This window comes from Tenacibaculum sediminilitoris (assembly GCF_964513795.1).
In the GTDB taxonomy this organism is placed as follows: domain Bacteria; phylum Bacteroidota; class Bacteroidia; order Flavobacteriales; family Flavobacteriaceae; genus Polaribacter; species Polaribacter sediminilitoris.
The window spans coordinates 1-177,324 of record NZ_CAZEQR010000048.1; the positions used below are offsets into that span (position 1 = coordinate 1).

Below are 177,324 nucleotides of genomic sequence, written 5' to 3' on the forward strand. Positions count from 1 at the left end.
ACAGTACTCCTACCTTGAATACCATAGACTTTTTGTACCTGCTTATAGGTGTAGTTGCCTTTTTCTACCTCGGCTACTAAGGCTAATTTAAAGCCTAAATTGTAATCGCGTTGGGTGCGCTTAACCCGCTTGTTTACTCCTTTACTCATAATAAGTCGATTTTGTGTCAACTTATTTCAGGACGGGACAAGTTTACAAACAAAAAAACCTTCACTTTTTGTGAAGGTTTAAAATACTCATAAGCAAACATTGTTTGCTTACATATTTCGTCTGTATTGACCACCAACTTCAAACAATGAAGCGGTAATTTGACCTAAGGAACAAACTTTAGTAGCATCCATTAATTTTTCAAAAAGGTTTTGATTATTAATAGCAGCATCTTGCATTTCAGTTAAAAGTTGTTCTATTTTATCTTCATGAGCTTTGTTTAAACTCTCCTTAGTTTTAATTTGGAACTGTTTTTCCTCTTCCGTAGCACGAATAACTTCTTGTGGAGTTACCGTTGGAGAACCTTTAGAACTTAAGAAGGTGTTTACCCCAATAATTGGGAATTCACCTGTATGTTTTAAGGTTTCATAGTATAAACTCTCTTCTTGAATTTTAGAACGTTGGTACATGGTTTCCATAGCTCCCAGTACACCACCACGTTCTGTAATTCTATCGAACTCAGTTAAAACTGCTTCCTCTACTAAATCGGTTAATTCTTCAATAATAAATGAACCTTGAATTGGGTTTTCATTTTTAGCCAATCCTAATTCTTTATTAATAATTAACTGAATAGCCATCGCACGACGTACCGATTCTTCTGTTGGAGTAGTAATCGCTTCGTCATAGGCATTCGTATGTAACGAATTACAGTTGTCGTAAATCGCATATAAAGCTTGTAGTGTTGTACGAATATCATTAAAATCAATTTCTTGCGCGTGTAATGAACGTCCAGAAGTTTGAATATGATATTTTAACATTTGAGCTCTTGGATTTGCTCCGTATTTATGTTTTAAAGCTTTCGCCCAAACCTTACGAGCTACACGACCAATTACTGCATATTCTGGGTCGATACCATTTGAGAAGAAGAATGATAAGTTTGGCCCAAACTTATTAATATCCATTCCTCTAGATAAATAGTATTCTACATAAGTAAATCCGTTAGCCAAGGTTAACGCTAATTGTGTAATAGGATTTGCACCCGCTTCTGCAATATGATACCCTGAGATAGATACTGAATAGAAATTACGGACATTTTTCTCAATAAAATACTCTTGAACATCTCCCATTAAGCGTAAAGCAAATTCTGTAGAAAAAATACAGGTGTTTTGTGCTTGATCTTCTTTTAAAATATCTGCTTGCACAGTACCACGTACTTGTGCTAAAGTATTTGTTTTAATCTCAGCATACACGTCTGCAGGTAAAATTTGATCACCAGTAACACCTAACAATAATAACCCTAACCCGTTATTACCTTCTGGTAAATCACCATTGTATTTCGGTCTATCAATTCCTTTATCGTCGTATAGTTCTTTAAGTTTCGCCTCAACTTTTTTCTCTAGTTTGTGTTCTTTGATGTACTTTTCACAATTCTGATCGATAGCAGCATTCATAAAGAATCCTAATAACATTGGAGCAGGACCATTAATGGTCATAGAAACTGAAGTCATCGCGTGACTTAAATCGAAACCAGAATATAATTTTTTTGCATCGTCTAAACAACAAATAGACACTCCTGCATTACCAATTTTACCATAAATATCAGGTCTGTGTCCTGGGTCGTTACCATATAAAGTTACACTGTCAAAAGCAGTTGATAAACGCTTAGCGTCCATTCCTAAACTTACGTAGTGAAAACGGCGGTTGGTACGCTCTGGTCCACCTTCACCAGCAAACATACGTGTTGGATCTTCTCCAGTACGCTTAAATGGATATAATCCTGAAGCATATGGAAATTCACCAGGAACATTCTCTTGTAAATTCCAACGTAATAAATCACCCCAAGCTTGGTATTTTGGTAAAGCTACTTTCGGTATTTGTGTGTGTGAAAGCGACTCTGTATGAGTTTCTATTTTAATTTCCTTGTCACGTACTTTAAATGAGTAAATAGGATCTTTGTATTTTTTTACTTTTTCTTGCCAGTTTAAAATAACTTCCCAGTTATGAGGGTCAAGATTAAGTTTTATTTTGTCAAATTGAGCAAATAATAATTTCACAAATGGTAGTTCTTCCTCTTGAACTAGCTTCTGAATTTCATCTTGATCAATTCCATTTTTTGTAAGGAAAGATTCTGTTACTTCATTTGGAATTACAGATAAAATGGTTTGATATACTCCATAAAGCTTTTGAGCTACTTTTTCTTGCTCATCAACTTTTTTGTCGTAAGCGCGATTGTTTTCAGAAATTTCAGATAAATAGCGAGTTCTACTTGGAGGAATTACAAATATTTTTTCAGACATTTCTTTCGTAATTTCAAAAGTAGATTGTAAATCAGCCTCAGTTTTTTCAACCAATTTATCCATAATTGCTTTATACAGCGAATTCATTCCTGGATCGTTGAACTGAGATGCAATTGTTCCAAAAACAGGCATGTCATCCATATGAACATCCCATAAATTATTGTTACGCATATATTGCTTCTTTACATCACGTAAGGCATCTAAAGCACCACGTTTGTCAAATTTGTTGATAGCTACCAAGTCAGCAAAATCAAGCATATCGATTTTTTCTAACTGTGTTGCAGCACCAAATTCAGGAGTCATTACATATAGCGAAGTATCTGAATGTTCAATAATTTCCGTATCTGATTGTCCAATACCAGAAGTTTCTAAGATAATTAAATCAAACTCTGCAGCTTTTAAAACTTCTACTGCTTCGTTTACATATTTTGATAACGCTAAGTTGGATTGACGTGTAGCTAATGAACGCATGTATACACGTTCGTTATTAATCGCATTCATACGAATACGGTCTCCTAATAAAGCACCTCCAGTTTTTCTTTTTGATGGATCAACAGAGATTAATCCGATAGTTTTTTCAGGAAAATCAATTAAGAAACGACGAACTAATTCATCTACTAAACTCGATTTACCAGCACCACCCGTACCAGTGATTCCTAATACTGGTGTTTTAGAGTTTTTATTTTTTTTATGAATGGTGTCTAGAGCTTCTTTAGCAACTTCGGGGAAGTTCTCAGCAGCTGAAATTACACGAGCAATACTACCAACTTCTTTATCGGCTAATTTATCTACTTCCCCATTTAATGTATCTCCAATGGCAAAGTCTGATTGTTGAACTAAATCATTAATCATTCCTTGCAGCCCTAATTCACGACCATCATCTGGAGAGTAAATACGAGTAATTCCATAGTCCATCAAATCTTTGATTTCCTCAGGAAGAATTACTCCGCCACCGCCACCGAATATTTTAATATGTCCAGCACCTTTTTCTTGTAATAAATCGTACATATACTTAAAGTACTCGTTATGTCCACCTTGATACGAAGTCATAGCTATAGCATTCGCATCTTCTTGAATCGCACAGTTAACTACTTCTTCAACACTTCTATCATGTCCTAAGTGAATTACCTCTACTCCAGTAGATTGAATAATTCGACGCATAATATTAATGGCGGCATCATGCCCATCAAATAGAGAGGCTGCGGTTACAATTCGTACTTTGTGTTTAGGTTTATAAGGTGTTATTTGTTCCATTCGTAAATAGTCTTAATTTTCGGGTACGCAATTTACGGAAATCTTAAAAAAATAGCGGGATGTTTTAGCAATTATAAATAAGATAAAAAAGCCCACCTCTTTCGAGTAGTGATATATTCTAAATTATGCTCATTTTTATAGGCTTCACGTTCAAAACTTAAATTGTTATATGCTTTTGAAGTATTACGGTAAATTAATAATCGAGAAAACCATTCTAGGAAATAAAAAAGATAAAAGAATATAATTAAGAGCTCTAACTGTTGCTTTAGGTGTATTTTTTCATGATTTATTAAAACAGGGTTCTCTTTTAATTCTTTTCTTTTTAAAAAGATAAATGGATATAGTGTTAATCCGGCAAAACCTTTTGGAATTATATGTTTTAAAATAAATATCACTATTAGTTTTTATAGCTAAAATTTGGATGTAAAAATAGTCAATTTAAAATAATAAAACTTTAGTTATTTTTCGTAATCATCTTGAGTAGAGTGTTTAATAAAGGGTTTCTATTGTCTTTATCCCATACGACTGAAAGCGTTGTGTGTTGATTAATCTTATCTAGTTCAATGAATTTAATATTCATATTATATCCTTGTTGTAGTGATTTTGGTACAATTGAAAGGCCAAAGTTATTTTCTACCAATTTATAAATAGAAGCTGCATGAATTGTATTATGTGATATGAGAGGAGTAAAACCACTATCTGTAAAAATTTGCATTACCTTTTCATAATAGGATGGACTGTAAGAGGGATCGAATAAAATAAAAGATTCGTTTTTTAGTTGATGTAAGTTTTTAAAGTTCTGGTTATTTATTAGGTGGTTTTTAGGTAAGACTAAACAGAAATTTTCTTTTAACACAGGTTGAATATTTAAGCCTCTAGGCACCCTATCTAATCTCACAAAGCCAATGTCAATTTTTTTATGTAATAGATTTTCAATTTGTTTTTCATTGTCCATTTCTTTTAGGCCAAACTGTACATTTGTATGTTTCTTCTTAAAACTAACTAATAAATTAGGGATAATCTCTTGCATAGCAGAACCGACATAACCAAACTCTAACTTTCCTTGTTTTCCATCTTGTAACAATTTAGCATGATTAATAATGTTATCTAGGTTTTTAAGGTTTCGAGAGATTTCATCTTTTAGATATAAACCAGCAGGAGTTAATGCAACTTTTCTGTTATGTCTTTTAAATAACTCAATATTTAAATCATCTTCCATTTGTTTTATCTGTCTACTTAAACCTGGTTGTGAAATAAATAATCGTTCTGCGGCTTTGCGAAAATGTAACTCTTCAGCAACGGTTAAAAAGTAGCGAAGGTGTCGTAGTTCTGTTTGATAACTCATAATTATTAATAGATGTATTAAATAGTATTATTTGGTATCAAAAATAGAGGTAATTTTGTAGAAAACGAAGTAAATAAGATGTTTAAATACGGGATAGATCATTTAACGGTAGATAAAGTAATTGCGATAGCAAACGAAACTTTAAAGGCAATAATTACAGAAGAAGCAAAAGAGAAGGTTAATATATGTAGAAAGAGAGTAGAAACAATGGCAAATTCTGATGCTGCTGTATATGGTATTAATACTGGATTTGGTCCTTTATGTGATGTACAAATTACACCTGAAGAAACTAGTAAGTTACAAGAAAACTTACTAATAACACATGCAGTTGGTGTAGGAAACCCTATAGATAAAACAATATCTAAAATAATGATGATATGTAAAGTACATGCATTATGTCAAGGTTTTTCGGGAGTTCGTTTAGAAATGATTGAGCGTATTATTTATTTTATTGAAAATAATATGTTACCTGTAGTACCAGAACAAGGTTCAGTAGGTGCGTCAGGAGACTTAGCTCCGTTATCACACCTGTTCTTACCATTGTTAGGAGAGGGAGATTTTTGGGTTAAAGATGAGATTTTACCTGCAAAAGAAGTGCTAGCAAGTCATGGCTTGAATCCATTAACTTTAATGGCAAAAGAAGGGCTAGGGTTGATTAACGGAACTCAGTTTATTTTATCCCATGCAATTGTAGGGTTAAAAAAGATGGAATATTTATTAAACTTAGCTGATGTTGCTGGAACTATGAGTTTAGAAGGTTTCCAAGGAAGCGCTTCACCTTTTAGAGAGGAGTTACATGCCATTAGACCTTTTAAAGGAAATTTAAAAGTTGCTGAGCGTATTAGAATGTTATTAAAAGATTCTCAAAATGTAGAAAACCATTTAGAATGTGAACGAGTACAGGATCCGTATTCTATTCGTTGTATGCCGCAAGTACATGGAGCGTCTAGAAATGCATTTAACCATTTAAATGAATTGGCAGAAATAGAAATGAATTCGGTAACAGATAACCCAATTGTATTAAGTGAAACAGAAGCTATTTCAGGAGGAAATTTCCATGGACAACCTTTAGCAATGGCATTAGATTACGCTTCTATTGCAGCAGCAGAGCTAGGAAATATTTCTGACAGACGTTGTTATTTATTATTAGAAGGTAAGTACGGACTACCTAGGCTATTAACTGAAGCAGGAGGTTTAAACTCAGGATTTATGATTCCGCAGTATACAACAGCAGCTTTAGTTACAGAAAACAAATCGTTATGTTTCCCGCCTTCGGCTGATAGTATTCCAACCTCATTAGGTCAAGAAGATCATGTTTCTATGGGAAGTATCTCAGGAAGAAAATTCAATCAAATTTTAGGAAATTTAGATAAGATTTTTGCTATTGAGTTAATGTATGCTGCACAAGCAATGGATTTTAGAAGACCTAATACATTCTCAGTAATTATTGAAGAAAACTTTAAATTAGTTAGAAATAAAGTGGCTAAACTAGAAGAAGATCGCGTATTAAAAGACGATATAAATACTTTAGTAATGATGGTTAAAAATCAAGAATTTACGGTAGTATAATTTAAAAAAATTAGTATGACATTTAAAGAACAAATAAAACAAGGAATACCAACGATACTGCCTTCAAAAAAGGAGTATGACACTACGATAAATCATGCACCAAAACGTAAAGAAATTTTAACTGATGAAGAAAAGAAGTTAGCTTTACGTAATGCATTGCGCTATTTTGATAAAAAACATCACGAAGAGTTACTACCTGAATTTGCTGAAGAATTAGAAAAGTACGGGCGAATTTATATGTATCGTTTCCGTCCTGATTATGAAATGTATGCACGATCTATTGAAGAATACCCAGGGAAGTCGGAGCAAGCAAAAGCAATTATGATAATGATTCAAAATAATTTGAATTATGCTGTAGCACAGCACCCGCATGAATTAATTACCTATGGGGGGAACGGAGCAGTGTTTTCTAATTGGGCTCAATACTTACTAACTATGAAATATTTGTCAGAAATGACAAATAAACAAACATTGGTAATGTATTCAGGACACCCAATGGGCTTATTTCCTTCGCATAAAGATGCACCAAGAGTAGTAGTAACTAATGGAATGATGATTCCGAATTATTCTAAACCAGATGATTGGGAAAAATATAATGCTTTAGGAGTTACTCAATACGGACAAATGACAGCTGGAAGTTACATGTATATTGGTCCACAAGGAATTGTACATGGAACAACGATTACTGTGTTAAACGGATTCCGTAAGATTAAAAAAGAACCTAAAGGAAACTTATTTGTTACTTCAGGGTTAGGAGGAATGAGTGGTGCACAACCAAAAGCAGGAAATATAGCTGGTTGTATTACTGTTTGTGCTGAGGTAAATCCAAAAATAACACAGGTTCGTTTAAATCAAGGTTGGATTGATGAAAAGATTACAGATTTAGATGAGTTGGTAACGCGTGTTAGAAAAGCAAAAGAAAATAAAGAAGTAGTTTCGTTAGCATACTTAGGAAATATTGTGAATGTTTGGGAGAAGTTTGCTGAAGAAGATATTTATATCGATTTAGGTTCAGATCAAACATCGTTACACAATCCTTGGGCAGGAGGATATTATCCAGTAGATATGTCGTTTGAAGAATCAAATGAAATGATGGCTAACAATCCTGAATTATTTAAAGAAAAAGTACAAGAAACGTTACGTCGTCATGCAAAAGCAATTAATAAACATACAGAAAAAGGAACTTATTTTTTCGATTACGGAAATGCTTTTTTATTAGAAGCGAGCAGAGCAGGAGCTGATGTAATGAATCCCAACCCAACTTTAGGAAGAGAGTTTAAGTACCCTAGCTATGTACAAGATATTATGGGGCCTATGTGTTTTGATTATGGTTTTGGTCCTTTTCGATGGGTATGTACCTCAGGAAAACCAGAAGATTTAGCTAAGACAGATGCAATTGCTTGTAAGATTTTGGAAAAGATAATGAAAAAATCTCCAGAAGAAATCCAACAGCAAATGTTGGACAATATTCAGTGGATTAAAGGAGCGCAAGAAAATAAGTTAGTCGTAGGTTCACAAGCACGTATTTTATATGCAGATGCTGAAGGACGCATGAAAATTGCTGAAGCTTTCAATAAAGCAATTAAAAAAGGAAAAATAGGGCCGGTAGTATTAGGTCGTGATCATCACGATGTTTCAGGAACCGACTCACCGTATAGAGAAACTTCAAACATTTATGATGGTTCTCGTTTTACAGCCGATATGGCAATTCATAATGTAATTGGAGATAGTTTTAGAGGAGCTACTTGGGTTTCTATTCACAACGGAGGTGGAGTAGGATGGGGAGAAGTAATTAATGGTGGATTTGGCATGCTTCTTGATGGTTCTAAAGATGCATCAAGACGCTTAAAATCAATGCTTTTCTGGGATGTGAATAATGGAATTGCAAGACGTAGTTGGGCACGAAATAATGAAGCTATTTTTGCCATTAAGCGCGCCATGGAAGTCGAAAAGAAACTAAAAGTGACACTTCCAAACTTAGTAGATGATGCATTGTTAGAAGACGTGTAAACCCTAAGAAAATGAAAAAAATAAAATTACTTTTTTTGCCAATTGTAGCTTTACTAATTACTTCATGTAGTTCGGTAAGGGTGATGACTGATTATGATACGCAAACAGACTTTAACCAGTATAAAACATTTGCTTTTTACAAAACAGGAATAGACAAAGCCCAGGTTTCAGATCTAGATAAGAAACGTATTATGAGAGCTATAGAAACTGAACTGTCTGCTAAAGGAATGACAAAATCTGCTACTCCTGATGTATTGGTAAGTTTATTTACGAAATCAAGGGAGCGTATCAATATAAACGATAACAACGTTGGTTGGGGAGTAGGCTACGGTTGGGGATGGAACCCATGGATGTGGGGAGGAGCCAATCAGTTAAATGTAAATAAGTATACGGAAGGTACATTATTCTTAGATATTATTGATGCTAAAGATAAACAATTGGTATGGCAAGGAATTGGTACTGGAGCTTTAAGTACGAGCAGTGTAGAAAAAAAAGATGCACGTATTAAAAAGTTTGTAGCTGAGATAATGGCGAAGTATCCTCCTAATGCTAAAAAGTAAGATTTAATTTTTATTAAAAATTAATATGTAAATACGTTAAGCAGAAAAATAAATCTGCTTAACGTATTTTTTATGATATTTGTACCATGAGAAATAAGATTTTAAAACCTACACCTGAAGAGTATTATACCAATGAGCAAGGGTATAGGGTTTTTAAAGAAGCATACCATTTACGACGAGGGTATTGTTGTAAAAGTGGATGTAAACACTGTCCGTATGGATATGATAAAAACACCGATAGTTTCAAATAACATGTGACAATAATTTATTTATTGTTTCTAAAGTATATATAGAATCAAACAAAAATATAAAGATGAAAAAAATAGTAGTATTTTTTACAGCACTAACTTTTATGGGATGTGCTGAGTTACAAAAAGTGGTAAATCAATTGCCTCAAGGAGGAATATTAACGCAAGAGCAAATAGGGAGAGGTTTACGTCAAGCTTTAGATAATGGTATTCAACACCAAGTAACTAAGTTAACATCAAAAGATGGATTTTATAAAAATGATCTGGTAAAAATTTTATTACCAAAAGAATTACAAGCAGTTGATAAAGGGTTACGCAGTATTGGGTTAGCTAATTTAGCAGATGAGGGGTTAAAAGCCATAAATAGAACTGCTGAAGATGCTGTGAAGACAGCAACTCCCATTTTTGTTAATGCTGTAAAGGAAATTACATTTAGCGATGCTAAAAATATTTTATTAGGAGCCAATAATGCGGCTACTTCTTATTTGGAGGGTAAAACAACAACAGCTTTGTATAGCAAGTTTAATCCAGTAATTAAAAAGTCATTTTCAAAAGTAGGAGCGGATAAAATTTGGTCAAACTTAATTTCAAAATATAACAGCATTCCATTAGTTAAAAAAGTAAATCCAGATTTAACTGATTATGTTACTACAGAAGCTTTAGAAGGAGTATTTACAATGATTGCTGTTGAAGAAAAAGGAATTCGTGAAAAAGTAGGGTTGCGAGATACAGCTCTTTTACGACAAGTTTTTGCATTACAGGATAATAAGTAATTATTAATACAAACAAAAAACTCTTGATTTTCAAGAGTTTTTTGTTTTTTGAAACATGTGATTATAGCTGTTTTTCCATTTTATATTTAAAGTATATTTTATTTTATTGTAAATCAAATAAATATGTATATTTATAAAACGTTTAATCCAGCTTAATTAAAATGTCAAGAATTAATCAATTACGGAGATATAGAAAACATCTTGAAGAAAGATATTGTAGATTGGTTGAGACAGCTAATGATTATAAGTATGAAGATGAGTGTAAAAGCGACCGCTCAGCATTTAAAGCAATGAAGATATTAGAAAAGCTAAATAGAATTAAGTATTTAGATGAAGATATGTCAAACTCAGTTGTGTAATTGTTTAAAATAATCAAAAGCTTTTAGTAACCTGCTACCATACCAAGAAAAGTATTCACCGTCCACCAAGATAGGTGTAGCTTTATTTGTGTATTGCTTTATTTCATTAATGTGTTTTTCTTTAAAAGGGAAAGGCTCTGAAGAGAGAAAAATTAATTCAGGTTCTCTCCTCTCAATATCTTGCATGTCAACTTCAGGGTATCTCTTTTCATTTGCGTAAACATTTTCAAATCTATTGAGTTCCAATAGATGGTTTATAAATGTATTATTTGCAGCAACCATCCACGGATTCCTCCAAATAAAGTAGGCTACTTTTATGTTTTCTTTGTTTGAAATAAATTTTTTAAAATCTATTATTTTAGATTCCAAGTTGCTAATCATTTTTTTAGCCTCAACTTCTTTTTCAAAAAAACTTCCGTATGAAGAAATCAATTCTAAAGAATCAGTAAGCGTAAAAATATCAGAAACATGGGTAAATGCTATTTGTTTACAAGCATCAACTATTTCTTTAGTGTTTTCTTCCTTATTACAAAGAATAATATCTGGTTGAAGCTCTTTGATTTTGTCAATTTTTATGTTTTTGGTGCCGCCAACAATAGTTTTTATTTTTATTATGTGTGTAGGGTGAGTACAGAATTTAGTTATCCCAACAATATTTTCTTCTAACCCTAAATCTACGAGTAATTCGGTTTGACTAGGTACTAAAGAAACTATTCGTTTATACATCTTGTTAAATTGTAAGTTGTTAGATTTGATAGTTGTTTTAGTTTAAGTTTTTAGTACTGTTACTATCATATTCATAAGAATATCCCCTCTCCAGTAACCCCTTTTTTATTGTATTGCCAAAACAGTTCCTTGTTTTGAGTAACTTCCCAATAACCAAAATCACCTTCAGTTATAAGTGTATTGCTGTTTTTTGTTCTCTTAAGAATACTTACAATATAATTTAAAAATTATGATTTGAGAATTTCCTCCATTTTTGCTTGTAGTTTCTTGGCTTTTTTAGCTGCTTCTTCGGCAAAATCATTATTATTAGAAGCATAAATTATTCCACGAGAAGAGTTGATTAATAAACCAATAGTTTCTGTCATTCCATATTTACAAACTTCTTCTAAACTTCCTCCCTGTGCACCAACACCTGGAACTAATAAAAAATTCTTAGGAATAATTTTTCTTATATCAGCTAAATACTCAGCCTTTGTTGCTCCTACAACATACATTAAATTTTGTGAGTTATTCCATGATTTTGAAGTTTCTATGACTTGCTTGTATAATTCGGTACCCTCAACTAATTTTGTTTGAAAGTCAAAAGCCCCTTGGTTAGAAGTCAAAGCAAGCATAATAGTATGTTTATCCTCAAAAGTTAAAAAAGGTTCAACAGAATCTTTTCCCATATAAGGAGCAACAGTTACCGAATCAAAAGCTAAATCTTCAAAAAAAGCTTTAGCATACATAGTTGAAGTATTACCAATATCACCACGTTTAGCATCTGCAATAGTAAAAATTTCAGAATGCTTTTCGTTTAAATAATTGATGGTTTTTTCAAGAGATTTCCAACCTTTTATTCCATAAGCTTCATAAAAAGCAGTATTGGGTTTGTAGGCTACACAAAGATGATGTGTAGCATCAATAATAGCCTTATTAAAAGCAAAAATGGGGTCATCTTCTTTCAGTAAATGAGGTGGGATTTTGTTTAAATCAACATCTAAGCCAATACATAAAAAAGATTTCTTTTTTTGAATTTCAGATACAAGTTGTTGTGTTGTCATTTGTTATTGTAAAAGTTAAGCAAAGGTAATAATTCAATAACAGAAGGTAAACTTGTAGCAAGAAATAAAACAATAATTATTTAACCCCCATAAGTTCTTGAAAATCTTTTTTGTAGCTTTTACTTACTCTGAAGGTTTTATTATCATTAATTTTTACATCTGTTTCTCCGTAGTTAGAAGTGATAATTTCATCAATAAAATTGGAGTTAATTATTGTAGATCTATGTATTCTAATAAAAAGATTTGAGTTTAATCTTTTAATAATACTTGATAAAGATTCCCTTAATAAGTATTTTTTATTATCAGTAGTAAAAATTTCTACATAATAGCCTGAAGCAGAAATATATTTGATAGAGTTTCGCTCCAAGAAAATTATTTTATTCCCAGATTTAATATTAATCTTAGTTCCTTTTACAGGTATTTCTACTGGGGTCTTCTTTTTTACAAAATCTAAGATATTATCTAAATTAGATAGCTTTTCTATTTTTTTGTAATCAATAACCTTTTTAATAGAAGCATAAAAACGATCTTCTTGTAGTGGTTTTAAAAGGTAATCAAAGGCAAAGTAATCAAAAGCCTTAACAGCATGTTTATTAGAAGATGCGGTAAAAATAAAAATAGGTTTTTTAGATAAAGTAATTTTTTCTATGATATCAAACCCCGTCATATTATTAATCTTGGTATCTAGATAAACTACATCAGGATTTAAAGTGTTGATTTTTGTGATAGCGTCTACCCCCGAAGAACACTCACCAACAATTTTTAAAAAATCATATTGATTTACTAACTTTTTAAATCTAATTCTAGCTGGTTTTTCATCATCAACGATTAGGATTGAAACTTTCATGTGCATTTTGTTTTCTAACAATTATAACAGCTTGGGAGAAGAAAAACCCTAACTCTAGACCTATTAAAGTTTAGTTAAAGAAATATTAAAATTTAGTTTTTTAGTTAAAGCACACACTTAATAATAGCAATTCATAAAAAAAGAGTTGACAGCTTATTATATAAGCAACGGATACTGTAAATGAGTCTTTTAAAAACAGTAAAGAATAGTAAGGTTTTAAAAACTTAAAAGTAATTAATATTTTGGTGTTTTTACGTCAAATGTTACTGACTTCTTAAAATTGTTTTTTCACATCAAAATACAGGTTGTTAACTTCAAATGAATGTTAGCAAGAACTTATTGCCTTTAGTTTTACGACTGTTAATTAATAAAAATTTAATAATTTATGAATCTACATTGGAAAAATGTAATTTGTGTATGCTTCTTCTTTAGCTTTTTGCTGAATATGAGTGCGCAAGAGAAAAAAATCACTGGAGTGGTATCTGATAGTGCAGGGCCTTTACCTGGTGTGAATGTAATTTTAAAAGGTACTACCATAGGTACTGAAACAGACTTTGATGGTAGGTATTCATTAAAAGCAAAAACAGGAGATGTTTTAGTTTTTAGTTTTATTGGAATGCAAGCGACTGAAAAAATTGTGGGAGCAAGTTCAGAGCTTAATGTTTTAATGAAAGAAGATACTAATTTATTAGAAGAAATCGTTATAGTTGGTTATGGTACAACCACTAAACAATCTTTTACAGGTACTGCTAAAGTAATTAAGAAAGAAGATTTAGAAGCGAAAAGTGTATCAAATGTTTCTCAGGCACTAGCAGGAGAAATTGCTGGGGTTAACGTAATTAATACCTCTGGACAACCAGGAACAGTAGCTACTATTCGTATTCGTGGTTTTGGTTCTGTGAATGGAAACAGAGACCCATTATATGTTGTAGACGGCGTACCTTTTTCAGGTTCTATTAACTCTATTAATCCGTCAGATATTGAAACTACTACTGTTTTAAAAGATGCATCTGCTACCGCTATTTATGGTTCTAGAGGAGCAAACGGAGTTATTATGATTACTACTAAATCTGGTAAGTCAGGAAAAACTTCTGTTGAAGTGGATCTAAAAACGGGTGTTAATTTTCAGTTACTACCAAGATATGATGTGATAAAATCACCAGATGAATATATTGAGCTGTCTTGGCATGCAATGGCAAATAGAGGTTTGTTTAATGACCCTACTATTGATGAGGTAGCGTATGCAAATCAAAATTTATTCTCTAGAATAGGAATAAACAGTGCTTATAACTATTTTACAACAAGTGATGTTTCTCAAATAATAGACCCTACAACAGGAAAAGTTAGAGGAGGCTTATCTAGAAAATACACTCCAGAAAACTGGTCAGATTATGCTTTTCAACCCTCAATGAGAACAGAAGCTAACGTAAAGATGAGTGGAGGTAGTGAAGATACTAAATACTTTAGTTCTTTTGGTTATTTAGATGATAAAGGGTATTCTATTAATTCAGGATACAAGAGATATGCTTCAAGATTAAATATTACACATAAACCTGCAGAATGGTTAACAGCAAAAGCTAATGTTGGGTATACTTTGGGTAAGACAATCGAAAACGGACAATCTGAAGATTCAGGAAGTATCTTTTGGTTTGTAGATAATATTCCTTCAATCTATCCTTTATTTAGACGTGATGCAAATGGAGATTTTGTAGAAGATACTAAATATGGAGGGAATCAATACGACTATGGTTCAAGAGGTTTTGGAGGAAACACAAATGCATTAGGTAATGCACAACATAATTTTATTGGAGCTGATCGTCATTCTTTAAATGGAAACTTCTCTTTCAAAGTTTCTCTTTTAGAAGGATTGGAATTTGAAACACAATATGGAGCGCAGTATTACAGTAGAATTTATAATAGTGTTCAAAATCCATTTTATGGTTTCGCTGTTCAACAAAACGGAACTTTATTTAAAAGAAACTCAAGTGCTTTAACACAAAACTTTTTAAATATTTTTAGATATAATAAAAGGTTGGGAGATCATAATATTTCAGCTTTAGTAGCACACGAAACTAATCAGAGAGAATTTCAAACTAGTACTATTAGCAAGAATAAAGTGGTTAATTTATATAATGGTTTAACTGATCCTAACAACTATGTAGTAAACTCATCACCAGCTACGGGTTATAGTACAAAAACAGCTTTAGAAAGTTATTTTGGACAAGTTTCATATAACTATAGAAGAAAATATTATTTCTCAGGAGCTTTAAGACGTGATGGATCTTCAAGGTTCTACAAAGATAAATGGGGAACATTTGGATCTGTAGGTGCTTCATGGGTTTTATCTGAAGAGAATTTTATTTCAAACGTAAATTTCATCAACTTTTTAAAGTTAAAAGTAAGTTACGGTATTTTAGGAGATCAAGCAGGTGTTGATATTTATTCTGGTCAAGATAGTTACACAATTGGTAACTTAGGAGGAGAAATTTCACTTAGACCTAATGCTATTCAAAACCCTAACTTAACTTGGGAGACATCAAAAATGTTTCAAACAGGTTTAGAATTTACAGTTTTAAATAACAAGTTAGAGGGTTCTCTAGATTATTATGTTAAAAATACTGAAGATTTAATTTTTGAAAGAAGATTGGCACCATCAACAGGTAATGGACTTATAGATGTTAATGATGGAGCATTAAGAAATTCTGGGATAGAGTTTGACCTAACTGCTCATTTAGTAGAAAAAGAAAACTATAAGTTAGACTTTAGCGTGAACGGAGAAATGTTCAATAATGAGTTAACTCAAATGCCAATAGATCCGTCAACAGGAGAAAGAAAGTTTTTAGATGTAGCAGGAGCATTTGGAAGAGCTAAAGGTAGAGGCTTATATGATTACTATATGAGAGAGTGGGCTGGTGTAGATACCCAAACTGGTAATCCTCTTTGGAATCAGTACTACCATGATGCCAATAATAATGGAACTGTCGATGACGGAGAAGAAATTAGAAGTTTAGCAGAATATAAGAATCAATTCCCTGATAATAAGGTAAGTAAAACTACCACAAGTACTTATAGTAATGCAACACAGAAATTTATAGGAAAATCGATCATACCTAAAGTTAGAGGAGCATTTAGGCTAAATGCTAAAATGCATAATTTTACAGTAAGCACTTTGTTTGGTTATAGTTTAGGAGGGCACTCTTACGATTATTCTTATGCAGGTTTAATGGATAACGATCAGATAGGCTCTAGCAATTGGCATACAGATATTAGAAATAGCTGGAAAAAACCAGGAGATATTACAGATGTACCAAGGTTAATAAGTGATAAAAATTTACAAGTAAACTCTCGTTCTTCTCGCTTTATAACATCAACAGATTACCTAGCATTAAGTAACATAAGAGTAGGGTATACGATACCTAGTAACTTAATTGAAAATTCAGGTGTGAAGTCTTTAAATTTATGGGTTTCTGGAGATAACTTATTCTTGTTAAGTGCAAGAGAAGGATTTAACCCAATGACATCTGAGACAGGAGAGTCTAATGTTTATCGTTACAGACCATTATCTACAATTACTTTTGGAGTAAGAGCAAATTTTTAAAATAAAAGACATATGAAAAAATATATAAAACCATTATTATTAGGAACGATTACAGTTTTGTCGTTAAGTTGTAGTGATGATTTTCTTGAAGAAACTCCAACACAAGATGTTTCTGTACAAGATGTAAGTGATACAGGTAAAATATACCCAGGTGTTTTAGAAGGAACTCTAAGAGGTATATACGAGGTTATGTTTCAAACAGGAACAGGTGGCTTAGTTGGAGATCATGAAGATTATGGGCAGAAAGGATATGATGTTATGAGTGATATGTTGTCAGGAGACCTTGCATTAGCTCAAAATATTTATAACAGGTATAGTAGTTTAGCTCAATTAATTTCAACGAATGACTTTACATTCAATGATCCAAATTACATGGCTTGGAGATATTATTATAGGATAATTAATTCAAGTAATTTAGTAATCAAATCATTAGGTGGAAACGATGCAGTTATTACAGATGCTAATAGAGAAGCTATGGGGCAAGCTAAAGCTTTAAGAGCTTATGGTTACTTCTACTTAACTCAATTGTACATTCCTGAGTATACACCAACATCAAGAGCTTTACCAATATATACAGAAGCAAATTCTGATGCACAAGCACAAAGTACTACAGAAGAAGTATATAATTTAATGGTAAAAGATCTTGAAGAATCGATAGAACTTTTAGAATCTTACAACAGAGAAAAAGAATATCAAATAAATAAATATGTAGCTAAAGGACTTTTAGCATATGTTTATGCTTCGAGAGGCTTAGGAACAGATAATACAAAAGCAAGAGAATTAGCTGAAGAAGTTATAAGTGAAGGAGGTTTTCCTTTAACATCTAAAGAAAGAGCAACTGGAGGGTTTAATAACGTAGCTGAGAACCCAAGTTGGATGTGGGGAGTAGATATCACTATAGATAACGGATTAGATCTAATATCTTGGTGGGGGCAAATGGATTATTATACCTTTAGTTATCAGTCTTTTGGAGATAAAAAACAAATAGATTTAGGTTTGTATAATTCTATTAATGATAATGACATTAGAAAAACTCAGTTTGATAGTGATGCAGCTTCAGGAAGTTATTTAATGCCAATTAATAAGTTTTATCACTCAGCTAAAAAGTTTAGAGGACAACGAAACATCGAGTCAGATTATATTTATATGAGAGTAGATGAAATGTATTTATTGTCGGCTGAAATGGCAGCTAAAGAAGGTTTAGAGGCAGAAGCAAAAAACAGATTGAAAGACTTATTATCACAAAGATTCGATGCAGCAGCAGATTATGCTTATGTTGATGCTTTGACTGGTAAAGACCTTCAAGATGAAATTTACTTGCAAACAAGAATAGAGTTATGGGGTGAAGGAAAAAGTTTTTTAGCGTTAAAACGTAACAAAGCTACATTAACAAGAGGAGGTAACCATATTTATTTAACAGGAGAATCAATACCTTATAATGATGATAGATTGGTTTTTGAAATTCCACAATCTGAAATTCAGAACAATCCTTTCATAAATTAATTTTTATAGGTAAAAATAATTTTACTTGTTCTACTAATAAAAAGGCTGAGAGTTTAACTCTCAGCCTTTTTATATTAAAAGAATGGTTTTCTAAATCAAAAAAGAAGTAGTTCAAATCAAAGTTGTAAACATGAACAGCTAAGCTTAATACATTTGTACCAAACTATACCAGCTTTGTTTTCATTGGTGTAGTTATTTGAATTAATTATAAGCCGAGGAGTCATTAACCTTGGCTTTCTTTTTTAACTATAGAAGATATTAAACTTTTTGAGTTGTCATAAAATATAGAAGTTTCTATTATCTTTGTTACACATGTTTCAATATATCATCAACAAGTTTTTTTACGGACTCTTAACACTGTTTGGAGTAATTACTGTAATTTTTTTACTGTTTAACATTTTGCCAGGAGACCCAGCCCGTATGATGTTAGATCAGAGAGAAGATACTGAACAATTACAAAATATTCGAAAAAAATACGGGTTTGATAAACCTGTTTTTACACAGTATTTGTATTACTTAAATGATGTCTCTCCACTATCTTTTCACAGTAAAAACAAAGAAAATTATACGTTCTTGTCTGAAGGAAAATACCAAGCACAACCTTTATTCTCTGTAGGAAATACAGAAGTGGTTATAAAAACTCCGTATTTACGTCAATCATTTCAAAAAAACGGTAAAAATGTTTCTGAAGTCATTAAAGAAACCTTGCCAAATACTGCAATTTTAGCAGTAGTAGCAATAACGATTGCCCTCTTTTTAGGAATTGTGTTAGGAATATTTTCAGCCTTGTTTAAAGACACTTTTTTCGATAGAACAATTGCAGTTGTTAGTACTCTAGGAATGAGTGTTCCATCATTTTTCTCAGCCATATTATTTGCTTGGTTTTTTGGTTTTGTATTGCATACATACACTCATTTAGAAATGACAGGAAGTTTGTATGAAGTTGACGATTTTGGTGAAGGAATGCATATTCAATGGAAAAATTTACTACTACCTGCAATAGTATTAGGCATTCGTCCGTTAGCGGTAGTAATTCAACTAATGCGCAATTCGTTGCTAGAAGCATTAAGTCAAGACTATATTAGAACAGCAAAAGCAAAAGGTTTAACGATGCATCAAGTAATTAGAAAACACGCTTTAAAAAATTCGTTAAACCCAGTGATTACAGCAATATCAGGATGGTTTGCATCCATGTTAGCAGGGGCAGTTTTTGTAGAGTATATTTTTAATTGGAACGGGTTAGGAAAAGAAATTGTAAACTCGTTAAATACACTTGACTTACCCGTAATTATGGGAGCTGTTTTAGTAGTAGCTACATTATTTATAATCATAAATATTTTCGTAGATATTTTATATAGTTGGTTAGACCCAAGAATTAGATTACAATAAATGAGAACATTTTTTTTATTGATTAACATAGTTTTTTTATCAAGCTGTGCTGTATTTCAACCAAAAGAATTCACGGTAGAATCTCTAAATGAAGAATTACTGACTTTAGATAGAAAACCAATTTTGTTTAGAGAAGTTTTAGAGAAAAATAAAGGGAAGAAAATTTTTGTGCAATTTTTTGCAACTTACTGCCCTTATAGTCAACGCAGTTTTAAAGATGTACTCAATTTTCAGAAGAAAAACCCTAAGCTAGAGTATGTTTTTTTATCTGTAGATCATTCATATAACGACTGGAAACAAGGTTTAGAGAGTATTCATGTAAAAGGAGAACATTATTATGTTAAAAAAAAAGGAGACGAAGCATTAGGGAAGTTTTTAAAATTAAAAACAATTCCAAGATTCTTGATTATTGATGAAGAAGGAAAGATAGCAGTTTATAAAACCTCAAAAGTATCTAATAAGCTCCAAAACAAAGCATACTAAGATGAAGAGAATATTAATATTAGTTTTAATCGGAATAAGTATGTTAGCTTGTTCAAAAGAAAATCCAAGGCGTTTTTCAGTAGAAGCTTTAAAAGATACTTTTATTTCTTTAGAAGGAAAAAAAATACCGTTTAAAGAGATTTTAGAAAAACATAAAGGGAAAAAGATACTGATAGATATTTGGGCTTCGTGGTGCCCAGACTGTTTAAAAAGTATTCCTGAAATACAGAAAATTCAAGAAGAACACGTAGGAGTTACATATGTATTTTTATCCTTAGATAAAAATAAGACTGATTGGAAAAATGGTATTGAACGTCTAAATATAAAAGGAAATCATTATTTTATAGAATCAGGCTGGGATGGAGAATTTGGTAAGTTTCTAGACTTAAATTGGATTCCAAGGTTTTTAGTAATTGACGAAAACGGAAAAATACTTGTTTTTGACGCTACAAAAGCCACCGATAATTTAATTCGTCAAAGCCTAGAAATAATGTAATTTTGCAAACACAAAATCAATAACCAGAAAAAACAATACGCGTGAAACAAAAAATAGTTGCAGGTAACTGGAAGATGAATAAAAACCTTAAGGAAGCAAAAGAGTTAATTAAGGGAATAAAGAAAGAAGTAAAAGCTGGCTTGAAAGATAATACCAGAGTAATAATTGCTCCAAGTTTTGTAAACTTACAATCAGCAGTAAAAAAGACTAAAAAATCAATTGTAGAAGTTGCTGCACAAAACATGCATCAAGCTAAAAGCGGAGCCTATACAGGAGAAGTTTCAGCAGACATGTTAACAAATTTAGGTATTGGTATAGTTATTTTAGGGCATTCTGAACGTAGAGAGTACTTTGCAGAAACAGATGAATTATTAGCTAAAAAGGTAGATGCTGCTTTAGGAAATGGGTTGGAAGTTGTTTTTTGTTTTGGAGAATCGTTAGAAGATAGAAGGTCTGGAAATCACTTTGAAATAGTAGAAAATCAACTTAAAAAAGCGTTGTTTCATCTTCAAAAGGAAAACTTTAAGGATATTATTTTAGCTTACGAACCAGTTTGGGCGATTGGCACGGGAGAAACAGCATCGCCAGAGCAAGCACAAGAAATACACGCTTTTGTAAGAGAACTTTTTACTAAAGAATATGGAGATGAGACTGCCAACGCTATTTCAATTTTATATGGAGGAAGTGTAAAACCAGCCAATGCAAAAGAAATTTTTTCTAAGCCAGATGTTGATGGCGGTTTAATAGGTGGAGCAGCTTTAAATGCTGAAGATTTTGCAGCAATAATTAAATCAATTTAATGGATAATATTTATATAGAATATACTTTTGAAGTAACACCAAAAGAACCAACTACAGAAATTTTAATCGCTGAGCTAGGTGTTTTAGGGTTTGAAAGTTTTATTGAAAACGAAAATGGAGTAGTAGCGTATATTCAAAAAAATGATTGGACTGCTGATATTTTAGAGGATGTGTTTGTGTTGAATTCAAAAGAATTTTCAATTCAATATGAACATAAAGAAATAGAACAAACCAATTGGAATTCAGAATGGGAAAAGAATTTTAACCCTATTCAAGTAGATGATTTGGTAAGCATTAGAGCACCATTTCATGAAAAACCGAATTTACAATACGATATTGTTATTGAACCAAAAATGAGTTTTGGAACTGGACATCATGAAACTACCCATATGATGGTACAGCATTTGATAAATTTAGATGTGACTGATAAAAAAGTACTAGATATGGGGTGTGGAACAGGAATTTTAGCAATTTTCGCTGAAATGAAAGGAGCAAAACCTATTGATGCTATTGATATTGATGCATGGTGTTATGAGAATTCGTTAGAAAATGTAGAAAGAAATAACTGTAAATATATCTCAGTTTATGAAGGAGATGCATCACTATTAGAAGAAAAAAAATATGATATCATTATAGCAAATATCAACCGTAATATATTGTTAAATGATATGCAAACATATATAAATTGTTTAACTGAAAAAGGAGTTTTATTATTAAGTGGGTTTTATAGTGAAGATATTCCAGTGATTGATAATGAGGTGTCTAAGTACAGTTTAATGTTAAAAGATACCATAAAAAAAAATAATTGGGTAGCTTTGCAGTATCAAAAATAAAACAAATGAGTACGATAGAAAAAATTCAAGAAGAGCTTGATGTTTTATTAAATGAAACAAGAAAGCACGAAATTGTTTTACACAACGATGAGGTAAATACCTTTGATTTTGTAATTGATAGTCTTGTAACTGTATGTGATCATACATTAGAGCAAGCTGAACAATGTACTATTTTGGTGCATTATAAAGGTAAGTGTGCTGTTAAAACAGGAGAGTATAAAGATTTAGAACCAAGATGCTCTAAGTTGTTAGAGTTAGGTTTGTCAGCAGAGATAGTATAGGAATGGAGAATATTTTTAAGTATTACGAATTTTCAGTTTTTTTTAAAGATAACTCTGGAGTATTCCAAGAAAATGAAATTAGTTTTTCAGAATTAAACAAAGAACATTTTTTAATTTTTGAAAAAAATAAATCAGAATATAATCTGTATGTATCTAAATACAGTTCTAAAAAAAACATAGGTAAAGAACAGCCAGAAATACTGGAACTATTGGTTGAAAATTATAATAAGTCCATACCAGAACACAGAATAATATTAAAAAAATATTTATACTAAAAACTCAAAAAAAACTTTTTTGAGTTTTTTTTTTGTTTTTAAGTGACTAATTAAAAAATATGGTGTCTTAATAGTGTAGACAAAAAAGAAGAAATATCCCCTTTTAGTACAAAAACTTCTCTTGGAAAGTTTAGAACATAAAAGAGAAGTTTTTTGAAGAGGATTAAAAATAGTAGTAGTTAGTTTTTATACTAAGTTTGGTTAGACGAAAAGGCCTTAAGCGAAAGCTTAAGGTCTTTTTTATATGACTAATTTTTATACAAAAAATAAATTCATAGACTAATAAATATATAAAAATAGCCTATCTTTATGTGTAAGAAACAAATTTAAATAAGAGCTTATGTAATATTATTTTCTTTATATCCACGAGCATGATTAGAAAAATAGTTTATGCTAAAAGGTACTTGGACTTGTTGTGGTGAATATCCAAAATATAAAGTTTATTAACTAAAATTTTAAAGAAAATGAAACAAGTAATTTTAAAAACAATTTTTGCGTTATTTATAGGTATAAATTTATCTCTAACAACAAACAAACAGAAGTTAGCAGATCCCATAAAAATTGTAGCAACTTTTCAAGGGTATGATGAATATGGCTACACTTTTTCATTTGTAAACGAAGAAGGAGATGAAGATGTAATAACCTTTGAAACCATTTCAGAAAAAATATTAAATAAATTTAACTTAAAAGATAACAAGTTTGTAACTCAGGAATTTGAAATTACATATAACTATGAAACTTCAGATGATGAAATTGATATTCCTGTATTGTATTCAATAAAAAAAATAGATTAACTATGAGTATTGTAGATTTATATGAGTCAAGTAAGCACAGAAATAATGTGGCACACTTTAGCGCCATAGTAAATATTGCTATGGTTGATGGTGATTTAAATAAAGATGAAGAAGTTTTAGTAAGCCGTTTTGCTAGAAAATTAGATATTACGGAGGCTGAACATGAAGAGATAATGAAAAACTCAAAGAAATATCCAGTAGTGCCACAGCTTAGATCTGATGATAGGTTAGAACGTTTACTAGATTTGTTTAAAATTATTTATGCAGATCATCGAATTGATGATTCCGAAAGAAAATTAATATTGAAGTACGCTATCCAGTTAGGTTTTTCTCATGATACAGCTGAAGAGATAATAACAAAAACAGTTAAAGTATTTAGTGGTAAAATAGATCTTGATCAGTATAAATCGATGCTCAAAATTTTATAAAAATAAAATCCCATTCTAAACAGAATGGGATTTTTTTTAGAACTAGTAAAACATTAAAGTGAAATATTCAATGTTTATTTTGGGTCAAAAATAATTTTGTTTGAATTTACAACATAAACATATCTTCTTCTTTTATAAAAGTTTTAAACTCTAAAGTATATCCGTTAGGATCTTTTATAAAAAAAGATACATGTTCTCCATGCTTATCTTTTAAAAAAGTTTTTTTCACGCTATGATCTGATAACCAGTAATTAACTCTGTTGTACATTTCCTCCCAAGCATCACTATTTATAATTACACCGAAATGAAATGTAGGTAGAGCATGTTTATCAAGTTCATAATCTGGGAAATCAAATTTAAACTGATCAACTAAAACAAATGTGAGTTGATTATTGAATATATTAATATCTGCCCATTCTTTTGTAACTCTTCCAACATGAAATCCTAATTCGTCTGTATAAAATTTTATAGTATCTTCTATGTTTAAACAAGGGAGAGACATGTGAAATGTTGGGTTCATAATTTATTTATTAATCGTTATCAAAATCATCAGTAATTTCTATTTCATCGAAATCATCATCGTTATCGTCTGGCTCATGATCTTCCATGGTCTGTTGTAACTGAGAACTTATTTTCACTAAAAAGAGCGTGTCTTCAGTGTTTACTTCTACAGCTTTTACCGTTTCTCCTTTACTGTTTTTGAAGGAGATAATGTCAGAATGATCATATCCATCAGGATACCTTTCAACCAATAAGTCTAGTATATTGGTAGTTAGTTTTAAATAATCTACAATAACTCGTTTCATTTTTACATGTTTAAAAGATAAGCAAAAATTAATGGAGCAACAATAGTTGCATCACTTTCTATAATAAATTTAGGGGTATCTATATCTAGTTTTCCCCAAGTAATTTTTTCATTAGGAACTGCTCCTGAATATGATCCGTAACTTGTAGTTGAATCTGATATTTGACAGAAATAGCTCCAGAAAGGAGTGTCTTCTCTCTCTAAATCTTGATATAACATTGGTACTACACAAATAGGAAAATCTCCCGCAATTCCTCCTCCAATTTGGAAGAAACCAATTCCTTTTTCTGAGTTTTTAGTATACCAATCAGCTAAGAAAGTCATATACTCAATTCCCGATTTCATAGTAGTAGCTTTTAACACTCCTTTTACTACGTACGAAGCAAAAATATTTCCCATTGTACTATCTTCCCATCCAGGAACAACAATAGGTAGGTTTTTTTCTGCTGCGGCATACATCCAAGAATCCTTTAAATCGATTTCATAGTACTCTTCTAAGACTCCTGACAATAATAACTTGTACATAAACTCATGTGGAAGATAACGTTCACCAGCTTCTTCTGCATCTTTCCAAATTTTGAAAATATGTTTTTGTAAACGTCTAAAAGCTTCTTCTTCAGGAATACAGGTATCGGTAACTCGGTTTAATCCTTTTAACAATAAATCCCACTCTTCTTGAGGAGTCAAATCACGATAGTTAGGTACTCTTTTATAATGAGAGTGAGCTACTAGGTTCATGATATCTTCTTCAAGGTTTGCACCTGTACAGGAAATAATGTGGACTTTATCTTGGCGAATCATTTCAGCAAAAATTTTTCCTAACTCAGCAGTACTCATAGCACCAGCTAATGACACTAACATTTTAGAGCCTTGTTCGAGTTGTGCCTCATAACCTTTCGCAGCATCTACTAATGCTGCAGCGTTAAAGTGCAAGAAGTATTTTTCTATAAAATCGGTTATTGGTTTGTTCATTTTTGTTTTTTTAAATTGATTTTTCAACAATTACTTGTACCACCTCAAAAAGAATTAGAATAATAATAATCCATTCTAGCATGCTGCTGTATTTATGTTGTAGTATATCGTTGAATAAATCTAAATTTTCTTTAATTACATTTAAACTATTTTCTATTCCTTGATGACGTTTTATGATGTCTAATTCATCTTTTAACTTGTAATCTAAATCAGACAAATCTTTAGTATTCCAAGCCACATCTGGAGAGTCAAAAACAAAGAGATTTTCAGCAATGTTATTCTTCAAATTCATGGTTTTTCCAATAAATTTTCTCATTTGAATTTTAGAAAGTTTAAAACTTCCTGTCTTTTCTAATTGCTTTGAATACACTAATGTTTTATCGTGTAAATCAGATGTTTTATTTACATAATTCATTAATGCCACCGATTGTGCTAGGTTAAGCATGATAATATGTGCTATATCATCATTTAATTCTTTAATTTGAATAGCCCCAAAGTCAACTTCTATTGTATCAGAAAAAGTGATATTGTATTTTTCTGAAGGTAAATAATTAACAGCTGAACTTTCTTTTTTTTTAGTTAAAAAACTAACAATTTGATTAATTAAACCATTCGTACAATTTATAAAAACAACACTTCCGTAATCTTTTATATAGATGTATGAATCGTTTGTAATTTTATATAGTAAAAAAGAATGTTCTCTTTTTATTAACTCATACGATTCAAACTGTGAACGAATTGTACTAAGTGCAATTCGTTTTTCAAGATGATATGCAGTTGTTTTTAAGTGCATTTTAATAATCGTCATCGTCGTTTTTAAACTTCGCTAATTTGTTAAATGGCGAGCTATCATCATCGTCGTAATCTTCTTCATCCTCCATTGTAGAAGAGAATTTATAGCTCAGCATTTTATAATATAATTTTGCTGCTAAAAAGTCTGAGGACTTTTCATTTTCGTTAGGGCATAATTCTACGATATCAAAACCAACTACATTTCTTTCAGTAAATACTTTCTTTAAAAACTCTAAAGTTTCGTAATAAAATAACCCTCCCGGTTCTGGAGTTCCAGTACTAGGTAATAAAGATGGGTCAATTGCGTCTAAATCAAACGTAATGAAAACATTACCTGTTAATTGATCAATTACTTCATCCATCCAATATTCATTCACAGCCATATCGTGTGCAAAAAAGACCTTGTCCATGTTCATAGAAGATTTTTCAGACACGTCCATGCTACGAATTCCCACCTGTACTAAGTTGGTAGTTTGGCTAGCTTCATATACAGCACAAGCATGGTTACAAGAGCTACCTTCGTATTCTTTACGCAAATCGGCATGTGCATCTATATGCAATACGGTTAAATTATTAAAACATTCGTTAAAAGCACGAATTGTTCCGATAGAGATTGAATGTTCTCCGCCAAAAAGGGTTACAAACTTATTTTTGTTAATGTATTTTTTAGTGGTTGTACGTACAGCTTCTACCATAGCCTCTGGAGAAGATTTTTCAGTTACAGCATCCGTTAAATAAATACCTTCTTTATACACCTCACTATTAGTTTCTATATCGTATAGTTCCATGTTTTCAGAAGCATCTAAAAAAGCTTCAGGACCTTTGTCGGCTCCTTTTTGCCAAGTACTAGTTCCGTCATAAGGAACAGGAATAAGTACTACTTTGGCATTTTCTAATTTTGCGTATTGATCAGGTATTCCTGCGTAATTTCTTTTTTTCATGGTTATGTTTTTTACTAGTACCCTAAAATAGATAATAGTTCTTCGCTTTTTTGTTGTCCTTTAAATAATTTAGTGGTTAAATCACCGTTTTCGTTTTTGTCAATTAGTATGTGTTTAGGTGTTGGAATTAAACAGTGTTGTAATCCACCAAAACCACCAATAGTTTCTTGGTAAGCTCCTGTGTTGAAAAAACCGACATATAATGGACGTTCTTTTTCGTACACGGGTAAATAAATTCCGTTCACATGCTGTTCAGAATTGTAATAATCATCACTATCACAGGTTAATCCCCCCAATAAAACACGTTCATATCGATGATTCCATTTATTAATAGGAAGCATTATAAAGCGCTTATTTATCGCCCAAGAATCAGGTAACGTAGTAATGAAAGATGAGTTAATCATATTCCATTTTTCACGATCGTTTTGTTTCTTTTGATATAATACTTCATAAACAGCTCCTCCAGATTCACCTACAGTAAAACTGCCAAATTCAGTAAAAATATTAGGGACAGGTACACCAGCTTCTTTACAAGAAAGGTTTATTTGGTTAATAATTTCATCTACCATGTACTCGTAATCGTAATCAAATGCTAATGAGTTTTTAATAGGGAAACCTCCACCAATATTTAAGCTATTTAAGCTAGGACATACTTTTTTAAGGTTTATATATACTCGTAAACATTTTAGTAACTCGTTCCAGTAATAGGCATTGTCTTTAATTCCTGTATTGATAAAGAAGTGTAACATCTTTAACTCTACTTGCGGATTGTTAGCAATTTCACGTTCGTAAAACGATACGATATTCTTATAACCAATTCCTAAACGGCTAGTGTAAAATTCAAACTTAGGCTCTTCTTCTGAAGCAATACGAATTCCTACACTGAATTTGCTTCTAGTTTCATCTAATAATAAGTTTAATTCTTCGTAATTGTCTATTATTGGTATGCAGTTTTTGTGTCCACCATCAATTAAACTTGCAATATTCGCAATGTATTGATCGCGTTTAAAACCGTTACATAATACGTAAGCATCATCACTTAATTTTCCTTCCTTTTTTAGCGATTTTACGATATCAATATCAAAGGCAGATGATGTTTCAATATGTATACCGTTTTTTAAAGCTTCGTCTAACACATATTTAAAATGTGAACTTTTAGTACAGTAACTATAGTTATAAGCCCCTTGGTAATTGTGCTTTTCAATAGCTTTAAGAAACCAGTTTTTAGCTTTGTTTATATTTTCTGATATTTTAGGTAAATAGGTGAATTTTAACGGTGCTCCATATTGCTTCACTAATTCCATCATATCAATGTTGTGAAAAAATAAATTGTTGTTTTCAGTATGAAATTCTGCTTGAGGAAAATCAAACGTTTGTTCTATTAAGTCTTTATATTTAGTATTCATTATTATTTTAATTATATCTGTATATTAGGTACAGAGAATCATTCCAAAAATAGCTGAGGTTTGCACCAAAACTTTTTTAAATAAAAGTGTATAACAAGTCTTGTTGTTTTATAACAAAGTGTTAAACCAAAATAAAATGAATAATTTAGACTCTTAAAGCTAAGCAATCACCGCACTGTTTATAAAAATTCAGTGGTAGAGAGTATTGAAAGTTGGAAGAAACCTTAATTTTTCGGTTGTGTTTCTCAAACACTAAGTAATCTACTACCTTCCCGTAGAAGTTATTGCCGAAATAAGTAAAACGTAACATTTTGACTTATATAATAAGATGTGGTAAATGTAAACTATTTTTTAATACAACAAACTTTTTTTTGTTTTTTTTAATAACCTGTTTTGTAGTTGTTTAATTGTTTTTTTGCTTCTTTATTAACTCTATTCCTTTGTATAAAATAGTTGTATTAGGTATAGTAATTTCTCTTTTTTCTTCTGGCATGTATAAAAGAACGTAAAAACCAGTAATGTTTTTTACAACCCCCTGTAAATCGAAGTCTTTATCTAAAACCTTTATAGTATCCCCTATACGCATAGGATGATAAAAAAACAAAACAATACTAGCTGTAAGGTTTGATAAAATAGACCATTGTGCAAAAAAACCAACTCCAAGTACTGCAAGTATTGAAGAAGCAAAAACAATAACTTCTTTAAAATTGATACCAAAAATTATTAATGAAATAAAGAAAGCTAAGGTGTAATACAAAAAATAGCTAAGATTCAAGATTAATTTTCTTCTATGAGGCTCAATAGCATTTTTTACTATGTAAGACCTAGTAAGTTTCTTAGTAAGATGAATCAAAAAAAATAATGTTATTATTAAAAGCAAGAATTGTAAAAATGGACTGTAAAGAGACAATTCTAAAAAACGATTTTTCATTGTTGAGTTTTTTTAGCGCAAAGATACTTCTGGTTTTGTAAATACAATCTCGAAATAAAAAATTATATTTGATTGGAAATCATAATTCTATATCGTTATGAAAAACATTTTAATACCTTATAACTTTTCAGAAGCAGCAATTAATGCTTTGAATTATACAAAACAATTGTTTAAAGGGGTTGAGGTAACAATTTATTTGTTAGACGTATATATAAGTCAACCTTCAGAATTGTTAAGTGATGAAGAAAACGAGAAATGGTTTAATGAAATGGATAATGAAATTGAAGATGAATTAAAGTATTTGACCGATGTTTTAAGAAGAGAAGATACTAGTTTTAACTATGATTATACTGTAGCATCTAATTCATTAACCAAAGCAATAACAAAAACAATTAAAGAAAAGAATATTGACGTTGTAATTGCAGGTACAAAAGGAGCAAAAAGTTTAGCAGAAACATTTATTGGTACCAATACCATGAAAATGATTAATGCAGTTAAAGAATGCCCAATATTAGTAGTACCAATGCATTATAAGTATAAACCAGTACATCAAATAGTATTTTCAACAAATTATAAAAGGTCATTTACAGTAAATGAGTTACAGTTTTTAATGAAGTTGAGTACAATAAAAAAATGTATGCTTGAAGTTGTAAACCTCTCAGAGGAAAACTTTTTATCTGAGAATCAACAAAGAAATAAAGTAAAGTTAAGAGAGCTATTACAAGAGTTAAATGTTATTTATAAAAAGTTAGATTGGAAAGAATCTGAAACATTGACTTTAGAAAATCATATAGAAGAAACAAATAGCGAACTACTAGTTTTAATAAATCATAAATACAATTTCTTTAATCGTTTGTTGGATGAAAACGTAATAAAAAAATCGGCATTCCACAGTAAAATACCCATATTGATATTGCCAGAAATAGTTTAATTATGAAGTTCACAGAAGAATTCTATACAAGCATAGCTAATTTGTTTTATGCTGTTTCTATGGCTGATAAAAACATGACCGTAGAAGAAAAAAAAAGTATTGTTAAAAGGGTAGAAAAAAACTGGTCTACTTCAGGAAATAAATCGGACAGTGAATTAATTTATGAAACTTTAAGAGGGTTGATTAGAGAAAAGATTACTTCAGAAGAAGCTTTTGAAAGTTTTAAAAAATATTATTTAGCTCATCAAAACGAATTCTCAACAAAAGTAACTCATGATTTATTAGCCGCTTCTCATGAAATTTCTAATTCTTATGCAAGAAAAAACAAATCAGAACTCATAATTTTGGCCAGACTGTACAAATTATTTAATCTCGTATAAAGAAGCACATGACAAGGTTTATAACCAAACAAAAAAATACTAAAAATGTAGTTCCTGGAAATCCAGTTTTTGTAGGAAATCAAAAAGAAGAAAATACTAGAATACGATTAATAGGTTATGATGAAAATGAACTTGTAGAAGTTGAGCTTAAAGTCATAAGTGAACTTAAGAGTTATTTAAGTAAATACAAAAAACTTTGGATTAATATAGATGGTTTACACGATGTTAAGCTAGTAGGAGAAATAGGTAAGTTATTTGATATTCATACACTCGTTCTTGAAGATATAGTAAACACAGACCAAAGACCTAGGGTAGATATTGAAGAAAATTATATTTTTACCAGTATTAAGATGATGTTTCTAAATAAAGATAAACATCAACTAGAAGCCGAACAAGTTTCTATGTATTTGTTGAAAAACATACTTATAACTTTTCAAGAAAAAAAAGGAGATGTTTTTGAACCAGTAAGAGAAAGATTACGTAACAAAAAAGGAAGAGTTCGTAGTTATGGTGTAACATATTTAAAATATTGTTTGTTAGATGTAATAGTAGACAATTATAATTTTTTAATAGAAACTTTTGGAGAGAAAGTAGAAGAGTTAGAAGATAAAATTTTACTCCAGCCTAATAAAAATACACTACAAGAAATCAATAAATATAAAATCGAACTCAATTATTTTAGAAAAGCAATAAGACCTGCTCGTGAAGCAATAAATAATTTTAAAGGATTAAAAACAGATTTAATCACTAACGTAGAACAGCCTTTTTTTAACGATTTACACGATTTAGTTCAACGAAGTTATGATTCAGTTGAAAACTATAAAAATATGTTAAGTGAGCAGCTTACGGTATATTCTACGAATGTAAATAATCGCTTAAACGATATTATGAAGATACTAACCATATTTTCTGTAGTGTTTATTCCCATTACTTTTATTGTTGGTGTTTACGGTACAAATTTCGAATATATACCAGAGCTAAAGTATCGCAGTGGATATTTTGTAATGTGGGGTGTTATTTTGCTTACAGTGATGATTATGCTGGGGTATTTTAAATACAAAAAATGGTTTTAATGATTGTTTAAGTTTTTGAAAATTAAAATTTTGTATTTTTGTAAGGTAAAATGAAAAAAACGTTTCATAAAATAGCTTCTATTTTAATGACTTTTGTAGTATTGTTATCTACAATGTCATTTACTGTTAACAGTCACTTTTGTGGAGATTTGTTAGTGGATATAAGCTATTTTGTAAAAGCTGAATCTTGCGGAATGGATATGAAGCAAGAAACAAAAGCAGACGGTTGTTCAATAACGAAGAAAAATTGTTGTCAAGATGTAGCATCAGTAATTGAAGGGCAAGATACTCTAAAAATTACGTCTTTTGATAAACTGTCTTTTGAAAAACAAGTTTTTATAACGTCATTTTATTACAATTATAGTATTTTATTTGAAGGAATTCACAATAAAGTAGTACCTTTTAAAAACTACACCCCACCACTCGTCGTCAAGGATATCTATGTACTTGATGAAGTATATTTAATCTGATTTTTAAACAATAACTATTTGTCCTTATTAAGAAGTTCAATTAGATGATTTGTCGTATTCGATGTTTTTTAAACATCAATGTTTAATTGTTTTAAAATCATTTTTATGCTAAATAGAAGCATCAAATTTTTAATAGAAAACAAGCTAGTAGCAGTTATATTACTCGTCTTATTCGTAGGATGGGGAACTGTAAATGCTCCATTTAATTTAAATACAGGTTTTTTACCAAGTAACCCTGTAGCGGTTGATGCAATACCTGATATTGGTGAAAACCAACAGATTGTTTTTACAAAGTGGGACGGACAATCCCCACAAGATATAGAAAATCAAATAACCTACCCATTAACAACTTCTTTACTAGGAATTTCAGGAGTTAAAACAATTCGTAGTTCATCTATGTTTGGGCTATCAAGTATCTATGTCATTTTTGATGAAGGTGTAGATTTTTATTGGAGCCGCTCTAGAATTCTTGAAAAATTAAATTCACTACCAAGTAATTTATTACCAGAAGGAGTAAGTCCATCGTTAGGTCCTGATGCAACCGGTTTAGGTCAAGTTTTTTGGTATACACTAGAAGGTCGTGATGAAAATGGAGATGTAACTGGCGGTTGGGATTTACACGAATTGCGTAGTGTACAAGATTATTATGTAAAATACGCACTTTCATCAGCAAACGGCGTGTCTGAGGTAAGTTCTATTGGTGGTTATGTACAAGAATATCAAATTGATGTAAAGCCAGAGTTAATGCGTCAGTACAATATCAGTTTACAGCAAATTGTAACCGCAGTAAAGCAAAGTAACCAAGATATTGGAGCACAAACGATAGAAGTAAATCAAGCAGAATATTTAGTTCGAGGTTTAGGATATGTAAAATCAATAGCAGATATAGAAAATGCTGTGGTTACTACAGAAAACTATACTTCTATTCGTGTAAAAGATATTGCAAAAGTATCGTTAGGAGCAGAGCCTCGTAGAGGGATTTTAGATAAAGAAGGAGCAGAGGTTGTAGGAGGTGTAGTGGTAGCCCGTTACGGAGCAAATCCTTTAGAAGTAATTACCAATGTAAAAGCGAAGCTTCAAGAATTAAGTGCGGGTTTACCAAGTAAAGAATTAAAAGATGGTAGAATATCTCAATTAACAATAGTGCCGTTTTATGATCGCACAGAGTTAATTTATGAAACGTTAGATACTTTAAACGAGGCACTTACATTGGAAATACTCATAACCATTTTGGTAATTGTAGTGATGGTTTTCAATTTACGAGCGTCAGTGTTAATATCAGGACTCCTACCTGTGGCAGTATTGATGGTTTTTATTGCAATGAAAGCCTTTGGAGTTGATGCAAACATCGTAGCTTTATCAGGAATTGCTATTGCTATTGGAACAATGGTAGATGTTGGAGTCATACTCTCCGAAAACATTATTAGTCATTTAGAGAAAAGAGAAGAAACTAAGGTCATTCCGACAGAACGAGGTACGAGTGACGAGGAATCTCTATCTATTAATCAAATAGTTTATAATGCAACAGCTGAAGTTTCAGGAGCAATCGTGACTGCAGTAATGACAACTATTATTAGTTTCATTCCAGTGTTTACGATGATTGGTGCTGAAGGAAAACTATTCCGTCCATTAGCATTTACCAAAACGTTCGCATTGATCGCGGCAATTGTAGTGGCATTGTTTTTAATACCACCATTTGCAGCTGTTTTATTTAGGAAAAAGGAACTGACAAAAAACTTTAAATACATTGTAAACGGAGTTTTAATAGCATTGGGTGTTATTGCAGTGTTTTACGAGAATTGGTTAGGGTTTGTTTTAATTATATTTGGTGCAGTAGCATTATTTAGTTTATATTTCAATAAGATTAAATACAGCTTTTCACTTTCCACTTTCCATTTTAAATTTTCAAGAAATACAATCAATATTATTATATCAGCACTAGCAATTGTAGGTTTATTAGCCGAATATTGGAGACCCTTAGGAGTTGATAAAAGTATTGTTACCAATCTCTTATTTGTAGCGCTTATCTGTTTCGGGTTGTTAGGCTTTTTTAGCTTACTTCAAAAGCAGTACAATCAGATATTACAATGGGCATTGAACAACAAACTACTGTTTTTAACCATCCCGTTAACAGTATTAACTTGTGGATTTCTAATTTTTAAAAATACAGGAAAAGAGTTCATGCCTTCATTAAACGAAGGATCATTTTTATTAATGCCTACCTCTATGCCGCATTCAGGAGTAGGAGAAAACAAACGTGTATTACAGCAATTAGATATGGCGGTTGCTAACATTCCAGAAATAGCAACAGTAGTAGGTAAAGCAGGAAGAACAGATTCAGCATTAGACCCTGCACCTTTATCAATGTATGAAAACATAATTAATTACAAACCAGAATACGTTTTAAATTCTGATGGAGAACGTCAACGCTATAAGATAAATAAGGATGGGTTGTTTATGTTGAAAAATGGTAAAAGGGTAGCGAATCCAAATTTAACAGATAAGACATCAGAAGTTGCTTTTTATGAGGTTTCTTCAAATGAATTAATAGAAGATGAAGATGGTGAGTTATATCGTAATTGGCGACCAAACATCAAGTCACCTAATGATATTTGGAATGAAATCGTAAAGGTAACCAAGTTACCAGGCGTAACATCAGCACCTAAATTACAACCTATTGAAACTCGATTGGTAATGTTGCAAACAGGAATGCGAGCTCCGATGGGAATTAAAGTAAAAGGACAAGATTTAAAACAAATTGAAGCTTTTGGAGTAGAACTAGAAAGAGTTTTAAAAGAGGTGAAAGGAGTTAAAAAAGAGGCTGTTTTTGCAGATAGAATTGTAGGGAAGCCTTATTTGTTAATTGATATAGATAGAGAAAAATTAGCTCGCTACGGGATTACTATTCAAACTGTACAAGATGTATTGAAAGTAGCAGTAGGAGGTATGCAGTTATCACAAACGGTAGAAGGAAGAGAACGTTACGGAATTCGAGTTCGTTATCCAAGAGAACTACGCTCTAGCCCAACTGATTTGGAAAGTATTTATGTGCCAGTAGCAAAAGGAACACCAATTCCGTTAAGTGAATTAGCAACGATTCGTTATGAGCAAGGACCTCAAATGATTAAGAGTGAAGATACTTTTTTAATTGGGTATGTACTGTTTGATAAGTTAGATGGTTTTGCAGAGGTAAATGTAGTAGAAACTGCTCAAAATGTAATTCAACAAAAAATAGATTCAGGAGAACTAGTTGTTCCTAAAGGAATCTCCTATCAGTTTACAGGAACTTATGAAAATCAATTAAGAGCAGAAAAAACATTATCAGTAGTAGTACCATTAGCTTTGATGATTATCTTTTTAATACTGTATTTTCAGTTCCGTTCTGTAGCCACTTCATTAATGGTGTTTACAGGAATTACAGTAGCTTTTGCAGGAGGATTTATCATGATGTGGTTATACGGACAAGATTGGTTCTTGAATTTTAATGTATTTGGAGAAAATTTGCGAGAACTGTTTCAAATGCATCCAATAAATTTAAGTGTTGCCGTATGGGTAGGTTTTATTGCATTGTTTGGAATTGCAACGGATGATGGCGTGGTAATGGCAACTTATTTAACGCAAACCTTTAAAAGAGATAAACCTCAAACAATTGAAGCTATTCGCGCATCTGCATTACACGGAGGAAACAAACGTATTAGAGCATGCTTAATGACAACAGCCACCACCATTTTAGCCTTGTTGCCGGTATTAACTTCAACAGGAAGAGGAAGTGATATTATGATTCCAATGGCAATTCCTGCTTTTGGAGGAATGATTATAGATGTAACTTCGTATTTTATAGTACCTGTATTGTACAGTTGGAGAGAAGAATTTTTATTAAAACGGAAAGTTAAAAGTGAATAGTGTAAAGTGTAAAATTTTTAAATATGAGTATTTTAAAAGATAAAAGTTATGAGTTTGCACTAGAGATAGTGAAGCTTTCGCAATATTTGGTTGCTGATAAGAAGGAATATGTTTTAAGTAAGCAACTTTTAAGAAGTGGTACAGCTATAGGGGCTTTAATACGAGAAGCTGAATTTGGACAAAGTAAAAAAGACTTTATTCATAAAATGAGTATTGCCTTAAAAGAAGCTAATGAAACCTTGTATTGGTTAGACCTTTTAAAGGATACCAAGTATATAGTTGAAGATACATATTCATCGTTGCATTCAATTTGTAAAGAATTAGTAGCAATGCTAGTAAGTTCAATAAAAACAGCAAAAAAATCATTATTATGAAACGATTTATAACTTTCATATTTCATGTAACAAAGAATTGGATAGTTTTGTGTTTTTCATTTTTCAATTTTCACTTAAAACAGAAATCAACTTTTCATTTTCCATTTTTCGCTTTACATTTAAAAAGGATATGCACTTTTAGTTTTTCACTTTTAGTTTTTCACTTTTCAAATGCGCAAGATCTACAAGAATATATAAAGATAGCCTTAGAAAATAATCCAGAAGTACAACAGTTTGATACCAAGTATAAACGTATTTCTGAGAAAAAAGAAGAGGTAAATACATTTCCTAATACCGAGTTTGGAGCGGGGTATTTTGTAAGTACACCAGAAACACGTACAGGTCCGCAGCAATTTAAATTATCTGTAAAGCAAATGATTCCTTTTTTCGGAACTATAACAGCACGAGAAAACTATATATCTTCATTAGCTGATGCAGCTTATCAGGATATTGTAGTAGTAAAACGTAAACTAGTAACATCAGTAGCGCAGTTGTATTACAAGCTTTATGAAGTGAAAGCAAAACAAAAAGTATTAGACGAAAATATTGCATTACTTGAAACGTATGAAAAGTTAGCGTTAACTTCTGTTGAAGTAGGAAAAGCTTCTGTAGTCAATGTGTTAAGGTTGCAAATAAGACAAAACGAACTAGCACAACAAAAAGAAGTATTACAAGAAACTTTTTTAGGAATGCAGAAAGTATTTAATACATTATTGAATCAAAATAGTAACACACAAATTTCAGTAGTTGATAGTTTGCAAATTCCGAAAGAAGTGGATAAAATACAACCAAGTACCTTAAAGCTACACCCAGAATTAGTAAAGTTTGATAAGTTGTATACTTCTGTAGAAAAGTCTGAATTCTTAAACCAAAAAGATAAACAACCAATGATTGGTTTTGGTCTGGATTATGTAAATGTTGGCAAACGTACCGATATGAATGTGGTAGATAATGGGAAAGACATTGTAATGCCAATGGTATCGTTGTCAATTCCTATTTTTAATAAGAAAAATAAATCTATAAGCAAGCAAAATAAGTTACAGCAAGAGGAAATTTTATCACAAAAGGAACAACGATATAATACGTTAGAGTCTGTATTATACAGAGCAGTTTCAGATAGAAATGCATCCGTAATAAGTAACCGAACACAACTTATAAATTTAGAGCAAGCAAAAAATGCTGAACAAATTTTGGTAAAAAGTTATGAAACAGGAACTATAGATTTTAACGATGTGTTAGACATTCAAGAATTACAATTGAAGTTTCAAACGAATATGATTACTTCAGAAGTAAATTATTATATCCAAAGTACTATTATTAATTACCTAACTCAATAAAAGTGAAACATACATATCACATACACGGAATGACTTGTAATGGATGCCGAAGTCATGTTGAAGAAACACTGTCTAAGGTTTCAGGAGTCTCTAAGGTAACTGTTGATTTAAAAAAGTCAGAAGCAGTTATTGAAATGAATAAGCACATTTCTATTGAAGTTTTTCAAAAAGCTTTAAAAAATGATGGAGGTAGGTACAGTATTCATAAAGTAGAAGAACGTCATCATATAAAAGAGAAAAAAAAGGAAAAAGGAGTAGGCACAGGAACATTTTATTGCCCTATGCAATGTGAAGGCGATAAAACCTATGATAAACCTGGTGACTGTCCTGTTTGTGGAATGGATTTAGTTGAAGAGCAAAAAGCGGAGATAAATACAGTACAAGAATGGACCTGTCCAATGCATCCAGAAGTTGTAAAGGAAGAACCTGGAGATTGCCCTATTTGTGGAATGGATTTAGTGCCTGTAGAGCCTAGTCTTTCTGCAGAAGAGAAAACATATAATAACTTATTGAAAAAGTTTAAACTAGCTGTAGTTTTTACACTGCCAATATTTTTAATAGCAATGAGTGAAATGATTCCAAGCAATCCATTATATAATCTTTTGGAACAGAAATATTGGAATTGGGTGCAGTTTGTATTATCTATTCCTGTAGTGTTTTATGCCACTTGGATGTTTTTCGAAAGAGGCTTTAGGAGTATAAAAATGGGTAATTTAAATATGTTTACCCTAATTGCTATAGGAGCAGGTGTTTCTTGGTTGTTTAGTTTTTTTGGAATGGTCTTTCCCGATTTTTTTCCAATACAGTTTAAAACCGAATCAGGAGCAGTACATGTATATTTTGAAGCTGCTACGGTTATTTTAACCTTGGTATTATTAGGGCAGTTGTTAGAAGCACGAGCACATAGCAAAACCAATTCTGCAGTAAAAGAGTTGTTAAAGCTAGCACCCAATAAAGCTATAAAGATTGAAAACGAGCAAGAGGTTGAGGTAAGTATTGATAAAATAGTTATTGGAGATGTTTTAAAAGTAAAACCAGGAGAAAGAATCCCTGTAGATGGAAAACTAACAGAAGGAACCACAACCGTAGATGAATCGATGATTACAGGTGAGCCAATTCCAGTAAATAAAACAGTAGGAGATGCTGTAAGTAGCGGAACCATTAATGGAAACCAAACCTTTTTAATGGAAGCAGAAAAAGTTGGAAGTGATACATTATTGTCACAAATCATTCATATGGTTAATAAAGCAAGTAGAAGTCGTGCACCTATTCAGAATTTAGCAGATAAAGTATCTGCTTATTTTGTTCCGATAGTAATAATTATTTCAATAATAACCTTTATAGTTTGGGCTATATGGGGACCAAAACCATCATATGTATATGCATTTGTAAATGCGATTGCAGTATTAATTATTGCATGCCCCTGTGCTTTAGGGTTAGCAACACCAATGTCTGTAACTGTTGGAGTTGGAGAAGGAGCACAAAATGGTGTTTTAATTAAAAAAGCGGAAGCTTTACAAAAAATGGATGCTGTAGATACGCTTATTATTGATAAGACAGGAACCATCACTGAAGGAAAACCAACCGTAGAAAAAGTAGGAGTATTTGTTAATAATTTAAGTGAAAAAGAAATACTTAGCTATATCGTTTCTTTAAATAGTAATAGCGAACACCCATTGGCAGAAGCTACCCTTAAGTATGCGAAAGAACAACAAGTAGAAGGGTTAAAAACAAGTGCGTTTAAAGCTATAACAGGAAAAGGGGTTGAAGGCACTGTAAGCGAAAAAAAAATAGCTTTAGGAAACCCTAAAATGATGGAGTATGGCAATGCGCAAATAACTAAGGAAATGCATAATGAAGCTAAAAATTATCAAAAACAAGGAAAAACAGTATCTTTTTTAGCAATAAACAATACTGTTGTAGGATATGTTGTAATTGGTGATAGAATTAAAAGAACAAGTGCTAACGCTATTAAAGAATTACAAAAAAAAGGGATTGATGTAGTGATGCTTACAGGCGATAATTATAATACAGCACAAGCAGTAGCAACTGAATTACAATTAGCAGATTTTAAAGCAGATATGTTGCCAGAAGATAAACTACAAGAAGTAACGCAGTTACAAGAAAAAGGAAGAATAGTAGCTATGGCGGGTGATGGGATTAACGATGCACCAGCCTTAGCTAAAAGTGATATAGGAATTGCTATGGGTACCGGAACCGATGTAGCTATTGAAAGTGCGATGATAACCTTAGTAAAAGGCGATTTACAGGGTATTGTGAAAGCGAGAAATTTAAGTCACGCAGTAATGAAAAATATAAAACAGAACCTATTTTTTGCATTGATTTATAATACACTGGGTATTCCAGTTGCAGCAGGAGTGTTGTATCCGTTCTTTGGAATATTCTTATCACCTATGATAGCCGCATTGGCCATGAGTTTTAGCTCGGTTTCTGTAATAGCAAATGCACTACGATTACGAAATATTAAAATATAAGAAATGAAAAAATATATAATTTACATAGGAATTTTAATTACCGGATTATTCTTAGGGTGGTTATTATTTGGAGAGTCTTCTGAAAATAAAGAAGAGCATAATCATACTACTGCAGAAACAAATAAAATGTGGACCTGTTCTATGCATCCACAAATTATGCAACCAGAGCCAGGTGATTGCCCTATTTGTGGGATGGATTTAATTCCTGCGGAAGTTGGAGCAGAAGGATTAGATGTAAATCAGTTTAAATTAACCAAAAATGCCTTGGCTTTAGCGAATGTACAAACTACGGTAATTGGTAATACAATTAATACGGATAATATAATTATAGTATCAGGAAAAATAGCAGAAAACGAAAAATCAAATGCAGTACAAGTAAGTTATTTTGCAGGAAGAATAGAACGTTTAAATGTAAATTTTACAGGAGAAAAAATAAGCAAAGGGCAGTTGTTGGCAACGGTATATTCTCCAGAGTTGGTAAAAGCGCAACAAGAATTGTTAACAGCAGCATCTTTAAAAGAAAATCAACCCGCATTGTACAAAGCAGTTAGAAATAAGTTGAAATTATGGAAGCTGTCAGAGAAACAAATCAATCAAATAGAAGAAACAGGAAAAGTAAAAGAAAACTTTCCTGTATATGCTACAGTTTCAGGTACGATTTCAGAAAAATTGGTAGCACAAGGAGATTATGTAAGTCAAGGACAAGTTTTATTGAAAATAGCTAATTTGAATTCGGTTTGGGCAAATTTTGATGTGTACGAAAATCAAATCAGTAATTTTAAAGTAGGTCAAAGCATAATAATTACTAGTAATGCGTATCCTAATGAAACTTTTAAAGCTAAAATTTCATTTATTAACCCTGTTTTAAACTCAAAAACTCGTACAGTAACTATGCGTGCTATGTTGGTTAATAGTGACCAAAAGTTTAAACCAGCTATGTTTGTTATAGGGAAAGTAGAAGCTAAGGAAAATAAAACAGAAGAACAAGTAAGTATTCCTGCAACAGCAGTGTTGTGGACGGGTAAACGTTCAGTTGTATATGTAAAACCTGAGGCAAATAAACCAGTTTTTGAAATGCGTGAGGTTGTGTTAGGAGAACGAGTGGGTGAGAATTATCAAATAAAAAAAGGGTTAGATTTAGGGGAAGAAATTGTAACAAATGGAGTGTTTACGATAGATGCTTCTGCACAATTGCAAGGAAAAAAATCAATGATGAATCATATGAAAGAAATAGTAGAATCATTTGAGGTTCCAGAAAAGTTTAAAGAGCAATTACAAAAAGCGTACAATAATTATATTGTTTTAAAAGATGCTTTGATAAAAACAGATGCAGGGGCAGCTAAAATAAACGCTGAAAACCTTAAAAGAGATTTAGAGATGATTGATATGAAGTTACTTGCTAGTGAATCGACACATAAAGAATGGATGATGTTGATTCCAGTGTTAAAAACAAAAAGTGAAAAAATAGCACAGGCTTCAGATGTTAATATACAGCGAAAGCACTTCAAAGTATTGTCAGAACATTTTATTATAGCAGTTCAATCTTTCGGAATTAAAGAAGTTACTTACAAACAATACTGTCCTATGGCGGATAATGATAAGGGAGCTTATTGGCTAAGTAAAGAAAAACAAGTGTTAAATCCGTATTTTGGCGACATGATGCTAAAATGTGGTGAAGTAAAAGAAACAATAAATAATAATTAAATATCAATTCAAAATGAGAAAAGTAATCTTAGGAGTAGCTATGTTGGCTACTATCAGTTTAGCAAGTTGTAAAAACGAAGCAAAAAAAGAAACAGAAACAGAAACAAAAACAAAAGAAGTAGCAATGACTACAGCTGCTTTTGGGGTAAGAGGTAACTGCGGAATGTGTAAAAGTACTATAGAAAATGCAGTAAAAGGTGTTGATGGAGTTGCATCGGCAGATTGGGATAAGTTAAAAAAACAAATCAACGTATCGTTTGATGATTCTAAAACTAATTTAGATGCAATTCACAATGCAATTGTAGCATCTGGTTATGATACTGATAAATTTGAAGGAAATGAAGAAGCCTACGGTAATTTACCAGGTTGTTGTCAATTCGATCACAACATGGAAATGAGCTTAAAAGGTGATGTAAAACCAGACGAAAAGTCTAATCACTAAGTAAAAAAAAGTGTAATGAATTTAAAAACTCATTACACTTTTATTTTTTTGGAAACTTTATAAAAGATAAAAACCAATAATTCTAAGATTGAATTACTGGTTTTTGTGACCTCGGCAGGATTCAAACCTGCAACCTCTTGAGCCGTAATCAAGTGCACTATTCAGTTATGCTACGAGGCCTTTTTGCGGGTGCAAATATAAGAATGTTTTTTAAATTGTAAAGCAAAAAGAAGTTTTTTTTGCTCTTTTTAAAATTATTTCTCGTCCGCTATTTCTTGTTTAAAATTATTAATAGTAGGCTGTGCTTTTTCAAGGTCTGATTCATAGATAAATACGTCAACAGAATTGCCTAAAGTTCCAAAGCCAGCTAATCTTCCAGCTTCTTTATTGTCTTTAACTAAAAACGGAACGTCAATTTGATTAAGTAGCTGACTTAATCGGTTTACAAAGATTTGAGATCCTGAGAAAACTTTAATATGCTTGTTCATAATGGTATATTTTAATCTAACGAATGTATTGTAACATAAGCACGCCATCCAATAATAGCTAATTGAAATTTTGATGCTTTAGAGATATCCAATTCTTTTTTAGTAAAAGAAGGTAAAAGAGCCTTATTTAGCTTGGCTAAAAACTTAAAAAAACTTTTTTTCATTAGTCATTGATTCTATATCAAAAATAACGAAAATAATTCAGTGTAAATCAGAAAGTAAGCTAAACTTACTTTCTGATAAGTATATGTATTTTTATTTATTTTTCTTTTCCATCATTTTCTTGGCAAGTTCGGCGCCAATTAACGACTCTAGCAAATTCCCACTGTTTCTGTTTTTACTTCCTTCAATATAAGTTGAAGGCAATCGTAAGTCTTTAATTTGTTGTGCCACTCCAACAGCTGTTTTGTAATCCCATTCAGCCCTTTCTTGTGGTGTTAAACCAGCACTTACTAATTTTGCATTTTCATAGTATTGAGCATCGGCAGCAACTTTTTTACTTTTTGCTTTATACTCTTCAACTTCAAACTGTTTTTTCTCTTTGATTAAATTAAATTCAGCAACTTTAGCCTCTGTTTCTGCAGCGATGGTTTGTTGAATTTGTTCTTTCTCTAAACGAGCGCGTTCTTTTGCTTTTTCAGCTTCTCCTTTTGCTTTTTCTTTTTGAGCACGATAAAACTCGCGTTCAGCTTGTTGTTTCTCTAACTGTGTTTGTGCTACTTCTTCTTTTTGAAGCTGTAAGCGCTTATCGAAAGTCTCTTCCCAGTCGATTTCATTTACAACGGCTTGTACAACAGTTAGACCGTATGATTTTAACGAGTTTCCTTTAACACGCACAGGCTGACCATCACTCATTTTAATTCTAAACCTTTTTTGACGAGACTCTTTGTTAGGAACAGTTCTTACAACCGTACTGTCACCAATGATGTCAGGTTTTTGATTTTCTATATACTCTTCTAATACATACATTCCGTTTTCTAATTGATCTTGAAAATAACGGTCAAAATCAGCAGCTTGTCCAGAGATGTAATCTTGAGCAGCCATTAACTTACAGGTGTTTTTTATAGACTGGTCTATGTTAGGTACAATACGTGAACGAATTAAATTTTTCTCAGTCTTATTCCTGTCAGCAACCGATAAAAATTGATCTTGATCACTAGTATTTATACTAATTACGATAGAAGTAGCAATTTGACCTTTTACCGCATCATTAAACTCCCATTGACGTGCTTTATCTACATAAGCATATTTACTCTGGTCGCCTAACCTGCCCTCTTCATTAGGTATTACATACTTAATAGGTATCTCAAACTGAATAGGAATCAAACGTCCCCACATTTTAGTTTTAATTCCTTGTTGAAATACAGCTTTTTGTCCACCCCAAGGGTATTGTACTGCGTAAGCTGTACCAGGTTCAGCATAAAAGAACATACCTGTTATAATACTCATAATAATCCCGATGAATAAAAACTGTAAACTTCTTTGAGTAGTAAACCAGTTAAGAACTTTGTTGTTTTTGATAATTGAGTTTAAGATAATAGAAATTACCCCGGTAATGATTAATAAAATTCCGATAAATGTTAACATAATAGCAATGTTTTGAATTGATGATTAATAAATAGTTTGTAAAATGGTGATTGCAATTTTTAGCGCAAAAGTAATTAGTTTTAATATTAGTATGATCATTAATTTTAATGTTTTTAGTTAGTAAAAATGGTGAATTCCGGAATTGTTTTTTCAATATAGGGCAAAGGAAATATAGCAGCCAAATTTTCAAATAAGATTTAATTTATTTGAATATGTAAATGAAGTTTAAAAAACATATTTTGTTATAATATGTAAGGATTTCTTCTTTATTTTGGTTTTAATATGAAATACAAAATAGTTAAAAAACATATTATTTGTAATAATCTAAAGGGGGGTTTTATAGAGTTAATAAAAACCAAAGGAAAAATCATTCTTTTCTAGAGGTAATTTTACTCTTTTGATTTTTTTAATCTCAAAAAGTGAAGTTTTCAATGTGCATTTTTCAGACTCTTTTTCTATATCAAAACTTCAATACAAAAGAGTATCTTCGCTCCAAAATTATTTTATGAGTATTTTATACATTATTATAGGATTAATATTTTTGGTGTTGGGCGGAAATTGGTTGTTAAAAGCAGCAGTAGCTTTATCTTTAAAACTAGACATACCAAAGATTATTATAGGTATGACGGTGGTGTCTTTTGCAACATCAGCACCAGAGTTAATTGTGAGTATAAAATCGGCTTTAAACGGAGCTACAGGTTTAGCGGTAGGAAATGTAATTGGATCAAATATAGCAAACTTAGGTTTGGTTTTAGGAATTACGGTAATACTATCGTCAATTGATGTAGAAAAGAGTTTTTACAAAACAGATTGGCCAGTAATGATGATTGCTTCATTAATGTTGTATTTTTTTGTAGCAAACGATAAAATAATACAGTTTTATGAAGGAGTTATCTTGTTTACAATGCTTATAGCTTTTTTAATTTATTTATTACGTTTTCAAAAGCAAGCTGTTGTTGATGAAATGCCAGAAGATGATGAAGAGTTGCCACTATATAAGATAGTGCTATTTTTGGCTATTGGAGGCTTAGGCTTATGGGGAGGTTCAGAATTATTAATTAACGGTTCAGTAACTTTAGCTAAGAGTTTGGGTGTAAGTGATGCTATAATTGGAGTTACAATAGTGTCTGTAGGAACAAGTGTTCCTGAATTAGCCGCATCGATAATTGCTGTTATAAATAAAGAAAAAGCAATTTCATTAGGAAATTTAGTAGGATCTAACGTGTTTAATATTTTAGCGGTTTTAGGTATTACTGCAATGATAACTCCTGTGGAAGTGAAACCAGATGCGTATAGTTTAATAAATAACGATATTTATTGGATGTTAGGTGTTTCATTTGTAATATTACCATTAGTGTTCTTTCCTAAAGGAATGCGTCTTGGGTGGAGAGATGGAATTATCTTATTAGGAGCATATGCTACTTTTATATATGTAACAATTTCGTAAAAAAAAATAGTCTTAACATAAAAAAAAAAGCCGCTATCAGCGGCTTTTTTAGTTGTGTTGTTGTATTTGTTAATTATATATTGGCAGTTTTTACAGTTTCTATAATTCTACCAGCTACTTTATAAGGATCGGCGTTTGAAGCAGGTCTTCTGTCTTCTAGCCAACCTTTCCATCCTTTTTCTACCGTGATAATAGGAATACGGATTGAAGCACCTCTATCAGAAACACCATAACTAAAGTCAGATACATGAGCAGTTTCATGTAAACCAGTTAAACGTTCATCGTTATTAGCTCCATATACATCCATATGTTCATCGGTAACAGGTCTAAATGCTTCACAAATTTTCTCGTAAGTTTCTTGAGAACCACAAGTTCTTAAAACAGTGTTAGAGAAATTAGCATGCATACCCGAACCATTCCAGTCACCTTTTATTGGTTTTGGGTGGTATTCAATATAATAACCATACTTTTCAGTTAAGCGGTCTAATAAATAACGAGCGATCCAAATTTCATCACCTGCTTTTTTAGCACCTTTTGCAAATAATTGGAATTCCCATTGTCCTGGAGCAACCTCTTGGTTAATTCCTTCAAAATTTAAACCTGCCTCAATACATAAGTCAGCGTGCTCTTCAACAAAATCTCTTCCCCAAGTGTATCGTCCTCCTACAGAACAATAGTACTTTCCTTGAGGTCCAGGGAACCCACCGCGTGGAAACCCTAAAGGTAAGTCAGTTTTAGTATCCATTAAGAAATACTCCTGCTCAAAACCAAACCAAAAATCATTGTCATTATCATCAATTTTAGCACGTGCATTAGATGCGTGTGGAGTACCATCTGCATTTAAAACTTCAGACATCACTAAAAAACCATTTTTTCTAGTAGGATCAGGATAAATAGCAACAGGTTTTAGTAAACAATCAGAAGCACCTCCAGAAGCTTGTTCTGTAGAACTTCCATCGAAAGACCAAATAGAGCAATCTTCTAATTTACCACTAAAGTCATCTTCTACTTTAGTTTTACTACGCATGTTTTGAGTTGGTTCATGACCATCTAACCAAATGTATTCTAATTTTGATTTACCCATGATTTCTGTTTTTGTTTTTATGGAATTAAATATGAGGCAAAAATGAGTATTTTTTATGGTAAAGCAAAATTTTAAGGGGTATTTTTGTTTTAAATAACGTTAATTTAATGTTGACCCCTATTTTTTTAGGGGGTGTTTGTTTTTAAAAGTGTATTTTTGATGTTTTAATCTAATACTTTGTATATGTCAATTTTAAGATTCAATGCGTTAAAGGAAGTTTTAAACAGAAAACCAATAACAATAGAAGAAAATAAACGTCGTTCAGAATTGTTTGGTAAAAATGTATTTAATGAACAAGCAATGCGTCAGTACATGACCAAAGAAGCGTACCAAAGTGTAATGGATGCTGTTGAGTTTGGAGCTAAGATAGATAGAAAAACAGCTGATCAGATTGCAGTGAGTATGAAAGATTGGGCATTGTCTAAAGGCGCAACTCATTATACACATTGGTTTCAGCCGTTAACAGGTGCAACAGCAGAAAAGCATGATGCATTTTTTGAAACTGTTGAAGGAGGAGGTGCAATGGAGAAGTTTGATGGAGGTCAATTAGTACAACAAGAGCCAGATGCCTCTAGTTTTCCTAATGGAGGAATTCGAAATACGTTTGAAGCTCGTGGGTATACCGCTTGGGATCCAACATCACCAGCGTTTATTTATGGCACTACTTTATGTATCCCTACAGTTTTTGTAGCATATACAGGGGAAGCATTAGATAATAAAGCACCATTATTAAGAGCATTACAAGCAGTTGATACAGCAGCCACAGCAGTTTGTAAATATTTTGATAAAAATGTGAGTAAAGTAAACGCAACCTTAGGTTGGGAGCAAGAATACTTTTTGATTGATACGGCATTAGCAGCAGCTCGCCCAGATATAATGATGACAGGAAGAGCGTTGTTAGGGCATTCACCTGCAAAAGGACAACAATTAGACGATCATTATTTTGGTTCTATACCTACACGAGTATTGAGTTTTATGCGCGATTTAGAAAATGAATGTATGTTGTTAGGAGTACCTGTTAAAACACGGCATAATGAGGTAGCACCGAATCAGTTTGAGTTAGCACCAATTTTTGAAGAAGCTAACTTAGCAGTAGATCATAATTCGTTACTAATGGATGTGATGGAAAAAGTATCGCAACGTCATAATTTTAAAGTGTTATTCCATGAAAAACCATTTGCAGGAATCAATGGCTCAGGAAAGCATAATAACTGGAGTTTGTCTACCAATACAGGGGTTAATTTATTAAGTCCAGGTAAAACTCCGATGAAGAATTTACAATTTTTAACCTTTTTTGTAAATACAATTAAAGCAGTTCATGATTACGAAGAGTTAATCAGAGCATCGATAGCAAGTGCGAGTAACGATCATCGTTTAGGAGCTAATGAAGCACCACCAGCAATCATATCAGTTTTCATAGGTTCACAATTATCATCCGTATTAGATGAATTAGAAAATGTAACGAAAGGAAAATTATCACCAGAAGAGAAAACAGATTTAAAATTAAATATTGTAGGTAAAATTCCTGAAATTTTATTAGACAATACCGATAGAAACAGAACCTCGCCTTTTGCTTTCACAGGAAATAAATTTGAGCTACGTGCCGTAGGTTCATGGGCTAACTGTGCAGGACCTATGACGGTGTTAAACACTATTATAGCAAGACAATTAAATGAATTTAAAGAAGAAGTAGATAAATTAATAGACACCAAAAAACTTAAAAAAGACGAGGCTATATTTAATGTATTAAGAGAATACATTAAAGCATCAAAAAGTATTCGATTTGAAGGAGATGGGTATGGAGAAGCTTGGGAAAAAGAAGCAAAGAAAAGAGGTTTGTCGAATAATAAAACAACTCCAGAGGCATTAAAAGCAAAAGTTTCTAAAAAAGCAATTTCACTTTTTGAAGAAATGGGCGTAATGAATAAGGTTGAAGTAGAAGCACGTCATGAAATTGAGTTAGAAGAATACTCAAAGAAAATACAAATTGAAAGTAGAGTATTAGGTGATATTGCAAGAAACCATATTATACCAATTGCTATTCAATACCAAAATACCTTAATAGAAAACGTAAGAGGACTAAAAGAAATTTTTGGAAATAATTTTGAGAGGTATGCCAATGAACAAATTGATTTAATTCAGAAAATATCAAACCATATTGCAGAAATTAACTCTAAAGTAGAAGATATGGTTGAAGAACGTAAAAAAACCAATAAGCTAGAAGGACAAAAAAATGCAGATGCTTACTGCAACAAAGTGAAACCTTATTTTGATGAAATTCGTTATCACTGTGATAAATTAGAATTGATGGTAGATGATAATTTATGGCCTTTAACTAAGTACAGAGAATTATTGTTTACAAGATAGTTAATGAAGAACGAATTAAACTTTGAGAAAACAAATTCTAAAGATGAGAATTTTGTTAGTTTGGTACAAGAACTAGATGCGTACCTTTCTGGAGTTAATGGAAGTCAAGATGAGTTTTTTAGACAGTTTAATACCATAGAAGCATTACCTTATGTAATTGTAGGTTATATAGGAACAATACCTGTAGGCTGTGGAGCATTTAAAATAGTTGAGGATAAAACAGTAGAGGTAAAACGAATGTACGTCAAACCAATATACAGGAAAAAAAATATAGCTACCTTAATTCTAAAGAAACTGGAAGAATGGGCAAGAGAAGAGCAGTTTTGCTCTATTGTTTTAGAAACTAGTAAAACCATGCAACCAGCAGTACACTTGTATGAGAAAAATGAATATGCCATTATACCTAACTATGGCTCTTATAAAAGTGTAGAATCAAGTATATGCTTTAAAAAAGAACTAAACTCCTTTTAAGTTAATTGTCAGTTACTATAAATAGAGATAAATATGGTAGATATAACAAAGCTTACCCAAAATCATTGGAAAAAGGTAGCCGAAATTTACGAAGAAGGAATTGCTACTAAAAATGCTACCTTTAGAACAAAAGTACCTAGTTGGAAAGAATGGAATGTATCACATCATCAACACTCTAGGTTTATAGCTGTAGAAAAAGATAAACTATTAGGTTGGTGTGCTATAGCCCCAGTATCAACAAGGTTTGAATATAGAGGAGTAGCAGAAGTAAGTGTATATGTAAAACAAGGAGTGGTAGGGAAAGGAGTAGGAAGTTTATTGATGGACGCTGTTGTAAAATCTTCAGAAGAAAATGGCATTTGGACGTTGTATTCAAGTCTATTTCCCGAAAACGAAGCAAGTGTTAAGTTACATCTTAAATACGGTTTTCGAAAGATAGGATATCGAGAAAAAATAGCACAGTTAGATGGAGTTTGGAGAGATACCGTTTTGTATGAAAGACGAAGTAAAAAACAACAATTACTTTGATAGTTTACTGTTTTTAAAGTAATTTCGCGGCAACAACAACACAACACATGAGTAACGAAGTATCTAAACGCTACGCACAACGCGGAGTATCGGCATCTAAAGAAGATGTACACAACGCAATCAAGAACATTGATAAAGGATTATTTCCAAAAGCTTTCTGTAAAATTGTTCCAGATTATTTAACGAATGATGATGATTACTGTTTAATTATGCATGCTGATGGGGCAGGAACAAAATCGTCTTTAGCATATATGTACTGGAAAGAAACAGGAGATATTTCTGTATGGAAAGGGATTGCTCAAGATGCTTTAATCATGAATATTGATGATTTATTGTGTGTAGGAGCTACTGATAATATTATGTTGTCTTCTACCATTGGGAGAAACAAAAACAATATTCCAGGGGAAGTTTTATCAGCAATTATTAACGGAACAGAAGCGTTAATTAATGAGCTGAAGGAATTTGGAGTTACGATTCATTCAACTGGAGGGGAAACTGCCGATGTAGGAGATTTAGTTCGTACAATAATTGTTGATTCTACCGTAACTGCTCGTATGAAACGTACAGATGTGATTGATAATGCAAACATCAAAAAAGGAGATGTAATTGTTGGTTTAGAATCTTTCGGACAAGCTACTTACGAGAAAGAATATAATGGAGGTATGGGAAGTAATGGGTTAACATCTGCACGTCACGATGTGTTCCATAAATATTTAGCTGAAAAATACCCAGAAAGTTTTGATGCTTCTGTACCATCAGATTTAGTGTATTCAGGAAACACAAAATTGACAGATGAAGTAGCAGATTCTCCTATTGATGCAGGTAAGTTAGTATTGTCACCAACAAGAACATATGCACCAATTATTAAAGAAATTTTATCAAAATTCTCTTCGAAAGAGGTACATGGAATGATTCACTGTTCTGGTGGAGCACAAACAAAAATCTTACATTTTGTAGATAACTTACATATTGTAAAAGATAATATGTTTCCAATTCCACCATTATTCAAACTAATACAAGAGCAGTCAAAAACCGATTGGAAAGAAATGTATCAAGTATTTAACTGTGGTCATAGAATGGAATTGTACGTATCTCAAGAAGTAGCAGAAGATATTATTGCTATTTCAAAATCATTCAATGTAAATGCGCAAGTTGTTGGAAGGGTAGAAGCTTCGGAGAAAAAACAATTAACTATTAAAAGCGAATACGGAACTTTTGAATATTAATTCATCAAGATATAAATAATATAAAATCCTCAGAGAAACCTGAGGATTTTTTTATTTCATTTTATCAAACACAAAATCAATAGAAAACTTGTCGTTAGCTACGGTAGCTTTTAGTTGGCTGTTCTCTTTCCAGTAATGAATAGAAGTAGGGAATTCATTCTGTTTATTTTCTGCAGTAAAAGAAGTATCTGTTTGTTGTGTAAAAGCAAATAAAGTAGGATTTTCATTTACACCAGTTACTTGCAAAAACAACGAATCATTTTTAGTAATGATGCGTAAGACTTCTTTAAATAAAGTATCGTTTTTTTGTATGGAAAAACCAATTCCAGAAAAATCACTTTTCCAAAACTCGTAAGTCCTTTTATCAGCTTCGTTATGAATACGTTCCCACTTACCAAATAACCAAGTTGGCTTTGTAATTTTCTTTTCTTGTTGACAAGAAAAAAGTAGCGTACAAGTAAAAAATAAGATTAAAAAACGCATAACAAAAGCCTTAATGAACTAAAGATATGAATAAAATTCGATAAAAAATCGTAAATTCGCACCCCAAGAAAAGATACTATGCTAGATAAATTACAGATAGTTAAACAACGTTATGATGAGGTTTCAGATTTAATCATCCAACCAGATGTTATTTCTGACCAAAAACGTTATGTACAATTAAATAAAGAATATAAAGATTTAGGTAAGGTTGTAAAAAAAGCAGACGAGTACCAAACTTTATTAAATAATATAGAAGAGGCTAAAGAAATCATTGCTGACGGTTCGGATGCAGAAATGGTTGAAATGGCTAAAATGGAAATGGACGAAGCGAAAACTCGAATTCCAGAATTGGAAGAAGAGATTAAGTTTTTACTAATTCCGAAAGATCCAGAAGATTCAAAAAATGCAGTAGTAGAATTACGTGCGGGTACTGGTGGAGATGAAGCGAGTATTTTTGCGGGTGATTTGTTTAGAATGTATACCAAGTACTGTGAAAGTAAAGGATGGAAAGTTTCTACGGTAGATTTTTCTGAAGGAACTAATGGAGGATTTAAAGAAATTCAGTTTGAGGTTACTGGAGAAGATGTATACGGAACCTTAAAATTTGAAGCAGGTGTGCACCGTGTACAACGTGTGCCACAAACAGAAACACAAGGGCGTGTACATACATCGGCAGCAACTTGTATGGTGTTTCCAGAAGCAGAAGAGTTTGATGTAGAAATCAACCCAAAAGATGTACGTATTGATTTTTTCTGTTCATCAGGACCAGGAGGACAGTCGGTAAACACTACCTATTCAGCAGTTCGTTTAACACACATCCCTACAGGATTAGTAGCGCAATGTCAAGATCAAAAATCACAGCATAAAAATAAAGAGAAGGCTTTTAAAGTATTGCGTTCTCGTTTGTATGATATGGAGTTGGCTAAAAAGCAAGAAGCTGATGCTGCTAAACGTGGTTCGATGGTAACGTCTGGAGATCGTTCAGCAAAAATTAGAACATACAATTATCCGCAAGGACGTGTAACAGATCACAGAATAGGATTAACTTTATACGATTTGTCAAATATTGTAAACGGAGATATTCAAAAAATTATAGACGAGTTAATGCTCGCAGAAAACACTTCTAAGTTAAAAGAATTAGGAGAAACTATTTAATTAAAAGGCGTTACTACGATAGTAACGCCTTTTTTAATGTCTCAAATTCTTGTAGAGCCGATAAATTAAACATACCTTTGCACAATATTAATGTTCTGTCCTTTTAGGAGAAAATCTACAAGTCTTTATACTATTTTCTGTTATCATCAGATTCCATAGTCTTCAGTTGCTTTACAAAGCGTTTTCAATAGAATTTTTAATTTAAAATAATTATCATGTAAATCATAGTTAATACTATGTATAGTATTGTGCTGTAATTTATATGACTTAAAGTATGTCTAATAATAAAACCTTATAGTATGTTAAGAATAGTTGTAAAAGAAGGTGAAAATATCGATAGAGCCTTAAAGCGTTACAAGCGTAAATTTAGAAACGTAAAAGTTTTGCAAGAATTAAGAGAAAGAAAGCAATATACGAAGCCTTCTGTAACAAGAAGAGCACAAATTCAAAAAGCAGCTTACAAAGAGCAGTTATTTAAAGAAGAATAGTAGTATCGCTATATAAAATACAAAAGCGCAACCAAATGGGTTGCGCTTTTTTGTTTGTGTAAAGTTAATAATTATCACGTTTTCTTTTTAAAAACTTAATTAAACCAATTGCGATTGTAAAAGCTATTAACAATATAAGTATAGATTTGATTTGAAACATTTAATAGATGATGATTTTGGATATGAAATTACAGTAAATAATTCTATTTTCTTCTTATTTTAAAAAGTAACAAAAACAATTTGTTTATTCTATATTAAAAAAAGAAACCAAAAATATGGCAATTTTAAAGTTGAGTTTACTAACTTTAAGTCTAAACTGTCATTATGAAACATAGCAAATTTAGCGAGAGTCAAATTATCAAAGCTCTCAAGGAAAATGAACAAGAAAGATCCGTTGGGAATTTATCACGCGAATTAGGTATTGATAAGAGTACGTTTTGTTATTGACGTAAGAAAACAGTGGTATGGAAAAGCAAGAGTTAAAGCGTCTGAAAGATTTAGAGGATGAAAACCTTAAACTTAAACAGATGTAAGTCTTGATAATAAAAAGTTAAAGGATATATTGTCAAAAAAGTTCTAAGACTCTTCCGACAAGAGTGTTCGTGTAAAAGATCTAATCAAACACTATGTTATTTCAATTTCAAGAGCATGTAAAGTTGTAGGTTTTAAGCATATTCAATGTTATTGATGATTGTAATAGTGAAGCTATAGTAATAAACGCTGGACTTACTTATTCAGCTCGAGCAGTTCTAGAAACACTTAAAAATTTAAAATAAGAGATAGGAGTGCCAAAGTATGTTAGATGTGACAATGGTCCAGAATTTATTTCTAAAACGCTTAAGAACTGGTTCATAATAATCAAATATACTCAGCCAGATAAACCTACAAAAAAGGGCTATATAGAACGTTTCAACCGCTTTTTTTTTAGATAAGATGACAAATTTAATCATCCTCATAAATCGTTAGGTAATATATCTCCTAAAGAATTTAAATTCTTTATCAAACCTGACATTAATAATAATTAATTGTCGAATTTAAAGGCACCTTAAAAAAGGGAAGCCTACATTACTATCTAAACTAGAGAGATTACTAGAGGAAATGGGAAAACAAGTTAAAATAACTTTTTTAAGAAGGAAACTTAGTATTGAAAAAAAAGGTAAGCCTTTTATTTTCAAGTACTTGCGTAAAGGTGTTAACTGTGACTTTCTTTCTAAAGAAGTGTCCTAATTAATAGAACAACATGAAGCACTTAAAATAAAACTCAACTAAAATAAAACTTACCAACATGAAAAAAACTACTTTTTTACAAGGAGGCATGAAGGAGGTGTTGTTAATATTTGTGTTAGCTTTTAGTATAACAGCTAATGCTCAAATAACACCATTTACCATGACTCTTACCCCCACAGACGAAACCTGTACGGGAAATGGAGAAATTACTATTGATATAAATGGAACACAAACTGGGGCTGATTTTGAGCTTCAATTCTACCAATTACCTAATACGGCAACGTCTTATGCGGTAAATACAGCAACCTCGGGGGGGAACACTTTACAGTATATAAAGACGAATTTGCCTAGTGGCAATTGGCAAGTAACAGCTATACAAACCGTTGGAATTGAAACCAACCAACAAACAGCTACCGTTACTATTGGAGATAATAGAGTGCCTTTAGCCTTTACGGCAAAATCCGATTTGTTATGTGCAAACGAACATGAAGTTAATGTAAATGTAACGGCAGGAAACCCGGTTACATACGAATTGCGAGACATTACAAACAATGTAGTTATTACACCGCAAGCCTCTAGTACTTTAAGTCCGGTAGCTGCTGGCGATTATATTGTGGTAGTAACCGATGTTTGTGGTGATTCGGCTTCTTTAGGAATTACCATTGCCGATATCTCGGTAAATTATTCAGTATTTAGAAAGGTAAGGAGTATATATGGTTTTTATGCACTGGAAGATTGTAGTACCTATAATCATATTGATAGAGTATTATTTAACGGTAGTGCCAATGCAATACCGGATGCCTTATTCCCTATACAACTAACCTATACGGTTGAAGACCCTTTAGGAGGAGCACCTACCGTAATTAACAGTACATGGAATAGTGGTACTTACGAAGAACAGGTGTCCATACCTTTTTATGATGGGCAAACCTATAACTATACGGTAGATTTAGTAGATGCTTGTGGTAATACCTATTCGCAAACAGATATAATTAGAGCAGCCCCTAATTTTAGAATTATTTCATTTGCATCACAAGTATGTGGGCAACGATACCTTCGTCTTGATTTAATTCAGCAATTTTTAACTCCTTTTGATGTAACTTTTACTGATTATCCGGCAGGTTTTGATCCTTCAGGTTATAACGCCAATTATACTGCGGGAACTTACACAGCCTCTTTTAATACATTAGGTAATCTCTTTTTCGGAGACGATACAAACCCAGTACCTGATGGCAGCTACACCATAGTTATTACTGATAGTTGTGGACGTACCGTAACAAGATCTATTACGGCAACTTCAAATACCAATTTTTCTTTAGTTAAAAGCAGAGTTCATAATGGTTGTGCTGATGATGAAGGTAATATGCTGTTGTATATACGCTCGGCTGCAGGCTCAACACAAGCAGCAGAAATTACTAATATGATAATTACGGCAGCTCCTGCAGCCTACACAAGTTCATTACCAGATGATGTAAGTACTAATATTACAACTGATGGGAAGTTTTCAATGAACTCACTTCCAGTAGGTACCTATACCTTTGAGGCACAAAGCTCGTGTGGTACTACCGAAACTGCCAGTTTTACTATTGATCCGTTAGTATTAGAACCTACGGTAACACCTACTTTTAATTGTGGTAGTTTTAATTTAGATGCTTCATTAACCACCAATTTAGGTGATCCTGATGTGTACTTGCAAAAATACTATCCTGATAGTGGTCAGTGGGGGCATCCTACGACCGGAAGACTACATGTCGAAGGAAATTTTATAGCAACAAATACGGGAATGCGCCTGTTAGCTTTTAATAATCGTGATGGTGTAAAAACAGTCTCCGCCAGTTATTCAAACATAGCCAGTACCGGGCTGATGCGAGTTATATTGCAAGCACAAGAATATCCTAATGGAGGTAATGGTACTCCTTCATTTTCCTGTCTTAAAACAGTTAAGACTTTTAATGTACCCGAAAATAGTGTTTTATCAAACAACTACTATGTATCGGCATGTCCTAATGGAAATACCGAGCTAATCATTGATGCTATAGGTGTAGCCCCATTAAACTACAAAATTACTGAATTTAATGGCACTCCATTAGTAATAGATAATGGAACGAATCCTGTATTTACAGATTTAGTAGCAGGAGAATATAAGGTAGAAATAGATGATAATTGTGGAAATACCTCGGTATTTACTTTTAAAACTTCAATAATGAAGAGTCCTATTATTTATCCTAATAATTTATGTGATGGACAAAACGGTTCATTATTTCTTTCCGGATTGTCATTTTTAAATATTGAATGGACGAAAGGCGCCGACCCCACCGTTTTAGCTACGGGAAATACGCTAAACTTTGCACCTTATACCGAAGCAACCGATGCGGGTACCTATTACGCTCATTTGTCTTATAGCGGAAACCTTGCTGCTTGTTTAGCCGAAACCTTAAGCTTTACCGTAACTGCACCCCAAGATGTGCCGGAAGCTGGTACCGGACAAACAGTGGATATTTTACAATCTGATGTAGGATTAATTAACCTATTTGATTATGATACCGCTCCATATGATAATTGGGGAAGTTGGACAGATCTTTCTAATACCGGAACCTTAAACAACGAGATTTGGGACGCTACCAACATGCCAGTAGGTACCTATCAGTTTCAGTATGATGTATCCAGTGCTTGCTCAGGCTTAGACACTACTACGGTAACTATTAATATTATAGCCTCGGATTTAACAGCTAACCAAGATGACTTTACGGTTAGCTGCCCCTATACAAGAGTTACCAATATTGGCAATGTTATGGACAACGACACCGAATTTAGCAACCTTGTAGTGAAAGCCAATTATACTGTAAGTGAAGAAATAAGAGACCCGGGACGTGCTATTACGGTTAATGTTGATGGTACGGTAGATGTGTCAATACGCTCACAACCAGGACAAACCTATACTTTACAATATCGTATTGCCGAAACAGCCAACACCGATAACTATACGATAGGAACCTTAAATGTAACTATTGGAGTTGATACGACACCTCCTATTTTTAATGGACCATTACCAGTAGATGTAACAGTAGAATGCGATGCTATACCAATAGCAGAAGACTTAACAGCTACTGATGAGTGTCAACCGGCATATGTTACATATACAGATACAACCACAGCAGGTGTTTGTTCTGGTAATTATACCTTGACAAGGGTATGGATAGCTCAAGATTTATCGGGCAATCAAGTATCGCACACGCAAACTATAACAGTACAAGATACCACCCCACCTACTTTTGTTGAAGCATTGCCTGCCGATACCACCGTAGAATGTGATGCCATTCCAGTAGCAGAAACACTAACCGCTGTAGATGCTGCTTGCTCCTCACCAGTTAGTACATTAGATTGGTCTAATAGTAACAGGTGGTTCCCTGGAGTACTTTCACAGAGCTATACCGTTGGAAATACGAATATTAATTTTAATGTAACCTATCCATCAGAAAGTTCACAACCTTTTAGACGACCAACCACTGCATTCTTTTTATATCAAGGCGATCAACCAGTAACTAAACAAACGTTAAATATTTCAGCTATATTGCCTGCTTTGCAAGATGGAACGGTTACAACAGATTTTACTATTGGAGATTTGGGTGTTGGCGTTGACAATTTGAATTTTAAAATATTTGATGTTGATGGAGAGCTTGCCGAACACTTAAGACAAGAGAGATATGTCATCAATGGCTATTTGAACGGAAATTTAGTTAACCCAAATCTTACAGTGTCAGGTACACAGATCATTTCTGGTAATACAGTTTTGGGTTACGACCCTACTGATCCAATTAAAGGAAATAGTATTGATGGTGTTTTGAATGTAAGATTCCCTTCACCAGTAGATAGAGTGGAAATATTATTTTCGATAGATGATGGATCATCAGCTTTTCCAACTAGTCAAGCTGATTTTGCTATATATAATATCAATTTTGAGGAAATTAATCAGGCAGAACCCGTAACAGTATCTTTTTCAGAAACCACCACAGCAGGAGCTTGTGCAGGAGAATCGATATTAACTAGAGAGTGGACAGCTACCGATGAGTGTGGAAACACTACCGTACATACCCAAAACATTACGGTACAAGATACCACCCCACCTACTTTTGTTGAAGCATTGCCTGCCGATACCACCGTAGAATGTGATGCCATTCCAGTAGCAGAAACACTAACCGCTACCGATACTTGTGGAACAGCAACGGTAACTATTAACGAAACCACCACAGCAGGAGCTTGTGCAGGAGAATCGATATTAACTAGAGAGTGGACAGCTACCGATGAGTGTGGAAACACTACCGTACATACCCAAAACATTACGGTACAAGATACCACCCCACCTACTTTTGTTGAAGCATTGCCTGCCGATACCACCGTAGAATGTGATGCCATTCCAGTAGCAGAAACACTAACCGCTACCGATACTTGTGGAACAGCAACGGTAACTATTAACGAAACCACCACAGCAGGAGCTTGTGCAGGAGAATCGATATTAACTAGAGAGTGGACAGCTACCGATGAGTGTGGAAACACTACCGTACATACCCAAAACATTACGGTACAAGATACCACCCCACCTACTTTTGTTGAAGCATTGCCTGCCGATACCACCGTAGAATGTGATGCCATTCCAGTAGCAGAAACACTAACCGCTACCGATACCTGTGGAACAGCAACGGTAACCATTAACGAAACCACCACAGCAGGAGCTTGTGCAGGAGAATCGATATTAACTAGAGAGTGGACAGCTACCGACGAGTGTGGAAACACTGCCGTACATACCCAAAACATTACGGTACAAGATACCACCCCACCTACTTTTGTTGAAGTATTGCCTGCCGATACCACCGTAGAATGTGATGCCATTCCAGTAGCAGAAACACTAACCGCTACCGATACCTGTGGAACAACAACGGTAACCATTAACGAAACCACCACAGCAGGAGCTTGTGCAGGAGAATCGATATTAACTAGAGAGTGGACAGCTACCGACGAGTGTGGAAATTCTACATCACATACTCAAGTTATAATAATAGAGGATAATGAAGCTCCACAATTGGTGTCAACATTAGAAGATATAACAGTAGAGTGTGATAATGTTCCTGAAGTTCCAACTTTGGAGTTTACCGACAATTGTTCTTCAAATGTAACACAAACAAACTTTGAAGAAACAAGCACATTTGATGGAAGCGATAGTGATTACACAATCATGAGAACATGGACGGTTGCAGATGACTGTGGAAATGAAGCAGACTTTACACAATATATTACAGTAACTGTAAAGACATCAGTAATAGAAATAGCTGATTCAAGATGTACTGAGGATGGAGTAATTGAATTGAATGACTATTTAGCAAATCAAAATGCAGAAGGAACTTGGGAAGTTACGCAAGGTAGTGTAGTATTATCGGATGATGCAAGTTTTGATCCCTCAGGTTTAAGTTTAGGAGACTATGTATTCACCTATACCATATCAAATAATGGTTGTTTAATAGTAACAAAAGTTACGATTAGTATTAATGAGGAATGTATCTCTATTCCATGTAGGAAAGAAGATGTGGTAATATCTAAGGTAGTAACCCCTAATGGAGATTCAAGGAATGAATTTTTTGAAATTAAAGGAGTAGAATCCTGTGGATTCATAGCTAATGTAAAAATATTTAACCGTTGGGGAGCAAAAGTATTTGAATCTAACAATTATGCAAATAATTGGAACAGAATTTCAGATGGAGCTACGTTTGGAGGAGCTGAAAGACTACCAGCAGGTACATATTACTACATTGTAATATTAGAAAATAGTGGTTTAAAACCATTTACAGGAGCAATTTACTTAGGAATCAAATAATATTATAGCTATGAACAATAATTACAAACTATTACAAGCAGTTATTGTATTGTTTTTTACAACAGTTTTAACAGTTCAATCACAACAGCTACCACAATTTACTCAGTATATGTACAATACAATTTCTATTAATCCTGCCTATGCAGGAAGTAGGCAGGTGTTGAGTATTGTTGGACTGCATAGAAGCCAGTGGGCGGGATTAGATAGAGCACCAGAAACTCAAACTTTATCTATTCACACACCTCTTAGAAATGATAAAATAGGATTAGGATTAACATTTATAAATGATCAATTAGGATATGAAAACTTTACCTATTTATATGGAGATTTTTCATATACCATTCAACTTAATAATGAGATAAAACTAGCCTTTGGCCTTAAAGCAGGATTTACTCAATACAATATTGATGATGCTTTGATTACAGCTGAAGGATCAGATCCAGGAATCTCAGGAATTCAAAATAGATGGGAACCAAATATAGGTAGTGGATTACTACTACATACCAATAAATGGTATGTAGGGTTTTCTGCACCAAGGTTATTAAATATTGACCATAATAATTTAGAAATTAATAGAATTAATTACGGAGTTATAGATAGGGTAAGTTATTACTTAACAGGAGGATATGTTTTTGATTTAAGCGATAATGTAAAATTTAAGCCAGCTACATTAATAAAAGCAACAAACGGAGCACCATTATCATATGACATAACAGCAAATTTTTTATTTAATGAAAAGTTTTGGTTAGGAGGTTCTTATAGAATAAATAAAGATACAGGAGCTTTAGGAGCTTTAGTAGATTTTCAAGTATCTCGACAGTTTCGAATGGGTTATACGTATGAATACCCTTTATCAGATATCAATCAATATTCTAGTGGTACACATGAAGTGTTATTGATGTTCGAATTACACAAAGTTAATAGAATTAAATCTCCTAGATATTTTTAAAAAAGCATACTTATGAAGACAAAAATTACACTTTTACTATTCGTTTTTTCATTTTCGTATTCATTTTCTCAGAAAAGAGTGGCAGATAAATTCTTTAAAGATTATGCTTATATAAAAGCTGCTGAATTTTATGAAAGCGCAGTAAAAAAAGGAGATAGTACTACTTATACATTAGCAAGACTTGGAGATTGTTATTATAACAACTTAGATTCAAAAAAAGCAGCTCATTGGTATCAATTAGCAGCAGAAAGCGAAGACGGATTAAGTAATGAGAATATTTACAAATATGTACAGTCATTAAGAAGTATTGGTGAATATGAAAAAGCAGAAGAATGGTTACAAAAGTTACCTGAAGCTAAAGGGAGTTTATCTAAAAAAAATCATGAAAAACTCATGACCTTAAACAACGATACGGTTAATATTTATAATCTAGAATTAAATACTAAAAACTCTGATTTTGGACCTTATGTAACAGGAAACAAATTTGTTTTCTCGTCAGCAAAAAATAATAAAGGCAAAATTTATGAATGGAATAATGAACCTTATTTAGATTTATATGAAGCAAAAATAAATGTAGAGAATGGAAAAAAAACTATAGGAGATGTTGTGCCGATTACATCCTCAAAAATTAACACAAGTTTTCACGAATCAAGTGTGGCTATTACAAAAGATGGAGCCACAATGTACTTTACCAGAAATAACTTAAATAAAAGAGATAAGTTGGATTATGATAAAGAAGGAACCTCTCACTTAAAAATATATAAAGCTACACTAATTAATGGGCAATGGGATAATATTGAAGAACTTTCATTTAATGATGATGTGTACTCAAGTGGGCATCCAGCATTAAGTCCAGATGAAAAGACATTGTATTTTACCTCTGATAGACCTGGAGGTTATGGGTTTACAGACATTTACAAAGTAGCAATTTTACCGAATGGAACTTATGGAGACCCTGTAAATATGGGAGATAAAATTAATTCTATTGGTAGAGAAATGTTTCCTTTTGTAGCAAAAGACTATACACTATATTTTTCTTCAGATGGATATGCAAATTTAGGATTGCTAGATATTTATAAATCTAACTTGTTAAATGATAATTCATCAGAAGTAAAAAACTTGGGAGCCCCTTTTAATAGTGGGTATGATGATTTCGGCTTTTTTTTAAATGACGATAATAAAACAGGTTATTTTTCATCGAATAGACCAGGAGGGAAAGGGTACGACGATATATATGGTTTCGAAAAATGTAAGCAGTTTATTTCAGGGAAAGTGTTTGATAAAAAAACAAATGAGCTGTTAACGGATGCGTTAATAGAATTAGTTGATGCTACAGGAAAAGTAGTAGAAAAAATTACTACAAAAACGGATGGGTCTTACTTTTTTGAAGTTAACTGTGAAAAAAAATATGTTCTTAGAGGGTCAAAAAATGATTATGATGATGAATTAAAAGATGTATTAACAACAAGCTCGGATAATAAAAATATAGAAATTGACTTATACTTAACACCATTAATTATAGGTGATGAGATTGTAATTAATCCAATATTTTTCGATTTTGACAAGTGGAATATTCGACCAGATGCTGCCTATGAGTTAGAGCATATTGTACGAGTATTAAAAAACAATCCGAAAATGATTATTAAAATTGAATCACATACTGATAGTAGGGGAAGTGATTACTATAATGAGATTTTATCAGATAAGAGAGCTAAATCTACTAGAGATTATATTTTCTCAAGAGATATTGATGTTAATAGAATTGTAAGTGCTATTGGTTACGGAGAAAAGCAATTAGTAAATAAATGTTCTAATGGTATTCCTTGTACTGAAAGAGAACATCAAGAAAACCGACGATCAAAATTTATAATCATTAACGATTATAAATAGTAAAATAAATAATTACTCTCCTGTAGAGTAGTTTTCTTTAGTCCCAATTCAATATGTATGTTGGATTGGGACTTTATGTATTTACCTTAGGTTATAGAGAAAAAAGGCAGAGTATGTATACTGTTTTTGGTAAAAAATATTTTCTTACTATATTATTTGAAAAATTATCAATGCCTTGTTTTATATGTTTTGGAAGTTTATAAATAGGCTTTTGTTCAGGTGGTTTTTCAAACTCAGAGACCGGAATCAGCGTGAAATATAAGTTGTCATTAGCTCTTTCCCATTGCACAAAAACATATTCAATACTAGGGTTAATAACAATTTGTTTTTTAAAGGTTATTGTTCCTGGATATAATGGACTGTAAGGGTGAAATTTTTCTTTATTAATAGTAAACCGCTGTAAAAAAAAGATACAAATAATAAAACAAGTCCTGTAAATACTTTTACAGGATTTCTTTTATGTATAAATATATCAAGACCTACGGTTCAAAAATAAAATACAGTATTTTTTTAGTTTCTAAATCAAAAGAGTACAATCAATGAATACACAGTTTTTGCCCATATGGTTGGAAAAACTACAACGTTCCTTTTGAACGTAAGATACCTAAGCCTTTCATCTTCATATTTCCTAGATAAAAAGATTTTGACTTGTAACAATGAAAGCTTACAAATTTTAGATCAGTTAAAAGAATTAAAAAACATGTATTTTGAAGTTTTTAACAAGGTTAATTATTCAGAAAGTGAGAGATTTATTAAATTAGAAAGTAACTACATTAACTTAACACAATCATTAATTAATGTTAGTCAAAGTGCTGTAAAGGACTTATATGAAAAAGAGCTACCACATTGCAATAGTTTTGATATTGTAAATGTATTAGAACTCACAAAAAACTACTACGATTTTCAGAAGCTGAATTTTTAGACCAAATTAATGGTAAGGTTAGTTAGTAACATAACTGAAATAAAAAAGGGAGTTTTGACATCTAATTTGACACCTGAAAAAATAAACCCTGTAAATACAATATTTACAGGGATATTTTGTGGAGACGCCGAGAATCGAACTCGGGTCCAAACAAGTAGCTCAAAAGCTTTCTACATACTTAGTTTTTGTTTCATTTTCGATTAAGACCTGACCAAAAACCGCCCAATCTCAACTTATCTTCTTTAGTTTCGAAAACCTATCGAAGCCCTAAGTTTTCTATGTTTACTTTTACGATGCCCAAAAATGAAACGCCGTAAACCAAGGCTTTTCGTGGACATAAAGCTTGCGCACCTAGTGCGCCGAGGCTAATCTTACTGTTAATTCAGATTATGCAGCTAAAGCGTAGTTATCTTCGCCGTTTAAATGGTTGAAATAAGTTTAACGAGTTATCATTTCACTCCTCGGTATGCTTACATTATCACTAATCTCGCTGTCAAAACCAGTCGTCCCCAATATGTCAAAGATTCTATAAATATCCTCGCAAAAAATATACCAAATAATCTTTGTAATTCTATGCAATTTAGTTTGGCAGTACTATAAATACATACTGCTAAAACAAGAGAATGCAAATATAAAAAAATACTATTTGTACAATCATTTTAAAACAAGTATTTTCGCTGCAATTGTTATAAACTATAACATTATATGTAAATTTGTTTAATTTTAATACAAAATCAATTATGAAATTCGGAATTATCAAAGAACGTAAAAATCCACCTGATAGAAGAGTTGTGTTTTCTCCAGAGAAATTACAAGAATTTAAACAACAGTTTCCTCAAGCAGAAATAGTGGTAGAAAGTTCAGATATTCGAGTTTTTTCTGATAAAGCCTATACAAAAGCAGGGTTTGAAGTTACGAATGATATTTCTAATTGTGATGTATTATTGGGAGTAAAAGAAGTTCCTATTGATAATTTAGTACCAAATAAGAAATATTTTTTCTTTAGCCATACCATTAAAAAACAACCATACAACCGTAAGTTGTTACAGGCAATGTTAGAGAGAAATATTGAAATGTACGATCATGAAACGATTATTAATGAAAATGGAGCTCGTTTAATTGGTTTTGGTCGTTATGCAGGTTTGGTAGGTGCTTATAATGGTTTTAGAGCATTAGGAATAAGAGAAGGGTCGTTTACTTTACCGAAAGTAGAAACCTTAGCAGATTTAGATGCGGTGAAAGCTAAATTGGATAAAATTACCTTACCAAATATTAAAATTTTATTAACAGGAACAGGAAAAGTAGCTAAAGGAGCACAAGAGATATTAGATCATTTAAAAATTAAACAAGTAAGTGATGCTTTATATTTAACATCTGAATTTACTGAACCAGTATATTGTATGGCTGATGTAATGGAATATGCGAAACGAAAAGATGGTAAAGTAGGGAATAAGCACGAGTTTTATAAAGATCCAACAGGTTATGAAAGTAATTTTATGGCTTATGCGAAACAAACCGATTTCTTTATAGCGGGTCATTTTTATGGAGATGGAGCACCGTATTTATTTACACGTGAAGATGCAAAACACCCTGAGTTCAGAATAAAGTATGTGGCAGATATTTCATGTGATATTGATGGGCCAGTAGCTACAACACTTCGTGCATCAACAATTGCAAACCCTATTTACGGTTATAACCCAGAAACAGAATCGGAGGTTGATTTTAAAGATGATAAAGCCATCACAGTAATGGCGGTTGATAACTTGCCTTGTGAGTTACCAAAAGATGCAAGTGAAGGTTTTGGAGAGATGTTTTTAGAGCATGTAATTCCTGCTTTTTACAACGATGATAAAGACGGTATTTTAGCGCGCGCAAAAATGACAACAAATACTGGTAAATTAACCGAACGTTATGCATATTTGCAAGATTACGTAGACGGAAAAGAATAACAAATAATTTTATAAAACTGTTTCAAGAGTGTCATTTCGAGTGTAAAGGAGAAATCTTATATTTTTAAATCCAAAAATAAAATAAAAATAGATTTTTTACATTCGTTCAAAATGACAGTTACCATTTTTGAAATAGTTTTTCATTTAAGATGATACCAGACAAACAGTTTTTAATCGATACAGCAAACATGAAAATGCCTTTTGGTAAATATAAAGGAACGTATTTAATAGAAATTCCTGAATATTATATTGTTTGGTATAAAAATAAAGGCTTTCCTAAAGGTAAGTTGGGTACGATGCTAGAATTAGTTTATGAATTGAAATTAAATGGACTAGAAGATATTTTACGAAAAATCCGCCGAGTTTCTTAAATTTAGGACATGAAACCAGCCGAAGAATATATACTCAAACAACCCGAGCCGTTCAAGTCTATTTTACTGCACTTACAAGTATTAATAGAGAGTAATTTTCAGGATTTAGAGCTAAAGTATAAATGGAAAATACCAGTATTTTATATCAACGGAAAACAATTATGCTACATGAATGCATCTCATAAAAAAGGTTTTGTTGATGTTGGTTTTTGGGCAAAAGGCATTTTGCAAGATTTTGATGCTTTTTTAGTTTCAGAAGGAAGAACGGTGGTAAAATCACTTCGTTATTCATCAATAGAAGAAATTAATGAAGACATACTACTACAAGTCATAGAAGAAGTAGCAAAACATAATCATAAAGGTTTTTGGAGGAAATAATTACTGAATCAAAAACTCAAGTACTACTTCTTTATCTATAATTAAAAATAACTGCTTGCTATTTTTAAGAGGGGAGGTTGTAATTGTAGTAATATTATTTTTAGTGGATATTTTATCTGGTTTTATAGCATATCGGTATCCACCATATCCAAAAAAGACTGATTGATTAGGGCGTAAATTTTTAATTTTTAACTCAATAGTAGCATTGCTGTTTAATATTCCTTTTGAAGGAGAAATTAACTCTAGGTCAGATTGTAAAAAAGCAGCATCATAAATGGGTTGGTTATAAAAATTTTCTTTTTCCATTCTACCAACCCTTAACTGCCAAAGTTTTTTTTCAGGAAAATGTGTTTTAAAATATTTTTCTTTCGGAAAGTTATAATAGTAAGGGTTAAATAAAGATTTCCATTTGTTATTGTTTACAATACCAGCAGCCCAAGTAGCATCAATATAAATCCATTCACCACTTAGTTTAACAGCGTTCCAAGCATGATTAGAATTGATTTTAGGATTAGCTATATCGTTTGATGAATTTCTAATATATCCTTTTATAACTTCATTTTCAATTTGTAGTATGGAGCAAATTTTGGCAAAAGTTTGTACATAGCCTTCACAAACTGCTTTACGAGTTAATAAAGTTTTATTAACAATATCATCCTTTATAGCCTGTAGTTTTTCTAACTTTTCTTGCTCGTTTCGATACCTAAAAGAAATTCTTTTTTGTTTAGGACGATAGTATGCATCTAAATCATACTGTATGTTATGAGCAAGCCAATAAAACGCAGCTTGTACTTGCTGTTCTTCAGTTTTAAAATCGTTTACAATCTGCTGAGCTATACTTTCTACCTCACTAAATTTAGGGTAACTATTTACTTCCTCTTCAATTAAAGAAAAGTCTTGTGCACTTACGAAAGTAGTAACTAGAAAGAATAAAAAAAGAAGCTGTTTCATATATGAATTAAAAACAATTGTATGAAACAAAAACTGTGCCTATAAATTATTAATAGTTTTTCTAATGGCAACTAAGTTAGTTAGTAAACCTTCTAAATAATCAAGATGTAACATATTAGCACCATCACTTTTAGCATTTGCTGGGTCAAAATGAGTTTCGATAAATAACCCATCAACATTATTAACAACACCAGCGCGAGCAATAGTTTCAATCATATCAGGACGCCCACCAGTAACACCACTTGATTGGTTTGGTTGTTGTAATGAGTGTGTAACATCCAATACCGTAGGAGCGTATTCACGCATAGTAGGAATTCCACGGAAATCGACAATCATATCTTGATAGCCAAACATGGTGCCTCTATCTGTTATCCATGCTTTTTGGTTTCCCGCATCATGAACTTTTTTTACAGCATGTTGCATAGCTTCAGGACTCATAAATTGTCCTTTTTTCAAATTCACAACTTTACCAGTTTTTGCTGCTGCAACTACTAAATCGGTTTGACGTACCAAAAAAGCAGGTATCTGCAAAATATCTACATACTTAGCTGCCTTTTCAGCATCAGAAACTTCATGAATGTCGGTTACGGTAGGAACATTAAAAGTTTCAGAAACCTTACGTAAAATTTTTAATGCTTTTTCATCACCAATTCCTGTAAAACTATCTATTCTACTACGATTTGCTTTTTTAAAACTTCCTTTAAATACATAAGGAATTTCTAATTTATCAGTAATGGTAATTACCTTTTCAGCAATTCGCATTGCCATATCTTCTCCTTCGATTGCACAAGGACCAGCTAACAAGAAAAAGTTGTTTGAATCAGTATGTTTTATGTTTGGAATATAAGTTAAAGCCATCCTTAAAAATTTTCAACAAAATTAAGAAATTAAATTGGCTATATTTAGGCTTTTAAATAAATAAAGAATGAAAAAAATTTTATATCCATTAGCACTCGTAAGTGTATCAATTTTAGTGTCGTGTAAGCAGACTAAAAGTACTAATAGCGAAGTTGCTATGAATACTGTTGAGGTAATTCAGAAGAATAACAAAGAAGAGTTAATAGATTCTATTTTAGTAAGAAAACACTTGTATACACTTGCTTCGGATGAAATGGAGGGGAGAAAACCAGGAACCGAAGGAATGGAAAAAGCGACTCAGTATATAGAAAATGAATACAAAAGAATAGGCTTAAAAACTTTTGATACATTAACAAGCTATCGTCAAAATTTTGAATATAAGGGTATTAAAATGAGTAATATTATAGGCTTGTTAGAAGGAAAGTCTAAAAAAGATGAATTTGTTATTGTATCTGCACATCACGATCATTTAGGGATAAAAAAAGATGGTGAAGGTGATAGGGTTTTTAATGGAGCAAACGATGATGCTTCAGGGGTTACAGGAGTATTATCATTAGCTGAATACTTTGCTGAAAAAGGAACCAACGAGCGTAGTATTTTGTTTGTGTGTTTTACAGCCGAAGAAATGGGCTTGATAGGTTCTGAATACTTTGGAAAAGGAATAGATGCAAGTAAGTTTGTAGCAGGAATCAATTTGGAGTTGATAGGAAAACAACCTAAAACAGGTCCTAAAACTGCATGGTTAACAGGTTTTGATAAGTCTAATTTTGGTAAAATAATTCAAAAAAACTTAGAAGGATCAGGATATAAGTTATTTCCAGACCCTTACCCAAAATTTCAACTTTTTTTACGATCAGATAATGCTTCATTAGCCCGTTTAGGAGTACCATCTCATACATTTTCAACAACTCCGATTGATATCGATGTAGATTATCATAAAGTAACAGATGAAGCTGAAACGTTAAATATGACTGTATTAACAGAAACAGTTAAAGCAGTTGCCAGAGGAACTCAAAGTATTATTGAAGGAAAAGATACACCTACAAGAGTTAAGATGTGGTAAACATATTGAAAACTTAGTGTAAAAAGGAGCCTTGAGCTCCTTTTTTTATTAGGAATTAAGGGTTTTATTAAGAAAACGTTAATTTTACATGGGTTTAATTGTTTAAAGCGTTAAAAATGTATTAAAATTTTACTATATTCGAAAAAGTTTAATTTAATTCCTTCGTATAATGAAAAAAATATTTTTAAGTCTAGCAATTGTTTTAACTATGGTTTCATGTTCTAATGATGATGAATCACTAGAAGTAAAGCAAGTACAAGATTTACTTACCCAAAAAGAAATCAACGCAAAAATTAATACTTCTTTACAAGAAACAGGAGATTTTAATTGGATGTCACAAGATGCTCATACAATTTGGAGCGCAGTGAATCATGGAGATAATATTTTAACCATAGGATATGGTACTTCAAAAAATAACTACGCAAGAAGTGAAGAGAGTATTAATATTAAAGATGAATTAATAGACTTAGTAAAAAGCTTTGAGCCAGTTTCAGCAAAAGGGAACGCTGAGTTATATGCAAATGAAGATATTAATGTAATAGATATTCGAGTAACTAATAAAGAAACTATTAATGTTTTATTAAAAGATACTAGAGTACGCTATATTGAGCCATCAGGATATAATTTTTTAGAGTCTGATGCACAAGCCAAATCAAGTGGTTCATCAGGTTGTGGTTATAGTTCAGTTGCACTTAACACCAATGATTATCGTACAGTATCACCAGGAGCGAGGTTACCTTGGTCTTTTGATGCACATAATATTTCTCAAGCATGGAGTTACAGTACAGGGTCAGGAGTAACCGTAGCTGTTATAGATTCTGGTTTGTCACCTGAACAACGATGGATGAATCAATATTTTAATGACGGCTATTCTTCAGGAAGAACTGTTCAGAAGTATGGAACTTTTGTAGACTCTTGGTGGGCATGGTCTAATAATTATGATGGTGTAAATGATAAATGTGGGCATGGTACAAGTATGGCGTCTGTAGCCACAGCTCCAAGAAATAACGATAATTTACCAGTAGGGGTAGCTTATAATTCTAGTTTAGTAACCTATCGAGCTGTTGAAAATGTTGTTATTGACGATTACCATGAAAAAAGAGGAGTATCTGAGGCGTTAATAGCTTTAGCAAAAAGAAGTGATGTAAAAGTGATATCAATGTCTATAGGGTCTCCATTTAGCATTGGTAATGTGTCTGATGCAGTTAAATATGCATACAGTAGAGGAAAGATGATTTTAGCGGCTGGTGGTACATCTACGTCATTTACAACTTGGTATGGAGTAATTTTTCCAGCAAGTATGTCTGAAACTGTAGCAGTAACAGGTGTTAAGGAAGGACAATATAGTAAGTGTGATGTATGTCATACAGGGTCTAAAATTGATTTCACGGTTCAAATGCAAAGAACTAACGGAACAGATAATAAAGTACCAGTATTGAGTTATTATAATGGACAAGCAAATTATGTAGGAGGATCATCTGTTGCAACAGCAACCACTGCTGGTATTGCAGCATTAGTATGGGCAAAGCATCCAAGTTGGTCAAGAAATCAAGTATTACAAAAAATGAAAGAATCTGCTGATTTTTACCCGAACAAACATTCAGAGTTTGGATATGGAAATATTGATGCTTTAAAAGCTGTTCAATAAAAAATCAAACTAACTAACCTTAGAAAAGAGTCTCGTTTATGCGAGGCTTTTTGTATTTTTATAAGGTATAGTTTTTGATTTAGTACACTTTAAAACTTTTATTTATGAGGTATTACAAATATTTTTTGCTGTTAATTCTTATAGGATGTTCATCTTCTAAGGTAGTGTATGACTATGATAGTCAAATAGATTTTAGTCAATACAAAACTTTTAACTTTTTTGAAGATGCAGGAAAAGGTTTAAATGAATTAGATGTAAAAAGAGTTTCTCATGAGGTTACAATAGCTCTAGAAGCTAAAGGAATGCAATTAATTGAAAACCCAGATATGTATATTAATATTTTATCTGAAGAAAGAGAGTCTGTTAATAGAAATACGATAGGTGTTGGTTTAGGAAGTGGAGGAAGAAATGTTGGGTTTGGGATTTCAGGCGGAATACCAATTGAGAGTAGAAAAATAAACCAGCAATTAACCATTGATTTTGTTGAAAGTAAAGACAATCAGTTAATATGGCAAGGAATTGCTACTAGTGAAGTAAGAGAAAAAGCGACTCCAGAACAAAAGAAACTACATTTTCAAAAAGTGATTGGTAAATTGATTAATAATTATCCGCCGAAATAGTTATAATAGCCTTCTTTTCTAATTAAAATACTGATATCCGTACAATTTCCGTACTGAAAAAGTAAGTCACTGACTTACCTAATAGTGGTTTTTTAAAATATTGAGGGTTGCAACCCTCAATATTTTTTATGGTAGGAATTTTTTACGGCTTACGCTTTCTTTTCAAAAGCAACCAAATTTAAAGCATTTTAATGAGTTTACTAGGCCTAAAAAGAGGGCGTACACTTTTTATGCTATTAGAGTTACTTTATCGGCTTTATAAAGTTGTGTAGGTTAATTTGTTAAGAGTTTAATGATGTTATACTTTTTTTGAATTAAAGTAAAAGTTACTTTTTAGGAATATTTAGCTTATGAAGCTTTTTGTAAAATAAAATTTATTATTTTTTAGAATTGGTAACGAATGCCTAAACCAAAGTCAGAATGAAAACCATCATAACTTCTTGTTATTCCTATCTCTGGTCTATAATCTAAAGAAATTAATAAAGGAATATCAAAATTATATTCAATACCTATTACACCAGCACCAAAAATAGCAGTTCCAGAAGAGTTTATCAATCCACCACCAGCACCTGCGTACCAGTTAAAGTGACCTTCTAATTTCCATACCCATTCATATAATGCTGTAGCTTTAAAATCTTCAAAATCATTTCTTAAACCAAGGTTTAATTCTAAACGGTTAATGTTTCCTAACTTTCTTTGGTAAGAAAATTCACCACCTATTCCGTTATTGTCTCCAAAACGAAGGCCAATAGTGTTTTTTGATATACTTTGTGCATTCGCAGAGAATATAGCCAATAGACAAAAAGTAATAACAAACAATTTTTTTTTCATTTAGTAAATTTTTAAATATTTTTCGTGAGTGAAGATATTAATTTTCTCTTAAAAAGAAGAACCTCTAAAATTACTTTTAGAGGTTCTAAATATATAAAATGTGTGTGTCTTAAAATTGGTAACGGATACCTAAGGCAATATCAAAATCTAAATCATCTCTAAAATCACCAAAACCAAATTCAGGTCTCACATCTAGAGAAAGCATTAAAGGGATATCGAAATTGTATTCAATACCAACATCACCAGCAGCAAAAATAAATGTTTCGCTATCACTACCGTCAGGAAGCTTATTATCAAAGCTATAAGCTCCAAGACCACCACCAACACCTGCATACCAGTTGAATCGACCGTCTAATTGCCAAACCCATTGGTATAGACCTGCTAGTTTAAAACCATCATAGCCATTACCACTTCTTAAACCTAAGTCAAGTTCTAAACGATTGTTATCGCTTAATTTACGTTGGTAAGAAATTTCAGCACCAAAACCATCGCTATCTCCTAAACGAAGACCAATAGCATTATCAGCAATTTCTTGGGCATTTGCTGTAAAAAACGAAAGGGTTAAAAAACCAATGAATAAAAATAATTTTTTCATAATTTTTAATTTAATGTTATGTGTCGCTAAGATAGTTATTTTATTTAATTAGTAGTCTTTTTCCTTTTGAATGACTGGTAAATTCAGGGGCATACATACTTTGAATAGTTGTAATTCCATTACTGAAGTTTCCTGTATTATTTGCACGAACGTCATATTCAAATATATATATTCCTTTAGGTAGACGTTCAAAAAAGAAATTTGTTGCAGCATCTTTAGTACTTTTGTAGTAGCCTAAACCATCTTGCCATTTGTATTGTGATAAAACATTAATAGGTTCAATTCCGCTTGCTCTCATATCTTTCATGTGTACAAACTCCATATTTCTATCAGAACGAAGTTCAATTCTAACAGTAATTAAATCTCCTATATTTAACTCAGTGTTTTCTGTAATTTCTTGAAGTTCTTTCCCAGTATCGGTATTTACTTTTTTAAATAGTTTTTTCTTTAATTGTAATGGAGTTTTTGCTGAAGTAATTTTATCTAAATCCTCAAAATACTGCCAATACAACCCACCCCAAGCAATACCTTTACCTTTTTTAGTAATATTAACTGTACTCATTTCTGGAATTATTTCAGAACCGTTCCAAGAGGTTTTAAAATAACCAGTACCAGCCTCAAGCTTTGAGTCTTCTAGTATAGTAGGATTGATGGTTTGATTTCCTATTTTTACATCTACCATGTTTGTTATAGAAATCCAATCACTGCCTTGAAATAGTAAAGCATATACAGCTTCGGTAGTCGCTTTGGTCGTTTTCCAACGATTGGTTTGTTTGTTTTTAAGTAACCAGATTTTTAAGTTGTCAACAGTTTGAGTATCTTTTTCTATTTCTGAAAAAGTTTCAATTAACAACGATTGTGTTTCAATAGGTGCTTGATGCCAATACCAACTAGGTTGATTCTCTTTCCAATACATTCCTAACTCTTCAGAAGTAATACTATTTTCTTTTAAAGATTTTAAAATTTTAGAAGAAACAGAAGTATTACCACTTCTAAACTGTAGTAAGGCAATTTGTCCTTTCCCATATAAATTGAACTCTTTCCAGTAGGCTGCTGTTTGATTTTTATAGTACTGAATAGCAGTTTTAGTAGTAGTATTAATATCAATATTTTTATAGAAAGAACGCATATATAAATACTGAATAATAAAGTAGTTTAGGTGATTTTTTTCTAAGTACTTGATGTATTCTTTTTGTCCTTTTTCAGCTTTTATACGTTTACTATTTTCTAATAATTTCTTGTAGGTATGTTCAATTTCAGCATCTAAAAAGTGGATAGCATCCATAAGCATTTTCTGTAAAGAATCATCTTTATTATTAATCCCTAATTTTTGTAAATGTCCAAAACCAGTGGCAATATGATTAGTGATATAGGCATTGGGATAGTTACTTCCTTTAAACCATGGAAACCCACCATTGTTTAATTGCATTTGCAACAATTTATTGAGAGTGTTTTGTTGCTCGCTTTTCATTTTATTTAAATCAAATAACAAAGCAATACGCTTTTTTTGCTCGGTTTCAGATTGCGCATCACGTAACCAGGGAGTTTCCTGAATAATTAAAGTTTTTAACTCTTGATTTTTCTCTAAGTTACTCAATAAAGCATCTGAAGATTTCCAAGCATTAAATACCTCTTGTATTCTTGGGTTTGAATTTGCGATATGACTCGCCAAGGTATTCGCATAATAACGTGCAAAAGTTTGTTCACTACATTTGTATGGATATTCCATTAAATATGGTAAAGCTTGCACTGCATACCATGCAGGATTTGAGGTAACTTCTAACGTTAATTTATGGTGACTTAGCGTAGTTGAAGTCTGTTTTTTTAACTTATCTAATGTGAATGTTTTAGTTTGATTGGAACGAACCCACATAGGTAACGTTTCAGTAACCAACATTCGGTTAGATAAAACGGGTAATACATTTTGTTCTCCGTCAGAAAACTCTCCTGCTTTAGCAACAATTTTATATTGAATTGCTTGATAGGTGTTGGGAATAGATAGGTTCCATAAAACATTTGTATTTCCATTAGCGTTAACATTGAAAGGTTGATTTTTTGTAGAATTATTTAAAAGGTTGATCTCTTTTCCAGTGACAGCATCAGTTAATACGAGTTGTGCTGTACCTTTTAAATTCTTATCAGAGGTGTTTGCAATTTTAGTGCTTAATGTTATTTGATCTCCTTCTCTTAAAAATCGTGGCGCATTAGGAATGATCATCAACTCTTTTTGAGTTACTGTCGTTAATGTTTTAGTGGCTGACTGTAATTCTTTAGTATGTGCCAGTAATTGCAGTTTCCAACGTGTTAAAGCTTCTGGAGTAGTAAAACTAAAGGTAAGGTTTCCATTTTTATCAGTTTGTAAATGTGGGTAGAAAAATGCAGTTTCCTGAAGGTTTTTACGGATTTGTATTCCTTTTAAAGATTTTTTTTCTCCCTCTGTCTTTTTTATGCCTAAAGCGGTAACAGCTACTTCATCTAAAGAATCAGCTTGAGTTGATTCAAGCATTGTTTCTTCAGCAACAGTTTCTCTTCCTAAAGCTCCTTTTATTTTAGAACTCATAGCCAACCCTCTTAAACGAATATTCCTATTTCCTCCAAAATAAAAACCAAACCAATTCAACTGGTCATATTGTTGAGTTTTGATAGATGATGGATAGTTATTGTTAAAAACTCTGAATCGTTCATTGCCAAAACTCTGATATGCATTTGCGTTACCACTATAAGAGTAATATGAAGAAGTAGCGATAGGGTTAAAGTTCCAGTTATGTGGTTTAAACTCATCTAAAGAGGCATCGTACATACCTGCTAGTACTTCGGCAGCTACTTTGTTGTTTTTATCATTTTTAATGGTAAAACTCCATGTTTCTTGGGTTCCAGGTTGTAGTTTGTCTCTAAAAGTATTGGTTTCTATAGTAATAGCGTTTTGTTCATTTGGAACCGAAACAGGTATTGTTCCACTTACAAAACTGTTGTAATTTACAAAGTAGTATTTGACAACAAATCCATCAATATCTTGTTTAGTGACAGGAACTTCAATTATTTTTAGTTTATTGTTTAAATGAATAAGTTTCGTGTTTACAATAGTGTGATCCTTTTCAATTTGAACAATTACCATAATATCTTCTGAGGCAGAACCAATTTGCAATTCTACAATATCGTTTGGTTTGTAAACTGTTTTATTAGTTTTGTAGAAGAACAATTGATTATCAATTACTTTTTTCTCAGTAGCATCAGTTACTGTAAAAAGAGCTTTATCGGTAACTTTTTGCCCGAATTCATCTTTAGCATCTAGAATAATAATGTAGCTGCCAGAAATCCATTTTTTATAGTTATTAAGTGTAATTTCTTTGGACTCTTTTGTATCAAATTTTTGTTCAAATACCTGTTTTCCTTTTTTCCAATTTTCAGGGCTTTCTTCCTCAGAAGTATAAGCATCATGAGGAAATAAGTTTCTAAACTCACTTTCAGAAATATCTTGATAATCTGGAGTATCCCATGGTCTTTTACGTAACGGATTTTTAGGAGCCTGAAGTTTATAAATTCTGATGTTTCCTTTAGCAGGAACAAATTCATCGTTTAAGTTTTTACTTGAAATTACAATTTTTGTTTCCTTATCTGATTTATGTATTGTTGAAGGAACTTGTACGTTGGCAAGTAATGCATGATACCCAACTTTTACGATAGATGTAGTTGAGCGAGTTTCTCCATTAATATCGGTTACGTCAGCGGTAACTTCATATTCAAAAACAGGTAAGTTTTTTTTATCAACACTCTCATCAGGTAAAGCTTTGAATGTAATTGAATAGTTACCTCGTGCATCGGTTGTTAATTCACCGTGTGTAATTTCTTGTGCTTCTGAAGTAAAATGAGGTCTACGCCAATAGCACCAAACAGGAAGCTTGACTTTACGATGTACACGATACACTACTTTAGCATCTGTAATAGTTGATCCTGCAAAAGCTTTCGCATATCCGTTTACGGTAATATTATCATTTAATTTATAGGTTTTTGTAATAGGTTTAAATTCGGTTTCAAACTTTGGACGTTTGTATTCTTCAACCGAAATACGAGTAATGTAGTCTTTTCGTTCAAAATAAAAATCTGCAGTATCGTAAAAGGTACTTTCTTGTTTTTCACTTTCATCAATAGCAAACCAATATTCGCCTGTTAACCCTGTATTAGGTAGTATAATTTCTCCTGAACCTGAACCATATTCATTTAGTTTTATATCGAGTACTTTTACTGCTTCTCCATTAACATTATTCAATGTTATTTGTACAAATTCATTAGCAAAAGGTATTGATTTGCCTCCTTTTTCTTGAATGAAGATGGCCTTGAAATATACAGTTTGTCCTGGGCGATAAATGCTTCTATCGGTAAAAATAAAAGGTTTTATGCTTGTATCATTATTGTTTGTAGTTGGAATAATTTGTTTTTGATGCTTATTTAGATAGTAATTACCAAAAACAGCAGTATCATTTTTGGAGGTAACGGTAACATATACATTGGCATAATTAGTATCACTTTTAAAAGTAGCAAACCCGTTTTTATCAGTTGTTAATTTTTTATGAATCGTTTTTCCGTATCTATGTTGTTCATTTTGTAATAATAATTCAGCATCTTTAATAGAGTTCCCTGTATTTCTATCCAAAACTTGGTAGGTTTTTATGCCATCATTATTATTTTCTACCAAAACTAAATTGGTTGCTTGTAAATTAGCTATAGCATGTAAACTAGTAGCATTAAAAGTTGCATTTTGGTGTGTTACAATTAAATAGTTTCCTTGAGCTAATTTTGGAACTACAATTTCGGTTGTGTGTGCTAAATAATCTTTTTCGTTTCGTAAATTGCTATTCCACGAAGCCGTTTTTTGAAGTTTTTGAATAAAATTAAAACGCTCTTCTTCTTTGTGAATTTTTTGAAGTTCTTTTAATTGTTTTTGATCAATTTTGTAAGCTGAGAAATATAGTTTATCAATATTGTTGTAAGTAATTAGTAACCTAGAATGAGTTTGAACTGGAACAAATTTTTCAGAAAGAATATCAAGTGTTTGATTTGTGATTTGTTCTTTTAAAACATTACATTTTTCAGCAGCTAAGCTTTTAGGAAACTTCTCAATAACTTCTTTACAAATAATGAGTGCTTCTTTGTTTTTATAACGGAATTTTTCATTTTTATTTACTTGATATAACCCCGATTGTTTATTGTAAACTCTAGCTATTTCATAATTATACAACCCAGAAATTTTATTGTTTTTATAATTATTAGCTGATGCTTTTAGCATTTGTAATAATAATTCTTGTTTGTTGTTAAAAGTTGCGTGTTGGTTAACAAATTGTAATCGTTGAATATCTACATCAGCTAAGGCATCGAGGTTGTTGTTTTTTAAATGAAAGTAAATTAATTTTTTATAGATTTTTAAGGCGTTAAATTGCAATGATAAATCATCTTTTGTGCTAAGATTTAACTCCGAGAATTTTTTAGCGTCACTTAAAAATAAAGCATTATCAATTTTAAATTGATAGGCTGGTTTTGTAATATTAGTTTCCGTAGTTTTATAAAACTCTAAGGCATTATGTGCTAAAAAGTCAAATAGGGTAGGGCGGTATTTTTGAGATTCTTCTTCAGCATGAATAATTTCTTTAAAAGAACGAATATCGATAGTTTGTAATTGAGATTCATTCTCTAAAGAGTTTTGATAATGACAATGTATTTCAGCAAAAAGGGTATCTAAACTCCATGTTCTAAAATCGTTTTCATCAACCTTTTGTTGCGTTTGTGTACGGTTGTAAAACTTCCATCTATTTTGGTTAAAGTATTGCCAATATAAGTTGGCTAATATATTTTCTAATATATTTTTTGAAGGAAAAACACTTTTGTTTATTTGTTGTTTAAATTCATTAATAATTTTTAATTGTGCTTCTTCTTCTAAAGTTAAAGAGTACTTACTTTTATAAAATAGTGATTTTATAATTTGTGGAGCGTTGTTGCTTTTCTTCGCTTCATGATAAATAGTATTAACCACTTTTAAAGCAGATTTAGGTAAGTTGTCAAGCTCAAATTGATGTACTTTTTCCCATGAGTTATTATAGTTCTCTTGAGCTTGTATCAAAGTTGAAAACAAAACGATTAATAGAAGGGGGGGTATTTTTTTCATAATTATATTTATTTATATTCACAAATTACCATAAAATAGTAGTTTTTTACAAGTTGAAGTTTGTAAACGTTCTATTTGAGTGAGTGAACATAGTTATTTAAAGAGTTTCGATTTAAAGATACTTAAAATTCTCGCTTGGTTTTGTATTTTTGAAGCTTATATTACAGATAACAGCACTATGAAAATTCACTTTATAGCTATTGGAGGTAGCGCAATGCATAACCTAGCAATCGCATTACAACAAAAAGGATACCAAATTACGGGAAGTGACGATACAATTCACAATCCCTCAAAAACTCGTTTAGCAAATAAGGGTTTGTTGCCTGATGCATTTGGTTGGTTTCCAGAGAAAATAACTACTAACTTAAATGCTGTTATTTTAGGAATGCATGCCAAAAAAGATAATCCTGAATTGTTAAAAGCCCAAGAGTTAGGAGTGAAAATTTATTCATATCCTGAGTTTTTATATGAGCAATCTAAAGACAAAACACGTGTTGTTATAGGTGGGTCACATGGAAAAACAACAATCACCTCTATGATTTTACATGTGTTGAATTACCATGATAGGGAAGTAGATTATATGGTGGGAGCTCAGCTAGAAGGTTTTGATACTATGGTACATTTAACCCAAGAAAATGAATTCATTGTTTTAGAGGGTGATGAGTATTTAAGTTCTCCAATAGATATGCGACCGAAATTCCATTTATATAAACCAAATATAGCGTTATTAAGCGGAATTGCATGGGATCATATAAATGTGTTTCCAACATTTGAAAATTATGTAGCGCAGTTTTCAATTTTTACCAATTCGTTGACGAATGGAGGAATTATGGTATATAATGAAGAGGATTTGGTGTTAAAAGATGTGGTTGAAAACTCGAATCACCCAATAAAGAAATACCCTTATAATACTCCTGATTATTTTATTGATAATGGAATTACTTATTTAGAAACACCAGAAGGTGATTTACCATTGGAAATTTTTGGGGAACATAACTTACAAAACTTGGCAGGAGCGAAGTGGATTAGCCAACATATGGGTATTGATGAAGATGAGTTTTTTGAAGCAATAGCTAGTTTTAAAGGTGCAAGTAAACGTTTAGAAAAGATTGCCGAAAATTCTTCAACAGTTGTGTTTAAAGATTTTGCACATTCACCATCTAAAGTTTCAGCTACCACTACAGCGGTTAAAAATCAATATTCAAATAGAACTTTGTTAGCATGTTTAGAGTTACATACGTATTCAAGCTTAAACGCTGAGTTTTTATCAGAGTACAAAGGAGCTTTAGACAAGGCAGATAAGGCAGTAGTTTTTTATTCTCCACATGCTGTGAAAATTAAGCAGTTAGAAGAGGTTTCAGCAACACAAATAGCAAAGGCTTTTAAACGTGAAGATTTGATTATTTATACAAACCCTCAAGAATTTAAAGAGTTTTTATTTAGTCAAAACCTTGAGAATACCGCTTTGTTGTTGATGAGTTCTGGTAACTACGGAGGTTTAGATTTTGATGAGGTTAAAGCTTTGGTTAATTAAAAAACCTATTAAATAAATATTTTCTATACTTTTTTAAATAAAAAGATTTTAAAATAACAGAAAAGCGGTGTTTGTATAAAAAGTATAAACTCCATATTTTTTTGTTAAAAGCACTTTTTTTAGGGTTATTAATAAAAAAAAACACTTTTTTGATGTGCTTCTTAGTCTTACGTGTTTTTGTGTATTCTAGTGAGTGAGGAGAATTAAAAGTATAATTAGTAGTAGCAAAAAAGTTTTTTAAAAGGTCAGATTCAGGATGGTTAAAGTTGTTTAAAACTGTTTTTACTGAAGTTTTTTTAGATAACATATAAAGATCATAAGAATTTCTTAAAGCAATTGTTTTGAACCATTGACCTTTATCATTGATTTGTTTGTTAAAGCAAGTTAAAAGAATTTGATTTTCATATGAAAGAACAGTGGTATTATTAACCAGCTTATAAAAACTTTTTTCTATAAAACTGTAGTCAAACCCTTTTTCATTAGTAATCATTTTATAATGTACTTCAACAGCAGCAATTTTACCTTCTTTAATTATTTTAGGGTAGTGTCTGCTTAAGACAGTATTGTCTAAATAATTGGGAGATTTTTCATGATACCCATTTTCTTTAAGAATATTAACAGTAAGGTTGAACTTTTCTTTATCTACTAAAAAATCAATATCACCTACCATACGTTCGGCAATATCTTCATACAAACCTTCAAGTAAATTACCTGTTCCTTTTAAAAAAATAGGGGTGATATTGTTTGAAAGTAAGAGTTGATTTATTTCTGTTGCCTCTTTAATAATTTCTTGGTTACGTTCTCTATTTAAATGAGTAATGTGTTGCATGTACCCTACCAAGTCAGAGGGTAAATAGTGTAAAAAATTAGCACGTTTTAAGTTGCAATATAATGCTGGGAAAACATAATGGGCAGTGCTTAATTTTACAACAGCATCCCAATTTACTAAATTAGCTTTTATTGTTTCTTCAACAAGATTTCGATTAACTTTTTCGTGAGTAATTGTTAAGCACTTGGCAACAAAAAATAAAGTTTCTTTATAATTCATTGGTAAATATTTTTGAAACTGTTGCAATCATTTTTTCATTATCAGAATATGTTAGTTGATAACAAGGTAATTTTTCAAACCAATCTAGAAATACATCGACATTATTTGACAAAGGAGACAACCAAGAGTCAGGTACAAGTTGTTGAAAAGCCTCTAGTTTTGGTATTTTATTGATTTTTAAATCGGCATTAGTTTCATACTTTATAAAAAGTAATGCTTTACAAGGGTTTTGTTGTGAAAAATCAGCAGTATTGGGAGGTAAAAACCGAACAACTTTATTCAAGTTTTTAAAATCGTACTCTTTCGTAGTTTCTAAGCTAGGGTAAAGAGGGAGTAGGGTTTCAATACTGTTTTTTTTAATTGATATAGCAGCAGGAAAACTATGAATTTTTTCTTCGGAATTAACAGGAACAAAATCATCAGCTAAACAAGTAAAACCACTTGCTTGTAATAGTGCTAGAGACGTACTTTTTCCGTTACCAGAATCGCCTAAACATAAAATAGCATTAGTACCATCGCTAACAGCTGATGCATGAAGAACTCCTATCCATTCTTTTTCTTCTTTCTTATGAATTTTTTGCACCAATTCCATCGAGAATTTTCCTTGGAAATAATGAACTTCTTTCAAAGACCATGTGCCAATAATAGAGCCATCAATAGTGAAAGAAATTGAACTATTACTACTATAAACTTCAAATTGATGTTGTGTGTTTGCTGGTTTTTTAACTTCTAAGTGTGCAAATTTTGGATGTACTAGTGTAGCTTCTACCTCAGAGGCGTACTTTACTTCAAAGTATAAATTGTTAATATGGTAATATTTTATAACATTAAAATTCTTTGGCTTAGCTACTGGGGTTAAATTTGAAAAAGTTGTTTTTTCAGAAGAAAGAAGTAGTGCTTCAATATCATTAACAAGCTTAATAGCTTGTTCAGAAGGTATATTATTTATTTGATTAAATAACTGAGTAACTACCTTTTGTTTATCTGTGCCTTTATGTAGTAATAAAAGTACTTCAGCTACTAAAGGTTCCACAACGATATATTGATTGTTGTCTTCAAACCAAACAATACTTTTATTTTCAAGGTTTCGTTTAATTATTTTAGTTTTCATAAGACTCTAAAAGTAAAAAACCTCGATAGAATTATCGAGGTTTTAGGTGGAAAATATTAAAGAACTTTAAAAACCTTCACCAGGCCCTTCAGGACTTTGCGCTTGTGCTTTTTTAGGGTTCAATATCATGTATGTTCCTAAAGCAGTTAACGCAGCATATTTACCGTAGCTTCCTATTTTTTTTATAGCTTCTTTACGAGTAATTTCGTTCGTATTTGTATTTTTTATGTTTTTTTTCATTATTCTGCGGTTTTAATAGCTTATTTATTTTAAGATTACTTTTTTAGAAACTTCTCCTAAATCAGCTTTTAACTTCACAATGTATACCCCAGTAGCTATGCTAGGAACACTTATTTTACTAACCCCGTTAGATGTTATATTTTGGTTGAATACTTCTTTACCTAAAACAGAGTAGATTGCTACATTAGCTTTCGTTTGTAATCCTACAATAGTAATTTCATTATTTAAAGAACTGTATATGCTAATATTATCTAATGAAGCATCAACTTCTGTTGGTTTTTTAGCACTAGTGTGTAAGTAGAATTGTCCGATACCGTTAGACTTACTTGTAAGTGTAACTGTATAGTTTTCTTCTGATAAATTAGTAAAAGTTTTGTTTTTTCTATCTTCTAAATACACATTAATATTGCTAGGTAGGTTTTTAGTATTGATAGAAAAAGTTATTTCTTTACTGCTTTCAGCTTTCATACCAACAGGAATAATCATGTTTTCAAGGTTGGTGTCAGGTAATGTTTGAATAGCTAATTGATCACCTTGGTTGTTGGTAAGTAATTCTGTGTATACAGCTAAATCAGAAGAACTTTCTCCAAATATTTTAGAGTCGTAACCTTTATCATAACCAGTAGTTTTTCCAGAAGCATAAAATACCTTTGTAGATCTTTTGATTTTTTTATTATCCACAGATAATTCAAGAGAAGGAATAGGTTCCTGTCTCATGAAAGTATCAGCATTGTGGCTTTGATTAGCAAAAGAAAAGGTAACATTTCCAGCTGCTGCTGCCTCTACAAAGAAACCTTGACCTGGAGCAATTTCTATAGGGTCAATAGCATTTTTAGTGATGTACTGTGTACCGTCCCATAACCAAATAGTTTCATCAGCAAGTAATGCTGTGTTTGCGGTTGTAAAGCTAGCAGAGTTTACATAAGCAGTAAAAGGGTTACCTATAAGGTTGTAATTTGTTCTACTACCAGTACTAATAGCTTTATTTACGTTAGTAGTGTTCATTGTTCCCGTAGTTGAAACATCACCAGAAGTAGCTAGTTTAACAGAAATCCCAGTTCCACTCGTAACAGTTCCTGTACTACCACTTTGAGCGTATAACCAAGCAGGTCCTGTAATATTACTATAAGGAGCTAACCCCAAGTTACCAGCAGTTCCAGAGGCTAAAGTATGGTTAGCAATAATATCTTCAATTGTTTCACCAACCACAGGAGAAGAAACTAAATACCAATTTGTAGTTGCTAAATTTCTTTTATAAGTAACAGTACCTGTAACGGTACTTTGTGGTATAAAAGAAGCTCCATTATTAATAGTTAACGAATTAAAAGTAACTGCAGAAGAAGCAGTTGGATAGTTTGTTAAACCAGAAGGAATTACAATATCTGAATTGGTGGGAGGAACTACACTAGGGCTCCAGTTTGAGGCTGTATTCCAATCGTTATCAGTAGATCCTGACCAAGTTACGGTTTCTATACCAACAAGAACATTGGTGGTATTACCAACACTGTTTAATGTTAAAACGGCATCGTTAGAAGCGGCATCTTTTAACGTTCCTCCATTTGCAGCTAATGTACCAACAGCTATACCATCAGTATCTGAATCGCCAGCTTGTACGGTATATCTAAAAACTAAGGCACTTGTTCCGCTTCCACTTAGGTACACTGCTTGACGTGTAGTAGCTCCAATAGTGATAACTATTTGAGGAGTTCCACCTGTAGTATTTACAGTTATATTCTCGTCAAAATTTACGGTAAAATCTAAGTTTTGACTTGTAAGGTAATTACCATCAGTAGGAACACTAACACTTGTTACGGTTGGAGCAACACCATCTACTAAAACACCAGTGGTGGCACCTATACTATTTAAAGTTAGATTTGCATCGTTAGAAGCAGCATCTTTTAAAGTACCTCCATTTGTAGCTAATGTACCAACAGTAATACCGTCGGTATCTAAATCGCCAGATTGTACTATGTATCTAAAAACTAAGGCACTTGTTCCACTTCCACTTAGGTACACTGCTTGACGTGTAGTAGCTCCAATAGTGATAACTATTTGAGGAGTTCCACCTGTAGTATTTACAGTTATATTCTCATCAAAATTTACGGTAAAATCTAAGTTTTGACTTGTAAGGTAATTACCATCAGTAGGAACACTAACACTTGTTACGGTTGGAGCAACACCATCTACTAAAACACCAGTGGTGGCACCTACATTGTTTAATGTTAAAACGGCATCGTTAGAAGCGACATCTTTTAACGTTCCTCCATTTGTAGTTAATGTACCAACAGCTATACCATCAGTATCTGAATCGCCAGATTGTACAGTATATCTAAAAACTAAGGCACTTGTTCCGCTTCCACTTAGGTACACTGCTTGACGTGTAGTAGCTCCAATAGTGATAACTATTTGAGGAGTTCCACCTGTAGTATTTACAGTTATATTCTCATCAAAATTTACGGTAAAATCTAAGTTTTGACTTGTAAGGTAATTACCATCAGTAGGAACACTAACACTTGTTACGGTTGGAGCAACACCATCTACTAAAACACCAGTGGTGGCACCTACATTGTTTAATGTTAAGACGGCATCGTTAGAAGCGGTATCTTTTAACGTTCCTCCATTTGTAGTTAATGTACCAACAGCTATACCATCAGTATCTGAATCGCCAGCTTGTACGGTATATCTAAAAACTAAGGCACTTGTTCCGCTTCCACTTAGGTACACAGCTTGACGTGTAGTAGCTCCAATAGTGATAACTATTTGAGGAGTTCCACCTGTAGTATTTACAGTTATATTCTCATCAAAATTTACGGTAAAATCCAAGTTTTGATTTGTAAGGTAATTACCGTTTGTTGGAACACTAACACTTGTTACAGTTGGAGCAACACCATCTACTAAAACACCAGTGGTGGCACCTACATTGTTTAATGTTAAAACGGCATCGTTAGAAGCGGCATCTTTTAACGTTCCTCCATTTGTAGTTAATGTACCAACAGCTATACCATCAGTATCTGAATCGCCAGCTTGTACGGTATATCTAAAAACTAAGGCAGTTGTTCCGCTTCCACTTTGGTACACAGCTTGACGTGTAGTAGCTCCAATAGTGATAACTATTTGAGGAGTTCCACCTGTAGTATTTACAGTTATATTCTCATCAAAATTTACGGTAAAATCCAAGTTTTGATTTGTAAGGTAATTACCGTTTGTTGGAACACTAACACTTGTTACAGTTGGAGTAGCAGCATCAACTAAAACTGCTGATGTAGATCCCACACTGTTTAAAGTTAGGGTAGCATCTTTTCCTCCTGAATCTTTTAAAGTACTACCATTTGCAGCTAAAGCACCAACAGCAATACCGTCAGTGTCTAAATCACCTGAAAGAACTGTATGCCTAAAAACTAAAGCACTTGTTCCACTACCGCTAATGTAGGTTGCTTGACGTGTGGTAGCGCCAATAGTAATAGCTATTTGAGGTATTCCTCCTGTAGTATTTACAGTTACATTTTCATCAAAGTTCACAGTAAAATCTAAATTTTGACCTGTTATATAAGTAGCATTGGCAGGTACATTTACACTAGAAATAGAAGGTGCAACTGCACTTGAAATCACAGTTGTTGTGTTGTCTGTATCATCAATAGTACCATCATTAATAACTACTGTAAAAGTAGTAGTTTCTGTTGTTGCTGTTCTATTATCTGTTGGATTAAAAGATAAAGCTCTTAGTTTTGTTTGTAAATCAGCAGGTGTAGTACTAGCTATTGTATAAGGGCCTGTACCAGTAAGACCAGTACCAGATAACACACCTTTTGCATTATTGTCTAAAGTAATAGTGGCTGATAAATTATCTCCATCTGCATCAGTAGTTGTGATACTTGAAAAAGGAGAAATTGTACTATTATCATTCACACTTTGACCCGCGGTTGTTCCACCAATTACTGGAGCTGTATTTGAAACAGCAGACGTAACTATCATTTCATCTATAGAGAATCCTCCAAAAATTTGAGTATCGGGTGTGATAATTAATTCGTCAATATCAGAAAATGAACCAGTTGTAGGGGATGTAAAATCTATACTTATAGCAGAATTATGAGTAGATGATACTAAGCTAAGCGTACCAACTATAGCACCATCTTTTTTACCAGTGAATGTAAAATCAATAATAGTACCACCTACAGCTTGTTCGTAAGCAAATTGCATTGATGTTATACCTACTTCACCACCACTATCTGTTGATAATGTAGCTGAAGACACTGCTGAACTACCATTACCAGCCCAAGCTAATACAGCATCTGTAGTTCCGCCAATTGCATCAGTACCAACTTGGTTTCCACTTGTAGCTAAAGCAAGAGTAATATTTCCATTTGATGTACCAGACATATCAAAGCTGTTTAATAGAGAACTAGCAGATTGATCTGCACTAGGATTTGTACCAGTAGCTAAAACTACTGTTGATGAACCAAATTCCATAGTACTAGGGGTTTGAGCTCTTAATTGGTCGTTTGCGAACAATAGCACAGAATAAACAATTGCATTCAAAAAGAATTTGAAGTAATAATGTCTCATTTTATTTAGTATATGATTGGTTAATAAATATTAAAGCTGTTTTATAAATAAAACTCTAATGATTTTCACTAGAGTTTTATTTTATAATTGAATTGTAGCAAATAAGTTAATTTCTAGAAGGAAAAACACCTACCAAAGCAATAATATAATTAACAGCTAAATAAGGCTGTACATTAGTATGTGGTAGATTTCCACCTGTATTAAGTATATTCAAACCAGCATTAGCACTAATAGTTTGTCCATTAACAGTATTGTTAGCTGGTCCATAAGCATTTACAGGTGTTGCACCAATACCAGATCCAAAACTTGCACCAGAAGGGACATCTCCTGCTTGAGGAGTGCTACGAATACCAGCATCAGTACTTAATTGAATATGTTGGTCAGCAGCTGTATTGTTTTGAGTACTGTGACTATGACTTGGCATTTGAGTAACATTTAAGGTAACAGTTTCTGTTCCTCCTCTTTGACCTAATCTATAATCAGATAAACCTGGTCCTTGTCTAGGACCTATTGGGGTTCTTCCTCTTAAATCAGGTAAAGCAAAAGTTGTTCTTCCGTCTCCACCATAGGTGGTTCCTAAAATTGAAAATAAAGCAGTGTTTTGTGCAATTGATAATAATTGGCCATCACAAAATGCCCAACCTCTTGGTGCGAAGTTTCCTCCGAACATAACAATTTCTCCTATAAATGGATCCATAAGTAATAAAAGTTTAGTAGTTAATGTTTAGAACAACAATTTAGTAAAAAAAACAATATGCTTTACGTAACTGTTTAATTATTTTCTAATTATAGCTTTGGTTGCAAGTTTGTGAAATTGCTAAATGTTGAATATTTGTTTTCTAAAACCAAATTTAAAGACAAACTGAGCTAAACTTTAATTCTATTGTCTAAGTGTGTTTTATTGGTATGCGAACGTATATTTTTAAGGTATATACGTTTAAGTAGAAATGTTATTTACTGGTTAGTTTGTATTATCTCGGTTAGTTTTTTCTCCAAAAGAAAGGAGTTAATAAAATTAATACGGTAAATAACTCTAAACGACCAATTAACATTAAGAAAGAACAAAACCATTTTGCACCTACAGATAAGTGGTTAAAATTATCTACAGGGCTTACACTACCTATAGCAGGCCCAATATTTCCTAAAGAAGAGGCGCACGCACCTAGTGCAGATTTAATATCTAGCCCTAAAAAAGCTAAAATAACTGTACCTACTATAAAAATAAGCATGTACAATACGAAAAAAGAAAGAATATTAAATACAATTGTTTGGTTAACAGCTTTACCATCATAACGAACAGGTATAATGGCATTTGGATGTAGTGATTTTTTAAATTCTAGAAAGCTGTTTTTTAACATAATAATATGACGCACAATTTTCACTCCTCCAGAGGTTGAGCCAGCAGAACCTCCTAAGAAAAATAAAGAAAAGAAAATAGCAGTTACGAAAAAGCTCCACATAGTGAAATCTGCACTAACAAAACCTGTGGTGGTTACTACCGAAATTACTGAGAATAATGAATGTCTTATAGCACTTTCTACTTCTCCCCATACTTTTGGATGTTGAATACTAGTTTGTAAATTAGGATCTTGAAAAAAGATAATCATTAAAGCTACAATTCCAGCAATACAAGTAATACCAAAAAAATAGTATTTAAACTCTTCGCTTTGTATGACTTTTCTTACTTTTCCTTTTAAAGCAAAATAGGTAAGTACAAAGTTAGTTCCTGCAATAAACATAAAAAATATAATTATGTATTGAATTAAAGGAGACCCGTTCCAATGAGCAACACTTGCATTTTTTGTAGAGAACCCACCAGTACTTACTGTTGCCATAGAGTGGTTTATTGCATCAAACCAAGTCATTCCAGCTACTTTTAATAAAATAAACTCCACAACGGTTAGTAATACATATATCAACCATAAACGTTTTGCCGTATCAGTAATTCTTGGATGTAACTTATCTGCAGAAGGTCCTGGAGCTTCTGCCATAAAGAGCTGCATTCCTCCAATACCTAGTAAAGGTAAGATAGCAATGGTTAGTACGATTATTCCCATACCACCAATCCAATGTGTACAACTACGCCAAAATAAAATACCTTTAGGCATAGATTCAATGTCAGTTAAAATGGAAGAACCAGTAGTTGAGTATCCGGAAATAGTTTCAAAAAATGCATTGGTAATATTAGGAATACTTTCTGTAAGCAAGTAGGGAAGCATACCTGTAAATGACAAGGTGAGCCAACCTAGTGTAACTATGAGATACCCTTCTTTTTTATGAATGTTTTTATTATTGGGTTTATTGAAAAAAAATAATAAAGAGCCAAGAGCTATGGTTATAATTCCAGCATTTAAAATACCTAATTTGGCAGGTTCATCGTAATAAAAACTAAAAGGTAACGCAATCCACATAAACAATCCATTAAGGATGGCTGTTACTCCTAAAAATCGATAAACTAATTTGAGGTTAAGATTTTGCATTATTTGAATAAATCTTCTACAATATTGATGGCCTCAGGTAAACAAAAAACAATGGCTTTATCACCACTCTGTAGTTGGAAATCACCAAAAGACATTAATGCTTCTCCATTTCTAATTACACCTCCAATAATAGCTTCTCTGGGAAAACGCAATTCTCTTATTATTTTTTGAGTAACCTTTGCATTGGGTTGTACTTCAAATTCATAAACTTCTGCATCAACATTATGCAAATTAGCTAAAGCAACAACTTCTCCTTTTCTTATATGACGAAAAATATTACTTGCGGCTATTAATTTTTTATTAATGAGAGTATCAATACCAATAGTTTGAGAAATATTGATATAATCCATATTCTCAACCAGGGCTACTGTTTTTTTAACACCTTTAGATTTTGCAACTAGACAAGACATGATGTTGGTTTCAGAGTCTCCAGTCACAGCTACAAAAGCATCCATTTCTCTTATGCTTTCTTCTTCTAGCAATTCTAAATCTCTTCCATCACCATAAATTACTAAAGTGTTACGAAGATCTTCGGCTAGTTGTAAGGCTTTGTCTTTATCTTTTTCAATCAGTTTTACTTTAAAATTATCTTTACAAAGTTTTCTAGCTGTTTTGCGTCCAACACGGCTTCCTCCTAGAATCATTACGTTTGTAATGTCTATTTGTTCTTTACCAATAATAGGATATAGTTTGTCTATGCTGTATTTAGGGACAGAAAAATATACCTGATCGTTTATTTTATATTCTGTATCTCCACGAGGAATAATTGTTTGAGAAGTACCTTCACGTTTTATAGCAATGGTTATAAAATCTACCAAACAATACTTTTCTTTTGTTTCTTTAACTGTAAGGTCAAGTATAGGAGATTTATAACCAAGAGTAGTCCCCATGATGTTAAAAACACCATTTTCAAAGGCAACTGTATCATTAAAAGAAGATTGATTGAGTAATGATTTAATTTCTTCGGCAGCTAGTTCTTCAGGAGAAATCATAAAATCTACACCATAATCTTTAAAATTAATACAAGGGTTTTTTAAAAACTCAGGGTTGCTAATTCTAGCAATTGTTTTCTTTACGCCTAAAGCTTTACCAATGACAGATATGGTAAAGTTAGTGTTAGGGCTTTCGGTTACAGCCAAAAGTAAGTCAGCAGAACTTATACCAATTTCTTTTAACAGTTTTATAGAGGTAGCATCTCCTTTTTTGGTGATAACATCCAAATGGGTGTTTAGATAGTCTAATTTTTCACCATCAAAATCGATTACATAGGTGTCTTGTGCTTCGTAAGAAAGGAGTTTAGCCAAATGAAAACCAACGTCTCCAGCCCCGGCTATAATAATCTTCATATTAATAATTAAAAAAGATAGACTGCAAAGATACTGTGCTTCTTTTGGTTGTGCAAAAAATGAATTATATTTATAAACATGTAAAGAAAAAGTAATGAAAAAGATTTCTATAAAATCATGGGCATTAGATGATAGGCCTAGAGAAAAAATGTTATTTAAAGGTAAAACTATTTTATCAGATGCTGAGTTAATTGCAATTTTAATTAGTTCGGGTAATCGAGAAGAAAATGCAGTAGCTTTAGCTAAAAGAATATTACTATCTGTAAATAACGATTTAAATGCATTAGCAAAATTATCTGTAGAAGAGTTAATGAAATTCAAAGGAATAGGGGAGGCGAAGGCAATATCGATAATTACTGCCCTAGAGTTTGGAAAAAGAAGACAATTTGAAGAAAGAGCTAGTATTTCAAAGATTAAAAGCTCTGCTGATGTAGCAAAAATTATGCAACCCTTAATAGGAGATTTACAATATGAAGAGTTTTGGGTCTTGTATCTCAACAACTCTAATAAAGTATTAGCAAAGCATCAATTAAGTAAAGGAGGTTTTACAGCCACTTTAGTAGATATACGATTATTATACAAAAGAGCATTAGAACTTTCAGCATTAGGTGTAATAGTCTCTCATAATCATCCTTCAGGAAAATTATCACCCAGTAGTTCAGATATTGAGCTTACTAAAAAAATTAAAGAAGCAGGAAGTACTTTAGACATAAAGTTGTTAGACCATTTAATAATTACTGAAAAAGCGTATTTTAGCTTTGTAGATGAAGGACTTTTATAGTCGTTTTACACGTAATGACTACTTTATATCAAATTTATGATACTTATATACACCCACAAGGTTACTCCTAGAGTACGCTATATTTTCAAACATATCTTCACTCGTATTTTACAAGTTCAAATTGACTTTACAAGGAAAGTAGAAGAGTTTGTAGCATATAATGGACCTAAGTTTTCATATACAAATGTACCCTTAGGAAAAGAGTTTTTTATTCAAAGTAATGAACTGCTTTTTCAGCAAGGTATAAAAGATGTAACAGTAGTTGTTCAGAAATGGGAAGAAGTTCCTTGCTTTTTTGCAGCAGTTGAAGCTTCCGAAATTCCATTTGATATTTTTGCAGCTAGTTTTTTCTTAATTTCAAGATATGAAGAGTACTTACCACAGATAAAAGATGTGCATGGAAGGTTTTCGGCAACTGAAAGTATTGCTTACCAGCATGGTTTTTTAGAAAAACCTTTAGTTGATATTTGGGCATATAAATTTTTAACAGCATTGAAGCATAAGTTTCCAGATTTTGAGCATGTAACAAGAAAATATCAGTACATATCAACAATTGATGTAGATAATGCTTTTGCCTATAAACACAAAAGTTTTGTTAGAACTATTGGAGGTTTTTTAAAGGATGCATCTCAATTTAAAATTTTTACGATTTGGGATAGGTTCGCTGTTTTATTTAACCTTAAAAAAGATCCTTTCAATACATTTCAAAAAGCAATAAAGCTAAAGAAAAAATATAAAATTACCACTATTTTTTTCTTTCTAATAGGAGATTATACAACATTTGATACAAATGTATCAGCTTCAAAAAGAAAATTTAAATTATTAATAAAAGACATGGTTGATTATGCTCTTGTAGGGCTTCACCCGTCGTATTATACCATGAGTAATTCAGGAATGTTAAAAAAAGAAAAAGAACGTTTAGAGTCTATAACAAATACTCCTATAAAACGTTCTAGACAGCATTATTTAAGAGTATCTCTACCAGAAACGTACCAACAGTTAATAGATTTAGAGATAGATGAAGATTACTCTATGGGATATGCAACACATGTAGGGTTTAGAGCAAGTACTTGTACCCCTTTTTATTTTTACGATTTAGATTTTGAGATTCAAACACCATTAAAAATATATCCTTTCGCATTGATGGATACAACCTTGAACGATTATATGAAATTAACACCCAAGCAATCTTTAGGTAAAATTCGAGATTTAAAAAACGAAGTAAAAGCAGTAAATGGTGTTTTTATTACAGTATTTCATAATGAAAGTTTAAGTAATTACTTAAGGTGGAGAGGATGGAATAGGGTATATAATTCAATGCTTAAAATAGTAGGAAATGATTAGTATTAATACAAACATAAAGCATCTTTTTTTTGATTTAGATCATACATTGTGGGACTTTGACAGAAACTCTAAATTAATATTTCAGCAAATTTTTAAAGAGCAAAATATTTTAATACCCATTGATGTTTTCTTAGAAGTTTATGTTCCAGTAAATCTAAAATATTGGAGACTATATAGGGAAGATAAAATAGAAAAGTTAGCATTAAGGTATCATCGGTTAAAAGAAACATTTAATGTTTTAGAGTATGCTATTTCTGATACTTTAATCAATAAAATTTCAGAAGACTACATACAGTATTTACCTAATTTTAATTACCTTTTTCCTGATGCTATTGAGGTTTTACAGTATTTAGAAAACAAATACCAGTTGCACATTATTACAAATGGGTTCGAAAAAGTTCAAAACTTAAAGCTTAAAAAATCAGGAATACATATCTTTTTTAAAGAAATAATAACTTCGGAATGCGTAGGAGCTAAAAAACCTAACACTAAAGTTTTTGAATTTGCTTTAGAGAAAGCTGGTGCGAAGGCAAATGAATCATTAATGATAGGAGATAGTTATGAAGCCGATATAATGGGAGCAATAAATTCAGGAATGAAGGCGATACATTTCACTCAAGAAAGTAGAAATAATAATATATTGAGTGTTTCAAACTTAATAGGTTTAAAAAAATATATGTAAACTAAGCTTAATCGTATAAAATTATAAAAAATACTATTCCTTTATTTTACTACTAACAACAACTAAAGGGTTTGCCCAAAAAAGTATTCGTAATTATAAATATATTCCATTAGAAGAAAATAAAAAGTTTGAAAATAAAACTGTGTAAAGAGTTGCTTCGAGTCTAAGGTTGTAAAAAGTAAACCTATTGAAATTAAAAGAGAGCATAAAACAAGAGAAGTATTATATGCGGAACCAAATTCTACAGGTTTTCAATTGGTAAATACCAAGACAGAGGTTGTTTTTAAGGTATTAAAAACGAATATGAAGGGTCTTTTTATAATTAAAGATAAATACGGAATTCTATACAAAAACAGAAATTATTGGTTTGCTAAATATCATCTTAAAACCGAGAAAGAGATCAAAGAATATCAGATTAAATTCCAATAAAACCCCTTTTCTTTAATAGTTGTATTTATCCTTCCAACGTTGCTTTAGTAATTCTCTAAACTGATTTTCACGAGCATTATTACCGGGTTCGTATAGTTTAGTGTTTTTAATTTCGTTAGGTAAAAATTCTTGATTTACAAAATTCCCTAAATAATTGTGAGAGTACTGATAGTCTTTTCCATAATCTAAATCTTTCATTAGTTTTGTAGGAGCATTTCTTAAGTGGAGAGGAACAGATAAATCTCCTGTTGTTTTAACTAGTTTTTGTGCTTCGCCAATAGCCATGTATGAAGCATTACTTTTAGCTGAATTAGCTAAATAGACAGCACATTGACTTAAAATAATCCTAGATTCGGGGTAGCCAATAACGGAAACAGCTTGAAAAGTGTTGTTAGCTAGGATTAAGGCTGTCGGATTAGCATTGCCAATATCTTCAGAAGCAGCAATTAACATTCTACGAGCAATAAATTTTACATCTTCACCACCTTCAATCATACGAGCTAACCAATAAACAGCAGCGTTAGGATCACTTCCTCTTATAGATTTTATAAAAGCTGAAACTATATCATAATGTTGTTCACCAGTTTTATCATAACGAACGGTATTCTTCTGAATCTTAGCTAACACCAATTCATTAGTAATCTCAATTTCATCATCAGCAGCAACTAATAATTCAAAAATATTTAAGAGTTTACGTGCATCACCTCCAGAAACCTGAAGTAACGCATCCGTCTCTTTTAAATTAATATTTTTCTTAGAAATAATCTCATCTTTATCCATAGCTCTATATAAGAGAGCAATTAAATCATTCTTATCAAAAGAGTTCAAAATATAGACTTGGCAACGAGAGAGTAGGGCGGGTATAACCTCAAAGCTTGGGTTTTCTGTTGTTGCACCAACCAAAGTGACCCAGCCTTTTTCTACAGCACCTAGTAAAGAATCTTGCTGTGATTTACTAAAGCGATGAATTTCATCAATAAACAAAATTGGATTTTTATGAGTAAACAAACCACCACTTTTTTTAGCTTTTTCTATTACTTCACGAACATCTTTTACACCAGAGCTAATAGCACTTAAAGTATAAAATGGACGGCCAGATTCATTTGCAATAATATTTGCTAGTGTAGTTTTACCAATTCCTGGAGGGCCCCATAAAATTAAAGAAGGAATGATTCCTTGTTTAATATGATTGGTTAATATTCCATTTTCGCCTACCAAATGTTGTTGACTTATATAGTCACTTAAGTTCTGTGGACGAATTCTTTCTGCCAAAGGTTGATTCATAATGTAAAAATAGCAAAGATTTATGACAGAACTTCAGAAACACTACTTTGGATTTATTTTTGTTATTTTAATCTTTATGAAAACAGATCAACAATTAAAATTTTCTCCAACTATTTTTGTAATTCCTTTCTTATTTGTTTTTATATTATGGTTTGTTTATTGGTTGGAAATTAAATTTGGATGGAATTTTAATAAATATGGAGTATTTCCGAGAAATTTTAGCGGTTTAAAAGGGGTTTTTTGTTCTCCTTTTGTCCATAGTGATATAAATCATCTTTTTAATAATTCGGTTCCTTTATTCGTGCTTTCTGCGTGTCTTTTTTACTTTTATAAGGAAGTAGCTGTCAAAGTTTTGATATATGGAGGCATTTTGACTGGACTTTTGACATGGATAATTGCTCGTGAATCCTACCATATTGGAGCAAGTGGAGTAGTATATTTACTTTTTAGTTTTGTGCTTTTTAGTGGAATTATAAAAAAGAATTATAGGTTAGTAGCTGTTTCTTTTATTACTATATTCTTATATGGTAGTATGGTTTGGTATGTGTTACCAATTAAAGAAGGAATGTCTTGGGAAGGGCATTTATCAGGTTTAATTACTGGAGTCGCATTGGCTTTGCTATATAGAAATAAAGGAATAATTAGGGAAAGGTTTGAATTTTCTAAAACAGAATTTGATAATATGTTTGATGAAGATGGAAATTATGTTCCACCAATTATTGAAGAAGAAGTTGAGTTTGAATTGAAGGAAATACAATACCGTTACATTTATAAAAATGAAGAGGAATAAAAAATCCTGCTATTAAGTAGGATTTTTTATTTTATAAACGTTGTCTTACAGCTTCGTATAAAAATGCACCACATGCAACTGATACATTAAGAGATTCTATTTCTCCTAATAAAGGTAATTTAGCTTTGTAGTCGGCCATTTTTAATACTGAATTACTTACTCCTTTATGTTCAGAACCCATAATGATTGCTATTGGTTGGTTAAAGTCAACATCAAAAACTGAATCTTCAGTTTTTTCAGTTGCAGCCACTAGCTTAATATCTGCTGCTTTAAATTGAAATATAGCATCTTTAATATGGTCTACTTTACAAATAGGTATTTTAAAAGCTGCTCCAGCTGAGGTTTTAATGGTTTCAGCATTTACAGGTGCACTACCGCTTTTCTGAATGATAATTCCGTTTACACCAGTACACTCAGCGGTTCTGATAATTGCTCCGAAATTTCTCACATCAGAAACTTGATCAAGCAATAAGAATAAGGGAGTTTTATCAGACTCTAAAGTTGATTCTAAAAGAGTTTCTAAATCGTGGAATTCTATAGGAGAAATTTTAGCAACAGCACCTTGATGGTTATTGTGTTTAGATAAACGATCTAGCTTTTCTGTAGGAACTACACTAGTTGAAATTTTATTTTTTTTCAATAGCTTATCTAATTGAAAAAATAAATCTCCTCTCAAGCCCTTTTGAAGATATACTTTATTAATTGAAGCCTCACTTTCTATGGCTTCAATAATGGCTCTAATACCAAAAATATTTGTGTTTTCTTCCATGCTGCAAATGTAGTTGATTTTATGGTATAAAAAAACCACCTCAAAGAGGTGGTTTTAATATTATTTAGAGCTAATTTTTTTGAATTGGTTTGTGTCAAAATCTTTAGATTCAGAAGAACTAAAGTCTCCTTCTCGAGAGGCTTTAACAACACCTCCTGAAGAGTCTAATATTTTCCAACTAGTCTCGCTACCGTATCCGTCAGAAGTAATATCTAATATTTCTGATATCTCAGAAGAATTTTGAATGTAATTAACAGTAGTAGAACTTCTATTCTCCATTAGAAAGCCCTTCTTTAGTTTCAAAAGTTAAGACTAACTTGTTTACACCAATACTTAAGTTGGTGTCTGACAACTGAATTATTAATGTTATTTAGTTTTGATTTGCAGGAATAGTTACTGCATAATAACCAACATAAGCATTGGTAGTATCCATATCAACAGAAACTCCAAAAGTTCTATCAGGACCTGTAATATTAGTAGTATATATAATAATATCGTAAATAGTTGTAGAACCAACACAAGTAGAGTATGAAGACTCACTAAATGTTATGTAGTTGGTATTTAAAGGTTCTACTTTATCATCACAGCAGCTTAAAGAAAAACTAGCAATTATAGCTAGAAATAGTAATTTTATATTTTTTTATAATTGTTGAGTTTAAAAGTTATTGGTTTAAAAAAAAGCTGCCAATCCTATAAAAAGGATTGACAGCTTAATAAAAAGTTGTTTATTGGTTTTGGTTTGAGATAAATGGATTATTTTGAATCTCATCTAGAGGAATTTCAAATTGCATTTTCTCATCGTTGTAAGGTATAGCTTCGCCTACAAAAGAAAGGTGATTAGCACCTCTTGAAGTAGTCGCTTTAAAACGCTTCATAGCCAAGAAACTCTTACCTTCACCCCATAATTCTATACGAGTTTGTAAGTAAATTTCATCTAATAAAGCTTGACCACTAAGTGCATCTATATAAGAAGCGTCAGGAACTCTTCTTTCAACTAAAGCTTTTAAAGATGTTCTTGCAGCACCTTCAGCACCATTTTTAGCATTTGCTTCAGCGTTTAATAAATAAGCTTCTTCAATACGCATATATACATAATCAGCAGTTAAACCAGATTGAGGTCCAGTACCAAATTTAGGAAACTCAGCCGCATCGTGATAGAATTTATATAATGGTTGTAAATGTCTACCAACAGAAGGTAAATTTAAGAATTGACCTTTTCTTGCATCGTCATTAGGAATAGCAGCATATAAGTCTGAATCCATAGCTTTGAGATCACCAGCCCAAGCATAACTGTATGAATATGCATCAATTTGACCCCACCAAGAAACTAATCCTAACTCGTTAGTTTCAGTAATGTCAACACCCCACATCCAACTTGGGTTTTGATAATTGTTAAAACCATTAGTAACTTCACTTGACGCTAACATAGTATGGTTTCCTGCATCGATAACTTGTTGAGTTAAAGTCGCAACTTCACCATCTCTACCTCCTTTTGCTCCAAGAACATAGGCAAGCATTATTTTGGCAATATCTTGGTTCACCTGAACTTTGTCACTTCTATTGAATCCTTCTAAAAGACCTATTGCCTCTGTTAGGTCATTTTCCATTAAATCATATATTTCAGAAGCAGTAGATTTAGGAAGGTTTGAAGTGATGGGTTCAATATACATAGGTAAAATTTCTTCAGCTCCATTATATTCTTTTTGGAAATACTGAGTTAAGTAGAAATAAGAGTGAGCTCTCATTACTTTAGCCTGTCCTAAGTTGAATTTATTTTCCTGTAAATCAGGATTAGCATCATTACCACCCAAACTTTTAATTACGTTATTAGCAGATCTAATAATTCTGTAATAATATCTCCATACCATTCTGTTTCTTCCTCTAGTAAAATCTAAAGGCGCTTGAAACTCAGTAATATCTGCACGATACCAACCATAACTGCTTACACTTAAAGCCATGTCTCCACATAACATATCACCAAAAATATCATACCCTTTTTGTCCAAAGTCATCATGGTTAGTAGTACCACCTGTTCCAGTTTGGAACATTTGAGCATAGATACCATTAATAAAACCAGCAGGAACAGCATCGTTTGTTATAGCTCCTTGGGCTAATTGTACGTCTGTAAATGTATTCGTTGGTTGTGACTCGCCTGAAGTCCCATCATTTATCAATTCATCACTACAACTAAAAGATAAACTTAAAGCTGTTGCTAATAAACTTATTTTAAATATTTTTTTCATTTTGTAAATTTTTAAAATTTAACTCTTACACCCATAGTAATAGTAGTTGCTGGAGCATAAATTCTTCTAGCAGAACTACCATTTTCTCTTACACTTGGGTTAAACCCTTCTCTAGCACTATTTAAATACAGGTTATCTCCTGACATCCATATATTGATATTATCAATTCCAGAGTCCCCCATAAACTTACTAGGAACTGTATAACCAATTCTAGCATTATTTAAGGCAATGTAATCTGTACTTGTAATAAACCTTGAAGATAGAGATGTGCTGTTTGTAATAAAGTTATCTGTTAAAGCAGGAACATCAGTAATGTCTCCAGGTTGTTGCCATCTATTAAGGATATCTCTATGGAAGTTATTTCCAGCTGCCCCAAAACGATCACTCATTAACTCAGCATATTGAGCATCATAAGCATAACCACCTAAGCTATAAGTAAACTGAGTAGAGAAGTCAAAACTTTTAACTTTACCTGATAATCTAAAAGAACCTCTTAAGTCTGGAATAAAAGACTTGTTTAAATATTTCTGAGTTGCATCAGAAAAAATTTTAGTAACCTGTCTTTTGATATTGGTGTTAGAAGATAACTTCTCATATTCGTATAATGAACTTGTAGAAGATTCATCACCGTTTTCAAGAGTTGAAAAATCTTCTTCACCTGCATCTAAAACATCGTTGTTGTTTTTATCATCATAGTATTGGTACCACATTGGAGCACCGTCAGAAGGATCTACACCAGCCCATTCTCTCATGTAAAAATCAAACATAGATCTACCAGGAGCAAATGCGTAAGCACCATCTGCACTTGAGTTTTCATCAATGATTTTTTCTTTACCTGTAGTTGGATCTATAGGTAATGTAATAAATTCATTACTTAACATTTCTCCATTTAAAGATAAATCTAACTTAAAATCTTGCTTATTGAAAATATGTCCAGTTATATCAAATTCCAATCCTGCATTTAACACCTCACCATCGTTAACTACAATAGAAGAGAAACCAGCAGAAGGACCAACCCTTTGGTCAAAGAATAAGTTGTCTGTGTTTTTTCTATAGTAATCAAAATTAGCATCTAAGTAATTACCTAAAGAAGCCTCAATACCTCCTTGTAACATTCTAGAAGTTTCCCAAGTTAATAAATCACGTCCAGGTCTGGTTTCAAATAAGGCTAGCTTTCCACCCGCAACATCAGAACCAAAAACACTAAATGCATCAGTTGTTGTTGCTCCGTCCTGATCACCAGTAACACCCCAAGACACTTTCGCTTTTAAGAATGAAAAAATGCTATTAGACATAAAGTCTTCTTCACTAATAACCCAAGAAGCACCTACTGAACCAAACACACCCCATTTTTCTTTTATAAAACGAGAAGAACCATCTGTTCTTAAAGAACCTGTTAAATAGTATTTATTTAGATAGTTATAATTAACCTGTCCAAAATAAGATTCAATTGCAGAACCATTTTGAGTTCCACCTGCAGGAGTTTGTGGTTGTAAATAATTACTTAAGTTTAATAAACCTGGTACAATAACTTCTTGTTTACTTTGACTAGAAGATTCGAACCTAAATTTAAATAATTCATGACCTAATAAAGCTTCAAAATTATGATCACCAAAAGACTTTTTGTAACGTAGTAATTGTGTGAACGTTTGAGACCATCTGATACGGTCTCTTACAAATAAAGTACCTCCATTTTGTGCAGCTGTACCATAGGCATGATTACCGGCAGATGCAAATCTTTCAAAAGAGTATTGACCTCCAAATCTAACTTCAGCAGAAAATTCATCTGATAGTTTAAATTTCGTATTCACATTACCATTTAAGGCATGAGTTTCTGCTCTGTTAATATCTAAAACGGCAGAACCAATAGGGTTTAAAAGATTGGCATTAGGTCTTGTTCTGTCAAAACCATTTGTAGCGCCAGTAGGACTACCATAATCATATTGATAACCACCATAAACTGGATCAGGAATTAAATCACCAGTATTAGGAAACCTTGCAAAAACAGGGTAAATAGGAGCCATCTTATCAGCAAATTCAAATAAGTTTTCTGAACCAGCAGTTTGACCATTGTTATTACTTTCAGAATATGCATACCCTATGTTAGCACCTACTTCTAACCATTCTTTAATGTCAGAAGTTAAGTTTAATCTTGTTGTAATTCTACTATAATCAGAATTAATTGAGTATCCTGAATCATCTAAATAGCCCATAGAGAAGAAATATTTAGATTTTTCTGATCCTCCACCTAATCTTAAGTTAGCTTCAGTTCTGATTCCTGTACCAAAAGCTTCATCAGCATATCTTTCAGGAGTATATAATCTGTTTACACCTTCTCTTACCGACCTTGTATTAGGGTCAATTAAATCAGCTGCAGTAGCTGCATTCCACATATTGTATCCAGAACCAATTCCATTGTCACCCAATAATAAACCATTAGCATATGCTACAGGGTCAGCTTGTCCAGAACCAACACCTCTATTATATAATCCTTCCCATACTAAACCAATATATTTTTCTGGACTTCGCATAACATTATATCTAGGAATAGCTTGAAAGTTAACCCCTGTTTTAACATCAGCTTCGATATAAGAAGATTCTGCAGAAGAAGTCCCTGACTTAGTAGTAATTAAGATTACACCGTTAGCTCCTCTAGATCCATAAATAGCCGTTGCTGTAGCATCTTTCAGTACAGTTGTACTTTTGATATCAGATGGGTTAATAGAGTTTAAGTTAAACGCACTACCCAAAGCTATACCATCAATAACGTAAAGTGGAGCCCTGTTTCCTAATGGAGAACCATAACCACGAATACGAACAGTACCAACTGTACCTGGTTGACCAGATGTGTTGATAACAGTTACACCAGCAACCTCACCCGCTAAAGCTTGAGATACATTTGAAAATGATTTAGCTTCAAGGTTCTCAGTGCTAACGACAGAAGCTGTACCAGCATATGCCTTTTTAGTTGTGGTACCATAACCTACAACAACAACTTCTTCTAATAAGTTATCAGTTTCTAATACAATACTAATTTGGTTAGAAGCACCAACGGTTCTTTCAGCTGTTTTCATACCAACAAAACTGTAAACTAAAATGTCACCTGTTTTTGCTTGAATAGAATAATTTCCATCAAAATCCGTTTCGGTACCTTGAGTAGTACCCTTTTTTAAAATAGTCACCCCCGGTAGTGGACCAGATTCATCTGAAACAGTACCTGAAATTGTTTTCTCTTGTGCAAAGGATATTTGCACAATCAACGCTAGAAATAGCGTTAAAATTCCATTAAACTTTGTTCTCATTATGTAATTATTTGAATTAATTAAATGCTAAAATCCTAAATATATCTTAAATAAACAATTTTTTAACATAAAAAAGAAATGTTTGTTTATGATTATGCAATTTTTTCTAAGTCGTAGTGTTGAAGATTTTTTTTATGTTAAAAAAAAGCCTCAAGGAATTTAATCCAAGAGGCTAAAAATATTTAAATAGATATTTTTTTTGTATTTAAAATATTATTTATCCCACCAAAGTTTTGTAAATAATCCATCTTCACCTTGAGCAGCAACTGCAGCTTCATAGTTAGACTTGTTTTGATTTGCTTCAGCAATAGGATACGCATGTCTTACAGGGATTGAGTTTCCTGTAAGAGCATCAACAGCTGGTGTTAAATTAGGGTAATCTAATCTTCTCCATTCAGCCCAGGCTTCATAAGGTTGGTAAAATAATGCTAGCCATTTTTGCTCTGCTATTTGATTCATAGCATTAGCTGCATTATAAACTACATCAGCTTCTAAAAGATATGCGTTAGCGTCGGCATCAGATACTCCCCATTGCTTCATAGAAGCAATAACTCCTTCTTCATAATATGTTTGTGCACTTCCCGATATCCAACCCAATAAAGCAGCTTCAGCCTTATTAAAAGATATTTGCGCATACGTAAACATTGGAAGGTCTCTTTCTCCGTTTTTAATTAAATCATCATTCATGAATGATACATCAGCATTAGGAATAGATCCAGCATCTGCCCATCCGTATTGAAGACCAACAAAAGTACCAGTTGAAGCAGCAGGTTCTCCAAACATTGGAAGTCTAGGGTCGTTTAAATCTTGCATTCTGTCTACTAAAACATCACTTAAACATTCATCTGTTCTACCACTATCTACATAATCATCTTGGTAAGGGTTGTCATATGCATCATTTGAAATTGAAGGAAACATAATGTCCTCTGATACACTAGAAATAACTCCAGCACTCATCGCTTCATTAAATTTAGTTGCAGCATAACCACCAGCAGAAGGATATACTTTCGCTAAACGAATTGCCATGTTCATTTTTAATGTATTGGCAAATTTCTTCCAAGAAGACATGTTTCCTCCAAAAAGAATATCTCCTTCTGGACCAGAACCACCGTCCATTTGAGCTAATGCTTCATCAATTTTATCAAAAAGATCTGTATAGATTTCTTCTTGTGAATCATATATTGACTTAGAAGAAGCTACTCCTCCAAATGCATTACTGTAAGGAAGCATTCCCCAACGGTCTGTTGCCCATTGGAAATAATATGCCCACATTATTTTAGCAACAGCAATTTGGTTGTTGTTAGAACCAAACACTGCAGCATTGCCTTTTGTGTCTGGATTTGTATTTAGGTCTATTATTTGAAGTAAATTAGGGAAAATTTTGTTGTAAATATTTACTGTTCCATCTGTACCTGTTCCACTTCCAGTTACATTCCAGTTGAAGTTAATAGTTTGGTATCTAGACTCTTCAGTGTATTGTGTTTGCGATAAGTGTTGTACATATAACGAAGGAGTTGCTGTACCGCTTAAACTTACAGTTCCTACTATTTTTGATTGTACACCGGTCAATAAAGATGCACTAATTGGATTTACAGGATTGTTCTTATCTATACCTGTATCACCAAAGTCGTAGCTTTCACAACCAACTAATAAAATAGAGGCTGCTACCGTTGCTAACAAGCTTTTAAATGTTTTCATTATTTAAATGTTTTTAATTAAAATTTAACTTTAATATTTAAACCAAATGTTCTACTACTAGGTAATTGACCACCTTCTTCCCAACGTAAACCGCCAGCTGAAGTATTTTCAATTTCTGAAGGGTCAATACCATCAACGCTAGAGTAAATTAACCATAAGTTGTTCGCAAAAGCATTTAAAGTAATGCTTTCAACAAAAGTGTTTTCAAACATTTTGTTTGGTAAGTCATACCCTAAAGATAACTGTCTTAATTTAACGTAAGTAGCATCATAAATCCATCTTTCGTGTAAAGCAAATAACCTATTCCAGTAAGTTTGAGATTCAACATAATATGATGCTGGACTTCCAGTAGTAGAATCAACTCCTTCTAATAAAACCCCTCCTGAATTTGGTTGTATGTCACTTGCTGGTACATAATTAGCAACTCCAGCAGAACCTACTACATCATCTCTTACAGGATTTCCTAAGGCATTGTTTCCTACCGTATTTTCTAATAAACCTGAATAGTGTCCGAACATTTGAGATACAGAGAAGAATTTACCTCCGCTTTGGAAGTCAAATTGAGCATTTAAAGTAATGTTTTTGTATCTAAATGTATTGTTAAATCCACCTGTGAAATCAGGTAATAAGTTTCCTAAATATTGATTTTCTTCAAACTCAATTCTACCTTGATCGTCCAATAACATATTTCCACTATCATCTCTAGTGATTTTTCTACCATAAATAGCACCCCATTCTTCTCCTTTTCTAGATTGAATAGTTAATCCTCTCCAAGAAGTGTCTAATATTTGATTCTCAATTTCTTCACCTGTTTCAGGGTCAATATAAAGCTCATCAGTAACTCTTTTTAATGTAGCAAAATTTAATCCTACGTTCCATTCAAAGTTTTCGTTTTTGATAGGAGTACCTAATAAAGCAATTTCAAAACCAGTAGAAGTTGACTTCCCTGAGTTTACATTAGATCCAAAATAACCAGAAGCAGGAGATAAAGGAACTGTTATAGGAGTATCTTCATCTTTTCTATTAAAGTAGGTAAAGTCGATTCCTAATCTATTGTTTAAAAACTGTAATTCAGTACCTACCTCAAATTCTGTTCTAACTCCTCCTTCAATTATAGGATTAGCTTGATTAGTATTATTATAGAAAGGAACAGTTCCATTGTAGTTAGTACCCAATTGATATGTTTGTGTAGTACTACCAAACGCTACTAAACTAGGAGCTTGAGCGTACCCAACTCTTAATTTACCAAAAGATAATACGTTTCTATTTCCTATTAATTTACTAAACAAGAAACTTCCAGATCCACCGTATGTAATTATTCTGTTTTTATCAGGGTTGGCGTTTGAATTCCAATCTCCCCTAATAGAACCGTCAATATATAACATGTCTTTATAACCTAAAGAAGCAGTAGCAAATAAACCATTGTTTTTTGCTTCAGAATTAAAAGCAGTATAATTAGGTCTATCTTTAGATGAGGCAATAGAAAATACTCCAGGGATAGTTAAACCACCAACAGTTTCTGAATCTATAGATCGTTGCTTATCTTGTCTCATTTCTAAACCAACGGTAGCAGAAATGTCTAAGTTATCGCTAATGTCTTTTTGATATGTAGCCGCTGTGAAAAATTCAAATGAAGAAATAGTGTTTTCTCTTTCAGAATAAGCAGTTTGGTTTAGTCCTCCAAAACCAACTCTTGAATTACTTCTGTAAGCATTTACAGTTCTTCTAAATTCTACGTTTAAACTTAAATCTTCGTACACATCATAATTTAAACCAAAGTTACCATAAGTAGCATCTTTAATTTGGTTTTTAGTGTTGTTTTCTGTTTCAAAAAACGGAGAATCCCAGTATAAAGGTTTAGTATTACTTGTACTTCTAATATTCCAAGTATACCACTGACCATTTTGAAAATCATTTCTTTTAAGTCTGTCAATATCTATTTGTCTTTGCCACCATTGGTTAAAGTTAGAGGCAACACCACCATATCCTCCGTTAGGATTATTCACAGTGGTTCTGTTTTGGTAATTCACATTAGTGTAAACTTCTAATTTATCATTAACGTTGTAGCTAGCGCTCACACTTATTTGTTTCTGTTGTCTTTCAGAGTTAGGCATAACCCCTTCGATATCAACATTTCTTAAAACGGTTTTGATGTTGTAGTCTTCGCCAGCTTTCGTAAATGTTAAGGTAGTATTGTTGGTGATACCAGTATTGAAAAAGTTCTTTACATTATTTGGGTTGGCAGACCAAGGTCTTAATTTACCAAACTCAGAAGAACCTGGTATCCAGCTATCCCAATGTCTAACTAATGTACCATCTAATCTTGGACCCCAAGATTCATCAGCTGCATAGTTAGGGATGTTTTGGCCATTTAAATTAGTAAATTGTTGTGTATAACCACCACCATACTCATTTTGGTAATCTGGTAAAATATACACGTTAGAAACTTGAAGAGACTGGTCTAAAATTATTGAAGATTTTCCTTTTTTTCCTCTTTTAGAAGTAATTACTACTACCCCGTTTTTTCCAATAGGTCCATATAAAGCAGTTGCTGCACTACCTTTTAAAACACTAAGATCTTCAATATCATCAGTATTTATATCTGAAGCATTATCAACTTTAACACCATCAACAACATACAAAAGGTTTTGCTCACCTCTTAAACGAATTAAAGCATTTCCAAAACCAGTACTAGGAGCTCCAAGAATTTGAACACCTGCTACTCTACCAGCAATAGAGTTGTTAATGTCTACCTCTCTAGTTTGAGTTAATTGTTCAGCTTTAACAGTTTGCTGAGCAAAACCTAAAGATTTTTTCTCTCTTTTAATTCCAAGTGCAGTTACTACAACTTCGTCCAGAATATTATCACTAGACATGGTAATATTCATTGTGTTAGAAGAACCAACTGTTTTTTCTATAGTTTTCATTCCAACAAAACTAAAGGTAAGCACATCTCCAGTATTTGCGTTAATGGAGAATTTCCCATTAAAATCAGTTTCTACACCTAAAGTGGTGCCTTTCTTTAATACATTAACTCCAGGTAGAGGTCCTGTTTCGTCAGAAACTGTACCTGAAATCGTTTTCTCTTGAGCAAAGGATATTTGCACAATCAACGCTAAGAGTAGCGTTAAAATTCCATTAAACTTTGTTTTCATCATGTAATTATTTGAATTAATTGAGCCAAAAATCATAAATAAAACTTAAATAAACAAGGTATTTGTCAAAATATTCTTAAAATATAAATATTAAATGTTTTGTTTGAGCTTTATTTAGAGGATTGTGTTTTGTTTTTTAATAAATATTGTTGTTTTTATAATGTGTTTAACTTTTTAGTATTAGGCTTATTAGTTTAGGTACTGGTAATAGCGGTTGAGTGTTTGATTGCTGTAATTGTGTTGGTAAGGATAGAAAATAACTTCTTGATGCTTGGATAATTAGAAAATTGTCTTACATTTGCACACTCTTAAAATTAGAGTAATTTAAGTACAAATTAAAAACAAGTAATAATTTAGTATGCCAACTATTCAACAATTAGTTCGTAAAGGAAGAACCAAAATAACTAAGAAGAGTAAATCGGCTGCACTACAATCATGTCCTCAAAGACGTGGAGTTTGTACGCGTGTGTATACCACTACACCTAAGAAACCTAACTCAGCAATGCGTAAGGTGGCAAGGGTGAGATTAACCAATGGTAACGAAATCAACGCGTATATTCCAGGTGAAGGACATAATTTGCAAGAGCACTCGATAGTATTAGTTAGAGGTGGAAGGGTAAAAGATTTACCAGGTGTTAAATATCACGTGGTACGTGGAGCATTAGATACTGCAGGAGTTGAGGGTAGAACCCAACGTAGATCTAAGTATGGTGCAAAACGCCCTAAAGACAAAAAGTAAAAATTAATTAGTAACTTTTTTAATGTAAAGACATGAGGAAAAGAAGAGCTAAAAAAAGAGTTTTGTTACCAGATCCAAGATTCAATGATCAATTGGTTACACGTTTTGTGAATAACTTAATGTGGGATGGTAAGAAATCTGTAGCGTTCAAAGTGTTTTACGATGCAATGGATATCGTGAATGAAAAAAAGACTGACGAAGAAAAGTCAGCTTTAGAAGTGTGGAAAGATGGTTTGTCTAACGTGATGCCTCACGTAGAAGTTCGTTCTCGCCGTGTAGGTGGAGCAACATTCCAAATTCCAATGCAAATTCGTCCAGACCGTAAGGTTTCTATGGCGATTAAATGGTTGATTTCATATGCGCGTAAGCGTAATGAGAAAACAATGGCACAACGTTTAGCAGCTGAAATATTAGCTGCTGCTAAAGAAGAAGGAGCTGCTGTTAAGAAAAGAGTAGATACTCATAAGATGGCTGAAGCGAACAAAGCATTCTCACACTTTAGATTTTAATAAGAAATGGCAAGAGATTTAAAATATACAAGAAATATAGGTATTGCTGCTCATATTGATGCTGGTAAAACAACAACAACAGAGCGTATCCTTTTCTATACAGGAGTGTCTCATAAGATTGGAGAAGTTCATGACGGAGCTTCTACAATGGACTGGATGGAGCAAGAAGCTGAAAGAGGTATTACTATTACTTCAGCAGCCACTACTTGTACATGGCAGTTTCCATTAGAGAACGCGAAGCCATTACCTGAAACTAAAGATTATCACTTTAATATAATTGATACTCCAGGTCACGTTGACTTTACCGTAGAGGTAAACCGTTCGTTACGTGTATTAGACGGATTAGTGTTCTTATTCTCTGCAGTAGATGGAGTAGAGCCACAGTCTGAAACCAACTGGCGTTTAGCTGATAACTACAAAGTACCTCGTATTGGATTCGTTAATAAAATGGATCGCCAAGGAGCAAACTTTTTAGCAGTATGTCAGCAAGTAAAAGATATGTTAAAGTCTAATGCAGTGCCAATCGTATTAAACATTGGTGATGAAGCTGATTTTAAAGGTATAGTTGATTTAGTTAAGAACCGTGCTATTATATGGCATGACGATAACTATGGTTCAACTTTCGATGTAGTTGATATTCCAGAAGAATTAAAAGAAGAAGCTCGTGAGTTACGTGGTAAGTTAATCGAAGAGGTTGCAGCTTATGACGAAAGCTTATTAGAGAAATATATGGAAGATGAAGACTCTATTACAGAAGAAGAAGTGCATGCTGCATTAAGAGCTGCTGTAATGGATATGTCTATTATTCCTATGGTTTGTGGTTCTTCTTTTAAAAATAAAGGGGTGCAGTTCTTATTAGATGCTGTATGTCGTTATTTACCTTCTCCAGTAGATAGAGATAATATCATAGGAACAAACCCTGATACTGGTGAAGAAGAAATACGTAAACCAGATGTAAAATCACCATTTTCTGCTTTAGCATTTAAAATTGCTACCGATCCTTTTGTAGGACGTTTAGCTTTCTTCCGTGCGTATTCTGGTCGTTTAGATGCAGGTTCTTACGTGTTGAACAACCGTTCAGGTAAAAAAGAACGTATTTCACGTATTTACCAAATGCACTCTAATAAGCAAAATGCAATCGATTATATCGAAGCAGGAGATATTGGAGCTGGAGTAGGATTTAAAGATATTAAAACAGGTGATACTTTATCAGACGAAAAGAATCCAATCGTTTTAGAATCTATGGATTTTCCAGATCCTGTAATTGGTATTGCTGTTGAGCCTAAAACTAAGGCTGATGTAGATAAATTAGGTATGTCTTTAGCTAAGTTAGCTGAAGAAGACCCAACGTTTACTGTAAAAACAGACGAAGCCTCAGGACAAACAGTAATTTCAGGAATGGGTGAGTTACACTTAGATATTATTGTAGATCGTTTAAAACGTGAGTTTAAGGTTGAAGTAAATCAAGGGCAACCACAAGTAGAATATAAAGAAGCTTTAACAGCTGCTGCAAATCACAGAGAGGTTTATAAGAAACAATCTGGTGGACGTGGTAAGTTTGCTGATATTGTATTTACTATGGAGCCGGCTGATGAAGGTGTAACAGGATTACAATTTGAGTCTACTATTAAAGGTGGTAACGTTCCTAAAGAATTTGTACCGTCTGTAGAAAAAGGGTTCAAAGAAGCAATGAAGAATGGTCCTTTAGCTGGTTATGAAATGGATTCGATGAAAATTACTTTAAAGGATGGATCTTTCCACCCTGTAGATTCTGATCAATTATCATTCGAATTAGCTGCTAAAATGGGTTATAAAGCTGCTGCAAAAGCTGCAAGAGCTGTAATCATGGAGCCAATGATGAAATTAGAAGTGTTAACGCCAGAGGAAAACATGGGAGATATCGTTGGAGACTTAAACAGAAGAAGAGGACAAGTAAACGATATGAGTGATCGTGCTGGATCTAAAGTAGTGAAAGCTATCGTTCCTTTATCAGAAATGTTTGGGTATGTTACTTCTTTAAGAACATTATCTTCAGGTAGAGCAACTTCTACAATGGAGTTCTCTCATTATGCAGAAACTCCAAGTAACATTTCAGAAGAAGTAATCGCAAACGCTAAAGGTTAATTAAGATGAGTCAAAAAATTAGAATAAAGTTAAAATCTTACGATTATAATTTAGTAGACAAGTCTGCTGAAAAAATCGTAAAGACAGTAAAGAGTACTGGTGCTGTAGTAAACGGACCAATTCCTTTACCAACAAATAAAAAGATTTTTACCGTATTACGTTCACCACACGTAAACAAAAAATCAAGAGAGCAATTTCAATTATCTGCTTACAAAAGATTATTAGACATTTATAGTTCTTCTTCAAAAACTATTGATGCATTAATGAAGCTTGAGTTACCAAGTGGAGTTGAAGTTGAGATTAAAGTATAAGTAAATCAATAACTTTCGGTTTAATTTTGTTAAGCCGAAAGTTTTTTTTACTTTTGCACACCGAAATTTAGGTTTCGGAGTGTGTAAATTTCTGGATGGTATTCAGAAATGACATGTCCTGAGGGTTTCGCAAAGGAAAAACGGTAAAAAACAAATTCAGAGAGTGAAGATGTTTTCGCTCTTTTTTTTTGAGAGATTCGAAAGAAAAACAAGAAACATTTGTTTCAAATATTTATTTTATTAATAGACGCGCTGGATAAAAGATATCTAATCGTCTTAAAATTAACAAATATGTCTGGGTTAATAGGAAGAAAAGTAGGAATGACCAGCTTATTCGACGAGAACGGGAAGAATATTCCTTGTACTGTAATCGAAGCAGGTCCTTGCGTTGTTACCCAAGTCAGAACCGAAGAGGTTGACGGCTATAACGCGTTACAGCTTGGTTTCGATGACAAAAAAGCAAAAAGCTCTAATAAAGCTTTAGATGGACACTTTAAAAAAGCTGGTACATCTGCTAAAAGAAAAGTCATTGAGTTCCAAGGATTCGAAGGTGAGTACAAATTAGGTGACTCAATTACTGTTGAACACTTTGCTGAAGGAGAATTCGTTGATGTATCAGGAGTTTCTAAAGGTAAAGGTTTTCAAGGTGTTGTTAAACGTCATGGTTTTGCCGGAGTTGGACAAGCAACTCACGGTCAACATAACCGTTTAAGAGCTCCAGGTTCAATTGGTGCAGCATCTTACCCTGCAAGAGTATTCAAAGGAATGCGTATGGCAGGTCGTATGGGTGGAGACAAAGTAAAAGTTCAAAATTTAAGAGTTTTAAAAGTGGTTGCAGATAAGAATCTTATCGTTGTAAAAGGAGCAATTCCTGGTCACAAAAATTCTTATGTAACTATCGAGAAATAATGAAAGTAGCAGTATTAGATATTACAGGAAAAGATACTGGTAGAAAAGTTGAACTTTCTAACGAGGTATTCGGAATTGAGCCAAATGATCATGCAATTTATTTAGATGTAAAGCAGTATTTGGCTAATCAAAGACAAGGTACTCATAAATCGAAAGAAAGAGCTGAGATTACTGGTAGTACAAGAAAGATAAAAAAACAAAAAGGAACTGGTACAGCTCGTGCAGGTAGTATCAAGTCTGGTGTTTTTAGAGGTGGTGGACGTATGTTTGGTCCAAGACCAAGAAACTATTCTTTTAAGTTAAATAAAAACTTAAAGCGTTTAGCACGTAAATCAGCTTTAAGTATTCAAGCAAAAGAAAACAATTTAGTAGTTGTAGAAGACTTCAATTTTGAAGCTCCAAGAACTAAAGAGTTTATCAATGTATTAAAAGCTTTAGAATTAGACGCTAAAAAGTCTTTATTTGTTTTAGGTGAAGAAAGTAAGAATGTTTACTTATCATCTCGTAACTTAAAAGGTTCTAAAGTAGTAGATGCTTCAGGTATTAACACATACAGCGTTTTAAACGCTAGTAAAGTAGTTATTTCTGAAAGCTCTCTAGAAGGAATTGAGTCTAATTTAAGTAAATAGGGAACAAGATGAGTATTTTAATTAAACCTATTATTACAGAAAAAGCTACAAATGATAGCGAGTTAAATAACCGTTATACATTTGTTGTAAAGAAGAAAGCTAACAAATTAGAAATCAAAGGAGCTGTTGAAGCTACTTATGGTGTAGCGATTGAATCTGTAAAAACAATGAACTATCCTATTCAAAGAAAAACTAAATACACTAAAAAAGGTTTAGTAACAGGGATAACAAGTGGATATAAGAAAGCAATCGTTCAGTTAGCTGAAGGAGAAACTATTGATTTTTATAACAATCTTTAAGAAAAGACAGAATGTCAGTTAGAAAATTAAAACCAATAACACCAGGTCAGCGTTTTAGAGTTGTAAATGGGTTCGACACCATTACTACTGATAAGCCGGAGAAATCATTATTAGCTCCGAAAAAACGATCTGGAGGTCGAAACAATCAGGGTAGAATGACTACACGTAATATAGGTGGAGGTCATAAACAAAAATACCGTATTATCGATTTCAAAAGAGATAAGCAAGGTATTCCTGCAACAGTAAAAACTATCGAATACGACCCAAATCGTACTGCATTTATTGCATTAGTTAGTTACGCTGATGGTGAAAAACGTTATGTAATTGCACAGAACGGATTAAAAGTAGGTCAAACAATCGTTTCAGGAAAAGAAGCAACTCCAGAAGTTGGAAATGCTATGTATTTAAATGATATTCCATTAGGTACAACAATTTCTTGTATAGAATTACATCCAGGTCAAGGAGCTGTTATGGCTCGTTCTGCAGGTTCTTTTGCACAATTAATGGCTAGAGAAGGTAAGTATGCAACTGTAAAATTACCTTCAGGAGAAACGAGATTAATCTTGTTAACCTGTATGGCAACAATAGGTGTCGTATCTAATTCTGATCACCAATTATTAGTATCTGGAAAAGCAGGTAGAAGTAGATGGTTAGGTAGAAGACCAAGAACAAATGCTGTACGTATGAACCCAGTTGATCACCCAATGGGTGGTGGTGAAGGACGTTCGTCTGGAGGACACCCAAGATCAAGAAACGGTATTCCAGCAAAAGGTTATAAGACTAGATCTAAGACCAAAGCTAGTAATAAGTATATTATAGAACGTAGAAAGAAATAATAAACCATGGCAAGATCATTAAAAAAAGGACCTTACGTTCACTATAAGTTAGAGAAAAAAGTGTTAGCTAACGTAGAAGCAGGTAGTAAATCAGTTATTAAAACTTGGTCAAGAGCAAGTATGATTACTCCAGATTTCGTTGGACAAACAATTGCAGTTCACAACGGACGTCAGTTTGTACCAGTTTACGTTACTGAAAACATGGTAGGTCATAAATTAGGCGAATTTTCACCAACACGTTCTTTTAGAGGACACGCAGGTGCAAAAAATAAAGGTAAAAAATAGTAGGAAATTATGGGAAGTCGTAAACATAACATGGCAACACAGTTAAAAGAAGCTAAAAAGTCTAGAGCTTTCGCTAAATTAACTAATTGTCCTACATCACCAAGAAAAATGCGCTTGGTAGCAGATTTAGTAAGAGGAGTAGAAGTAGAAAGAGCTTTACAAATCTTAAAATTCAGTTCAAAAGAAGCATCTCGTAACTTAGAAAAGCTATTGTTATCAGCTATTGCTAACTGGCAAGCTAAAAATGAAGATGCAAGTATCGAAGATGCTGGATTATACGTTAAATCAATTTGTGTTGATAGCGCAGGTATGTTAAAAAGGTTAAGACCAGCTCCACAAGGTCGTGCACATAGAATTCGTAAGCGTTCTAATCACGTAACTTTAGAGTTAGGAACTAAAAATAACAGTAATTAATCAAAGTAGAAATGGGACAAAAGACAAATCCAATAGGAAATCGTTTAGGAATTATCAGAGGATGGGAATCTAACTGGTATGGTGGAAATGACTACGGAGATAAGATTGCTGAAGATGATAAGATAAGAAAGTATATCAATGCTCGTTTATCTAAAGCAAGTGTTTCTCGTGTAATTATCGAGCGTACTTTAAAACTTGTAACCGTTACTATCACCACTGCACGTCCAGGTATCATTATTGGTAAAGGAGGTCAAGAGGTAGACAAGTTAAAAGAAGAGCTTAAGAAAATTACAGGTAAAGAAGTTCAAATTAATATTTTCGAAATTAAGCGTCCAGAATTAGATGCTAAATTGGTTGCAGCTAGTGTTGCACGTCAAATAGAAAATAGAATTTCTTACAAGAGAGCTACAAAAATGGCTATCGCTGCTGCAATGAGAATGAATGCAGAAGGAATCAAAGTGCAATTATCAGGTCGTTTAAACGGGGCTGAAATGGCACGTTCTGAACATTACAAAGAAGGAAGAATTCCTCTTTCTACCTTCAGGGCAGATATCGATTATGCACTTGTTGAAGCACATACTACATACGGAAGAATCGGTGTGAAGGTATGGATTATGAAAGGTGAGGTTTATGGAAAACGTGAATTATCTCCATTAGTTGGACTATCTAAGCAAAAAGGTAGTGGAAACAAAGGTGGTGGCAAACGTCAACCTCGCAGAAGAAAATAATTTTTAAAAGAAATTAACAATGTTACAGCCAAAAAGAGTAAAATACCGTAAGGTACAGAAGGCGAAAGGAAATATGAAAGGTAACTCTGGTAGAGGAACTGAACTTTCTAACGGAATGTTTGGTATCAAATCTTTAGACCAGAACTTACTTACCTCTCGTCAAATTGAGGCAGCTCGTATTGCGGCAACTCGTTATATGAAAAGAGAGGGGCAACTTTGGATTAAAATTTTCCCAGATAAACCTATCACTAAGAAACCATTAGAGGTACGTATGGGTAAAGGTAAAGGTGCACCTGACCATTTTGTAGCTGTTGTAAAACCAGGTAGAATTTTGTTTGAAGTTGGCGGAGTACCAATGGAAGTAGCAAAAGAAGCTTTACGTTTAGCAGCACAAAAACTTCCTGTAAAAACGAAGTTTGTGATAGCAAGAGATTTTGATTATAACGCTTAATTCTAATTAGATCATGAAACAATCAGAAATTAAAGAATTATCAACAGCTGACTTACAAGAAAAGCTAGGAGCGTTGAAGAAAAATTATACTGATCTTAAGATGGCTCATGCCATAACTCCACTGGAAAACCCATTAGAGTTACGTAGCTTAAGAAAAACTGTAGCAAGAATTGCTACAGAGTTAACTAAAAGAGAATTACAATAATTCTAGTCAGTTTTAAAGATGGAAAAAAGAAATCTTAGAAAAGAGAGAATCGGTGTAGTATCTAGTAACAAGATGGAGAAATCTATCGTTGTAAACGAGGTAAAAAGAGTAAAGCACCCAATGTACGGAAAGTTCGTATTAAAGACTAAGAAGTACGTTGCACATGACGAGAATAACGATTGCAACGAAGGTGATACTGTAAGGATCATGGAAACACGTCCTATGAGTAAATCTAAACGTTGGAGATTAGTAGAAATCCTAGAAAGAGCTAAATAATATGTTACAGACAGAATCAAGATTAAAAGTCGCAGATAACACTGGAGCAAAAGAAGTTTTAGTGATTAGAGTTTTAGGAGGAACAAAAAAGCGTTACGCTAGCGTTGGAGATAAAATTGTAGTATCAGTAAAATCTGCAACTCCAAACGGAACTGTAAAGAAAGGTCAAGTATCTCGTGCAGTTGTTGTTCGCACTAAGAAAGAAGTTAGACGTAAAGACGGATCATATATCAGATTTGATGACAATGCTTGTGTACTTTTAAACCCTAATGAGGAAATGAGAGGAACACGTGTATTTGGACCTGTGGCTCGTGAATTACGTGAGAAACAATTTATGAAAATAGTATCATTAGCACCTGAGGTGTTATAAAATCAGATTTTAAAATGAAAAAATTTAAAATTAAATCAGGAGATACTGTTAAAGTTATAGCAGGAGATCACAAAGGATCTGAAGGAAAGGTTTTACAAATCCTAAAAGATAAGGACAGAGTACTTGTAGAAGGTGTTAATATGGTATCTAAACACACTAAACCAAGTGCTGCAAATCCACAAGGAGGAATTGTAAAGAAAGAAGCTCCATTACACATATCAAACATTGCTTTAGTCGAAAACGGTGAAGCAGTAAGAGTAGGATATAAAGTAGAAGGAGATAAGAAAGTAAGAATTTCAAAAAAATCAGATAAAGCAATATAACAATGAGTTACGTACCAAGATTAAAAGAAGAGTACAAGAGCAGAGTTATCAAAGCTCTTACTGATGAATTTGGTTATAGCAATGTAATGCAAGTACCTAAATTACAAAAAATCGTTGTAAGTAAAGGTGTTGGTGCAGCTATAGCAGATAAGAAATTAATAGAATATGCTATTGATGAGTTAACTACAATTACAGGTCAAAAAGCAGTATCTACAATCTCTAAAAAAGACGTTGCAAACTTCAAATTACGTAAAGGAATGCCAATTGGTGCAAAAGTTACGTTAAGAGGAGATAAAATGTACGAATTTTTAGATAGATTAGTTACAGCTTCTTTACCACGTGTAAGAGACTTTAACGGAATCAAAGCAAATGGTTTTGATGGTAGAGGTAATTACAATTTAGGAATTACTGAACAAATCATCTACCCAGAGATTAATATTGATCAAGTGAAAAAAATTAGTGGAATGGATATTACTTTTGTAACATCTGCAAACACTGATAAAGAAGCTAAATCATTATTAGGAGAATTAGGATTACCATTTAAAAAGAATTAATAAGATGGCTAAAGAATCAATGAAAGCGCGTGAGCGCAAAAGAGCTAAAGTGGTCGCTAAATATGCTGAAAAGAGAAAAGCTTTAAAAGAAGCTGGAGACTATGAAGGATTACAAAAGTTACCAAAAAACGCATCACCAATTAGAATGCACAATCGTTGTAAACTAACTGGACGTCCTAAAGGATACATGCGTCAGTTCGGAATTTCACGTGTAACTTTTCGTGAAATGGCTAACCAAGGATTAATTCCAGGAGTAAAGAAAGCAAGCTGGTAAAAATAGCTCTTTAAATAAAATGTAAAGGTGTACAATAAAAAATTGTACACCTTTTTTGTATTGTATAGAGTTGTAATAAGTATATCTTTTAGATTTAATATGCTTGTTAAAACGTAATATTTTGATACTAAAAATGATAATGATTAAAAAGGTTTGATTTTTAAAAAGTTTATGTATATTTGCACACTGTTTTTGTAAGGTAAATTATGCCTTGTAAGTAAATACTTATTGTAGTATAATGCTTATGAGATTTTCCCTTAAAAACTAAAAATAAGTATTAACTGGTTTCAGGTTTAGTAATTATAATTATTAGGTAAGCTAAAATTACTAAAAACCAAAACCGCAATTTAATTAACTATGTATACAGATCCAATTGCGGATTTTCTTACTCGTGTGAGAAATGCTATTGCAGCAAATCACAGAGTAGTTGAAATTCCTGCTTCAAAGTTGAAGAAGGAAATGACGAAAATTTTGTTCGATCAAGGTTACATTTTAAGTTATCAATTTAATGATGATAAAGTTCAAGGAACTATCAAGATAGCTTTAAAATATGACCGTGATACGAAAGAATCAGTAATCAGAAAGATTCAAAGAATTTCAACACCAGGTTTACGTAGATACGTTGGCGCAAAAGAAATGCCAAGAGTATTAAACGGATTAGGTATTGCTATTGTTTCTACATCTAGAGGTGTGATGACAAATAAAAAAGCAAGACTAGAGAACGTTGGTGGTGAAGTATTATGTTACGTTTACTAAAAAAACATTTTGTAAGATGAGTAGAATAGGAAAAAATCCAATCGCATTGCCACAAGGTGTTGAAGTAAAAGTAGACGGAAATGTGGTTACAGTAAAAGGTAAATTAGGAGAGTTAACTCAAGAAATTCAATCTGGTATTACTGTAAAAGTAGAAGATGGTACAATCACTTTAGAGAGGCCATCAGAAAGTAAAGACCATCGTGCTGCACACGGTTTATATCGTGCTTTAATCAATAATATGGTTGAAGGAGTTAGTAAAGGTTTTTCTAAAGAGTTAGAGTTAGTAGGTGTTGGTTATAGAGCATCTAACCAAGGTCAAAAATTAGAGTTAGCCTTAGGTTTCTCTCATAACATTGTTTTAGATTTAGCTCCAGAAGTTAAGGTTGAGACGGTATCTGAAAAAGGTAAGAATCCAATCGTAAAATTAACTTCACATGACAAACAGTTAGTAGGTCAAGTTGCAGCAAAAATTCGTTCATTCCGTAGGCCAGAGCCTTACAAAGGAAAAGGAATTAAGTTTGTAGGAGAAGTATTAAGAAGAAAAGCAGGTAAATCTGCATAATAAATAAGAGAAATTATTATGGCATTATCAAAGCTTGAAAGAAGACAACGAATTAAGTATAGAATTAGAAAAATAGTTACTGGTACAGCTGCTAAACCTAGGTTATCAGTATTTAGAAGTAACAAAGAAATCTATGCTCAGTTAATCGATGACGTTGCTGGTGTAACATTAGCATCTGCATCATCAAGAGATAAAGAAATTACATCTGGTTCTAAAGCAGAGACAGCTACAGCTGTAGGAAAAGCTATTGCTGAAAAAGCTGTTAAAGCTGGTGTTGATACTGTTGCTTTTGATCGTAACGGATATTTATATCACGGTAGAGTTAAAGTATTAGCAGACGCTGCAAGAGAAGCTGGTTTAAAATTTTAAGAAATTATATTATGTTAGGATATAAAAACGTAGAAAGAGTAAAACCAAGCGGATTAGAGCTTGTAGATAAATTAGTAGGTGTACAACGTGTTACCAAAGTAACTAAAGGAGGTAGAGCATTTGGTTTCTCTGCAATCGTAGTAGTAGGAGATGGTAACGGTGTTGTAGGTCATGGATTAGGGAAGTCTAAAGATGTATCTTCTGCAATTGCAAAAGCAGTGGAAGATGCAAAGAAAAATTTAGTACGTATTCCTATTTTAGACGGAACATTACCTCACGAACAAAAAGGTAAATTTGGTGGAGCAAAAGTTTATATTAAACCAGCTTCTCATGGTACTGGAGTTATTGCCGGTGGTGCTGTACGTTTAGTATTAGAAGCTGTTGGTATTAAAGACGTATTATCAAAGTCTCAAGGATCATCAAACCCTCATAATGTAGTAAAAGCAACTTTTGATGCTTTATTACAATTGCGTAGTGCTTCAACTATTGCTAAGCAAAGAGGTATATCTTTAGAGAAAGTTTTTAACGGTTAAAATTTAAGACGATGAGTAAAATTAGAGTTACACAAGTAAAAAGTCAAATCGGTCGCCTTAAAAATCAAAAAAGAACGTTAGAGGCGTTAGGTTTACGTAAAATGAACCAAACTGTAGAACATGATGCATCAGCTACAATTTTGGGAATGGTAAGTAAAGTTTCACACTTAGTTTCTGTAGAGGAAATTAAATAAGACAATATAAAGATGAGTTTACATAACTTAAAACCAGCAACAGGATCTACAAAAAGCGGTAAAAGAATCGCTCGTGGAGAAGGTTCTGGACACGGAGGTACCTCTACAAGAGGACACAAAGGAGCTAAATCTCGTTCTGGTTATTCTCGTAAAATAGGATTTGAAGGAGGACAAATGCCACTTCAAAGACGTGTGCCTAAATTTGGATTCACTAACATTAATCGTAAAGAGTATGTTGGTGTTAATTTAGACAAATTACAATCATTAGTAGATAACGGAAAGATAACAGATACAGTTAATTTAGATGTTTTAGTAGAAAACAGATTAGCTCGTAAAAACGACTTAGTAAAGATATTAGGTGGTGGAGAGTTAAAAGCTAAATTAAATATAAATGTACATAAATTTACAGCATCAGCTAAAGCTGCTATTGAAGCAGCAGGAGGTGAAGCAGTAACATTATAAGAATTGTAAATGATGAATTTTATAAATACTTTAAAAGACATTTGGAAGATTGAAGAGTTAAAAGAGAAATTACTTTTAACCTTGGGTTTAATCGCTGTATATCGTTTTATGGCAGCAGTTCCATTACCAGGAATTGATCCCACTCAGTTATCAGCATTAAAAGACAGCACTGACGGTGGACTTTTAGGTTTATTAAACGCATTTACAGGTGGGGCATTTGCTAGAGCGTCAGTTATGGCACTTGGTATAATGCCTTATATTTCTGCATCTATTGTAGTTCAGTTAATGGGTATTGCTGTACCATATTTACAAAAATTACAAAAAGATGGAGAAAGTGGACGTAAGAAGATTACGCAAATAACAAGATGGCTTACGATTGCTATTACGTTGTTTCAGGCACCAACCTATATTGGAGTAATTCAAAATCAAATGGGATTAGGGCCAGAAGCATTCTTAGTAACAGGAGCAACATTTTGGATATCATCAATTATTCTTTTAAGTGCAGGAACAATCTTTGCTATGTGGTTAGGAGAGCGTATTACAGACAAAGGAGTTGGTAATGGAATTTCATTATTAATTACTGTAGGTATTATCGCAAACTTCCCAGCGGCATTTATTCAAGAATTAGTTTCTAAGCAAACTGCAGGTGCTGGAGGGATTATGATGATTTTAATCGAATTAATAGTTTGGTTTGTGGTAATCTTGTTAACCGTATTATTAGTTACAGCAGTACGTAAAGTAGCCGTTCAATACGCTCGTCGTACAGCAGTTACAAATATTAAAGATGTTGATGGTGCAAGACAGTACATTCCATTAAAATTGAATGCAGCTGGTGTAATGCCAATTATTTTTGCACAAGCTATTATGTTTTTACCAATAGCATTAGGTCAAAAGTATCCAGCATTAAACAGTTTAACTGATATTAACGGTTTATGGTATAACGCTATATTTGCTTTATTAATTATTGTTTTTAGTTACTTTTATACAGCTATTACTATTCCAACGAATAAAATGGCAGAAGACTTAAAGAGAAGTAATGGTTTTGTTCCAGGGTATAAACCAGGTGAAGAAACAGCAAACTTTTTAGATTCAGTATTGTCCAAAATCACATTACCAGGATCTATATTTTTAGCAGCTTTATCTATTTTACCAGCAATCATTGTGAAGTTTGGAGTTACTCAAAACTGGGCAATGTTTTACGGAGGAACATCTTTAATCATTATGGTAGGAGTTGCGATAGACACTATACAGCAAATTAACTCGTATTTATTAAACAGTCGTTATGATGGTTTAATGAAAACAGGTAACAGTAACAGAAAATCATTAAAATAATATGGCTAAGCAACCAGCAATTCAACAAGACGGAACTATTACTGAAGCATTATCAAATGCAATGTTTCGAGTAGAATTAGAGAACGGACATATTGTTACGGCTCACATTTCAGGGAAAATGCGTATGCATTATATCAAACTTTTACCAGGAGATAAGGTGAAGTTAGAAATGAGTCCGTATGATTTATCAAAAGCAAGAATTACTTACAGATATTAAAAACACACACTGATGAAAGTAAGAGCATCATTAAAGAAAAGAAGTGCCGACTGCAAAATTGTACGCAGAAAAGGCAGATTATATGTAATTAACAAAAAGAATCCTAGATTTAAACAAAGACAAGGGTAGTTATGGCAAGAATCGCAGGTATAGATATTCCAAAGAATAAAAGAGGTGTTATCGCTTTAACTTACATCTTTGGTATAGGAAAAAGTAGAGCTAAAGAGATTTTAGCTACTGCTAAAATAGATGAAAGTATCAAAGTTCAAGACTGGACTGATGATCAAATTGCAGCAATTCGTGAGCAAGTTGGAACTTACACTATAGAAGGTGAGTTACGTTCTGAGGTTCAATTAAGCATTAAGCGTTTAATGGATATCGGATGTCAAAGAGGTATTCGTCACAGACTTGGTTTACCATTACGTGGACAAAGAACAAAGAATAACTCTCGTACAAGAAAAGGTAAGAGAAAAACTGTAGCTAACAAGAAAAAATAATCATTGATTATTTTTTACTAATAGTAAAGAATTATGGCAAAGTCTAAAGTAACAAAAAAACGTAAAGTTGTAATAGAATCAGTTGGTGAAGCACACGTAACTGCATCTTTCAACAATATTATTATTTCTTTAACAAACAAAAAAGGTGACGTTATTTCTTGGTCATCTGCAGGGAAAATGGGCTTCAGAGGTTCTAAAAAGAACACTCCCTATGCAGCTCAATTAGCAGCAGAAGATTGTGCAAACGTTGCAAAAGAAGCAGGTTTACGTAAAGTAAAAGTGTATGTTAAAGGACCAGGTAACGGTAGAGAATCTGCAATCAGATCTATCCACAATTCAGGTATCGAGGTAACAGAAATTATTGATGTTACTCCAATCCCTCACAATGGATGTCGTCCACCTAAAAGACGTAGAGTATAAGTTGAATTTATTTTCAACTTATATTTTATTAGCGTACTTTCGTGCGCGAAAAATAAAATTTTAAAACTAAGTAGGAATACGATTATCGAAGGAGTAAGCCTTAATTCATAATCCCTACTAAACTAATTAGAAATGGCAAGATATACAGGACCAAAAACTAAAATTGCTCGTAAATTTGGCGAAGCAATTTTCGGAGACGACAAAAACTTCGAAAAAAGAAATTACCCTCCAGGACAACACGGTGTTGGTAAACGTAGAGGAAAAAAATCTGAATATGCTATCCAATTAATGGAGAAGCAGAAAGCTAAATATATGTATGGTATATTAGAGCGTCAGTTCCGTAATTTATTTAAAAAAGCATCATCTTCTCAAGGAGTAACTGGTGAAATCTTATTACAGTTATGTGAATCTCGTTTAGATAATGTTGTTTACCGTTTAGGTATTTCACCATCTCGTAGTGGAGCTCGTCAATTAGTTTCTCACCGTCATATTACTGTTAATGGAGATATCGTAAACATCCCATCTTACAGTTTAAGAGAAGGAGATGTTGTTGCTGTAAGAGAGAAATCTAAATCTTTAGAAGCTATTGAAAATTCATTAGCATCTAACAGCAATGTTTATGAGTGGTTATCTTGGAATGCTGATCAAAAATCTGGAACTTTTATTAAAGTACCAGAAAGATTACAAATTCCTGAGAATATCAAAGAGCAGTTAATCGTAGAATTATACTCTAAGTAATAAATTAATAATATTGGTATTCAGCCAAAGGGTTTATTCGTATTTCTTCACACTTATAAACCGCGCAACTGAATAACAATTAAAACGAAGAAAAATTAATATGGCAATTTTAAACTTTCAAAAACCTGATAAAGTAATAATGATTGAATCTACTGATTTTTCAGGAAGATTCGAGTTTAGACCTCTTGAACCAGGTTTTGGATTAACAGTTGGTAATGCCTTAAGGAGAGTATTGTTATCTTCATTAGAAGGATTTGCTATTACATCATTACGCATTGATGGAGTTGATCATGAGTTTTCTACAATCAAAGGAGTAGTAGAAGATGTAACTGAAATTATCTTAAACTTAAAACAAGTACGTTTTAAGAAACAGATTGAAGAATCTGATAGAGAAACAGTTTCTATAGCAATTTCAGGACAAGACCAACTAACCGCTGGAGACTTACAAAAATTTATCTCAGGTTTCCAAGTATTAAATCCAGATTTAGTACTTTGTAACATGGATAAATCAGTAGCATTTAATGCTGAAATTACCATTGAAAAAGGTAGAGGTTTTGTACCAGCAGAAGAAAATAAAAGAGCTGGTGCACCTTTAGGAACTATTTTTACAGATTCTATCTACACTCCTATAAAGAATGTAAAATATGCTGTTGAAAATTTCCGTGTAGAGCAAAAGACCGATTATGAAAAATTAGTTTTCGACATCGATACTGATGGTTCTATCAATCCTAAAGATGCCTTAACAGAAGCAGCTAAGATTTTAATTCACCACTTTATGTTATTCTCTGATGAGCGTATCACTTTAGAGGCTGATGAAATTGCACAAACTGAAACATATGATGAAGAATCATTACATATGCGTCAGTTATTAAAGACGAAATTAGTTGATATGGATTTATCAGTTCGTGCTTTAAATTGTTTAAAAGCTGCAGAAGTAGATACTTTAGGAGACTTAGTATCATTCAACAAAAGCGATTTAATGAAGTTCAGAAACTTTGGTAAAAAATCATTAACTGAATTAGATGAGTTAGTGGCTAACAAAGGTTTAAGTTTCGGAATGGATTTAAGCAAATATAAATTAGATAAAGATTAACCTTTCATAGTTTGCTCCCCTAAAATAGGGTTGTAGCAAGATGAAAGCTAAAACCAAATGTCATGAGACACGGAAAGAAATTTAATCACTTAGGAAGAAAAACAGCGCACAGAAAAGCAATGTTATCTAACATGGCTTGTTCTTTAATAGAGCACAAGCGTATCAATACTACAGAAGCTAAAGCGAAAGCTTTACGTAAGTTTGTTGAACCTTTAATTACAAAATCAAAAGAAGATACAACACACAACCGTCGTGTAGTATTTAGTTATTTACGTGATAAGTTTGCTGTTACAGAGTTGTTCAAAGAAATCTCTGTAAAAGTTGCAGACAGACCAGGAGGGTATGTACGTATAATCAAATTAGGAAACCGTCAAGGAGATAACGCTCCTATGGCAATGGTAGAATTAGTTGATTATAACGAGTTATACAATCCAAAAGGTAACAAAGCTAAAAAGAATACTCGTCGTAGCCGTAGAGGTGGAGCGAAGAAAACTGAAACAGCTGCTGTTGAAACTCAAACATCACAAGAAGAAGAATAAAAATGAAAATTTTTATAAATTATATCAAAGGGATAAACATTTAATGTTTGTCCCTTTTTTTATATATTTTTGCTAACAAATTACACAACACACTAAATGAAATATCAAACACGTAAAAAAGCATTAGTTCTATTAGCTGACGGAACTATTTTCTACGGTAAATCTATAGGAATAGAAGGAACCGCAACAGGAGAAATTTGTTTTAATACAGGTATGACAGGATACCAAGAAATTTTTACAGACCCTTCCTATTTTGGGCAATTAATGGTTACCACTAACGCTCACATAGGTAACTATGGAATTAATAAGGAAGAAGTAGAATCGGACGGGATTAAGATTTCAGGATTAATCTGTCGTAATTTTAGTTTTACACATTCTAGAGTAGATTCTGACGGGAACTTATTTGATTGGTTCAAGAAATATAATTTAGTAGCTATTTCAGATGTTGATACTCGAGCGTTAGTATCTTATATTAGAGATAATGGAGCAATGAATGCAATTATCTCTACAGAAGTAGATAAGATTGATGAGTTAAAGAAGCAGTTAGCTAATATTCCAAACATGGAAGGTTTAGAGTTAGCTTCAAAAGTGTCAACTAAAGAACCTTACTTTGTAGGAGATGAGAATGCACCCATAAAAATATCAGCTTTAGATATTGGTATTAAGAAAAATATATTAAGAAATTTCGCAAAAAGAGGTGCTTATATAAAAGTGTATCCATACAATGCAAGTTTTGAGGAAATGAGCGATTTCAAACCAGACGGGTATTTTATTTCTAATGGACCAGGAGACCCTGAACCTTTAAAAGAAGCTCAAAAAATAGCAAAAGAAATTATAGAGAAAGATTTACCGTTGTTCGGAATTTGTCTAGGTCATCAAGTAATTGCATTAGCTAATGGAATTTCAACGTATAAGATGCATAACGGTCACCGAGGAATTAATCACCCAGTAAAAAACTTACTTACTGGAAAAGGAGAGATAACTTCTCAAAATCATGGTTTTGCTATTAATAGAGAAGAAACAGAAGCACATCCAGATGTAGAAATTACACATGTACACTTAAACGATAATACAGTTGCTGGTATTAGAATGAAATCTAAAAATGTTTTTTCTGTACAATACCACCCAGAAGCTAGTCCTGGACCTCATGATGCAGAGTACTTATTTGACCAGTTTATCGAAAATATCAACAAAGTAAAAGCTTAAAAAATAAAAATATATAGAGATTCCCGTGAATTAAAATTTACGGGAATCTATAATTAAAATAAATTTCATACCACTCTTAGCTTTGTTAAAGAGTAAAAAATAAACACTATGAGTATTATAATCAACATCCACGCGCGTCAAATTTTTGATTCAAGAGGTAATCCAACTATAGAAGTAGACGTAACTACAGAAAATGGAATTGTAGGTAGAGCAGCTGTACCATCAGGAGCATCTACAGGAGAGCATGAAGCAGTAGAGCTGCGTGATGGAGGAGCTAACTATATGGGTAAAGGAGTGTTAAAAGCTGTTGAAAATGTAAACACTGTGATAGCTCAAGAATTATTAGGGGTATCGGTTTTTGAACAAAACATGATCGATCAACTTATGATTGATTTAGATGGAACTCCTAACAAATCAGTTTTAGGAGCCAATGCTATTTTAGGTGTTTCTTTAGCAGCAGCAAAAGCAGCAGCCAATGAATTAGGATTACCATTATATCGTTATGTAGGTGGAGTTTCAGCAAACACGTTACCAGTTCCTATGATGAATATCATCAATGGAGGCTCTCATTCAGATGCACCTATTGCGTTTCAAGAGTTTATGGTAATGCCTGTAAAAGCGAAAAACTTTACAGAAGCAATGCAAGTAGGATCTGAAATTTTTCACAACTTAAAGAAAGTATTGCATGACCGCAATTTATCTACAGCAGTAGGAGATGAAGGAGGTTTTGCTCCTACTTTAGAAGGAACAGAAGACGCTATTGAAACAATTGCTTTAGCTACTAAAAACGCTGGATACAAATTTGGAGAGGAAGTAATGATTGCATTAGATTGTGCTTCTGCAGAATTTTATGTAGACGGCAAATATGATTATACTAAGTTTGAAGGAGAAAAAGGGGAAGTTCGTACAAGTAAAGAACAAGCTGATTATTTAGCAGAGTTATGTGAAAAATACCCTATTATTTCTATTGAAGATGGAATGGATGAAAATGATTGGGATGGATGGAAGTATTTAACAGAAAAAGTAGGAAACAAAGTTCAGTTAGTAGGAGACGATTTATTTGTAACAAACGTTGAGCGTTTATCTAGAGGAATAGAAAATAGTATTGCTAATTCAATTTTAATTAAGGTAAACCAAATAGGTACATTAACAGAAACAATTGCAGCTGTGAATATGGCACACAATGCAGGATATACCTCTGTAATGAGTCACCGTTCTGGAGAAACTGAAGATAATACGATTGCTGATTTAGCTGTGGCGTTAAACTGTGGACAAATTAAAACAGGTTCAGCTTCGCGTTCAGATCGTATGGCTAAATACAATCAGTTATTACGTATTGAAGAGCAATTAGCTGATACAGCTTATTATCCACAAGAAAAAGCATTTAAAGTAAAATAAATCTTTTGATATAAACTTTAAAACTCGTACTTAAGTACGAGTTTTTTTAATTATAAAAAGGTGTCTTTTTTGATAAAAAGAGAGGTATAAAAAATATAAATTTAGCTACTATGAAAAAGATATTATTATTGTCTTTTATTTTACTTACAATAACTTTATTTTCTCAAGAAAAGCGAACACAGCGTGTTTGGAGAGTAAATTTCTTAAATCCAGGTATTGAATACGAAATGCCTATTGGAAATAATTCAACCCTTTCTATAGGAGCAGGAATAGGATATAGTGGTAGTTACCCACACTCTTCTACTTCTGATGTAGATACAGGACTAGTATACGCTATTAACCCTTTTTTAGATGTACAGCACAAATGGTTTTATAATTTTGAGAAACGTAAAATAAAAGAGTTGAATATAACCAACAATTCAGGAAATTTTGTGTCAGCTCGTATGTTAACAAGGGGGAAAACTCTTTTTGGAGATGATATAGTAACCAAAAGTTTAGACTTTGCAGTAGGTCCTACTTGGGGTATTCAACGTAAATATGGTAAAAACTTCCACTTGTTATTTGATATGGGACCAATTTATTATTTTGATGTAGATGGAGGTCATGGTCTTTTTCCTTTTACGTTTCAACTAAACCTAGGGTTTGATTTGTAAAATATAAAATGTGGAAACAACAACCTTGCTAGTTTTTAGTAAGGTTGTTGTTTAAAAACTAAAAAAATACTTTTATGGAAAATAAATTGCTTGCTTTACTTGTAATGTTGTTTATTAGCGCATTTTCAAATGCTCAAATAAGTATTTATGATGCAGTACAAACAGGAAAAGAAATTGCTAAAGATGAAAAGAAACCCAATGAGTTACCTCCAAAACTTATACAAACAGCTGAGTTAGGTATGTCATTACCAACTAAAATTAACTATGATTTTATTGATGGAGATTTTACAGGAAAAGAATTAAAAAGGCGTTTATCGTTTGATTTGTTTTATAATATTGGTTATCCAATTTTAAAGAAACTTACTTTAGGTGCTGTGGCTGGTGTGCAACATCAATCACAAGGGAGTATTACAGCATTAAAATTAGGAGGAAGTTTACGTTATTATTTAAAAAATTATGAAGGAGTAAACTTTTATTTATTGATAACAAGGGGTTTTGGTATTTCTAGTAATGTAAAAAATGAAGCAGGGAACGGAAATATGCGATTAGGAATTCAGTTCCCTATTAAAGAATTAACAGATTTTGATAATTTTCGTGTCGTTTTTAATATTTTTTTAGACCATGATTCTTATGAGTTAAAAGAACCTTTAATAAACAGCGAAACACCAGATGATATTGTTTATAGGAGAGGCTATGGTTTAGCAATAGGTTTACAGTTTTAATTGTTTTTTATATAAATAAAGTAACATGCTTTGAAAAGAATTATGAAGAAGATTAAGAAAAATCAAATCAAGGCTAAGTAGTAAAAAAAATAAAAAACAAAGGCTGCCTTGTATTATAAGACAGCCTTTGAAATTAAATTCAATTCGTTATATATTTATTTTGTTATTTGTTTTTAATTTAAGTTTAAGAATTCATTTTCTGAAATTTCTCCTGTATAAATTTTATGTAATTCTTCTAGGTGAGCAACAATAGTTTCATGTTGACTTTGTTCCATAGACGCTGGTTTCTTTAATTCTGATTTTAACCTACCACCTACAACATAATAATCATAGTAGTAAAAAAAGTTATTATCAAAACTTCTGTTGCTATAAGTTCCATTATCACCTAATAAATATCCTAATCTATATGCAGATCTTCTTTGTGCAGCACTACCATGAGAGCTTCCTATTGGTCCAGCTAAAGTTTGTGAAAAGCTATAAGCGCTAGCAGCTGTATTCCAGTTGCTAGTATACTTTTTTCGAATAAAATAACCTCCAAATCCATCAGCTTCTAATTCGGTAGCACTAACATGGTTAGAACTAGGTATTGTATAATCTCTAAATTGTACCTGATGTGCCATTTCATGCGCAGCAACATATGCAATGGCAGCATTACCATAGTTTGAAGCACTTGCCAATAATTCTTCACCCCATACTACATAACCATTAGGATAAGATAGCGCATTAAAGGTTCCATTCCCACCTGCTAAATACAAAGGTACGTTACCCATACCAAAAAAATTAGCAGCATTGCTGTGTTGTGTTTTTAAAAAATTGGTAGTAGATTGATTAACTATATATTCAGCCCAATAAGAGTTAGGACCAAAACCATCAACAGTATAACACTCAGCGTTGTTAACTTCTAATATACTTGGTGAGCTAACACCTGTAGGCGCGTTATCGTTTGTTAAATTACTTTCTTCTTGAGTACACTGTACAGTAAGAAAAGAGATAGATAATAAGGCAATAATAAATTTAAATTTTTTCATTGTGAAAGGTTTTTTTTTGAATTGAATTTATTTTTCTTAAAAGTATATACTTATTTATAAATAGCAAAATAATAACACTTTTTTTACAATGTTATTTGCTTACGTGTAGAAACTTTAAAGAAACGCCAGTTTTCTATTTTAAATATTATTATTTTTTATCAAGGAAAAATTCATGTAGTTAAGAGTACGAAAACCATCATATTAAATTTATTTTCAAAAAAAATAAAAATAAAAGAAATCAGATAAAGCTAATTCTGTAAAGAAAACTTACTTTTTTCTATATAAAACATTATATTACAGATAAGCGTGGTTTTAGCTTTTTAAAGCTTATTTAATATAAAATAAGCTGATTTTTTTATATTAAAAATCTATTATCAGAGGCTTTTAAAATAATTCAAAAAATGGTATCTTCGCAACTCACTTCAATCATAAAAATTTTAGTAAGAAAATGTCAGATATAGCAAAATTACAAATTGGCGAAAACACATATGAGTTTCCTTTAGTAAAAGGGACTGAAAATGAAACTGCAATTGATATCAAAACCTTAAGAGGAGCCACGGGTGGTGTTATAACAATTGATCCAGGGTATAAAAATACAGGTTCATGCCAAAGTGCTATAACATTTTTGAATGGAGAAGAGGGGGTTTTAAGATACCGAGGATATTCAATTGAAGAACTAGCTGAAAAAGCAGACTTTTTAGAAGTAGCCTATGCTTTAATTTTTGGGGAGTTACCAACTAAAGAACAACTAGATAAATTCTATGGAGATATCTTGGATGAAGCTATTGTAGATGATGATATTAAAAAGATTATTGACGCTTTTCCAAAGAATGCCCATCCAATGGGAGTATTATCATCATTAACATCTGCCTTAACTGCATTTAATCCATCTTCTGTAAACGTTGACTCAGAAGAAGAAATGTATAAAGCGATTGTTAAAATAATGGGGAAATTCCCAGTCTTAGTGGCTTGGACTTTACGTAAGAAAAAAGGACTACCATTAAACTACGGATCTCGTAAGTTAGGTTATGTTGAAAATATTTTAACGATGATGTTTCAAAAACCAAACGATGAGTATGAACTAAATCCAATTGTAAAAGATGCATTAGATAAATTATTAATCTTACATGCCGATCATGAGCAAAACTGTTCTACATCTACAGTACGTATTGTAGGGTCATCACATGCTGGATTATTTGCATCGTTATCAGCAGGTATTTCTGCTTTATGGGGACCTTTACATGGAGGAGCAAACCAAGCTGTACTTGAAATGTTAGAAGCTATTAAAGAAGATGGAGGAGATACTAAAAAGTACATGGCAAAGGCGAAAGACAAAAATGATCCCTTCCGTTTAATGGGATTCGGACACCGTGTTTATAAAAACTTCGATCCGAGAGCAAGAATTATTAAAAAAGCTGCTGATGAAGTATTAGACAACTTAGGTGTTGAAGATCCAATTTTAGACATAGCAAAAGGATTAGAGCAAGAGGCATTAAATGACCCATATTTTGTAGAGAGAAAATTATATCCAAATGTAGATTTCTATTCAGGGATTATTTATAGAGCTATGGGAATTCCTGTAGAAATGTTTACAGTTATGTTTGCTTTAGGACGTTTACCAGGATGGATAGCACAATGGAGAGAAATGCGTTTAAATAAAGAACCAATTGGTCGTCCACGTCAAGTTTACGTTGGAGAAAACTCAAGGAAGTTCGTAGAATTAGACAAGAGATAAAATATTTTAAAAAGTGTCATTTAATTATACTAAATGACACTTTTTAATTAACATAAAGGATGATGAAAGAAATTAAAATTATCAAAAATAGGTCAGATATCGGAGCAGGAACACGTGGTTCTGATATGGGGGTGGATGCTATTGAAATAGCCGCGATTAATAAAAAAAGCAATTACTTTGATTCGTTCGATTTTGAAGATGTAATCACAGAAAATGAATCTATTTATAATAAAGTAAATAATTCATTTGCTAAACGAATAGATAGTGTTTTTAATCAATGTAAACGCTTAAGTAACCACGTAAAAGTAAATCTACAAGAAGGAAAGTTTCCCATAGTTATTTCTGGAGACCACTCTTCTGCATTAGGAACTATTAGTGGTGTCAAAGCGGCTTATCCAACGCAAAGAGTTGGAGTAATTTGGATAGATGCTCATGGAGATTTACACTCACCTTATACTTCGCCATCAGGTAACATTCATGGTATGCCATTAGCAGCAGTGATTGCAGATGATAATTTAGATAGTCAAATTAACGACGTTGATAGAGAGACCTCTGAATTATGGGAACGTATGAAAAATATTGGTACTCTTGGACAAAAAGTAGCGCCAGAAGATATTGTATTCTTTGGAGTTCGTGATACAGAAGAACCAGAAGATAAACAAATAGAAAAGTATGGAATTAAAAACTATATGGTTGAAGAGGTTAGATATAGAGGACTAGAAGTTTGCGTAAATGAAGCCCTAGATAAACTATCTGATTGTGATGTAATTTATGTGTCGTTTGATGTAGACGCTATGGATTGTGATATGATTTCTTACGGAACAGGAACACCTGTACCAAAAGGATTTGACCAGTATGAAATAATTAATATTATAAACGGATTATTGGCAAGTAACAAAATTGCTTGTATAGAGTTTGTAGAAGTTAACCCGTTATTAGATTTAAGAGGTAATAAAATGGCCGAAACGGCTTTTGAAGTTCTTGAAGAAGTAACAAAAAAAATTAAGAGTTTATAAAACTCAAAAAAATATTTATAAAAACGAGCCTGATTAGGCTCGTTTTTTTCTTTTTATTAAGGTTGTTAGGAAAAATAAACCTTTATATTTGCCTTAGTAAACTTTAGGAGTAGCTAGTTCACTAGTTTGAGAAACATCCTTAGAACCTGATATGGTTAACACCAGCGTAGGGAAAAGTTGTAATAATTACGTTCATATCGTCGTGTTTTGTATAAAGGCGTTGAACATCTTCTACAGTTTACTTTAAATAAGTTTTTATATGATAAGCATAAAAGTAAACGATACTCAAAAAAAAATTTCCAAAACACTTTCATTACAAGAGTTAGTTAATGAACTTCAAGTTCAAACGAATGGTATTGCTATAGCAATTAATAATAATGTGGTAAAAAGGGAAGAGTGGACTTCATGCATACTCCAAAATAATGATGCTATTTTAATCATTAAATCTACACAAGGAGGATAATTTTTTCAGTAAACAAAAAATTACAGCAATAAACAAACAACCCTAAAATGAAGAAAAAAGATACTGCACCAAAACAAAATGGAGTAACAAGACAGTCATTTCCAAATTCAAAAAAAATATATGTCCAAGGAAAGATTCATCCGCAGATAAACGTAGCAATGCGTGAAATTGAATTAAGCGATACGGTGGATTCAATGACTAAAAAAAGAACACCTAACGAACCAGTAACAGTGTATGACACTTCAGGACCTTACACTGACCCAACTAAAGAAATTAATATTCATAAAGGGTTAGAGCGTATTCGTGAACAATGGATTATAGACAGAGAAGATGTAGAAGAGTTAACTGAATTTACTTCTGAATATTGTAATGAACGATTGAATGATAAAAATTTAAATCATTTACGATTCAATTTAAAAAGTAAACCTAAAAGAGCTAAAAAAGGACATAATGTAACACAATTACACTATGCAAAAAAAGGAATAATTACTCCAGAGATGGAGTATGTTGCCATTCGTGAAAATCAGCGAATAGATGAAATGACACGTTTGTCAGAACAACACCCAGGACAAGATTTTGGAGCGAGTATTCCTACTAAAATCACACCAGAGTTTGTAAGAGAAGAAGTAGCTAGAGGTCGTGCAGTAATTCCTTCCAACATAAACCACCCAGAAGCAGAACCTATGATTTTGGGACGTAATTTCTTAGTGAAAATTAATGCAAATATTGGTAATTCAGCAACAACATCTTCAATAGAAGAAGAGGTTGAAAAGGCAGTATGGGCATGTCGTTGGGGAGCAGATAATATAATGGATTTATCTACAGGGAAAAACATTCATGAAACCCGTGAATGGATTATCCGTAATTCACCAGTACCCGTAGGAACAGTTCCTATATACCAAGCCTTAGAAAAAGTAAATGGAGTGGCTGAAGATTTAACTTGGGAAGTATTTAGAGACACTTTAATAGAACAAGCCGAACAAGGAGTAGATTACTTTACCATTCATGCAGGAGTTCGTTTGCGTTATGTGCCAATGACGGCAAAACGTATTACAGGAATTGTGTCAAGAGGAGGTTCTATCATGGCAAAATGGTGTTTAGCACATCATAAAGAAAGCTTTTTATATACCCATTTTGAAGAGATTTGTGAAATTATGAAAGCTTATGATGTAGCTTTTTCATTAGGAGATGGTCTACGTCCAGGTTGTATCGCCGATGCAAATGACGAAGCACAGTTTGCAGAATTAGAAACCTTAGGTGAGTTGACAAAAGTAGCTCGTAAGCATGAAGTACAATGTTTTATTGAAGGACCAGGCCATGTACCAATGCATATGATTAAAGCTAATATGGATAAGCAATTAGAAGCATGTGATGAAGCACCGTTTTATACCTTGGGACCTTTAACAACTGATATCGCACCAGGATACGATCATATTACTTCAGGAATTGGAGCAGCTATGATTGGATGGTTTGGTTGTGCTATGTTGTGTTATGTAACACCTAAAGAACATTTAGGTTTACCAAATAAAGAAGATGTACGTACAGGGGTGGTTACTTATAAATTAGCAGCGCATGCAGCTGATTTAGCAAAAGGACATCCAGGAGCGCAACATAGAGATGATGCGTTGAGTAAAGCACGTTTTGAATTCCGTTGGGAAGACCAATTTAATTTAGGATTAGATCCAGAATTAGCAAGAGAGTATCACGATGAAACATTACCTGCTGAAGGAGCAAAAATTGCACATTTTTGTTCTATGTGTGGTCCAAAATTCTGTTCTATGAAAATTTCTCAAGAAGTGCGTGATTTTGCAGCAGAGAATAGAGTAGAAGGAGATGAAGTCTTTGTAAAAGGAATGGAGGAGAAATCAAAAGAATTTAAAGATAAAGGATCAGAGGTATATCTGTAAAATCTAAACTTAGAATTATGAATTACGAGTTGACAATTTCTAAATTCGTAATTCATAATTTAAAACTGATTATATGATTGTTCTAATAGCTTCAGAAAAAGATATTCCTAATGAGATTGAAATCCTACATCAATTATTTGAAGAAGGGTTGGAATATTACCATTTTAGAAAGCCTTTTAAAAATTGTGATGAGCATATAGCTTATTTGAATCAGGTTGATAAAAAATATCATGGTAGAATAGTTACACACTATTTTCATGAGTTGATTAATGAATTCAATTTAAAAGGTATTCATTTTCAAGAACAAAAAAGAATTGATGCTCTAGAGAATGGAAGCGAATACTTTATCGGGTTAAATATGTTGGGGAAAACCATGAGTAGTTCCTTTCACGAGCCTGAAGAATTAGCAAATTGTGATGTTGAATTTGATTACCATCTATTGAGTCCAGTGTTTTCTTCTATTTCAAAAAAAGGATACGAAGGGAAAGGTTTTGATGTAAATCATATTGATAAAACCATTATAGGTATGGGAGGAATTAATACCGATACTATTCAAAAAACAATTGAATTAGGTTTTCAGGGAGTAGGTGTTTTAGGAGGTGTTTGGAATGCAGAAAATCCAATAAAAAGTTTTAAAAATATCAAACGTCATTACAAGGAGTGTACGACTAAGTAATCTTTTCGTCGAAGAAAAAAAGCATGCTAAAAAACATGAAACAAAAACCTTACATACTTACTATTGCAGGTCTTGATCCGTCAAGCGGAGCAGGAATTACTTCAGATATCAAAACATTTGAGGCACATGGTTTGTACGGACTATCAGTATGTACTGCGGTTACGGTTCAAAATGATGTTGATTTTAAGGAGTGTACTTGGATTGATAGAAAAACAATTATCAATCAAATTACAGTACTTTTTGAACGCTTTGATATTGCTGTAGCTAAAATAGGAATCATTCAATCTTGGGAAGTATTATTAGAGGTTGTTCAAGTGTTGAAGAGTTGTAACCCTACAATAAATATTGTGCTAGATCCAATATTAAAAGCGAGTGCTGGATTTGATTTTCATTCCAAAAAAAACTTAAAAGTATTTGAAAAGGTATTGCAACATTGTGATTTTGTAACTCCAAACTATGATGAAATAAAAGCTCTATTTCCTGAAAAAACAATCGAAGAGACCATTGACTTTATCTTAGAAAGAACCAATATCTATTTAAAAGGAGGTCATAGAGAAGAAAAAAGAGGATGGGATGAAATATACCATAGTAAAATAGTACAACTAAATATTCCACCTATTACAGATTCGGTTTTTGAAAAACACGGAAGCGGTTGTGTACTATCTTCAGCCTTAGCAGCTAATTTAGTTAAAGAAATTAGTTTAGAAGACGCGTGTAAAAATGCAAAATGGTATACAGAACAATTTTTAAATTCAAATGAATCCCTCTTAGGAACCCATAATTACAAATAAAATGATAAGTAAATTACACTACATAACTCAAGGAAAAACTCCTGAAGAACATTTAGAAAATATTCAAAGAGCTTGTGCTTCAGGAGCAGAATGGGTACAACTTAGGTTAAAAAACATGGATCCGAAAACGCTATTAGAAACCGCAAAAAAAGCAAGAGAAGTTACAAGTCATTTTCAGACTAGGTTGATTATAAACGACTATTACAAAGTAGCCAAGGAAGTAAATGCAGATGGAGTTCATTTAGGAAAAAAGGATATATGTCCGTTAAAAGCTCGTGATTATTTAGGCAAATGGTACTCTATTGGAGGTACAGCGAATACTCTAGAAGATTGTAAAATTCTACTAGAAAAAAAAGTAGATTATATTGGTTTAGGACCCTTTCAATTTACGGAAACCAAAAAAAAATTAAGTCCAGTTTTAGGAAAGGTAGGGTATAAAAAATTAGTTGAAGAATTACATACAGAAATTCCTATTATAGCGGTTGGAGGAATTACTTTAGATAATGTTACAGAAATTATTAAAACAGGTGTTTACGGAGTAGCAGTTTCTGGAGGAATAACAAATGATTTTACAAGCATTCCAGTTTTTCATCAAATTTTAGATGCACCAAGTACACAAGAGCAAGTGTATAAAATGAACAAGTAGTTTAAAAAAAAATGAACAATATATTAAGTATAGCAGATAAAAAATTTGCCTCTCGATTATTTACAGGTACAGGGAAATTTAGTTCTTCTGAAGTAATGAGAGAATCTTTATTAGCTTCTGAAAGTGAATTAATAACAGTTGCTTTAAAAAGAGTAGATGTACAGAATGAAGAAGATAATATTTTAACACATTTAAATCATTCTCGAATTAATTTATTACCAAATACATCTGGGGTTAGAACGGCAAAAGAAGCTGTTTTTGCTGCAGAGTTATCTAGAGAAGCCTTAGAAACAAATTGGGTAAAATTAGAAATACATCCAGATCCAAGGTATTTATTGCCAGATCCTATAGAAACCTTAAAAGCGGCAGAAGAATTAGTGAAATTAGGATTTGTAGTGATGCCTTACATCCATGCAGATCCAGTTTTATGCAAGCGTTTAGAAGAGGTAGGAACACAATGTGTTATGCCATTAGGAGCGCCTATTGGGAGTAATAAAGGGTTGAAAACAGTAGAGTTTTTAGAAATTATTATAGAGCAATCGAATGTTCCTGTAATTGTTGATGCAGGAATAGGCTCTCCATCACACGCAGCACATGCGATGGAACTAGGTGCGGATGCAGTGTTGGTAAATACTGCCATAGCTGTATCACAAAATCCTATAGCTATGGCACAAGCTTTTAAAATGGCAGTGGAAGCTGGAAGAATGGCATATGAAGCAAAATTAGCGCCCATAAGAAAACAAGCAGAAGCAAGTAGTCCGTTAACAAGTTTTTTAAGTTAGATTAAACAGTGTCATAATTAAGTCAAGCGATAAAACCTACCGAAAGAAACGTTAAAAATAAAAAGCTGTTTGACCGGAGCGAGTTCTTTTCATTTAGTTTCGAGGATATGACTTTTATCAGCTAAGAGTTAATAAGACTAGATTTTTTATTCCTTTTTTCATCAATGGAAAAAAGTTAAAGCTAACAATACATTATGAGTAGTTTCAAAAACACATTTAGCCAATACAATTGGGATGATACATTAAAAAGTATCTTCAACAAAACAGCAATTGATGTAAAGAATACTTTAGGAAAAGATAAACTTGATTTAGAAGATTTTAAAGTACTCATTTCGCCCGCCGCAAAACCATTTTTAGAGCAAATGGCACAAAGGAGTCGTATGCTAACTAAAAAGCGTTTTGGAAACACCATACAAATGTATGCTCCGATGTATTTAAGTAACGAATGTCAAAATATATGCACCTACTGCGGATTTAGTTTTACAAACAAAATACCTAGACGAACGTTAACCGATGACGAGATTTTAAAAGAAGTTGCTTTTTTAAAAGGAAAAGGCTATGATCATATTTTGTTAGTTACTGGAGAAGCTAATAAAACAGTAGGAGTTGATTATATAAAAAATGCCATTCAACTCATACGTTCTCAATTTTCAAATATTACTATTGAAGTTCAACCTTTAGATCAAGATGAATATGAGTTACTGATAGAAAAAGGGCTGTATGCCGTATTAGTATACCAAGAAACGTATCATAAAGAGGAATATAAAAAACACCATCCGAAAGGGAAAAAATCTAATTTTGAGTATCGATTAGATACTCCTGATAGGTTAGGAAAGGCTGGGGTTCATAAAATAGGATTAGGGGCTTTATTTGGACTGGAAGATTGGCGTGCCGATAGCTTTTTTACAGCATTACACTTAAAATATTTACAGAAGACCTACTGGAAAACAAAGTATTCTATTTCATTCCCACGCTTAAGACCACATTCAGGAGGATTGGAACCCAAGGTAGAAATGACCGATGCAGATTTAGTACAACTAATCTGTGCGTTTAGACTATTAGATGAAGATGTAGAGCTATCAATGTCTACCCGAGAAAGTGAAGTTTTTAGAAATAATATTGTTAATTTAGGGGCAACCTCAATAAGTGCAGAGTCAAAGACAAATCCAGGAGGGTATAGTGTTGAACCACAATCGTTAGAACAGTTTGAAATTTCAGACGAAAGAAGTACAGAAGAAATTGTAGAGATGCTAAAAGATCAAGGATTAGAAGTAGTTTGGAAAGATTGGGAGCAGTTTGTAAGTTAGGTTGCTATACTTTTAGAGTCAAGAAAATAGAATTATGAATTTGAGTAATGAAGAACAAAAACAATACAATCGCCACCTTATTCTTGATAAAATTGGAGAGGAGGGGCAGCTCAAACTAAAACAAGCAAAGGTCTTAGTAATTGGAGCTGGTGGATTGGGGTGTCCTGCATTACAATATTTAACAGCAGCAGGAGTCGGCACGATTGGGATTATAGACGATGATACGGTAGATCAAAGTAATTTACAACGTCAAGTTTTATATACGGTAGACGATATAGGAAAATCTAAAGCAGCAACAGCAGCAAGTCGCTTATCAAAATTGAATCCGTTTGTTCAGTTTAATGTATACAGAGAAAAGCTAACGAATCAAAATGCAATTACTTTATTTCAGCAATACGATGTAATTGTAGATGGGAGCGATAATTTTGTAACACGCTACCTAACAAATGATGCAGCGGTATTGACTCAAAAACCTTTAGTATATGGAGCTATTTTTAAGTTTGAAGGTCAGGTGAGCGTGTTTAACTACCAAGGAAGTGCTACATATCGATGTTTATATTCAACGCCACCCAAACCTGAAGAATCACCCAATTGTTCAGACATTGGTGTACTAGGAGTACTACCAGGAATTATAGGAAGTTTACAAGCCAATGAAACGATTAAAATCATTTGCCAAATAGGAGAGGTGTTAGCCAATAAACTATTGATGTATGATACCTTAAGCATGCGCCAAATAATATTGAATTTTGAAAAGACAAACAAAGCTGAGGTTACGGAGTTGAATAAAGATTATGAATTCTTTTGTGGAATTAAAACAGTTACTCACGAAATAACCTTAGAAGAATTACAAAACAATCTGTCAACCTATAATTTGTTAGATGTGCGTGAATATTGGGAGCGTGAAGAAAAGCATATTGGCGGGCAACATATACCGTTAGGAGAATTACCACAGCGATTTCTAGAAGTACACACTAGCAGACCTGTAGTAGTGTATTGTAAATCAGGAACACGAAGCCAACATGCTATTAACTTTCTTCAAGAGGAGTTTGACCGGGTTACTTTTATCAATTTAAAAGGCGGTTTCTAATTTTTTTAATCTTATTTACAACAGTTTGAGGATACTAAAGGAAAAATTAGTTGCTTTATATATGTTTTATCGTTAGGGTATATTATTTCATCTATTTTTACTACTCCTACCTCTTTTACAGGCCCTTTTCTATTGTAATAGGTACCAAATAATAAATCCCAAAAAGGAAAAGTATTACTAAAGTTTTTAGCTTCATTCATTTTAGTACTATGATGAAAATGATGAACTTGAGGAGTTACAACAAAATAGTCCCAATAACTTTTTTTTGTTTTAATATTGGCATGTGATAGATAAGCAATTACAACATAGGTGATTCCAACTAAAAATATAATTTCGTCACTAAAGCCTAAAAGTAAAAGAGGAACCATTTTTAAAATGGTATTTAAAAATATATTAATAGGATGAATCCAGTTTGTTTTAAACCAATTTAAACTAGTTGGTAAGTGATGAATTGAATGAATTTTCCATAAAAGAAGACTAAAAGAGGATTTTTTATTGCCTACGTGGCTAATCCTATGATATAAATAAGGTAAGAAATCACCAAGTAAACTAGCAATGATAAATACTGCGAAAAAAGGAAGTGAATCCCAAAAACTAAATGTTAAAAAAAGATGCTTTTGAAGATAAACAACAAACGATAATGCAAGTGCTTTACCAAAGGCATCAAATAAAACAGCTGAAAAAATAAAATGTTTTACATCTGTTTTAAGTGTTTGTTTAGTAGGTTTCCACTCTTCTTTTAACGGTATAACCCTTTCTAGTATTACAATATAAATTAACGAGAATACAAAGATAGCATAGGAAGCCAATTCTAAATTCCAGCTATTTTTAAGAGTTATGTAACCAAGTACAAGAGTTGAAATTAATAAAGTAGGTACAACTACAAAAGGAATTATTTTACGTTTCATTTTTTTGTTTTTCCTTGTAGTCGTTTAAACAATTAAAAAAGATGCAAAATTATGGCATTAAATTTAACCTAATCATTTCATTTTTTAATTCTAGAGGAAGTTCACAGCTTTCTTTTAGTTGAAAATCATAGATTTGACCTTTGTTGTTGTAAAAAATATTTACACAGTTACTTACTGTTTCCTGTAATTTTTTTCTTCCTCTTTGTATTCTAGATTTTGTTGCTGTTAAACTTAAATTAAGCATGTTCGCAACTTCTTGTTGCGGTATTTGTTCAACATCACTTAAATAAAGAGGTTTGCTATACTTCTCTGGAAGGTATGTTTGAATAATAAACCCAGATAAATCACAAACACAAGAGTTTTCTGAGTTATTTTTGGTAATGGTTTGATAATTTGAAACTTCAAAACGTTTCTTGTTTGTTCTATAATAATCAGCAATAGTATTTCTAGTAACCTGAAAAAGCCAAGTTTTATAATTGTGAATGGTAGTTTTTCGTTTCAGGTTATCCAATAACTTGATACCAACCTCTTGTAAAAGATCATCTACCATAGTCTCATTATCAATTTTTGTCTTGATAAAGTTTCGCAAATGGCCCTCATGAGTATTCCAAATTTTAGTAAATGTCATTACTAGACTTTTGTTTGTTAAAACAGTTAGTTATCTAAAAAAAACTATTAAATTACGTTATATGTTAGTAATTTTAAAGTTACTGTTTTTTAACTAAATTAAAAAATAACTAGCTTATTAAGAAATAATGAAACCCATAGAAAAGTTTGATGTGCTTGTTTAAAGTCTCTATCTTCGCCTTCCATAATGAAAATGATTTTAGATGTTAGATTTTGTGATTATAGGTGGAGCACAAGCAGGCTTATCCATGGCTTACCACTTAAAAAAGATGGAAAAAAATTTTATAGTAGTAGATGGAGAAGAAGAAATAGGAGCCTCTTGGCTTAATAGATGGGATTCTTTAAAATTATTTACACCAACCGAATATAATCACTTACCAGGTTTAAGATTTAAAGCCCCTAAAGGTCATTACCCAACAAAATATGAGGTTAGCGATTACTTTAAATCGTATGTAAAGAAGTTTGATATTCCAGTGCAACTGAATACCTTAGTAACTTCAGTGAAAAAATCAGCAAAAGGATTTCATGTAGTCTATGCTGATGGAGAAATTGTAGCAAAAAATGTGATTGTAGCAACAGGTCCGTTTCATATACCGTATACACCACCTTGTCATACAAAACTATCCGAAGATATATTACAAATGCACAGTAATTACTATAAAAATAGTGAACAGTTGCAAGAAGGAGACGTGTTAGTTGTTGGAGGAGGAGATTCAGGATATCAAATTTTAGATGAAGTTTCTAAATATAAAAACTCCAAAAAGGTATATTTTTCAGGAGAAACCAAGGTAAAAACCTTACCGCAGCAGTTCTTAGGGAAAACTTTATGGTGGTGGTTTACGCTTATAGGTTTTTTAAGGTTTAACAAATACAGTTGGATAGGAAAAAAAATAAGCAGCTCTTTACAACCTGTAATTGGTACCAATGTAAAAGAAATTTTATCTCGAGAAAATGTAATACCAGTAGGAAGAACAAAAGATGCGTTAGCAAATGAAGTTGTTTTTGAGAATAGGAGTATAACATCTATAAAAAATATTATTTGGGCAACAGGATATCGTCCTAACTTTAAGTGGATAGAAGGTTTGGAGTTAGATTCAAATAATTATCCAAAAAACTATAGAGGAGTGAGTAATATTGAAGGCTTGTATTTTATAGGATTACCTTGGATGTATACACGTGGATCTGCTACCTTAGGAGGAGTGTCAAAAGACGCTAGCTATTTGGCAGATGTGATTAGTAAAAAATAATATTTCGCATGCAACAAACAACAAATACGATAGTAATGGTTCGTCCAACCAACTTTAGGATGAACGAACAAACAGCAGTAAATAATTATTACCAACAAGAATTGTCAGGAATGTTACCTGCATCAATTAATGCTAAAGCACAAGAAGAGTTTGATGTTTTTGTTGAAAAACTACAAGTTGTTGGGGTTAATGTAGTAGTTGTTGATGATACTAAAGAACCAAATACCCCCGATGCATTATTTCCAAATAACTGGATTTCATTTCATGAAAATGGAGATGTAGCTATCTACCCAATGTTTGCAGAGAATAGACGTTTAGAGCGTAGAGAAGATGTGTTAGAGATATTAGAAGATAAAGGTTTTGTAATAGAAAATGTTGTAGATTATTCGCAAGCAGAAGAGGAAGAAGTTTTCTTAGAAGGAACTGGAAGTATGATTTTAGATCGTACCAATCGTAAAGCCTATTGTGCTTTATCTCCTCGTGCTGATGAAGAACTATTTATTGAATTTTGTGAAGATTTTGAATATACACCTGTAATTTTTACAGCAAACCAAACAGTCGAGGGAAGTAGAGAGGCTATTTATCATACCAATGTAATGATGTGTGTAGCAGCAACTTTTGCCGTAGTATGTTTAGACTCGATAGATGATAAAAAAGAAAAGAAAAATTTATTAAAACATTTAAAGTCGGACAGAAAAGAAGTCATTGCTATATCAGAAAAACAAGTAACACAATTTGCAGGAAATATGTTACAAGTTAAAGGAGCGAATAACGAACCTTATTTGGTAATGAGTTCTTCAGCTTTTAACTCGCTAAAACCTAATCAAACACAAGCCATAGAAAAGCACTGTAAAGTACTACACAGTTCTCTAGAAACTATAGAAATCTGTGGTGGTGGAAGTGCGCGTTGCATGATGGCTGAAGTTTTTTTACCAAAAGCCTAAGTAACCATTGTATTAGAGACTTTGTGATTTTTATAGTACTGCATTAAAATAAATGAACAGATTACTGAAGAAGCAACTCCTTCAATAGCTAAGGCAAAAACAACCAATGGTAAACTTAAATTTTGTCCCCAAAAAGAAGACTTTTCAAGTACTGCCATAAAGCTAGCATCAATAAAGTCTACATAAATAATTAACCCTAAGATGGTTAAGCCTACAGCAATTATAGAAGTACCTGCCCCTAATAAAAAATTGCTAAAATATGACGATTCATGATTGGTCATTATGTTTGTCTTAATAGCTCTGTTAATACCCCAGAGTACAAAAACAAAATTTAAGAAACGAAGTTCAGAAATACTGTCTAGTCCTAAGATTTTCATTACTAAAAAGAAACTAACAATGCCTGCAAAAATTAACAACGCATTATTAAAGATGATTTTTTTACTTGTCATAATAGTACGTTTTAAGAATTAACTATCTTAAAAGTACAAAATAATAAACTTAAAATCAATTTTTTACAACAAAGCTTCCTTCAATATTGTTACAGGGTGTTTTGCTAAACGCTTCGTGCCATCGTAAATTTGATGACGACAACTTGTGCCAGCAGCTATTATTTCTGTAGTATCAGAAAAGTTTCTAATTTTTGGAAACAAGGTGTCTTCACCCACTTGCATACTTACCTTATAATGTTCTTTCTCGTACCCGAAAGAACCTGCCATACCACAACAACCTGTATTCATAATGGTCACCTTGTAGTTTTTAGGAATGTTTAAAATAGAAAAGGAAGCATGGGTACTAGACAATGCTTTTTGATGGCAATGTCCGTGTATTTTAAGTTCTTTTTCATCATTATTAAATTTAGTTGTGTCTATAAAACCGTTAGTATGTTCATTAGCCAAAAACTCTTCAATAGTAAACACATTTTTAGCAATTTGTTCAGCAGCAGTTTTATTGTCAGCTAAACGTATATACTCATCTCTAAAAGTTAAAATAGCAGAAGGCTCTATTCCAATTAGTGGAGTTTCTTCAGAAATTATTTCTTTAAAAGTAGTCACGTTTTTATTTGCAATTTCTTTAGCTTCCTTTAAAAAACCTTTAGAAATATAACTACGTCCGCTTTCTTGGTGATTCACAGTTTTTACCTGGTATCCAAGCTTTTCTAATACAATAACAGCATCTTTACCAATTTCAGCATCGTAATAGTTGGTAAATTCATCGTTGAATAAATATACCGTTTTATTGGTAGGTTTGGTATTGTGTTTTTTCAACCAAGAACTTAAGGGGTGTTTTGCTAACTTAGGAACCGAACGTTCTGTGGCAACCCCCATAATTTTTTTAGCTATGGTAGTATTGGTAAAGAAATTTGTTAGTATTGGAAACTTACTACCTAATTTATTGTATTTAGCGTTGTTAGCAAATAATTTACTTCGAAAAGAATAGCCATTTGTTTCTTGGTATTGATACAAGAACTCTGCTTTCATAGAGGCAATATCTACATTACTAGGACATTCACTAGCACAAGCTTTACAACTTAAACACAAGTCTAAAACTTGTTTTAGCTCTTTTGAGTCGAACTTGTTTTTAGCAGTGTTGTTGGTTAATACTTCACGAAGAGTATTGGCTCTAGCACGAGTAGTTTCCTTTTCGTTACGAGTAGCTCGGTAACTTGGGCATAATGTTCCTCCAGCTTCAGGAGATTTACGACAATCACCAGAACCATTACATTTTTCAGCCAGTTTTAAAATACCTTCACTATCTGAAAAATCTTGAATAGTTGCTATCTCAGGTTCGTTTCGGTCAACCTCATAACGTAAACTTTGATCCATCGGAAAAGCATCGGTAATTTTTCCTTTGTTGAACACATTGTTCGGGTCAAATGCTTTTTTTATTCTTCGTAATAATTGGTAGTTTTTGTCACCAATCATTAACGGAATAAATTCTGCACGTACAATACCATCGCCATGTTCACCACTAAACGATCCTTGATATTTCTTAACTAACTTCGCAGTTTCAGTAGTTATTTTTCTGAACAGTACCACATCTTCCTGTTTCTTTAAATTCAAAATAGGGCGTAAGTGTAGTTCACCAGCTCCTGCGTGTGCATAATACACCGCTCTTTGCTGGTATGTATCCATAATTTTAGTAAACTCCTCAATATAAGTGGGTAAATCTTCTAAGGCTACAGCAGTGTCTTCAATACAAGCTACCGCTTTATCGTCTCCCATTATATTCCCTAATAATCCTAAACCAGCTTTTCGTAGTTGATGTACTTTAGCAATGTCTTCACCATACACTTTAGGATAGTGGTATCCAAAGTTGTTTGTTTTTAAATCTTCAATAAGTTTATCGGCTAGTACTTCTGCTTCTTCAATGGTATCAGCAGAAACTTCTAACATTAATACAGCTTCAGGATCTCCTTGTAAAAAGAAACGATTTTTCGATTGTTCGCGATTGTTTTTAGTACAGTCTAAGATTACCTTATCCATCAATTCACAAGCATAAAGTGTATGTTTCATAGTGGTAACGGTAGCTTTTAAACTTTCGTTTACACTGGTAAAATGCGGGCATACCATGATGCTTTGCGCAGGAGGAAGATTATCTAACTGAATAGTAATAGCGGTAGAGAACACTAAGGTTCCTTCACTTCCTGATAAGAATTTTGCAGGATTGATAGTTGCTTCAGTTCCGCCAAATAAATCGGAAGTTAAAAACTCGTCAACTGCATACCCAGTATTTCTTCGGTGAATGCTTTCCTTCGGGAATTCTTTTTTTATTTCTTGCTGAACAGCTTCTTGAGAAAGTTCAGTATAAATTGCTCGATAGATGTTTCCTTCTAACGAATTTTCTATTTTCTTTTGATTGAATTCAGCTGAAGTAATTTCAGAAAAAGTAATTTCACTACCATCACTTAATAATCCTTGGATAGCAATTACTTTATCACGAGTAACTCCGTAACGTATAGAAGTACTTCCTGAAGAGTTGTTACCTACCATTCCACCAATCATACAACGGTTAGAGGTTGAGGTATTCGGACCAAAAAACAATCCGAAAGGTTTTAAAAAGCGGTTTAAATCATCGCGAATAATTCCTGGTTCTACCGTAATGGTTTTGTTAATTTCATCAAAAGCCAAAATGTTGGTAAAGTGTTTAGAAACGTCTACTACAATTCCGTCACCTACACACTGTCCTGCTAACGAAGTTCCTGCTGTACGCGGAATTAAGGTGATGTTGTTTTTTGTAGCAAAATCAATTAACAGTTGAATGTCTTGTATATTTTTAGGATAGGCTACTGCTAACGGAATTTTACGATATACCGAAGCATCGGTTGCGTAAATATTTTTATGTAGGTCGTCAAAGAATAGTTCACCAGTTAATGATTTTTTGAACGTTTCAAGTTGTATTGTTTGTGTCATTATTTTAAAAACCTAAAAAGGTGGGTACTGTTGTTAATTATTCTATTGGAATGTGACGCTTAAAACAGGTATCGAAACATATAAAGGTATCGGTTCCTGCCACTCCTTTAATCAAATGTACGTTATCGTATAGTATTTTTTGTAAATGTTCATTGTCTCTAGCAAAGATTAAAATAAAAATAGCGTAGTAACCAGAAACAAAATTACATTCGGTTATCTCAGGTATTTTTTCCAATTCATGCATTACTTCTTTAGCAAAGCGAGCCTCACGCAATCTAATACCTGTGTATGATTTGGTTTTATATCCTAAGCTTTTTTCCTCTAAAACAAACTCCGCATTTTTAATTACACCTTCTGCAGTTAATTTTTTAATACGTTGATGAATTAGTGAGTTAGAAACCTTTAATTCATCAGCAATTTGCGAATAGGCTTTACGAGCATCTAAACGAAGTTTTGATAGTATTTGTTTGTCTATATAATCAAATTGATTTTCCAAAAGAATAATTTTGTTAGGATAAACTTAATATAAGCTACAAGATAAACAATCGTTTTTAACGAAAAAAGTGTAGCCGAAAATACAAATATACGGCTACACTTTTTCAATACTTAATTTTATGATTAAGCATTTATTACTGCCAAGCAGTTTTGTATGCTTTCATCTTGCATATTTTCATACCATTTTGTTAACTTATAAACAGGTTCACCTAAATCTTTTTCAAATAATGATTGATTAGAAGTACCTTCATATTCACGTTTAGCATCATCTGTTCCTAAGTTTGAAGCAAAAATTCCTGCTGCACTTACAGGTAAGAAATCTTCGTATACCATAGGTTCTATGCTTAAATAACCGTCTTCTAATAATTGGTTTACATCTACTTTTGTATACACTTTGTTTTTAGATAACGTTTTTACTTTATCTGTAGTAAAGTAATGGAAATAAGCCAATTCTTTTGATTGTAACTCTTTGTAGTTATCAGGGAAAACTTTAAAATTTTCTGCTAGTAACTCATTGTATTCTGAGGCATTTTCGGCAGTTGGTGATCCACCAATAGCTTTACGTGTTTTACCTAACAACTCATGATACATGTCAAGTCCTTTTTGAGTTAATGCTGCACCACGTTGTTCAATCTCACCAAAACGAGCTTTGTGTTCGCCTATTTCTTCTTTTTCAACATTGTTTTTAAAAGTTACTTTTTCGGTCAATGCTTTAAAACTTGTTTGGCGTAGTAAAATAGGGCATTTTCTTACAGGAGGCCCTTCTATATTGTCTTTTGGTGGAATATTACGAGCCTCCATGCTTACTTGCACCTTATCTATATCTAAAGTTCTAGGAGTTAGGTGGTTGATGTGAGGTCCTTTGAAAGCAACTACATCAGCAATTAATCTGTGCTGCTTTAGTAAAGCTTCGTACATTTCATAATCCACGGTAGCAGTATCGTGCCAACGAAAAGTTTCTAATGCTTCTAGAACAAAGGTTTCGGCATCTTCTTTATTTAAACCTCCTTCTTTTTCAGATTTATCAATGAGTTGTAAAACTTTTTCTGTAAAAATTTGACGTTTTTCTAAAATAGTTTCAACATTGTTACGAAGCTGAGCATCATCAATTAAATCTATACGTAGTAAAGAGGTAAAAACTCTGAATGGAGCTTGATTAAGAGCAGTGCTTTCAATAGCTCTAAACGCCGTAGAATGAACAGGAACACCAGCCGGGGCTAAATCATAGTAACCAACAGAATACATTCCCATAACTTTGAACAGACGCCTCATTGTAAATAGCTCATAGGGCTTACCTAAACGAATTGCTCCGTGGCGTTCCATATCTAGTCGAGTTAATTCTCCAGTATGTGCTAACTGCTCTTCAATTTCTTTAGACTCTGAAAGAACATTATCATTAATGCCATGAACCAAATCAAGTAGCTCACCATAAAGTGGTACCTCTTTCTTGTACATATCAGACATAATTTTAGAGAAGCGGTTACGAATGTACTCTGGAGATACAAATTCTTCAGTTGTATTAGTAAAACTTTCTAGTTTATTTTTTGATGACATAGTTTATTGGAATTTGTTACAAATTAAATGAATTTAATTTTTTTTAGTATACATAAAAATAAATTTTGTTTTATTGGTGTTTATTTTGAGTTAATTTACTTTTTCAAATGTGTTTTTTTTAACCAAAAAGATAATTTTTACAAAAAAAGTATTTTTTAAAAGTCAATTTGACATAGGACTTAGTAAAATATTTCAGTTTTTTTAATTCTATTAGAGAATAAGCAACAAAAGAAATAACTTCTTGCTACTATGAGTTTTGCTTTTCGTTATCCAATGGAAAATGGTGAGGTATCCCCTGGTTTTATAGCAGGTTTTACGGATAAAATTTTTGAAAGTACTGATATGAAATTACAATAGTTTTCATAATTATATATAATACTAAAACCCCATAACTTCGGGGTTTTATATTGGTGTAACGTTTCTGGATAAGAACAGTAATATAATACTACATGTTTTTAACACCTAGGCGTCTTATTTTAAGAATTCTTATTTCCTAAAGGTTTATACCTATTGTTTTTTATCTGTTGTTGGCAGGTTTATTTTTTTATAGGAGTTCCATAAAATTAGTAAACTCATTTTTTAACCTTATATCCTCTTTCCCTTTAATTAATGCTTTAAGCAACTCGATTGTATGTTCTTTTTTATCTTTAGGAAATTTATTAATTATTTTGGGTGCGAAATTTCTAAGACTTGAAATTAGTATGTCATCTACCTCTTGATTTTTATTTTCTAAAAATGTCATAGTAATATACCCTGTAAGTAACTCTTGTAACCCCTTGATTCCTTGATTATATCCTCTTACCCGAGTTTTGTAATTGTAAGAATCCTTACTTAGTGATTTGATAAAATCATTTGATAAGGAAATTATTTTTATAGATTGATACCCAATACTAGCAGCTAACATTGCTTGTTCTTTAGATATTGAACCCTGAGGTTGATTCAATTGAGATTTTAGAATTAAGTTAATTTTCGCATAGGTGGGCGCTAGAATTCCCATCTTGGTTCTAGAATTTGAATTTGCTGGTATTTCTGGAAATTTATCTTGTTGTGTATAAATATACTGGACTAAGTTTGGATTAATTTTATACGGTAATCCATTCTTAATTTTTTTAGCTATACCGTTTAATTCAACTGTTGCCTTTTGGTTGTCATAGGGCTTATGAATATCTTGAGAAAATGATTCTATTGAAATAAGAATCAGTAATTGAGTTAATATTAATTTAATAATATTTTTGGCAGTCATAATGTAGTTATATTAATCTAAATTAGTGTAAAGTTATTTGAAGCTAATAACTCTCTCAATATTACTGTTAAAGGTTTTATGTGATTATCAATAATGGGCAAGTTAGCAATTTTTTCTTGTACATCTTCAAACTATATTTTTTGTAAAACATCAAATAAAGCACCTTCTAAACCATTAATTAAATGAATAAAACCTGAATCTTTATTTTGAGAATTAACAATAATGAAAGAGATGAAAAGAACAAGTATTAAGGAAGTTACTTTTCAAATTAACGTTAATATATATGATATAGATAAGCCTTGTTTGTGACTAGTATATGCTAGATTAACTATATAATATAAAAAAGGTATTCCATTAGTATTGGGACAATACCCCAAGCCTAATAGAGGTTGATGTTTCTTGTCTAAAAGAAGTTGTTTTTTTAATTTATAATTGTTCGATACAAATTATTTTTATCTAGAATATAAATATGATTATTCAGTGTCTGAATAGCGTATGAGTTTGCTTCAAAAAACACAGAATCATCTTTTTTTGTTAAAAAAGGGAGAGGAGTATTTGTTCCTTTACTGTCAATTTTAAATATAAATGATTTAGCTTCATCTAAAGCTTGAAAAGAGGTTGTAATAAACGCATTATCTTCATGAATAACTATATCAGATATTTCTCCATAAGGCATATGTATTTTTTTCCAAGTTTTCCCTGAGTCATTTGTATACATTAATACATTGTTTGAACCACCAATAAAACCAGTTCTAGAATTAAAAAAGGCAATAGATGATAATGTAGTATTTTCTTCAGAGTAGAGAAGTTGCCAGTTAACTCCTCCATCAATACTTTTATAACATTTCCCAGATAATGTGGTTATTATTAGTTCATCAGCAGAAATTATAGCTATATCTGATATACCTTTTTCATTTTTAGGAAGGTTATTGTTTTTAATTATTTTCCAGGTTTCACCTCTATCTATTGTTTTTAATATAACGGAATGGTGTTCATGTTCTCCAATAATAAAGCCTATTTTTTCTGTTAAAAATCTAATTTTGTAATATTTGAATTTTTGATACCTACTTTGATTTTCTTTAAAAAAGTATTTAGTATCAAAAACACTCCAATTTTTCCCAAAATCTTCACTTTTATATATATAGTTACTAGCCCCAACTATAAAAATATTATTTCCAGAAAAATCTATAGATTGAAAAGAGTTAGCAAACCTAGAAAAACTAATCTCTTTCCAGTTTTTTCCACCATTTAGGGTAATTCTAGCTCTTAATCGAGTTCCGCCAACTATAACACCAAGGTTGTTATTTTTAAACTTAAGGCCTTGATAAAAATGAAATCCAGTTTCATCTAAATGATGTAGTATCGAAACTTCTTGTTTAGAGGATGTATTGGTAAATTTATATTGATTCTGGGTAATATTATTATAAGTATTGTATTCTATTCCAGGAGCCTTATTTATTGGTATAAAGCTTTTACTAACCTTGTATGTTTTTGGGATAAGGTCATTTTTGTTTGATTTATTATTGATACAAGAGTAGAAAAGAGTAATTGTAAATAATAAGATAGGTAATTGGGTTATTTTCATTATTCTAAGTAATTTTTATCTGTTTGTACTTGGTACATTCTAACTATACAAGTTTTGTATGGTTTGTGTTGTGCAAACATAAAAAAAACAGGTTTAAAGCCTTAATAACAAAGAATATCTTTTTAGCTATTTGTAATAGTTAAGCTTATGAGTAATATTCTAATGGTAAGGAGAATAACACCTCAAACTTAATTGAGGTGTTATTTCATGTAGGTTTATAAGCTTTTTCTAGTATAAAATGATCATTTCCTTATTTTCTTGTTTCATAAAATGTGATTTAAATATTTTTAATTAGACTTAAGAAATAAAATACATTGATATATGGGCTTAATATATCCTATATAAATTATATAGTTAATTGTTTTTACTCTTCCCAAGTATAAAAAAAAGATAAGAGGAGAGATGAATAAAATAACTAGTACTAAAAAAGTCAAAGCTGTACAGCTTTGACTTTTAAACTAATAAAACCAAGTATTAGTGTCATCGGAGTTAGCTAACCAATGAACTAATGTTGTTAGTGTCAACTATATGTTAATGCAGGCTAATAACTTTTGTCATGAGCCATTTGTTGTGTTCTTTTTTCCATATGGTAATAAACTTACTAGGAATAGATTTGGCATCGGGTTCTTGGTTGTTGAAAAATTTATGATATCCAATCTCCACAGCTCCGTATTGGTGTATAGGATATACCTCAATACTTCCTTTTATTAAAGTACGGGTAACCTTACCACAAATATTCTTTTTAGTAGATGCCACGATATCACTTTTAGAGGTCGATACACCTCCTTTATCATAAAAAAACTCTATGTCATTGCTTAACATATCAGTCTGTGTTTGTATATCACATGTATTGTAAGCATTAAAAAAAATGCTATCCATTTTTACAATTTGATTGTGCAAATTTTACAATTTGATTGTGCAAATCAATATTAACAGGTTTGTAATTTGGAATTTCTTGTACCTGCCCATTCATAGCCCATGATAGCAAGAGCGTGTATAGTAAAGTAACAATTTTCATAAAAAAGCTACCTTTAAAGAAGAAGTCAAATAAATTGTTCATAGTTTTTCAGTTTATGCGTTTACCAAATTTTAAAAGCTAAGCTTTTATCTTCTTCGTTATATTTTCTGGTAAACCCATGTTTACCGTTACCAATTACTATTCCTTTGTAGGTGCTGTTACCATTAAACCCGTCATTACAATCTACTGTTAAAGAGTAGGTTTTAATTTTTCCATCTGGATAAAAATCTGAATCAGAAAAATCAATGTCAATGTTTTTACGATTTTTGAACCAGTCTGCAAGTTTTTCTAACTCTTTTTTAGTTGTTTCTTTTGTAATAATTAACTCAGCTTTTACATCATTTATGGTGCTATCAAATAAAAAACTTACGTCGTTGTCATTGTCAGAGTTCCAATCATCATCGTCATCATCATTATTATTAATGTCTTCTTCATCACAATCTAAACACTCAAAACCTTTAGAAGTCATTTTAAAATGATGATTAGCCATGTCACGATCGTATACATTTTGAATGTTTTTTACATCGTCTAAAAAGTTACGTGATGAACCTTCAAAATACACGGTCGTTTCTTCAGGAATGTATACAATTACTTCAATCTCTTCATCTTTCCAGATGTTTTTGTAATCACTTATAAAGAAGGCATCAAAAACAATGGTATTATTATCACTTTTAAACTTGTATTGAATAGTTTCTGCATTGTTGTTAGCATCGTTTCGCTTTCTTCCTTCCGATGCTTTTTTGATTTCTACATATGCATTACCCGTTTCACTTTTACGAACATCAATATTTACATTGTTAGAATATTTTACTTGTTTATCACCAACAGAAACAGCCAAGGCGTTATTACGATTGCGTAAATTATGGTTGTAATAAATATTATCATCGTTAACTACACGTATTTTTAAAGGTTCTTCTTTGTTGTAGGTTATGCTATGTTTGGTAACACTTGTACCATCGTAAGCATGTGTAGTAGCATATTCAATGCCTGAAAAACCTATAGCTAATAATGATACTAACCAAAGTCCTAGTAAAGTTAAAATAGCCGTAGTACCTAGTTTTTTAATATTAGGAGATAAAATTCGTAACCCTAAAATAAATAATACGATGAATGGTATTCCTATTAAAATAAACAAGAAAGTCATTAATAACCATCTAGGTAAAGTAGAATCGTAGAAAAAAGGTGGGTAATGAACAAATTCACTATCAAAACTTAATATTTCTAAACTACCTACTGAAAATAAGCCTAGCAATAATGATATTATAGTTACTCCAGCAACAAAGATTAATAAAACCCCCATAAATTTACCAAACACTTTGAATACGGCTAGTAAAATTTTACCCATAGTGTCTATAAAATCCTGAAAACCAGATTTAGTTTGGTTGCGTAGTTTTTGATAATCAGCATTAGAAATTTTGTCCGATAAATCATGGGCGCCTTCCTTTACTTTCGATGAAAGGTTTTCAAATTCGTTACGAATTTTTTTTTCAATGTTATCAATATTAACTGCTTCACCTTCCATTTGTAATTTTTCAGAGGTAGTTTTAGCTTCTGGTAGTATAATCCATAAAATGATATATCCTATAATTCCGACACCAAAGCCAGCTAATGTTAAAATAAGGAAAGCTAAACGAATCCAAACAACATCAATATTGAAATAGTGTCCTAGTCCAGAACATACACCGCCTAAAAACTTATCATCACCATCTCTAAACATTTTTTTACTAGAGGTATTTCTATTATAGGTGTAAGAGGTGTTTTCGTTATATGCTTCTTCAGCTTCGGCATAATCTTCAGGTTGTCCCATAATGGCAATAATTTCTTCTATATCACCTTCATTAACTACTTGACGAGCATCGGTAATTCTTTCAGATAATAACTCGCTAATACGAGCTTCAATATCTGCTATGATTTCATTTTTCCCTTGCGGATCATCACTCAAAGAACGCGATATGGCGTCTAAGTATCGTTTTAATTTCTGATAGGCAATTTCATCTATATGGAAGAAAAATCCGCCTAAGTTTATATTTATTGTCTTATTCATCTTTAGTTGATTTTGTACTTGTTACTTGGTTTACTGCGTTTACTAAATTATGCCACGTTTTGTCTAATCCTTTTAAAAACATTCCGCCATTTTCTGTGAGTACGTAATATTTTCTTGGAGGTCCAGAGGTTGATTCTTCCCATCTGTAACTTAATAATCCTGCATTTTTTAAGCGGGTAAGTAACGGATATATGGTTCCTTCAACCACAATCATTTCTGCACTTTTTAGGCTCGAGAGTATTTCAGAGGTATAAGCATCTCCTTTTTGTAAAATAGATAAGATGCAATATTCTAAAACGCCCTTACGCATTTGTGCTTTTGTGTTTTCTATCTTCATGTAATGCGGTTTATAGGTTATTTTATAAATTTTATAGTAAGAGGATAATGATACATTTCTCCTTTGTTAGCTTTCATAGCAGCTATGATTATGAGCGCAACTTTAATTAATGCTACTACGCTTACTAATGATGCAAGTCCAAAAAAACCAAACACCCCATTGTATCCATGATGTCCACCAAAATCGATGTCTATATCATTAAATCCATTAAAAACTCTTCCGAAGAAAAAAGGAATAAAAGAAAGACCTAATATAAAAATGTATAGACTATAACTAATATTAAAGTTAACAGCTTCTTTACCGTGCTCATCTAAAAAGGAGCTTCTTTCTTTTAAGGTTTGCCATAATATTAATGGAGTTATAATACTACCTAACGGAAATAGATACCCTGCAAAAGCAGCAATATGTATTAAAAAAGCATTGGTATTTTGGTTATTATGTTGCATAGTGAAATGATTTATATAATACTTTACATTGCAAATATATATCTTTTATAAGGTATTATGCAATACATGGTACTAAAATTTAACAAAATTTAACATTTACATCAAGTTTAATAATTAAAGAAAAAGCTGTACATTGCCCGTAAATACTGAAAAAATGAAGTTTACACCTAAAAAAATAAATGCTTTTTTATTATTTAAATTACCCTCTGCTTTTTTTACAGGAGTGCGAGTTTCGTCAATAACTGATGATTTCTCTGAGGTAAAAGTTACTCATAGGTGGGTAAATCAAAACCCCTTTAAGTCGATGTTTTGGGCGGTGCAAGGAATGGCATCAGAATTATCGACAGGCATTTTGGTTATGAAAGAAATAGATGCGTCAAATAAAAATATTTCTATGTTGGTTACCAATATGAATGGAACTTTTACTAAAAAAGCGACAGGGAAAATTCGTTTTAAGTGTAATGATGGTAAGTTGATTAGAGAAACCATTCAAAAAGCAATTGAAAAAGGAGAGGGGCAAACTGTAATTGTTACGTCAGAAGGTTTTAATGAAGAAGGTGTTTCTGTTTCAAAGTTTGAATATGAATGGAGTTTAAAGGTTAAAAATTAGTTTGGGAATGAAGTTTAATTATTTTTTTATAATTATAGCACTACTATTTTCTTGTAAGAATGAAGAAAAGAGTAAAAAAGAGAAAGTTGAAACAAAATTTGTAGTTAATAATAAGTTTCAAGAAATACTTGATGTTACAAAATTAGAAGGAGCTATACTAGTTTATGATTTGCATAAAGATGTATATTATTCTAATAATTTTGATTGGTGTAAAACTGGAAGCTTACCAGCGTCAACATTTAAAATACCAAACTCTATCATTGCTTTAGAAACAGGAGTGGTAAAAAATGATAGTGTAATTTTTAAATGGAATGGGGAGTCTAGGCCTCTAAAAGTTTGGGAGCAAGATTTAACATTTAAAGAAGCTTTTCACTATTCATGTGTTCCATGTTACCAAGAGGTAGCTAGAAAAATTGGAGTTGAACGAATGAAATCAAACTTAGCAAAATTGAATTTTGGTTCAATGAATGTAAATGAAACGACTTTAGATAATTTTTGGTTAGAAGGAAAATCAAAGATCAATCAGTTTGAACAGGTTGATTTTTTAAAAAGGCTGTATAATTCTGAATTATTTATTTCTAAGCGAACTGATAGTATTGTTAAAAAGATGATGATAATGTCTAAAAATAATCAGTATGTACTGAGAGGAAAAACTGGTTGGTCTGTTAAAGGTAAAGAAAACAACGGATGGTTTGTTGGGTATGTTTTAGTTAAAAACAATGCTTACTTTTTTGCAACAAATGTAGTTCCAAAAAAGAATTTTAATATGGAGTTTTTTAGTAATGAAAGAAAAGAAGTAACTTTTAAAGCCTTAAAAGAGCTAAAAATATTGCGAGAAAATGAATTGTTTGTAACAAAAAAGTAAAAAACTCTTCTTATAAGTATAAAAACAATAAATTATGAATGCACACGAAATAGATTATCGCATTTTTGGAGAAGAAATGCAGTATGTAGAAATAGAATTAGATCCACAAGAAGGTGTTGTTGCCGAAAGCGGTAGCTTTATGATGATGGATGCTGATGTAAAAATGAATACCATTTTTGGAGATGGTTCGAATCAAGAAAAAGGATTGTTAGGAAAGATTTTTTCAGCGGGAAAAAGAATCTTAACAGGGGAGAGTTTATTTATGACAGTATTTACAAACGATGGACAAGGGAAAAAGCAAGTATCTTTTGCGTCACCATATCCGGGAAAAATAATTCCAATCGATTTAACCGAGTTTGGAGGGAAGTTTATTTGTCAAAAAGATGCTTTTTTATGTGCTGCTAAAGGTGTGTCTATTGGTATAGAGTTTTCAAAACGTTTAGGAAGAGGTTTGTTTGGAGGAGAAGGGTTTATTATGCAAAAAATGGAAGGAGATGGTATTGGTTTTGTTCATGCAGGGGGAACTATGGCAAAAAAGGTTTTACAGCCCGGTGAAGTTTTAAAGGTAGATACAGGTTGTATTGTAGGTTTTACACAAGATGTTGATTATGATATTGAGTTTGTGGGTGGTATAAAAAACACCATTTTTGGAGGTGAAGGATTGTTCTTTGCGAAGCTTAGAGGTCCAGGAACTGTATATATTCAATCGTTACCGTTTAGTCGATTAGCAGGTAGGGTATTAGCAATGGCACCACAAACAGGAAAAGGAGATAGAGGTGAAGGTAGTGTTTTAGGTGGTTTAGGAGATATTTTAGATGGAGATAATAGGTTTTAATAAATAGATAACGTAAACAAAAAAGACCGCTAATTTAATTAACGGTCTTTTTTGTTTAGGAAGGTAAATTTATATTCCTAATTCGTCAAACATATTGATTAAGCGTTCTCCTTCTGATGGAGCAGGAGCGTTAGGGCTTACAATATTACCATCAGGATCAATTAAGATAAATCTTGGTAATCCTTTAATTAGAAAGTTTTGAGCCCAATCTAAATTTAAGTGACTATCACCTGCCATTAACTGTATACCAGTCATTTCTCTGTCAATAATTGTTTGTTTCCATTTTTCGTCATTACCCTTCGCATCAACATTGATACTTACAAACTCAATGTTTTTACCATGGTATTCTTGCTCGAGTCTTTTTAGTAAAGGAATTTCTCTTTTACAGTAAGAACACCAAGTAGCCCAAACATCAATGTATAAATACTTTCCATGGCCTAATAAATCATCTAAAGAAGTTGTACCTCCGTCATAATTTATGTAATTTTTAAACTTAGGAGCTGGTTGCCCTTTTGCTGTAGTTTTTAAAAGGTTATAGTTTTTAGTGATTTCTTTTTTATGAGTTTCATTCGTTGAATATGCCATAAACTTTCTATAAAACTCTTTTAAGTCACTAGTGTATGTTATACTGCTTTCAGCACTATTATATAATAAATCATTTTTAGCAACCGTATCGGTAACTTCAGTTTGAACAGTTTCTAAATACGTTAAAGGGAGATCTTCACCTTCCTTGTTTTTCTCTTTGGCAATTCTTTTAAGTTCAGTTTCTAACATTGCTCTGTAAGAAAAAGAGTTTACATAATCGTCCCCACTGCTATAATTGAATTTATCTAAAGGATCAGGAAAATTTTCTGAGACTTTAAAGTCTTTGTCTCCTGTTAATGTTGCATGAAAATCTTGATAATTAGATAAGTTTCTTAAACATTCATAGTCAATGTTCTTAACCTCTTGCTTTAAAAACTCAGCAGGTAATTGTTTAGAGATAGAAAGTTCTGTTAAAGCATCCTTGTATTCCTCTGTTTTACTTAAAAACTCTTCTTCATCTAAAGCAAAGTACTTATTAGCACTTACAATGATGTCTGCCCATGTTTTTTGTTTATCAATAAAGTAGTTATTTATTTGGGTATTTGTACCTTCAAAATTTATAATATCAGCGTTATCATAGTTAAAAACGATACCTGTATCATCAGTTTTTGTTAAGTATAGATTAATCAGCTTTCGGTTGCAAATTAAAGTGTAATAACCATCTCTATCAATTTTTAAGGTATCAAGAAAAGAATCAGTCTTTTTGTCAAACTTAATTTTTTTCTCAAATCTAAAGCCAGTTAAAGTGATATTACTCTTCTTTAAGTTTTCAATTTTACCCGAGAAAACTAAATAGTCTTTCACAGGTTTTTCTTTCTTACATGAAATTATGGTAACTCCTATGAGGGCTAAAAGTAATAGTTTTTTCATTGTTTAGTGTTTAGTAAATAATGGTGTTTAAGGCGTCGAAGTTAGTTTTTTTAAGCTTTTTATCAAAGAAATTAACATTTTATTTGGACTAATTACTTTTTTAAATAAGAAATCCCCTAGAAATTTTATCTTTTTTTAGTTCTTTGTAGGTTTTTAAAAGGTAAAAATGAATATTGCATATGTAATAAAATCACAGTCAATAGGTTTAGAAAATATTCATTGTGTTGCTAGATAAAAACTTTCTGTATTAGAATAATCAAAAATATATTACAATATAACCTTTATTTTAATAAAAATATTATTTCTTGGTTTTATGTAAATATTGTTTTAACTAAGAGTAGTTTCTTAAGAATAGATGGTTTATATAATTATATTGTGAGGTATTAATAGTGCCCTTTAGATAAAGTATAAAAAAAGTCCCAAGCATGCATGCTTAGGACTTTTTTTTATTGATCTTCATCTATTTCTGTACGAGACTCTTCAGGTTTTTCACCTTTTTCTATTTTAATGACGAGTTTTTTGTCATCTTCCTTTAAATCCATAAAAATTGTATCGCCTTCATCAAGTTTAGAACTTACAATTTCTTCAGCTAATGCATCTTCAATGTATTTTTGAATAGCTCTTTTTAAAGGACGTGCACCATATTGTTTATCAAAACCTTTATCAGCAATATAGTCTTTAGCCTTTTCGCTTAAGTTTAATTTATAACCTAAATCGTCAATACGTTTTAATAATTTGTCTAATTCAATATCAATGATTTTATGAATATCTTCACGCTCTAGTGAGTTAAAGATAACAATATCATCAATACGGTTTAAGAATTCAGGAGCAAATGACTTTTTTAAAGCACCTTCAATAATACCCTTTGCGTGCGCATCTTCTTGCTCTTTTTTTGAAGCAGTTCCGAAACCTACACCACCACCAAAATCTTTTAGTTTTCTAGCTCCAATGTTTGAAGTCATAATAATAATGGTATTCCTAAAATCAATTTTACGACCTAAGCTATCTGTTATATGTCCGTCATCTAATACTTGTAAAAGCATATTAAAGACATCTGGATGTGCTTTTTCAATTTCATCTAATAAGATAACAGAGTATGGTTTACGACGTACTTTTTCGGTTAATTGTCCGCCTTCTTCGTAACCAACATATCCTGGAGGTGCTCCAATTAAACGAGAAATAGCAAACTTCTCCATGTATTCACTCATGTCAATTCTAATTAAAGAATCGTCAGAGTCGAATAACTCACGTGCTAATACTTTTGCTAATTGCGTTTTACCCACACCTGTTGAGCCTAAAAAGATGAAAGATCCAATAGGTTTGTTAGGGTCTTTTAATCCAACACGATTACGCTGAATAGCTTTTACAACCTTAGTAACAGCATTATCTTGGCCAATTACTTTACCTTTAATTAACTGAGGCAACTCTGCTAAACGATTACTTTCAGCTTCAGCAACACGGTTTACAGGAATACCAGTCATCATCGATACCACTTCGGCAACATTGTCTTCGGTAACAGTTTCTCTGTGTAACTTAGAGTCTTCTTCCCATTGCTGTTGAGCAGACTCTAAAGCTGTTTCAATATTTTTTTCATCATCACGAAGTTTTGCAGCTTCCTCATACTTTTGTCCGCTTACCGCTTTGGTTTTGCGCCCTCTAATTTCTTCAAGTTTAGCTTCTAGTTCCAAAATTTGTTGAGGAACAACAATATTTGTTATATGAATCCTTGATCCAGCTTCGTCTAAGGCGTCAATAGCTTTGTCCGGTAAAAAACGATCAGTCATATAACGATTGGTTAATTTTACACAGGCCTCAATGGCTTCGTCAGTAAAAGAAACATGATGATGCGCTTCGTATTTACCTTTAATATTATGTAAAATTTGAATGGTTTCTTCAACTGTTGTTGGATCTACAATTACTTTTTGAAAACGGCGCTCTAGAGCGCCATCTTTTTCAATATTCGTTCTATATTCATCCAAAGTTGTAGCTCCAATACATTGAATTTCTCCCCTAGCTAACGCAGGCTTTAACATATTTGAAGCGTCTAAAGAACCAGTAGCACCACCAGCACCAACTATCGTATGAATCTCATCTATAAATAAAATGATATCATCATTCTTTTCAAGTTCGTTCATCAATGCTTTCATACGTTCTTCAAACTGACCTCTATATTTTGTTCCAGCAACAAGGCTGGCTAAATCTAGAGAAACAATACGTTTGTCGAATAAGATTCGAGAAACCTTTCTGTTTACAATGCGTAGTGCTAATCCTTCTGCAATAGCAGATTTACCAACACCAGGTTCACCTATAAGCATTGGGTTGTTCTTTTTTCGTCTACTTAAAATTTGAGAAACTCGCTCAATTTCTTTTAAACGACCAACAACAGGATCTAATTTTCCAGCAATAGCTAATGCTGTTAAGTCACGTCCAAAATTATCTAAAACAGGAGTTTTAGATTTTTTTACTTGTTTTCCTTTTTGTGATTGCTGTCCAAAAGGATTTGATTTTTCATCTGCAAATTCATCATCCGATGGAGTTTCTCCTATGGGTGAAATAAAAGTATCATCATCTACATGTAGTTCTTTGTACAAGTTTTTAGCTTGTTCATAATCTACATCGTATTTTTGAAGTAGCTTCGTTGTAGGGTCATTCTCGTTACGCAAAATACAAAGCAGTAAATGTGCAGTGTCTATTGCGCTACTTTGATATAATTTAGCTTCTAAAAACGTTGTTTTTATAGCTTTTTCAGCTTGTCTAGTAAGGTGTAAGCTTTTTCTTTGAGGGCTTGTTATAGATGGAGTTGAGGGATTTAACTTCTCTAGTTTGTTGCGTACTAAATTTAAATCAACATCAAAAGTTGTTAATATTTCGATGGCTTTTCCGTCACCTTTTCTAATCAAACCTAACAAAAGATGTTCAGTTCCAATAAAGTCATGTCCTAATCTTAAGGCTTCCTCTTTACTGAAAGTAATAACATCTCTTACCTGTGGTGAAAAATTATCGTCCATAAATTTATTTCTTATCTCTGTAAAGTTAGTAAGTTTTTTTCTTAAAAATTACAAAAAAGATGCCAATAGTTTTTTTTTGACATAAAGACGAGTAAAAAACAGGTTCTTTTAATATTTAAAACTAAAAAAAAATGTTAATAAATAAGCTTAAAAAGTGGATATTTTTTTGTGTAAAACTGAGGGTTGTAGTATCTTGCAATGTTTTAGAAAATGCAGAGAATTAGAAAGCATTTTGCAAGTGAGTTTTATCGAGTGTAAAATTCACTTTTTTGACGAAAATAAGTACTAATATTTTAAAAGAAAATATATGGCAGATGGCGAAAAGTTGATACCTATCAACATTGAAGAGCAAATGAAGTCCGCATACATTGACTACTCAATGTCGGTGATAGTATCTAGAGCATTACCAGATGTTAGAGATGGTCTAAAACCAGTGCATAGAAGAGTATTGTTTGGTATGCACGAATTAGGAATTAAAGCTACTGGAGCATATAAAAAATCTGCAAGAATTGTAGGAGAGGTGCTAGGTAAGTATCACCCACATGGAGATACTTCTGTTTATGATTCTATGGTACGTATGGCGCAAGACTGGAGTGTACGTTACATGATGGTTGATGGACAAGGTAACTTTGGTTCGGTAGATGGAGATAGTCCTGCAGCAATGCGTTATACAGAGGTTCGTATGCAGAAAATATCAGAAGAAATGCTATCTGATATTGAAAAAGATACAGTAGATCATAAGTTAAACTTTGATGATACATTACATGAACCAACCGTATTACCAACAAGAGTTCCTAACTTATTAGTAAATGGGGCATCAGGTATTGCAGTAGGTATGGCAACTAATATGGCACCACACAATTTAACAGAAGTTATTAGTGGTACTATTGCGTACATAGACAATCGTGATATTGAAATTGATGAGTTAATGCAACACATCAAAGCACCTGACTTTCCTACTGGAGGAATTATTTACGGATATGATGGTGTAAGAGATGCTTTTCATACAGGTCGTGGTCGTATTGTAATGCGCGCCAAAGCTACAATTGAAGAAGTAAAAGGTCGTGAGTGTATTATAGTAACAGAGATACCTTATCAAGTAAACAAAGCAGAAATGATTAAGAAAACTGCTGACTTGGTAAATGATAAGAAATTAGAAGGTATTGCTAGTATTCGTGATGAATCTGACCGTAAAGGAATGCGTATCGTTTATGTATTAAAACGAGATGCGATTCCTAATATTGTTTTAAATAAGTTATTTAAATACACACAATTACAAACATCGTTTAGTGTAAATAATATTGCACTAGTAAAAGGTCGCCCAGAACAATTAAACTTAAAGCAACTAATTCACTACTTCGTAGAACACAGACACGAGGTGATTGTTCGTAGAACAGAATTTGAATTAAAGAAAGCTGAAGCTCGAGCACATATTTTAGAAGGGCTAATTATTGCTTCTGATAATATTGATGAAGTAATTGCAATTATTAGAGGCTCTGCTAATGCAGATGAAGCCCGTGAAAAGTTAATGGAACGCTTTGAATTAACTGAAATTCAAGCACGTGCCATTGTAGAGATGCGTTTACGTCAATTAACAGGACTAGAGCAAGATAAATTAAGAGCAGAGTACAATGAAATTATCAAAACTATTGAAGATTTAAAAGATATTCTTGCAAATGAGTCAAGACGTTACGATATTATAAAAGAAGAGTTACTTCATATTAAAGAAAAATACGGAGATGAGCGTCGTTCAGTAATTGAATATGCAGGCGGAGACATGCGCATCGAAGATATGATTCCTAACTCTAAAGTAGTAGTAACAATTTCGCATGCTGGATACGTAAAACGTACAAATTTAGATGAATACAAGGTTCAGAATAGAGGAGGACGTGGACAAAAAGGAGCAACTACTCGTAGCGAAGACTTCTTAGAACATTTGTTTGTTGGTACGAACCATCAATATATGTTGTTCTTTACGCAAAAAGGAAAAGTATTTTGGATGCGCGTATACGAAGTTCCAGAAGGAGGAAAAAACACTAAAGGTAGAGCAATTCAAAACCTAATAAATATTGAACAAGACGATAAAGTAAAAGCCTTTTTGGTAACAGGTGATTTAAAAGATGAAGATTACATCAATAACCATTATGTTATTATGGCTACAAAACGTGGTCAAGTTAAGAAAACACCTTTAGAGCAATACTCTCGTCCAAGAGCCAATGGTATTAATGCTATAACCATTAAAGAAGGAGATGAGTTGTTAGAAGCTAAATTAACTACGGGAGATAGCCAAGTAATGTTAGCGCTTAAATCAGGAAAAGCAATTCGTTTCGAAGAAGAGAAAACCCGACCAATGGGTAGAACAGCGTCAGGAGTTCGTGGTATTACTTTGGCTCATAAAAACGATGAGGTGATTGGTATGGTTGCTGTAAATAATGCTGAGAGTGATATCTTAGTGGTTTCTGAAAAAGGATATGGAAAACGTTCTAGTTTAGAGGATTACCGTATTACAAACCGTGGAGGTAAAGGGGTTAAAACATTGAATATCTCAGAAAAAACAGGTAGCTTAGTCGCTATTAAAAATGTTGATGACTCTAATGACTTGATGATTATTAACAAATCAGGTTTAACCATTAGAATGGCAGTAGAAGACTTAAGAGTAATGGGTAGGGCAACTCAAGGTGTTAAGTTAATTAATATTAAAGATAATGATGATATTGCTGCAGTAGCAAAAGTTATGCATGAAGAAGACGAAGAAGAAAATGGCACGGAAATTGAAAATGATACGAATGAAAGTCAAGAACAACAATAAATAAATCATAATTAAAAATGAAAAAACAAATCTTAGCCCTTTCTTTAGGATTAATGTCGTTAGGGGCAGTGGCTCAAAAATCAGAACTTAAAGCTGCAGAGAAAGCTATAAAAAAACAAGATTTTACTACAGCATTAAAAACACTTAATTCAATTGAGGGGTCTTTAATGATGAGTGCAGAAGATAAATATAAGTCTAAATTTTATTTCTTAAAGGGTAAAACATTAGCTGCTCAAAAAGATTATAGAAAAGCAGGAGAGGCTTTTCATGCACTATTAGCAATGAAAGAAAATAAATATGGTGATGAAGTACAACCTATTTTAAATCAAATGATTCAAGAGGTTTCAAAAAAAGCAGTTGATTTATATAACAATAAAAAAGACTACAAAAATGCTGCAGATGACTTCTATTTAACATATGTGTTAAGCCCTACTGATACTTCGTTTGCTTATAACGCAGCAATTTCAGCTACTCAAGCAAAAGATTATGATAAGGCAATTGAGTATTACAAAGAGTTACAAAAAATAGGTTATACAGGAATTGAAAAGCAATATGTAGCTACTGATAAAACCACAGGTAAAGTAGAAAGCTTTGGTAAAGATAAAGCGAGAAGAGACTTAATGATTAAGTCAGGTAGCTATGTAAAGCCTGAAGTGAAAACTACAGACTCTAAAACAGCTACCATAGTTAAGAATATTGCTTTAATTTTAAAAGAACAAGGAAAAACAGAGGAGGCTATTGATGCTCTAGCTGAAGCAAGAAAAGCAAATCCAAAAGACTTAAACTTATTACTAAACGAAGCAGATATGTATGTGAAGTTAGGTAAAATGGATAGGTTTGGAGATTTAATGAGTGAAGCTGTAGCATTAGATCCAGAAAACCCAACGTTATACTACAACTTAGGAGTAGTAAACTTTAACCAAGGAAGAATGGACGATGCTAAAAAGTACTATACTAAAGCTGTAGAATTAAAACCTGATTATGCTGATGCTTATATGAACTTAGCAGTAGTAGTTTTAGATCAAGAAAAAGCTATTGTAGAAGAAATGAATAAAAATTTATCAAACTTTAAGAAGTATGATGAATTAGCAGCTAAACAAAAAGAGGTATATAAAGAAGCTATTCCGTTTTTAGAAAAAGCTGATAGTTTAAGTAGAAGTGTTGAGACTGTAAAGACTTTAATGAATTTACACGAAGTTTTAGAGAATACTGAAAAAGCGTCTGAGTACAGAGAATTATATCAATCAATGAAATAAGAATTTAGTTATTCAAGTATAAAAAAAACCGAAACTTTAAAGTTTCGGTTTTTTTTATGTTGTAACGTTAAGTTGATTAATCAACTAAACGCTTAATAACCCTAAGTTTATGAGTGTGTTGTTGTGTATCAACATTATAAATTCCACTATGGTCTAATTTGTCAACACGAACTTTGCCATGAGCGTGTATAATATTGTAGTCATTCATAATAATTCCAACATGGGTAATAACACCTTCTTCATTATCAAAAAAAGCTAAATCACCAGGTTCACTCTCTTCAATAAAGCTCAATACTTCGCCTTGTGTGGCTTGTTGTTTAGCATCACGAAGTAAGTTGTGTCCACACAATTTATATACAGTTTGCGTAAAACCAGAACAATCGATTCCAAAAGGAGATTTACCACCCCATAAATAAGGAACATTTAAAAATAAAAAGGCAGTTTCTATTATCGCAGATTTTGCTAATTTACTATTGCATACTTTACCCTCATATAAAAAAGAAGTGTTGTTAATATTAATTTTATTATTTTTAAATAAAGGAAGACGAGCACCCATAGGAATAGTAGTTAAATTACTATTATTATCGGTAATAAAATCAATTAACTCGCCTGCATAGTGTTTTTTTTCTTTTGATAAAAGAGTATGTATTTCTTCTGAAATTTCTTCATATTGTTTATTGTCTATATATCCTTCATAGCTATCAAAAGCTAAACGAATTTTACTCCATTTTTTAGATTTTTCTAAAACATCAAAGTGTTCACCAAAAATAACCTGATTAACCATTTCTGAAGCATCAGAAGGCTCTAATCGAAGAGGAACAATACTTAAATTACAAATTCCAAAAGACATCTACTAGTTGGGGCTTTTAAAACAATTAAACTCTTTCAATAACCATTGCACTAGCACCACCACCACCATTACAAATTCCAGCAGCACCAATTTTAGCGTTGTTTTGTTTTAAAATTGAAGTTAACGCAATAATAATTCTCGCTCCAGAAACCCCTAATGGATGTCCTAAAGAAACGGCACCACCATTTACATTTACTTTATCAGCTGATAATCCTAAAATCTTCATATTTGCTAAACCAACTACAGAAAAAGCTTCGTTTAACTCAAAATAATCAACATCATTAATATCAATTCCAGCTTTAGTTAAGGCTTTAGGTAAGGCTTTTGCAGGAGCTGTTGTAAACCACTTTGGTTCGTGAGCAGCATCCGCATATCCTCTAATTTTAGCTAATGGAGTTAATCCTAATTCAGCCGCTTTTTCGGTAGACATTAATACGAGTGCAGCTCCACCATCATTAATAGTAGAAGCATTCGCAGCAGTTACGGTACCTTCTTTTGTAAATGCAGCGCGTAAAGCAGGAATTTTTTCCATTTTTACATTTTTGTACTCTTCATCTTCAGAAAACAGAATAGGTTCACCACGACGTTGAGGTATTTCTACGGGAACAATTTCATCTGCAAATTTACCTTCACTCCAAGCTTTTGAAGAACGATTGTACGATTCAATAGCAAAAGCATCTTGATCTTCTCTTGAAAACTCATATTCTACAGCACATTCGTCAGCACAAACACCCATAGCTACTTGTTCATAAGCATCAACTAATCCATCTTTCTGCATCCCGTCTTCCATTTTAATAGGACCGAATTTAGAACCTGTTCTAGCGTGTTGGTAATGAGGAATCATACTCATGTTTTCCATACCACCAGCTACTACAATTTCAGCATCACCTAAAGCAATTGTTTGAGCCGCTAACATGATAGATTTCATTCCTGAAGAACAAACTTTGTTTACAGTAGTACATGGAACAGTATCTGGTATTCCTGCAAAAATTGCAGCTTGACGTGCTGGTGCTTGACCTAAACCTGCTGAAACTACATTACCCATAAAAACCTCTTCAACCATTTCTGGTTGTAAGTTAATTTTATCTAAAGCTCCCTTAATTGCTACAGCACCTAATTTTGGTGCAGGTGTAGTTGATAAAGTTCCTAAAAAACTACCAATAGGAGTTCTTGCAACCGATACTATTACTACTTCTTTCATGTGCTACTATTTATTAAATTTTATTAAGCCCAAAACTCATTGTAATTAAAATAATAAATTTATATAAACTCTCTTCAGTTATTTTACTACAAAAATTCTTATATATTGGGTAAATTGTATTAAGATTTGTTTTGCGAAAATAACCATTTTATAATAAGTACTCAAATAATAGAGAAAGGTTATATTTACATTTTATAAACATCAAAAATGAATGATTTAATCAATAAACTGTATAAAAATAATACAATAATATACAAAGCATTATTATTTTTAATTGCAGTAATAGCTATTGTGTATTTATTTCCAAAAAGCGGGCAGTTTAAGTACGATTTCCCACAAGGAAAACCTTGGCAATATGATAATTTATACGCTCCTTTTGATTTTGCTATTCAAAAAACACCAGAAGAAATAGCTGACGAAAAAAAAGAATTAGCATCTAGTTCTAAGAAATATTTTGAGGTTGATACATCAGTCAAAAACCAAGTATTACGTTCGTTTACAGAGGAGGTTACAAACCTTGACTCTTTATCGGTAAGTGCTTCTAGAGATATTATAAAAAAAGGAGAAAAACTTATAAGTAAGATATACTTGTATGGTTTTTTAGATGACGCTAGTAATGATAAAGCAAATAGAGGAGATATGGTAGTGCTTCGAAAAGGAAATTCTATAGATGATGTTCCGTTTTCAAGACTACTACAATCAAAAGATATTTTAAACTTTTTACAAACCAATACAAAGGGACTTCCATATTACAAAAAACGAATACTTATAAACTACTTATCGAGTAACTTACGCTCAAATGTAACATACGATTATAAATACAGTGAAAAAGAGCTAAATGAACGTTTACAAAGTATTTCTTATGCAAAAGGAAAAGTATCAAAAGGTGAATTAATTATTCTAAAAGGAGATATTGTTGAAGGTAAAAAATACAACGTTTTAAAGTCTTATGAAGTAGCATCAAGTTCAAGAATTTGGACTAAGTCTAATTACAATTGGATAGTTTTTGGGTATACAATCTTAGTAGCTTTAGCATTGCTAATGTTATTACTGTTTCTAGAAAGGTATCGATTTGAAATATTTAACGATAATAACAAAGTAACATTTATTTTCTTTAATGTTTTTTTAATGATTTTTGTACAAACCATGGTAGTAAAGTACAATTCTGATTATTTGTATGTTGTTCCGTTAAGTATTTTGCCAATAGTACTCAAAGCTTTTTTCGATGCTCGTCTTGGGTTGTTTACCCATGTGTTAACAGTATTGCTACTAGGGTTTATTGTACCTAATAGTTTTGAGTTTATATACCTACACATTATTGCAGGAATTGTAACTATTTTAACTGTTTCTGAGTTGTACAAACGAGCTAGTTTATTTATGTCGATAGGACAAATTACCTTAATTTATATGATAACCTATCTTGCTTTTTCTATTTTAAAAGAAGGGAATGCAGATAAAATAAATTGGATGTATTTTGGATTATTTGCAGCCAACGGATTATTATCGTTTTTAGCCGTGTTTTTTATCTACTTCTATGAAAAACTTTTTGGGTTGGTTTCAGATGTAACCTTATTAGAACTTTCTAACACAAATTCAAAACTATTAAGAGATTTAAACGAAAAAGCACCAGGCACTTTTCAACACTCTATGCAAGTAGCTAATTTAGCTGAAGCAGCAGCGAATGAAATAGGAGCAAACTCTATGTTGGTAAGAACAGGAGCATTGTATCATGATATTGGTAAAATGGTAAATCCGATGTATTTTACAGAGAATCAATCTACAGGCGTGAACCCACATAATGATTTGTTACCAGAAGATAGTGCACGTATAATTTTAGATCACGTAATAAACGGAATTGAATTAGCCAAGAAAAATAAACTACCTGATAGAATTATAGATTTTATTAGAACACATCACGGTACAAGTATTACCTATTACTTTTATAAAAAAGAACAAAAAGAAAACCCAAACGTCGATATAAAAAAGTTTCAATATGAAGGGCCAATCCCATTTTCAAAAGAAACTGCTATTTTAATGATGTGTGATGCCGCTGAGGCAGCTTCTAAGAGCCTAAAAAGTCCAACAGCACAATCTATAGATGATTTAATTGATCGTATTGTAGACAAGCAAAAAAACGATAATCAGTTCATAAATTCAGATATAACTTTTAGAGAAATAGAAAAAATAAAAAAAATTATTAAGAATAAGTTAATGAATATCTACCACTTACGAGTTGAGTACCCAGAATAGGTAATTTTTTTATTAAAAAAGTTTGTAGAAACGTATATATAGTTATACATTTGCACTCGCAATTTTTAGTTCACGCTTCGGCAAGAATTAAAGGAGAGGTGGCAGAGTGGTAATGCAGCAGCCTGCTAAGCTGTCATCCTTAGGGATGCCCGGGTTCGAATCCCGGTCTCTCCGCAAAAAAGTTGTAGATGACACTAATCGGGGTGTAGCGTAGCCCGGTCATCGCGCCTGCTTTGGGAGCAGGAGGTCGCAGGTTCGAATCCTGCCACCCCGACACTGTTTTCGTAGAAACATTAAAACTACGGGCTCGTAGCTCAGCTGGATAGAGCACCTCCCTTCTAAGGAGGCGGTCATAGGTTCGAATCCTATCGGGCTCACTTAAAACCTCAGTATATACTGAGGTTTTTTTGTGCTTATATTTTTACCTTTGTAAAAATTACGTGTTTTTAAACTATATTTATTTCATAAAAAACAAATGAGATTCTGTTTAAACTTTTATTTTGAAAAGGAAGAATAGGCTTTTGAAAAAAATGAACTAAAGTCAAACAAGCGTAAAATTTTATTTGTTAGAAAAAAAGAAGGCTCTTTTAGAAGAGCTATTGTTTTCATCGCTAACCGATAAAAGTTTAACACTCCAAAGGGTTAAGAATATATTATTGGAAGAATCAGAGCTTCCTTCTAAAAATCATGACTTTTACTTTTTTTTATTAAACAAAAACAACGGTCAGCACCTATTTAAGAAAGTATAGAGCCATATATAACGAGTATCTCTACATAATCAGTGATATTGCTTAGGAGGTACTTTGATCTGTAAAGACAATCGTTTGGTTATCACCTATTGCAGATTGTAGCATATCATCTGTTTAATCAGTCTTATGATTTGTTAAGGCCTTAGCCTTAAGGTATCTACATTGCTCTTCTACTTTTGCTATATCAATGTCTTTTAAAACAGTACTCTCAGTCGTTACCATAATATTAGATTTGGTTTTACAGCCACGACCAGTTTTTTGTGTATTATGAGTTTGTTATGAAGCTTCTATAGTGAAGTAACCTTCATCTATTTCTATCATTCCCTCCAAAGTATATCTACCATCACGATGCCCCATTGCTTTACGAAGTTTATGAACCATTGCTCATACAGCTTCATAACGTTTTAACCCTAATTGACGTTGTATCTCCTAGTTCTTATTCTTAAAAATCATTTTCACGCTAGATTATTTGTTTCGTACTCATTACAAACTTTTTTGTACTCATTTCTTTTTTTAACTAAATATCAATCAATTAAGAATTTTTAATTCTGTATTTTTAGGCTACAATAGCCACTAAATTCACAAATTATCATACTAAGTTTAATGTGTAACTTTATCTTTATTAGAAGTATTGTATTTGTTTTTTTGAGTTGTAGTTTGTATTCACAATCAAATGATATTCAGATTTCATTACCTACAAAACTATACCCAGAAGAACAGGCAAAAATTAACACCTATTTAAATAGAGTTGATTCAATTAGTTCGACTGAAAAAAAGGGTATATTATATCTAAGTATCTATGACGTGTACTTGAAAAGTATTTATTATTTCAATGATCCTAAAATAGATAGTATTATTTATTATGCTGATAAGCACAAGTCAATTTAAAAGAATCTACAAAATATAAAAGTCAGTATTTACAAAGTATCAGTAATTTTGGTGCTGCATTGGTTGAAGCACACAATATAACAAATGCTTTAAATTATTTCAATAAAAGTATCTCCTTAATTGAATCTTCCACTAATCCTGTAATTTTTTTTATCATAAGACAAGGTGTCCCGTCCTGAAGTAAGTTGATACAAAATCAACTTACTTATGAATTATTTAGAAGAAAAAAGAAGAAACGTACTCAATTGTAGGCTTCCAGAAAAAGGGAAGCCTACAATTACATAAAATTCACTTAATTAAAAAGCATTGTACTATTGTATAATGTTTTTAAAAAAACTAAAAGCTGTTAATAAGAAAAAGTGTTAAAAAATTATAATTAAGGAAGGAGATAGAGTAATATATGAGTAAAACCTGTCTTTTATGATATTTTATTAATTACATGTTAAGGATTATTATATGGTATTAATAAGAATATATTTAAATTAAGAATAACTTTGTCGTAGGTCATATTTAGTTTATGATGGTTGAATAATAAAGTAATATAAAGAATATGATGGAAGGGTAATTGAGTAATATTTAATGCTTACTTATTTCTAACATCATTGTTGAGGGGCTAAGAGCATCCTTTAGTTAAGGGATGCTCTTTTTTATTAATAAGACCTAAAAGAATTAAAGACTGTTTGTTTGAAAAGCAGTAAATTGAAGAGAGTAAATTTAATTAGAAAGTATTATTTCATCAAGTGAATAAAATTTAAAAAATCGAGGGTTTAAACCCCCGATTTTTTTTGATTAACTGTCTTGTCCTGAAATAACGTTACACTAAAAATAAAGTGTAATGAAGAGTAAACATAAAAAGCGTACACAAAAAAACTACTCCTTAAGTCTAAAGCTAGGAATTGTACAAGAAATAGAGTAAAGTTTTTTATCAATATCTCAAGCTACTAAGAAGTACAGTAACTTTAAAAGAGAAAATCAAAGTTATATGTCAGATAATAAAACACCACAACAATGTATTTTTGGAATTATAAGAGCAAGTTAAGCTGTTGAGAAAGCAAACAAAATACTTGTTATTTCTAAACGTAATTATACCGTTACAACCAACTCTTATCATCTTTTAAAAAGCATAAAATTCTTATTTAAACAAGTTCTATTACCCAACCAGAACAAGTATGGGTAGCTAGCTGATATTACTTATGTAGGAAACAGATAAATATCTTTAATAATAAATGCTAATTCTGATAAAAACAGAAAACATCCTCAAAAATAGTTAATATATCATTCTGATAGAGGGTTACAATATTGTAGTGATAGCTATCAATATACATTATATAAAAACAACATAGAGTGTAATATGACAGAGCGGTATGACCCTTGTAAAAATGCAAATGCAGAATGGGTTAAAGGTATTTTAAAGCAGGAATTTTTAATCAATGCAAAAAATAGTGGCTTAAAGTATTGATATTTAAATCCTAATTAAAAAGAAATGATTGATTACTTCTTTTAGAAAGATGAAAGGTTTTGAATAAATGAAAACCTTTCATCTTTAATTATCTAAAGTTTTCTCCAAACATTTGTTGAATGATTTAAACCATCACCAATATCGTCTGTTGGTAGTATATAAGCAGCAATTGGTAGTGTAGCATTTGTTTTATTACCTTTGTATAATTTGAATAAAATATCATCTATGAAAGGAGTTAGAAAATGATTATTTATACTCCCCTTAACCCCTGCAGCTTTAAATACAACTAAAGGAGTATCATGCCTTCCTGTAAACTCAACAACAGGATCTCCAGATCTATAAAAATTAATAACGTTTGAAAAACGCATTGTAGTACTAAACAATTTTATAGTTGAATCTACTAGTTTAGTGGCAGGTCCTGAAAACACCCTTGCATTTATATTAAATCTAACTG

General features: G+C 32.3%; 160 protein-coding genes, 4 tRNA genes, 1 other RNA gene, 3 pseudogenes and 1 riboswitch. Of the genes and pseudogenes, 108 read left to right on the forward strand and 60 right to left on the reverse strand.

Translation table 11 applies throughout. The annotated features are described in order from the left end of the window. The 4 genes and pseudogenes from ACKTSW_RS11280 to ACKTSW_RS11295 form a co-directional block, all read right to left on the reverse strand. Positions 1-149, reverse strand: a pseudogene (locus ACKTSW_RS11280) (IS3 family transposase); the annotation flags it as partial. A gap of 108 nt (positions 150-257) precedes the next feature. Then, entirely contained in the window at positions 258-3,698 is a 3,441-nt protein-coding gene (locus ACKTSW_RS11285; protein ID WP_408025367.1) for a methylmalonyl-CoA mutase family protein, read from the reverse strand. 71 nt (positions 3,699-3,769) lie between these two features. Beyond that, the gene (locus ACKTSW_RS11290; protein ID WP_408025368.1) at positions 3,770-4,093 is read right to left on the reverse strand and encodes a hypothetical protein; all 324 of its coding nucleotides are present in this window, start codon (positions 4,091-4,093) and stop codon (positions 3,770-3,772) included. Between the two features lie 59 nt (positions 4,094-4,152). Beyond that, positions 4,153-5,043, reverse strand: coding sequence for a LysR family transcriptional regulator (locus ACKTSW_RS11295; RefSeq protein WP_408025369.1), 891 nt, complete (start codon positions 5,041-5,043; stop codon positions 4,153-4,155). 78 nt (positions 5,044-5,121) lie between these two features. On the opposite strand from ACKTSW_RS11295, the gene hutH reads away from it, so the two are divergent. The 6 genes from hutH (at position 5,122) to ACKTSW_RS11325 (ending at position 10,562) form a co-directional block, all read left to right on the forward strand. Continuing rightward, a complete protein-coding gene (hutH, locus tag ACKTSW_RS11300; RefSeq protein ID WP_408025370.1) occupies positions 5,122-6,612 on the forward strand; it encodes a histidine ammonia-lyase in 1,491 nt (496 codons plus the stop codon). A gap of 15 nt (positions 6,613-6,627) precedes the next feature. After that, positions 6,628-8,622, forward strand: coding sequence for a urocanate hydratase (locus ACKTSW_RS11305; protein WP_408025371.1), 1,995 nt, complete (start codon positions 6,628-6,630; stop codon positions 8,620-8,622). Between the two features lie 11 nt (positions 8,623-8,633). Further along, complete coding sequence (locus ACKTSW_RS11310; RefSeq protein ID WP_408025372.1) at positions 8,634-9,182, forward strand: DUF4136 domain-containing protein; 549 nt, start codon at positions 8,634-8,636, stop codon at positions 9,180-9,182. An 86-nt stretch (positions 9,183-9,268) separates the two neighbouring features. After that, a complete protein-coding gene (locus ACKTSW_RS11315; protein ID WP_408025373.1) occupies positions 9,269-9,433 on the forward strand; it encodes a DUF5522 domain-containing protein in 165 nt (54 codons plus the stop codon). A 62-nt stretch (positions 9,434-9,495) separates the two neighbouring features. Further along, the gene (locus tag ACKTSW_RS11320; RefSeq protein WP_408025374.1) at positions 9,496-10,203 is read left to right on the forward strand and encodes a DUF4197 domain-containing protein; all 708 of its coding nucleotides are present in this window, start codon (positions 9,496-9,498) and stop codon (positions 10,201-10,203) included. A gap of 221 nt (positions 10,204-10,424) precedes the next feature. After that, positions 10,425-10,562, forward strand: a complete 138-nt coding sequence (locus ACKTSW_RS11325) for a hypothetical protein (protein ID WP_408025375.1) — start codon at positions 10,425-10,427, stop codon at positions 10,560-10,562. Here ACKTSW_RS11325 and ACKTSW_RS11330 read toward each other — a convergent pair. The 3 genes from ACKTSW_RS11330 to ACKTSW_RS11340 form a co-directional block, all read right to left on the reverse strand. Next, complete coding sequence (locus ACKTSW_RS11330) at positions 10,551-11,288, reverse strand: ABC transporter substrate-binding protein (protein WP_408025376.1); 738 nt, start codon at positions 11,286-11,288, stop codon at positions 10,551-10,553. The genes ACKTSW_RS11325 and ACKTSW_RS11330 overlap by 12 nt on opposite strands. 227 nt (positions 11,289-11,515) lie before the next feature. Beyond that, positions 11,516-12,331, reverse strand: a complete 816-nt coding sequence (pyrF, locus tag ACKTSW_RS11335; protein WP_408025377.1) for an orotidine-5'-phosphate decarboxylase — start codon at positions 12,329-12,331, stop codon at positions 11,516-11,518. A 76-nt stretch (positions 12,332-12,407) separates the two neighbouring features. Next, complete coding sequence (locus ACKTSW_RS11340) at positions 12,408-13,178, reverse strand: LytR/AlgR family response regulator transcription factor (RefSeq protein ID WP_408025378.1); 771 nt, start codon at positions 13,176-13,178, stop codon at positions 12,408-12,410. Positions 13,179-13,563: 385 nt separating this feature from the next. On the opposite strand from ACKTSW_RS11340, the gene ACKTSW_RS11345 reads away from it, so the two are divergent. The 11 genes from ACKTSW_RS11345 (at position 13,564) to ACKTSW_RS11395 (ending at position 24,058) form a co-directional block, all read left to right on the forward strand. Continuing rightward, a complete protein-coding gene (locus ACKTSW_RS11345; protein WP_408025379.1) occupies positions 13,564-16,776 on the forward strand; it encodes a SusC/RagA family TonB-linked outer membrane protein in 3,213 nt (1,070 codons plus the stop codon). Between the two features lie 12 nt (positions 16,777-16,788). Then, on the forward strand, positions 16,789-18,279 hold the full coding sequence (locus ACKTSW_RS11350; RefSeq protein WP_408025380.1) for a RagB/SusD family nutrient uptake outer membrane protein: 1,491 nt from the start codon (positions 16,789-16,791) through the stop codon (positions 18,277-18,279). Between the two features lie 312 nt (positions 18,280-18,591). Further along, complete coding sequence (locus tag ACKTSW_RS11355; protein WP_408025381.1) at positions 18,592-19,668, forward strand: ABC transporter permease; 1,077 nt, start codon at positions 18,592-18,594, stop codon at positions 19,666-19,668. Then, positions 19,669-20,151, forward strand: a complete 483-nt coding sequence (locus ACKTSW_RS11360) for a TlpA family protein disulfide reductase (RefSeq protein WP_408025382.1) — start codon at positions 19,669-19,671, stop codon at positions 20,149-20,151. A gap of 1 nt (position 20,152) precedes the next feature. Beyond that, positions 20,153-20,647: a TlpA family protein disulfide reductase gene (locus tag ACKTSW_RS11365; RefSeq protein WP_408025383.1), complete on the forward strand. Its 495-nt coding sequence runs from the start codon at positions 20,153-20,155 to the stop codon at positions 20,645-20,647. A gap of 41 nt (positions 20,648-20,688) precedes the next feature. Beyond that, positions 20,689-21,447 (forward strand): triose-phosphate isomerase, encoded by a 759-nt coding sequence (tpiA, locus tag ACKTSW_RS11370; protein WP_408025384.1) that lies wholly within the window; start codon positions 20,689-20,691, stop codon positions 21,445-21,447. Next, positions 21,447-22,280: a 50S ribosomal protein L11 methyltransferase gene (gene prmA, locus ACKTSW_RS11375; RefSeq protein ID WP_408025385.1), complete on the forward strand. Its 834-nt coding sequence runs from the start codon at positions 21,447-21,449 to the stop codon at positions 22,278-22,280. Before tpiA ends, prmA begins: the two co-directional genes overlap by 1 nt. A 5-nt stretch (positions 22,281-22,285) precedes the next feature. After that, the gene (locus tag ACKTSW_RS11380) at positions 22,286-22,561 is read left to right on the forward strand and encodes an ATP-dependent Clp protease adaptor ClpS (RefSeq protein ID WP_408025386.1); all 276 of its coding nucleotides are present in this window, start codon (positions 22,286-22,288) and stop codon (positions 22,559-22,561) included. 2 nt (positions 22,562-22,563) lie between these two features. Next, positions 22,564-22,836, forward strand: a complete 273-nt coding sequence (locus tag ACKTSW_RS11385; protein ID WP_408025387.1) for a hypothetical protein — start codon at positions 22,564-22,566, stop codon at positions 22,834-22,836. Between the two features lie 464 nt (positions 22,837-23,300). Beyond that, positions 23,301-23,630: a hypothetical protein gene (locus ACKTSW_RS11390; RefSeq protein ID WP_408025388.1), complete on the forward strand. Its 330-nt coding sequence runs from the start codon at positions 23,301-23,303 to the stop codon at positions 23,628-23,630. A 47-nt stretch (positions 23,631-23,677) separates the two neighbouring features. Next, entirely contained in the window at positions 23,678-24,058 is a 381-nt protein-coding gene (locus ACKTSW_RS11395) for a TerB family tellurite resistance protein (protein WP_408025389.1), read from the forward strand. 106 nt (positions 24,059-24,164) lie between these two features. On the opposite strand, the gene ACKTSW_RS11400 is transcribed toward ACKTSW_RS11395, so the two are convergent. From ACKTSW_RS11400 to ACKTSW_RS11430, 7 genes are all read right to left on the reverse strand, one after another. Next, the gene (locus ACKTSW_RS11400) at positions 24,165-24,578 is read right to left on the reverse strand and encodes a VOC family protein (RefSeq protein WP_408025390.1); all 414 of its coding nucleotides are present in this window, start codon (positions 24,576-24,578) and stop codon (positions 24,165-24,167) included. A 10-nt stretch (positions 24,579-24,588) separates the two neighbouring features. Next, the gene (locus ACKTSW_RS11405) at positions 24,589-24,864 is read right to left on the reverse strand and encodes a hypothetical protein (RefSeq protein WP_408025391.1); all 276 of its coding nucleotides are present in this window, start codon (positions 24,862-24,864) and stop codon (positions 24,589-24,591) included. 2 nt (positions 24,865-24,866) lie between these two features. Beyond that, positions 24,867-25,835, reverse strand: a complete 969-nt coding sequence (locus ACKTSW_RS11410) for a deoxyhypusine synthase family protein (protein ID WP_408025392.1) — start codon at positions 25,833-25,835, stop codon at positions 24,867-24,869. 10 nt (positions 25,836-25,845) lie between these two features. Further along, the gene (locus ACKTSW_RS11415; protein ID WP_408025393.1) at positions 25,846-26,643 is read right to left on the reverse strand and encodes an RMD1 family protein; all 798 of its coding nucleotides are present in this window, start codon (positions 26,641-26,643) and stop codon (positions 25,846-25,848) included. Then, positions 26,630-27,568: an agmatinase gene (gene speB / locus ACKTSW_RS11420; RefSeq protein ID WP_408025394.1), complete on the reverse strand. Its 939-nt coding sequence runs from the start codon at positions 27,566-27,568 to the stop codon at positions 26,630-26,632. The genes ACKTSW_RS11415 and speB overlap by 14 nt, the downstream gene beginning before the upstream one ends. Positions 27,569-27,582: 14 nt before the next feature. Further along, entirely contained in the window at positions 27,583-28,974 is a 1,392-nt protein-coding gene (locus tag ACKTSW_RS11425; RefSeq protein ID WP_408025395.1) for an arginine decarboxylase, read from the reverse strand. Between the two features lie 403 nt (positions 28,975-29,377). Continuing rightward, positions 29,378-29,827: a mechanosensitive ion channel domain-containing protein gene (locus ACKTSW_RS11430; protein ID WP_408025396.1), complete on the reverse strand. Its 450-nt coding sequence runs from the start codon at positions 29,825-29,827 to the stop codon at positions 29,378-29,380. Positions 29,828-30,002: 175 nt separating this feature from the next. Here ACKTSW_RS11430 and ACKTSW_RS11435 point away from each other — a divergent pair, with 175 nt between their 5' ends. From ACKTSW_RS11435 to ACKTSW_RS11480, 10 genes are all read left to right on the forward strand, one after another. After that, on the forward strand, positions 30,003-30,836 hold the full coding sequence (locus tag ACKTSW_RS11435) for a universal stress protein (RefSeq protein ID WP_408025397.1): 834 nt from the start codon (positions 30,003-30,005) through the stop codon (positions 30,834-30,836). 2 nt (positions 30,837-30,838) lie between these two features. Further along, positions 30,839-31,216, forward strand: a complete 378-nt coding sequence (locus tag ACKTSW_RS11440; protein ID WP_408025398.1) for a hypothetical protein — start codon at positions 30,839-30,841, stop codon at positions 31,214-31,216. Positions 31,217-31,224: 8 nt separating this feature from the next. Further along, the gene (corA, locus tag ACKTSW_RS11445; protein ID WP_408025399.1) at positions 31,225-32,289 is read left to right on the forward strand and encodes a magnesium/cobalt transporter CorA; all 1,065 of its coding nucleotides are present in this window, start codon (positions 31,225-31,227) and stop codon (positions 32,287-32,289) included. 50 nt (positions 32,290-32,339) lie between these two features. Then, positions 32,340-32,759, forward strand: coding sequence for an HYC_CC_PP family protein (locus ACKTSW_RS11450; RefSeq protein ID WP_408025400.1), 420 nt, complete (start codon positions 32,340-32,342; stop codon positions 32,757-32,759). Between the two features lie 105 nt (positions 32,760-32,864). Next, positions 32,865-36,662, forward strand: a complete 3,798-nt coding sequence (locus ACKTSW_RS11455; protein WP_408025401.1) for an efflux RND transporter permease subunit — start codon at positions 32,865-32,867, stop codon at positions 36,660-36,662. Positions 36,663-36,685: 23 nt separating this feature from the next. Further along, positions 36,686-37,036, forward strand: coding sequence for a four helix bundle protein (locus tag ACKTSW_RS11460; protein ID WP_330487385.1), 351 nt, complete (start codon positions 36,686-36,688; stop codon positions 37,034-37,036). Beyond that, on the forward strand, positions 37,033-38,373 hold the full coding sequence (locus ACKTSW_RS11465; protein WP_408025402.1) for a TolC family protein: 1,341 nt from the start codon (positions 37,033-37,035) through the stop codon (positions 38,371-38,373). Before ACKTSW_RS11460 ends, ACKTSW_RS11465 begins: the two co-directional genes overlap by 4 nt. Positions 38,374-38,375: 2 nt before the next feature. Then, complete coding sequence (locus ACKTSW_RS11470) at positions 38,376-40,868, forward strand: heavy metal translocating P-type ATPase (protein WP_408025403.1); 2,493 nt, start codon at positions 38,376-38,378, stop codon at positions 40,866-40,868. 3 nt (positions 40,869-40,871) lie between these two features. Then, a complete protein-coding gene (locus ACKTSW_RS11475) occupies positions 40,872-42,572 on the forward strand; it encodes an efflux RND transporter periplasmic adaptor subunit (RefSeq protein WP_408025404.1) in 1,701 nt (566 codons plus the stop codon). A gap of 13 nt (positions 42,573-42,585) precedes the next feature. Next, positions 42,586-43,014, forward strand: a complete 429-nt coding sequence (locus ACKTSW_RS11480; protein WP_408025405.1) for a heavy-metal-associated domain-containing protein — start codon at positions 42,586-42,588, stop codon at positions 43,012-43,014. A gap of 106 nt (positions 43,015-43,120) precedes the next feature. Here the strand turns inward: ACKTSW_RS11480 and ACKTSW_RS11485 are convergent. The 4 genes from ACKTSW_RS11485 to ACKTSW_RS11500 all read right to left on the reverse strand — a co-directional run bounded on the left by ACKTSW_RS11485 (position 43,121) and on the right by ACKTSW_RS11500 (position 45,089). After that, positions 43,121-43,194, reverse strand: a tRNA-Arg gene (locus ACKTSW_RS11485). 74 nt (positions 43,195-43,268) lie between these two features. Next, positions 43,269-43,502: a putative signal transducing protein gene (locus tag ACKTSW_RS11490; RefSeq protein WP_408025406.1), complete on the reverse strand. Its 234-nt coding sequence runs from the start codon at positions 43,500-43,502 to the stop codon at positions 43,269-43,271. Positions 43,503-43,513: 11 nt separating this feature from the next. Continuing rightward, a complete protein-coding gene (locus ACKTSW_RS11495) occupies positions 43,514-43,666 on the reverse strand; it encodes an SsrA-binding protein (RefSeq protein ID WP_408025407.1) in 153 nt (50 codons plus the stop codon). 91 nt (positions 43,667-43,757) lie between these two features. Beyond that, the gene (locus ACKTSW_RS11500) at positions 43,758-45,089 is read right to left on the reverse strand and encodes a hypothetical protein (RefSeq protein WP_408025408.1); all 1,332 of its coding nucleotides are present in this window, start codon (positions 45,087-45,089) and stop codon (positions 43,758-43,760) included. Positions 45,090-45,594: 505 nt separating this feature from the next. Here ACKTSW_RS11500 and ACKTSW_RS11505 point away from each other — a divergent pair. Then, a complete protein-coding gene (locus ACKTSW_RS11505) occupies positions 45,595-46,536 on the forward strand; it encodes a calcium/sodium antiporter (protein WP_408025409.1) in 942 nt (313 codons plus the stop codon). A 73-nt stretch (positions 46,537-46,609) separates the two neighbouring features. On the opposite strand, the gene ACKTSW_RS11510 is transcribed toward ACKTSW_RS11505, so the two are convergent. Next, positions 46,610-47,620, reverse strand: coding sequence for a glutamine synthetase beta-grasp domain-containing protein (locus tag ACKTSW_RS11510; RefSeq protein ID WP_408025410.1), 1,011 nt, complete (start codon positions 47,618-47,620; stop codon positions 46,610-46,612). A 183-nt stretch (positions 47,621-47,803) separates the two neighbouring features. Between ACKTSW_RS11510 and ACKTSW_RS11515 the strand changes: the two genes are divergently transcribed. The 4 genes from ACKTSW_RS11515 to ACKTSW_RS11530 are packed head-to-tail and all read left to right on the forward strand — an operon-like array spanning position 47,804 to position 52,212. Beyond that, the gene (locus tag ACKTSW_RS11515; protein ID WP_408025411.1) at positions 47,804-49,987 is read left to right on the forward strand and encodes a glutamine synthetase III family protein; all 2,184 of its coding nucleotides are present in this window, start codon (positions 47,804-47,806) and stop codon (positions 49,985-49,987) included. Positions 49,988-49,990: 3 nt separating this feature from the next. Next, positions 49,991-50,458, forward strand: coding sequence for a GNAT family N-acetyltransferase (locus tag ACKTSW_RS11520; protein WP_408025412.1), 468 nt, complete (start codon positions 49,991-49,993; stop codon positions 50,456-50,458). A 33-nt stretch (positions 50,459-50,491) separates the two neighbouring features. Continuing rightward, positions 50,492-50,986, forward strand: a complete 495-nt coding sequence (locus ACKTSW_RS11525) for a GNAT family N-acetyltransferase (protein ID WP_408025413.1) — start codon at positions 50,492-50,494, stop codon at positions 50,984-50,986. A gap of 47 nt (positions 50,987-51,033) precedes the next feature. Continuing rightward, the gene (locus ACKTSW_RS11530; protein WP_408025414.1) at positions 51,034-52,212 is read left to right on the forward strand and encodes an AIR synthase related protein; all 1,179 of its coding nucleotides are present in this window, start codon (positions 51,034-51,036) and stop codon (positions 52,210-52,212) included. A 51-nt stretch (positions 52,213-52,263) separates the two neighbouring features. Here the strand turns inward: ACKTSW_RS11530 and ACKTSW_RS11535 are convergent, their stop codons facing one another. Beyond that, on the reverse strand, positions 52,264-52,695 hold the full coding sequence (locus ACKTSW_RS11535) for a hypothetical protein (protein ID WP_408025415.1): 432 nt from the start codon (positions 52,693-52,695) through the stop codon (positions 52,264-52,266). A gap of 78 nt (positions 52,696-52,773) precedes the next feature. On the opposite strand from ACKTSW_RS11535, the gene prfA reads away from it, so the two are divergent. The 7 genes from prfA (at position 52,774) to ACKTSW_RS11570 (ending at position 65,192) form a co-directional block, all read left to right on the forward strand. Then, positions 52,774-53,850 carry a peptide chain release factor 1 gene (prfA, locus tag ACKTSW_RS11540; RefSeq protein ID WP_408025416.1) on the forward strand — a complete coding sequence of 359 codons (1,077 nt, stop codon included), beginning with the start codon at positions 52,774-52,776 and terminating at the stop codon, positions 53,848-53,850. 299 nt (positions 53,851-54,149) lie between these two features. Then, positions 54,150-54,338: a 30S ribosomal protein S21 gene (gene rpsU / locus ACKTSW_RS11545; protein WP_099215259.1), complete on the forward strand. Its 189-nt coding sequence runs from the start codon at positions 54,150-54,152 to the stop codon at positions 54,336-54,338. 324 nt (positions 54,339-54,662) lie between these two features. After that, a complete protein-coding gene (locus ACKTSW_RS11550) occupies positions 54,663-54,785 on the forward strand; it encodes a transposase (protein ID WP_408025417.1) in 123 nt (40 codons plus the stop codon). 838 nt (positions 54,786-55,623) lie between these two features. Next, entirely contained in the window at positions 55,624-61,431 is a 5,808-nt protein-coding gene (locus tag ACKTSW_RS11555; RefSeq protein WP_408025418.1) for a gliding motility-associated C-terminal domain-containing protein, read from the forward strand. Between the two features lie 10 nt (positions 61,432-61,441). After that, positions 61,442-62,380, forward strand: coding sequence for a PorP/SprF family type IX secretion system membrane protein (locus ACKTSW_RS11560; protein WP_408025419.1), 939 nt, complete (start codon positions 61,442-61,444; stop codon positions 62,378-62,380). Positions 62,381-62,392: 12 nt separating this feature from the next. Further along, positions 62,393-64,270 (forward strand): OmpA family protein, encoded by a 1,878-nt coding sequence (locus ACKTSW_RS11565; protein WP_408025420.1) that lies wholly within the window; start codon positions 62,393-62,395, stop codon positions 64,268-64,270. A gap of 643 nt (positions 64,271-64,913) precedes the next feature. Further along, positions 64,914-65,192 (forward strand): hypothetical protein, encoded by a 279-nt coding sequence (locus ACKTSW_RS11570; RefSeq protein WP_408025421.1) that lies wholly within the window; start codon positions 64,914-64,916, stop codon positions 65,190-65,192. A 116-nt stretch (positions 65,193-65,308) separates the two neighbouring features. Here the strand turns inward: ACKTSW_RS11570 and ssrA are convergent. Further along, positions 65,309-65,703: a transfer-messenger RNA gene (ssrA, locus tag ACKTSW_RS11575) on the reverse strand. A gap of 229 nt (positions 65,704-65,932) precedes the next feature. Here ssrA and ACKTSW_RS11580 point away from each other — a divergent pair. The 3 genes from ACKTSW_RS11580 (at position 65,933) to ACKTSW_RS11590 (ending at position 67,890) form a co-directional block, all read left to right on the forward strand. Then, positions 65,933-67,141, forward strand: a complete 1,209-nt coding sequence (locus tag ACKTSW_RS11580) for an NAD(P)-dependent oxidoreductase (protein ID WP_408025422.1) — start codon at positions 65,933-65,935, stop codon at positions 67,139-67,141. 149 nt (positions 67,142-67,290) lie between these two features. Beyond that, the gene (locus ACKTSW_RS11585) at positions 67,291-67,512 is read left to right on the forward strand and encodes a DUF3820 family protein (RefSeq protein ID WP_299009043.1); all 222 of its coding nucleotides are present in this window, start codon (positions 67,291-67,293) and stop codon (positions 67,510-67,512) included. A gap of 9 nt (positions 67,513-67,521) precedes the next feature. Beyond that, a complete protein-coding gene (locus ACKTSW_RS11590) occupies positions 67,522-67,890 on the forward strand; it encodes a DUF1801 domain-containing protein (RefSeq protein ID WP_408025423.1) in 369 nt (122 codons plus the stop codon). On the opposite strand, the gene ACKTSW_RS11595 is transcribed toward ACKTSW_RS11590, so the two are convergent. After that, positions 67,891-68,841 carry a transglutaminase domain-containing protein gene (locus ACKTSW_RS11595; RefSeq protein ID WP_408025424.1) on the reverse strand — a complete coding sequence of 317 codons (951 nt, stop codon included), beginning with the start codon at positions 68,839-68,841 and terminating at the stop codon, positions 67,891-67,893. A gap of 39 nt (positions 68,842-68,880) precedes the next feature. Next, the gene (kdsA, locus tag ACKTSW_RS11600; protein WP_408025425.1) at positions 68,881-69,699 is read right to left on the reverse strand and encodes a 3-deoxy-8-phosphooctulonate synthase; all 819 of its coding nucleotides are present in this window, start codon (positions 69,697-69,699) and stop codon (positions 68,881-68,883) included. 67 nt (positions 69,700-69,766) lie between these two features. On the opposite strand from kdsA, the gene ACKTSW_RS11605 reads away from it, so the two are divergent. From ACKTSW_RS11605 to ACKTSW_RS11615, 3 genes are all read left to right on the forward strand, one after another. Beyond that, positions 69,767-70,762 (forward strand): M28 family peptidase, encoded by a 996-nt coding sequence (locus ACKTSW_RS11605; RefSeq protein WP_408025426.1) that lies wholly within the window; start codon positions 69,767-69,769, stop codon positions 70,760-70,762. A gap of 169 nt (positions 70,763-70,931) precedes the next feature. Next, positions 70,932-72,410 carry a S8 family peptidase gene (locus ACKTSW_RS11610; protein ID WP_408025427.1) on the forward strand — a complete coding sequence of 493 codons (1,479 nt, stop codon included), beginning with the start codon at positions 70,932-70,934 and terminating at the stop codon, positions 72,408-72,410. 104 nt (positions 72,411-72,514) lie between these two features. Beyond that, positions 72,515-73,030: a DUF4136 domain-containing protein gene (locus ACKTSW_RS11615; RefSeq protein WP_408025428.1), complete on the forward strand. Its 516-nt coding sequence runs from the start codon at positions 72,515-72,517 to the stop codon at positions 73,028-73,030. Between the two features lie 384 nt (positions 73,031-73,414). On the opposite strand, the gene ACKTSW_RS11620 is transcribed toward ACKTSW_RS11615, so the two are convergent. From ACKTSW_RS11620 to ACKTSW_RS11630, 3 genes are all read right to left on the reverse strand, one after another. Beyond that, positions 73,415-73,861, reverse strand: a complete 447-nt coding sequence (locus ACKTSW_RS11620; RefSeq protein ID WP_408025429.1) for a hypothetical protein — start codon at positions 73,859-73,861, stop codon at positions 73,415-73,417. Positions 73,862-73,970: 109 nt separating this feature from the next. Then, on the reverse strand, positions 73,971-74,456 hold the full coding sequence (locus tag ACKTSW_RS11625) for a hypothetical protein (protein WP_408025430.1): 486 nt from the start codon (positions 74,454-74,456) through the stop codon (positions 73,971-73,973). A 40-nt stretch (positions 74,457-74,496) separates the two neighbouring features. Then, on the reverse strand, positions 74,497-80,613 hold the full coding sequence (locus ACKTSW_RS11630) for an alpha-2-macroglobulin family protein (protein WP_408025431.1): 6,117 nt from the start codon (positions 80,611-80,613) through the stop codon (positions 74,497-74,499). Positions 80,614-80,791: 178 nt separating this feature from the next. On the opposite strand from ACKTSW_RS11630, the gene ACKTSW_RS11635 reads away from it, so the two are divergent. Further along, complete coding sequence (locus tag ACKTSW_RS11635; protein ID WP_408025432.1) at positions 80,792-82,147, forward strand: UDP-N-acetylmuramate--L-alanine ligase; 1,356 nt, start codon at positions 80,792-80,794, stop codon at positions 82,145-82,147. On the opposite strand, the gene ACKTSW_RS11640 is transcribed toward ACKTSW_RS11635, so the two are convergent. The 7 genes from ACKTSW_RS11640 to trkA form a co-directional block, all read right to left on the reverse strand. Then, positions 82,140-83,195 carry a nucleotidyltransferase domain-containing protein gene (locus tag ACKTSW_RS11640; protein ID WP_408025433.1) on the reverse strand — a complete coding sequence of 352 codons (1,056 nt, stop codon included), beginning with the start codon at positions 83,193-83,195 and terminating at the stop codon, positions 82,140-82,142. The genes ACKTSW_RS11635 and ACKTSW_RS11640 overlap by 8 nt on opposite strands. Further along, positions 83,185-84,306 carry a hypothetical protein gene (locus ACKTSW_RS11645; RefSeq protein ID WP_408025434.1) on the reverse strand — a complete coding sequence of 374 codons (1,122 nt, stop codon included), beginning with the start codon at positions 84,304-84,306 and terminating at the stop codon, positions 83,185-83,187. Before ACKTSW_RS11645 ends, ACKTSW_RS11640 begins: the two co-directional genes overlap by 11 nt. 66 nt (positions 84,307-84,372) lie before the next feature. Continuing rightward, positions 84,373-84,546, reverse strand: a complete 174-nt coding sequence (locus ACKTSW_RS11650; RefSeq protein ID WP_408025435.1) for a hypothetical protein — start codon at positions 84,544-84,546, stop codon at positions 84,373-84,375. 24 nt (positions 84,547-84,570) lie between these two features. Then, the gene (locus ACKTSW_RS11655; RefSeq protein ID WP_408025436.1) at positions 84,571-89,109 is read right to left on the reverse strand and encodes a T9SS type A sorting domain-containing protein; all 4,539 of its coding nucleotides are present in this window, start codon (positions 89,107-89,109) and stop codon (positions 84,571-84,573) included. 106 nt (positions 89,110-89,215) lie between these two features. Continuing rightward, positions 89,216-89,806, reverse strand: coding sequence for a phage tail protein (locus ACKTSW_RS11660; protein WP_408025437.1), 591 nt, complete (start codon positions 89,804-89,806; stop codon positions 89,216-89,218). Positions 89,807-90,089: 283 nt separating this feature from the next. Further along, complete coding sequence (locus tag ACKTSW_RS11665; protein ID WP_408025438.1) at positions 90,090-91,589, reverse strand: TrkH family potassium uptake protein; 1,500 nt, start codon at positions 91,587-91,589, stop codon at positions 90,090-90,092. Continuing rightward, on the reverse strand, positions 91,589-92,935 hold the full coding sequence (gene trkA / locus ACKTSW_RS11670; protein WP_408025439.1) for a Trk system potassium transporter TrkA: 1,347 nt from the start codon (positions 92,933-92,935) through the stop codon (positions 91,589-91,591). Before trkA ends, ACKTSW_RS11665 begins: the two co-directional genes overlap by 1 nt. A gap of 94 nt (positions 92,936-93,029) precedes the next feature. On the opposite strand from trkA, the gene radC reads away from it, so the two are divergent. Genes radC through ACKTSW_RS11685 form a run of 3 tightly spaced genes read left to right on the forward strand, consistent with a single transcriptional unit; the run spans position 93,030 to position 95,742 of the window. Beyond that, on the forward strand, positions 93,030-93,716 hold the full coding sequence (radC, locus tag ACKTSW_RS11675) for a RadC family protein (RefSeq protein ID WP_408025440.1): 687 nt from the start codon (positions 93,030-93,032) through the stop codon (positions 93,714-93,716). Between the two features lie 36 nt (positions 93,717-93,752). Continuing rightward, positions 93,753-95,060, forward strand: a complete 1,308-nt coding sequence (locus ACKTSW_RS11680; protein WP_408025441.1) for a polysaccharide deacetylase family protein — start codon at positions 93,753-93,755, stop codon at positions 95,058-95,060. After that, a complete protein-coding gene (locus ACKTSW_RS11685) occupies positions 95,053-95,742 on the forward strand; it encodes a YjjG family noncanonical pyrimidine nucleotidase (protein WP_408025442.1) in 690 nt (229 codons plus the stop codon). Before ACKTSW_RS11680 ends, ACKTSW_RS11685 begins: the two co-directional genes overlap by 8 nt. Before the next feature lie 441 nt (positions 95,743-96,183). Here the strand turns inward: ACKTSW_RS11685 and ACKTSW_RS11690 are convergent, their stop codons facing one another. Then, complete coding sequence (locus tag ACKTSW_RS11690) at positions 96,184-97,455, reverse strand: replication-associated recombination protein A (protein ID WP_408025443.1); 1,272 nt, start codon at positions 97,453-97,455, stop codon at positions 96,184-96,186. A gap of 22 nt (positions 97,456-97,477) precedes the next feature. On the opposite strand from ACKTSW_RS11690, the gene ACKTSW_RS11695 reads away from it, so the two are divergent. Further along, positions 97,478-98,245: a rhomboid family intramembrane serine protease gene (locus ACKTSW_RS11695; RefSeq protein WP_408025444.1), complete on the forward strand. Its 768-nt coding sequence runs from the start codon at positions 97,478-97,480 to the stop codon at positions 98,243-98,245. 31 nt (positions 98,246-98,276) lie between these two features. Here ACKTSW_RS11695 and rlmB read toward each other — a convergent pair whose 3' ends face one another. The 6 genes from rlmB to ACKTSW_RS11725 form a co-directional block, all read right to left on the reverse strand. Next, positions 98,277-99,014: a 23S rRNA (guanosine(2251)-2'-O)-methyltransferase RlmB gene (rlmB, locus tag ACKTSW_RS11700; RefSeq protein WP_408025445.1), complete on the reverse strand. Its 738-nt coding sequence runs from the start codon at positions 99,012-99,014 to the stop codon at positions 98,277-98,279. Positions 99,015-99,074: 60 nt separating this feature from the next. Further along, positions 99,075-99,293, reverse strand: a complete 219-nt coding sequence (locus ACKTSW_RS11705) for a hypothetical protein (protein WP_408025446.1) — start codon at positions 99,291-99,293, stop codon at positions 99,075-99,077. A gap of 446 nt (positions 99,294-99,739) precedes the next feature. Further along, complete coding sequence (locus ACKTSW_RS11710) at positions 99,740-101,257, reverse strand: RagB/SusD family nutrient uptake outer membrane protein (protein ID WP_408025447.1); 1,518 nt, start codon at positions 101,255-101,257, stop codon at positions 99,740-99,742. 11 nt (positions 101,258-101,268) lie between these two features. Next, positions 101,269-104,559 (reverse strand): SusC/RagA family TonB-linked outer membrane protein, encoded by a 3,291-nt coding sequence (locus ACKTSW_RS11715; protein ID WP_408025448.1) that lies wholly within the window; start codon positions 104,557-104,559, stop codon positions 101,269-101,271. 213 nt (positions 104,560-104,772) lie between these two features. Continuing rightward, positions 104,773-106,257, reverse strand: coding sequence for a SusD/RagB family nutrient-binding outer membrane lipoprotein (locus ACKTSW_RS11720; protein ID WP_408025449.1), 1,485 nt, complete (start codon positions 106,255-106,257; stop codon positions 104,773-104,775). Positions 106,258-106,274: 17 nt separating this feature from the next. Beyond that, on the reverse strand, positions 106,275-109,415 hold the full coding sequence (locus ACKTSW_RS11725) for a SusC/RagA family TonB-linked outer membrane protein (protein ID WP_408025450.1): 3,141 nt from the start codon (positions 109,413-109,415) through the stop codon (positions 106,275-106,277). A 355-nt stretch (positions 109,416-109,770) separates the two neighbouring features. On the opposite strand from ACKTSW_RS11725, the gene rpsL reads away from it, so the two are divergent. The 36 genes from rpsL to ACKTSW_RS11905 all read left to right on the forward strand — a co-directional run bounded on the left by rpsL (position 109,771) and on the right by ACKTSW_RS11905 (position 131,339). Beyond that, the gene (gene rpsL, locus ACKTSW_RS11730) at positions 109,771-110,151 is read left to right on the forward strand and encodes a 30S ribosomal protein S12 (protein WP_115900422.1); all 381 of its coding nucleotides are present in this window, start codon (positions 109,771-109,773) and stop codon (positions 110,149-110,151) included. Between the two features lie 32 nt (positions 110,152-110,183). Continuing rightward, entirely contained in the window at positions 110,184-110,660 is a 477-nt protein-coding gene (rpsG, locus tag ACKTSW_RS11735) for a 30S ribosomal protein S7 (protein WP_408025451.1), read from the forward strand. Positions 110,661-110,666: 6 nt separating this feature from the next. Continuing rightward, the gene (fusA, locus tag ACKTSW_RS11740) at positions 110,667-112,784 is read left to right on the forward strand and encodes an elongation factor G (RefSeq protein ID WP_408025452.1); all 2,118 of its coding nucleotides are present in this window, start codon (positions 110,667-110,669) and stop codon (positions 112,782-112,784) included. Positions 112,785-112,789: 5 nt separating this feature from the next. Further along, positions 112,790-113,095, forward strand: a complete 306-nt coding sequence (gene rpsJ / locus ACKTSW_RS11745; RefSeq protein ID WP_024740605.1) for a 30S ribosomal protein S10 — start codon at positions 112,790-112,792, stop codon at positions 113,093-113,095. Between the two features lie 291 nt (positions 113,096-113,386). Beyond that, positions 113,387-114,004 carry a 50S ribosomal protein L3 gene (gene rplC, locus ACKTSW_RS11750; RefSeq protein ID WP_303506792.1) on the forward strand — a complete coding sequence of 206 codons (618 nt, stop codon included), beginning with the start codon at positions 113,387-113,389 and terminating at the stop codon, positions 114,002-114,004. Beyond that, entirely contained in the window at positions 114,004-114,633 is a 630-nt protein-coding gene (rplD, locus tag ACKTSW_RS11755; protein ID WP_408025453.1) for a 50S ribosomal protein L4, read from the forward strand. Before rplC ends, rplD begins: the two co-directional genes overlap by 1 nt. An 8-nt stretch (positions 114,634-114,641) precedes the next feature. Then, on the forward strand, positions 114,642-114,932 hold the full coding sequence (rplW, locus tag ACKTSW_RS11760; RefSeq protein ID WP_408025454.1) for a 50S ribosomal protein L23: 291 nt from the start codon (positions 114,642-114,644) through the stop codon (positions 114,930-114,932). 11 nt (positions 114,933-114,943) lie between these two features. Further along, positions 114,944-115,768, forward strand: coding sequence for a 50S ribosomal protein L2 (gene rplB / locus ACKTSW_RS11765; protein ID WP_408025455.1), 825 nt, complete (start codon positions 114,944-114,946; stop codon positions 115,766-115,768). Positions 115,769-115,774: 6 nt separating this feature from the next. Beyond that, a complete protein-coding gene (rpsS, locus tag ACKTSW_RS11770; RefSeq protein ID WP_028890729.1) occupies positions 115,775-116,053 on the forward strand; it encodes a 30S ribosomal protein S19 in 279 nt (92 codons plus the stop codon). Between the two features lie 9 nt (positions 116,054-116,062). Beyond that, positions 116,063-116,467, forward strand: a complete 405-nt coding sequence (gene rplV / locus ACKTSW_RS11775) for a 50S ribosomal protein L22 (protein ID WP_408025456.1) — start codon at positions 116,063-116,065, stop codon at positions 116,465-116,467. Positions 116,468-116,478: 11 nt separating this feature from the next. Then, positions 116,479-117,195 (forward strand): 30S ribosomal protein S3, encoded by a 717-nt coding sequence (rpsC, locus tag ACKTSW_RS11780; protein ID WP_408025457.1) that lies wholly within the window; start codon positions 116,479-116,481, stop codon positions 117,193-117,195. A 19-nt stretch (positions 117,196-117,214) separates the two neighbouring features. Beyond that, positions 117,215-117,646, forward strand: coding sequence for a 50S ribosomal protein L16 (rplP, locus tag ACKTSW_RS11785; RefSeq protein ID WP_133534561.1), 432 nt, complete (start codon positions 117,215-117,217; stop codon positions 117,644-117,646). Between the two features lie 13 nt (positions 117,647-117,659). Continuing rightward, positions 117,660-117,851 carry a 50S ribosomal protein L29 gene (gene rpmC, locus ACKTSW_RS11790; RefSeq protein WP_028890733.1) on the forward strand — a complete coding sequence of 64 codons (192 nt, stop codon included), beginning with the start codon at positions 117,660-117,662 and terminating at the stop codon, positions 117,849-117,851. Between the two features lie 18 nt (positions 117,852-117,869). Then, on the forward strand, positions 117,870-118,127 hold the full coding sequence (gene rpsQ / locus ACKTSW_RS11795; RefSeq protein WP_099215304.1) for a 30S ribosomal protein S17: 258 nt from the start codon (positions 117,870-117,872) through the stop codon (positions 118,125-118,127). Between the two features lies 1 nt (position 118,128). Continuing rightward, on the forward strand, positions 118,129-118,497 hold the full coding sequence (rplN, locus tag ACKTSW_RS11800) for a 50S ribosomal protein L14 (RefSeq protein WP_408025458.1): 369 nt from the start codon (positions 118,129-118,131) through the stop codon (positions 118,495-118,497). A 14-nt stretch (positions 118,498-118,511) separates the two neighbouring features. Then, positions 118,512-118,820 carry a 50S ribosomal protein L24 gene (gene rplX, locus ACKTSW_RS11805; RefSeq protein ID WP_408025459.1) on the forward strand — a complete coding sequence of 103 codons (309 nt, stop codon included), beginning with the start codon at positions 118,512-118,514 and terminating at the stop codon, positions 118,818-118,820. A 2-nt stretch (positions 118,821-118,822) separates the two neighbouring features. Then, the gene (rplE, locus tag ACKTSW_RS11810; RefSeq protein WP_028890737.1) at positions 118,823-119,374 is read left to right on the forward strand and encodes a 50S ribosomal protein L5; all 552 of its coding nucleotides are present in this window, start codon (positions 118,823-118,825) and stop codon (positions 119,372-119,374) included. A 4-nt stretch (positions 119,375-119,378) separates the two neighbouring features. Beyond that, positions 119,379-119,648: a 30S ribosomal protein S14 gene (gene rpsN / locus ACKTSW_RS11815; protein WP_408025460.1), complete on the forward strand. Its 270-nt coding sequence runs from the start codon at positions 119,379-119,381 to the stop codon at positions 119,646-119,648. Positions 119,649-120,005: 357 nt separating this feature from the next. Then, complete coding sequence (rpsH, locus tag ACKTSW_RS11820) at positions 120,006-120,404, forward strand: 30S ribosomal protein S8 (protein WP_408025461.1); 399 nt, start codon at positions 120,006-120,008, stop codon at positions 120,402-120,404. Between the two features lie 16 nt (positions 120,405-120,420). Then, complete coding sequence (gene rplF / locus ACKTSW_RS11825; protein WP_408025462.1) at positions 120,421-120,966, forward strand: 50S ribosomal protein L6; 546 nt, start codon at positions 120,421-120,423, stop codon at positions 120,964-120,966. Between the two features lie 18 nt (positions 120,967-120,984). Then, on the forward strand, positions 120,985-121,335 hold the full coding sequence (rplR, locus tag ACKTSW_RS11830) for a 50S ribosomal protein L18 (RefSeq protein WP_408025463.1): 351 nt from the start codon (positions 120,985-120,987) through the stop codon (positions 121,333-121,335). 8 nt (positions 121,336-121,343) lie between these two features. Continuing rightward, the gene (gene rpsE, locus ACKTSW_RS11835; RefSeq protein ID WP_408025508.1) at positions 121,344-121,868 is read left to right on the forward strand and encodes a 30S ribosomal protein S5; all 525 of its coding nucleotides are present in this window, start codon (positions 121,344-121,346) and stop codon (positions 121,866-121,868) included. 11 nt (positions 121,869-121,879) lie between these two features. Then, entirely contained in the window at positions 121,880-122,062 is a 183-nt protein-coding gene (gene rpmD / locus ACKTSW_RS11840; RefSeq protein ID WP_115900438.1) for a 50S ribosomal protein L30, read from the forward strand. Between the two features lie 12 nt (positions 122,063-122,074). Further along, on the forward strand, positions 122,075-122,524 hold the full coding sequence (gene rplO, locus ACKTSW_RS11845; protein ID WP_408025464.1) for a 50S ribosomal protein L15: 450 nt from the start codon (positions 122,075-122,077) through the stop codon (positions 122,522-122,524). Positions 122,525-122,536: 12 nt separating this feature from the next. Further along, positions 122,537-123,856 carry a preprotein translocase subunit SecY gene (secY, locus tag ACKTSW_RS11850; RefSeq protein WP_408025509.1) on the forward strand — a complete coding sequence of 440 codons (1,320 nt, stop codon included), beginning with the start codon at positions 122,537-122,539 and terminating at the stop codon, positions 123,854-123,856. Between the two features lies 1 nt (position 123,857). Continuing rightward, positions 123,858-124,073 carry a translation initiation factor IF-1 gene (gene infA, locus ACKTSW_RS11855; RefSeq protein WP_024740627.1) on the forward strand — a complete coding sequence of 72 codons (216 nt, stop codon included), beginning with the start codon at positions 123,858-123,860 and terminating at the stop codon, positions 124,071-124,073. Positions 124,074-124,085: 12 nt separating this feature from the next. Then, the gene (ykgO, locus tag ACKTSW_RS11860; RefSeq protein ID WP_010181906.1) at positions 124,086-124,202 is read left to right on the forward strand and encodes a type B 50S ribosomal protein L36; all 117 of its coding nucleotides are present in this window, start codon (positions 124,086-124,088) and stop codon (positions 124,200-124,202) included. Positions 124,203-124,204: 2 nt separating this feature from the next. After that, positions 124,205-124,570, forward strand: coding sequence for a 30S ribosomal protein S13 (gene rpsM, locus ACKTSW_RS11865; RefSeq protein WP_408025465.1), 366 nt, complete (start codon positions 124,205-124,207; stop codon positions 124,568-124,570). 33 nt (positions 124,571-124,603) lie between these two features. Next, positions 124,604-124,990 (forward strand): 30S ribosomal protein S11, encoded by a 387-nt coding sequence (gene rpsK / locus ACKTSW_RS11870; RefSeq protein WP_047789818.1) that lies wholly within the window; start codon positions 124,604-124,606, stop codon positions 124,988-124,990. Between the two features lie 132 nt (positions 124,991-125,122). After that, a complete protein-coding gene (gene rpsD / locus ACKTSW_RS11875; RefSeq protein WP_408025466.1) occupies positions 125,123-125,728 on the forward strand; it encodes a 30S ribosomal protein S4 in 606 nt (201 codons plus the stop codon). Between the two features lie 100 nt (positions 125,729-125,828). Further along, a complete protein-coding gene (locus ACKTSW_RS11880; protein WP_408025467.1) occupies positions 125,829-126,821 on the forward strand; it encodes a DNA-directed RNA polymerase subunit alpha in 993 nt (330 codons plus the stop codon). A 62-nt stretch (positions 126,822-126,883) separates the two neighbouring features. Further along, complete coding sequence (gene rplQ, locus ACKTSW_RS11885) at positions 126,884-127,360, forward strand: 50S ribosomal protein L17 (protein WP_408025468.1); 477 nt, start codon at positions 126,884-126,886, stop codon at positions 127,358-127,360. A 96-nt stretch (positions 127,361-127,456) separates the two neighbouring features. After that, entirely contained in the window at positions 127,457-128,566 is a 1,110-nt protein-coding gene (carA, locus tag ACKTSW_RS11890) for a glutamine-hydrolyzing carbamoyl-phosphate synthase small subunit (RefSeq protein ID WP_408025469.1), read from the forward strand. Between the two features lie 108 nt (positions 128,567-128,674). After that, positions 128,675-129,964, forward strand: a complete 1,290-nt coding sequence (eno, locus tag ACKTSW_RS11895) for a phosphopyruvate hydratase (RefSeq protein ID WP_408025470.1) — start codon at positions 128,675-128,677, stop codon at positions 129,962-129,964. Between the two features lie 110 nt (positions 129,965-130,074). Further along, positions 130,075-130,617: a hypothetical protein gene (locus tag ACKTSW_RS11900; RefSeq protein ID WP_408025471.1), complete on the forward strand. Its 543-nt coding sequence runs from the start codon at positions 130,075-130,077 to the stop codon at positions 130,615-130,617. Between the two features lie 74 nt (positions 130,618-130,691). Continuing rightward, positions 130,692-131,339, forward strand: a complete 648-nt coding sequence (locus tag ACKTSW_RS11905; RefSeq protein WP_408025472.1) for a hypothetical protein — start codon at positions 130,692-130,694, stop codon at positions 131,337-131,339. Positions 131,340-131,512: 173 nt separating this feature from the next. Here ACKTSW_RS11905 and ACKTSW_RS11910 read toward each other — a convergent pair whose 3' ends face one another. Beyond that, on the reverse strand, positions 131,513-132,367 hold the full coding sequence (locus ACKTSW_RS11910) for a M48 family metalloprotease (RefSeq protein ID WP_408025473.1): 855 nt from the start codon (positions 132,365-132,367) through the stop codon (positions 131,513-131,515). A gap of 448 nt (positions 132,368-132,815) precedes the next feature. Here ACKTSW_RS11910 and ACKTSW_RS11915 point away from each other — a divergent pair, with 448 nt between their 5' ends. From ACKTSW_RS11915 to moeB, 10 genes are all read left to right on the forward strand, one after another. Further along, the gene (locus tag ACKTSW_RS11915; protein ID WP_408025474.1) at positions 132,816-134,102 is read left to right on the forward strand and encodes a citrate synthase; all 1,287 of its coding nucleotides are present in this window, start codon (positions 132,816-132,818) and stop codon (positions 134,100-134,102) included. A gap of 62 nt (positions 134,103-134,164) precedes the next feature. After that, positions 134,165-135,118 carry an arginase gene (locus ACKTSW_RS11920; protein ID WP_408025475.1) on the forward strand — a complete coding sequence of 318 codons (954 nt, stop codon included), beginning with the start codon at positions 134,165-134,167 and terminating at the stop codon, positions 135,116-135,118. 95 nt (positions 135,119-135,213) lie between these two features. Next, positions 135,214-135,308, forward strand: a riboswitch (TPP riboswitch). 69 nt (positions 135,309-135,377) lie between these two features. Next, positions 135,378-135,581: a sulfur carrier protein ThiS gene (gene thiS, locus ACKTSW_RS11925; protein ID WP_408025476.1), complete on the forward strand. Its 204-nt coding sequence runs from the start codon at positions 135,378-135,380 to the stop codon at positions 135,579-135,581. Positions 135,582-135,628: 47 nt separating this feature from the next. Next, positions 135,629-137,488 (forward strand): phosphomethylpyrimidine synthase ThiC, encoded by a 1,860-nt coding sequence (thiC, locus tag ACKTSW_RS11930; protein ID WP_408025477.1) that lies wholly within the window; start codon positions 135,629-135,631, stop codon positions 137,486-137,488. Between the two features lie 73 nt (positions 137,489-137,561). Beyond that, entirely contained in the window at positions 137,562-138,164 is a 603-nt protein-coding gene (locus ACKTSW_RS11935; protein ID WP_408025478.1) for a thiamine phosphate synthase, read from the forward strand. Between the two features lie 35 nt (positions 138,165-138,199). Beyond that, a complete protein-coding gene (locus ACKTSW_RS11940) occupies positions 138,200-138,955 on the forward strand; it encodes a hydroxymethylpyrimidine/phosphomethylpyrimidine kinase (protein ID WP_408025479.1) in 756 nt (251 codons plus the stop codon). 1 nt (position 138,956) lies between these two features. After that, on the forward strand, positions 138,957-139,601 hold the full coding sequence (gene thiE, locus ACKTSW_RS11945) for a thiamine phosphate synthase (RefSeq protein WP_408025480.1): 645 nt from the start codon (positions 138,957-138,959) through the stop codon (positions 139,599-139,601). An 11-nt stretch (positions 139,602-139,612) separates the two neighbouring features. Further along, entirely contained in the window at positions 139,613-140,383 is a 771-nt protein-coding gene (locus ACKTSW_RS11950; protein ID WP_408025481.1) for a thiazole synthase, read from the forward strand. 194 nt (positions 140,384-140,577) lie between these two features. Next, positions 140,578-141,690, forward strand: a complete 1,113-nt coding sequence (gene thiH / locus ACKTSW_RS11955) for a 2-iminoacetate synthase ThiH (protein ID WP_408025482.1) — start codon at positions 140,578-140,580, stop codon at positions 141,688-141,690. A 34-nt stretch (positions 141,691-141,724) separates the two neighbouring features. After that, a complete protein-coding gene (gene moeB, locus ACKTSW_RS11960; RefSeq protein WP_408025483.1) occupies positions 141,725-142,777 on the forward strand; it encodes a molybdopterin-synthase adenylyltransferase MoeB in 1,053 nt (350 codons plus the stop codon). A gap of 11 nt (positions 142,778-142,788) precedes the next feature. On the opposite strand, the gene ACKTSW_RS11965 is transcribed toward moeB, so the two are convergent. Next, positions 142,789-143,685, reverse strand: a complete 897-nt coding sequence (locus ACKTSW_RS11965) for a sterol desaturase family protein (protein ID WP_408025484.1) — start codon at positions 143,683-143,685, stop codon at positions 142,789-142,791. A gap of 49 nt (positions 143,686-143,734) precedes the next feature. Beyond that, on the reverse strand, positions 143,735-144,313 hold the full coding sequence (locus ACKTSW_RS11970) for a sigma factor-like helix-turn-helix DNA-binding protein (RefSeq protein ID WP_408025485.1): 579 nt from the start codon (positions 144,311-144,313) through the stop codon (positions 143,735-143,737). Between the two features lie 202 nt (positions 144,314-144,515). On the opposite strand from ACKTSW_RS11970, the gene ACKTSW_RS11975 reads away from it, so the two are divergent. Next, on the forward strand, positions 144,516-145,559 hold the full coding sequence (locus tag ACKTSW_RS11975; RefSeq protein WP_408025486.1) for a flavin-containing monooxygenase: 1,044 nt from the start codon (positions 144,516-144,518) through the stop codon (positions 145,557-145,559). 8 nt (positions 145,560-145,567) lie between these two features. Next, positions 145,568-146,503: a citrulline utilization hydrolase CtlX gene (gene ctlX, locus ACKTSW_RS11980; RefSeq protein ID WP_408025487.1), complete on the forward strand. Its 936-nt coding sequence runs from the start codon at positions 145,568-145,570 to the stop codon at positions 146,501-146,503. Here ctlX and ACKTSW_RS11985 read toward each other — a convergent pair. The 11 genes from ACKTSW_RS11985 to ACKTSW_RS12035 form a co-directional block, all read right to left on the reverse strand. Continuing rightward, positions 146,500-146,952 carry a hypothetical protein gene (locus ACKTSW_RS11985; RefSeq protein ID WP_408025488.1) on the reverse strand — a complete coding sequence of 151 codons (453 nt, stop codon included), beginning with the start codon at positions 146,950-146,952 and terminating at the stop codon, positions 146,500-146,502. The genes ctlX and ACKTSW_RS11985 overlap by 4 nt on opposite strands. Before the next feature lie 63 nt (positions 146,953-147,015). Continuing rightward, positions 147,016-149,913 carry an FAD-binding and (Fe-S)-binding domain-containing protein gene (locus ACKTSW_RS11990; protein ID WP_408025489.1) on the reverse strand — a complete coding sequence of 966 codons (2,898 nt, stop codon included), beginning with the start codon at positions 149,911-149,913 and terminating at the stop codon, positions 147,016-147,018. Between the two features lie 37 nt (positions 149,914-149,950). Further along, positions 149,951-150,409 carry an Lrp/AsnC family transcriptional regulator gene (locus tag ACKTSW_RS11995; RefSeq protein WP_231128388.1) on the reverse strand — a complete coding sequence of 153 codons (459 nt, stop codon included), beginning with the start codon at positions 150,407-150,409 and terminating at the stop codon, positions 149,951-149,953. A gap of 122 nt (positions 150,410-150,531) precedes the next feature. Further along, positions 150,532-151,962, reverse strand: a complete 1,431-nt coding sequence (gene hglS, locus ACKTSW_RS12000; RefSeq protein WP_408025490.1) for a 2-oxoadipate dioxygenase/decarboxylase HglS — start codon at positions 151,960-151,962, stop codon at positions 150,532-150,534. 544 nt (positions 151,963-152,506) lie between these two features. Further along, entirely contained in the window at positions 152,507-153,205 is a 699-nt protein-coding gene (locus ACKTSW_RS12005; RefSeq protein WP_408025491.1) for a hypothetical protein, read from the reverse strand. 421 nt (positions 153,206-153,626) lie between these two features. After that, positions 153,627-154,790 carry a YCF48-related protein gene (locus ACKTSW_RS12010; protein WP_408025492.1) on the reverse strand — a complete coding sequence of 388 codons (1,164 nt, stop codon included), beginning with the start codon at positions 154,788-154,790 and terminating at the stop codon, positions 153,627-153,629. Positions 154,791-155,321: 531 nt separating this feature from the next. Further along, positions 155,322-155,669 (reverse strand): nuclear transport factor 2 family protein, encoded by a 348-nt coding sequence (locus ACKTSW_RS12015; RefSeq protein WP_408025493.1) that lies wholly within the window; start codon positions 155,667-155,669, stop codon positions 155,322-155,324. After that, the gene (locus ACKTSW_RS12020) at positions 155,662-155,850 is read right to left on the reverse strand and encodes a hypothetical protein (protein ID WP_408025494.1); all 189 of its coding nucleotides are present in this window, start codon (positions 155,848-155,850) and stop codon (positions 155,662-155,664) included. Before ACKTSW_RS12020 ends, ACKTSW_RS12015 begins: the two co-directional genes overlap by 8 nt. A gap of 19 nt (positions 155,851-155,869) precedes the next feature. Continuing rightward, complete coding sequence (locus tag ACKTSW_RS12025; RefSeq protein WP_408025495.1) at positions 155,870-157,852, reverse strand: PspC domain-containing protein; 1,983 nt, start codon at positions 157,850-157,852, stop codon at positions 155,870-155,872. Continuing rightward, the gene (locus tag ACKTSW_RS12030; protein ID WP_408025496.1) at positions 157,845-158,189 is read right to left on the reverse strand and encodes a PadR family transcriptional regulator; all 345 of its coding nucleotides are present in this window, start codon (positions 158,187-158,189) and stop codon (positions 157,845-157,847) included. Before ACKTSW_RS12030 ends, ACKTSW_RS12025 begins: the two co-directional genes overlap by 8 nt. A 17-nt stretch (positions 158,190-158,206) precedes the next feature. Then, a complete protein-coding gene (locus tag ACKTSW_RS12035; RefSeq protein WP_408025497.1) occupies positions 158,207-158,635 on the reverse strand; it encodes a DUF4870 domain-containing protein in 429 nt (142 codons plus the stop codon). A gap of 154 nt (positions 158,636-158,789) precedes the next feature. On the opposite strand from ACKTSW_RS12035, the gene ACKTSW_RS12040 reads away from it, so the two are divergent. The 3 genes from ACKTSW_RS12040 to ACKTSW_RS12050 are packed head-to-tail and all read left to right on the forward strand — an operon-like array spanning position 158,790 to position 160,945. After that, positions 158,790-159,245, forward strand: coding sequence for a DUF4442 domain-containing protein (locus ACKTSW_RS12040; protein ID WP_408025498.1), 456 nt, complete (start codon positions 158,790-158,792; stop codon positions 159,243-159,245). Between the two features lie 7 nt (positions 159,246-159,252). Continuing rightward, positions 159,253-160,110 (forward strand): class D beta-lactamase, encoded by an 858-nt coding sequence (blaOXA, locus tag ACKTSW_RS12045; RefSeq protein ID WP_408025499.1) that lies wholly within the window; start codon positions 159,253-159,255, stop codon positions 160,108-160,110. Between the two features lie 34 nt (positions 160,111-160,144). Next, positions 160,145-160,945 (forward strand): TIGR00266 family protein, encoded by an 801-nt coding sequence (locus ACKTSW_RS12050; protein ID WP_099216379.1) that lies wholly within the window; start codon positions 160,145-160,147, stop codon positions 160,943-160,945. A gap of 69 nt (positions 160,946-161,014) precedes the next feature. Here ACKTSW_RS12050 and ACKTSW_RS12055 read toward each other — a convergent pair whose 3' ends face one another. Together ACKTSW_RS12055 and ACKTSW_RS12060 are read right to left on the reverse strand one after the other, a co-directional pair. Further along, positions 161,015-162,400 carry a TlpA family protein disulfide reductase gene (locus ACKTSW_RS12055; RefSeq protein WP_408025500.1) on the reverse strand — a complete coding sequence of 462 codons (1,386 nt, stop codon included), beginning with the start codon at positions 162,398-162,400 and terminating at the stop codon, positions 161,015-161,017. A 446-nt stretch (positions 162,401-162,846) separates the two neighbouring features. Further along, positions 162,847-165,408 (reverse strand): ATP-dependent Clp protease ATP-binding subunit, encoded by a 2,562-nt coding sequence (locus ACKTSW_RS12060; RefSeq protein WP_408025501.1) that lies wholly within the window; start codon positions 165,406-165,408, stop codon positions 162,847-162,849. A 307-nt stretch (positions 165,409-165,715) separates the two neighbouring features. On the opposite strand from ACKTSW_RS12060, the gene gyrA reads away from it, so the two are divergent. Next, positions 165,716-168,217, forward strand: a complete 2,502-nt coding sequence (gene gyrA / locus ACKTSW_RS12065; RefSeq protein WP_408025502.1) for a DNA gyrase subunit A — start codon at positions 165,716-165,718, stop codon at positions 168,215-168,217. A 17-nt stretch (positions 168,218-168,234) separates the two neighbouring features. After that, positions 168,235-169,473, forward strand: coding sequence for a tetratricopeptide repeat protein (locus ACKTSW_RS12070; protein WP_408025503.1), 1,239 nt, complete (start codon positions 168,235-168,237; stop codon positions 169,471-169,473). Between the two features lie 76 nt (positions 169,474-169,549). Here the strand turns inward: ACKTSW_RS12070 and ACKTSW_RS12075 are convergent, their stop codons facing one another. Together ACKTSW_RS12075 and ACKTSW_RS12080 are read right to left on the reverse strand one after the other, a co-directional pair. Continuing rightward, a complete protein-coding gene (locus tag ACKTSW_RS12075) occupies positions 169,550-170,323 on the reverse strand; it encodes a C40 family peptidase (RefSeq protein ID WP_408025504.1) in 774 nt (257 codons plus the stop codon). A 25-nt stretch (positions 170,324-170,348) separates the two neighbouring features. Further along, complete coding sequence (locus ACKTSW_RS12080; RefSeq protein ID WP_408025505.1) at positions 170,349-171,524, reverse strand: acetyl-CoA C-acyltransferase; 1,176 nt, start codon at positions 171,522-171,524, stop codon at positions 170,349-170,351. Between the two features lie 207 nt (positions 171,525-171,731). Here ACKTSW_RS12080 and ACKTSW_RS12085 point away from each other — a divergent pair, with 207 nt between their 5' ends. The 4 genes from ACKTSW_RS12085 (at position 171,732) to ACKTSW_RS12100 (ending at position 174,151) form a co-directional block, all read left to right on the forward strand. After that, positions 171,732-173,774: an HD family phosphohydrolase gene (locus ACKTSW_RS12085; RefSeq protein ID WP_408025506.1), complete on the forward strand. Its 2,043-nt coding sequence runs from the start codon at positions 171,732-171,734 to the stop codon at positions 173,772-173,774. 92 nt (positions 173,775-173,866) lie between these two features. Beyond that, positions 173,867-173,948, forward strand: a tRNA-Ser gene (locus ACKTSW_RS12090). Between the two features lie 25 nt (positions 173,949-173,973). Beyond that, a tRNA-Pro gene (locus ACKTSW_RS12095) sits at positions 173,974-174,048 on the forward strand. Positions 174,049-174,077: 29 nt separating this feature from the next. Next, positions 174,078-174,151: transfer RNA gene (locus tag ACKTSW_RS12100), tRNA-Arg, on the forward strand. Positions 174,152-174,539: 388 nt separating this feature from the next. On the opposite strand, the pseudogene ACKTSW_RS12105 reads toward ACKTSW_RS12100, so the two are convergent. Continuing rightward, a pseudogene (locus tag ACKTSW_RS12105) lies at positions 174,540-174,952 on the reverse strand (IS1595 family transposase); the annotation flags it as partial. 1,729 nt (positions 174,953-176,681) lie between these two features. On the opposite strand from ACKTSW_RS12105, the pseudogene ACKTSW_RS12110 reads away from it, so the two are divergent. Then, positions 176,682-176,840, forward strand: a pseudogene (locus ACKTSW_RS12110) (IS3 family transposase); the annotation flags it as partial. Between the two features lie 122 nt (positions 176,841-176,962). On the opposite strand, the gene ACKTSW_RS12115 reads toward ACKTSW_RS12110, so the two are convergent. Beyond that, the coding region (locus ACKTSW_RS12115; protein WP_408025507.1) for a hypothetical protein at positions 176,963-177,324 on the reverse strand (362 nt) is incomplete at its 5' end.

Bases quoted from the DNA above. Each gene is read 5' to 3' on its own strand.
- ACKTSW_RS11285 (WP_408025367.1), bottom strand. From the start codon at position 3,698: ATGGAACAAATAACACCTTATAAACCTAAACACAAAGTACGAATTGTA.
- ACKTSW_RS11295 (WP_408025369.1), bottom strand. From the start codon at position 5,043: ATGAGTTATCAAACAGAACTACGACACCTTCGCTACTTTTTAACCGTT.
- hutH (WP_408025370.1), top strand. From the start codon at position 5,122: ATGTTTAAATACGGGATAGATCATTTAACGGTAGATAAAGTAATTGCG.
- ACKTSW_RS11305 (WP_408025371.1), top strand. From the start codon at position 6,628: ATGACATTTAAAGAACAAATAAAACAAGGAATACCAACGATACTGCCT.
- ACKTSW_RS11310 (WP_408025372.1), top strand. From the start codon at position 8,634: ATGAAAAAAATAAAATTACTTTTTTTGCCAATTGTAGCTTTACTAATT.
- ACKTSW_RS11315 (WP_408025373.1), top strand. From the start codon at position 9,269: ATGAGAAATAAGATTTTAAAACCTACACCTGAAGAGTATTATACCAAT.
- ACKTSW_RS11320 (WP_408025374.1), top strand. From the start codon at position 9,496: ATGAAAAAAATAGTAGTATTTTTTACAGCACTAACTTTTATGGGATGT.
- ACKTSW_RS11330 (WP_408025376.1), bottom strand. From the start codon at position 11,288: ATGTATAAACGAATAGTTTCTTTAGTACCTAGTCAAACCGAATTACTC.
- pyrF (WP_408025377.1), bottom strand. From the start codon at position 12,331: ATGACAACACAACAACTTGTATCTGAAATTCAAAAAAAGAAATCTTTT.
- ACKTSW_RS11340 (WP_408025378.1), bottom strand. From the start codon at position 13,178: ATGAAAGTTTCAATCCTAATCGTTGATGATGAAAAACCAGCTAGAATT.
- ACKTSW_RS11345 (WP_408025379.1), top strand. From the start codon at position 13,564: ATGAATCTACATTGGAAAAATGTAATTTGTGTATGCTTCTTCTTTAGC.
- ACKTSW_RS11350 (WP_408025380.1), top strand. From the start codon at position 16,789: ATGAAAAAATATATAAAACCATTATTATTAGGAACGATTACAGTTTTG.
- ACKTSW_RS11355 (WP_408025381.1), top strand. From the start codon at position 18,592: ATGTTTCAATATATCATCAACAAGTTTTTTTACGGACTCTTAACACTG.
- ACKTSW_RS11360 (WP_408025382.1), top strand. From the start codon at position 19,669: ATGAGAACATTTTTTTTATTGATTAACATAGTTTTTTTATCAAGCTGT.
- ACKTSW_RS11365 (WP_408025383.1), top strand. From the start codon at position 20,153: ATGAAGAGAATATTAATATTAGTTTTAATCGGAATAAGTATGTTAGCT.
- prmA (WP_408025385.1), top strand. From the start codon at position 21,447: ATGGATAATATTTATATAGAATATACTTTTGAAGTAACACCAAAAGAA.
- ACKTSW_RS11380 (WP_408025386.1), top strand. From the start codon at position 22,286: ATGAGTACGATAGAAAAAATTCAAGAAGAGCTTGATGTTTTATTAAAT.
- ACKTSW_RS11385 (WP_408025387.1), top strand. From the start codon at position 22,564: ATGGAGAATATTTTTAAGTATTACGAATTTTCAGTTTTTTTTAAAGAT.
- ACKTSW_RS11390 (WP_408025388.1), top strand. From the start codon at position 23,301: ATGAAACAAGTAATTTTAAAAACAATTTTTGCGTTATTTATAGGTATA.
- ACKTSW_RS11400 (WP_408025390.1), bottom strand. From the start codon at position 24,578: ATGAACCCAACATTTCACATGTCTCTCCCTTGTTTAAACATAGAAGAT.
- ACKTSW_RS11405 (WP_408025391.1), bottom strand. From the start codon at position 24,864: ATGAAACGAGTTATTGTAGATTATTTAAAACTAACTACCAATATACTA.
- ACKTSW_RS11410 (WP_408025392.1), bottom strand. From the start codon at position 25,835: ATGAACAAACCAATAACCGATTTTATAGAAAAATACTTCTTGCACTTT.
- ACKTSW_RS11415 (WP_408025393.1), bottom strand. From the start codon at position 26,643: ATGACGATTATTAAAATGCACTTAAAAACAACTGCATATCATCTTGAA.
- speB (WP_408025394.1), bottom strand. From the start codon at position 27,568: ATGAAAAAAAGAAATTACGCAGGAATACCTGATCAATACGCAAAATTA.
- ACKTSW_RS11425 (WP_408025395.1), bottom strand. From the start codon at position 28,974: ATGAATACTAAATATAAAGACTTAATAGAACAAACGTTTGATTTTCCT.
- ACKTSW_RS11435 (WP_408025397.1), top strand. From the start codon at position 30,003: ATGAAAAACATTTTAATACCTTATAACTTTTCAGAAGCAGCAATTAAT.
- ACKTSW_RS11440 (WP_408025398.1), top strand. From the start codon at position 30,839: ATGAAGTTCACAGAAGAATTCTATACAAGCATAGCTAATTTGTTTTAT.
- corA (WP_408025399.1), top strand. From the start codon at position 31,225: ATGACAAGGTTTATAACCAAACAAAAAAATACTAAAAATGTAGTTCCT.
- ACKTSW_RS11450 (WP_408025400.1), top strand. From the start codon at position 32,340: ATGAAAAAAACGTTTCATAAAATAGCTTCTATTTTAATGACTTTTGTA.
- ACKTSW_RS11455 (WP_408025401.1), top strand. From the start codon at position 32,865: ATGCTAAATAGAAGCATCAAATTTTTAATAGAAAACAAGCTAGTAGCA.
- ACKTSW_RS11460 (WP_330487385.1), top strand. From the start codon at position 36,686: ATGAGTATTTTAAAAGATAAAAGTTATGAGTTTGCACTAGAGATAGTG.
- ACKTSW_RS11465 (WP_408025402.1), top strand. From the start codon at position 37,033: ATGAAACGATTTATAACTTTCATATTTCATGTAACAAAGAATTGGATA.
- ACKTSW_RS11475 (WP_408025404.1), top strand. From the start codon at position 40,872: ATGAAAAAATATATAATTTACATAGGAATTTTAATTACCGGATTATTC.
- ACKTSW_RS11480 (WP_408025405.1), top strand. From the start codon at position 42,586: ATGAGAAAAGTAATCTTAGGAGTAGCTATGTTGGCTACTATCAGTTTA.
- ACKTSW_RS11490 (WP_408025406.1), bottom strand. From the start codon at position 43,502: ATGAACAAGCATATTAAAGTTTTCTCAGGATCTCAAATCTTTGTAAAC.
- ACKTSW_RS11495 (WP_408025407.1), bottom strand. From the start codon at position 43,666: ATGAAAAAAAGTTTTTTTAAGTTTTTAGCCAAGCTAAATAAGGCTCTT.
- ACKTSW_RS11500 (WP_408025408.1), bottom strand. From the start codon at position 45,089: ATGTTAACATTTATCGGAATTTTATTAATCATTACCGGGGTAATTTCT.
- ACKTSW_RS11505 (WP_408025409.1), top strand. From the start codon at position 45,595: ATGAGTATTTTATACATTATTATAGGATTAATATTTTTGGTGTTGGGC.
- ACKTSW_RS11510 (WP_408025410.1), bottom strand. From the start codon at position 47,620: ATGGGTAAATCAAAATTAGAATACATTTGGTTAGATGGTCATGAACCA.
- ACKTSW_RS11515 (WP_408025411.1), top strand. From the start codon at position 47,804: ATGTCAATTTTAAGATTCAATGCGTTAAAGGAAGTTTTAAACAGAAAA.
- ACKTSW_RS11520 (WP_408025412.1), top strand. From the start codon at position 49,991: ATGAAGAACGAATTAAACTTTGAGAAAACAAATTCTAAAGATGAGAAT.
- ACKTSW_RS11525 (WP_408025413.1), top strand. From the start codon at position 50,492: ATGGTAGATATAACAAAGCTTACCCAAAATCATTGGAAAAAGGTAGCC.
- ACKTSW_RS11530 (WP_408025414.1), top strand. From the start codon at position 51,034: ATGAGTAACGAAGTATCTAAACGCTACGCACAACGCGGAGTATCGGCA.
- ACKTSW_RS11535 (WP_408025415.1), bottom strand. From the start codon at position 52,695: ATGCGTTTTTTAATCTTATTTTTTACTTGTACGCTACTTTTTTCTTGT.
- prfA (WP_408025416.1), top strand. From the start codon at position 52,774: ATGCTAGATAAATTACAGATAGTTAAACAACGTTATGATGAGGTTTCA.
- rpsU (WP_099215259.1), top strand. From the start codon at position 54,150: ATGTTAAGAATAGTTGTAAAAGAAGGTGAAAATATCGATAGAGCCTTA.
- ACKTSW_RS11550 (WP_408025417.1), top strand. From the start codon at position 54,663: ATGAAACATAGCAAATTTAGCGAGAGTCAAATTATCAAAGCTCTCAAG.
- ACKTSW_RS11555 (WP_408025418.1), top strand. From the start codon at position 55,624: ATGAAAAAAACTACTTTTTTACAAGGAGGCATGAAGGAGGTGTTGTTA.
- ACKTSW_RS11560 (WP_408025419.1), top strand. From the start codon at position 61,442: ATGAACAATAATTACAAACTATTACAAGCAGTTATTGTATTGTTTTTT.
- ACKTSW_RS11565 (WP_408025420.1), top strand. From the start codon at position 62,393: ATGAAGACAAAAATTACACTTTTACTATTCGTTTTTTCATTTTCGTAT.
- ACKTSW_RS11580 (WP_408025422.1), top strand. From the start codon at position 65,933: ATGAAATTCGGAATTATCAAAGAACGTAAAAATCCACCTGATAGAAGA.
- ACKTSW_RS11585 (WP_299009043.1), top strand. From the start codon at position 67,291: ATGATACCAGACAAACAGTTTTTAATCGATACAGCAAACATGAAAATG.
- ACKTSW_RS11590 (WP_408025423.1), top strand. From the start codon at position 67,522: ATGAAACCAGCCGAAGAATATATACTCAAACAACCCGAGCCGTTCAAG.
- ACKTSW_RS11595 (WP_408025424.1), bottom strand. From the start codon at position 68,841: ATGAAACAGCTTCTTTTTTTATTCTTTCTAGTTACTACTTTCGTAAGT.
- kdsA (WP_408025425.1), bottom strand. From the start codon at position 69,699: ATGGCTTTAACTTATATTCCAAACATAAAACATACTGATTCAAACAAC.
- ACKTSW_RS11605 (WP_408025426.1), top strand. From the start codon at position 69,767: ATGAAAAAAATTTTATATCCATTAGCACTCGTAAGTGTATCAATTTTA.
- ACKTSW_RS11610 (WP_408025427.1), top strand. From the start codon at position 70,932: ATGAAAAAAATATTTTTAAGTCTAGCAATTGTTTTAACTATGGTTTCA.
- ACKTSW_RS11615 (WP_408025428.1), top strand. From the start codon at position 72,515: ATGAGGTATTACAAATATTTTTTGCTGTTAATTCTTATAGGATGTTCA.
- ACKTSW_RS11620 (WP_408025429.1), bottom strand. From the start codon at position 73,861: ATGAAAAAAAAATTGTTTGTTATTACTTTTTGTCTATTGGCTATATTC.
- ACKTSW_RS11625 (WP_408025430.1), bottom strand. From the start codon at position 74,456: ATGAAAAAATTATTTTTATTCATTGGTTTTTTAACCCTTTCGTTTTTT.
- ACKTSW_RS11630 (WP_408025431.1), bottom strand. From the start codon at position 80,613: ATGAAAAAAATACCCCCCCTTCTATTAATCGTTTTGTTTTCAACTTTG.
- ACKTSW_RS11635 (WP_408025432.1), top strand. From the start codon at position 80,792: ATGAAAATTCACTTTATAGCTATTGGAGGTAGCGCAATGCATAACCTA.
- ACKTSW_RS11640 (WP_408025433.1), bottom strand. From the start codon at position 83,195: ATGAATTATAAAGAAACTTTATTTTTTGTTGCCAAGTGCTTAACAATT.
- ACKTSW_RS11645 (WP_408025434.1), bottom strand. From the start codon at position 84,306: ATGAAAACTAAAATAATTAAACGAAACCTTGAAAATAAAAGTATTGTT.
- ACKTSW_RS11650 (WP_408025435.1), bottom strand. From the start codon at position 84,546: ATGAAAAAAAACATAAAAAATACAAATACGAACGAAATTACTCGTAAA.
- ACKTSW_RS11655 (WP_408025436.1), bottom strand. From the start codon at position 89,109: ATGAGACATTATTACTTCAAATTCTTTTTGAATGCAATTGTTTATTCT.
- ACKTSW_RS11660 (WP_408025437.1), bottom strand. From the start codon at position 89,806: ATGGATCCATTTATAGGAGAAATTGTTATGTTCGGAGGAAACTTCGCA.
- ACKTSW_RS11665 (WP_408025438.1), bottom strand. From the start codon at position 91,589: ATGCAAAATCTTAACCTCAAATTAGTTTATCGATTTTTAGGAGTAACA.
- trkA (WP_408025439.1), bottom strand. From the start codon at position 92,935: ATGAAGATTATTATAGCCGGGGCTGGAGACGTTGGTTTTCATTTGGCT.
- radC (WP_408025440.1), top strand. From the start codon at position 93,030: ATGAAAAAGATTTCTATAAAATCATGGGCATTAGATGATAGGCCTAGA.
- ACKTSW_RS11680 (WP_408025441.1), top strand. From the start codon at position 93,753: ATGATACTTATATACACCCACAAGGTTACTCCTAGAGTACGCTATATT.
- ACKTSW_RS11685 (WP_408025442.1), top strand. From the start codon at position 95,053: ATGATTAGTATTAATACAAACATAAAGCATCTTTTTTTTGATTTAGAT.
- ACKTSW_RS11690 (WP_408025443.1), bottom strand. From the start codon at position 97,455: ATGAATCAACCTTTGGCAGAAAGAATTCGTCCACAGAACTTAAGTGAC.
- ACKTSW_RS11695 (WP_408025444.1), top strand. From the start codon at position 97,478: ATGACAGAACTTCAGAAACACTACTTTGGATTTATTTTTGTTATTTTA.
- rlmB (WP_408025445.1), bottom strand. From the start codon at position 99,014: ATGGAAGAAAACACAAATATTTTTGGTATTAGAGCCATTATTGAAGCC.
- ACKTSW_RS11705 (WP_408025446.1), bottom strand. From the start codon at position 99,293: ATGGAGAATAGAAGTTCTACTACTGTTAATTACATTCAAAATTCTTCT.
- ACKTSW_RS11710 (WP_408025447.1), bottom strand. From the start codon at position 101,257: ATGAAAAAAATATTTAAAATAAGTTTATTAGCAACAGCTTTAAGTTTA.
- ACKTSW_RS11715 (WP_408025448.1), bottom strand. From the start codon at position 104,559: ATGAGAACAAAGTTTAATGGAATTTTAACGCTATTTCTAGCGTTGATT.
- ACKTSW_RS11720 (WP_408025449.1), bottom strand. From the start codon at position 106,257: ATGAAAACATTTAAAAGCTTGTTAGCAACGGTAGCAGCCTCTATTTTA.
- ACKTSW_RS11725 (WP_408025450.1), bottom strand. From the start codon at position 109,415: ATGATGAAAACAAAGTTTAATGGAATTTTAACGCTACTCTTAGCGTTG.
- rpsL (WP_115900422.1), top strand. From the start codon at position 109,771: ATGCCAACTATTCAACAATTAGTTCGTAAAGGAAGAACCAAAATAACT.
- rpsG (WP_408025451.1), top strand. From the start codon at position 110,184: ATGAGGAAAAGAAGAGCTAAAAAAAGAGTTTTGTTACCAGATCCAAGA.
- fusA (WP_408025452.1), top strand. From the start codon at position 110,667: ATGGCAAGAGATTTAAAATATACAAGAAATATAGGTATTGCTGCTCAT.
- rpsJ (WP_024740605.1), top strand. From the start codon at position 112,790: ATGAGTCAAAAAATTAGAATAAAGTTAAAATCTTACGATTATAATTTA.
- rplC (WP_303506792.1), top strand. From the start codon at position 113,387: ATGTCTGGGTTAATAGGAAGAAAAGTAGGAATGACCAGCTTATTCGAC.
- rplD (WP_408025453.1), top strand. From the start codon at position 114,004: ATGAAAGTAGCAGTATTAGATATTACAGGAAAAGATACTGGTAGAAAA.
- rplW (WP_408025454.1), top strand. From the start codon at position 114,642: ATGAGTATTTTAATTAAACCTATTATTACAGAAAAAGCTACAAATGAT.
- rplB (WP_408025455.1), top strand. From the start codon at position 114,944: ATGTCAGTTAGAAAATTAAAACCAATAACACCAGGTCAGCGTTTTAGA.
- rpsS (WP_028890729.1), top strand. From the start codon at position 115,775: ATGGCAAGATCATTAAAAAAAGGACCTTACGTTCACTATAAGTTAGAG.
- rplV (WP_408025456.1), top strand. From the start codon at position 116,063: ATGGGAAGTCGTAAACATAACATGGCAACACAGTTAAAAGAAGCTAAA.
- rpsC (WP_408025457.1), top strand. From the start codon at position 116,479: ATGGGACAAAAGACAAATCCAATAGGAAATCGTTTAGGAATTATCAGA.
- rplP (WP_133534561.1), top strand. From the start codon at position 117,215: ATGTTACAGCCAAAAAGAGTAAAATACCGTAAGGTACAGAAGGCGAAA.
- rpmC (WP_028890733.1), top strand. From the start codon at position 117,660: ATGAAACAATCAGAAATTAAAGAATTATCAACAGCTGACTTACAAGAA.
- rpsQ (WP_099215304.1), top strand. From the start codon at position 117,870: ATGGAAAAAAGAAATCTTAGAAAAGAGAGAATCGGTGTAGTATCTAGT.
- rplN (WP_408025458.1), top strand. From the start codon at position 118,129: ATGTTACAGACAGAATCAAGATTAAAAGTCGCAGATAACACTGGAGCA.
- rplX (WP_408025459.1), top strand. From the start codon at position 118,512: ATGAAAAAATTTAAAATTAAATCAGGAGATACTGTTAAAGTTATAGCA.
- rplE (WP_028890737.1), top strand. From the start codon at position 118,823: ATGAGTTACGTACCAAGATTAAAAGAAGAGTACAAGAGCAGAGTTATC.
- rpsN (WP_408025460.1), top strand. From the start codon at position 119,379: ATGGCTAAAGAATCAATGAAAGCGCGTGAGCGCAAAAGAGCTAAAGTG.
- rpsH (WP_408025461.1), top strand. From the start codon at position 120,006: ATGTATACAGATCCAATTGCGGATTTTCTTACTCGTGTGAGAAATGCT.
- rplF (WP_408025462.1), top strand. From the start codon at position 120,421: ATGAGTAGAATAGGAAAAAATCCAATCGCATTGCCACAAGGTGTTGAA.
- rplR (WP_408025463.1), top strand. From the start codon at position 120,985: ATGGCATTATCAAAGCTTGAAAGAAGACAACGAATTAAGTATAGAATT.
- rpmD (WP_115900438.1), top strand. From the start codon at position 121,880: ATGAGTAAAATTAGAGTTACACAAGTAAAAAGTCAAATCGGTCGCCTT.
- rplO (WP_408025464.1), top strand. From the start codon at position 122,075: ATGAGTTTACATAACTTAAAACCAGCAACAGGATCTACAAAAAGCGGT.
- secY (WP_408025509.1), top strand. From the start codon at position 122,537: ATGAATTTTATAAATACTTTAAAAGACATTTGGAAGATTGAAGAGTTA.
- infA (WP_024740627.1), top strand. From the start codon at position 123,858: ATGGCTAAGCAACCAGCAATTCAACAAGACGGAACTATTACTGAAGCA.
- ykgO (WP_010181906.1), top strand. From the start codon at position 124,086: ATGAAAGTAAGAGCATCATTAAAGAAAAGAAGTGCCGACTGCAAAATT.
- rpsM (WP_408025465.1), top strand. From the start codon at position 124,205: ATGGCAAGAATCGCAGGTATAGATATTCCAAAGAATAAAAGAGGTGTT.
- rpsK (WP_047789818.1), top strand. From the start codon at position 124,604: ATGGCAAAGTCTAAAGTAACAAAAAAACGTAAAGTTGTAATAGAATCA.
- rpsD (WP_408025466.1), top strand. From the start codon at position 125,123: ATGGCAAGATATACAGGACCAAAAACTAAAATTGCTCGTAAATTTGGC.
- ACKTSW_RS11880 (WP_408025467.1), top strand. From the start codon at position 125,829: ATGGCAATTTTAAACTTTCAAAAACCTGATAAAGTAATAATGATTGAA.
- rplQ (WP_408025468.1), top strand. From the start codon at position 126,884: ATGAGACACGGAAAGAAATTTAATCACTTAGGAAGAAAAACAGCGCAC.
- carA (WP_408025469.1), top strand. From the start codon at position 127,457: ATGAAATATCAAACACGTAAAAAAGCATTAGTTCTATTAGCTGACGGA.
- eno (WP_408025470.1), top strand. From the start codon at position 128,675: ATGAGTATTATAATCAACATCCACGCGCGTCAAATTTTTGATTCAAGA.
- ACKTSW_RS11900 (WP_408025471.1), top strand. From the start codon at position 130,075: ATGAAAAAGATATTATTATTGTCTTTTATTTTACTTACAATAACTTTA.
- ACKTSW_RS11905 (WP_408025472.1), top strand. From the start codon at position 130,692: ATGGAAAATAAATTGCTTGCTTTACTTGTAATGTTGTTTATTAGCGCA.
- ACKTSW_RS11910 (WP_408025473.1), bottom strand. From the start codon at position 132,367: ATGAAAAAATTTAAATTTATTATTGCCTTATTATCTATCTCTTTTCTT.
- ACKTSW_RS11915 (WP_408025474.1), top strand. From the start codon at position 132,816: ATGTCAGATATAGCAAAATTACAAATTGGCGAAAACACATATGAGTTT.
- ACKTSW_RS11920 (WP_408025475.1), top strand. From the start codon at position 134,165: ATGAAAGAAATTAAAATTATCAAAAATAGGTCAGATATCGGAGCAGGA.
- thiS (WP_408025476.1), top strand. From the start codon at position 135,378: ATGATAAGCATAAAAGTAAACGATACTCAAAAAAAAATTTCCAAAACA.
- thiC (WP_408025477.1), top strand. From the start codon at position 135,629: ATGAAGAAAAAAGATACTGCACCAAAACAAAATGGAGTAACAAGACAG.
- ACKTSW_RS11935 (WP_408025478.1), top strand. From the start codon at position 137,562: ATGATTGTTCTAATAGCTTCAGAAAAAGATATTCCTAATGAGATTGAA.
- ACKTSW_RS11940 (WP_408025479.1), top strand. From the start codon at position 138,200: ATGAAACAAAAACCTTACATACTTACTATTGCAGGTCTTGATCCGTCA.
- thiE (WP_408025480.1), top strand. From the start codon at position 138,957: ATGATAAGTAAATTACACTACATAACTCAAGGAAAAACTCCTGAAGAA.
- ACKTSW_RS11950 (WP_408025481.1), top strand. From the start codon at position 139,613: ATGAACAATATATTAAGTATAGCAGATAAAAAATTTGCCTCTCGATTA.
- thiH (WP_408025482.1), top strand. From the start codon at position 140,578: ATGAGTAGTTTCAAAAACACATTTAGCCAATACAATTGGGATGATACA.
- moeB (WP_408025483.1), top strand. From the start codon at position 141,725: ATGAATTTGAGTAATGAAGAACAAAAACAATACAATCGCCACCTTATT.
- ACKTSW_RS11965 (WP_408025484.1), bottom strand. From the start codon at position 143,685: ATGAAACGTAAAATAATTCCTTTTGTAGTTGTACCTACTTTATTAATT.
- ACKTSW_RS11970 (WP_408025485.1), bottom strand. From the start codon at position 144,313: ATGACATTTACTAAAATTTGGAATACTCATGAGGGCCATTTGCGAAAC.
- ACKTSW_RS11975 (WP_408025486.1), top strand. From the start codon at position 144,516: ATGTTAGATTTTGTGATTATAGGTGGAGCACAAGCAGGCTTATCCATG.
- ctlX (WP_408025487.1), top strand. From the start codon at position 145,568: ATGCAACAAACAACAAATACGATAGTAATGGTTCGTCCAACCAACTTT.
- ACKTSW_RS11985 (WP_408025488.1), bottom strand. From the start codon at position 146,952: ATGACAAGTAAAAAAATCATCTTTAATAATGCGTTGTTAATTTTTGCA.
- ACKTSW_RS11990 (WP_408025489.1), bottom strand. From the start codon at position 149,913: ATGACACAAACAATACAACTTGAAACGTTCAAAAAATCATTAACTGGT.
- hglS (WP_408025490.1), bottom strand. From the start codon at position 151,962: ATGTCATCAAAAAATAAACTAGAAAGTTTTACTAATACAACTGAAGAA.
- ACKTSW_RS12005 (WP_408025491.1), bottom strand. From the start codon at position 153,205: ATGACTGCCAAAAATATTATTAAATTAATATTAACTCAATTACTGATT.
- ACKTSW_RS12010 (WP_408025492.1), bottom strand. From the start codon at position 154,790: ATGAAAATAACCCAATTACCTATCTTATTATTTACAATTACTCTTTTC.
- ACKTSW_RS12015 (WP_408025493.1), bottom strand. From the start codon at position 155,669: ATGGATAGCATTTTTTTTAATGCTTACAATACATGTGATATACAAACA.
- ACKTSW_RS12020 (WP_408025494.1), bottom strand. From the start codon at position 155,850: ATGAACAATTTATTTGACTTCTTCTTTAAAGGTAGCTTTTTTATGAAA.
- ACKTSW_RS12025 (WP_408025495.1), bottom strand. From the start codon at position 157,852: ATGAATAAGACAATAAATATAAACTTAGGCGGATTTTTCTTCCATATA.
- ACKTSW_RS12030 (WP_408025496.1), bottom strand. From the start codon at position 158,189: ATGAAGATAGAAAACACAAAAGCACAAATGCGTAAGGGCGTTTTAGAA.
- ACKTSW_RS12035 (WP_408025497.1), bottom strand. From the start codon at position 158,635: ATGCAACATAATAACCAAAATACCAATGCTTTTTTAATACATATTGCT.
- ACKTSW_RS12040 (WP_408025498.1), top strand. From the start codon at position 158,790: ATGAAGTTTACACCTAAAAAAATAAATGCTTTTTTATTATTTAAATTA.
- blaOXA (WP_408025499.1), top strand. From the start codon at position 159,253: ATGAAGTTTAATTATTTTTTTATAATTATAGCACTACTATTTTCTTGT.
- ACKTSW_RS12050 (WP_099216379.1), top strand. From the start codon at position 160,145: ATGAATGCACACGAAATAGATTATCGCATTTTTGGAGAAGAAATGCAG.
- ACKTSW_RS12055 (WP_408025500.1), bottom strand. From the start codon at position 162,400: ATGAAAAAACTATTACTTTTAGCCCTCATAGGAGTTACCATAATTTCA.
- ACKTSW_RS12060 (WP_408025501.1), bottom strand. From the start codon at position 165,408: ATGGACGATAATTTTTCACCACAGGTAAGAGATGTTATTACTTTCAGT.
- gyrA (WP_408025502.1), top strand. From the start codon at position 165,716: ATGGCAGATGGCGAAAAGTTGATACCTATCAACATTGAAGAGCAAATG.
- ACKTSW_RS12070 (WP_408025503.1), top strand. From the start codon at position 168,235: ATGAAAAAACAAATCTTAGCCCTTTCTTTAGGATTAATGTCGTTAGGG.
- ACKTSW_RS12075 (WP_408025504.1), bottom strand. From the start codon at position 170,323: ATGTCTTTTGGAATTTGTAATTTAAGTATTGTTCCTCTTCGATTAGAG.
- ACKTSW_RS12080 (WP_408025505.1), bottom strand. From the start codon at position 171,524: ATGAAAGAAGTAGTAATAGTATCGGTTGCAAGAACTCCTATTGGTAGT.
- ACKTSW_RS12085 (WP_408025506.1), top strand. From the start codon at position 171,732: ATGAATGATTTAATCAATAAACTGTATAAAAATAATACAATAATATAC.